This window comes from Sphingobacterium alkalisoli (assembly GCF_005049105.1).
Taxonomy (GTDB): domain Bacteria; phylum Bacteroidota; class Bacteroidia; order Sphingobacteriales; family Sphingobacteriaceae; genus Sphingobacterium; species Sphingobacterium alkalisoli.
Map to the genome: position 1 here is coordinate 1 of NZ_SUKA01000007.1, position 230,686 is coordinate 230,686.

222 protein-coding genes and 1 tRNA gene (1 of these 223 cut by a window edge) are annotated in these 230,686 nt (G+C 39.9%); 110 read left to right on the top strand and 113 right to left on the bottom strand.

Features of this window, described 5'->3' with window-relative positions; genetic code table 11:
* The first annotated feature begins 488 nt into the window (after nucleotides 1-488).
* The 4 genes from FAZ19_RS18905 (at nucleotide 489) to tnpA (ending at nucleotide 3,501) form a co-directional block, all read left to right on the top strand.
* Nucleotides 489-1,133 (top strand): hypothetical protein, encoded by a 645-nt coding sequence (locus FAZ19_RS18905; RefSeq protein WP_136822331.1) that lies wholly within the window; start codon nucleotides 489-491, stop codon nucleotides 1,131-1,133.
* A gap of 453 nt (nucleotides 1,134-1,586) precedes the next feature.
* Nucleotides 1,587-2,153 carry a hypothetical protein gene (locus tag FAZ19_RS18910; protein WP_136822332.1) on the top strand — a complete coding sequence of 189 codons (567 nt, stop codon included), beginning with the start codon at nucleotides 1,587-1,589 and terminating at the stop codon, nucleotides 2,151-2,153.
* 409 nt (nucleotides 2,154-2,562) lie between these two features.
* Entirely contained in the window at nucleotides 2,563-3,186 is a 624-nt protein-coding gene (locus tag FAZ19_RS18920; RefSeq protein ID WP_136822333.1) for a hypothetical protein, read from the top strand.
* 186 nt (nucleotides 3,187-3,372) lie between these two features.
* Nucleotides 3,373-3,501, top strand: coding sequence for an IS66 family insertion sequence element accessory protein TnpA (tnpA, locus tag FAZ19_RS24370; protein ID WP_394343995.1), 129 nt, complete (start codon nucleotides 3,373-3,375; stop codon nucleotides 3,499-3,501).
* Nucleotides 3,502-3,507: 6 nt separating this feature from the next.
* Here the strand turns inward: tnpA and FAZ19_RS18930 are convergent, their stop codons facing one another.
* Nucleotides 3,508-5,691: an ATP-binding protein gene (locus tag FAZ19_RS18930; RefSeq protein ID WP_136822334.1), complete on the bottom strand. Its 2,184-nt coding sequence runs from the start codon at nucleotides 5,689-5,691 to the stop codon at nucleotides 3,508-3,510.
* A gap of 483 nt (nucleotides 5,692-6,174) precedes the next feature.
* Between FAZ19_RS18930 and FAZ19_RS18935 the strand changes: the two genes are divergently transcribed.
* The 3 genes from FAZ19_RS18935 to FAZ19_RS18945 all read left to right on the top strand — a co-directional run bounded on the left by FAZ19_RS18935 (nucleotide 6,175) and on the right by FAZ19_RS18945 (nucleotide 9,635).
* A complete protein-coding gene (locus tag FAZ19_RS18935) occupies nucleotides 6,175-6,909 on the top strand; it encodes an HNH endonuclease (RefSeq protein ID WP_136822335.1) in 735 nt (244 codons plus the stop codon).
* Nucleotides 6,910-7,296: 387 nt separating this feature from the next.
* Nucleotides 7,297-8,382 carry a DUF5623 domain-containing protein gene (locus FAZ19_RS18940; protein WP_136822336.1) on the top strand — a complete coding sequence of 362 codons (1,086 nt, stop codon included), beginning with the start codon at nucleotides 7,297-7,299 and terminating at the stop codon, nucleotides 8,380-8,382.
* Between the two features lie 227 nt (nucleotides 8,383-8,609).
* Nucleotides 8,610-9,635, top strand: coding sequence for an AAA family ATPase (locus FAZ19_RS18945; protein WP_136822337.1), 1,026 nt, complete (start codon nucleotides 8,610-8,612; stop codon nucleotides 9,633-9,635).
* Between the two features lie 13 nt (nucleotides 9,636-9,648).
* Here the strand turns inward: FAZ19_RS18945 and FAZ19_RS18950 are convergent, their stop codons facing one another.
* Together FAZ19_RS18950 and FAZ19_RS18955 are read right to left on the bottom strand one after the other, a co-directional pair.
* Nucleotides 9,649-12,078, bottom strand: coding sequence for a S8 family peptidase (locus tag FAZ19_RS18950; protein WP_169305704.1), 2,430 nt, complete (start codon nucleotides 12,076-12,078; stop codon nucleotides 9,649-9,651).
* Nucleotides 12,079-12,292: 214 nt separating this feature from the next.
* Nucleotides 12,293-13,078, bottom strand: coding sequence for a hypothetical protein (locus tag FAZ19_RS18955; RefSeq protein WP_136822339.1), 786 nt, complete (start codon nucleotides 13,076-13,078; stop codon nucleotides 12,293-12,295).
* 455 nt (nucleotides 13,079-13,533) lie between these two features.
* Here FAZ19_RS18955 and FAZ19_RS18960 point away from each other — a divergent pair, with 455 nt between their 5' ends.
* The 6 genes from FAZ19_RS18960 (at nucleotide 13,534) to FAZ19_RS18990 (ending at nucleotide 21,785) form a co-directional block, all read left to right on the top strand.
* Nucleotides 13,534-13,845 carry a hypothetical protein gene (locus FAZ19_RS18960; RefSeq protein WP_136822340.1) on the top strand — a complete coding sequence of 104 codons (312 nt, stop codon included), beginning with the start codon at nucleotides 13,534-13,536 and terminating at the stop codon, nucleotides 13,843-13,845.
* 72 nt (nucleotides 13,846-13,917) lie between these two features.
* Nucleotides 13,918-14,112: a hypothetical protein gene (locus FAZ19_RS18965; RefSeq protein ID WP_136822341.1), complete on the top strand. Its 195-nt coding sequence runs from the start codon at nucleotides 13,918-13,920 to the stop codon at nucleotides 14,110-14,112.
* Between the two features lie 101 nt (nucleotides 14,113-14,213).
* Entirely contained in the window at nucleotides 14,214-14,942 is a 729-nt protein-coding gene (locus FAZ19_RS18970; protein ID WP_136822342.1) for a hypothetical protein, read from the top strand.
* A 19-nt stretch (nucleotides 14,943-14,961) separates the two neighbouring features.
* The gene (locus FAZ19_RS18975) at nucleotides 14,962-15,678 is read left to right on the top strand and encodes a hypothetical protein (RefSeq protein WP_136822343.1); all 717 of its coding nucleotides are present in this window, start codon (nucleotides 14,962-14,964) and stop codon (nucleotides 15,676-15,678) included.
* An 828-nt stretch (nucleotides 15,679-16,506) separates the two neighbouring features.
* Nucleotides 16,507-21,150 (top strand): DUF3320 domain-containing protein, encoded by a 4,644-nt coding sequence (locus FAZ19_RS18985; protein ID WP_136822344.1) that lies wholly within the window; start codon nucleotides 16,507-16,509, stop codon nucleotides 21,148-21,150.
* Between the two features lie 245 nt (nucleotides 21,151-21,395).
* Complete coding sequence (locus FAZ19_RS18990) at nucleotides 21,396-21,785, top strand: hypothetical protein (RefSeq protein WP_136822345.1); 390 nt, start codon at nucleotides 21,396-21,398, stop codon at nucleotides 21,783-21,785.
* Nucleotides 21,786-21,990: 205 nt separating this feature from the next.
* Here the strand turns inward: FAZ19_RS18990 and FAZ19_RS18995 are convergent, their stop codons facing one another.
* Nucleotides 21,991-23,337: a MutS-related protein gene (locus FAZ19_RS18995; protein ID WP_136822346.1), complete on the bottom strand. Its 1,347-nt coding sequence runs from the start codon at nucleotides 23,335-23,337 to the stop codon at nucleotides 21,991-21,993.
* A 299-nt stretch (nucleotides 23,338-23,636) separates the two neighbouring features.
* On the opposite strand from FAZ19_RS18995, the gene FAZ19_RS19000 reads away from it, so the two are divergent.
* Nucleotides 23,637-24,773: a TlpA family protein disulfide reductase gene (locus FAZ19_RS19000; RefSeq protein WP_169305705.1), complete on the top strand. Its 1,137-nt coding sequence runs from the start codon at nucleotides 23,637-23,639 to the stop codon at nucleotides 24,771-24,773.
* Between the two features lie 41 nt (nucleotides 24,774-24,814).
* On the opposite strand, the gene FAZ19_RS19005 is transcribed toward FAZ19_RS19000, so the two are convergent.
* Nucleotides 24,815-25,342, bottom strand: a complete 528-nt coding sequence (locus FAZ19_RS19005; protein WP_136822348.1) for a DinB family protein — start codon at nucleotides 25,340-25,342, stop codon at nucleotides 24,815-24,817.
* A gap of 100 nt (nucleotides 25,343-25,442) precedes the next feature.
* Complete coding sequence (locus tag FAZ19_RS19010; protein WP_136822349.1) at nucleotides 25,443-26,012, bottom strand: Crp/Fnr family transcriptional regulator; 570 nt, start codon at nucleotides 26,010-26,012, stop codon at nucleotides 25,443-25,445.
* Nucleotides 26,013-26,739: 727 nt separating this feature from the next.
* Between FAZ19_RS19010 and FAZ19_RS19015 the strand changes: the two genes are divergently transcribed.
* The 4 genes from FAZ19_RS19015 (at nucleotide 26,740) to FAZ19_RS19030 (ending at nucleotide 28,645) form a co-directional block, all read left to right on the top strand.
* Complete coding sequence (locus FAZ19_RS19015) at nucleotides 26,740-27,210, top strand: hypothetical protein (protein WP_136822350.1); 471 nt, start codon at nucleotides 26,740-26,742, stop codon at nucleotides 27,208-27,210.
* A 176-nt stretch (nucleotides 27,211-27,386) separates the two neighbouring features.
* Entirely contained in the window at nucleotides 27,387-27,581 is a 195-nt protein-coding gene (locus tag FAZ19_RS19020; protein WP_136822351.1) for a hypothetical protein, read from the top strand.
* Nucleotides 27,582-27,606: 25 nt separating this feature from the next.
* On the top strand, nucleotides 27,607-28,254 hold the full coding sequence (locus tag FAZ19_RS19025) for a hypothetical protein (RefSeq protein WP_136822352.1): 648 nt from the start codon (nucleotides 27,607-27,609) through the stop codon (nucleotides 28,252-28,254).
* A 202-nt stretch (nucleotides 28,255-28,456) separates the two neighbouring features.
* Nucleotides 28,457-28,645, top strand: a complete 189-nt coding sequence (locus tag FAZ19_RS19030) for a hypothetical protein (RefSeq protein ID WP_136822353.1) — start codon at nucleotides 28,457-28,459, stop codon at nucleotides 28,643-28,645.
* A 180-nt stretch (nucleotides 28,646-28,825) separates the two neighbouring features.
* Here the strand turns inward: FAZ19_RS19030 and FAZ19_RS19035 are convergent, their stop codons facing one another.
* Together FAZ19_RS19035 and FAZ19_RS19040 are read right to left on the bottom strand one after the other, a co-directional pair.
* Nucleotides 28,826-29,839 carry a PD-(D/E)XK nuclease family transposase gene (locus tag FAZ19_RS19035; RefSeq protein WP_136822354.1) on the bottom strand — a complete coding sequence of 338 codons (1,014 nt, stop codon included), beginning with the start codon at nucleotides 29,837-29,839 and terminating at the stop codon, nucleotides 28,826-28,828.
* Between the two features lie 242 nt (nucleotides 29,840-30,081).
* On the bottom strand, nucleotides 30,082-31,074 hold the full coding sequence (locus tag FAZ19_RS19040) for a hypothetical protein (protein WP_136822355.1): 993 nt from the start codon (nucleotides 31,072-31,074) through the stop codon (nucleotides 30,082-30,084).
* A 288-nt stretch (nucleotides 31,075-31,362) separates the two neighbouring features.
* On the opposite strand from FAZ19_RS19040, the gene FAZ19_RS19045 reads away from it, so the two are divergent.
* The 3 genes from FAZ19_RS19045 to FAZ19_RS19055 all read left to right on the top strand — a co-directional run bounded on the left by FAZ19_RS19045 (nucleotide 31,363) and on the right by FAZ19_RS19055 (nucleotide 32,967).
* Nucleotides 31,363-31,791 (top strand): hypothetical protein, encoded by a 429-nt coding sequence (locus FAZ19_RS19045; RefSeq protein ID WP_136822356.1) that lies wholly within the window; start codon nucleotides 31,363-31,365, stop codon nucleotides 31,789-31,791.
* 135 nt (nucleotides 31,792-31,926) lie between these two features.
* On the top strand, nucleotides 31,927-32,346 hold the full coding sequence (locus FAZ19_RS19050; protein WP_136822357.1) for a hypothetical protein: 420 nt from the start codon (nucleotides 31,927-31,929) through the stop codon (nucleotides 32,344-32,346).
* 81 nt (nucleotides 32,347-32,427) lie between these two features.
* Nucleotides 32,428-32,967 (top strand): hypothetical protein, encoded by a 540-nt coding sequence (locus FAZ19_RS19055; RefSeq protein WP_136822358.1) that lies wholly within the window; start codon nucleotides 32,428-32,430, stop codon nucleotides 32,965-32,967.
* A gap of 158 nt (nucleotides 32,968-33,125) precedes the next feature.
* On the opposite strand, the gene FAZ19_RS19060 is transcribed toward FAZ19_RS19055, so the two are convergent.
* Complete coding sequence (locus FAZ19_RS19060) at nucleotides 33,126-34,184, bottom strand: DNA polymerase beta superfamily protein (protein WP_136822359.1); 1,059 nt, start codon at nucleotides 34,182-34,184, stop codon at nucleotides 33,126-33,128.
* Nucleotides 34,162-34,932 carry a nucleotidyltransferase domain-containing protein gene (locus FAZ19_RS19065; protein ID WP_136822360.1) on the bottom strand — a complete coding sequence of 257 codons (771 nt, stop codon included), beginning with the start codon at nucleotides 34,930-34,932 and terminating at the stop codon, nucleotides 34,162-34,164. Before FAZ19_RS19065 ends, FAZ19_RS19060 begins: the two co-directional genes overlap by 23 nt.
* A gap of 332 nt (nucleotides 34,933-35,264) precedes the next feature.
* On the opposite strand from FAZ19_RS19065, the gene FAZ19_RS19070 reads away from it, so the two are divergent.
* Complete coding sequence (locus FAZ19_RS19070) at nucleotides 35,265-36,005, top strand: hypothetical protein (protein WP_136822361.1); 741 nt, start codon at nucleotides 35,265-35,267, stop codon at nucleotides 36,003-36,005.
* Between the two features lie 254 nt (nucleotides 36,006-36,259).
* Here the strand turns inward: FAZ19_RS19070 and FAZ19_RS19075 are convergent, their stop codons facing one another.
* Nucleotides 36,260-36,718, bottom strand: coding sequence for an EbsA family protein (locus FAZ19_RS19075; protein ID WP_136822362.1), 459 nt, complete (start codon nucleotides 36,716-36,718; stop codon nucleotides 36,260-36,262).
* 255 nt (nucleotides 36,719-36,973) lie between these two features.
* Complete coding sequence (locus FAZ19_RS19080) at nucleotides 36,974-37,504, bottom strand: DinB family protein (RefSeq protein ID WP_136822363.1); 531 nt, start codon at nucleotides 37,502-37,504, stop codon at nucleotides 36,974-36,976.
* A 322-nt stretch (nucleotides 37,505-37,826) separates the two neighbouring features.
* On the opposite strand from FAZ19_RS19080, the gene FAZ19_RS19085 reads away from it, so the two are divergent.
* From FAZ19_RS19085 to FAZ19_RS19125, 10 genes are all read left to right on the top strand, one after another.
* Nucleotides 37,827-38,222: a hypothetical protein gene (locus FAZ19_RS19085; protein WP_136822364.1), complete on the top strand. Its 396-nt coding sequence runs from the start codon at nucleotides 37,827-37,829 to the stop codon at nucleotides 38,220-38,222.
* Nucleotides 38,219-38,350 carry a hypothetical protein gene (locus FAZ19_RS24375; RefSeq protein ID WP_262709354.1) on the top strand — a complete coding sequence of 44 codons (132 nt, stop codon included), beginning with the start codon at nucleotides 38,219-38,221 and terminating at the stop codon, nucleotides 38,348-38,350. The genes FAZ19_RS19085 and FAZ19_RS24375 overlap by 4 nt, the downstream gene beginning before the upstream one ends.
* Nucleotides 38,351-38,445: 95 nt before the next feature.
* Nucleotides 38,446-38,883, top strand: coding sequence for a hypothetical protein (locus FAZ19_RS19090; protein ID WP_136822365.1), 438 nt, complete (start codon nucleotides 38,446-38,448; stop codon nucleotides 38,881-38,883).
* 76 nt (nucleotides 38,884-38,959) lie between these two features.
* Nucleotides 38,960-39,349: a hypothetical protein gene (locus FAZ19_RS19095; RefSeq protein ID WP_136822366.1), complete on the top strand. Its 390-nt coding sequence runs from the start codon at nucleotides 38,960-38,962 to the stop codon at nucleotides 39,347-39,349.
* 75 nt (nucleotides 39,350-39,424) lie between these two features.
* Complete coding sequence (locus FAZ19_RS19100; protein ID WP_211245539.1) at nucleotides 39,425-39,784, top strand: DUF2185 domain-containing protein; 360 nt, start codon at nucleotides 39,425-39,427, stop codon at nucleotides 39,782-39,784.
* Nucleotides 39,785-39,786: 2 nt separating this feature from the next.
* A complete protein-coding gene (locus tag FAZ19_RS19105) occupies nucleotides 39,787-40,188 on the top strand; it encodes an SMI1/KNR4 family protein (protein WP_136822367.1) in 402 nt (133 codons plus the stop codon).
* 181 nt (nucleotides 40,189-40,369) lie between these two features.
* On the top strand, nucleotides 40,370-40,651 hold the full coding sequence (locus tag FAZ19_RS19110; RefSeq protein ID WP_136822368.1) for a hypothetical protein: 282 nt from the start codon (nucleotides 40,370-40,372) through the stop codon (nucleotides 40,649-40,651).
* Nucleotides 40,638-41,093 carry a hypothetical protein gene (locus FAZ19_RS19115; protein WP_136822369.1) on the top strand — a complete coding sequence of 152 codons (456 nt, stop codon included), beginning with the start codon at nucleotides 40,638-40,640 and terminating at the stop codon, nucleotides 41,091-41,093. Before FAZ19_RS19110 ends, FAZ19_RS19115 begins: the two co-directional genes overlap by 14 nt.
* A gap of 175 nt (nucleotides 41,094-41,268) precedes the next feature.
* Complete coding sequence (locus tag FAZ19_RS19120) at nucleotides 41,269-42,483, top strand: MFS transporter (RefSeq protein ID WP_136822370.1); 1,215 nt, start codon at nucleotides 41,269-41,271, stop codon at nucleotides 42,481-42,483.
* 305 nt (nucleotides 42,484-42,788) lie between these two features.
* Nucleotides 42,789-43,451: a tetratricopeptide repeat protein gene (locus FAZ19_RS19125; RefSeq protein ID WP_136822371.1), complete on the top strand. Its 663-nt coding sequence runs from the start codon at nucleotides 42,789-42,791 to the stop codon at nucleotides 43,449-43,451.
* Nucleotides 43,452-43,547: 96 nt separating this feature from the next.
* Here the strand turns inward: FAZ19_RS19125 and FAZ19_RS19130 are convergent, their stop codons facing one another.
* Both FAZ19_RS19130 and FAZ19_RS19135 read right to left on the bottom strand, forming a co-directional pair.
* Nucleotides 43,548-44,000, bottom strand: a complete 453-nt coding sequence (locus tag FAZ19_RS19130; protein WP_136822372.1) for a GNAT family N-acetyltransferase — start codon at nucleotides 43,998-44,000, stop codon at nucleotides 43,548-43,550.
* 4 nt (nucleotides 44,001-44,004) lie between these two features.
* Complete coding sequence (locus FAZ19_RS19135) at nucleotides 44,005-44,622, bottom strand: FMN-binding negative transcriptional regulator (RefSeq protein WP_136822373.1); 618 nt, start codon at nucleotides 44,620-44,622, stop codon at nucleotides 44,005-44,007.
* Between the two features lie 70 nt (nucleotides 44,623-44,692).
* Here FAZ19_RS19135 and pdxR point away from each other — a divergent pair, with 70 nt between their 5' ends.
* Nucleotides 44,693-46,165 carry a MocR-like pyridoxine biosynthesis transcription factor PdxR gene (gene pdxR, locus FAZ19_RS19140; RefSeq protein ID WP_136822374.1) on the top strand — a complete coding sequence of 491 codons (1,473 nt, stop codon included), beginning with the start codon at nucleotides 44,693-44,695 and terminating at the stop codon, nucleotides 46,163-46,165.
* 306 nt (nucleotides 46,166-46,471) lie between these two features.
* Here the strand turns inward: pdxR and FAZ19_RS19145 are convergent, their stop codons facing one another.
* Entirely contained in the window at nucleotides 46,472-47,074 is a 603-nt protein-coding gene (locus FAZ19_RS19145; protein WP_136822375.1) for a porin family protein, read from the bottom strand.
* 18 nt (nucleotides 47,075-47,092) lie between these two features.
* Here FAZ19_RS19145 and FAZ19_RS23970 point away from each other — a divergent pair, with 18 nt between their 5' ends.
* From FAZ19_RS23970 to FAZ19_RS19190, 10 genes are all read left to right on the top strand, one after another.
* Nucleotides 47,093-47,269: a hypothetical protein gene (locus FAZ19_RS23970; RefSeq protein WP_169305706.1), complete on the top strand. Its 177-nt coding sequence runs from the start codon at nucleotides 47,093-47,095 to the stop codon at nucleotides 47,267-47,269.
* A 557-nt stretch (nucleotides 47,270-47,826) separates the two neighbouring features.
* Nucleotides 47,827-48,543: a DUF2071 domain-containing protein gene (locus tag FAZ19_RS19150; protein WP_136822376.1), complete on the top strand. Its 717-nt coding sequence runs from the start codon at nucleotides 47,827-47,829 to the stop codon at nucleotides 48,541-48,543.
* Nucleotides 48,544-48,554: 11 nt separating this feature from the next.
* On the top strand, nucleotides 48,555-49,265 hold the full coding sequence (locus FAZ19_RS19155) for a DUF4328 domain-containing protein (protein WP_136822377.1): 711 nt from the start codon (nucleotides 48,555-48,557) through the stop codon (nucleotides 49,263-49,265).
* Between the two features lie 91 nt (nucleotides 49,266-49,356).
* Complete coding sequence (locus FAZ19_RS19160; RefSeq protein ID WP_136822378.1) at nucleotides 49,357-49,800, top strand: hypothetical protein; 444 nt, start codon at nucleotides 49,357-49,359, stop codon at nucleotides 49,798-49,800.
* A gap of 108 nt (nucleotides 49,801-49,908) precedes the next feature.
* Entirely contained in the window at nucleotides 49,909-50,442 is a 534-nt protein-coding gene (locus tag FAZ19_RS19165) for a hypothetical protein (RefSeq protein WP_136822379.1), read from the top strand.
* A 240-nt stretch (nucleotides 50,443-50,682) separates the two neighbouring features.
* Nucleotides 50,683-51,465: an NADAR family protein gene (locus FAZ19_RS19170; RefSeq protein WP_136822380.1), complete on the top strand. Its 783-nt coding sequence runs from the start codon at nucleotides 50,683-50,685 to the stop codon at nucleotides 51,463-51,465.
* A gap of 77 nt (nucleotides 51,466-51,542) precedes the next feature.
* Nucleotides 51,543-52,019: an SRPBCC family protein gene (locus FAZ19_RS19175; RefSeq protein WP_136822381.1), complete on the top strand. Its 477-nt coding sequence runs from the start codon at nucleotides 51,543-51,545 to the stop codon at nucleotides 52,017-52,019.
* A 259-nt stretch (nucleotides 52,020-52,278) separates the two neighbouring features.
* Complete coding sequence (locus tag FAZ19_RS19180) at nucleotides 52,279-55,002, top strand: DEAD/DEAH box helicase family protein (RefSeq protein WP_136822382.1); 2,724 nt, start codon at nucleotides 52,279-52,281, stop codon at nucleotides 55,000-55,002.
* Nucleotides 55,003-55,338: 336 nt separating this feature from the next.
* Nucleotides 55,339-55,623 carry a DUF6922 domain-containing protein gene (locus tag FAZ19_RS19185; protein WP_136822383.1) on the top strand — a complete coding sequence of 95 codons (285 nt, stop codon included), beginning with the start codon at nucleotides 55,339-55,341 and terminating at the stop codon, nucleotides 55,621-55,623.
* Nucleotides 55,623-56,393 carry a nucleotidyl transferase AbiEii/AbiGii toxin family protein gene (locus tag FAZ19_RS19190; RefSeq protein WP_136822384.1) on the top strand — a complete coding sequence of 257 codons (771 nt, stop codon included), beginning with the start codon at nucleotides 55,623-55,625 and terminating at the stop codon, nucleotides 56,391-56,393. Before FAZ19_RS19185 ends, FAZ19_RS19190 begins: the two co-directional genes overlap by 1 nt.
* A 217-nt stretch (nucleotides 56,394-56,610) precedes the next feature.
* Here the strand turns inward: FAZ19_RS19190 and FAZ19_RS19195 are convergent, their stop codons facing one another.
* Together FAZ19_RS19195 and FAZ19_RS19200 are read right to left on the bottom strand one after the other, a co-directional pair.
* Nucleotides 56,611-57,192: a PD-(D/E)XK nuclease family transposase gene (locus FAZ19_RS19195; protein WP_136822385.1), complete on the bottom strand. Its 582-nt coding sequence runs from the start codon at nucleotides 57,190-57,192 to the stop codon at nucleotides 56,611-56,613.
* On the bottom strand, nucleotides 57,189-57,626 hold the full coding sequence (locus FAZ19_RS19200; RefSeq protein ID WP_136822386.1) for a PD-(D/E)XK nuclease family transposase: 438 nt from the start codon (nucleotides 57,624-57,626) through the stop codon (nucleotides 57,189-57,191). Before FAZ19_RS19200 ends, FAZ19_RS19195 begins: the two co-directional genes overlap by 4 nt.
* Before the next feature lie 157 nt (nucleotides 57,627-57,783).
* Between FAZ19_RS19200 and FAZ19_RS19205 the strand changes: the two genes are divergently transcribed.
* The 15 genes from FAZ19_RS19205 to FAZ19_RS19275 all read left to right on the top strand — a co-directional run bounded on the left by FAZ19_RS19205 (nucleotide 57,784) and on the right by FAZ19_RS19275 (nucleotide 75,661).
* Nucleotides 57,784-58,356 carry an RNA polymerase sigma factor gene (locus FAZ19_RS19205; protein ID WP_136822387.1) on the top strand — a complete coding sequence of 191 codons (573 nt, stop codon included), beginning with the start codon at nucleotides 57,784-57,786 and terminating at the stop codon, nucleotides 58,354-58,356.
* A gap of 73 nt (nucleotides 58,357-58,429) precedes the next feature.
* Nucleotides 58,430-59,563, top strand: a complete 1,134-nt coding sequence (locus FAZ19_RS19210) for a FecR family protein (RefSeq protein WP_169305707.1) — start codon at nucleotides 58,430-58,432, stop codon at nucleotides 59,561-59,563.
* A gap of 181 nt (nucleotides 59,564-59,744) precedes the next feature.
* Nucleotides 59,745-63,215, top strand: coding sequence for a SusC/RagA family TonB-linked outer membrane protein (locus tag FAZ19_RS19215; protein WP_136822389.1), 3,471 nt, complete (start codon nucleotides 59,745-59,747; stop codon nucleotides 63,213-63,215).
* A 12-nt stretch (nucleotides 63,216-63,227) separates the two neighbouring features.
* Nucleotides 63,228-64,661 (top strand): RagB/SusD family nutrient uptake outer membrane protein, encoded by a 1,434-nt coding sequence (locus FAZ19_RS19220; RefSeq protein ID WP_136822390.1) that lies wholly within the window; start codon nucleotides 63,228-63,230, stop codon nucleotides 64,659-64,661.
* Nucleotides 64,662-64,680: 19 nt separating this feature from the next.
* Nucleotides 64,681-65,442, top strand: coding sequence for a DUF4843 domain-containing protein (locus tag FAZ19_RS19225; RefSeq protein WP_169305708.1), 762 nt, complete (start codon nucleotides 64,681-64,683; stop codon nucleotides 65,440-65,442).
* 26 nt (nucleotides 65,443-65,468) lie between these two features.
* A complete protein-coding gene (locus FAZ19_RS19230) occupies nucleotides 65,469-66,995 on the top strand; it encodes a PKD-like family lipoprotein (protein ID WP_136822392.1) in 1,527 nt (508 codons plus the stop codon).
* Nucleotides 66,996-66,998: 3 nt separating this feature from the next.
* Nucleotides 66,999-68,162, top strand: coding sequence for a TlpA family protein disulfide reductase (locus FAZ19_RS19235; RefSeq protein ID WP_136822393.1), 1,164 nt, complete (start codon nucleotides 66,999-67,001; stop codon nucleotides 68,160-68,162).
* Between the two features lie 35 nt (nucleotides 68,163-68,197).
* Entirely contained in the window at nucleotides 68,198-69,697 is a 1,500-nt protein-coding gene (locus FAZ19_RS19240) for an aspartyl protease family protein (protein ID WP_136822394.1), read from the top strand.
* 18 nt (nucleotides 69,698-69,715) lie between these two features.
* Nucleotides 69,716-70,948 carry a thioredoxin family protein gene (locus FAZ19_RS19245; RefSeq protein WP_136822395.1) on the top strand — a complete coding sequence of 411 codons (1,233 nt, stop codon included), beginning with the start codon at nucleotides 69,716-69,718 and terminating at the stop codon, nucleotides 70,946-70,948.
* Between the two features lie 21 nt (nucleotides 70,949-70,969).
* Nucleotides 70,970-72,310, top strand: a complete 1,341-nt coding sequence (locus FAZ19_RS19250) for a TlpA family protein disulfide reductase (protein WP_136822396.1) — start codon at nucleotides 70,970-70,972, stop codon at nucleotides 72,308-72,310.
* 306 nt (nucleotides 72,311-72,616) lie between these two features.
* The gene (locus FAZ19_RS19255) at nucleotides 72,617-73,105 is read left to right on the top strand and encodes a hypothetical protein (RefSeq protein WP_136822397.1); all 489 of its coding nucleotides are present in this window, start codon (nucleotides 72,617-72,619) and stop codon (nucleotides 73,103-73,105) included.
* Entirely contained in the window at nucleotides 73,102-73,299 is a 198-nt protein-coding gene (locus FAZ19_RS19260; RefSeq protein WP_136822398.1) for a hypothetical protein, read from the top strand. Before FAZ19_RS19255 ends, FAZ19_RS19260 begins: the two co-directional genes overlap by 4 nt.
* Nucleotides 73,287-74,339 carry a DUF695 domain-containing protein gene (locus tag FAZ19_RS19265; RefSeq protein ID WP_136822399.1) on the top strand — a complete coding sequence of 351 codons (1,053 nt, stop codon included), beginning with the start codon at nucleotides 73,287-73,289 and terminating at the stop codon, nucleotides 74,337-74,339. Before FAZ19_RS19260 ends, FAZ19_RS19265 begins: the two co-directional genes overlap by 13 nt.
* Before the next feature lie 24 nt (nucleotides 74,340-74,363).
* The gene (locus FAZ19_RS19270; protein ID WP_136822400.1) at nucleotides 74,364-74,897 is read left to right on the top strand and encodes a hypothetical protein; all 534 of its coding nucleotides are present in this window, start codon (nucleotides 74,364-74,366) and stop codon (nucleotides 74,895-74,897) included.
* Nucleotides 74,898-74,974: 77 nt separating this feature from the next.
* Complete coding sequence (locus tag FAZ19_RS19275) at nucleotides 74,975-75,661, top strand: DUF4272 domain-containing protein (RefSeq protein ID WP_136822401.1); 687 nt, start codon at nucleotides 74,975-74,977, stop codon at nucleotides 75,659-75,661.
* Between the two features lie 44 nt (nucleotides 75,662-75,705).
* Here the strand turns inward: FAZ19_RS19275 and FAZ19_RS19280 are convergent, their stop codons facing one another.
* Nucleotides 75,706-75,915, bottom strand: a complete 210-nt coding sequence (locus tag FAZ19_RS19280; protein ID WP_136822402.1) for a hypothetical protein — start codon at nucleotides 75,913-75,915, stop codon at nucleotides 75,706-75,708.
* Nucleotides 75,916-76,094: 179 nt separating this feature from the next.
* Here FAZ19_RS19280 and FAZ19_RS19285 point away from each other — a divergent pair, with 179 nt between their 5' ends.
* Both FAZ19_RS19285 and FAZ19_RS19290 read left to right on the top strand, forming a co-directional pair.
* Entirely contained in the window at nucleotides 76,095-76,535 is a 441-nt protein-coding gene (locus tag FAZ19_RS19285) for an Hsp20/alpha crystallin family protein (RefSeq protein WP_136822403.1), read from the top strand.
* Nucleotides 76,536-76,598: 63 nt separating this feature from the next.
* Nucleotides 76,599-76,898 carry a hypothetical protein gene (locus tag FAZ19_RS19290; RefSeq protein ID WP_136822404.1) on the top strand — a complete coding sequence of 100 codons (300 nt, stop codon included), beginning with the start codon at nucleotides 76,599-76,601 and terminating at the stop codon, nucleotides 76,896-76,898.
* Between the two features lie 151 nt (nucleotides 76,899-77,049).
* Here FAZ19_RS19290 and FAZ19_RS19295 read toward each other — a convergent pair whose 3' ends face one another.
* The 3 genes from FAZ19_RS19295 to FAZ19_RS19305 form a co-directional block, all read right to left on the bottom strand.
* The gene (locus FAZ19_RS19295; protein ID WP_188876172.1) at nucleotides 77,050-77,391 is read right to left on the bottom strand and encodes a hypothetical protein; all 342 of its coding nucleotides are present in this window, start codon (nucleotides 77,389-77,391) and stop codon (nucleotides 77,050-77,052) included.
* Nucleotides 77,392-77,643: 252 nt separating this feature from the next.
* Complete coding sequence (locus tag FAZ19_RS19300) at nucleotides 77,644-78,225, bottom strand: PD-(D/E)XK nuclease family transposase (protein WP_262709355.1); 582 nt, start codon at nucleotides 78,223-78,225, stop codon at nucleotides 77,644-77,646.
* Nucleotides 78,226-78,316: 91 nt separating this feature from the next.
* Nucleotides 78,317-79,024 carry an AAA family ATPase gene (locus FAZ19_RS19305; protein ID WP_136822407.1) on the bottom strand — a complete coding sequence of 236 codons (708 nt, stop codon included), beginning with the start codon at nucleotides 79,022-79,024 and terminating at the stop codon, nucleotides 78,317-78,319.
* Nucleotides 79,025-79,149: 125 nt separating this feature from the next.
* On the opposite strand from FAZ19_RS19305, the gene FAZ19_RS19310 reads away from it, so the two are divergent.
* On the top strand, nucleotides 79,150-80,610 hold the full coding sequence (locus FAZ19_RS19310) for an FAD-binding oxidoreductase (RefSeq protein WP_136822408.1): 1,461 nt from the start codon (nucleotides 79,150-79,152) through the stop codon (nucleotides 80,608-80,610).
* A 213-nt stretch (nucleotides 80,611-80,823) separates the two neighbouring features.
* On the opposite strand, the gene FAZ19_RS19315 is transcribed toward FAZ19_RS19310, so the two are convergent.
* Both FAZ19_RS19315 and FAZ19_RS19320 read right to left on the bottom strand, forming a co-directional pair.
* Nucleotides 80,824-81,558 (bottom strand): LytR/AlgR family response regulator transcription factor, encoded by a 735-nt coding sequence (locus tag FAZ19_RS19315; RefSeq protein WP_136822409.1) that lies wholly within the window; start codon nucleotides 81,556-81,558, stop codon nucleotides 80,824-80,826.
* Nucleotides 81,555-82,625, bottom strand: coding sequence for a sensor histidine kinase (locus tag FAZ19_RS19320; protein WP_136822410.1), 1,071 nt, complete (start codon nucleotides 82,623-82,625; stop codon nucleotides 81,555-81,557). Before FAZ19_RS19320 ends, FAZ19_RS19315 begins: the two co-directional genes overlap by 4 nt.
* 238 nt (nucleotides 82,626-82,863) lie before the next feature.
* Here FAZ19_RS19320 and FAZ19_RS19325 point away from each other — a divergent pair, with 238 nt between their 5' ends.
* Nucleotides 82,864-83,103: a hypothetical protein gene (locus FAZ19_RS19325; protein ID WP_136822411.1), complete on the top strand. Its 240-nt coding sequence runs from the start codon at nucleotides 82,864-82,866 to the stop codon at nucleotides 83,101-83,103.
* A gap of 256 nt (nucleotides 83,104-83,359) precedes the next feature.
* Here FAZ19_RS19325 and FAZ19_RS19330 read toward each other — a convergent pair whose 3' ends face one another.
* Nucleotides 83,360-84,328 carry a hypothetical protein gene (locus tag FAZ19_RS19330; protein ID WP_136822412.1) on the bottom strand — a complete coding sequence of 323 codons (969 nt, stop codon included), beginning with the start codon at nucleotides 84,326-84,328 and terminating at the stop codon, nucleotides 83,360-83,362.
* Between the two features lie 263 nt (nucleotides 84,329-84,591).
* Entirely contained in the window at nucleotides 84,592-87,072 is a 2,481-nt protein-coding gene (locus FAZ19_RS19335; RefSeq protein WP_136822413.1) for a tetratricopeptide repeat protein, read from the bottom strand.
* Between the two features lie 561 nt (nucleotides 87,073-87,633).
* Here FAZ19_RS19335 and FAZ19_RS19340 point away from each other — a divergent pair.
* On the top strand, nucleotides 87,634-88,569 hold the full coding sequence (locus FAZ19_RS19340; RefSeq protein WP_136822414.1) for an erythromycin esterase family protein: 936 nt from the start codon (nucleotides 87,634-87,636) through the stop codon (nucleotides 88,567-88,569).
* A 60-nt stretch (nucleotides 88,570-88,629) separates the two neighbouring features.
* On the opposite strand, the gene FAZ19_RS23975 is transcribed toward FAZ19_RS19340, so the two are convergent.
* The gene (locus tag FAZ19_RS23975) at nucleotides 88,630-88,788 is read right to left on the bottom strand and encodes a hypothetical protein (protein WP_169305710.1); all 159 of its coding nucleotides are present in this window, start codon (nucleotides 88,786-88,788) and stop codon (nucleotides 88,630-88,632) included.
* A 148-nt stretch (nucleotides 88,789-88,936) separates the two neighbouring features.
* Between FAZ19_RS23975 and FAZ19_RS19350 the strand changes: the two genes are divergently transcribed.
* The 8 genes from FAZ19_RS19350 to FAZ19_RS19385 all read left to right on the top strand — a co-directional run bounded on the left by FAZ19_RS19350 (nucleotide 88,937) and on the right by FAZ19_RS19385 (nucleotide 100,697).
* Nucleotides 88,937-90,100, top strand: a complete 1,164-nt coding sequence (locus FAZ19_RS19350) for a FecR family protein (protein ID WP_169305711.1) — start codon at nucleotides 88,937-88,939, stop codon at nucleotides 90,098-90,100.
* Nucleotides 90,101-90,237: 137 nt separating this feature from the next.
* On the top strand, nucleotides 90,238-93,672 hold the full coding sequence (locus tag FAZ19_RS19355; protein ID WP_136822416.1) for a SusC/RagA family TonB-linked outer membrane protein: 3,435 nt from the start codon (nucleotides 90,238-90,240) through the stop codon (nucleotides 93,670-93,672).
* Nucleotides 93,673-93,683: 11 nt separating this feature from the next.
* Complete coding sequence (locus FAZ19_RS19360) at nucleotides 93,684-95,129, top strand: SusD/RagB family nutrient-binding outer membrane lipoprotein (protein ID WP_136822417.1); 1,446 nt, start codon at nucleotides 93,684-93,686, stop codon at nucleotides 95,127-95,129.
* A 10-nt stretch (nucleotides 95,130-95,139) separates the two neighbouring features.
* On the top strand, nucleotides 95,140-97,236 hold the full coding sequence (locus tag FAZ19_RS19365; RefSeq protein ID WP_136822418.1) for a selenium-binding protein SBP56-related protein: 2,097 nt from the start codon (nucleotides 95,140-95,142) through the stop codon (nucleotides 97,234-97,236).
* Between the two features lie 342 nt (nucleotides 97,237-97,578).
* Nucleotides 97,579-98,172, top strand: a complete 594-nt coding sequence (locus FAZ19_RS19370; RefSeq protein ID WP_136822419.1) for an RNA polymerase sigma factor — start codon at nucleotides 97,579-97,581, stop codon at nucleotides 98,170-98,172.
* Nucleotides 98,173-98,699: 527 nt separating this feature from the next.
* A complete protein-coding gene (locus FAZ19_RS19375) occupies nucleotides 98,700-99,197 on the top strand; it encodes a DUF7000 family protein (RefSeq protein WP_136822420.1) in 498 nt (165 codons plus the stop codon).
* 384 nt (nucleotides 99,198-99,581) lie between these two features.
* The gene (locus FAZ19_RS19380) at nucleotides 99,582-100,004 is read left to right on the top strand and encodes a DUF1810 domain-containing protein (RefSeq protein WP_136822421.1); all 423 of its coding nucleotides are present in this window, start codon (nucleotides 99,582-99,584) and stop codon (nucleotides 100,002-100,004) included.
* Nucleotides 100,005-100,163: 159 nt separating this feature from the next.
* Complete coding sequence (locus FAZ19_RS19385; protein ID WP_136822422.1) at nucleotides 100,164-100,697, top strand: dihydrofolate reductase family protein; 534 nt, start codon at nucleotides 100,164-100,166, stop codon at nucleotides 100,695-100,697.
* A 113-nt stretch (nucleotides 100,698-100,810) separates the two neighbouring features.
* Here FAZ19_RS19385 and FAZ19_RS19390 read toward each other — a convergent pair whose 3' ends face one another.
* Nucleotides 100,811-101,437 carry a TlpA family protein disulfide reductase gene (locus tag FAZ19_RS19390; RefSeq protein WP_136822423.1) on the bottom strand — a complete coding sequence of 209 codons (627 nt, stop codon included), beginning with the start codon at nucleotides 101,435-101,437 and terminating at the stop codon, nucleotides 100,811-100,813.
* Between the two features lie 383 nt (nucleotides 101,438-101,820).
* Here FAZ19_RS19390 and FAZ19_RS19395 point away from each other — a divergent pair, with 383 nt between their 5' ends.
* The 5 genes from FAZ19_RS19395 to FAZ19_RS19415 all read left to right on the top strand — a co-directional run bounded on the left by FAZ19_RS19395 (nucleotide 101,821) and on the right by FAZ19_RS19415 (nucleotide 105,641).
* Nucleotides 101,821-102,018: a DUF6965 family protein gene (locus FAZ19_RS19395; protein WP_136822424.1), complete on the top strand. Its 198-nt coding sequence runs from the start codon at nucleotides 101,821-101,823 to the stop codon at nucleotides 102,016-102,018.
* Nucleotides 102,019-102,098: 80 nt separating this feature from the next.
* Nucleotides 102,099-103,040 (top strand): helix-turn-helix domain-containing protein, encoded by a 942-nt coding sequence (locus FAZ19_RS19400; protein ID WP_136822425.1) that lies wholly within the window; start codon nucleotides 102,099-102,101, stop codon nucleotides 103,038-103,040.
* An 84-nt stretch (nucleotides 103,041-103,124) separates the two neighbouring features.
* Nucleotides 103,125-103,883, top strand: coding sequence for an SDR family NAD(P)-dependent oxidoreductase (locus FAZ19_RS19405; protein ID WP_136822426.1), 759 nt, complete (start codon nucleotides 103,125-103,127; stop codon nucleotides 103,881-103,883).
* Nucleotides 103,884-104,099: 216 nt separating this feature from the next.
* On the top strand, nucleotides 104,100-105,224 hold the full coding sequence (locus tag FAZ19_RS19410) for a lipid II:glycine glycyltransferase FemX (protein WP_136822427.1): 1,125 nt from the start codon (nucleotides 104,100-104,102) through the stop codon (nucleotides 105,222-105,224).
* 42 nt (nucleotides 105,225-105,266) lie between these two features.
* On the top strand, nucleotides 105,267-105,641 hold the full coding sequence (locus FAZ19_RS19415) for a hypothetical protein (RefSeq protein WP_211245540.1): 375 nt from the start codon (nucleotides 105,267-105,269) through the stop codon (nucleotides 105,639-105,641).
* Nucleotides 105,642-105,672: 31 nt separating this feature from the next.
* Here the strand turns inward: FAZ19_RS19415 and FAZ19_RS19420 are convergent, their stop codons facing one another.
* Nucleotides 105,673-107,517: a rhamnogalacturonan lyase family protein gene (locus tag FAZ19_RS19420; RefSeq protein WP_136822428.1), complete on the bottom strand. Its 1,845-nt coding sequence runs from the start codon at nucleotides 107,515-107,517 to the stop codon at nucleotides 105,673-105,675.
* Nucleotides 107,518-107,839: 322 nt separating this feature from the next.
* Entirely contained in the window at nucleotides 107,840-109,174 is a 1,335-nt protein-coding gene (locus FAZ19_RS19425) for a GH1 family beta-glucosidase (RefSeq protein WP_136822429.1), read from the bottom strand.
* 361 nt (nucleotides 109,175-109,535) lie between these two features.
* Here FAZ19_RS19425 and FAZ19_RS19430 point away from each other — a divergent pair, with 361 nt between their 5' ends.
* Together FAZ19_RS19430 and FAZ19_RS19435 are read left to right on the top strand one after the other, a co-directional pair.
* A complete protein-coding gene (locus FAZ19_RS19430; RefSeq protein ID WP_169305712.1) occupies nucleotides 109,536-110,702 on the top strand; it encodes a TIGR03862 family flavoprotein in 1,167 nt (388 codons plus the stop codon).
* 77 nt (nucleotides 110,703-110,779) lie between these two features.
* The gene (locus FAZ19_RS19435; protein ID WP_136822431.1) at nucleotides 110,780-111,088 is read left to right on the top strand and encodes a DUF4342 domain-containing protein; all 309 of its coding nucleotides are present in this window, start codon (nucleotides 110,780-110,782) and stop codon (nucleotides 111,086-111,088) included.
* Nucleotides 111,089-111,154: 66 nt separating this feature from the next.
* Here FAZ19_RS19435 and FAZ19_RS19440 read toward each other — a convergent pair whose 3' ends face one another.
* The 4 genes from FAZ19_RS19440 to FAZ19_RS19455 form a co-directional block, all read right to left on the bottom strand.
* Nucleotides 111,155-111,958 (bottom strand): M48 family metallopeptidase, encoded by an 804-nt coding sequence (locus FAZ19_RS19440; RefSeq protein ID WP_136822432.1) that lies wholly within the window; start codon nucleotides 111,956-111,958, stop codon nucleotides 111,155-111,157.
* Between the two features lie 61 nt (nucleotides 111,959-112,019).
* Nucleotides 112,020-112,670 carry a glycerol-3-phosphate 1-O-acyltransferase PlsY gene (plsY, locus tag FAZ19_RS19445; RefSeq protein ID WP_136822433.1) on the bottom strand — a complete coding sequence of 217 codons (651 nt, stop codon included), beginning with the start codon at nucleotides 112,668-112,670 and terminating at the stop codon, nucleotides 112,020-112,022.
* Nucleotides 112,671-112,687: 17 nt separating this feature from the next.
* Complete coding sequence (nadC, locus tag FAZ19_RS19450) at nucleotides 112,688-113,545, bottom strand: carboxylating nicotinate-nucleotide diphosphorylase (protein ID WP_136822434.1); 858 nt, start codon at nucleotides 113,543-113,545, stop codon at nucleotides 112,688-112,690.
* A gap of 80 nt (nucleotides 113,546-113,625) precedes the next feature.
* Entirely contained in the window at nucleotides 113,626-113,970 is a 345-nt protein-coding gene (locus tag FAZ19_RS19455) for a DUF4783 domain-containing protein (protein ID WP_229707645.1), read from the bottom strand.
* A gap of 146 nt (nucleotides 113,971-114,116) precedes the next feature.
* Here FAZ19_RS19455 and gpmI point away from each other — a divergent pair, with 146 nt between their 5' ends.
* Both gpmI and FAZ19_RS19465 read left to right on the top strand, forming a co-directional pair.
* Nucleotides 114,117-115,715: a 2,3-bisphosphoglycerate-independent phosphoglycerate mutase gene (gene gpmI / locus FAZ19_RS19460; RefSeq protein ID WP_136822436.1), complete on the top strand. Its 1,599-nt coding sequence runs from the start codon at nucleotides 114,117-114,119 to the stop codon at nucleotides 115,713-115,715.
* A complete protein-coding gene (locus tag FAZ19_RS19465; protein WP_136822437.1) occupies nucleotides 115,702-116,256 on the top strand; it encodes a hypothetical protein in 555 nt (184 codons plus the stop codon). Before gpmI ends, FAZ19_RS19465 begins: the two co-directional genes overlap by 14 nt.
* Before the next feature lie 25 nt (nucleotides 116,257-116,281).
* Here FAZ19_RS19465 and FAZ19_RS19470 read toward each other — a convergent pair whose 3' ends face one another.
* Genes FAZ19_RS19470 through FAZ19_RS19480 form a run of 3 tightly spaced genes read right to left on the bottom strand, consistent with a single transcriptional unit; the run spans nucleotide 116,282 to nucleotide 118,565 of the window.
* Nucleotides 116,282-117,058, bottom strand: coding sequence for a TerC family protein (locus tag FAZ19_RS19470; RefSeq protein WP_136822438.1), 777 nt, complete (start codon nucleotides 117,056-117,058; stop codon nucleotides 116,282-116,284).
* Between the two features lie 53 nt (nucleotides 117,059-117,111).
* Nucleotides 117,112-117,642, bottom strand: coding sequence for an adenine phosphoribosyltransferase (locus FAZ19_RS19475; protein WP_136822439.1), 531 nt, complete (start codon nucleotides 117,640-117,642; stop codon nucleotides 117,112-117,114).
* 8 nt (nucleotides 117,643-117,650) lie between these two features.
* A complete protein-coding gene (locus tag FAZ19_RS19480; RefSeq protein WP_136822440.1) occupies nucleotides 117,651-118,565 on the bottom strand; it encodes a ComEA family DNA-binding protein in 915 nt (304 codons plus the stop codon).
* A 91-nt stretch (nucleotides 118,566-118,656) separates the two neighbouring features.
* On the opposite strand from FAZ19_RS19480, the gene FAZ19_RS19485 reads away from it, so the two are divergent.
* A complete protein-coding gene (locus FAZ19_RS19485; protein WP_136822441.1) occupies nucleotides 118,657-119,265 on the top strand; it encodes a polysaccharide deacetylase family protein in 609 nt (202 codons plus the stop codon).
* Here the strand turns inward: FAZ19_RS19485 and FAZ19_RS19490 are convergent.
* The 6 genes from FAZ19_RS19490 to FAZ19_RS19515 all read right to left on the bottom strand — a co-directional run bounded on the left by FAZ19_RS19490 (nucleotide 119,260) and on the right by FAZ19_RS19515 (nucleotide 127,830).
* A complete protein-coding gene (locus tag FAZ19_RS19490; RefSeq protein WP_169305713.1) occupies nucleotides 119,260-120,048 on the bottom strand; it encodes a DUF4249 domain-containing protein in 789 nt (262 codons plus the stop codon). The two genes, FAZ19_RS19485 and FAZ19_RS19490, sit on opposite strands and share 6 nt — an antisense overlap.
* Before the next feature lie 4 nt (nucleotides 120,049-120,052).
* The gene (locus FAZ19_RS19495; RefSeq protein WP_136822443.1) at nucleotides 120,053-122,371 is read right to left on the bottom strand and encodes a TonB-dependent receptor; all 2,319 of its coding nucleotides are present in this window, start codon (nucleotides 122,369-122,371) and stop codon (nucleotides 120,053-120,055) included.
* A 39-nt stretch (nucleotides 122,372-122,410) separates the two neighbouring features.
* Complete coding sequence (locus FAZ19_RS19500) at nucleotides 122,411-123,217, bottom strand: alpha/beta hydrolase (protein WP_136822444.1); 807 nt, start codon at nucleotides 123,215-123,217, stop codon at nucleotides 122,411-122,413.
* 63 nt (nucleotides 123,218-123,280) lie between these two features.
* Nucleotides 123,281-124,156: a hypothetical protein gene (locus FAZ19_RS19505; RefSeq protein ID WP_136822445.1), complete on the bottom strand. Its 876-nt coding sequence runs from the start codon at nucleotides 124,154-124,156 to the stop codon at nucleotides 123,281-123,283.
* A 71-nt stretch (nucleotides 124,157-124,227) separates the two neighbouring features.
* Nucleotides 124,228-124,863 (bottom strand): hypothetical protein, encoded by a 636-nt coding sequence (locus FAZ19_RS19510; RefSeq protein ID WP_136822446.1) that lies wholly within the window; start codon nucleotides 124,861-124,863, stop codon nucleotides 124,228-124,230.
* Between the two features lie 45 nt (nucleotides 124,864-124,908).
* On the bottom strand, nucleotides 124,909-127,830 hold the full coding sequence (locus FAZ19_RS19515; protein WP_229707647.1) for an FAD-binding and (Fe-S)-binding domain-containing protein: 2,922 nt from the start codon (nucleotides 127,828-127,830) through the stop codon (nucleotides 124,909-124,911).
* A gap of 258 nt (nucleotides 127,831-128,088) precedes the next feature.
* Between FAZ19_RS19515 and FAZ19_RS19520 the strand changes: the two genes are divergently transcribed.
* Both FAZ19_RS19520 and FAZ19_RS19525 read left to right on the top strand, forming a co-directional pair.
* The gene (locus FAZ19_RS19520; protein WP_136822447.1) at nucleotides 128,089-128,568 is read left to right on the top strand and encodes an Lrp/AsnC family transcriptional regulator; all 480 of its coding nucleotides are present in this window, start codon (nucleotides 128,089-128,091) and stop codon (nucleotides 128,566-128,568) included.
* A gap of 1 nt (nucleotide 128,569) precedes the next feature.
* Entirely contained in the window at nucleotides 128,570-129,643 is a 1,074-nt protein-coding gene (locus FAZ19_RS19525) for an EamA family transporter (protein ID WP_136822448.1), read from the top strand.
* Between the two features lie 8 nt (nucleotides 129,644-129,651).
* Here FAZ19_RS19525 and FAZ19_RS19530 read toward each other — a convergent pair whose 3' ends face one another.
* The 3 genes from FAZ19_RS19530 to FAZ19_RS19540 form a co-directional block, all read right to left on the bottom strand.
* Nucleotides 129,652-130,152 carry a hypothetical protein gene (locus FAZ19_RS19530; protein ID WP_136822449.1) on the bottom strand — a complete coding sequence of 167 codons (501 nt, stop codon included), beginning with the start codon at nucleotides 130,150-130,152 and terminating at the stop codon, nucleotides 129,652-129,654.
* A gap of 208 nt (nucleotides 130,153-130,360) precedes the next feature.
* Complete coding sequence (locus tag FAZ19_RS19535) at nucleotides 130,361-131,089, bottom strand: DUF3307 domain-containing protein (protein WP_136822450.1); 729 nt, start codon at nucleotides 131,087-131,089, stop codon at nucleotides 130,361-130,363.
* The gene (locus tag FAZ19_RS19540) at nucleotides 131,083-131,688 is read right to left on the bottom strand and encodes a hypothetical protein (protein WP_136822451.1); all 606 of its coding nucleotides are present in this window, start codon (nucleotides 131,686-131,688) and stop codon (nucleotides 131,083-131,085) included. The genes FAZ19_RS19535 and FAZ19_RS19540 overlap by 7 nt, the downstream gene beginning before the upstream one ends.
* 158 nt (nucleotides 131,689-131,846) lie before the next feature.
* Between FAZ19_RS19540 and FAZ19_RS19545 the strand changes: the two genes are divergently transcribed.
* On the top strand, nucleotides 131,847-132,725 hold the full coding sequence (locus FAZ19_RS19545) for a PPK2 family polyphosphate kinase (RefSeq protein WP_136822452.1): 879 nt from the start codon (nucleotides 131,847-131,849) through the stop codon (nucleotides 132,723-132,725).
* A 59-nt stretch (nucleotides 132,726-132,784) separates the two neighbouring features.
* Here the strand turns inward: FAZ19_RS19545 and FAZ19_RS19550 are convergent, their stop codons facing one another.
* A complete protein-coding gene (locus FAZ19_RS19550) occupies nucleotides 132,785-133,813 on the bottom strand; it encodes a quinone-dependent dihydroorotate dehydrogenase (protein ID WP_136822453.1) in 1,029 nt (342 codons plus the stop codon).
* Between the two features lie 51 nt (nucleotides 133,814-133,864).
* On the opposite strand from FAZ19_RS19550, the gene FAZ19_RS19555 reads away from it, so the two are divergent.
* Nucleotides 133,865-135,778, top strand: a complete 1,914-nt coding sequence (locus FAZ19_RS19555; protein WP_136822454.1) for an ABC-F family ATP-binding cassette domain-containing protein — start codon at nucleotides 133,865-133,867, stop codon at nucleotides 135,776-135,778.
* 43 nt (nucleotides 135,779-135,821) lie between these two features.
* On the opposite strand, the gene FAZ19_RS19560 is transcribed toward FAZ19_RS19555, so the two are convergent.
* Nucleotides 135,822-137,168, bottom strand: coding sequence for an NfeD family protein (locus tag FAZ19_RS19560; RefSeq protein ID WP_136822455.1), 1,347 nt, complete (start codon nucleotides 137,166-137,168; stop codon nucleotides 135,822-135,824).
* 15 nt (nucleotides 137,169-137,183) lie between these two features.
* Between FAZ19_RS19560 and FAZ19_RS19565 the strand changes: the two genes are divergently transcribed.
* The 13 genes from FAZ19_RS19565 (at nucleotide 137,184) to FAZ19_RS19625 (ending at nucleotide 150,532) form a co-directional block, all read left to right on the top strand.
* Entirely contained in the window at nucleotides 137,184-137,936 is a 753-nt protein-coding gene (locus FAZ19_RS19565) for a hypothetical protein (RefSeq protein ID WP_136822456.1), read from the top strand.
* A 175-nt stretch (nucleotides 137,937-138,111) separates the two neighbouring features.
* Nucleotides 138,112-139,053 carry a LysM peptidoglycan-binding domain-containing protein gene (locus FAZ19_RS19570; RefSeq protein ID WP_136822457.1) on the top strand — a complete coding sequence of 314 codons (942 nt, stop codon included), beginning with the start codon at nucleotides 138,112-138,114 and terminating at the stop codon, nucleotides 139,051-139,053.
* 14 nt (nucleotides 139,054-139,067) lie between these two features.
* Entirely contained in the window at nucleotides 139,068-139,697 is a 630-nt protein-coding gene (locus FAZ19_RS19575) for a uridine kinase family protein (protein WP_136822458.1), read from the top strand.
* A 467-nt stretch (nucleotides 139,698-140,164) separates the two neighbouring features.
* The gene (locus tag FAZ19_RS19580; RefSeq protein ID WP_136822459.1) at nucleotides 140,165-140,674 is read left to right on the top strand and encodes a DUF4442 domain-containing protein; all 510 of its coding nucleotides are present in this window, start codon (nucleotides 140,165-140,167) and stop codon (nucleotides 140,672-140,674) included.
* A 66-nt stretch (nucleotides 140,675-140,740) separates the two neighbouring features.
* Nucleotides 140,741-141,172 carry a transposase gene (locus FAZ19_RS19585; protein WP_136822460.1) on the top strand — a complete coding sequence of 144 codons (432 nt, stop codon included), beginning with the start codon at nucleotides 140,741-140,743 and terminating at the stop codon, nucleotides 141,170-141,172.
* 6 nt (nucleotides 141,173-141,178) lie between these two features.
* On the top strand, nucleotides 141,179-141,814 hold the full coding sequence (locus tag FAZ19_RS19590) for an SCO family protein (RefSeq protein ID WP_136822461.1): 636 nt from the start codon (nucleotides 141,179-141,181) through the stop codon (nucleotides 141,812-141,814).
* On the top strand, nucleotides 141,807-142,244 hold the full coding sequence (locus FAZ19_RS19595; RefSeq protein WP_229707648.1) for a c-type cytochrome: 438 nt from the start codon (nucleotides 141,807-141,809) through the stop codon (nucleotides 142,242-142,244). Before FAZ19_RS19590 ends, FAZ19_RS19595 begins: the two co-directional genes overlap by 8 nt.
* Nucleotides 142,245-142,576: 332 nt before the next feature.
* Complete coding sequence (locus FAZ19_RS19600; protein WP_136822462.1) at nucleotides 142,577-143,161, top strand: TetR/AcrR family transcriptional regulator; 585 nt, start codon at nucleotides 142,577-142,579, stop codon at nucleotides 143,159-143,161.
* Between the two features lie 66 nt (nucleotides 143,162-143,227).
* Nucleotides 143,228-144,562 (top strand): TolC family protein, encoded by a 1,335-nt coding sequence (locus FAZ19_RS19605; RefSeq protein ID WP_136822463.1) that lies wholly within the window; start codon nucleotides 143,228-143,230, stop codon nucleotides 144,560-144,562.
* 32 nt (nucleotides 144,563-144,594) lie between these two features.
* Nucleotides 144,595-145,716 (top strand): efflux RND transporter periplasmic adaptor subunit, encoded by a 1,122-nt coding sequence (locus FAZ19_RS19610; protein WP_136822464.1) that lies wholly within the window; start codon nucleotides 144,595-144,597, stop codon nucleotides 145,714-145,716.
* 28 nt (nucleotides 145,717-145,744) lie between these two features.
* A complete protein-coding gene (locus FAZ19_RS19615) occupies nucleotides 145,745-148,915 on the top strand; it encodes an efflux RND transporter permease subunit (RefSeq protein ID WP_136822465.1) in 3,171 nt (1,056 codons plus the stop codon).
* A gap of 171 nt (nucleotides 148,916-149,086) precedes the next feature.
* Nucleotides 149,087-149,168 (top strand) — tRNA-Leu (locus FAZ19_RS19620).
* A gap of 146 nt (nucleotides 149,169-149,314) precedes the next feature.
* A complete protein-coding gene (locus FAZ19_RS19625) occupies nucleotides 149,315-150,532 on the top strand; it encodes a site-specific integrase (protein WP_136822466.1) in 1,218 nt (405 codons plus the stop codon).
* On the opposite strand, the gene FAZ19_RS19630 is transcribed toward FAZ19_RS19625, so the two are convergent.
* The 20 genes from FAZ19_RS19630 to FAZ19_RS19725 all read right to left on the bottom strand — a co-directional run bounded on the left by FAZ19_RS19630 (nucleotide 150,529) and on the right by FAZ19_RS19725 (nucleotide 172,265).
* Nucleotides 150,529-154,131 carry a hypothetical protein gene (locus tag FAZ19_RS19630; RefSeq protein WP_136822467.1) on the bottom strand — a complete coding sequence of 1,201 codons (3,603 nt, stop codon included), beginning with the start codon at nucleotides 154,129-154,131 and terminating at the stop codon, nucleotides 150,529-150,531. The two genes, FAZ19_RS19625 and FAZ19_RS19630, sit on opposite strands and share 4 nt — an antisense overlap.
* On the bottom strand, nucleotides 154,128-154,487 hold the full coding sequence (locus FAZ19_RS19635; RefSeq protein ID WP_136822468.1) for a hypothetical protein: 360 nt from the start codon (nucleotides 154,485-154,487) through the stop codon (nucleotides 154,128-154,130). Before FAZ19_RS19635 ends, FAZ19_RS19630 begins: the two co-directional genes overlap by 4 nt.
* A gap of 127 nt (nucleotides 154,488-154,614) precedes the next feature.
* The gene (locus FAZ19_RS19640; RefSeq protein WP_136822469.1) at nucleotides 154,615-154,902 is read right to left on the bottom strand and encodes a hypothetical protein; all 288 of its coding nucleotides are present in this window, start codon (nucleotides 154,900-154,902) and stop codon (nucleotides 154,615-154,617) included.
* A 56-nt stretch (nucleotides 154,903-154,958) separates the two neighbouring features.
* Complete coding sequence (locus FAZ19_RS19645) at nucleotides 154,959-156,992, bottom strand: hypothetical protein (protein WP_136822470.1); 2,034 nt, start codon at nucleotides 156,990-156,992, stop codon at nucleotides 154,959-154,961.
* A complete protein-coding gene (locus tag FAZ19_RS19650) occupies nucleotides 156,993-158,513 on the bottom strand; it encodes a hypothetical protein (RefSeq protein ID WP_136822471.1) in 1,521 nt (506 codons plus the stop codon).
* 2 nt (nucleotides 158,514-158,515) lie between these two features.
* On the bottom strand, nucleotides 158,516-158,992 hold the full coding sequence (locus FAZ19_RS19655; RefSeq protein ID WP_136822472.1) for a hypothetical protein: 477 nt from the start codon (nucleotides 158,990-158,992) through the stop codon (nucleotides 158,516-158,518).
* A 110-nt stretch (nucleotides 158,993-159,102) separates the two neighbouring features.
* Nucleotides 159,103-159,543 carry a hypothetical protein gene (locus FAZ19_RS19660; RefSeq protein ID WP_136822473.1) on the bottom strand — a complete coding sequence of 147 codons (441 nt, stop codon included), beginning with the start codon at nucleotides 159,541-159,543 and terminating at the stop codon, nucleotides 159,103-159,105.
* 83 nt (nucleotides 159,544-159,626) lie between these two features.
* Nucleotides 159,627-160,406 (bottom strand): hypothetical protein, encoded by a 780-nt coding sequence (locus tag FAZ19_RS19665; RefSeq protein WP_136822474.1) that lies wholly within the window; start codon nucleotides 160,404-160,406, stop codon nucleotides 159,627-159,629.
* 16 nt (nucleotides 160,407-160,422) lie between these two features.
* Nucleotides 160,423-160,866: a hypothetical protein gene (locus FAZ19_RS19670; protein ID WP_136822475.1), complete on the bottom strand. Its 444-nt coding sequence runs from the start codon at nucleotides 160,864-160,866 to the stop codon at nucleotides 160,423-160,425.
* 29 nt (nucleotides 160,867-160,895) lie between these two features.
* Complete coding sequence (locus tag FAZ19_RS19675) at nucleotides 160,896-164,498, bottom strand: phage tail tape measure protein (RefSeq protein WP_136822476.1); 3,603 nt, start codon at nucleotides 164,496-164,498, stop codon at nucleotides 160,896-160,898.
* 63 nt (nucleotides 164,499-164,561) lie between these two features.
* Entirely contained in the window at nucleotides 164,562-165,068 is a 507-nt protein-coding gene (locus tag FAZ19_RS19680) for a hypothetical protein (protein WP_169305714.1), read from the bottom strand.
* Nucleotides 165,025-165,456: a hypothetical protein gene (locus FAZ19_RS19685; protein WP_136822478.1), complete on the bottom strand. Its 432-nt coding sequence runs from the start codon at nucleotides 165,454-165,456 to the stop codon at nucleotides 165,025-165,027. The genes FAZ19_RS19680 and FAZ19_RS19685 overlap by 44 nt, the downstream gene beginning before the upstream one ends.
* Nucleotides 165,456-166,001: an N-acetylmuramoyl-L-alanine amidase gene (locus FAZ19_RS19690; RefSeq protein WP_136822479.1), complete on the bottom strand. Its 546-nt coding sequence runs from the start codon at nucleotides 165,999-166,001 to the stop codon at nucleotides 165,456-165,458. The genes FAZ19_RS19685 and FAZ19_RS19690 overlap by 1 nt, the downstream gene beginning before the upstream one ends.
* Nucleotides 166,002-166,031: 30 nt before the next feature.
* A complete protein-coding gene (locus FAZ19_RS19695; RefSeq protein ID WP_136822480.1) occupies nucleotides 166,032-166,982 on the bottom strand; it encodes a DUF6712 family protein in 951 nt (316 codons plus the stop codon).
* Nucleotide 166,983: 1 nt separating this feature from the next.
* Complete coding sequence (locus tag FAZ19_RS19700; protein ID WP_136822481.1) at nucleotides 166,984-167,478, bottom strand: hypothetical protein; 495 nt, start codon at nucleotides 167,476-167,478, stop codon at nucleotides 166,984-166,986.
* Between the two features lie 16 nt (nucleotides 167,479-167,494).
* Entirely contained in the window at nucleotides 167,495-168,832 is a 1,338-nt protein-coding gene (locus tag FAZ19_RS19705) for a hypothetical protein (protein WP_136822482.1), read from the bottom strand.
* Between the two features lie 5 nt (nucleotides 168,833-168,837).
* Nucleotides 168,838-169,140: a hypothetical protein gene (locus tag FAZ19_RS19710; RefSeq protein WP_229707649.1), complete on the bottom strand. Its 303-nt coding sequence runs from the start codon at nucleotides 169,138-169,140 to the stop codon at nucleotides 168,838-168,840.
* Between the two features lie 237 nt (nucleotides 169,141-169,377).
* The gene (locus tag FAZ19_RS19715; protein WP_136822483.1) at nucleotides 169,378-171,018 is read right to left on the bottom strand and encodes a hypothetical protein; all 1,641 of its coding nucleotides are present in this window, start codon (nucleotides 171,016-171,018) and stop codon (nucleotides 169,378-169,380) included.
* Entirely contained in the window at nucleotides 171,005-171,682 is a 678-nt protein-coding gene (locus tag FAZ19_RS19720; protein WP_136822484.1) for a hypothetical protein, read from the bottom strand. The genes FAZ19_RS19715 and FAZ19_RS19720 overlap by 14 nt, the downstream gene beginning before the upstream one ends.
* A complete protein-coding gene (locus tag FAZ19_RS19725; protein WP_136822485.1) occupies nucleotides 171,675-172,265 on the bottom strand; it encodes a hypothetical protein in 591 nt (196 codons plus the stop codon). Before FAZ19_RS19725 ends, FAZ19_RS19720 begins: the two co-directional genes overlap by 8 nt.
* 159 nt (nucleotides 172,266-172,424) lie before the next feature.
* Between FAZ19_RS19725 and FAZ19_RS19730 the strand changes: the two genes are divergently transcribed.
* The gene (locus tag FAZ19_RS19730) at nucleotides 172,425-172,676 is read left to right on the top strand and encodes a hypothetical protein (RefSeq protein ID WP_136822486.1); all 252 of its coding nucleotides are present in this window, start codon (nucleotides 172,425-172,427) and stop codon (nucleotides 172,674-172,676) included.
* 28 nt (nucleotides 172,677-172,704) lie between these two features.
* On the opposite strand, the gene FAZ19_RS19735 is transcribed toward FAZ19_RS19730, so the two are convergent.
* The 9 genes from FAZ19_RS19735 to FAZ19_RS19775 all read right to left on the bottom strand — a co-directional run bounded on the left by FAZ19_RS19735 (nucleotide 172,705) and on the right by FAZ19_RS19775 (nucleotide 178,166).
* On the bottom strand, nucleotides 172,705-172,914 hold the full coding sequence (locus tag FAZ19_RS19735) for a hypothetical protein (protein ID WP_136822487.1): 210 nt from the start codon (nucleotides 172,912-172,914) through the stop codon (nucleotides 172,705-172,707).
* A 3-nt stretch (nucleotides 172,915-172,917) separates the two neighbouring features.
* Entirely contained in the window at nucleotides 172,918-173,481 is a 564-nt protein-coding gene (locus FAZ19_RS19740) for a hypothetical protein (RefSeq protein WP_136822488.1), read from the bottom strand.
* Nucleotides 173,482-173,506: 25 nt separating this feature from the next.
* On the bottom strand, nucleotides 173,507-173,971 hold the full coding sequence (locus FAZ19_RS19745; RefSeq protein ID WP_136822489.1) for a hypothetical protein: 465 nt from the start codon (nucleotides 173,969-173,971) through the stop codon (nucleotides 173,507-173,509).
* Nucleotides 173,972-174,033: 62 nt separating this feature from the next.
* Entirely contained in the window at nucleotides 174,034-175,248 is a 1,215-nt protein-coding gene (locus FAZ19_RS19750) for a hypothetical protein (protein ID WP_136822490.1), read from the bottom strand.
* 59 nt (nucleotides 175,249-175,307) lie between these two features.
* On the bottom strand, nucleotides 175,308-176,435 hold the full coding sequence (locus FAZ19_RS19755; protein ID WP_136822491.1) for a head maturation protease, ClpP-related: 1,128 nt from the start codon (nucleotides 176,433-176,435) through the stop codon (nucleotides 175,308-175,310).
* A gap of 80 nt (nucleotides 176,436-176,515) precedes the next feature.
* Nucleotides 176,516-176,956, bottom strand: coding sequence for a hypothetical protein (locus tag FAZ19_RS19760; protein WP_136822492.1), 441 nt, complete (start codon nucleotides 176,954-176,956; stop codon nucleotides 176,516-176,518).
* A gap of 252 nt (nucleotides 176,957-177,208) precedes the next feature.
* On the bottom strand, nucleotides 177,209-177,451 hold the full coding sequence (locus FAZ19_RS19765; protein ID WP_136822493.1) for a hypothetical protein: 243 nt from the start codon (nucleotides 177,449-177,451) through the stop codon (nucleotides 177,209-177,211).
* Nucleotides 177,429-177,617, bottom strand: a complete 189-nt coding sequence (locus tag FAZ19_RS19770; protein WP_136822494.1) for a hypothetical protein — start codon at nucleotides 177,615-177,617, stop codon at nucleotides 177,429-177,431. The genes FAZ19_RS19765 and FAZ19_RS19770 overlap by 23 nt, the downstream gene beginning before the upstream one ends.
* 9 nt (nucleotides 177,618-177,626) lie before the next feature.
* Nucleotides 177,627-178,166 carry a hypothetical protein gene (locus FAZ19_RS19775; RefSeq protein ID WP_136822495.1) on the bottom strand — a complete coding sequence of 180 codons (540 nt, stop codon included), beginning with the start codon at nucleotides 178,164-178,166 and terminating at the stop codon, nucleotides 177,627-177,629.
* 323 nt (nucleotides 178,167-178,489) lie between these two features.
* Here FAZ19_RS19775 and FAZ19_RS19780 point away from each other — a divergent pair, with 323 nt between their 5' ends.
* Nucleotides 178,490-178,759: a hypothetical protein gene (locus tag FAZ19_RS19780; protein WP_136822496.1), complete on the top strand. Its 270-nt coding sequence runs from the start codon at nucleotides 178,490-178,492 to the stop codon at nucleotides 178,757-178,759.
* Here the strand turns inward: FAZ19_RS19780 and FAZ19_RS19785 are convergent.
* From FAZ19_RS19785 to FAZ19_RS23990, 17 genes are all read right to left on the bottom strand, one after another.
* Nucleotides 178,752-178,952, bottom strand: coding sequence for a hypothetical protein (locus FAZ19_RS19785; RefSeq protein WP_136822497.1), 201 nt, complete (start codon nucleotides 178,950-178,952; stop codon nucleotides 178,752-178,754). The two genes, FAZ19_RS19780 and FAZ19_RS19785, sit on opposite strands and share 8 nt — an antisense overlap.
* A gap of 56 nt (nucleotides 178,953-179,008) precedes the next feature.
* The gene (locus FAZ19_RS19790) at nucleotides 179,009-179,233 is read right to left on the bottom strand and encodes a hypothetical protein (RefSeq protein WP_136822498.1); all 225 of its coding nucleotides are present in this window, start codon (nucleotides 179,231-179,233) and stop codon (nucleotides 179,009-179,011) included.
* Nucleotides 179,234-179,244: 11 nt separating this feature from the next.
* Nucleotides 179,245-180,219, bottom strand: a complete 975-nt coding sequence (locus FAZ19_RS19795) for a phosphoadenosine phosphosulfate reductase domain-containing protein (protein WP_136822499.1) — start codon at nucleotides 180,217-180,219, stop codon at nucleotides 179,245-179,247.
* Entirely contained in the window at nucleotides 180,216-180,353 is a 138-nt protein-coding gene (locus FAZ19_RS23980) for a hypothetical protein (RefSeq protein ID WP_169305715.1), read from the bottom strand. Before FAZ19_RS23980 ends, FAZ19_RS19795 begins: the two co-directional genes overlap by 4 nt.
* Nucleotides 180,332-181,531 carry a DNA cytosine methyltransferase gene (locus FAZ19_RS19800; RefSeq protein WP_136822500.1) on the bottom strand — a complete coding sequence of 400 codons (1,200 nt, stop codon included), beginning with the start codon at nucleotides 181,529-181,531 and terminating at the stop codon, nucleotides 180,332-180,334. Before FAZ19_RS19800 ends, FAZ19_RS23980 begins: the two co-directional genes overlap by 22 nt.
* Before the next feature lie 145 nt (nucleotides 181,532-181,676).
* Entirely contained in the window at nucleotides 181,677-182,291 is a 615-nt protein-coding gene (locus FAZ19_RS19805; RefSeq protein WP_136822501.1) for a 3'-5' exonuclease, read from the bottom strand.
* A complete protein-coding gene (locus tag FAZ19_RS19810) occupies nucleotides 182,288-182,989 on the bottom strand; it encodes a hypothetical protein (RefSeq protein WP_136822502.1) in 702 nt (233 codons plus the stop codon). The genes FAZ19_RS19805 and FAZ19_RS19810 overlap by 4 nt, the downstream gene beginning before the upstream one ends.
* Complete coding sequence (locus tag FAZ19_RS19815) at nucleotides 182,979-183,317, bottom strand: hypothetical protein (RefSeq protein WP_136822503.1); 339 nt, start codon at nucleotides 183,315-183,317, stop codon at nucleotides 182,979-182,981. Before FAZ19_RS19815 ends, FAZ19_RS19810 begins: the two co-directional genes overlap by 11 nt.
* A complete protein-coding gene (locus FAZ19_RS19820; protein WP_136822504.1) occupies nucleotides 183,314-183,577 on the bottom strand; it encodes a hypothetical protein in 264 nt (87 codons plus the stop codon). The genes FAZ19_RS19815 and FAZ19_RS19820 overlap by 4 nt, the downstream gene beginning before the upstream one ends.
* Nucleotides 183,578-183,580: 3 nt before the next feature.
* Nucleotides 183,581-186,445 carry a BT4734/BF3469 family protein gene (locus tag FAZ19_RS19825; RefSeq protein ID WP_136822505.1) on the bottom strand — a complete coding sequence of 955 codons (2,865 nt, stop codon included), beginning with the start codon at nucleotides 186,443-186,445 and terminating at the stop codon, nucleotides 183,581-183,583.
* A 79-nt stretch (nucleotides 186,446-186,524) separates the two neighbouring features.
* Nucleotides 186,525-186,908, bottom strand: a complete 384-nt coding sequence (locus FAZ19_RS19830; RefSeq protein ID WP_136822506.1) for a hypothetical protein — start codon at nucleotides 186,906-186,908, stop codon at nucleotides 186,525-186,527.
* Nucleotides 186,890-187,072 (bottom strand): hypothetical protein, encoded by a 183-nt coding sequence (locus FAZ19_RS23985; RefSeq protein WP_169305716.1) that lies wholly within the window; start codon nucleotides 187,070-187,072, stop codon nucleotides 186,890-186,892. The genes FAZ19_RS19830 and FAZ19_RS23985 overlap by 19 nt, the downstream gene beginning before the upstream one ends.
* A complete protein-coding gene (locus tag FAZ19_RS19835) occupies nucleotides 187,056-187,379 on the bottom strand; it encodes a hypothetical protein (protein WP_136822507.1) in 324 nt (107 codons plus the stop codon). Before FAZ19_RS19835 ends, FAZ19_RS23985 begins: the two co-directional genes overlap by 17 nt.
* Nucleotides 187,380-187,474: 95 nt before the next feature.
* Nucleotides 187,475-187,909, bottom strand: coding sequence for a hypothetical protein (locus FAZ19_RS19840; protein WP_136822508.1), 435 nt, complete (start codon nucleotides 187,907-187,909; stop codon nucleotides 187,475-187,477).
* Nucleotides 187,910-187,928: 19 nt separating this feature from the next.
* Nucleotides 187,929-188,237 (bottom strand): hypothetical protein, encoded by a 309-nt coding sequence (locus FAZ19_RS24280; RefSeq protein WP_229707650.1) that lies wholly within the window; start codon nucleotides 188,235-188,237, stop codon nucleotides 187,929-187,931.
* A gap of 170 nt (nucleotides 188,238-188,407) precedes the next feature.
* Nucleotides 188,408-189,004, bottom strand: a complete 597-nt coding sequence (locus tag FAZ19_RS19850) for a response regulator transcription factor (RefSeq protein ID WP_169305717.1) — start codon at nucleotides 189,002-189,004, stop codon at nucleotides 188,408-188,410.
* Nucleotides 189,005-189,011: 7 nt separating this feature from the next.
* On the bottom strand, nucleotides 189,012-189,233 hold the full coding sequence (locus FAZ19_RS23990; protein WP_169305718.1) for a hypothetical protein: 222 nt from the start codon (nucleotides 189,231-189,233) through the stop codon (nucleotides 189,012-189,014).
* Between the two features lie 160 nt (nucleotides 189,234-189,393).
* Here FAZ19_RS23990 and FAZ19_RS19855 point away from each other — a divergent pair, with 160 nt between their 5' ends.
* From FAZ19_RS19855 to FAZ19_RS19880, 6 genes are all read left to right on the top strand, one after another.
* Nucleotides 189,394-189,783, top strand: a complete 390-nt coding sequence (locus FAZ19_RS19855; protein WP_169305719.1) for a helix-turn-helix domain-containing protein — start codon at nucleotides 189,394-189,396, stop codon at nucleotides 189,781-189,783.
* Between the two features lie 26 nt (nucleotides 189,784-189,809).
* Nucleotides 189,810-190,631 (top strand): exonuclease domain-containing protein, encoded by an 822-nt coding sequence (locus FAZ19_RS19860; protein WP_136822511.1) that lies wholly within the window; start codon nucleotides 189,810-189,812, stop codon nucleotides 190,629-190,631.
* A 22-nt stretch (nucleotides 190,632-190,653) separates the two neighbouring features.
* Nucleotides 190,654-191,805 carry a hypothetical protein gene (locus tag FAZ19_RS19865; RefSeq protein ID WP_136822512.1) on the top strand — a complete coding sequence of 384 codons (1,152 nt, stop codon included), beginning with the start codon at nucleotides 190,654-190,656 and terminating at the stop codon, nucleotides 191,803-191,805.
* Nucleotides 191,806-192,096: 291 nt separating this feature from the next.
* Nucleotides 192,097-192,300: a hypothetical protein gene (locus FAZ19_RS19870; RefSeq protein ID WP_136822513.1), complete on the top strand. Its 204-nt coding sequence runs from the start codon at nucleotides 192,097-192,099 to the stop codon at nucleotides 192,298-192,300.
* Between the two features lie 342 nt (nucleotides 192,301-192,642).
* Nucleotides 192,643-195,867, top strand: coding sequence for a SusC/RagA family TonB-linked outer membrane protein (locus FAZ19_RS19875; protein WP_136822514.1), 3,225 nt, complete (start codon nucleotides 192,643-192,645; stop codon nucleotides 195,865-195,867).
* 2 nt (nucleotides 195,868-195,869) lie between these two features.
* Nucleotides 195,870-197,336: a RagB/SusD family nutrient uptake outer membrane protein gene (locus FAZ19_RS19880; protein WP_136822515.1), complete on the top strand. Its 1,467-nt coding sequence runs from the start codon at nucleotides 195,870-195,872 to the stop codon at nucleotides 197,334-197,336.
* Between the two features lie 153 nt (nucleotides 197,337-197,489).
* Here FAZ19_RS19880 and FAZ19_RS19885 read toward each other — a convergent pair whose 3' ends face one another.
* The 11 genes from FAZ19_RS19885 to FAZ19_RS19935 all read right to left on the bottom strand — a co-directional run bounded on the left by FAZ19_RS19885 (nucleotide 197,490) and on the right by FAZ19_RS19935 (nucleotide 214,259).
* Nucleotides 197,490-199,442: a ligand-binding sensor domain-containing protein gene (locus FAZ19_RS19885; RefSeq protein WP_136822516.1), complete on the bottom strand. Its 1,953-nt coding sequence runs from the start codon at nucleotides 199,440-199,442 to the stop codon at nucleotides 197,490-197,492.
* 2 nt (nucleotides 199,443-199,444) lie between these two features.
* Nucleotides 199,445-200,506 (bottom strand): dihydrodipicolinate synthase family protein, encoded by a 1,062-nt coding sequence (locus FAZ19_RS19890; protein WP_136822517.1) that lies wholly within the window; start codon nucleotides 200,504-200,506, stop codon nucleotides 199,445-199,447.
* The gene (locus FAZ19_RS19895; RefSeq protein WP_136822518.1) at nucleotides 200,506-201,525 is read right to left on the bottom strand and encodes an NAD-dependent epimerase/dehydratase family protein; all 1,020 of its coding nucleotides are present in this window, start codon (nucleotides 201,523-201,525) and stop codon (nucleotides 200,506-200,508) included. The genes FAZ19_RS19890 and FAZ19_RS19895 overlap by 1 nt, the downstream gene beginning before the upstream one ends.
* Nucleotides 201,526-201,541: 16 nt before the next feature.
* Nucleotides 201,542-202,759, bottom strand: coding sequence for an Nramp family divalent metal transporter (locus tag FAZ19_RS19900; protein ID WP_136822519.1), 1,218 nt, complete (start codon nucleotides 202,757-202,759; stop codon nucleotides 201,542-201,544).
* Nucleotides 202,759-204,294 (bottom strand): PQQ-dependent sugar dehydrogenase, encoded by a 1,536-nt coding sequence (locus FAZ19_RS19905; protein ID WP_229707651.1) that lies wholly within the window; start codon nucleotides 204,292-204,294, stop codon nucleotides 202,759-202,761. The genes FAZ19_RS19900 and FAZ19_RS19905 overlap by 1 nt, the downstream gene beginning before the upstream one ends.
* Nucleotides 204,291-205,751 (bottom strand): BNR-4 repeat-containing protein, encoded by a 1,461-nt coding sequence (locus FAZ19_RS19910; protein WP_136822520.1) that lies wholly within the window; start codon nucleotides 205,749-205,751, stop codon nucleotides 204,291-204,293. The genes FAZ19_RS19905 and FAZ19_RS19910 overlap by 4 nt, the downstream gene beginning before the upstream one ends.
* A gap of 132 nt (nucleotides 205,752-205,883) precedes the next feature.
* Nucleotides 205,884-207,347, bottom strand: coding sequence for a RagB/SusD family nutrient uptake outer membrane protein (locus FAZ19_RS19915; RefSeq protein ID WP_136822521.1), 1,464 nt, complete (start codon nucleotides 207,345-207,347; stop codon nucleotides 205,884-205,886).
* Nucleotides 207,348-207,359: 12 nt separating this feature from the next.
* A complete protein-coding gene (locus FAZ19_RS19920; RefSeq protein WP_211245541.1) occupies nucleotides 207,360-210,764 on the bottom strand; it encodes a TonB-dependent receptor in 3,405 nt (1,134 codons plus the stop codon).
* 265 nt (nucleotides 210,765-211,029) lie between these two features.
* The gene (locus tag FAZ19_RS19925) at nucleotides 211,030-212,205 is read right to left on the bottom strand and encodes a FecR family protein (RefSeq protein ID WP_136822523.1); all 1,176 of its coding nucleotides are present in this window, start codon (nucleotides 212,203-212,205) and stop codon (nucleotides 211,030-211,032) included.
* Between the two features lie 87 nt (nucleotides 212,206-212,292).
* Nucleotides 212,293-212,871: an RNA polymerase sigma factor gene (locus FAZ19_RS19930; RefSeq protein ID WP_136822524.1), complete on the bottom strand. Its 579-nt coding sequence runs from the start codon at nucleotides 212,869-212,871 to the stop codon at nucleotides 212,293-212,295.
* A 125-nt stretch (nucleotides 212,872-212,996) separates the two neighbouring features.
* Complete coding sequence (locus FAZ19_RS19935; RefSeq protein WP_136822525.1) at nucleotides 212,997-214,259, bottom strand: glycoside hydrolase family 88 protein; 1,263 nt, start codon at nucleotides 214,257-214,259, stop codon at nucleotides 212,997-212,999.
* A 264-nt stretch (nucleotides 214,260-214,523) separates the two neighbouring features.
* On the opposite strand from FAZ19_RS19935, the gene FAZ19_RS19940 reads away from it, so the two are divergent.
* Nucleotides 214,524-215,477, top strand: a complete 954-nt coding sequence (locus FAZ19_RS19940) for a lipid A deacylase LpxR family protein (RefSeq protein WP_136822526.1) — start codon at nucleotides 214,524-214,526, stop codon at nucleotides 215,475-215,477.
* On the opposite strand, the gene FAZ19_RS19945 is transcribed toward FAZ19_RS19940, so the two are convergent.
* Both FAZ19_RS19945 and FAZ19_RS19950 read right to left on the bottom strand, forming a co-directional pair.
* Nucleotides 215,474-216,040 carry a DNA-3-methyladenine glycosylase I gene (locus tag FAZ19_RS19945; protein ID WP_136822527.1) on the bottom strand — a complete coding sequence of 189 codons (567 nt, stop codon included), beginning with the start codon at nucleotides 216,038-216,040 and terminating at the stop codon, nucleotides 215,474-215,476. The genes FAZ19_RS19940 and FAZ19_RS19945 overlap by 4 nt on opposite strands.
* Before the next feature lie 162 nt (nucleotides 216,041-216,202).
* Nucleotides 216,203-217,075 (bottom strand): glycerophosphodiester phosphodiesterase family protein, encoded by an 873-nt coding sequence (locus FAZ19_RS19950; RefSeq protein ID WP_136822528.1) that lies wholly within the window; start codon nucleotides 217,073-217,075, stop codon nucleotides 216,203-216,205.
* Nucleotides 217,076-217,413: 338 nt separating this feature from the next.
* On the opposite strand from FAZ19_RS19950, the gene FAZ19_RS19955 reads away from it, so the two are divergent.
* Nucleotides 217,414-217,974 (top strand): type 1 glutamine amidotransferase domain-containing protein, encoded by a 561-nt coding sequence (locus tag FAZ19_RS19955; protein ID WP_136822529.1) that lies wholly within the window; start codon nucleotides 217,414-217,416, stop codon nucleotides 217,972-217,974.
* 57 nt (nucleotides 217,975-218,031) lie between these two features.
* Here the strand turns inward: FAZ19_RS19955 and FAZ19_RS19960 are convergent, their stop codons facing one another.
* The 5 genes from FAZ19_RS19960 to FAZ19_RS19980 form a co-directional block, all read right to left on the bottom strand.
* Nucleotides 218,032-219,939, bottom strand: coding sequence for an alkaline phosphatase (locus tag FAZ19_RS19960; protein WP_136822530.1), 1,908 nt, complete (start codon nucleotides 219,937-219,939; stop codon nucleotides 218,032-218,034).
* Nucleotides 219,940-219,998: 59 nt separating this feature from the next.
* Nucleotides 219,999-221,567 (bottom strand): RagB/SusD family nutrient uptake outer membrane protein, encoded by a 1,569-nt coding sequence (locus tag FAZ19_RS19965; protein WP_136822531.1) that lies wholly within the window; start codon nucleotides 221,565-221,567, stop codon nucleotides 219,999-220,001.
* 22 nt (nucleotides 221,568-221,589) lie between these two features.
* Nucleotides 221,590-224,688: a SusC/RagA family TonB-linked outer membrane protein gene (locus FAZ19_RS19970; protein ID WP_136822532.1), complete on the bottom strand. Its 3,099-nt coding sequence runs from the start codon at nucleotides 224,686-224,688 to the stop codon at nucleotides 221,590-221,592.
* Between the two features lie 42 nt (nucleotides 224,689-224,730).
* Nucleotides 224,731-225,804: a FecR family protein gene (locus tag FAZ19_RS19975; RefSeq protein ID WP_136822533.1), complete on the bottom strand. Its 1,074-nt coding sequence runs from the start codon at nucleotides 225,802-225,804 to the stop codon at nucleotides 224,731-224,733.
* 171 nt (nucleotides 225,805-225,975) lie between these two features.
* Complete coding sequence (locus FAZ19_RS19980; protein WP_136822534.1) at nucleotides 225,976-226,596, bottom strand: RNA polymerase sigma factor; 621 nt, start codon at nucleotides 226,594-226,596, stop codon at nucleotides 225,976-225,978.
* A 184-nt stretch (nucleotides 226,597-226,780) separates the two neighbouring features.
* On the opposite strand from FAZ19_RS19980, the gene FAZ19_RS19985 reads away from it, so the two are divergent.
* A complete protein-coding gene (locus FAZ19_RS19985; RefSeq protein ID WP_136822535.1) occupies nucleotides 226,781-227,626 on the top strand; it encodes a metallophosphoesterase in 846 nt (281 codons plus the stop codon).
* A gap of 259 nt (nucleotides 227,627-227,885) precedes the next feature.
* Here the strand turns inward: FAZ19_RS19985 and FAZ19_RS19990 are convergent, their stop codons facing one another.
* Nucleotides 227,886-229,022: a metallophosphoesterase family protein gene (locus FAZ19_RS19990; RefSeq protein ID WP_136822536.1), complete on the bottom strand. Its 1,137-nt coding sequence runs from the start codon at nucleotides 229,020-229,022 to the stop codon at nucleotides 227,886-227,888.
* 116 nt (nucleotides 229,023-229,138) lie between these two features.
* Here FAZ19_RS19990 and FAZ19_RS19995 point away from each other — a divergent pair, with 116 nt between their 5' ends.
* On the top strand, nucleotides 229,139-230,218 hold the full coding sequence (locus FAZ19_RS19995; RefSeq protein WP_136822537.1) for a baeRF3 domain-containing protein: 1,080 nt from the start codon (nucleotides 229,139-229,141) through the stop codon (nucleotides 230,216-230,218).
* Nucleotides 230,219-230,252: 34 nt separating this feature from the next.
* On the opposite strand, the gene idi is transcribed toward FAZ19_RS19995, so the two are convergent.
* Nucleotides 230,253-230,686: the 3' portion of an isopentenyl-diphosphate Delta-isomerase gene (gene idi / locus FAZ19_RS20000; protein ID WP_136822538.1), read on the bottom strand. The gene runs 106 nt beyond the window's last position; 434 of the gene's 540 nt are visible here — the last part of the coding sequence; its start codon lies beyond the right edge, outside the window; its stop codon occupies nucleotides 230,253-230,255.

The window sequence follows — 230,686 nt, forward strand, 5'->3', positions numbered from 1 at the left end:
GAAAGGTGAATCGATGAGAAAGGGAATATTGAAACAGGAATAACGATAACTTTTTTATATAATTGTATGATCTTTTAAGTGGCACGGTTTGACCGAAATCAATGGCACCATTACTCCGAAATACCCAATCGGGATTCATTATAGGAAGTTTTAAAGATTTTCATGTTGCAGCATAGCATAGCATAGCATCCAATAAAAGCTTTAAATATTGCCAATAAGACTTAATAGTACCGGGAGCATATCACTGTAAACGCATGCGCTCAATACAATAACTATTCTTTCGCTATCCATATTGTTTAATTTATTTTTTACCGTAAATTACTTCGCGATCCCTAATTGTTCAATCTAAACATCTAATCTACATGATTTTAATTATATTAGCACGTCATTTAACGAAGTACGAATATAGGTGTTGTTTCACGAAGCTTTTCTGTATTTTGTTTCTTAAAAAAACAATGTTATAGCCAATTTTAGGGCGACCCAACAAAATGAAAGAGCCAATAGAAGTTTTAGTTTTAGAAAGACAAATAATCAAGTTTTTTGACGAAGCTGATTATAGGTTTGACACATTGGACAACATCAAAACTTACGAAAAGTTTTTTATAAGTGGAGACAGAAATATGTTGACTTCACAAATTGGAATTGAAATTTTTGAAGACGACATATTAAAATCAAGTTGTTTAATTGGTTCAGAAGGTGGGGGGACAGGAATAAACGGAAATACAACTTTAATTAGTTATGGTGGAATAGTAATTTGTTGCTCAAATACTGTGTTTAAATTAACAATACCAAACTTAGATTTAGAATGGAAAACAATTGCCGACACAATGACTTGTTTTGGAATTCATTATCTTGACGAAGACTATGTTGTTCACGGAGAACTCGAAATATCAAGACTTGACAAAGATGGAAAAATAATTTGGCAACAAGGTGGACGAGACATTTGGACAACAGCGGAAGCTTTTGATGATTTTGCCGTTTATGACAACTACATTTTGGCAACAGACTGGGAATACAACCGCTACAAGTATGACTTTGACGGAAATCTATTGGAAGAATATAAAGTTGAACAGAATAAAGTTGTTCAGACAGAAGAAAACATAAAAATAAAAAAGTGGTGGAAGTTTTGGTAAAAAAAACTGGCTATAATAATTAAGTTTAGCTTCGCTGAGCTCCCTTCGGTCGGTTTCGTTGCGTCCGCAGGGCGAACAATGAAAACGCTGTTGAACATAACCGGATACCTACGCTTATGGGGTTTTCATTTTTAGGTTAGAAGATATACAAGCAGGTGGAGAGCCTGCTTGTATGTCGCTGTGAAATACGGTTCACCATAATTTCTTTTTTGGTATAAAGATCACTTTTGGAAAAATGACAATTTACTGTTTCGCTATTCATATATCACGTAAGAAGCGATATGTTTTTTTGTTTCGTTTTACGTCAATAAAAAACAAATAAACACCAATATATCAACATATTAAATAATTAAAAAGTATAAAAAAACGAAATTCGCCTATAGTGATGGATTTGTGAAACATTTTGTATATCAGTTTCGCAAAACTGATTGTTAGGCTTTATTTGAGAAAATTATGACTATACCGAAATCCCTATTTCATTATTACGAACTTGACAACGGCCCATTCCGGAATATTACTGAATATGGATTTGAGAAAGCCGAGATTATCCAGAAACAAATCATAGAAGGGTGGAATAGTAAAAGACCAGAGAATTATGTTGGTTTAAGATTTTCATTGGAAAAGCGAATTAGAGAGCAGTTTATCTTAAAAGGAGGAAAACCGAACAGAAATGACCCTTTTTATTTTACACTTGGTGAATGTGATTGGGCAAAATCTTGGTATATAAATCCTGGTGTTATAAAAATCCCTTTAACTGACTTTAACCCTGACCATATAAGTTTTACTTATCCTGATAGTATGGTGTCATTTCAGTTTTATGATGAACCTAAATTAAAAACATATAGAAAAAATTGTAATGGACAAATTTTTCTGTTAAGTGAAATAAGTGACTTAATAAATGAATACGGGATTCCATCAGAAGAAAAGTGTCAAATAGAAGAAAGACTTAAATACGATAAATACATTGAGGCTCAAGTGTGGGATGATGAAGTAATAAAGGAATATAAAAACAAAGCCTAACAGCAGCTACCCAAAAGTGGCGGTTCAGTGATTAAATCAAGCTTTGTGCTCCTATCAAAGTTTGTTCTTGGTTGACGGTGAAGTGCTTCGAAATCGCCACCTTCGGGTAGCTGCAAACCGTTACCTGCAATGCAACGAACACCGTAACAAGAAATGGATTTTACAATAAATATCGACAACTACAAGCAATTTGTTCGTAAGGACAAGTTCTTGGTTATTGATACAGAATTCCTCCGCTGTCGCCGGTATATGCAAGTCGCTAAACAAACATTCAATAACGATATCATATTATATTACAACATTTTACTATATTTACAATACCTTTATACGCAATGCGGATATAGAGATTGTTTAGCGAAGGGAGTTACAGTAAAAAAGTAGTTAGCTCTCATTTTAATACCGACACAATATGACAAACAGTTTTATAGCCATTAAGGGTAACCACTTTGACAGAGCAGGCGAAATCTTCTCGGTATTCAAATACATTGACCTCAAACAAGACAAACAATTTGACGACTGGCAGACTTTCAATGAATATTTGTTTGACAATTATTTCGAGTTTGCAAATAACGAAGTTGTGATAAGAGGAATTTGGACAGACAATGGCTGGACAATAATTCACGACCCAGAAATGGTTGACACGGTTGAAGAAGAAGCGTTACTTCAACTGTCAAGAATTCTGGATACAGACATCGTAACATTCATAATTCAGACAACATCAAACTCGTTTGGATTTACAGTTTATAACGACACTATAAAAAGACATTTCTTTGTATCCGACGGTGAAATTACTGACAATTTATACCAGCCATTAGAACAAGAAAATGGCTTGAATATTAATGAAAACATATTTTCTGACGACATTCTAAAATTGGCAGAGAAATTAGGAATTGATTTAGAAGCAAAAATCAAGCGAACATATTCCATTAAACAACTTGCTTATGGTGACGAAATGAAAAGCGAACTCGAACATTTTAGACAACAACAAAACCAAGCAAATACCGACAAAAAACCTTGGTGGAAATTATGGTAGAAAGAAAAACGAGTGCTAATTACTAAGTTTTCGTTTTGCCCAACGGGCAAGAAATGAAAACTCTGGTAAACGGAATCGGATACCTACACTTATGTATCCGCCCCACCAAGTACATCTTGTTTAGCGCGTATAGATCAATTAGTTTTGCTGCATGAGCAGACAGGAAAAAAGAGAACAGTTGTGTCGATGATAGCAGACTGGCAGCAGAGCGGCATGAGCAACAAGCGGTACTGCGATAAAAACGGGATCAATGAGGCGACGTTTTATTACTGGTTTCCGCGGAGGAGGGAAAAAGATGCAACCAATTTGAAATAGACTACTTCAAATTATTTCTTTAGAGTCTTCAAAATCGCTAAATCTTTGAAGATCTGGGTTAGATTGAAACCCCCACTCCATAACGATTTCTTTAAATTCGTAAACTCTTGCGTGCGGTTTATCTGTTATACCCACAGTATAACTTTGGTCTTTCAAATCTTCAAGAGAATCAGATATATATTCATTTAAGATCTCGTCAAAATATACTTCCCATTGGTGGCTACCGCTCAACGCGAATAACTCCATGATGGAAAATCCATATACTTCTTCCATTTCATCTCGAGTTTCCAATATCTTTTCAAAATCATACAGAAAAACTATGATGGGAGAATAAAGAGAAACTCCTATATTCTCAATAGATTTATCTGGCAGAGTTCGCCGCGAAAGACTCAGCCTCAGAGTTTCTACGGAATCAAATTCACAAAAAAGGTCAAGCCAATTTTTGATTTTCGATAAACAATTATAGACTATAGAGCTCGTTACAGCTAAGTCTGTATACGAAATCATTACCATTGCTATTCGCAAATGATCTGAATCATCCTCTAGTAAGAAACCATTGCAATCATCTACGAATCTTTCAAGTAGCCTTGTCGGTACTTCTAGGTTTTCGACAGTTTTGGGTAATGGGAATAACCTCTTTGTCAGCTGAAGTGTGTAAACGACAGACTCTGCAATACTCAAAACTTCATCGGGATTTAAGCGCACGAAACGTAGAAGAAAATCTACTAAAGACGGATTAATAAATTTCAAAGAGTTGTTATCCTCAAAATATTCGAAAGCTATAAAGCCCCCCACCAACTTATTAAAAGAGAGTTCAAAAGCATTAAGCGGACGCGGAAAATTGTTATAGCAAATCTCATAATTAATCCTTGAGTTAAATGCTTTTTCCAATTTATTTCTAGAAACGGAATCTCCGAAGCTTAACATCGTATTAAGTAAGAGCCGATCTGCCTGATCGATCTGGTTTACATATGCATGTCGCCAAATCTCGTCGGGGGTATCAAAATTATCATATATATATTTTTCAAACTCTTCCGCTGATTTAGATACTACATAGTCGGCACTGGTAATAAACTCAATTGAACGAGGGTAGAAGTTCTTGTGGTTAGTAATAAAAGTTTTAACACTATATTTATTCAATACTTCTTTATACTCTTTATCCAACTCGCTTTCTTCGATATGATTACTTAACATACTTTGCTTAAGCGAGTTGCTATATTCCTTCAGATGTAATGTACACTGCTTTGCCAAAAGATTCAGACGTTTCAGTTTCTCAGACCCTTCAACAGCGTCATTCAATATAAAAGTTCGAGTAGTCAAAATCAAAAGTTTATTACTTCTAGCACGTATTCGCTGTAATGTTTGGATAAAATGCTTTTCCGAGGCCTTTGCTTTTTCAATCTCCACTGCATTATGTCCCAAAAAATCATCATAATAAAACACCTGTTTCGAATCATCGTTTCTAATTGTCTTCGATAAATCCGTTATATCGAGCAGATAATTGAGTTCGTAATCGTCCCCTATTAATTCATATAGAAGAAGTTCAGCGAGAGAGGTTTTGCCACATCCTGGCTCTCCAGTAATGATCACAAACTTTTCCTCCCTAATTTTTTTTCTAGCTATTCTATACAATTCGGTTTCAACATATAATCTAATCTTACGCTTCAAGTTCGATTCTAAAAATTCCTGCGATCGACCATAAAACTCATATTGAATTATTTTTTTTAGAACATCAGTGCTAGAGAACCAAAGCTTATAATGTCTTTGCAAAACTTCAGGATATTCGTCTATCAAGCGATTTAAGTCTTTTAAACCGTAAATATCTGTCAAATCCAATATATATGGCGCAAACAGCTCTTTAATTTTCTTTATGTTATCGACGCTCAGATCAACGGAGGTTGCTAAAAGATAGCGAGTCGGTCTCAATTTACGAACCTTTTCCACTTCCTCCCTCTCAAGGTTGCTTAACAATGATTGAGCACCACTACGAAAATAATGTTTTACTTGTCCAACACAGTGATATTCTCTATTCGAATTGCTGCTAAGAATATCAATCCCTTTGTCTTTACCTTCTCTAAAGGTCCTAAACACCTGCTTGGAATTATATTTTTTTTCAGAGGCATTTAAAAGATCACAAAATAAATCTTCTAAATCGGTACTGTTTAAAGTGGCAAAATCGTAGTAACTCATTTTAACTGATAGTTAGCTGGCTGGTTAAAAAACCTATTGCATAAAGTTCGAAAAAAATAAACCAGTTCTAACATTTTTGATTAAAATAAATTAGTGGGATCGTACTCTAATAGGATACCTTTTGATGCTACAAGAACGTTTGCCATTCAGCACTAGATTTTATTTTTGCGGGACATTTGGTATCTCGGTAGTATTTACCAAGGAATTTTAAGGTATTGCTGAAGATGAGTAACAGTTCAGATTTAAATGTAACAGAAGATTTAGGCGTGAAAGTATAATTTGTCCAAATTTAAGTATACATAAGAAAAAGTCATTATTGTCTCTTATTGAAATAATAGTGGAAAACTTCGAACAAAAACGGATGCAATCGCTATGATATTCGCGATTTTGTCTATATTGTATTATTAATATAAGTCAAGCTTGGTCATATTTTTTATATTGGCTTACCTGACATTAGTATTAAAGCACCAAAAAATGTAAGGAATGGCAATATCCGACAAAACAAGAAAATTTTTATGGGCTAAATCAGGAAACAGATGTGCAATCTGTAAAGCTGAACTAATAACAAGCACTGTATCTTTCGATGAATTTAATCTTGGAGAAGAATGTCATATAATTAGTTCAAAACCAACTGGACCCCGCCATATTCCTAGCCTTGAAGAATATGACAATTATGAAAATTTGTTGTTATTATGTAAAAACCATCATAAAGAAATAGATGAATTGACGGATACTTACACCGAAGAACTTTTAAGGTATATTAAAACTAATCACGAAAACTGGGTAAAAAACACCATAAAAGACGCAATAGACAAGGAACAAAAAGATGAAGAGCCAAAGTTTTTATCTAGAATAACTTCTGGAAAAGACCTATTTAACATTATAAATGAAGTTTACGGATATAGAACCGACTATGATGACATAAAAAGCGAAGAAGAAATGAACTTTATTGGGGGTTTTATTCAAGCTTTAATTGATTATGGTGATATAAGTGGAATGATTGAAGCACATGACAAAGTCAGAATTGGGTATGAGCTACAAAAATTAATTGATGAAATCGAAAATAAGGGGTACTATATATTTGGAGAAAGAGGATTAGAACCTATGTTTTCTCATCAACCAAAAAGTGATAAATGGACTGTTGCAACTATAATTATTAAGAGGAAAGAAAACCCAGAAATTATTAAAATAGATCTCGAAAATTTAGCCAACGAATAACGTGATTTTGGTCATTGTTACAAAAGATGCACCTGACACAAAAGGATGGCGCAAAAAACTACGGAGATGGTAAAGGTTATATTAGGTAGCTTAACTATTAGAAATCACAATTATTTTACTAGGTATCGAAATAATTCCGAATAAATATATAAATTTGTATATGGCTTTAAGCGGAAGCCTGCCATTCGTCTTAGCGCAGTTGTATCAGCACCGCTTTTAAATAATTTATTTAACCCTTTTTCTCGTTTCGGGAAGCGGTAGGCGAATGACGTTTTTTCTGGCGAGATTTAGGAGTTTCAAATGAATAAAAAACCTACACGGCCTACAGCCGAATTTCTTAAAAGAAAAGCTAAAGAAAACCGTAAGACTAGCGGATTAACCCACACAATGGCTCTAGACATGATTGCCTTAGAATATGGTTACAAGAATTGGATGCACTATATTAAAGAAATAAAACAAGTGCAAATTCGGCTTAAACAAAATCTTCCTAAACGACCTGCATCACCGACCCCTGATGAAATCGCTATCCACGATGTTATATATGGCAGAGTACTTGGGCAGCGTCCCAACAGGAATATGTCTACCAGACGGCACAAGAAAATTGGCAAGATACTCGCCGAGCTACTTGAAGAAACAACCTACCACAAAAGAGCGCATAAGATTCTATTTCAAATTAGGGTCGATTTGGATAGCTGGCTTGGTGAAGAGTATGGTCCATCTGTCATGGGTAATGCGGAATTTAACAGCATTTATTATGGAAGCCACACAGAATTCGTGGATGACATACCATCAGCAAGGAGACAAGCGCAGCTTCGTACGTTATTGCGGCAGGCAAAAAAGATTCTTTTGAGTGCATATCATGATTGTAAATCTCTAGAAAAATTGCTAGGCCAATTCGACAATGCATTGGATAAACTCGAAAGCTGGCCAAAAAGCATACGAGTAAAGGGTGCACCAAAACGACAACTTCGTAGCGGTACTTTTGTACAACTTAAACAGACCAAAGAACTTCTTTTAGTATTCAATCATGATATGCGGAGTGATGTTGTGGTTGGCTTTAATGATGCTGGTACCTTTGAAGCTGGTCGTCATGAAGTTTCTGTATTACGCTCGCAACCCAATCTATCAAAGTACAGACCGTTACGCCTTTATCTCCCTTATGGTAAGTGCACGCTTGATGATGGAACAGAGGTTCTTTTCAACAGAGATTACTGTCCTCTATGGAGCCGCTCGCTGTCAGGGACCGTGAAAGAAGTAGACCTGCTGTCTGACCTAGATTTCAATGGAGCGGAACATTTTTTCTTTGAACGTGATGCGCCATACACTAAGAATGGCAATGTGAACCACGAAAAATGCTTAGAGATCCTACGCGAGTGGGGGGTTGCTGATCGTCAGCATAAAATTTTAGATCATTTTCAGGAAGCTGTTCGTCGAGGAAGAGTTGGGGACATTATGCCCAAACCATTCTCCTAAAGTTCTTAACTAATGCTAATTGACAGGACACGTTACTTTTTGTAGCATACTCTGCCTAATAAATGAAAATTAAAGTCAAAATCTCTGCTTCCACAATATAAAAAATTACTGAATGCTATCAATTCATTCTGAAATTTGCTATCTTTATGTAAGTAAACCTAAATGTGTTGAGTTGTACTCAACACATTTCGTACCTTTGCAGTCGCGAATTTATAGCAAAAGATAAAATGGGACAACAAGATTACATAAAAGACATTGCACGCTTCGGGTTGGAAAACGACCAGGAGAAGCTATTGTCTACGTTGACCGAATTTATCGAACACAACAAGAACAGCAAAAAGGTAAACTTTGCCCTGCAATTGCAATCGCTGCTCAAAGACAGCATACGCAAGCAGCAACATAGCCCCCTACAAAAGGTGGGCTCGCCATCGCACTATCAAAGTCTTCAAGACCGCGAAACAGACGAGCTAATCTTAGAGAAGCTCACCTCTGACTATAGCTTGGACAACCTGGTATGCACGGCATCTGCTAAAGATAAACTGGTCAACTTCTTGGAGGAACACCGCCATAGCGATCTGCTATCTAAGTACCAACTACCGATATCCAACAAGCTACTTCTTTACGGCCCATCGGGATGTGGTAAGACATTGGCATCTTACGTAATCGCAGGTGAACTGCAAAAGATGATGATCGTGGTCAATCTGGGTGCTATTGTTTCCTCTAAGTTGGGTGAAACCAGTAAAAACTTGGCCAAAATATTCCGCAAGGCAGCGCTGGAAGACTGTATCATCTTTATAGATGAGTTTGACTCGCTGGGTAAGGTGCGTGACTATAGCCAGGATCACGGAGAGATGAAGCGTGTGGTGAATACCATCTTGCAGCTCTTTGATTACCTACCACAGAGTAGTATGGTAATCTGTGCCACCAACCAAAAGGATATGCTCGACGAAGCACTGCTACGTCGGTTTGATCTGGCAATCTCGTTGGAACTACCGGATCAACAGCAGATACAGGAATTGATTCAATTGGTCTTAAAAGAGGGACAATTTGCCTTTGACCGGAAGGTATCTATGAAACAGCTCGTCGAAGGTGCTCAGGGTCTCTCCTACTACAGCATACAGAAAACATTGATCAATTCGATCAAGCGTAGCCTTTTTGCACAAAAAAATACACGGGCTCTAAAGCCCATGATTAATACACAGATCTGGAAGGATCTACTTACACAAGAAAAGGAAGCCTTGGCAATACAATAAAGCCAAGGATTTTTTATGCTTCGGCTTCGAGGTCTTGGTCGCCTAATAGTATATTTTGCACTTCGTTAATAGCTAACATTTCGTCATATAATCTTCCTGTCATTTTTTTCTCCGTCAAAGTTTCTTCAATCGATATGGCGATAGAAAACATATTGTCTTTTTGATAAAACACATCCTCTCCGGGTCTCAGTTGCGGATGGGTAAGACAGTGGACACCTATTTTGAAGACGTTGTTTTCATCGATCAGTTCGTTGACGTTTACTACAAAACTTAATTTTTGCGTATTCGAAAAAGGATTGGGTTTTTGTTTGAATCGACAGTTTTGGCTCCAAAGCTTCAGACCACTCTTTAACCTAGAATTTACCTTTTCTTCTTTCTTCAGTATATCTGCTCCTTCATGATTTCTGAAAAAGCCGAACGCGACCAATACCGGACAATATCCCAATTGACTGTCCTTTATGGGAAGAAATTGATAACAGATAGTCGCTGTTACCCGTAATACTCCGTTCTTCTTCCCTAAATCATCTGTTGTCAGATAGCTAGGAAATTTTAATGGAAAGATTTTGAGCTCACCATTATTAATTGTATCCTCGACGATAAAATTGATTGTATTGCTATCGGAATAAATGGCTCGGCTGCTATCCACACATCCATGCCCTACCAACATGCTTTTATTTGCAGTCAAATCTTCGACTAATTTATCCGAACAATTATTTAGCATCAATGCTTTGATAGAGGTGGAACGGAGACTTGGATAGTGCTTTTGAATCTGCACAGCAACATTGGCCGCCAAAGGTGTGGCAAAGCTAGTCCCGACCAATCTATAGAAGCTTTCAGTATGATCTGCGGATAGTAAGAGCATACTCCCCTCGCCTATATCGGTAAGCCCTCTATTGCCATAGCAATAATCACCCCCCGCCATAATTAGATCTGGCTTAAACAACGTTTTATTGGACTTGGCCTTACCTTTGAGCAGTTCATACTGATAATGTCCTTTTCGACTATACATGGTTGGATACTCTGGACCATTGGAAATCCCTATGTACCCCTCTTGTCTTAGCGAATCGGCACATGCTCCTACAGTTACATTATTTAGCGAATCTGCCGGACTACAAAGATTGGCTTCTTCATTTCCGAAGTAAGCCAAATCATAGCCATTGGTTTGGAGAACAGCATCCGAATTATTCCCGGTGGATATAAAAATCAAACAATCGTGTTCAAAAGCAAATTTGTCCAATGCATAAGCATAGCTAGAATAATGCTCATTGTACTTTTTACTTTGGCAAAAATTAATAGTCAAGGTAAATATCTTAATCTGAGGATGGTTGTCTTTTGCTCTTATGAGCAAATCCAAAACACGACTAATCGATATGGCAGAACTATCGGAGTCTATAATTTTGATCGGTAATAACCTACAATGAGGAGTAAAACGTCCTCTATACTCTCGCCATACCGCCTCTGCACCTAAAGCTACTAGAGCCGACACCGCTGTGCCATGCCCTCTGCCGCCATCTACGTTATCTTCCAGAACGGATGTACTCGTTAAGTTCAATTCCTCGTCCTGAACAATTAATGGAGCCAAAGGTGTATCAGAATCAATACCCGAGTCTATAACTCCGACTAATGGAAGATTTTCTGCATCGGCAACTTCGAACCCATAGGTACGATTGGGGACGTTAAAGATATCTGGTCTGATTATCGTAGATCGACCCGATGTAACCTGCAGTACGACATCAAAGTTATTGATGATCTCCTCTAGATCTAGCCCGGCTCTATTGTATATCTCTACAATACCGACATCGAAGTTTATTATATACTCTATTTGTTGATTCTGGAGATAGTTCACCAGACTCGCCTTCAAATCATCAAAAACTTGATTTTGAACCTTAAGGTCGGCTATCTTTAAAATAAACACGTCATCTGTATTGCCTGCCTTTATGATATCCCTTGTGGTTAGGAGTTCAAAATCTTGGATGTAATGTATCAGTTTAGGGTATTTGCGATCCTGATGATCCTGGGCATTACGGATGGCTGACTCCACAGCTGATAAGAATGTATCAAAGCGGCAAAAATCATGCTCAGTGACAGCAAAGAGTACAGAAGCGCCGAAATTGGTAACTTCGATAATCTCTAGTCCAAACTGTTCATACCACTTGCCAAAATAATCATTTACTGCAAACTGTCCCCAAAAGTTGATACGGACAAAGTCGACATGTAATGGTACCGCTAACTCTTGGTTTCGTTGTATTATGCGTTGACGTCTATCTATATTAAAATCTCTGTAAGATCTTTGTAGATTTTGACCGATACTGATGTAATTTCTCTCAATGTCTTTTTTGGCTTCGTCGGAATTTTTATCATCTCCAAAGCCATAATTATATTTCATGGTGACGGATTCATTCTTCTGAACTTGGGTATTGAGCAGAACATGTGGCTTTTTCATATTAATAGTAAACATTTTTTAATTGGTTAAACACAATATAACTGAATTTTAACAACTTAACAAGATATAATGCGTTAAAAAATCAGATATATTATTTTGAATCTCCGAATTGCTATTCGTCTAACACGTAAATGAAAAGACATTAACTAGATAAAACAATACGCAAGCATCAAAAACGAGCGTACCGTTCTATGCAGACGAACAGGAATATTAGTTATTTATTAAGATTCTTTACTAGTTCGTCAGCTTTGACCGCAAGTCCAATAACATGATGAACTAAGAAGGCCTCAATCAAAGAAAGTGCATAGTCCCTATCGATGGGCAACATATCTGGCCTTAATAATTCTTCATCGATATAACGTTCCGCATCCCACAACGAACGAGTTAGCTCAGGATTGTCTGGTTCGATTCTTTTCATGATGCGATCGAATGAGCGATTTGCTGCCTCGATAAATTCCTGACGATCTTCCTCAGTTAAAGGTAGTGAGGAAATTTTTGCAGTAGGAATGTTTGAAACAGAATCATATTGTTCCGATTTGATTTCTATTTCTTCATCATTTAACAGTCGATAACTTTCGTAATAAACGTCCTGCTCTCTTTCCAAGAAAAAATCTTTAAAGATTTGCAACTTGAATTCATCATCTAGCTTTACTTTATTTTCGGTTTCTATATGCGAGACATATTCATCCCAATCTCGCACTTCAACCCTATCCATGTTAGTATACAATAGAATTGATAACTCAATTTTGGCCGATGATGCTTTTGATAGGTCGCTCCATTTTTCCAGTCCGCATAACTTAGCAATTACATGCTGGGCATTTCCTAACTTGAAGTTTTCTTCGTTAATATTGAAGTCGTCTATAAGCAGGTCGATCTTGAAAAATTTTGGATCGTACTCGTAAACGTTACGCCGTAGTTTGGGATCGAACGAAGAGAATTGGGTTTTGAAATCTTTGTGAAGATTTTTTGCTTGAAGTTTTAGATACTCAATAGATGTCATAATACATGCCTGTTTAGACCTACTTCATTATCCTGGGTATTTGCGTTCGTAATCTTGTTTGGATAATAAGCAGGCAGGTTTGCATTATTAAACAATTAATTGGCTGAATAGATCTTTGCACGAACGAGCCAGCTCACCAACAAGCATAGACAATTATAGGAATTACTTTCATTACAACAAAATATATTATAATAAATATTCTGACGGCATTGTCCACTATGCGTAGCGAATGTTCGACTTGGATATGCAGAAGCCGCATCGTTTTATTACATTTACTGGTACTTTTTACGCAATGCCGATATAGAGAGTATTTGGCGAACCGAAGTCTGAAAGCTGAGATCTACGAGTTAAAATGAGTAGCGTTAGAAAAGTAGTTGATCAGCAATCCGCTTCGTTACGAGCTGCGCTACTTCGCAAAGCCGCCGGGACTTTATATGCAACCTTAGAGAGGGACAATGAACTTAAAAACAATTATTTTAGACTGTAATCTATATGAAGACTCTGATGAGTTTATGCATATGGTTTTTGCGAAAAAACAAAACGATAAATTTGAATTATATTCGGAAGCAACGGTTCTACGATTGACATTAGACGAAATGGAAATGAACCTGATAGACATTCGGAATTCCAAATGCCTTGGATTTGATTATTTTTTAGAAATGAATATTATTCAGGATTTTTATGCGGACATACGAAACTCGGAAGAATATAAAACGGACGACGAGAAAGTGACAAGAATAATTTACTATGCTGAATTTGACGCATAATTTGACGAAGCAGGAAGCACATAGCATCAGATCTGCAATTGACTTGTTTTGTGCTCCGCAAACAACTTAGTGGTGAAAATCTCACACCGTGTTGGTGCCGAAATGTTTCCGGTATCCCCTGCTCGAGCCGGTATATGCAAATCCCACGCTGGTGACGGAATGTTTCCGGTACCTCCGCTAGCACCGATAGGTGCAAATCACTGGCGCGTGGACTTTGTCCCGTGCCTATTTAATATAGAATGTGTTGCGATTGAGCAATGGGATTAAACGAAAAAAGTTTCCCATAAAATACTGCTTAATTAATCGCTAGATTTGAATATGATTGTTGATATTCGGATCCAGCCGTCGACTTACTAAAACTTGACGATATGAAATATACTGCCAGACTAATCTACATGCTTATAGTAACTATAATTGCCACGTACATCCTACATGCATGTTCTCCGAAAAAAGATTATTTACATTATGAGATCAAACAGGAAAACACTACACAATCTGGTTCAAAGACTTTCTATGATGCAAAAATCGTATTGGCATCAAACCTAAATCCGGGCAAATTAGAAATAGAGGGACTTTTGAAGCATATTTACGATTCAATAGCTAACAGATCCGTATATAGGCCAAACGCAGTAAACATCCTCTTATTCACTACAACCGAGCACATGGAAAGTGGCATGGGGCAATGGATTGGACAGATCAGCAAAGCACGAAATGAAGACAACCCTACGTTTAAAACTCAATATTTCAATAGCGATATAGAGCAACAATCGAATATACCAATACAAGATAGCATACCAACCGAGGAGAGACAAAATATATGGAAAGCACTTATTCTTGCACAGGATAAGGCTCTTGATTTGGCTGAAAAAAAATATCCGATAACGCTCAAAAACACCGAAAGCAAGACTCCTAGCGAAATTGATTTACTTAGAGAAAGGGCTAGAAATAATATGGATTTAAATTACGAATACGAGCAGAAACTGAATGATAAGTACAAGCTAGAGATCCTACAAAAATTCCAGATAGATGAAAACACGTTAAAAGCGATCAGTAGCGAAGGCTCAGATAAGAATTGGCCATTTCCGAAGAAGGCTTAGCAGATCAAAAACAAATTGTATGAAAACATTTCAATTTTTTATCATCCTCTGCGGACTTAGTATGTGTGCTATGCAGAGTAATAACGACGGATTGCTATTGCAACGCCCCTATTCGTTCATTATCCTCGATGGCGAGATCAGCCGTTTGGAACTGCGGGGCGACACCCTATTGTACTTGCACGGACGCATTCATGATCAGCGTCAGGTGGGCCATCTGTCACAATTAACACGGGATTCTTCTAAAAGATCCCGAATACACACCATACGTCGTGATAATGACGTCATCTATTTAGCGTTAGAACGTTTGGACAATATTCCTTTGTCCAACAGCCCTGTCCGGGAAAACCGCTACCATGTGCTGGCAATTAGGCAACCTACAGATCACACCATAGAGATGGTAGATTTGACGATGGGAATGACTAAAATTGAGCTGGACAGTCTTTGGGCTTTGGATCTCAGAGCAAAGGATCTGTTCTTCATCACGTACTTTAGCGATGATCATTGGAAGAATCTGTCCCTGCTAAAACCCATAGATACGGAAGAGGATGCACGTGAGATCGTTGCCGAATTAAAAAGCGAAAAGGTAAAGGAGTGGGCTGATGCATATATGAGCAATCCTGTCAAGGACATGTATGGGACAGTATTTACTGCCGAAATTATGAATAGGGTGTGCATATCCCTGGGGTATAATCCGATTGGTGCTTCGCGAGCGGTTCAGGAATTGACATCGCGATGAACTGTGTTTAAATCCAAATAAAACTTAAAATTTGACCAAATAATATCTTTTTATTGCCCATCTCCATGTGGGCTACTTCTTCCTTCATGATCTCCGTTCCTGGTATGGTTCCCCTGATTTTGTAATGGCAAAGGACTGCTTGATAAGCTTTTAAGCAAAGCTGCTCAAAGTTTGTCTTTGACCTTACAAAGAGAGATGGTTTTATTGCAGGTATAAAAGCGTTGATGTTCCGTCTAAAAAGTTGTAACAATAAATTTGATATAATAACAGATTATAAAATTGGTAAAAAAAATTATACTTAAAAAATGGAGCAGTTTTGAATGAATTAGAAATTGCTGATAGATTATTGTAAAATTTCGCATAATGTCGCGGATACATTCGAATTGAAAGGTTGGCGCGCGGGGCTTTGTCCCGTGCACATTCTTTAGCACTGAAAGCAGTTCCTATGAATACCAGATGATGGCCCAGCAGGTCAATACACAATCATATTCGTAAAATGAAACTAATTACCTGAGATGGATTACTGGAATCAAGAATTGCTATGGAATCATCCATTTATAATCAACGCTGGTAGTTAGTTTTACCGGATGCAAATCTCCGGCTGTAAGGTTGCAATAAGATTTGTTGAAATGTTTGTTAATATTTATAAAATGTTTATTTTTAACGAAATACTTTCATTTATTACCCTACTATGGTTCCAACTACATTTATAAATAACACTGACGACTTACTTGAAGCAACTTAACAAGGGGTTGAGAGTTGAGCTCATGAAATTTACCGCACAATCAAAGAGTACAATACGATCATGTTCCCATTATTAAGTTAATTATGCAACAAGAAATACTTTCCAAACTCGAAGCTTCTAGAAAAGAATTACTGGATCTCGGAATGCGCAATACTTTATTAAACTATAAAATACCACTTGCGAGAGGTTTACATATAGTTCAAGAGAAATCAGTAAGTATTTATGATATTCTGGTACGTAAAAATAAAGCCATGACTTTTATTGGCCGTCCAGGAAAAGAAGATGAGGATACTTTGGTTGACTTGCCAGCTCTGAGTGAGCCGGAATTGCAAGATGCTTATAATGACACCAGACTTCAAACAAATGAAACCGAGGAAAAACTTCAGACAAAAATCTTAAATACATATTATTTCGCGAAAACCAGTATTGAGGAGCAAGGTGTCAATATACTATATCTGGCCCTCGGTATGCTTGAATGGTACGAAAAAGGAAACACTGCAAACCCGAGATATGCACCATTACTTCTAGTACCGGTTTACTTAGAACGTTCTAGTGCTAGTGAAAGGTTTAGATTGCGGTACTCGGGTGCTGACATTGGCTCAAACCTCTCTCTCCAAGCTAAAATGTTGAGCGAGTTTAATATCAGTATTCCTGACTTAGAAGATCAAGAAGAAATTGATGTTGAGTCATACTTCAACGATATAAAACAACGGATAACAAATCAACAGCTATGGAATGTTCAGGAAAACACGGCTGAACTCGGTTTTTTCTCATTTGGTAAATTCATGATTTATCATGATTTAAATAGTGAAGTGTGGCCTGACGACCGTAAGCCGTATGATCATGAAGTTATTAAGGCGTTGTTTACAACTGGTTTTAGTCAGTCACAGCCGCGTATTAGTGAAGATGCGCAATTAGATAACGAACCGAAAGCTGTAGAACTTCAGACCGTAGTTGATGCAGACAGCTCCCAGATGATAGCTATGCTAGGGGTTAAGGAAGGCCGCCATATGGTGGTACAAGGTCCTCCGGGAACTGGAAAGTCGCAAACAATTGCAAATTTAATCGCAGATGCTTTAGGAGCGGGGAAAAAGATTCTTTTTGTTGCAGAAAAGATGGCTGCTCTAGAAGTGGTGAAACGCAGGCTCGATAATATTCATTTAGGAATGGCATGCCTTGAACTTCATAGCCATAAAGCTAATAAAAGAACGCTGCATGAGGAATTAAAGGGGGTGCTAGAATTGGGTAAACCGACTCTTCAGCACCTTGAAAATGAAATACAGATGCTGGAGCCGCTAATAACTGAACTAAATGATTATTGTACGGCAATAAACATGGAAATTCAAAATAGTAGTTGCAGTGCGCATAACGTGATAGGAAATTTACTCCGCATTCAAAAAGAGTATGGAGATTATAAATTTCCAAAAATTTCTACTATCGATTTTTTATCATGGACTCCTGCAAAAATGAAGGAAGCTGAAACCTTTGCCGAGCAAATCCAGGCCCGTCTGAAAGCGATTGGCGAACCAGAAAAATTACTATTTTATGGAACAGCTTTAACCTTACTACTTCCTGCCGCAGAGCAGGAATTGAAGGCAATGCTTGTAAAATTAATTGAGGCAGATGAAACCTTTCAATTAATCGTAGGTAAAGCTAGCCATCTCCTATCTGTTAAAAATCCTGCAAATAATTCAGAACTACAGGTAATTCAGCAGCAGCTTCAACTGGCTGAAAAATGTCCAGATTTAACAGGGTATAATATTGATGATGACGGGTGGCTAAATAATAAGGCTGATATTGTCGAAGCTATTGAGGCCGGGATAAAGCTTAACGATATCTACAATACCTACAATGACATATTGATTCCAGAAGCATGGGATCAAAATGTGCTGTCCATAAGGCAAAATTTAATTGCACATGGATCCAAGTGGTATAAATTCATAATAGGTGACTACAAAAAAAGTATTAGCCTCTTAGCTGGCTTATTGACTAGTCCAATGCCTAAGGAATTAGAAAAAAAATTGCAGTATGTCAACGCAATTATGGAGGCTAAAAGGCTTTCACAAAGCTTAGAAAATTATACTCCATTGCTGACGAGAATATTTGGATCTACTTGGCAGGGAAAAAATAGCAATATGCATCATCATCGCCAAGCTATAGACTATTTAAATACTGTTTACCAGAAGATCAATGAAAACGCAATCCCCAGAAGCTTTATAAATACGCTTAAAAGATTCAACCTGTCACAGGAGTCTGCGGAATTGCTTGTAAACTTACGCGAAGCAGATGCAGTGAGAAACGGAGAGCTTCAAAAATTATTTGATAAGCTAAAATATAATGGACAACTAGCAAACTTAAACTATGATATCCAGTCGGCCACCATTCATACGTGGAAAGAGCGCCTTTCAGAACTGCATAAGGCTGTTCAATGGAATGTTTTAAAAGAAACGATGGAATCACAGAATGCAAATTATCTGATAGACATTGCTGTGAATTGGGAGGACGCTCACCGTTTTCTCAAAACAGCTCTTCAAAAGTCCTGGTATGATACGCTACTGGAGAATGTTTTAATGAATAGTCCTGAATTAAGGCGGTTTGAACGTTCGAGTCACGAAGAGATTATTTCAAAATTCAGGAAATTAGATCTTCTTAAGCAGCATTACAATCGTGCGAATATCGCCTTAAAACATTATCAAAATCTACCAAAAATTGATGGTGGAGGACAAATTAACGTACTTCGAGGAGAGTTCAATAGGAAAGCAAGGCATATGCCGATACGGAAGCTAATGAAAGAAGCTGGCTTAGCAATACAAGCAATTAAACCGGTTATAATGATGAGCCCTATGTCAATTGCAAACTTCTTACCTCCTGACAGCATAGATTTTGACTTAGTTATTTTTGACGAGGCGAGTCAGGTTAGACCGGTGGATGCTTTAGGCGCAATATTAAGAGGAAAACAAATTGTTGTGGTCGGCGATACGAAGCAGATGCCACCTACCAGTTTTTTTGATAAATTAAATATAGATATAGAAGAAGAGGATAATGTTACTGCTGATATGCAGAGTATACTAGGCATGTGCGATGCACAAGGTGCCCCGCAAACCATGCTCCGTTGGCATTATAGAAGTCGTCATGAATCTCTTATCAGTCTTTCTAACCAGGAGTTTTATGAAAACAAACTTGTTGTTTTTCCTAGTCCCGGTTCAAAATATAGGATGGGGCTAAGTTTCCACCATTTGCCAGATACTTATTATGACAAAGGTAAAACAAGGGCAAATATAAAGGAAGCTGAATGTGTTGCTGATGCTGTAGTTGAGCATGCACGAAAGTCTCCAAAACAGACACTTGGCGTGGTCGCATTTAGCACATCACAAATGCAGGCAATAAATGCGGCTATAGAAATAAGAAGACGTACCAATCCGGATATTGAAGATTTCTTCCGCAGACATAGTCACGAACCATTTTTTGTAAAAAATCTTGAAAATGTACAAGGTGATGAACGCGACGTCATCTTCATTAGTATAGGTTATGGCCGTACTGCTGAAGGTACATTAAGTATGAATTTCGGGCCTCTCAATAATGAAGGCGGTGAAAGAAGGCTTAATGTACTTATTACTAGAGCAAAGAGTCGTTGTGATGTTTTTGCCAATATCACTGCGGATGATATTAATCCGGGACCTAATGCCAAGTTTGGTATCAGAGCTCTTAAGAGTTTTCTCTATTTTGCCCAACACGGAAAATTTGAACGTGAACAACAAATAATAGAGGTGGCAAACAGACCTTTTGAGGAATTGGTGGCTCAAAGCCTTGAAAACGTCGGTTATACGGTAAGGCAAAACGTTGGCACTGCCGGCTACTACATTGATCTGGCCGTAGTTGATACGGATCATCCCGGCAGGTATCTTTTAGGTGTTAATTGCGATGGCAAGTCATACGCATCCGCTAAATCAGCAAGGGATCGTGATAGACTAAGAAAGGAAGTGCTAGAAGCAATGGGTTGGAAATTACATAATGTATGGAGTATAGATTGGTTTCGAAATCCAGCGAACGAGCAGCAGCTTCTTATAGATGCTATTGAACAGGCTAAGATACAGGTGGAACATGATGATATAGTTGAGCAAGAAATTGAAGAAGAACTGAAAGGTTTAATTCGTGAAACAAGAATTGAAGAAGAACCTTCAAAGGCTCCGCTTTATCAAATGGCTATCCTTTCTGATGATATTGCAAAGCTGGAAATGCATTTACATTCGCAAGGTAATTTAGGTAAATGGATCGCAGATATAGTGTCTGTTGAAAGTCCGGTGCACTTTGACGAAATGGCCAGACGGATGGCAGGTGCAAATGGAATTTCAAAAATTGGTAGTAGGGTACGTACCAGTCTAAGTCTCGCAACGCGATATGCCGTACAAGCGGGACTAATTGAACAAAAAGGAGAATTTTTATACCACCCTGAAAGGAAGAATGTTATCGTTAGGGATAGAAGCAATTTACCAAGCAGTTCTAAAAAATTTGTGTACATCGCTCCAGAGGAGCTACATCAGGCACTAGAACAAATAGTTAAAGATGCGATTGCAATTCAGCCGGATAATGCAACTGTAATGCTAGCTAAATTTTTTGGCTTTTCTCGGGTTACTGAGGAAATGCGAACTCATTTGCTTTCAAGCATACAAGATGCTGTTAAAAAAGAAATTTTAGTACAGGATGGTGATTTTTTAAAACAAAAATAATGTGATGTTGGTATGTCGAACTAGGTGCTTTGAATTCTATCACGATTTTAACTACTTATCGGTTTGTACTAACAAGAAATGTTAATCAATATTTGGGGCGTAATCAATGATTAGTAGCTAATACCTAATTACAGGTGTAATGACGCAGGCATGTAATATTATTTTAATTAGCTGTATTTAGAACTAAATAACTTCGGAATGAATGACAAAAGGAGTACGCATAAAATCACTTGAAAATACAATAAATGAGAGATGAATTACAACAAGCAGTAGAAAATGAAAGTGAACAAGACTTAATAAAATGTCTTGATTATAGACGATCAAATGAGATTGATTCCAATTTATACTATTTGATTGAAAAAGCTCTCATAGGTATGTGGCATAGTCAACACGAAGATTTAGTAAATATCATCTATTTAGCAAATTTAAAAGATGACCGATTTGTTGAACCAATATTCAATATTGCTATGAATAAAGAAATTTTCAGATGGTATGATGACGAGTTGGAATCTACTTTGAGAAAATGTATACACGCATTGAAAACAATTGATTCAAAGAAATCGAATGAAGCATTGGAAAAATTAAAAAAAACGAATAACGACAATGTTAAGTACGCATTGGAAATGTATAAATAAAACGGCAAACAATCGGAGCTTGGCATTAAGCGGAATTACGTTAAATTTGAAGCTTCGTGTTTTTATTCAACTTCGGTACTGATATGCGATTGAGCAATGGGAATTGAACAAAAACAGCCAGCTGAAAAAAATCCAGATGGCGGTGTTAAGCTATAAAGACGAGGTGTCAAATAATGTGTATAAAGTTGAACTTACCATAAAACATTCAATTCCCCCTAGTACCGATTGATTTCAAAGTTTCAAATATCTTTTCCCGCTGTAGAAGCCACATCCCTAACTTCTCTTCGGCTACGCCTGAAACTAATTGATAAGTAAACTTGATATTACTTTCATCATTCGTTTCGGTCTTCAAATAGCTTAATTCGACGCGATCTTTATCTATGGCTGAACTCAGCTCTGTAATATGAGATGATATAAAAAAAATGGAACTCTTCATGTTTTCGAAATGTTCGATAAGTGTAAGTGTTGCCTGATACGCATCGTTATAGTTAGTTCCCTTAAACGCTTCGTCTAAAATAATGACCATCCGCTGCTTTTCTGACAAGGTATTCGCTATTTTTTTAATACGCAGTACTTCACTAAAAAAATGACTGTGGCCGGCGATTATATCATCCGCAAGGTTAATAGTTGTCAGCAAACCATCAAAAAATTGTGTATTCATTCTCGACGCGGGCACGGGGAAGCCAAGGTGGGCCAGATACACGCAGGTGCCTACTGTTTTTAAAAGGGTAGATTTTCCGGTCATATTTGCTCCTGTCAAGAACCAGATATTTTTTTCCCGCCGTATGGCTATATCATTTTTTATTGGGTTATCGATAAAGAGATTATAGAGCCCTTCTATTTGCAACATCATATCCGGTTCATTCTCATGGTGGAAGGTCGGAAAAATCATTTGCCGTTGTATAAAAGATATCGAAATCCCTCTCAGTGCATCCAATTCGTAAAGAATGGCAAAAATTGATTTTACTTGGTTCTTTTTTAAATTCCTAAATTTATAATCATATTTTATGAGCAAAGTAAGCGGAATGTCTTCGATGGATATTTTTTTTAACTCGTCAACATCGAGGCCTTCCGTTAACCTGAGAACATCTTCTCTGAACTGGTTGAGCACACCAACGGGCCTCCCCTGTCTGACCGCAGATTCAAGAAGTTCTGATAGATACCTGATCAACATGGCGATCTCGCACACAGAGCGTCTAATTGTCTGACGTATTCTTTTATTACTGAGCGAAAACATATTTGCAGACAATTTTTCTAAATAATATGAGAAATAGTTTTCTGAATACGGTTCATTAGGTAGACTTAGGTATCGTTCAAGGTCATCCATCATAAATTTATCAAAAGGAAAGTCTACATCTGCTTCGGCCAGATATATTATGGCTTCCTGACGATTCCGGATTTCTTCAATGCTCTTTAACGGGTTGAGAAAATATCTATACACGGTATACCGTCCTTCCACTGTTACCGTATGGTCAAAAAAATTCCACAGTCCATTATCGCTGCGCTCAATAGCATTTAAATCGGAGAGTGTTTGTTGATCAATTAGAAACATATTCCAACGGAAGTATCGGGTTATAAAACAGTTCTTTTTAATTTTCGATCTAATTTAGGTATTATTTCTTAACCTACAAATGCACTCTTCTTTACCTAATGACCCAGCGTTTCTATTGTATCTCGGTCGACAGTTGCTCGTCGTTTACCGCTAATTTATGCCGCAACTTGTCTAACAGAAGTCCGCATCCAATCAATTTAAATACGTATATTAGATACGGATTGCTAACCGCTATTAATTGAATGGCAACGGTTTAAATAAGACAACTATAATTATCATGAGAGATATCCGCAATGTGTATGTCAGCTAAAATCTTTAGAGCTCTTATCTGTTTATTGTTATTGAGCCAGGCCCTTTGTGCCCAGACCACCGATTTAAGAATATTTATCGATACTGCTGTCGACGAAAAAAATGTGGTAATACATTACTTGGATGGAATAGACGTACATCTAGTAAATGACCGCATCAAAGATCGGGCTTTGATTCTGCGGGAACCTTTATATGGACATTTAGCTAAGATCCAGGTTACCCAGCGACATGGCGATAATTCATTTGTTCTTCATATAAATGATAAACCAGCTGTAATAAATATTATACATAGTGATTCTTCATTAGCGTATAGCCATAATGAAAATGTTATTAATTTCTATGATACCCTGACGAATCCGTTATATAGTAAGTTAAGAGAGGTAACTATAAAGGAATGGTCGTCTATAAAAAATTTGTGGGATCGCCATTCGGACCAGTTAACAAAAGACGATTCAATCAAAAATTTGCATTCCGACCGGATTAAGATGCTTTTTTCAAAAGTACACCCTCTACTCAGCGATAATGCCTCCAATTATTTTTCTTTCATCTATTTTACGGATCACGTTGGTTACGCAACAACCTTTATTAAAGATGACCCGGCTTATTTTTCAGAGCTGTTATCTTATTTGAATGCGACTTTCCCTTCCGAATTCCGGTCTACGGAAGAGGGGCAAGCGCTCGCCCAATCCTTACAAGTGAGAATAAATCCCATTGGTCTAAATAAAGATGCTCCCGATTTTACGGCTACTTCCACAGAGGGGGATCAATTGACGTTAAATAACTTCAAAGGAAAATATGTATTGCTTGATTTTTGGGCTACCTGGTGTGTGCCATGTTTGAAACAGACGCCTGCACTGAAGAACCTGAGGTCTGCATTATCAACGGATATACTGGAGATGATCAGTATTTCATCTGATAAAGATTCTGTGATATTTGAACAAATCGTGCGAGAGAAAGAAATGGTCTGGACCCACGTGCTGGATAAAAAGAAAGATCTGTCTCGCTTGTATGGTATTGAAGCTTTTCCCACAATCGTCTTAATAGATCAGACTGGTAAAATTGTCTACAGAAAAGTGGGAGGTGAATTAAATATAGATGCGCTAACTGCGATCATAAACGACAAATAGTGGCCGGCATGTAACGAAGTATTCCAGTGGAGTTACAACACCTATCTGTTCTTATTCTTTAGTCCAAAATTATAACGTTCATGAACAATTCTCTTCAACACGCCTAATTGACCACAGTGCCACATAGTATGTTTTATATTCCAATCCAATGCTTCAAATTTAGTTATCGCAATGGGATGTGGTACTTCAGTGGGGTGCAGTTCGCTTTCTAGATCTTTTCCGGTTAGCGACATGATGATCTCAACAGATTTGGTTTGGACAAGCGTCAAATAACGCTGCAAATCCACAGGATTTGCTTTCCCCAATGATTTATATGGAGTTGCGTCGGTAAAAAATTTATCATACTCTTTTATGGGTATTTTTTGGAGAATATCCATATGGTGACCTGCTATCACCATGATTGAATGGTAATAATGGCTCATAATAAGGTGTCCTACTTGCCAGCTCACATTGGACTCGATGATTTCTGGGATATTATCCCATTTATCATGCGGAATAGAACTGATCAACTTGTTAGCCCAATCATAGGCATCCTTGGTCTGTTTTACTAAAGTTTCGATTTGATTCATATAATGCATTGAAAATTATAGCTCTAAAATAAAGCCTTAAGTACAATACAAAACTAGCAAACTGTAAAGGGTAATTCGTTGACCTTGATCAATAAAGACGCTACAGCGTATTTTTTTTCCTAATTCGGCTTATGGTTTCGGGTTTAACATTCAAATAGGAGGCAATAAGATATTGGGGTATTCGCTGCACTAGATCTGATCTTTCGGACATTAGTTTCATGTATCGCTCCGAGGCTGTATCTAATAGAAATGATTTCAGCCTATCATGCATTCTTAAAAACAATTTTTCATTCATTTGCCTACTAATGCCTTCTATAAAGGGATGACTTCTACCGAGCTTATTCAACCTATCTTTTGTGATGACATACACCGTAGTATCTTCTATGCATTTAATTTCTTTTGCAGATGGCGTATCCGTTACAAAACTGTAATAATCTGAAATAAAATTATTCTCAAATGCGAATTCGAATATTATTTCGTCACCATGTTTGTGGAATACGCATTTCATCAATCCGCTCTCAATTAGCCCTACTTTATTGCATATCTTCCCTTCTTCCATAAAAACGTCATTTTTCTTTAGTTCTTCCCGTGAGAATGCTGAAAGAAAAATAGAGACCTGTTCTTCGCTTAGTTTAAAAAGAGAAGCAATATGTTTACCTATCCTATCCAATTGTCTAATATTTGATTTTCACCGTAGCAATAAAGATATCATTTTCTTACATAGCTGTTGAAGATTTATGGAATTGGTCTTAGAAATTCATCATAATAAAAAACTAATCAAGAACAGGATGAATCTAGGATTTTATATTTTCACGTTATTAAAACGGCTTAAAACCAGTTAGCTTTTCAGTGATTCGAATATAAAGGCTTTATCTCTAATCAACAAGTAAAAATTAATATTCTTTCACTCTATAAATATTTTTTAAAAAAATAATATATTTTATATATCTGAAAATTAAATATTTACAAACCCAATGATCAAGTCTGATGAATGATTATACTAGCTCCAGCTCAATTGCGAATACACTGCGTTCGCAAGTGGAAAAACAAGATAAAACGCCCCACGTCGTTTATACTTAGAATTATTGCTTTTTATCAATATGCTTCACGCAGCTCATCCAGTATCAGCCCATCCAAAGTAACTCCATAGTAATGGGCAAGCTTGGCTAATAACGCAATGAAGGGGTCAGCAAGGCCGTATTCATACTTGGAATATGTATGCGTGTAATCTCCATCTCTTGTCTCAGCTGGCGCTGCCTAGCGCATTATTAAAATGCTACACCGCGTTATATTACAAGTTTTCATTATATTACAATACTTTTTGACGCAATGCGAATATAGAGATTTTCTTGCGAAGGGAGTTGCGGTAAAAAAGTAGTTATAGGCAGTCATAGAACATGGCAATATTAAAGAAAATAGAAGGAAACGAACTGTATTTGTATATGAATGGAAATCTCATATACAAACGCTGGCTTGACACCGGACAATCAAAAGTATTTGACATCATGGCTTATGATAAATATACCTTGACCAGTGTAAGAGATTTGGAATATGAAAATAATGAAGGACTCTTGTCTGTTAAAGCAAAATTAAAACTCAAAACGACAGAAGATGGTGGACGTCAGACTGGATTTACTAGTGGATATAGACCAAATCATGTATTTGAGTACAGCGACAACGGGCAATTATTGCAGACATATATTGGCGACATAATATTTGAAGGCAAACCGACAATTGAGCCTGGAGAAAAAAGAGAGGTAACAGTTCGCTTTCTAATTAATCAACCAATTGAAAAGTATCTAGACAAAGGGCGAATTTGGTGGATACACGAGGGCCCAAGGCAAATTGGACAAGCAGAAATGATATGAAGACGAAAATCACTGCCTAGAGCAGCGGTTTGGCAATATGGCGACTTAAGTGCTTCCATTGAGCATTTCCCGCAAAGGCGGTAACGATGGATGCCAGATGAAAAAACATATTATTTATCTGCGACAGAAATAGATAGCGGAGTCGGATGGTAAAAGCTTCCGAAAACACCTAAAAAATGGTTAGTGTACACGGCAAATGTGTAAATGAAGCATTAAGAAATAGTATAATGACGGCAAAAGAAATTAAAGAGATAATAATTCAAGAATTGACGGCAGAATCCTACATTAAAAATGTTTTCGGACTTGATTTAACAAAGTGCTTAATTGAACCGGTAAAGCAAAAATATAAAAATGCAAATGATTACAACTAATCCACTATTAAACCAATAAAATAAAATGAATTTTACAAGATTGATTATTCTATTCCTTATAACGACTAACATATTATCGTTCGAATCCAACGGCCAGACTATGGATAGCATCAGCGTTAAAGCCGAATACGGCTTCAAAAACGAGGAGTTAAAAATGCTTATGGACATAGAACAGGTAGATTATTATAAAGTAACATTTCAAAACAAGCAATTGGAGGGAAACCCATATCTGCTTTTTACAACCATGGAATACGTAAAAGGAGTCCTCATTAAAAAAGACACGTTAGTTTCCCAAGATTTTGCAAAGGAATACCTTAAATTCAAGAATATAGATTCTACTACTGTCCTATCTTTAGTAACAAAACCTAAGGGTGACAGTATAACTTTTCATTATAATTTATTAGGGGTACAGTTCTCAAAGAATTATAAACGGATTGTACGAGACGACTATAGCCTTCGGGATGGGCTAGTGACAAATGAATCCTATAAAAGCATCCCTGTTAACACAATGCTTCCTTTATTTGTTTATTCATTGCCGTACGAAGATCCCAATCAGCCTGGTTATTTGTTTTACTGTGCATTAACGGCAGACGGTGTCGCACCTGACAAATGGTGGGACAAATATAAGGTGGAGCATTATATCATTGTTGAAATGAAAATTGTTTCAGATTAAATTAACTACAGCTAATAACCAAGTTTTACTTCGTAGGAACATGCTACTATCGGTCTAGCTCCGCGTTTGTTTAGTCTACTAGCTAAACTATTTTATAATTGGTCTGGATTTCTTATCTTGCAGACTATCGTATGTTTATGCCGATAGTATTATTGAAAGCGAGAAGCGAAATATCGATATGGTGAAGGTAAAATAAATTAATATGAACAGTAACAAAAACAATAGAGAAAGAGAAGGCGGTATTTTGGATATTGCCTTTCTTACAGCTCCACTGGTTGGCATTTTTGCTATTTTATTATCAAAGGATCGATCGCAAGCTATAAAGATCACCGCTTTATTAGCTACTGTTGTTGGATTAATTGCAGCAGTGATAAATCACAATGTTTATTAAGATTTTAAGGTGAAATCCATTAGCTAAAAAATAGATAACCAAGGGTGTGAGTTACACGCTCGTCGTAGGTTCAAGCTATGATAAGTAACTTTCTAAAAGTTCTAGTGTTGGGCATAAAAAAAGCGTCCTGATTCAGAACGCTAGTAAATTCAACTCCTCTACTCCTTCGATAGTAAGGACTTAGAGCTTCTCGATGTCTTCCGCAGAAAGTTCCGTAAAACGGATTATCTGCTCTAGAGGAAGTCCATCATTCTTCATTGTTCGAGCAGATTCAATAGCCTTTTTACGCTCGCCTTCAGAAAGTGCTTCCTTTTTAGCCTGGGCTAAATTTAACACATGCGCCTCTTCTAATTCCTGCTGCTTTTGCTCTAACGCTTGCTTACTCTGCTCTAAGGCCTGTCGTCCCGCCTCTAAAGCTTGCCTTTGCGCCTCCAGTGCCTGCTGCTTCGTCAACAACTCCTGCCTGTCTTCCTCTTGTGCCTGCCGGACGGCTTCAGCATCCCATTTGCGCTTTAAACTGATATCATACATATATCGCTCCTCCTTTGTCAATTTTGCGTAGCTCGCCAGCTGGAAAAATCGCTGGAAAACGCCCGAATTCAGTATACGGGGTAGCTTCTTTAACCTGGACATATTCTTGAGCATAAAGAATACCTTGTCCAGCTCGCTCTCCAACTCTGCTTCGCCTTTTACAAAGTTAATGAGTTCCATGTAAATAAATCCTAATCCTTCGTAAAATATTTCTCCCGAGTCTCTATCGCACAGGCAGATATCATGTAAATGACCCCTACTGCTGCTATCGGGCATATGGAAGCCATCCATCAGTACAATGGTATATACTTCTGGAAGGGAGTATGCCCAGCCTCTACGATCGCCATGGGGCGCTTTGTCCGAAATAACCTTGCTCGCATAATATAGCATCCGCTTCTTGAGATTCGAATGCCGGCTGGTCTGCATCTCGATGATGATCTCCTGCCCCGTACTGGTCTCGACCATCAGATCGAAGATAACCGTACCGATATCTTCTGCTGCCCCGACCCGCTCGGTATCACGGTAGGTGAGATCGACAATGACCTTGCGGCCCCGGAAAATGATGTTGAGAAAATTGATAAGGTTAATCTTATCGCCAAATAACCGTTTGAACCCCTCATCGGTGGTAGGATCAATAAATACGGGATTTTCTAGCTCTTTCATAATTAAATAGTGTTTACGTTAACATAAATAAATGATAAAGCAAACATCTAAAAAACTAAAAATATTAGCCGTATTATAAACGACTATAGTCGTTTATAAGCGTTTGAAAACGGCTATATTATAACTACGGATTTAAAAAGTGTAAAGATTAGGTATGATTAACAACAGGAGGCTATAGATGGAGCATGTAAGAGTAAATAGGTGGACTACCGGTTCCTCCTTATTAGGGAGTTCAGGCTTCTTTATTCTGTCGCTTCAAACACATTCTCGATAATTGTTTCTACCGCATTTTTGGTTCTTGGAACACTATCAACAGTCAAATAATTTCTAAGCCTATTAGCAATGACTTCAGGTCTCGGATTGTCAACTAGTCTTGGGTTCAATTTTCGTAACCAAAGAGATTGATTTAACCTTTTTCCATTTGTAGTGCAATAAATCAAGCTGTCAAGTGCTATCAAACTCAAAGGCCGTCCGATTGTCAGCCAATTATTTGCTCTTTCCCAAGTAAACTGTGAACTTGCAGCAAGTTGCCCCCAACTTGAAGAAATATTTTTTATTCTTTCACTAACTTCTTCTATCCAGTCAAGTGTCTTGTCGCTTTGAAAATAGAGTAGTGCAGAAACATTTTCGGTTAAAAATTTGTCGTCTCCGCTTTCAAGTTCTGTTTTAAGAATTTTAAATGCGTCGTCAAAATCCACACACTTTGCGATTGGCTCTGCAAATAGTTGAAGTTCATTTTCTCGTCTATTAGCCCATTCTTTCTTTATCCACTCTTCTGCTGTCTTCCCGACTACCTTTCCAGCAATTTCATAGGCTTTGTAATTGATAGCACGATTGTAATCTACCTTTTCTTTAAGTCTTTTAAGGACTTCCAATTTGTCGAACTTTTGAAGTTCGGTGATAACAAAAGCATTCGTGAAATACTGAACAAATGAAAAGTCAATAAGTCTATTTAAATCATCTTTGAACTGCTCAATGTCTGGAAATGGAAATTTTTCAGCATCAATTACTTCAATATCCGATTGTGTTGCTTCTCCCGTGTCGTAATTGTAAAAGTCATCGTGTAAATAGTAAGTGTGTCCGTGAATGGCAGTTAAATTGAAAAACTCCAAAGGTCTTAATGCTTTATTCAATAATCTGTTCTGGCAAGACAAACACAGACGAAAAGGATTTTGTCCTTCGTCTGCAAGGTCTTCAACTTCAATTTCTTTTATATTACAACTTTCACATTTCATTGTCTATGCTATTTTTTAGCCTGACCGCTAACTACCTTTTACCGTTACTTTGTATGCCTAATCATTCTGCATATCCGATTGCGTAAATGCCTCTTGTAAAAATAATAAAAATCTGCATTATAAATATTAATGAGAGAGCTGACAAAAATGCCGGAAACCAAACGTAAATATACTATCACAATTATTTCCGAGTTCTAATACTTAAAATTGTATAACAATTTGATTATCTTGCTGCAACATATCAATATGAAACTAGTGGCAACTGTATGTTGAAAATTCGATAGCAAAATGGACAATTCTGTTTTAATAGCATTAGGTATACCTGAACACGGTTGGCTACCGGTGGAAATCCATCATAGGGACTTTCATCTGGAATTTGCTGCTTCAGACGTTTTAAATGATCCGATTGAGGAACTTTATAATACAGTTACCAACCTACAAGATAACGAACTTAGGAGAACAACCTGGTGGCTTGAGCCGGCAGCATATTTTTTTGACTTTGAAAGAGCAGGACAAAGCATCGTTTTGGCAATTATTGAAATACAAGACCTCCATCGTGGGAGTGCTAACAATATACAGCTAATAACAATAAAAGGAACCGATAAAGAAATACTTGAACCATTTCGTATCGTTTTAAGACAGTTCTGTTCACAGACTTACGAGGAGAATCATTGGCCTTACAAGTTGAACGAGAATAAATTAAAGAGTCTAATGTAAGCAGCAAACGGCAAAAATCAAACAATAAAACACTATCAAATGACACCAAACGTGCAACAGACAAGAAGCCAACCGCATAACAAGATATTACCAATAACGTATTGGCAAGAGTAACCAAAAATAACTTGAAGAAACATGGGAATATTTAGCTTTTTTAAATCCTCAAAAAAAGAACATGAGAATGCAGTTCTTAACAGCATCGGGAAATTTAACTTTATTGAATTTAACGGCACGAAAAATTACAAAGGATTTATTGATTCCAAAATGGGCAAAAATATCGAATTACTATTTCCTATTAACGGAACGGAAATTTCCTTTTACCAGACTGAATATTTTAAAAAAATAGAGGATAATTGGCATACTATTTTAAACCAGTTAGACGATCAAAATGCAAAAATTTACTTTGAAAATTTTAATGTCACTAGTATAATGATTCCTGATCAAGGAAGTGAATTTTACCATGTGGATGCTGAGATTGTTCTTGAAAAAAACGCAACCATTATTTCTGTGATTTTGAAGGACATAAATGTAGAAGATATAATAGAAACTAGCTAATATGCGTATCGTTTAACAACCGATTTAATGAAGAGCTACAGAGTAAAAACCATATCCTTTTCTATCTAAATTCGACCAATAATGAGTGACCACAGTATCTCAATCGTTCCGAGGCGATCAAACTATCCGGACAACAAAGCCAAAGCAAAGGAAATTTTGAACTGGCTGCTATCTATGAACATAGTTAATGCTGCACCATCAGACTGCATTTTAGGTTCAAATACCGGATATGCGATCTCTGACGGTGCAAAGCAAGTGACAGCTTTTCCTGACAAGTTGCCTTTTGATCTTATAACCAATGGGCTTGAAATCGTAACAGAACGAAAAGTGTTTGACACTGGACAAAACTTCATTAACGTACTGAGTTGTCCACACTGCAATAAGAACATAGCATTTGACGACTGGGATCTAGATCCTTGGAATAAGGCACTAAGTGACAACTTATCGTGTACTCGATGCGAACTAGAGACTGAAATCCACAATTATAGATTTGAACCGGATTGGGGCTTTAGCGACTTGGGATTTACGTTTTGGAATTGGCCGGAATTTAGGGAAGACTTTATTAACGAATTCAAGAAGAAACTAGATTGTGGAGTTTCAATCGTACGGCAACACATTTGACAATAATAACACGTTCAAACGAGGGTATTTCCGATATTGTATATATCAGGAAATACCCGTGGTTACCTCGACGGCCCAATCAGTACTAAGGTTGGAATAGATTGTCCAGCTATACGCGTTCTTTACTTTTTCTAGTTCGATAGATCTCAAAGAGAAAACTATTTATATAACTGCTCCCTCATACTGACCAAAAGCTGCGCGAGCTTGCGAGAATCTGGTCGTTCGGGTAGAGTACATGATGTGGAAAGAACATCAATTTCCTTCATTAACCGCTCTGATTGCCGACAAAGGTCATCGTATGAATAATATCCACTTTTTATTTTTAACAGATATTCTCTATTCGGCCTTCTTACCGATAATATGCCATCTAGCAATATCTCCTTCGCTAGCTCAAGCAATCGGATCGTATGCATCATGTTCTTCGCATCGTAACCTTGCCCATGTTTCAAAGTTCCTTGGAAACGGTTTTCATTGCGTCGAACAACCCAATCAAAGTACTCTTTATAAGCTTTGCAATACGAAGAATAGGCATCTTGATTTACAAAAAGATAGGCCTGTAGGACTTCGCTCTTGGGAACCGATGTGCAGGATACCTCCTGACTTCCCGATTTAGCAATAATTCCTTTGTACTCCAAATTACCGATGGGATCGTAAAATAAAGCATACAAATCTCTGGTATGGTTTATCTTGGTCAATCCGCAACCCTCCTGTTTCCACTTTCTTAGCCTTAACCATTCTTTCAATGGTATACTGTCGTTGCCCTCCAGTATGAAGCAGAAATCTATTAAGCTCTTTCGCTTTGGATCCATAGGATTGTTGACTTTCTTATTTAATCCCTGTGCTTTGCGGATCTGGACCATCGCATACCGTGCGAATGTCGATACGGTTTCTCGTGTAATAAAATCTTCTACCCGAAACGATTCGAAAATGGGATTTTTGTACAAAATGCACTCCGCCGGACTTGCTAAAAGTTCCAATATATTGGGATTGCTCTTAGACAGCAGTTCCACAAAGCGTCCCAGTTCGTAATATACCTCGTCATTGCTTGAGCTGTTGACCTGCGCAATATATTGGCTGCCAAAGTACTGATCGCGCGGCAAATAAAATACGCCTTTGATATCTGTATCTGACCCGGTCGTTGCAAGGCCATATGCCCGGCTTCCCACTATAGCTTCAAATAGTATTAAACCTTGGTCACGGAGTTCTTTGATAGTCATGGCTATAAAGTGTAAATTTCAAATATTCTTCTAACTTCTGCTTTTCAAATTGGGTTATGGGAAGAAGTTTCGCTTCTCGTACAAGATATGGAAACTGCTCGCCTATATATGATTTTATAGCCGGGGACAACCTGTACTCGAAGCGCTCGTCTACCCTACTTTTTAAAGACAAAAGTGCTTTTATCTCGTCTTTGATATTATCGGGCAATAAGACCGCTAAATCCTCAAATGCCATTGGAGCATACGAATTATGGACAATACTCCATTCAGCCGCCAATAATGATCTCAATATATAAAATAGCGACTTCAACCTGATGGTCTTGCGATCAAGATCCATCATCTTGCTTCGAACCGTGCCCAAGTAATGATGTACCTGCCTACGGGCGCAGAAAAAATTTTCAATCTGCTCTAAAAAACTTATTTTGAAACCTTTCTCCTCGTGATAGACGATCGGTGATTGTATCCATTCGAAGGGTGTAGCATTGCTTTTAAATAATAAGGTCAGCACTTTTTTGATGTCCCATCCTGATACGTCAAGTTCGCCATTGATCGGGAATTTCAGATCCATATCTGGCAAGAAGACCGAAGAGTAATCTTCCATATTCCTGACGAAAATAAATCTTACATCGTAGTCACTGTCTACAGAAGGAAATCCCCATCCCCTGCTTCCGGATTCGCAAGCAAACAATATTGTCACATTTTCTGCTCGAGCAATTTCATTCAGTTTGTCTATTATCTTATCTTCCATACCAATTAAAGTTTTAACATTTTTAATTTTCTAATCTATAGATTGGAACACCACAAAGATCAGTACAGGATGACGCAGCCTTTTTGCGCAATTAAAAAACAATAAGAAAAAGCATGCAACGAACTAAAAAACAGCCCATTAAATTTAAAAAAGAATAAAATCAAAGCATTACAAAGTTTCAAGTACGCAGTTAGATTGCGTAATACTGTAGATTTCCATTGTTTTATGCCTGCGCTTTTAGTAATTTTAGGGGAGGCAAATTATTAATTGATAGTACTGTGCAGCTCCAATAGAGTGGAGATGATAGATGCCAATGACCATATAAGGCGAACATGAGAAGAATATTTTACGTATTATTTGCTTTGACTTTTATGGGTTGTGGTGATAATAAAAACAGAGTGGACAATAGCACGCTGGTAGACACAAATAAGTTAAACAAACAGCCCTCTTCGATGGAAATAGGGCAAAACGATTATAAGATCTTGCCAATTGATGAAAGTGGTGGCGACCCAACTTTAGTTGCATTTATAGATAAACTGAAGAAAATTGTTTCAGAAAAAGACACCTCCGAATTGTTTAAGTCATTGGATACTGCAATCACGGTAAGTTATGGCGGGGGCATTCATGGAGTAATTGAATTTTCTAAAAACTGGAAGCTTGACCGACCTGAGGAATCTGAATTATGGAAAACTCTTGACCAAATATTAACTATGGGCGGAACCTGGGAAAATGATGGTGAATATTTTTGCATCCCCTATGCTCAGTCTGAGAAAGCCTTTAATAAACACACATACGACTTCGACTGGTATTCTACAGCTGTGTGCATTTCATCTGATGTAACAGTTTATGAACAACCTAGAACAAATTCTTTAAAAATTGCTACTTTGAACTATGACATCGTGGAAATCGACCATGAATTCACAAATTCGGAATTTACAAAAATCAATACCATTGATAAAAGAATTGAAGGCTACGTAAAGATGGGTACGCTAATTCATGTAGCTGCACCAAAATTGGTAATCAGAAAAATAGACAAAAAATGGAAAATAGCAGCATTTGCACCATTCGATTAATACCTTTGATTAAATCTGCATTGCGTTCTGACATAAAAATCATTGTGACTATTCCTGAATATATGGAAACTTCTAAATGACAACCACAGCAGACAATAATTAAGTTTTCGTCTTGTCTGCGACCAGAGATCAAAACTTAGTTGAACGGAACTGAGAAGCGATCATTTGTTCTTAAATTACCCATATAGTTTATATATTTAATTCTAGAGAAGCCTTTTAGAACTGCGTCCGAGAATGTTTGTCGTTGTTGTACCTTACTTTTTCAATTTTTTCTTGAGGTGTTCATAATCGCTGTCAATAAGAAGATGTCCGTCAATCGTGAATAATTTACCTTTATTGCTAAAAAGCTTAAACTTTTTAATTCTTTTAAACTTTTTGTCTGTTAAAATCAGCCATATGGGGTTATTCAAATAGGCTGTCATGGGGAATTGTTTATCTATAGTTTTAGTTCTTTGTATGTCGGAAAGGTTTATTCTTCTCCTACTCCATCCGAGCATATTATTTACTTCTAAATATGTATCCGTTAATGTAAATTCACTCCTTACTAGCAATCCGATTGCAATGAATAGAAAGCCCAATACAAAAAGGAGCCAAGTCCAAAAATCCTTGCCGATCCCTTCAAATTTCAGGTAAGTTATAACAGCGCATAGACAAAGTGCGACTCCTATAATCAGAATAGCTTTTATTTTTCTGTAATCTGTCTTCAGTTTCATTTTTATAGCTTAAGTAGAACTACGTTACTACCGCAATTGTATATCACGAACCATTCTGTATATCCGAATTGCGTAGAAGGTTCCTGTAAAAATAGTAAATTGAAAGTTGTGAAGTTGAATGGAACCCATACATATCAGTAACTGAATCGATAGTGAAAGCTACCAAGCGACTAAAAAAACTGGCTACAATAACTAAGTTTTCATCTTTAGCCCTGCGAGCAAGACGAAAACTTAGTTATTAGCGGGTCATTGTTGTTACCATCCCTGCGGTTGATTTTCGTCTGCCCACCAGGAAAATCCCGTTATCCTTTTTGCTTTTAAGCGCTCAATGATTTGCGCTGTGTGATGTTGGATATGCCTTATGTTATTTATATGAAGCTCCAATCGGGTATATGGATACCATTCAAAGCCTGATTTATCGTTAAGAGGAAGTGCCTCAATAGTAGTCTTCAAATTGTTTGTCACCTTGTCGACAAAAGATAATACTTCTCCTTTTGTATGAAATCCCTCAACTTTTATACCTTCATTAACATTTTCCCAGTCCTGCAAACCGCCAAGGCTTTCTGCTCCTTCTATAGCATTCTCGAAGGGAACATAACTTTCGTTGTTTGCTCCCAAATAGTACCTTGTTGCCCACAAAACGTGATAGGTAATTTGCCAGTTTGGATTGTTGTATTCATCATTATTCCATTGTTCGTCAGGAACTTTTCCCACCGCTTGTCGAAGCATACCAAGACTTGCCTTATACTGTGAAGCCAGAATTTCTGTAATTGTTTTGTTGTCCATTTTTTCGCATTTTTATATAATCTAACAAAAATAAAATGGTGCTGTGACAACTGTGTGTCATAAGTAGAAAGAAATTACTATTCATGAAACGACAACTAACTTATCAATCCTGACAAGACGGGTTCAACTATTCTATCGCAGCTCGCGCTGGTATATGTAAATCGCTGGCGCGTGGTCTTTGTTCCGTGCCTATTTTTATTGGCAAATTATCGACATATTAAGCAATCGGATAGAGCATATTTGACAAACCGAACGAATTAAACTCTTATGAACAAAACGGAATTGCTACACATATTTTCATCCTCTTTACTAAACACTACCAATGATAACTAAAAGATACAACATATTTCTTGACGACAAATTAATAGGAACGACCGAACTCGAAAAAGCAGACGCTGCAATGGGTGTTGTTTTTGGCGATATGGAACTGTATGATATTTCATCGGGATATGAGTTTCTCAAATCATATTGTGTGACAAACGGGATCGAAATTATTAGTGACTACCCAGATGATAAACTTATAGCAACATCCGACATTCCAACATTGAAAATCGTTAACTTAACGGGTATAGAGATTAAAGGACAAGCAACAAGTATTGAAGGAATGGATAACGACATTTTTCAAGTGACGATTTCGGGAGTTTCCTATCCCTTTTATGAAGAAGAATTTCCTCATCACCTGAAAGCATACCAAGACCAATTCAAAGAGAAGCAATGACAATAGATAAAATTCCAGAAGTCACAGCAATGACAGAACAAGAAATAATAAAAATAATTAGTAAAATTGAGGGATTGGCCGGAATGACGGTTAATGAACGGCTTTTCGTTTGCGGACTTATGGACTAGTTTGACAAAACACGAATCGCTGACAAAGACAAAGCGAAGAAGATATTAGAACTTTTGGGTATTGACAAACCCTCAATCGAAAAAATTGTAACATAATGGAGCTTTCAAATAATAATGCAAAAATTTTATTACTCGACACGCATCAAGACATAGAAGAATTTGCAGATACCTTGGTCACCAATATTCTTGACAAGAAAGATTTCAGCTTTTTAACGTACCCGCCAAATTGTGGTTTGACAGAATTAGAGATTGAAGAACTCAAAAAACTGGGTAATAACGAACACTTAAAAAATGGTTTAAGAAAAGTTATTGCTGATAATTCAGCAGGCATCATTTTCAACATGTTTAACTTGTTTGACGGTACTGGGTTTCCCAAAAACAGCGACGACGACTGGACGGGGTTAAAACTGATAGACGAAGAACCTAACGAAAACTCGGAGTCAGTTGACGACTGGCTGCACGACAAATTTTACGAAACATATTGGGACTGGAAAAAAATAAGGGGTGACAAAATTGGAAACTGGATACATTAGATGAATGAGAGCTGACGCGAATTACTCGCAGCTTTAGACGAAAGACAGCAAAATAAAGAACTACGACCGGGCAACTATGATGGAACAAATTTATTTTTCAGAAATAATAAAAGAATTTCTTTCAGAGAATTTCCCTGAATTTCTCTCGTCTTTAGATTTTAAAGCCGATGGCTCATTTGATTGTGGTCTGAGAAATCAAGCGGATACATTTTCTATCTGGCTAGCCACTTACAATTCAGAAATAACAATCGGTTTAGAAGATCCTGACGGAAAAACTGACATTCACACCCATTTAGGTTGCGATGACAAGGAATACTTGCCTGAAACTTTAGATCGATTAGCGAAAATGATAAATGAAATCAGAGAAGATAAACTAGTATTATATAAAGATGAATCCGGTTATCATTGGACAGATGATATGGAAAAGAAGAAACAACCAAATACTATTTTTTTCAGTTGGAATTAAACTGTAAATTTATGATGAGAAGCGTAAATCTGATCTTAAAAATAGAGGCTTACACTTTGACATTAACAGCAATTATTGGCAAGCAACATCGAAATAACATTGATAGAAAAAATCTTTAAAATAAAGGCTGACGAATTCATTGACTTAGTTCCACCAATAGGAAGTTGTATTGCGACGGACAAAATAACCGTTGAAGGAAGGAAAGTTGGTTATATGTATCGTGAAGAACCATACGGAGACATAGACAGCGGTTGGCGGTTTTTCGCGGTAACAGAAGACCAAAAATATGTGGACGACTCAAAAAATATGATGATTTATAACGTGAACACAATCGCTAATTGCGATAGCGCAATAATTCCATATCTAAGCTTACCATATGGAACTGAACTTGAAAGAATAGAAAATAGTGACGAATTTCAAATAATAACAGAATAACAATGCCATTTCCCGTAAATACAAAATATATCATCGAAACCGAAAAAGAACTTGGACTTATATTTCCTCACAACTTCAAGACTAAAATGACCGAAGAAAACGGTGGAGAATTAATGACAGATGACGATGACTGGCAGCTTTTTCCATTTTTTGACAAGTCAGATAAAAAAAGAATTAGCAGGACTTCTAATCACATTGTTTTAGAAACTAATCAAGCTAAACAATGGGACAATTTTCCGACTAACGGAATTGCAATTGCTTCAAATGGTTCTGGAGACTTTTTGATACTATTACCGGCAAAAGAAAATAACAAACAACTGGGTAATGAAATCTATATATGGTTTCACGAGACGGGAGAAATAGAAAAAATAGCTGACGCTATTGAAGACCTTATCGACAAATGAAAACACTTTACCGCATTTGTATCCTGATCATCTCTGTTGCCCGCCATCAGGATAGCAGAGAGAATGAACTTTTGTATCTTTAATTCGGAGTCAGTACGCTATAATTACCCATGAAATCATTGAGAGACAAAGTTCATATTTGGCGGTCATTTTAAACGACAGCACGTAACACAAAATAATAATGAATGCACCGAAATTAGAAAAAGGTAAATGTTCAATCCTCATCGCTGAATATGCCACAGGTCACGTTTTTAAAAAGGACTTAACACTATTCCGAAAAGGCGATAGCGCAGGAGATACTTATCAATTGTTTGAGAATTTTTATGATGCAGAAAATTTTGTTCTAAACTTTATAAAGAGTAAACCCGAATTTGAATGTTCAATCTATGACCACTACGGAGAACATTTGAAAACTTACGACATTACAGGAAAACGAAAATTTACTAAAAATGGTCAGGAATAATGCAGAATTAGTAGACAAATGGACCTTACGGTTTGACGAGGTTTCAAACAATGTGTATAAAGTTGAACTTACAGACAGATTTGGACGGCAATCAGGAACAACAGACGACAATTTAGATAGAGCTATTGAAACCTGTATATCGTATGCGTTTGACATAGAAAAACAACTGGGTAATTCGCTCAATAAATTCACTTATGATACATTTAAATATTTTCTTGCAGACCAAAATCTAACGGTAAGCAACTATTCGGACAAATATTTTGGTTCGTGGACTATTGAGAAAAATAAAAAGAGAATAATTTTAGACGGAAGAGATCTACTACTAACGATTCAAAATAAAGCAGAAGCAAGCGATTGGAAAGACGACTTTACCATAAAACTTGAAGACTGTAAATTTGAACAACTCAAAGAACTAAAAGACAAGTTCAAAAATGACAACTAATGAGAGAAAAAACACTACTGCGAATAAGGGTTTGGCAATATGGCGGCTAACGTGCTTCTATGAAACATTTGGGCAAGTTTCAACATTAGGAATTCTATTGAACTTTTGTGCTAACAATCCGCCACATCGCCAAGCCGCGAAACGTTGTAGGTAATTTTTCAAACCAAGAAACCGAATGGAAATAATTCAAAATCAGTATCACACCAAAGAAACTTTATACTTTGCATTAACAAGAATGTTCGAAAGAGCATCCTATTATGGTTTCAAAACATTGATAGTTCTTTATATGGTAGGAGAAACCCTGAAAATGGAAAGAAGCGAAGCCTTAAACATTTATGGTGTGTTTACAGCATCATTAGTGTTTTCTCAAATTTTAGGAGCAGTTTTAGGAGACTTAGTAATTGGTAATAGAAGGTCAGTAATTCTTGGTGCAATATTACAAGCAATAGGAACTTTTTGTATATGTATACCACTTACAACAGGACTTTATTTAGGGTTGTTCCTAATCGCTTTGGGATGTGGTTTTTATACACCAAACTTAATCTCAAACTTTGGTAAATTATATTTTAACAAAACAAAATTGTTAGATTCAGGATTCACAATTTTTCATCTTGCAACAAACTTAGGTTCATTTTTCGGTGTTTTGTTAATTGGATATTTAGGTGACAAATATGGCTTCAATTTTGGTTTTATACTGGCTGGAGTATTAATGTTAATTTCATTAATTCCTATCGTTCTTTCTAAGGAAAGAAACTTTGAAAAAACAGAAAACAATAGAAGCGGATTAAACAAAAGAATTTTAATTATTGTAATGGCATTCACTTTAGTTGGTTTATTTTGGGGCTTTAATGATATGTCGTATATCCGAAATTCTGATTTACAATTACAATTTAAAGAACTATCTAGTTCAGTTTTTCCAGATTATTTTTGGCAAGTAGGTAACTCTATTTTCTTCCTCCCGATTAGTATCATTGCAATTGTTTTATGGAATAAATTTTATTCAAATCATTTCTTCAAAATTATGCTTGGGTTTATTTTTGGAGCAATAGCAATTGGAATATTACTATTAATCCCAGAAATACCAACCGAACAGCATTTAATGATATTTTTTATATCGCTACTATTTTTTGGAATTGCCGAAGTTCACATAGCACCAGTTATATATTCGATTTTGACAAAGTATTCAAATCCAAAATATTTAGCGATTTTAATTGGCTTGACATACTTGCCGACAGCTTTAATTTCATTTTCTTTTGGTTTGTTTAATGATAAAATATATGACAATCCAATATTAGGATTAAAAATAGGAATAATCGGAATGGCTATTATTGGAATCGGACTAATTAGTTTTATATGGTGGAATAAAAAACTACCTACAACATCGGCTTGACTAAATGGCGTGTTAAGGGATTAAATGAAAGTTTGTGCTCTTTATCCACAACAGCTTTTTATATTTCCTCTTTTCATAATTTAGTAAATAATAAAAAGCTGTTGCCCAAGTTAGTGTAAAATTGAAAGTTTCGTCGTTCTAATCCGTCAGTATCGCCAATACGTGACCCGTTAGTAGCAATTTTTAAGAAAATAGATAACGAAATAATTAATGATTGAAATAGTCGACCTAAAACAAAATAATGTTCAAGATATATACACTCAAAACAGATAAATAACCTGCCATTTTAATAATACTGACTCATTATGTTTATAAATAAATTCCTAAGACTGATTTTTACTTACATTCTCTTTACAGGATGTTCATCAACTCAAGACTGTAAGGAAGGTATTAACCTTCTTCCTATGTACGGTAAATTGCCAAAGTGTGCACAACAAGTAAAGAGTGACAACGATTTCCTTGCGCATGCAGACAAAAATTTCGCAGACAGGAAAACCGCTGCGCTATCTTATGTTGATTTAGGATGGGACTATTTTTATAAAAACGACCTGGAAACATCTATGAAAAGATTCAATCAAGCTTGGCTTTTAGATAGTTTAAATGCGGACGTCTATTGGGGCTTCGGTAATTTACTAGGGAAAAAAAATGAACTGGAAGCATCAATCCATTTTTTCGAGCAGTCATTAAAACTTAATCCAGACAATTCAAGAGTTTATGAATCTCTAGCAACGAGTTATGGTCATTTATTTGAAGCGACTAAAGAACAAAACATTCTTGATAAAGCTATTGAAAGCTTAAGAAAAGCCAATACTTTAGACGAAGATAATCCAAGGATTTTGGCACAATTGACAGCTGCGTATTCTTACTTTTTGCAAAAAGATAGTGCGAACAAATACTTAAACCTTACTGATAAAATTGATCCAAAAGCTGTTCCTACAGAAGTTAGGGAATTGCTGAAACAAAAATAGACGGCAACTATGACCATAACCCGGCATAAAAATATGGTTGTGGAATAATGCAAAAAGGTGCAATAATAAATTTAAATAAACAAAATCTCCGTTACATTATGACACCCTCATTTGATAAATAAAAAAACCGGTCACCTCACCCTTGGGCTGAAATCCCAAGCGTTCATAAAGACGCCGTGCAGTATGGTTATCAAAAGCGGTGGATAGCTGCATGAAGGATGCGCCCGCCTCCCTGGCAAAGGTAAGGGACGAATTGATCAATGCCTCTCCCACACCCTGCCTGCGAAATCTTTTTAAAACATATAGGTCATTTAGTATCCAGTCTTTCTGTAGGCGTGCAGAAGAGAATTTGGGGTACAGTTGGACAAAACCTACAGGCTCTTCTCCGATCATAGCCACAAAAATAACGGTCTCCTGCCGTACCAAGCGTTCTGTGATGAATGTTGCACCTGTCTTCACATCGGATTCCTGCCCATAAAACATACGGTATGCGTCAAAGAGCTTATTTACTAGTTCCTGATTTTCTAAACCTATTTCTATAACATCCATTGTCCTATTTCTTTTTTATATAAGGTTCCATATACTTCGTCAACTCTCTTTCCTGTTGCAGGGGGCTCTGCTCAAATGCTGCGCTTATGCGTTTCAATTCTTCCGTAGTCCGGTTCTGGCTTACTTTCTCCTGCGCCTGCAATTCGTCTACACATAGTTTGAAAGCTACTATTCCCTGCTGCATACGGTGTTTAGTCTCCTCGCTAATGCGTGTCCACTGTTCGCTATAGGAATTCTCATAATAGTTGATCATCTTCTCCAATGTTTCCCGCTTCTGTTCTTCCTGCTCCAGTATCTCTATCTCACCATAGGCATGTACCGCTACGTAGTCCCAGGTTGGCACATTATCCAGCTTGTCGTAATGCTTTGGCGACACATAACCATGCGGTCCTGAAAAGATGACCAAACACGCTGCATGCTGAAGTGTCGGCACCTGTTCGTTGCCCAACGCCATGTGGGATACCAAAGCCAGACGCTCGTTTTTCTCTTCCACTACAAAAGGCAGATGGGTTGCATACGGGCGGTTATTGTAGGTGCTTATCAATAAGGCAAAGCTGTTATTCCTCATAAATGTCAGCATCTTTTCCCGATCCTGCATCTTAAATCTTGTTGGTACGTACATTCTTATTTATGTTATTATTGGATAAAAGTAAGGTATAAATAGCCTACCTTTATAATCCAATTTTATTAAAATGGATAGTCCAATTATTTTCGGTTTATTCGAAGGCTGGCACCCTGACACCGCATCAGGCCGCCCCATCTTTCTACAGCTTTCCGAGAAGATCATGCAGCTGATCAAGGATGGCCAGCTTAGCCACAGACAAAAATTGCCCAGCACACGGTTGCTTGCCGCACAATTAAATATCAACCGGCTCACCGTGGGGAAAGCCTATGATGAGCTGTCACTGCAGGGCTGGCTGGATGCCAAGGTCGGCAGCGGCACTTTTGTATCGGCAGATACCACTACCGGGCAAGGAATAGACTGGTCTGGCGGGCAGGAGTCATCTGCTGTCACGGGTACAGATGTTCCTATACATAAGTATATTAGCGTACCCCATGTGACCGAACACCATGGATTGCATCTCGATGACGGATTTCCTGACCCACGTATTACTCCTTTAAAGGAATTCCAACGCTGCTGCCACAATCAGCTCAACCGCTCGGGACTCTATGAAAAATTTGGCCGCTATACACCTCCTCAAGGTTCAGCTTATTACAGGGAAACCCTTTCGAAATATCTGCATGAGACGCGTGCGCTGCCTACCAGCGAAGAGCAGATCCTATCAGTGAGTGGTACGGTGATGGCCCTGCACCTGATTGCCCAGACATTGCTACGTCCGAATGACGTAGTCGCACTGGGTATCCCCACTTGGGGACGTGCTGAGCAAAATTTTAGACACGCCGGCGCCAATGTGCGCGGGATTTCTGTCGATGAGCAGGGTATTATCGTTGAAGAATTTGAACAGCTGCTGCAAAACTGCCCCATCAAGATGCTTTATCTCACACCACACCACCATTATCCCACTACAGTTACTCTTTCCCTCGACCGCAGGCTTAGGTTGCTGGAACTAGCCCATCGTTATGGTTTCTGGATCGTGGAAGACGATTATGATTTCGACTTTCATTTTGCCCTGCGTCCTATCCTACCCCTTGCCAGTGCAGACAGGCATGGACATGTCATTTATTGCGGTTCATTCAGCAAGTCGCTCTCCCCAGCTTTCCGAAATGGCTATGTCGTAGCGTCGGATAAAGTTATCTACGAACTGGCGAAATTGCGTTCTATTGTTGACCGGCAAGGCAATCCGGTTATCGACCACGCATTTGCTGATCTTATCGAAGACGGGACTATGCAGCGCTTTCACCGCAAGGCATTAACCATCTACCGCAAGAGAAGAGATTTTCTTTGCGAGATGCTGGACAGTGAATTTTCAGGTCTTGTGCAGTATAATAAACCTCAAGGTGGCCTTGCCGTCTGGACACAGTTTGATGCCGCATTTCCAGTTGACGAAATAGCGGCTAAGGCCTTCGTCAAAGGGCTCTATATCTCCGATGGTCGTGCTCACCGTTATCCCGGCTACGCACAGAATGCAATACGCCTGGGCTTTGCGTCTTGCACCGAAGAGGAGATAGCCGCTAGCCTACGCATGCTGAAATCCGTTATGTAATACTGTCGTTTAATTGCTGTTTCATTTTATCAAAAGTTTGTTTCCCACAGGGTATAAACCACCATGAGGCTATCCTGTATGTTCCGCTTTTACTCTGTTCTCAATGCCCGCCCGGTCCGCCGGATCAGTAACAATGCTTTTAAAATCGGACATTTCCGTTAATATCTAGCTGGTGGCAACCACATCATCCTCATTATGTATGAATGAATGAATCCGACAATAAAGCATGTTATTAATGTACAACGGGGTAAAACATATGCCAAAAAAAATCCCCGGCAAAAACCGGGAATTCTTAGTAAAAAACAACTAGCGAGTTCCAAACTCGTACCCAATACTAATCGAACTAACCCGATTCTGGAAAGTTGCATCCAAATTTGACATATTTATAAATCCGGCAGTACTATTTAAACTTAAGACCAATCCGTTGAAAAATCGGTAACCTGCTAAAAATCCTAGTCCTGCGTCGAAACGGTTGAGTTGATTAGGTTGACTGCCCCATTCCATATGAATCGAGCTGCGACCGGAAGTTACCTTCGCTGAGAGGCCGTATGCCAGGTAAGGTCCGCCTCCAAAAAACACTTCTCCACTTCCAGCACTAACACGTCCTAAAAAATTAATAGGCACCTCCAGATAAAGAAACTTGTCCGACAAAGTTTCACCGCCGTCCTCAAACCTTCCACCTTTACCCTGCAGCAGGACGCCCGGCTGAATCGAAAAGCCAGAAGAAACACGTGCATCATAATACGCACCGACATGAAAGCTTGGCAAAATTTTCGTTGTTGAAGACTGATTGTCCATTCTAGCATACTCGCTGGCTAAATTTAGTCCCCCCTTAATTCCGAAAGAACTTTGTGCATATAGTCCTGCACTACATAGTAGTGCCGCTACAGCTAAACAGGTTTTTTTCATAGCATTAATAATTGTATAATGGAACCAAATGTAGGCAAATACGCTGAAAAATTATATACATCGCCTTCATTTTTAGAAGGATTGAAATTGGTAATGGAACTAAAAATAGGAGACTTTTTTATGACGGCATTAAAAAAGTCTATGGGTCTGGGCGCACCTCCTCGCCGATATATGCAAATAGCTGGCGCGTGGTAACCATGCCGAAAAATTAATTGGCAGAATACAGTTGATAGATAATATAAAAGCGGATTTGAAAGATTGGTTTGCAATTTCCGGAAGAACTAGTAGTTTCCAATTATGTCTTCGTTTGATCGGCTACTCCTTTTTATTCCAACTGAATCAGTTATCGGAACGAAGTGGCGGATCCCTTGGAAAGGACAAATAAGAAAAACAGAAGAATGTAGAAAAAATAAACCCAGGCCCTACATAACAGAAAATTTTAAATCGATTCCCACCTCGTTACCGTGCCTGAATCTTTCGTAAAACAGCCCAATACTCAAGCCTCTCATAAAGTTCCTGTTAAAGCTGAGATATTTCGAAATACCGAGCTGATAATCTATATTCTTGGAAAACACAGAAGCTCGTCCATAAAAATCTAAATGATCCCAGTATGTGGAGAAAATCTATGATGAAAATAACATGAAAATTAAAATAGCAGCGTAGCTTATTATTAGAATTAATCATTATCTTAGTATGCCATAAATAGCCGTATTTTATTAAATTAATGCAGAAAAATTGTTAACTAAACCTTCATGAGAATCCCTACTATTCAAGGAATCATCGAGAGAAGATTACTCATAAACTTCGTTGCGGAGCCGGAATATGTTCAACGTATCCTACCGCCACCCTTCCGTCCAAAAATATATCGCGGTAAGGCTGTAGTCGGAATTTGCCTGATTAGGCTTAAAAATATCAGACCAAAGGGTTTGCCAAATTTCATGGGTGTAAATTCTGAAAATGGGGCTCATCGGATTGCTGTGGAATGGGATGAAAACGGTGAGATAAAAGAGGGTGTATTTATCCCCAGGAGAGATACTTCATCAAAACTAAATGCACTGGTCGGAGGTAGATCATTCCCGGGGAAGCATTTCTTTGCAAAATTCAATGTAAACGAACAGGACGGCCATTATCATGTAGACTTTACCAGTTCGGATAATACGTATATACATATTGACGCTAAGCATAACGAACGCCTAAACGAAAATTCCATTTTTGAAACGCTGAAAGACGCATCCGAATTCTTCAAGGCTGGATCTATCAGCTATTCTCCCAATGGAAGAGCTTTTGATGGACTAGAACTGGACACCTATAAATGGAAAGTTTCTCCGCTGGAAGTTGAAACGGTAAAGTCCAGCTTCTTCGATGACAGGGATGTTTTTCCGACAGGAACTGTACAATTTGATAATGCCTTACTGATGGAAAACATTGAACATCAATGGAAGTCGATGAAACAAATTAAGCTCCCATAAATACCGCATATATGAATGACCTAACAACTAAAGATGTGAACGAAATGCACAATTCATTACGACCTAATGCCCGGAGAGCAAAAAATGCAATTACATTGATATGGGTCATCCTAATACTCGACATCTTTTCTTTTATTTCAGCATACCTCCAATACGGATTGCTGTATGCGCCCGAAATATCTGAAGAAGCTGCTGAAGCGAATGACCTCAGACAACAAATCATAGGTGGAGTATATCTGATATGCTTCGTGGTTTCGGCAGTTACTTTCATTAAATGGTTTAGACGGGCTTACTACAATCTGAGTCAAATGGACTCTTATGTATCTTATTCCAGCAATGATGTAGCGATAAGTTGGTTCTTGCCGATTATCAACCTTTTTAAGCCTTACCAGATCACGAAAGAATTGTATCAAAAAACGAAACAACTTTTAACCGAAAACAGCATAGAAAGCAGTGTAAAACTATCGACATCAACCGTTATCGCTTGGTGGACGCTCTGGGTCATCAACAGCATCCTTGGTCAAATAGCTTTACGTCTAGCAAGAAATACAAACACGGTGGACGACCTGTTGTTAAGCACATGGCTTGACATGGCATCCAGTTTAATCGGCATACCTCTCGCACTACTGGCGATAAAGGTAATAAGGGATTATGCGACGGTAGAACCGTTGCTGTACGAGATACAAAGTGAGGATCTGAAAATAGAATCGGCGATGACCTAAAAGTGGGATATTCCCGATGAAATCATTTTTTATGTAACTTACAAGTTATAATTCTGATTTATTAACCGAGTCAAAGAGAAAAACTAATAATATGGATCAGGCAAAACTCGATGTCATACTGGATGGCCAGCCTTTTGAAGAGGCTGCTGAGGATGGGCGTTTCGCTATATTTTTCGATGACGACGATGGTCGTAGCGAGGAGAAATATTATATCCGAGCCAACGAAGAAGGTCTACGACTGGTTGCTTATCAACTTTTATGTGCCGCTCGGGATCTAAAAGTCCAGACAGTAAACAAAGAATACCAAACGGTAAAGTTAATGACAGATGAGGACAAATGGATAGATAAAAGTTCTGAGGTCGTAATACGTTATGTAGAGCCTCTAGAAATAAATTCAAAACAGGCTCGCGCAGCAACTAAAGAAACGTGGAAACACCGCGCCGCGGAAATCGGATGTGGCCTCCTTGGTATCTTTTTGCTGATATCATTAGTCGTGGGGATCTTTGAGGTGCTTACCTATCTTACATGGAAATAAAAAAAGTAAGTATTGGCTTGACACATTCCAAATGTGAGGTCCTACTTCTGGCAACAACAGCGGGTACGGCTCAAATGACGAAACAACTGATAACGAAAAGATAAGAAAATGGGATTTGGATTTAACTTATTTTTCCTTTTTATTCTCCTGCCCTTATCGGGTATTCTATTAGTAATCTGGCTAATATCAAAAAGATCCATCTTTGGTAAGGCCCTTGGCTTGATCTGGATCGGAGTAGCCGCCATGGGATTGCTATCAGTAACAATTCAATGGTTATTTGCGCAGAAGGTTTTGTCTAAAAATGATTACTACGGTACATACGTGATTGATCGCGATTATTTCAAAGGGCGACAGGCTGATTGGCAGTATAATAGTTTTCGGTTTGAAATACGAAACAATGATTCGATTTATTTTTATGTAACAGATAAAGATAAAATAATCAACACCTTAAAAGGAACTATTCAGACAGTAAAGCCATACGAATCGCATCGATTAATTATAAATATGGAACAGCGTGGTCATCATATTTTAGCGACTGATCCGACAACATACAGAAATGCATGGAATTTTTTCTTAGTTTTTAACTCGAAAAAATTCAAGAATATGTATTTCAAAAAAGGAAATTGGAAAAAATTGGAATGAGACCTGTTGTCAGAATGCTTAAGGGATAGTCTCCGATTTAACTTTGTAATACTAAACGTTGCCTGCTATTTTTTCCAAAGAAAATATCCGTTCTATTTCCTTTTTTTGTAATTTAGAACTAATAAATAGCTTATGCTACCGTGGTGCTAAATCTCCGAAGGACTAGATGAAATTAATTTAATATTCATACTTATTTATCTACCACTATCGACAAGCCTCAAATTATATCTATTATTATAAATGACGACACACTATGACATAAACTGGCTGAAAGAAAGGTTTGAAAATAGCGAAACTTTGAAATACATTTTCTTTTGGGGGCATACAAAAAGGCATAACGAAGAAATTGGTAAATTTTGTTTCAGCCAATGGTCTGAAAGCCCCTTTACTGTTGACAATATCTCTTACAAAACTGCTGAACATTGGATGATGGCGCATAAGGCTATGCTATTCAGTGACAAAAAAATATTTGAGAAAATAATAAATTGTGACAAACCAGGAGAAGCAAAAGAGCTCGGACGACAGGTGAATGGTTATAATGACCTAACTTGGAACAAGAAAAAATTTGATATTGTAAAATTAGGTAATATCCATAAATTCAATCAATATCCAAAATTTGCAGAGTATCTCCTGAAAACGGAAAACAGAATTTTGGTTGAAGCAAGTCCCGTCGACACAATCTGGGGAATTGGTCTTTCACAAGACAGCAGCGAGATAAAAAATGTTCACGCTTGGCGGGGACAAAATTTACTTGGCTTTGCTTTAATGGTAGCAAGAGATTTTTTAAATGATTTTGGACATTTCAGTCCACTTAAAAATGCAATTCAAACACCTTGGGCAAAATTCCCAAATGTTGACGGCGACGGAATGTTTTGGCGAATGGGAAAAGTAGAAGATTATTTAACCGAATTCAGTAAATACTATCAAAGTCTGAACGATAGAGAGAAGACAATTTATAAGCTGACAAATCCTCAACCGTATGGTTGGAATCAATTTTACGACCGAGCGCCCGATATAATTTAACGGATACATTAGCTATCCGAAATTACTGTCGACGACAACATATAACAGCTTGGATTAGAAAACGAAAAAAGAAACAAATGCCAAAAATCGAACTCGTCACGGAAATTAACTCGGCAATCGGAACCTGCTTTGATCTCGCAAGAAGTATCGATCTACATAAACTTTCAACGGCAAAGACACACGAGCAGGCCATTGCCGGTAAAACTTCTGGACTGATTGAATTAAATGAGTTTGTGACCTGGCAAGCTACGCATTTCGGTATCAGACAAAAGTTAACTTCAAAAATCACGGCTTTTGATAGACCGAACTATTTTGTTGACGAACAGGTAAAAGGAGCTTTCAAATCCATGTATCACGAACATAGTTTCGTACAGATGGGTGATAAGGTAATCATGAAAGATTCTTTTGAATTTCAATCGCCTTTTGGCATATTCGGAAAGTTGTTTAACGAACTTATATTGACGAAGTATTTAAAGCAATTCCTTATTGAAAGAAATAACATGATAAAAACATTTGCGGAAACAGACAAATGGAAATCAATTTTAATAGGGTAATGACAGAACAGCCGAAAATACTTATGGTCTTTGCTCAAAATAATTGAGAAAAGTGGAGAGGAAATTGTATGTAATATAAAGGGGTCCGGGTGTTGGAAAAACCTATTTAATACCTATTTAATAATTTCGCTGGCACGGTATGCATTTAAGATAGTTTTCATTTGAAATTTGTAGTTTAGCTTGCCGTTCGGCCTTGCAATAATCCGGCCCGATGCAAAGCTTTAAAACTAGGACCTAAATTTAAAAAGACACCGATACATTGACAGAATATCCTAAAGAAATAAAATTTAAATATAGTTGGCGGAAGTACCAGCAGCGAGTGCTTGACGACTTACAAGAACACTTAACTAACGGACATTTGCACGTAATTGCACCGCCAGGTTCGGGCAAGACAGTTTTAGGACTTGAAGTTGCTATTCGACTGAATAAACCGACGTTAATACTTGCACCGACGATTGCAATCCGCAATCAATGGATTCAACGTTTTTGTGAACTTTTTCTGCAAACCCATTTAACACCTGATTGGATTTCGAGAGACATTCGTAATCCGAAATTTATGACCGTTGTGACATATCAAGGACTTCACGCTGCTTGCAATAACCTACGAATTGAAGAGGATGACACGGACACCGAGGAAGAAACAGAAGAAAATGGAAGCGGCAGGTCAACAAATCCAAACCTCGATAATATCATAAGCGGACTAAAATCGCAGAATATTAAAACAATCGTTGTGGACGAAGCACATCACTTAAAAAATGAATGGTGGCAAACGCTGACAAAAGTTAAAGATAAATTAGAACCGATTATTGTTGGTTTAACAGCTACTCCTCCATATGACGTAACAGCCACAGAATGGCAACGATATATCGATTTGAATGGTCCGGTTGACACAGAAATCTCGGTTCCTGAATTAGTAATTGAAGGTGACTTATGCCCACACCAAGACTATGTATATGTTACGTTACCTACGGAAAAAGAAAAACAAAGCATTGTTGATTTCAGACAGAATATTGAAAAACTCTTTCATGAAATAAAAAGTGATGAAACAATAATAGAGGCGATAGAGAAACATCCTATCTGGCAAAACCCAATGGAGCAATTGGACTGGATTTATAACAACCTTTCTTATTATTCGGCCTGTCTAATATTTTTAAATGCTAACGAAAAAGAAATCCCAGAAATACACCGTGAAGTTATAGGAGATATAAAGTTTAAAATTCCCAGACTCGATTATGAATGGATGGAAACACTTTTAGATTTCTATATCTACAAAGACAAAGTACATTTCAAAGCATTTGAAGAACATCAAAAATCACTTGAACACCGATTAAGAAGATACGGAGCAATTGAAAGACGACAAATCAATTTTTCGCATAATCAACGAGTAACTGGTTTTTTGACGTCAAGCATCAGTAAACTAAATGGTATCCAAGAAATAGTTGATTTTGAATACAAAAAACTAGGTAAAAACCTACGGTTAGTGATTCTTTCCGACTTTATCCGAAAAGAGTTTTTCATTAATTCAGCAGAAAACAAACTCGAACTAAATAAAATTGGGATCATCCCAATTTTTGAGAAATTACGGCGAGAAAATAAAGAAAATAAGAAAATTGCAGTTCTTACAGGTTCAATGATTATTATTCCTGTTAGTGCTTATGCTGCATTTGAAGCAAAGGCCGCGAAATATGGAATTACACAAATCAACTCAAATCCTGTTCCTTTTGATAATAGCTACGTTTTAATAAACCAAAATGAGCGCCTTAAACACGAAATTGTTCATATTGTTACCCAAATATTTCAGCGTGGAGAAATTGAGATTCTAATAGGAACAAAATCTTTGCTTGGAGAAGGTTGGGATGCACCTGCAATCAATGCTTTAATCTTGGCAAGTTTTGTTGGTTCATTTGTCCTTTCCAATCAGATGCGTGGTAGAGCAATAAGAACACAAAATGGAAACGGCGATAAAACAGGAAATATTTGGCATTTGGTATGTATTGATCCAACCTCACCAAAAGGCGGAGATGATTTTGAGCTGTTGAAAAGACGTTTTAGAAGTTTTGTGGGCGTTTCATTCAAAGAAGAGCCCGGAATCGAAAACGGGATTGGCAGATTGAACTTACCCGAAAATATTCACCATAAGGAAGAAGCGGAGAAGAAAAACATAGAAATGTTTACCCGCGCAGGAGACAGAGAAAGTTTAAAACAGCGTTGGAAAGAAGCATTGGCAACAGGTGTAAATCTTGTAGAAGAAATCAAAATTCCGTTTCCGGAAGAAAGAGAATACAAAACTGTAAAGTCTATGTATTTCAACAAGACAATCAGAAACCTCTTGGCAACTTTGGGTTCGGGTTTGCTAGCCTTCGGTTTGGAGAGTTTACAAGGACTTAGCAGAGCAGCAAGAAACATCAAAACAGCGCAAGATCTTTATCTTTTCCTCGCTATTATTGGAACAACGGGAATGTTGATTTTTGGAAGACTGACTTTCAAGACGCTAAGACTGTATTTCAAATACCGAGACATCTCAAAAGATATTCAACAAATTGGTGATGCACTGTTAAACGCGTTGATTAAAGCAGGTGTTATCCGAACTGACAATTCAAAGTTAAAAGTGGAAACTTCGGTTGACAATTGGGGTGCTATATATTGCCATTTGGAAGGCGGGACGACTTTCGATAAGTCAACTTTCATCAATGCATTGCAGGAAATCATTGCCCCTATTGGCAATCCACGTTATGTAATTATAAGAAAGAACAAATTTATGCTTTTCATTAAGCAAAAGGACTATCATGCTGTTCCTGAAATCCTAGGACGAAACAAGTTGCTGGCCGAGTATTTCCAAAATCAATGGGTACGACTTGTAGGCGCGTGCGATCTGATTTTTACAAGGACAATTGGCGGAAGAAAACTACTTTTGAAATCGAGGGTAAAATCATTGACAACGCAATTTGACGACAAAGTAGAGCACGTAAACAAATGGAGATGACGAGAAAAAGAACGGTCATAAAAAACACGTGCTTTTAAACTTCTTTATGGCAAGGTGCTCAGGGTCTCTCCTACTACAGCATACAGAAAACATTGATCAATTCGATCAAGCGTAGCCTTTTTGCACAAAAAAACACACGGGCTCTAAAGCCCATGATTAATACGCAGATCTGGAAGAATCTACTTACACAAGAAAAGGAAGCCTTGGCAATATAATAAAGCTAAGGCTTTTTTATGCTTCTGCTTCGAGGTCTTGGTCGAGATCTGCAATAGTATTATTAGCAAATTTATCTTAATTTATTTTCTTTTGTTTTTAATATACTGTAAATTTGTATTAATGAGCACAATAAAGGATATATCGAAACTCCTTCCAAAACATTTATTTTGGGATGTCGATCCAAAGAATTTAGATATTCAGGATGACAAGGATTTTATTATCCCAAGGGCTCTAATTGCTACAACAGCAGAAACATTTGTTCAGGATATCCAACCCTTGGAAAAGCTTTACAGCAAAGTCCAAATCGTTAAGGAATTGCAAAAAACAAAAGAGCGTATTAGTAATGAGGTGTGTAAACTTGTTGCTCGTCGTTATCATGTGAAGCAGTTTTTACGTTATCAATAATGTCAGCTATTTCTCCCTGTCTGTTGAAGACTATTCGTGAGTTACAATCTTTTGAAAGCTTTAACAATTCTGCTTTAGGCGGAGGCACCAATTTAGCTATCAGACATGGCCACCGTGTATCAACGGATATTGATATCTTTTTTCCACACATTATAGGTAAAGCAGGTTTTGAACGTATCAAAAAGGAAGTCCTAAATTTTTATGGTGCGCGTGTATTTGGCACTCAATATCCCTGCGACATAGACGATCAGTATATTTTTCTTCGTTTTTTTATTATATCTGACGGAGAAACCATCAAGGTGGAGGTTCTTCATAACATGAAAATGATCGCTGATATTGAAGAAATAGATGGTATTAAATTGGTATCCGAACTTGATATTGCGCTATTCAAAATGATGTCGGCCTCGAATCGCGCTACCCAGAAAGATATATATGATCTGGATCTCCTATCTGAAAATTTCTCTTTGCCATATCTATTTGAACAACTCGATAAAAAACGTTCTTTGTTCTCAGAAAAGGAGCATCAAAATATTTTTGACCTCGATGGAGAAATTAATCCATTAGACGAACCTTTAACTCTATTGAAATTTGATGAAGGACGTGGGCAAGACAGTAAATCAAGACCTCACCATTCGCAAAATAGAGTCGATATTGTGAAAGACCGGAAAAGCTGGCTTCTTGCCCGATCAAGTTGGCGAAAAAAGGTTCGTGTACTTTTTGACCAATTGAAAATAACATTTCCTGATCCTTCTTCATCAGATGTTAGCTGAATAAAAAACGCATATCTAAATCCTCGGATGGTGTAGGGACTTTGCCCCGTGCGGAATTAATATATAAGGCTAGCTCTATATATCCCTATTTTAGTTAAAAAAAGCGTTCCGATTGAGAACGCTTGTATATTTTGAAGGACATAGCTATCTCGGCAACGGATTTCCCGAGGCAACTTAAAAACTATTTCAACTTCCCGACCTCTTCGATAGTAAGTGCCTAGAGTTTCTCGATTTCTTCCGCAGAAAGTTCCGTAAAACGGATTATCTGCTCTAGTGGAAGTCCATCTTTCTTCATTGTTCGAGCAGATTCAATAGCCCTTTTTCGCTCGCCTTCGGCAAGGCCTTCAGCAAGTGCTTCCTTTTTAGCCTGGGCTAAATTTAACACATGCGCCTCTTCTAATGCCCGCTGCTTCTCTTCTAATGCTTGCCTTTGTACCTCCAGTGCCTGCCTATCTTCCTCTTGTGCCTGCCGGACGGCTTCCGCGTCCCATTTGCGCTTTAAACTGATATCGTACATATATCGCTCCTCCTTTGTCAATTTTGCGTAGCTCGCCAGCTGGAAAAATCGCTGGAAAACGCCCGAATTCAGTTTCCGGGGTAGCTTCTTTAACGTGGACATATTCTTGAGCATAAAGAATACCTTGTCCAGCTCGCTCTCCAACTCTGCTTCGCCTTTTACAAAGTTAATGAGTTCCATGTAAATAAACCCTAATCCTTCGTAAAACTCTTGAGTTGAATTTGCATATTTGGCAATTTCAACGAAAGACTCTTGCTGGCCATATAAATCAAACGCCTTCAACAAAATATTTCTCCCGAGTCTCTATCGCACAGGCAGATATCATGTAAATGTCCCCTACTGCTGCTATCGGGCATATGGAAGCCATCCATCAATACAATAGTGTACACTTCGGGAAGGGAGTATGCCCAGCCTCTACGGTCGCCATGGGGAGCTTTGTCCGAAATAACCTTGCTCGCATAGTATAGCATCCGCTTCTTGAGATTCGAATGCCGGCTGGTCTGCATTTCGATAATGATCTCCTGCCCTGTACTGGTCTCGACCATCAGATCGAAGATAACTGTACCGATATCTTCTGCTGCCCCGACCCGCTCGGTATCACGGTAGGTGAGATCGACAATGACCTTGCGGCCCCGGAAGATGATGTTGAGAAAATTGATAAGATTAATCTTATCGCCAAATAACCGTTTGAACCCCTCATCGGTAGTAGGATCAATGAATACGGGATTTTCTTTTGATTATCGTGCTGCAACATACTATACAGCCAATATCAACGAATATGAAGCGAATATTTGTTTCGGCTTTCCTACCTAATAAATATCAAACACGGATGTAGAACATTAAATAATTGTTAATTTCATACCTTTGAAAAAAATGGAAAAGATTACAAAATCAGATTATGACCATTTATTGGCAAGCATAGCAGCGGACGACCAAAAATCCTTTTCTATGTTGTACGATCTATTTTGTCCCGATCTCACTCGACATGTACTGTCCAAAGTCAACGAAATCTCCGTTGCGGAAGATATTGTGCATGATCTGTTCCTTTCGTTATGGAAAAACAGGAAAAACCTATTGGAGATTGAATCGCTCCCGGCCTATCTATTTTCTTCATGTCGTTATCTTGTTTTAGCGTATTATCGGAAGCGAGCCACGCAAGAAAAGTATGTTGATTTTTTAGACTATGAATTTGCAGACTCAAGCTTAGCGATTGAGGACAGGCTTTATTACCGTTACATATTGGATATGATAGAGAGCGAAATTGAAAATTTACCCGAAAAATGCAGGGAGATATTTAAACTAAGCCGAAGTTCTTTCTTGACCAATCGACAAATTGCCGAAAAACTTGCTATTTCTGAGTCGACTGTTGAAAACCATATCAATAAGGCTATCAAGAGGTTACGGACAATAACGAAAAAACATTTTCTTTTTTTTCTTTTTTTTTAAAAAAAGAGGTAGGTGCTAGCCTAAGTTTCCATCACTTGTATAAATAACGAGCCCGATGTGCTTACCTAATGATATGAAAGGAAAAAAGGATCTTTTATCGAAATATATCGCCCAAGAAGAGAATTCTGCGGAACGAAAGGAACTGTATGACTGGTACGACGAACAAAACCACGCGTTGCCCCATGAAGCAGATATCCAGGAATTGGAGTCACGCGCAAAAGCACGGGTTTTCGCTTCCATTCGAGCAGCTGTTCATCAAAAAAATACCACACGTATGTGGCGGACAGTGGTAGCAGCAGCGTCCATTGCCGTTGTGACCTTGTTGGGTTATCTATATTGGGCTCAACACCCTGTTCCTCTTCCTGCGGATGACCAGCGGCTAGCACAAGTTCTCCCCGGAAAACCACAGGCCATCATTACACTTCCCGACGGGCAGGTGATTTCGGCGGACAACCTTCATGTAAATGAGTCGATTGAGATCGGCAATTTCACGATCACTAAAGATCAAGATGGTCAGATTACGTACCACAGCGAGGATACGCAAGATCTAAAAGACCAACGGCATACGATGCAAACGCCACGGGCAGCTACTTACGATCTGATACTATCTGATGGGACCAAAGTACGGCTTAATGAGCAGTCTAAATTGAGCTATCCGGTAACATTTGGCGACGGTGACCGCGTGGTACAGTTGGAAGGAGAAGCTTATTTCCAGGTTACCAAATCGAGTACAAAAAGTCGTTTCGTCGTAAAGACCAACACTCAGGAGACGGAGGTGTTAGGCACGAAATTCAATATCAAAGCCTACAGCACCGCCAAATCCGTATATACGACCTTAGAAGAAGGCAGTGTACGTGTTTCGCCAGAAGATAAGCAACTCCGTGACGTATTGCTGCATCCACGGCAACAGGCTGTCTTAACGGGAAAAAGAATACGGACAGAAACGGTTGATTTAGAAATCGTATTGGGATGGACAAAAGATCTATTTTGCTTCGATGGGACGAATACCGAGGAAGTACTGGGGGAGATCGCCCGCTGGTATAATATCGATATCACCTATAAAAGCAACAAGAAGAGCACACAGTACAGCGGAAAAATTCCAAAAAATTTACCCCTTGATCAGCTTGTAAAACTATTGAGGTATGCCGATCTGACGGTCAACCCAACTTTAAACGGCGATAATCGCGTAAACTTAATCATTAACTAAATATTTACTAATCTAACTTACATTGAAAATAAAAAACAAACCAACTTAAAAATTTATTGGCAGAGCAAAAAAAATCCGGAATATGTTGACGCATACCCCGGACAAAACTGCTCGGCTTAAAAATGGATCTGTTGACACACAGTATTATCCTAATTTTTCTTAACCAAACACTACAAATGTAATGAAAATTAATCTGAATCAACCCGCTCATCAGGGTGTAGATTTTCATGCGAGGTATGCCGATTTTCCAAGAGAAAAGCCATATTCCAGCGGCAAGCATAACGAAAATATACACACTATGGGCACCTTAACAAAAACGTGGATGAAACTAAACCTCATCGTTTTATTATTGCTCATCGGTATTTCCCAAGTTGATGCCCGCAGCTATGCTCAACAAATTACACTAAAACGCAAAAATAGCAGCTTAGAGATCATTCTTAAGGAAATTGAAAAACAATCGGGCTACGTGTTCTTCTACAAAGAAGCAGAGGTCTCCCCTGTTCGCAATATTTCAGTCGACGTGAAAAATATGCCACTCCGTCAAGCCATAAACAGCATTACAGATAGAGCGGGATTTACGTACGACATCTTTGAGAAGACGATTGTGTTGAAAAAAATGGTTACCCCACTGATACCAAGAACAGTAACCACACCAAGTATCCGTGAAGAAGTCCTCTTACAACAATATATTAGAGGTAAAGTGGTCGATGAAACTGGAAAACCTATTGCTGGTGCCAGTATTCGGTTGAAATCGGACGCGAAAAAGTCAGTCGTCAGCCAAGCGAACGGAGAGTTTTCGCTTCCGTTATCCGCAAATGAGGAGGTTATTGTTGTGTCTTTTGTGGGGTTTACTACAAAAGAAGTAATTGCAGACCTGGAAAAGCAACCGTTAGTTATTAAACTAACGGCGAAAGATTTAGCTGTCGATGAGGTTGTGGTGACGGGTACGGGAATCAATCGAAATAAAGATAGCTTCACCGGTACGACTACGACATTTTCAGGAGACGAGCTAAAATCGATAAGCAATAATAATATTATCCAAAGTTTGAGAACCTTAGATCCATCCTTTCTTCAGCTCGAGAACAATCTTGCGGGTTCTAATCCGAATGTGATGCCTGTTATCGAAGTAAGGGGAAAAAGCAGTATTCCAAGTTCGACATTGCGCGATGAGTTTGGTTCTGATCCAAACCAGCCCTTATTTGTACTAGATGGCTTTCCCACAACTTTACAAACGATTGTTGACTTGGATATGAATAGGGTTGCCTCCGTGACGATCCTGAAAGATGCCGCCTCCACAGCGCTATACGGTTCGCAAGCTTCTAATGGGGTCGTTGTTATTGAAACCATAAAGCCGAAACCCGGAGAACTCCGATTTACATATACACAGGATTTTAGATTTGAAGCTCCAGACCTCACGGCTTATAATATGATGAATGCATCCGAAAAGTTAGAATTTGAGCGCTTGGCCGGACGATATTTAGGAGATCCATCAACCCCAAATAATGTCGTATTCTTGGATTCGTTATATCACAGACATTTAAGTAATGTACAAAGAGGCATCGACAGTTATTGGTTAAGTGAGCCGATACAATATGGCTACTCCACAAATAATTCAATTAACGCGTCCGGGGGCGATGAAGCATTCACCTACAATCTCGGTCTCAATTATCGTATTGGTGAAGGCGCTATGATAGGCTCGGGAAGAGATAGTTACAGCGGAAGTATTAGTCTAACATATCGTAAAGACAAGCTCAATATCAATAATATAACCTACATCAGAGGTAATATGACAAATGAGTCTCCCTACGGATCTTTTTCCACTTTCGTAAACGCAAACCCATACTTCGAAAAAACGTACGACAACCCCTTTTTAGAAGTGAGTAGACAAACGAATGGTTCGGCATTGTATGTCACAAATCCGCTATACGATGCGATGCAGCCGCAATATAACAAGTCGAGAAACATCGAAGTACAGAATAATTTAAATGCCAACTACGATATCACGACGGCATTAAGATTGAATGTCGGTTTGCAGATAACTAAAGGAAATACCGAATCCAAGCAATACAAATCGCCGGGAATGAGCGATTTCCTTAATACGACCTTATTACGGAAGGGAAGATATTCCGATTCCAGAAATAATAATTTCTCCTACCAAGGGAACTTAATGTTGACCTATTATAAGACGTTCGCTGCGAAACACCATATAACGGCGAACTGGAGAAATACAATTTCGGAAAGCAAAAGCGACGCATATGCGACTATAGCGGAAGGATTCCCCGAAGGAAGTTTGGGCAATCCTAGATTTGCATTTGGCTATTTATTAGATGGAGCACCGGCAGCATCGAGCGGCATTTATCGATCCCTAAACAGTACACTTACGGCGAACTACTCGTATGATAACCGCTATCTTATGGATGTGGTATATCGTTTGGATGGTTCTACTGCCTATGGAAGTAACCAACAATACTCGCCTTATTATGCTTTTGGATTGGGATGGAATTTACACAGGGAGCAATTTGCAAAAAACATCAAATGGATTAATTCATTGCGTTTGACAGGAAATATCGGGGTAACGGGTAATCAAAATTTCGCGAATATTAGCTCCGTCTCTATATATAACTATAACAGTAACACATCTTATAATCAGTTTGGTCAAGGTCTCGATCTACAAATGTTGGGTAATCCTAATTTGGAGCCACAAAAAACAAGACAAATTAGCACGTCATTAGATTTCAGTTTCTTTAACAATCGTTTCACCGGTTATATCAATGCTTACGATAAAAGAACTGATCCACTAATTGTTCCTGTTGATCTCCCTTCGTCTACAGGGGTTTACTCTTATCCGTATAATGTAGGAAGTTTGACATACAGAGGTCTGGAAACGAAATTAACGTTCTTTCCGATTTATAACTTAGAAAAGGGATTCACCTGGAATATCGGACTTACGGGATCTACATATAAAAGTCACTATGATGGCTTTGGGAATATCCTGAACACGTTAAATAAGCAACAGGAAAATAATAAAACATTGGTTCGTTACATGGATGGAGCCAGCGCAGAAGCTATTTGGGCGATTAAATCAATGGGTATTGATCCCGCTACTGGCCGCGAGGTGTTCTTAACGACAGATGGACAGTACACATTCGACTATAATACGGCAAATATTGTCAATGTGGGCAATACAGTGGCTATCGCAGAGGGCGTGTTTTCTACAAATGTACGATATAACGGTTTCACATTTGGATTGGGATTACGCTATCGTTTAGGTGGCGACGTCTTCAACACAGCGTTGTTTGACAAGGTGGAAAATATAAGTTTTTCAGGTATTGCCAACAACCAAGATAAGCGGGCATTGTATGATCGCTGGAAGAATCCTGGAGATATAGCGCAGTTTAAAGGTATATCACAAACGAGCACCACACCTATCTCATCTCGTTTTGTCCAAAAAACACATACATTAAGTAGCGAAACACTTAATCTGGGTTATCTGTTCGAAAAAAGTCCTTGGCTTCAAAGTATGCGCCTACAATCTTTGTCAATCAACATAATGGCAAATGATTTCCTTTACTTCTCCACCGTAAGACGGGAACGGGGTATTGATTATCCATATGCCAGAACGTTTGCATGTTCCCTTAGGGCCTCATTTTAATTATTTGAAACTATGAAAACAAATTATATCACAATTGTTCTCGTCACAATCGCCTCGCTATTTACATATTCTTCGTGTACGAAGTTTCTGGATGTACAACCTGAGGACAAAGTGTTAGAAACGGAACTGTTCTCTTCACAAAGGGGCATTCAATCTGTGCTGAATGGCCTGTATATTAATTTGGCGGGCAATAACCTATATGGCGATAACTTAACGTTATCAACCGTGGAGATATTAGCACAACGCTATAATATTCCATCAACGCACAGCTTGACTAAAATTGCAACGTATGCGTATAGGGATAACCCCACAATTGGTCGTATGGAAACCATATGGTCAAATGCGTATTCCTCCATTTTAAATATTAATACGTTTATTGAAAATTTAGACAAATATAAAGGTGCTTTAGATCCGGAAACCGAAAATATATTTCGCGGGGAAGCCATTGCTATGCGTGCTTTTTTGCATTTTGACCTCCTGAGATTATATGGCCCCCGTTATTCTACCGTGGATTCTACGAAACAGAGCTTACCTTATTATGTCAGTTCTCAAAATACGATCAATCCGCTTCTGGCTGCTAACGATTTTCTGGATAATGTTCTTTCTGATTTGAGTACTGCAGAAAACCTATTGCAAAATGATGAAGTGGTAACTACAGGGGTGAATCCTCGAACCCCAACCGGTAGTACTGATTTTCTAAAGACAGATAGAAATTATCGATTGAATTATTATGCGGTAAAAGGACTAAAGGCTCGGGTATTTTTATACCGGGGAAACAAAGTTGACGCATTAAAATATGCAAAGGAAATAATCACTGTAGCAAGTAAATTCCCTTGGACTACCACTACTAATGCTCTGAGTGAAAAGCAAAATCCAGACCGGGTATTTTCAACCGAAATGTTGTTTGGGGTTATGAGTACACAATTATATAACCGTTATACTTCCTTATTTGATCCGGCCCTGACCGATGCAAGTATTTTGGCACCGATCACTGCAAGATTGAATACCGTTTATGAAAATAATGAAAACGATTACCGGTTTAATCTAAATTGGCAGGTGCCAACAACCGGTTTAAAAAGTTATAAGACTTTCTACAAATACGCTGATATTGTTGACAAGGACAGAGTGTTTCGTTTTACAATACCGCTTTTAAAAGTGAGTGAGCTTTATTACATCGCCGCGGAAAGCGAACCTGTGGCCGCCGACGGAATAGCGCATTTGAATATCGTTCGCGCCAATAGAGGGTTGTTACCGTTAGCTTCAACTGTAAATATTAACACAGAACTTCAGAAAGAACACCAGAAGGAGTTTTTCGGAGAAGGACAGCTGTTCTTTTATTATAAACGGAGAAATGTGACGTCTATCCCTAACGGCTCTGCTTCAAGTGGTAACGTAAGAGTGAATTACGATGTACCACTGCCAGAGTCTGAATCTATTTATCGTTAACCTTCTAAGTACAATACTAATGAAAAAGATAATATTACATTTCGTTTGGTTAATTCCAGTTTTGGTCCTTTTTTCCTGCGAAAAGGAGCTGCATAAGTATGAAGGTAAGCCTACCATATATTTTAATGAAGCCGGTAGGTTACCGGACTATAGCAGTGAGGTTATTAAGGACTCTACACTTCTATCCTTCAGCTTGGTAGCAGTGGAAGATTCTATCGTGAATATGGTCGTTAAAGTTATCGGCGAAAAATCTCCAGAAGATAGAGCCTATACCCTATCCGTTAGTCCTAATTCGGATGCAATAGAAGGTGTTCATTATGAAGTCTTAGATGACGAGTTCGTAATTCGGAAAAATGAGCTAACGGACACCGTTAATATCAAATTTTTCAGAACGGCGGATATGCAAGAGAAAACTTTTTTATTGGGTTTTGATTTGCTCGAAAATGAAAATTTCGCGATAGCGATGTTTGACAAAATATTGAATCAAAACACGGGAAAATTGCACTCATACGTCACCTACAGATGGTTCCTCAACGACATCATCAAGAAGCCAGGAAGATGGCTTGATGGTTATTTAGGCACCTTTTCACGTAAAAAATTGTTTTTAATGGTCGATGTGCTTAACGTTGATCCAGCTTATATGGATACCTCTATTTCGATTGCAGAAATATTAGCCTATGGCAAGTATATGCAACGTTATTTAAACGAACAACGTGCTGCGGGTAATACCATTTTGGAAGAAGATGGAACCGTCATGGTTATGGGTGCCAGTTCTCAGTAAATTATACACTTCAAAAAACGAAAAAAATGAAAACAAACATATTTCGTCCTATTCTTTTTGTTTTAATGGCGGTGTTAACATTTTCCGCCTGTATGAAAGATCTAGGAAACTACGACTACGTAGAAATTAATGCATTGGAAGAAATTACTGGACTTCCTACCGAACTAAATGCCATCTATGGGCAAGATTTTAAAGTGACACCAGAGCTAAAATTCAGCTTGGACCAAGATTTTGACGAATCGGCATATAATTTCGAATGGAGTTATATCGGTTCAAATGGTTTGGGTGGCACAAAATTATTTACGTGGGCAACAACTAGAGACCTTGAGGTAAAAATGACGTTGGTGGCAGGGAATTACACAGCGTATTATTCGGTTACCGACAAGGCATCCGGAGTGAAATATAGCAAGAAATTCACACTTAAAGTGGCCAATGAAATAAACGAAGGCTGGATCATGATGAATGAGGTAAACGGTACAGCTCGTGTAGACATGCTATCGGTGAATAGTCAAGGAAATTTCGAGCTCATTCGCGATTTGTTACAGACAACAGGGGCTGGATTACAACTAGAAGGAAAACCAGTAATGACCTATACGTACGCTACTGGACTACTTTTAGGGCCTGATGCGATCAGTTATGGCCTCTATCTCGGAACGGACAAAGGGACAACAAAGGTTGACCCCAATACCTTTAAATGGACACCAACCATGAACTTGACATACGAGATGTTTGGAGAAATTCCGGATGGATTTTACGCGGATGTTATTCAAAGCAGATCCGGAGGTTCAGCATATATGATCGGCAACAATAATATTTATTTTTATTACCGAACACATAATATTTACTACTCTGCTCCAATAAGCTATGTTACCGCAGAAGAAAGGGGATTTGAAGCAGCACCTTTTATAGGAGGCGATCCCTTTATTGTAATTAATGCCCACGCTATATTTTATGACAAGACCAATAGACGTTTTGTTAAACACAGTGGAAGCAACGCAACCTGCACAACATTACCTGATCCACCTTCAGATCAGAAATTATTCAGCTTCAATACGGGTATGGATCTAGATTACATGCGATGGGTACCTTTTAACGGAGGTGAAATTTTTTCAATTCTTAAAGATCCAAATTCTAACAAAAAGTATCTGGCTCGATTTAATTCAGCAAACAATGTCCAATCTTATTACAGCGAAATGATCGGAACGGATATCGCTGATGCGGAATTCTATGCTATCAGCCCTGAATTTGGTTATATTTTCTATACCATTGCGGGAAAGGTATATGAATATGATATGATATACAAAACTTCTAAGTTGATGTTAGACTTTGGCAGTAGTAAAATTTCCTACCTGAATTTTTATGACTTTAAAAACTCGTCGAAATATCCTGGCAGGAATAAACTGATGGTAGGAACCTATAATCCGACTGTATCAGATGGTACTGAAGGTGTTTTAGGGATATACACCGTTCCGGGGGGTAATGGCGACCTGGTATTGGATCAATCGTATAGTGGCTTTGGAAGGATTAAGAGTTTAACTTATCGAGAGAGGTAGATCATGAGAAAAACCTGGACTTCACTCTTAATATTTTTTTTCCTGTTCCCTGTGCTTTCATTAGCACAGGTGGACAGTCTTTCCATAAACGGCGAGCTGAAAAATAGATCCGGAGAAATGATAGAAAGGATCACGCTTTCTTTTACCGATCATTCGGGCAAGCGCCATTCCTACAGCGCTGTCCCACAGTCGGGAACATTTGAGATTCGCGTACCAAGACAAGAGCTTGTCGTCGATGCCACATTACGTACTGTCTATCCAGATCCAATGAACGGCGTTATACTACGTCCGTTGAATCTATTTATTCACAAAGAGAATATAACGATAAAAGGACAAAGTAACGAACTGGATCTAGCGGTTGTATCCGGCGGTCAAGAGAACAACGATTACAATACCTTGCGACAGTCTACTGCTCCTGTTGTGCGCAAAGCTTCCAAGCTATATGCCCCACTACTTAAAAAGGAAATTGTTAGTGATTCGGAAGAAGCAAAGACCATTTTTAAGCAGATATCTGTATTACACCGGCAAGAAAATGATGCGCAGAAGCAATTTATTCAGGCGCATCCGCATTCGTATGTAAGCCTCTTTCTGCTGTACCGGATGAAAAACCACTACACTTCAGATGCATATGCACAAGCCTTCAACGCGCTGGACATCAACCATAGAGAAAGCCGTATGGGAAAAGGGATACAAAGAACGATAGAAAAAGAATCGGTGACCGCCAAAGGAGCCACTGCCCTCGCCTTCGAGCGTACAACTGTCGAAGGAAATACATTTAAGTTGGGGGATTTGAAAGGACGAGTATTTTTACTTGACTTTTGGGGAAGCTGGTGTGGGCCATGTAGGGCGAGCATGCCTCATCTAAAGGAGTTACATAGCCTATATAAAGAAAAGGGATTTGAAATTGTTGGTATAGCACAAGAGCGAGGTAAAACAATAGAAGATTCAAAAGCAAGCTGGGAAAAGGCTATTAATGAGCTAGGCATACATTGGATCAATGTACTTAACAATGAAAACATAGAACAGTTTGATATTGTATCGGCCTATCGTATCAATGGATTTCCGACAAAGATTTTGGTGGATGAACAGGGACAGATTATCCTGAGGTTGACAGCGTCTGCAACAGACGATATCGATGTTGCACTGAAAAAGATTTACGGCTTTTAAAAGCAAACGGTTCTAAGTATAAAAAAGTAAAAATAATGCGATTAAAGGACAAAAAACATATTGCGCTTAGCTTAGTGGGACTTCTATTTGCCAGTGCTCTTCACGCTCAATTGAAAGACAAATCAATGTTTGCTACCGCACTTAATAAAGCACTGCAAAGTAAAGATACCACAGGGCTTTCGGCATTTCTGGCGAACAACTTCGCCATCGCGGGTCATACGGGTCAAGGAGCACAATTTCGTTTGCACCAAATCTTAAAAAGTTATGCGGGCCAGGAGGTGCGTTTTATCTCCGAAGAGAAAGCTACTAAGGGCAACGTCTTGACCTACCAAGTGACGAAAACGGATGGTTCCAAAACAAATACGCAGGTGTTAACCGATACAGCTGGTAAAATTCGCCACGTCGAACTGTTTGATCAGCTCTATGGCATGACACGCCTACCTAAATCACGCCTACGCGCGAAAATCCCGTTTACTAACCGTAACGGATCAATTATCCTGCAAGTACATATCAACGATTTCCAAAGACCATTACAACTCCTTTTTGATACAGGTGCCGATGGGATGGCTGTTCGAAAATCCTTAGCCGACTCCATTGGCCTCCAGGTAACGCGCACCAATAACGCTTCGGTCGTAGGCGGAAATATGGAGATATCCGTTTCAGACAATAACACCATCCATTTAGATACCTTGATATTAGGCGGACAGGGCATCGCTATTTTCCCGGAAATGAGCCGCGATGCGGACGGTATTATCGGCAACAGCCTGCTACGTCGTTTTATAACCCATATCGACTACGACAAGAATGAACTGTCTCTTTACGATTTTGGCACACATACTTATACAGGCAAAGGAAATACGGTGCCTGTCACGATGCCTTCGGGAGTGGTAATCTTACCCGGACAGTTGGAAATTGTGCAGGCAAAACGTTACGATGGTCAATTTGTGTTTGACACCGGTGCTTCTTATGACTTAATCTGTTTTCGTTCTTTTGTACGAGAAAACAAATTGCTCGTTAGTGGTTTTAGACCAGATGCACAAGGAGCTACGGTAAGCATGGGCATCAATTCGCCTACATTTGTCGGTCGGAGCTATGGTTTCGCATTAACCCCATTAGCACCGATGAAAAACCTGCCAGTAACACTTATGGGTGGCAACGCCACGAATGAAAACTGGAATCCCGGATTTGACGGGTCGATTGGTATACGCTTATTGAGCCGATATAATATCACCATCAACATGGCAGAAAATGAAATCTTCTTTTCACCCAATAAACTACATGAGTTTCCCGTAGATTTCATCCTCAAGGACTATCTCTTCGGTTGGGATAATCAAGGGACATTGCGTGTATTGGGCAGTTTTGGCAAAAGCACGGAGGACGGTGCCGTTGAGACTGGCATGGCAGTTGTATCGATCGAAAATTTTGCGAGTTCAGACTTCGTAAAAAAACCTGCGCGCATCGATGAACTTCGTGAACGAGCAAAAAAAAATCCGGTAATACTAAAAACCGTCGATCAAATTGAAATAACCTTATAATCTAAATTATAGTATAACATGCTAAAAATTAAAAAAGCACTGCTGTTGTTGTTACTTTCCGCTTTAGTCTGGGAAACGGCTTTAGCGCAGAAAGAATTTAAGCCTTTTGAAGGACGTTTTGAAGATGTCAAAACCCAGGCTCAAAAAGAAAACAAGCTTATCCTCATCGACCTCTATTTCGAAGGTTGTATGCCGTGCAAAAAGATGGATCAGGAGGTATTTCCCAACGAGAAGGTACTGGCCGTTTTAAATCCAAATTATATCACCTACAAGACAGATGTCTTTAAAGAGGAAGATGGAAAAAAATTATCAAGAAAATACGCGGTGTCGGGTTTCCCAACTTATATCCTAATGGACGCCAACGGCAATACGATCCTGTTGGAATCAGGTTTTCTAGGAGTTGATCGCTTTATTCCGTTGCTGAAACGTGGAATGGAGCTAAAACAGCAGGGCATCTATTTAACTTATGACACCAATCTGGATAAAGAATATCCCGCATTCTACAGTGATCGCTATTTTAAAACCGGCCATCGGATTTCTGCCGAAGCGCTTAACAATTTTATGGATCAGCAAACGGACGCATTCGATGAGTTAACCTACACCATCGGTTCACTGGGCATGTCGGCAAAATACAATGCATGGATATTTCAACATATACCAGACCTACGTGGTAAATATGGCGACAACGGCTTACGCAATGCCGTAACCGCCACAGCCCAGGCCAAAGCAAGGAAATTTGGTACTGCACACCAATTGGATAGTTTGCAGCATATGCTGGAATACGTGAAGCCCGTATTTACAGAACGCCTTTGGACTGTATATCTGCCGAAATGGATAACCGAATTTTATAAGGCTGATCAAGATGCGACACGCTACCTGGAACTGATTGCCAACTATGACTTGTATCAAAATTGGGAACAACGCAGCAATGCGCTGGGGCAGGTAATCATCGATCAGCGAAATAACCAGCCACTGCTCCAACAATTAAAGGAGGAGTACGCCCAGCAGCAAAAAAAAGAAGTATTACACTTTACGGACACATATAAAATAGCCGTACTGGATATCTTCCTCGGAAATTTTGAGGAAGCAGCGATAGCACTTGCAACTTTGGAAAAGATGGATTTGTCGACGCAGTATCCAAAATTAGAGAAGGCAGATTTGCAGTCTATGAAAGATGCATTAATAGAAAAAAATAGCGCGGCTTTGGTAGCGAAGGACCTGCAACGACCACTACCCTTTTCAATGGATTAACAGTATTAAAAAAATAAATAGATGAAAAAAGTAATTGTATTATTTCTAGTGGTGTTACTCGGCAACACCACATTTGCACAGAAGCCCAGTAATATCAATGGGACTGCAGACCCCAAAACCGTAAAAAAAGTAAGTTTGGGCAAAGTGCTCAACGGCCACGTCGTAGAAATTGGAACGTCCATACCCGACAGTCTAGGTCGTTTTGCCTTTCGATTTACTCCGGGGTATGAGGGACTGTATACCCTAACAATGGGTAATACAAATAACATATTAAACGTCCTCCGCTTTTACTTTAAAGGGAATGACGACCTTAACCTCGCGGTAACTCCTACCTTTTATGAATTAATTGGTAAAAACAGCAAGGAAAACCAAACCTTGTACCAATGGGATCAATACACACAAGATATGCGGGCAAAGGGTCTTACGCCTGGCGGGATGTCGACCTATGTTGACTTCTTTCCCGAAGTAGAAGAAATGAAAGTCAAGCTCGGTGGTCTTAAAGCCAAAGCGAAGACCGGAAACAATCGGTTTGATACATTTTTTGCAAAGCTGGTCGATTATGATTTTGCATTCTACGCGATCTCCCATTTATATATGCCACGTTCGGCACATCCGAGTGCTGAAGAGATGAGCGATTATTATACAAACTTCCAATCGGATAATTTTTTGACAGCAGATTTGCTACGCTTTCCTTATGGCGATCGTTTTCTATCCAGTCTAGTATATAGAAAAGTGGATTTTAAAAATAAGCCGACCTTGGCCGACCAAGTCAATGCGATTCCGGCAGATGTGCTTAAAGGCCAGTTTATATTGCAGCACATGGAGCGTGCGCGCTCGTACAGCGATTATATTGCGTTGAACGACGAATATGCCAAGTACTTAACTTTGCCCGAACAAACTGAAAGAGCAAATGCGGTGGCAACAAAACTAGTTGATACCAAAGAGGGGACAAAAGCCTTCAACTTTAGTTATCCGGATCTCAGTGGCAAAAACATTTCATTGGCCGATCTTAAAGGTAAGGTTGTCGTCGTCGATGTATGGGCGACATGGTGTGGCCCCTGTAAAGCCGAAGAACCGCATTGGGAGAAATTGAATGAAGAATTCGAAGGCAAAGATGTTGTTTTTGTGGGCGTATCGGTTGATCAGGACAAAAAGGCCTGGGAAAAGTATGTTCCAGAAAAGAACCTGAAAGGCATACAACTTCATGCTGGACCAGGCAATGATCTTTCCAAAGCTTATAAAATAACAGGGATTCCACGCTATTTAGTTATTGACAAAGCCGGAAACATCGTAACCCCGGATAGTCCAAGACCAAGCGATCCAAAGTTGAAAGAGTTATTGAATACTTGGTTAGCGAAGTAACAAAGCAAGCATAAACAATTCAAATTGGATATCAAAGAAGAATTATCGACGAACAAAACACGACTAAAAACGAGAAACAGCAGTTAGCAACCTATTGCCAAAAGCGGGACTGAAGGGGTTCACAGATCATCAAGTTTACAACGCATACCTTCGGCTCACAACTTTTGTCTATTTTTACATGAACGTATTACGTAATTCGAATGTAGCCAACGGTTAGCAAAAGGATCGAAAACAGCTCTATGAAATAAATGGGAGATACGGTAAAAAAGTAGTGATAACCAATTTTAGGAAGATGGCAAAAACTAAATGAACGGAATAAAAAAACAGAGAGGATCCAGACGCTATTATAAAAAATTAGCGACAGAAAATGACCTGGATAAAGCGACTTGGTTTGACTTTGATAATCCTGAAACTTGGTTTGAGAATTGGCACTTACATTTTGACTGGAATGGTTATGGTAATAACTGTTTTAAAAGACGAAAACCACATCTCGACAAGTTGTTTAGACACTTTGATATACTTGTTGACAAGACAAAAAGGCTGAAAACAGACTTTCAGCTATATTCAATTTTACTCGACTTTGCCAGTTGTAATGATGTATTATTCCTACATACAACAAATCCGAATAACAGTCAATTTCCATTTACAATTTCAGACTTACAATCAACCACAACATTAACAAATAGACGGCTGGATGATTATATCAATAAGTTAGACGGCTATGAAAAGCTTTACGGACAAGCCGACGAAGCCTTCTGCCTAATATACAAGAAAAATGTAGGACAACCTTTTTGACAGAAGAAGGACTATTTAAAGATTTTATAGGCAACATAGTTGAGTTGGGCTATGAACAGACAAGAGATTTTTACAATTTGGAGTTTGGTTATCAACACTTTTACTACAGACTTGCCGACAGTTTAACAAGAGCTGAATTTAAACAAATGCTAACTGAGAATAAATTTGAACTGATTGACAAATGGGAGGAATAAAAGACTTTTGGATTTGGTTCGTAGCAAACGAACCTACTTTCTACAAAGCTGTAAAAACAGGCAAAAATATAGAAGATGACTTTTTTAATAAACTCTCATCAAAACTTGAAGAATTAAAAGACGGTTTTTTTTATCTGACAGGAATGTGTGACGACAATACAGCCGAATTAATATTTACACCTGATGGAGTGTTGAAGAACATCGTTTTTGTAGAAGAACTTGTAAGTTCAGCACCGATAATTCCGAATTGGAAATTCACGGCTTTAAAACCTGCCCTTGATATTGAGAATGTTGGGATTAGAATGGCAGATTACCGGTTTGACAGTGAAAACCTTTCATTTTATTCCATTGAGCACAAAAACTATCCAGATGAAGTTGATATAGTTGTAGCTCATAATGACTATAAAGAAGATGATAAATCAACAATTATCAATGGCACATACTTATTCGTTGACAATTATCTCGGAGAACTCAACTCAGTTACAAGCATTGACAACTTAACCGTGATTTCAAAAGACCAAGCTGAGAAAGAATTGCTTCCAATTGCTAAACTTAAAAGCTATCTTATTTGGAGGGAAAAAGAGTTTATAGAAAAATATAGTGGTGTTCGATACAAATCGGAAAATGATACTTATTCAAGTTTAGAAGCTACGCTAAATAGCGGACTTCCGTTATTAGCAATCATCAACACAACTTTGCTTGGTTGGGAAAACAAAGCATCCCATCCTTGGATCTTGAAAGTAGAAATAAAATACGATGGCAAAAATCGTAATGGCATGCCGGACAATGAAACTTATGAATTATTAAATAGATTCGAAGATGAAATAATGCTCGAGCTTAAAGACTTTGAAGGATATTTGAACATCGGCAGACAAACAGCGGACAGCGAGAGGGCAATTTATTTCGCCTGTAACGAGTTTAGAAAACCATCTAAACTACTTCATATCTTGAAAAATAAATATATAGGTAAATTAGACTTGACCTATGAAATATATAAGGACAAATATTGGCAATCTTTTGAAAGGTTCATGCCGATCTGACGAAAATCATAAACTAAAAGACAAATGGGATTTGGATTTAATTTATTTTTCCTTTTTATTCTCCTGCCCTTATCGGGTATTCTATTAGTAATCTGGCTAATATCAAAAAAATCCATCTTTGGTAAGGCCCTTGGCCTGATCTGGATCGGAGTAACCGCCATGGGATTGTTATCAGTAACAATTCAATGGTTATTTGCGCAGAAGGTTTTGTCTAAAAATGATTACTACGGTACATACGTAATTGATCGCGATTATTTCAAAGGGCGACAGGCTGATTGGCAGTATAATAGTTTTCGGTTTGAAATACGAAACAATGATTCGATTTATTTTTATGTAACAGATAAAGATAAAATAATCAACACCTTAAAAGGAACTATTCAGACAGTAAAGCCATACGAATCGCATCGATTAATTATAAATATGGAACAGCCTGGTCATCATATTTTAGCGACTGATCCGACAACATACAGAAATGCATGGAATTTTTTCTTAGTTTTTAACTCGAAAAAATTTAAGAATATGTATTTCAAAAAGGGAAAGTGGAAAAAATTGGAATGAGACCCGGATTCGTTAATTTATAAATACAATAGCAAAATAAATGCACATTCGCTATATTTAGACAATGAACAAAACATATGGGACTATTAAACCTTTTCGCAAGAGAAAATAACAACTCAAAATCACCTCTTCAGCGAAAGCAAGCGTCTGAAAAGATTTTAAAGCAACTTGGCATCCCCTATATAGACCATTTGCCTTACATTGAATCGGAAGAGGAAGCAAAAATCCGTACGGCACAAGATATTACAAAGAGAGTACTAATACTAGCCTACTTACTTTACATATTAGAAGTACCGCAACAAAAAGATAACATAACCAACTACTTCAAGGAATACGATATATGGGACCACGTCTCGCCTGATGAAAGGAGGTTATTAGAACTGGACAATTGGGATGAGCAGGATAAAACTAACGTATCATGGCGTGCCGAATCTTTATGGGTATTATTGTGGAGTATTAGATTGGTCGACAAATTGACACTAAAAGATGATTTTGTCAATGCTCAAGCGATCATTGAAAAATTGCCGGAATTTCTGAGTGATCCGTCCGAATTTATCCGTCAAGTCCGGATCCGTGCTACCGTAGATATCTTGGATTTTTCAGACTTGATCTATCGCGCACATTGGGCTGTTCGCAACGCTTACCTAGAAGGTAAACCTGCCCCCGCTGATCTGTCAAGTAGTACGGTAATGGAACGGCACTATGCTATCAATTGGATAACGTTCCAAGCTGATGAGTGGGATGAGGTGACAACAGATACATAAAATATCATTTACAAATTGTACCCTGATATTCGACCAGCTGCAGTCTATCCTCCATAACTGGTAAATGTCTGCTTCGGAATAATCCCTCCACTCGCACCGGTATATGCAAATCGCTGGCGCGTGGTCTTGGTTCCGTGCCCTTTCTTTTTGCCACGAGGTAATCCGAAGAGGATGTCTCTATTGCCCCCGTCTGGCATCAGTAGAATTGTGCCTATAAAGATAAAGACGAATATCCAACGCCTGACTATCCGCAATACCGATATTGAACTTTTGACAGCCTCCCACTGTAAAATTTTCAGCGAAAATGAAATTTTGTCCCTTCACGGGCCGTGTATTTGCTCTGGCATTCCTGTTGCTGTGCAATTAACGAGCATATGTTCATTGGTTTAATTAATATTAAAAGTTTATTCATCAAATTTTAGGAGGAAACACTATGACATTAGTTAAATTTAATCCCGAAAAAAAGAACAACGCATTAATGCCAGGCTTTAATGATGTTTTGGATTCCATCTTTAATGACACCTTTTTTTCAGACCGCATGGTAACACGGGTGCCCGCTGCAAATATCAGTGAAACAGCAGACCATTACCTTGTGGAAATGGCCGCTCCAGGTCTAAAAAAAGAAGATTTTCAACTCAATCTGGAAAGGAATTTGCTAAGCATTTCTGTAGAACAACCTAATGAAGACAGAGAGCAACGTGCGAATTTTACCAAGCGCGAGTACAGCTACAGTTCTTTTGTACGCTCATTTACCTTGCCAGACGGCGCCGATGAAAACGGCATACAGGCGACTTATAATGATGGTATATTAGCTATCCTTATCCCAAAAAGGGAAGAAGCGAAGACAATACGCCGTCAAATTGAGATCAAATAATCTGTAAAAATATTAGTCGCTAAGAGCTACCTATGGGTAGCTCTACTTTTTTAATTCTGATGTATGGAAACTCATTTTGAAATCTCATTAAATATGAAGACGCTCAAAGGTTTAGAAACCTACGCCAGTTTCTATTTAGGAACCGACCAACTTTTCGCCACACGCCTTTTTAATATGATGCAGGGAGAACGTGAAATCATGAAAAACGCCATTATAACCGTCGATCTGACCAAAAAAGAGGATGGAATCCCGTTTACATTGGCCGCTCTATACTGCAACTGCGAGCATCTCGCTTATAATATAAAAATAATCACTAAGGAGATTTTTAAAAAACTCAACTTGGAAGAGAATAAACTTTTGTAAAAAAGCTAAAGTTTGCCGTTTTTAAATCATCGATTCGCTTAAGTGCTTTTTATACTATGTTTATATCTTCTTGGTCGGACGCAAGGTCGCTGCATTTTTCAGGACGGGAAGCCAGATATCTCCTTCATCTTTATTTTTTTATTTAAATCTATCAGTCTTTTATATGATATTTCCCATAACTTCCTGCGAACCCAACCATCAGTTTGAATGCCATCAGTACAGTTAATGTGTTTAGCGGTATCGGTAATTCGGCATAAAAACTCAGAAGCAATGCAACGACAGCAAAAAAAAATACACTTATCTGTAATTGGAAAACGGAGTTTCTGAAAGCAACTGCAATAGTTGCTCCTGACATTGCAATACCCATTACTATGGCTACGGGCAGGTAGACCCCATTGTAAATGATTGCCAAAGCCAAAGTTTGCAGCGCGTGAAACCAAATAAAAAAATGTGGAGATAAACCAGCTTCTTTATAATAATATGAACTAGTCAAGACTTAATCTGACAATTTGTTCTTGAAAACCTCAAGTATGAATAGAACTTATCACTAAAATGTGAGGTTACATGCTCGTCGTAGATTCAAGCTATGATAAGCAACGTCCTAACAGTTCTAATGCTGGGCATAAAAAAAGCGTTCCGATTCAGAACGCTTGTATATTTTGAAGGACATAGCTATCTCGGCAACGGATTTCCCGAGGCAACTTAAAAACTATTTCAAGTTCCCGACCTCTTCGATAGTAAGTGCCTAGAGTTTCTCGACTTTGCTTCGCAGAGTCCTTCGGAGTTCTTCCGCAGAAAGTTCCGTAAAACGGATTATCTGCTCTATTGGCAGTCCATCGTTCTTCATTTTTCGAGCAGATTCAATAGCCCTTTTTCGCTCGCCTTCGGCAAGGCCTTCAGCAAGTGCTTCCTTTTTAGCCTGGGTTAAATTTAACACATGCGCCTCTTCTAATGCCCGCTGCTTCTCTTCTAATGCTTGCCTTTGTGCCTCCAGTGCCTGCTGCTTCGCCAATAACGCCTGCCTATCTTCCTCTTGTGCCTGCCGGACGGCTTCCGCGTCCCATTTGCGCTTTAAACTGATATCATACATATATCGCTCCTCCTTTGTCAATTTTGCGTAGCTCGCCAGCTGGAAAAATCGCTGGAAAACGCCCGAATTCAGTATCCGGGGCAACTTTTTTAACGTGGACATATTCTTGAGCATAAAGAATACCTTGTCCAGCTCGCTCTCCAACTCTGCTTCGCCTTTTACAAAGTTAATGAGTTCCATGTAAATAAACCCCAATCCTTCGTAAAACTCTTGAGTTGAATTTGCATATTTGGCAATTTCAACGAAAGACTCTTACTGGCCATATAAATCAAACGCCTTCAGCAAAATATTTCTCCCGAGTCTCTATTGCACAGGCAGATATCATGTGTTACAGCCCCAGTTCCTGGAGCATTCGGCTATAGTTATTCATAAAGTATTTGGTTAATCTATACTGCTCGGTATCTTCATAGCCCACCTGCTGTAATCCATCTTCCGTAACCTGATAGATGTCGGCATCGGGATAAGCCAGCAGGATCGGCGAGTGCGTAGCGATGATAAATTGTGACCTGGCGTTAACCAGTTCCCGGATCCGCGTGAGCATATTCATCTGGCTAACGACCGACAGTGCAGACTCCGGCTCATCAAAGATATAAAGCCCATTCCCATACAGCCGGTTGTGCAGAAGTGCAAGGAAACTCTCCCCGTGTGAACGCTCATGAAGAGACCCACCATAACTATCCTGAACCAGATAATTGTCTACCGCTGTAGCTACATTATAGAAGCTCTCTGCTCTTAAAAAGTAGCCGTCTTTATTCCGATACCCTGTACGTATGAGCTGAATATCTTCAAACAGTACGGAATGTGAATCCTGTGTGCTAAAATTGAAATTACTGCTCCCTCCTTCCGCATTGAACCCCGCATTGATCGCGATGGATTCGACCAACGTTGATTTGCCGGAACCGTTTTCACCGATGATAAATGTAACGGGGTTCCGGAGGCTCAATTCATCAAGCTTGGCGATAGACGGAATATTATAGGGGTAACTATTCCGCTCGGCTGTGGGTCTGTTATTCCGTATCTGGCTGATATAAATCATGGATCGATAAATTAAACGTAAAGATAAGGATGAAATAAGATCATATAATAGTAAGTTTCACTATATTTATTTCGGTAACAGTTGTAATCGGTCATATTTGAAAAACTTGAGAAATTAGGTGATAGATGAAAAAATATTTTTGGATTATCGGAATTTTAATAATAATTGTATTTCTATCTATTCCAATTTTTCACATTTTAAAAACCAAATGGAATGAAAGGGAAATAAGTATCGAAATACCAAAAGGTTATACAAATGATGCAAGTCAACTGAACTTAACCAAAATTGATACCATTATCCAAGTTCCGACCGACAAAAAAGAGATTGAAATTCAACTCAAAAAAGCGTTCAAATATGCAAAAGAAAATAATCTAAAAATTTCTATTGCTGGTGCAAGACACAGTATGGGTGGACACACTATTTATCCAAACGGAATGGTGTTGAATATGCTTCCTTACAAGCAGATGGAACTTGACACCATAAACAATATTTTAACCATTGGTTCTGGTGCTTTGTGGGAAGATGCTTTAAAGTATTTAAACAAATATGGAAAATCAATTTCCATAATGCAAGCATTCAGTTCATTTTCAATAGGCGGTTCAATAAGTGTAAACGGACACGGTTGGCAAAAAGATTTACCACCAATTTCATCAAGTGTAATTTCTTTCACTTTAATGAAAGGAAATGGCGAAATTATCACTTGTAGCAGACAAGAAAATCAAGAACTTTTCAAATTAGTAATTGGAGGCTATGGATTATTTGGCGTTGTTTTAGACATAAAATTAAAAGTTGTAGAAAACGAAGCCTTGCAATACAAATACATTCGTTTAAGTCCTGACAATTACGTAAAATATTACAAAAAATACATTTCAGAAAATCCAAATGTAAATCTCGTATTTGGTAGATTACGGATTTCAAACAAACATTTTTTAGAAGAAGCAACATTAAATTTCTTTGAAAAAGTTGACGCAGCTATACCTATTTTACAAAATGGGAAAAGCACCGAAACACAAAGGTTGGTGTTTCGAGGAAGTGTGAACAGCGAATATGGAAAACGTCTTCGTTGGGATTTGGAAACAGGAATGAATAAAGTTTTTAAAAACGAAATTTATTCAAGAAATGAACTTTTAAGCGACCACGTTTCACTAATTGAAAATAAAGACACTTCTTCAACCGACTTACTTCAAGAATATTTTATTCCTGAAAGGAATTTTAATCAATTCATTTCGGATATGAAACCAATTTTGAGAAACTCAAAAATAGACTTGCTAAACATAACCATTCGTGGCGTTCATCAAGACAATGACAGTTATTTGAACTACGCAAGAGAAAATGTATTTGGTTTTGTAATCTTGTTCAACCAAAAGAAAACATACAAACAAGAAGCAGAAATGAAAAAATTGACAAGCCAACTTGTAGAAGTCGCACTAAAAAACGAAGGAACATTTTATTTGCCTTATCGTTTACACATTGACAAAGACAAAATGAGAAAATCTTATCCAAACGCCGACACGTTTTTTCAATTAAAACTGAAATACGATCCGACCGAATTGTTCAATAATAAGTTTTATGAACACTACAAATAAAAACAGCCACTAACATCGGGCGACTTCTACCTCTCTCCCAAAAATAGTAAACATATTTCTCAATTGCCACTTTATAGAGACTTTCACTTTCGTCTTTAATTCGTGTTTTATTTGTTAGCAAACCTCGAAACTTCTTATATATAAAAAAATTGAAAGGTATGTCGTAGTGGATACGTGGTTGTCATTCTAATTGTACTCTGTTCCGGCCAAATCTTATATATTACTTTTCATGAAAATTTGTGTTTCCCACAACCTTAAGAAGTCATCTCGATAGACATCGCCTAATGGTATCGCTTGATCATCAACGAAGATCGTATGAGTATCAAATCTATCGATATACGAGATATTAACGATGTATGATTTGCTGACCCTGATAAATTGAGAAGAAGGCAACTTTTTATGAATTGTTTTAAGATTCATGGCCGTCAGTATTTTTTGCTCCTTTACATAGATAACAACATAATCCTTCAAACCTTCGATAAATTTGATATGTTTAAGTACCACTTTTTTGAATTGTCGCTCTGCTCTAACGAGAAGGAAATCCTGAAGGTCGTCGCTATCTCCACAACTGGAGTTTATGTCACGAACTCCGCTCCCTCCTCGATACTGTTTTACTTTAGCGATAGCTTTTTCCAATCGACCCTGATCGATTGGCTTGAGGAGATAATCCAATGCATCAACGTTGTAACTTTCCAGCGCGTATTGCGGATAAGCGGTTGTAAATATGATACTTGTGTGGAAGGGAATACGGGTTGCAAAACTTAACCCATTTACTTTAGGCATTTGAATATCCAAAAAAATGATATCGGTTTGTCTTGTTTCCAAAAATTCACCAGCATAAAACGCATTAGAATATAGGCCTATAATTTCGAGGTCGGAACAGGTTTCGATAAGATACTGGAGTTCTTCCCTAGCAAGAGGTTCGTCATCTACGATGATACAAGTCATAATGGAACACTTAAGTTTATACTATATTCGTTTGTCGTTTGGGATATATTTAATGTGTATCGGTTCTTATAAAGCAATTCTAATCTGCGACGGATGTTAAACAGACCTAGGCCACTCTCCTCCTTTGTTACGCTAACATCGAGCGCACGAGAATTTCGACAAATAAACGTTGCTGCTTGCTTAGATACAATAAAATGCACAGCGATGAAAGACGGGTTGCTGTAGGGATCCGAACTGTGTTTAATCGCATTTTCGACAAATGTAGTAAAGAGGTTTGGAGGTAAAAACAGACCTTCGATGTTTATCTCTTCCTGTCCTGTGTCTATATCGATACTAACCTTAAAATTGTCTCTTCTAATCTTTTCTAAGTTTAGGAAATTGGAAATAAACTCTACCTCAGAAGCAAGAGAGACATTTTCGTCGTTCTTTCCATACACTTGATATCTCAAAAAATCAGAAAGTCTCATGATTACCTGCCCCGCCAATATGGGGTTTTTACGCGTCAAAGTCTTTACGTTGTTCAGCATATTAAACAAAAAATGGGGGTTGATTTGATCTTTCAATGCAGTGAGTTCAAGTTTGAGAGAAAGTTGATTGAGTTCCGCTATTCGTACTGAGTCAGTGGCCCATCGCTGAAATAGCTTTATAGATGTACTTGTTGAAATGAGTAGAATAGTTATATAAACACCTTCAACTAGATTCGGCCAACTAATAGGTCTACTTGGCACGCCAAAGGCCGACAAATAAAAATTCAAGGATGCTCTAATAAAAATTAAGGCTAGAAAATCCAGTAAACATAAAATAAACAGATACAGGATATACTTCCCTTTCATAAGATAGATAGGGACCAATAGATACATGTTAACATAAAACATCAATATTAAAAATGAATAGATAACAACCAAAATGGGTATATGATGCTGCCCATCATACGCAGTGAAGCTCCTATTATAGAGAAAAAAAAGGAAAAGGAATAGAAACAAAAAATGTCGAAAGAGCCTATATTTCTTCTCCGTCAAGAAAAGCATCAACGGTTTGTTTTGAAAATTGGTAAGATTATTGTCCATATATCTATCCTTAAATATCACATTTACCTGCAAAGATAAAGTATGCCATTTCCTTTTTTTTGGATTTTATACGAAACATCCAAATTTATCTACAAGATATCCGTTAATATAATTTTGTAGCTATTTGGTATAAAAGAAAAAAGCTTCATACTGTAACTGTCTATCTTCGTGTACAACATGCAGTTTTCTGCATCGGGCTCCGAGGTTATCATTAGAAATTAAACAAATAGAAGTTTTTATGAACGGTATAGAAGAAGGAATGGATATCATCATCGAAGTATTTAAAACTAACGTAGATAATCACGAAGATGCTCACCAAATCATAGACGCGCTAAGCAAACTGTTGAATTCGATCCGGGTGACGATCGATTTGGAGGATTGCGACTGTGTGCTACGGGTAGAAGGTAAAGCTTTCGCAGCAGAGGAAGTTATAACTGTTTTACACCTTCACGGATTCGATTGCGAACTATTGATTTAATCTCAGCGCACGCTCTTTAGTGCAGGGCGATTCCAAGGTTACGAAAGAGGTAATCTCCCATTCACGGTGGTCGCCCGCGAACCTTTATCTATCATTTAAGTCAGTTATGTAACATCGATTTTTTAACTTGCAATTTATATCGAACATTAATTGTAAAAATTCACTTTACAAGTTACCAAATTTTCCGGTAAATGGTGCCAGACATTCCCAAGCTAAGCAACAACAGAAGTTTCTTCGGACATTGTTTAAAGTATTCTTAGAATAGATTATATGAAAGGCCAAAATTAAAATACATGGAACCATTGCGCTTCGTAATCAGTGTATAATCTGAGGATTTAACATTTCTTTCTATTAGCCGCGCATTTATCGGATTCGAAATACCTCCACGAAAAAGGAGATACAAATTTCCAAAAAAGCGGTGTTCATATGTTAAGCCACTTCGAATAGAAGCTTCGTTGAATTCATATATGCCGTCAAGTTTGTCCGTACCGAGAGTCACATAGTTTCTGTCTGCAAATATTTCGCTACCCATAAATAGTAAACCATTTACAGATATTCTTCTTTCTAAAAATATTTTTTGAGGAAAAAGTAGCTCGAATGTCCACGGAGAGCCATTGACATGTCTTTCATAGGCTACCATAGGCAACGCTGGGACGCGTGAAGATCTGTCAATAATGCCTATTAGGCCGATGGAGAAGTTTTCCGTTGGTGAACGCTTTAAAATCATCGTTGACGTTATCATTCCCCGTATGCGACGCATGTCAAGGTGATCGCCATCTCCTGTCAATGATCCGGTAAATACAGTCGGATTATTGAAAAGACTAGAGATATACATCGTGTTTAATGATCCGGACCAATATTTCAAATCAATATCATTATTTATAGATGTCCCATTTAAAGGCGTAATGCTCATATCCCCTGTTGTCTGACTATAGTATCCTGATATTGTTGCGATAAATTTTCTATTTATCGCCATAACAGGTAGGTTTACGGCTATTTTCGCACGTTGCAATTCATTCACTTCCCCTTTTACATCAGTTGAAAAATCTTTCGTATTAAAATTACTACTATTAAAAGACTCAATCTGAAGACCGACAGTTCGCGTGTTGGGAAATCGCTCAATAATTTGTCTGACCTTCTTCATTCTAACGGTGTCCCTCGTTTGGGTATAACCAAGATAGTTGATTGAAAGAAGAAGAATAAGCAGACGGAAACGTGCAATCATTTTACTTTTTTATTTGATGAAGCACAAAATAATATAAGAATAACGTCGCTTTTTTTGATTTTAGACGAAGCAGGGTAACTATTATACCAATCGTGTTAAATGGGAACAATCGTGGGAGGGGTACTAACCAAACCATTGCCCTATCTATTTTTTATAGCAGGTACATCATCTATTAGGATTTAGGGAGAAAGTGCATTTAAAGCTTATATTCCACTGCCATACTGACTGATGTTGACCCTCTTGATCTGCATCGTTATATAAATTTACTTAATTTTCAATTTCTTTAAACGTTCTTTTGCTGAAGGAATGACATCATCATCATCTTCATAATTATTAATCACACTTTCCAATGTACTCTTTGCCTGGAGACTATTGCCTTTGACAGCATAGGTATCTGCAAGCAGGAGGAAGCTCTTGGCCACCCAGTAATCATGCGCCCCCATATTATTGATCACATCAAAGGCTGTTTCCTGTGCTTTGTCGTATTCCTTGTTTTTATACTGCAGTTGCCCGGTGCGGTACCGTGCCTCTGCGCCGACTGCCGTTTGACTCTTGAGCGCCGCCAGATTGAGTTCCTTCGTGGCTGAAGACACATTGCCTTCCTGCAGCATGGCTCGCGCACTGTACAAGTGGGCTTTGGCGATGTCTTCTTCTGATGACCGGTTGTAATTCTTTATCAACGTCGCATACTTGGCCACCTGCTCCAAGTCACCGATTTGGAAATAGCAAATCATCAGGTTAGTTACCGCGTAGTTATAGTTTTCTTTAAATTCTGAATTAAGCTCTAGTTTTTTGAGATGCACGATGGCCTCGTTGTATTTCTCCAACTCTAGATATAACGCAGCTACCGTTAGCAAGGTGCTCTCAGTATACTTGCTTGTCCAGTCGTTCAGGATAATGTTCAAGTCGTGTAGCGCTTCTTTTGGGTGTCCGGTCCGGTATAAACTCACCCCGCGGATATAACGGGCATGTTTTTCCTTTATGGGTTTCGGAAATTTATCAAAGTATGCATTGATCGCTTCCACAGCCCCTTCATATGACCCCTTGTTAAATAAAGAGTAGGCTACCTGGAAAGTGAAGTTATCCTGATCTGCCGCACTCAGATCACTGACATCGGTATTGGTCGCGTAATGAATATAACCGGAAGCATCTCCTTGATCCAGGTAAATATTTTCAATGGAACGCAATGCTTGTCGTGCTTCATCTGTTGTAGCATGTTGCTCCACCACCTTCCGGAAGGAAGCCTTCGCTTCTTCGGTCTCACCTTTATTGTACTGGACAAGCCCGATGGTCATCAACGCCCGAGGTACATAGCTGCTTCGGGGGTATTTTTTAACCATCTTCTGTAGCCCTTCGATGGCGGTATCGTAATCTTCCATTGTGAAATACGTGTACGGGACCTCAAAGGCCACGTCATCTGCATAGTTCGAACCGGGGAATTGCTCCACAACAGATCGCAGCGTGCTGATCTTGGTTTCATTGTCGCCCTGCAATCCATACATAATACCTCGCTGAAACAACGCGTAGTCTTGATTAGAAGCTTTACTGTTAATCAACTGATCAAAGTATCGGTTGGCCCGGCCATAATTGCGCAAGGACAAATACGAGTCACCTAAACGTGCGATCACGTCATGCCGTACACTTTCCTCTATCGAACTTCCATCGGTAGCCAAAAAGCGTTCAAAATAATCAGCAGCCACGCTAAAGCTGTTGTTGCGAAAAGCTGCATAAGCCAGGCCATAGTGCGCATAACTGTATACATCGGTATTTCTTGCAGCGGGCATCAGGAGGAATCGGGAAAAGCTTTCTACCGCCTCCTTGTATTTGCGTACTTCATACATCGCCTCCGCTTTCCAATACGTGGCCAACGCTGCCATTTCTGGATCGATCGGGAATTTTTCAGATCTCATAAACATGGATATGCTATTTTCGAAAGCACGCTCATTATAAAACTCCAACGCACGGTAATACGTTGCTTTTTGATAGGTTACATCGGCCTCGCGGCTCCTTTTCTTTAACGATTCCAGCATACTTACTCCCGCGTGAAAATTACTCGTACCCAACAAGACATCTATGGATAATGTTTCCGCACTCTCCGGTTTCTTGCCATCACGATTAATATCCACATGTTTCTTGGCAATATAGTCTTGAAGTATTTCTAGGCCAACTTGGGCGGAGTCCAATTCATATAAGACTTTGGCGTAGTTATACAACGCAATTATTTTCAATTCCGGATCGAGATCCATTTTCGTCGCTTTGAGAAAAGCATTTCGGGCACGCTGTTTATCGTTGGTCTCTATAGCGATATTGCCCAAAGTAATTATAGCGCCCTGATAATAGGCATCCGATTTTTCCAAACTCTCCAAAATAGAGGTCGCTCTTGGATACTCCCCTGCACGGTAAGCTAGATAACTAATTCGGTAATTGTCGATATTGTCGCGTGAAGCATTGGGATTCCGTTTAAGAAGTTCATCATTGTAGGCTTGTTTGAAACCATTTATTGAAAAATATGTAGCAGCGGCAACCTGCTGTAGCTCATTCTCGATCGCTTCTCTGTTAATACGCATATCCGGACTCCGACGGGCCTTTACGGCATCGGCCAGTATCGGCCGGTAATCACGTACGACATCAATGGAATCCACAACTTGAGTTTCCTGTGCATACCCCATAATTAGCAAAGCTGAAAAGACCCCGGTAAGCAGGTATTTCAGGTAGTTATAGCCGGTGCTTTCTTTCAATATCATTGCTCGTCTCTATTTCTAAATTTATCCAAAACGTTCCTTCGCCGAAGAGATAATATTGTAATCTTCTCCTAAATAGCTATAGTCAAAACTAAAGAATTCCGTTCAATTATGTGAATAGTGAGCAAAAATGGATCCTAAAAACCTGAGTTCGATTATTAAGCTGCGATTTGGGCAGTTTTTATTGTTTGACACCTTATTGCGACGAGCGAACAACACGGTCTTCAGTTTCATTTTTATAGCTTAAGTACAACTACGTTACGCAATTGTGAATCGCGAATCATTCTGTATATCCGAATTGCGTAAAAGGGTCTTTAACACCGGGTAAAATTTCAATTTCTTGATTCTTTTAGCTGCTTTAATTTTTCACTAATCAACTTTATACGATGCCGGGAATGTCGTTTGTCAGGCGGAATGCAGGTTCATGTCGTTGTATCTAGTTACAACATCTAACTGTTTGATTTTTATCGTAGCAATAAAGATATCATTTTCTTACATAGCTGTTGAAGATTTATGGAAATGATCTTATAAATTCATCTTAATAAAAAGCTAATCAAGAACAGGATGAACTTAGGATATTATATTTTCGCATTATTAATATTAATAATTATCGATGTCAAAGCCCAGAACAGTAAATCCTATGACAATTCTTTCAACGAAATTGAGCTTACGGATCGAGCTGATGTTGATCAGTTTTCTTTCATTTCAAATTACCTTAAGGACATAAGCCATGTAGGATTAGGGGAAGCCTCTCATGGAACACAAGAATTCTATATAGCAAAAAGTATATTAATTAAATATCTTGTTAATAACTTAAATTTTAAAATTATTGCTTTTGAGATGGACGAACATGTAGCAAAAGACCTTAATAATTTTGTGATTGGTGGAGTTGCCGACATCAGTACTACGTTGAAAAACTATGGTTTATACAACTCTATTGAACTAAAAGAATTACTCGAATGGGTTAAAACCTATAACTCAAAACAAATTCAAGATAAATCCAAAGTAAATATTATTGGCTTTGATAGCAAAGAATTTTGGCCTCGCCCGTTTGAGAGGGACAGTCTAATGGCAGACAATTTATTGCAAAAATCGCCAAAGCAAAAGTGTATCATATGGGCCCATAATTCACACTTAATCAAAAGTAATACGTGGGATGTAACGAATTCGAAGGTGAAAGCCATGGGAAATTACCTTTCAAATAATCTTAATGAAAAATATTATTTCATAGCCCTCGACACAAAAAAAGGGTCATTCAATGTGATAGAAGGGGGTGATCTAAAAGAGTATAGTTTCGAAATTAATAAAAAGTCACTGCACGAGGAACTCTCTAATTTCTTTGTAGGGTTCGAGAATTATAATCTAACCAATATTTATGATTTAACCCACATAAATTCTAATTGGCAGGGTCCTCCACAAACGACACCTTCTAAATTGGGGGTAGATTTTGATGCTCTAATATTTGTAAATAAAACTTCAGCCGCTAAACCAATTGAATAAAAGGCAAAATACATTTTTTTGACTGCGACATTGGACGCCGTTATTTGGGTTGCTGAACTTTCATTTGGTGAAGGCCTTGCTCGCATAATATAGCATCCGTTTCTTGAGATTCGAATGAAGGCTGGTCTGCATCTCGATCTCCTGCCCCATACTGGTCTCGACCATCAGATCGCTATCCATACTCGGCATAGGAAAGCTTTTGGGAAGCCCTAAAAGCATGTCCTATTTTTATAACGCATCGGGTGTATTTATGTTAACAAATTATTAAGCAGATTAACAAATCATTATATCTGATAATTGGAATAGCAAAATCTTTCATTTTGGTTACTATACTCATAGAGGACGACAAATCGTGTCTTCGATGCGTATGGAAAAGAAACTATCGGATATACTAAACAAGTATCACAGTAATAAATGTACCCCTGAAGAAATCCAAAGTTTGGAGACCTGGTTTGAAGAAATTGCAAGAGGCCAACCGGGGGAGGAACCCGACCAGCAGACGATAGAAAACATGCTGGCTAAAATCAAGCGTTCGCCTCGATTCAATGCATCACCGCAGGCAAAATCAGCATTGTTAAAAACCTTGGCACGTCGGTACCGAGTTGCTGCCGCTTCATTGGTTTTCCTATTGGTCTCCGTTACTGTGGTATATCAGTACAGCAGAAGGCCCGCCGAACACACTGACAGGATAACCAGCAACGACATTCTGCCAGGAGGCGACAAGGCAATTCTAACACTGGCCGATGGGACCAGCATTGCACTGAACGACCAACAGGAGGGATTGATATCCAGACAGGATGGCATCACGATATCAAAAAATGGGCAGGGTATGCTTGTGTATGTGACCGAAGCTCCTGAGCGCGCTGCTCGATATGCGACCAACACCTTAACTACGCCTAGGGGCGGGAGTCATCAAATTATCCTTCCCGACGGATCCAAAGCCTGGCTAAATGCTGCTTCCTCCCTCTCCTACCCATTGGTTTTCAGTAAACACGAGCGCCGGGTGAGGATGACCGGTGAGGTCTATTTTGAAATTGCCAAATCTTCCATCAAACAGTCCGATGGAGAAAAAGAACCGGTGCCATTCTTCGTGGAAACAGACAAACAGACCATACAGGTATTGGGTACGCAATTTAACGTAAATAGCTACACCAGCTACCCTACCGAGCGAACGACATTGGTAGAAGGCAAAGTAAAGGTAATATACCGCGCGACGGGCGAATACAAATTCTTAAGCCCCAATATGCAAGCGCAGGTTGCAGACAAAATCCAGGTCGTTAAGACCGATATAACCCGAAACGTCGCTTGGAAAAACGGCGACTTCATTTTCCGGAATGAACCGTTGGCCGACATCCTTCAGGAAGTGATGCGCTGGTATGATGTGGATATCGTCTGCCCAGAACACTTGGGGAAAATACGATTCAACGGCATGGTATCCCGCAAAAAGCCCCTTTCGGCCATCATCCAAATGATCGCATCTACGGACAAAGTGGAACTGGAAGTAAAAGAAAGGAGGATAACCGTGAGGTAATAAAAAAGAAAGATAACCCAAATGAGTAGACTTCATCAAAAAAAGCAGAGGGTGTTAGAGCACCCCCTGCCATTGTGTCAAAAGTTTACTAAAACACTGTTCAATCAATATTTCAATCTTTTAACGTTAACAAAAATATGAATTTTTATCAAATCATGCGTGTTATGAAAATAACGATGCTATTGACCTTGTTTTGTCTGATACATGTGAGTGCCGCGACATATGGGCAACGCCTGTCTATCAAGAAAAACAACGTATCCATACAGGAGATTCTCGAGGATGTGCGCCGCCAAGCAAACTATGATTTCTTCTACGATGCTGATTTATTTGCCGATGCCAAGGTAATCAGCCTGGATATCGACAATGCAGATATTAATCAAGTATTGGCTCGATGCTTCAATGGATTACCGTACACCTACACAATTTCAAACAAAATCGTAACCATCAAAAAAGACAACAGCAAACGGCATCATAAGACTGCGACGGCGGTAACGCCGCCAAAACAAACGGCGCGTATATCCGGAAAGATCGCCGATGAAAAAGGAGTTCCATTGGAAGGGGCTACCATCACGGTATTGGAAACCAAAAAAAACGTGCAGTCTGACCGTCGTGGCGAATACGAAATACCGGTGGCTCCAGGTACATACACCATCCGTGTCAGTTACATTTCGTTCGAAAGCCAACAAATCGATCGCGTGACGGTTACAGGCAGCGATCAACGCAAGGTAGTCGATGTTACCCTCAAAAAAACAATGGACGCCTTGGAAGAGGTAGTCGTCACATCGTTGGGACTGACAAGCACAAAGCGACGGATAGGCACATCGATCCAAGAGATTAAAGGGGAAGATATGAACACAGCAAAAAGTGGAAATGCATTAACAGCACTGCAGGGTAAGGTAGCCGGTATGAATATGACCATGACATCGGGAGGCATGGCCAGCTCATCACGCATTGTATTACGTGGCGAATCCTCTTTGAATATTAATAAAAACACAGCATTGGTAGTCGTTGATGGTGTACCAATAAACAACAACATCGGCACCGGCAGTAGCAGTGATCTCTCGGTGGACTATGGAAGCGGAGGTGCCGAAATCAATCCCGACGATATCGAATCGATCAGCGTACTGAAAGGTGCTAATGCTGCTGCATTATATGGATCCAGAGCGGCAAATGGCGCAATCATCATCACGACAAAAAGCGCCTCCTCTTCGAAAGCCATGGGTGTAAGCGTTAATTCAAATACGGCATTCGATCAAGTGCTCAAACTTCCAGACTTCCAAAATAGCTATGGCGGCGGAACGGGTAGCGGGCTGGATTATTATTCCTATGGAGATGGGCCGGACGGACCCAATACCAGCAATTCAGGACATAACTGGGGCGCCCCGTTCAACGGGCAGCAATTCATCCAGTTTGGCTCGCCTTTGGATGAGAACGGCAATAGGATTCCGATCGCTTGGCAAGCCCGGCCGAATAACGTGCGGGATTTCTACGAACTGGGCCGGACACTTATCAATAGCGTATCGGTATCCAAATCGGGAGAGTTGGGTCACTTCCGGGCATCTTACAACAACTATGCTCAAACGGGGATCATGCCCAATACCGAGCTAAAACGTAACCAGTTTAATTTAAACTCCAATGTCAACATCTCTTCAAAGGTGTCGGTAAGGACAAACATGAACTACATCAATAGCCATAGCGACAATTTGCCTATCGTCGGATATGGCGGATCGTCGCCCACTTACAATTTTATTTGGTTTGAGCGAAATGCGGATATCAATTGGTTTAAGAACTATTGGATACCCGGACAAGAAGACGTGAAGCAAGACTACTACTTCACCTGGGGAGACAATCCGTACTTCACGATGTATGAACAGTTAAACGGGATGAAACGCAATCGCCTATTTGGCAACGCAGCCGTGGATTACCAAATCTTACCGCAGCTCAAAGCGATGGTCCGCACCGGCATCGACTACTCCGGCGAAATGCGTAGCTCCCAGCGCCCATTCAGTTCGGCAGTCAATACCAAAGGGTTGTACCGTCGGCAAGACCTGATGTACTTTGAGCGCAATTCGGATTTCTTACTCACGTACCAAGGCAAGGAAATAGGAGGATTCAATTGGTCTGCCAATGCCGGGGGAAACAATCTGCAGATCAACACTGGGCAAAATACGGCGACAGCCAATGGCCTGATCATACCAGGTGTATACAACTTGGGCAATGCCAGCAACAGGCCTGCATTAAGCGAGGCAAATACAGTCAAAAATGTCAACAGCTTGTATGCCTTTGCCGACCTGGACTATAAAAATCAGATATTCGTGCAATTGACCGGACGAAACGACTGGTCGAGCACACTGCCTGCAGGAAACAACTCCTATTTCTATCCGTCGATATCGGCAAGCGGTATACTTTCGGATATGCTGGGCATCCAATCCCGATGGATAAATTTTTGGAAACTAAGGAGTTCATTTGCCCAGGTAGGCAGTGATACCGATCCCTACCAAACGGCTGCCTACTACGAGTACAGCACGCTACCCGGTGCGGTAGGCCTCCCGGCTACCATGCCCAATACTAATCTCAAACCCGAAATTACCTCTTCTTTTGAGGTAGGCACCGAATTCAGGATGTTTGCCAACAGGCTGCATATGGATTTTACCTGGTATACCTCACAAAGTAAAAACCAAATCTTACGCAGCCCGCTATCCGTCAGCACTGGGTATACCGACAAGATCATGAATGCCGGTAAAATAAACAACCGCGGGTGGGAAGCGTTGATGACCGTGACCCCCGTCAAAAGCAAGCTCACCTGGGACATTACCCTGACTGCCTCCTCCAACCGAAGCAAAGTAATTGAACTTGCCGATGGCGTGGAAAGCTATATCATGGCGTCTGCCCAAGGCGCTACCGTAGAAGCTCGCGTAGGTGGCAGGATGGGTGACATCTATGGGATTGGGCTTCAGCGCAATGAAGCAGGCCAGATCATATACCGGGGAGGTGTGCCCGTATTCACCAGCAACACGATGAAGATCGGAAATTATAACCCCGACCTTATTGCCGGCATAAAGAATAATCTAGCCTACAAAACCTGGTCTTTGGGCTTTCTGTTTGACGGCCGATTGGGTGGTACGATCTATTCTTTTACCCACGTAACGGGAACTGAAGCAGGTAGTTTGTCTAATACGCTACCCGGCCGTGAAGAAGGCATCGTCGGAGATGGTGTGGTCCTCAATAACGACGGTACGTATTCGCCCAACACGGAACGGGTATCAGCTTATACATACTACCGGGGTTATTATCGACGACCCAATGTGGAATCCAACTCATTCGACGCTTCCTTCATTAAATTGCGTGAATTGACGCTTGGCTACACACTGCCTACCGAAGTAGTCAAAAAGACACCGTTCAAATCGGTGCAACTGAACCTGGTGGGCAGAAACCTGCTTTTGTTTTCAAAAGCGCCAAACATCGATCCCGAAACCTCATTCGTATCCGGTGGCACCATCGTACCCGGCGTAGAAAACGCACAGATCCCATCGACGCGGAGTTTCGGACTGGACATCAAAATAGCACTTTAAAAAAAACAGACATGAACATTAAAATAGCCTTTATATACGGGATCATCCTCTTAGCCACCGGAGGTTGCCAAAAAATTGACAATACAAACCCCAATGTCCCGTCACAGGTCAACCCGGGTGTCGTATTACCGCAAGTGGTGTACAGCATCTCGAATACCCTTACCCACAGCGCTTTTGAAATCAACAACGAGTTGATCCAATACACCTGTATGAACAATACATTCACAGAGGTACAGCGATTCAAGTTACAACCGACTAATTCTAATCAACTATGGAACCTATACAACAGGCTGCGGGATCTCAATGACATCAACAGGATGGTCGAGAATGGCACGGGACACAGCAACTACCGAGCAATCTCAGGCTTGATCAGAGTCTTCATCCTATCGATGATCACCGATACCTTTGGCGATGTGCCTTACACCGAAGCCGGTAAAGCGGTCGCCGATAATACCTTCACCCCGAAGTATGATTCGCAGGAAGACATTTACCTCGGACTGATCGAAGAGATACAGCAATATACGCAGCTCATCGATGTCAATGCGACACTGGATTTCGGGGGTGACTTGATCTATGGCGGCGATATGCTGAAATGGAAAAAATTTGGCAATAGTCTACTTCTCCGTATGCTTATGCGAACCGTTGAGAAACAAACGTCAAAATCCAGGGAGCTGATCGCCCTTATCTTAGCTGATCCGGCGCAGTATCCCGTCATGGAGGGGAATGGCGACAACTTCATATACCGCTACTCGGGCAGCTTTCCCGATGTATTCCCACTCGCACCGAGCTTTGTCCGTGATTTTGACTTTAAGTATAAGTCGGTAAGTGCGTTTGTCGTGGATTCATTGACTAAATTTGGCGATGCCAGGCTTTTCCAATTTGCGCGGCCAACCAACGCATCGGCCAATACGGCCAACCCGGTATACGTAGGCCTACCCAATGCGCTCCCCGTTACCGAATCTGCGAACTACAATGGCGGATATAATTTCCAATCCTACCTGGGTACGCGCTTCCAGTCTGACGATGAGCCTGCCATCTGGATGACTTGCGCCGAAGTATTTTTTCTGAAGGCTGAGGCCGCTGCCAGGGGCTTTTATACTGGAGATGCCAAACAGTCCTATGACGAGGGCATCAAAAGCTCTTTCGACTATTGGGGCGCCCCATTTGAGACGGACTACCTGGCGCATCCGAGCGTCGCTTATGACGGTGGATTGGAAAAGATCTACCTGCAGAAGTACTTTAGCTTGTTCTTTACCGGTATCGAGGCTTGGTGTGAATACAGAAGGACGGGCCATCCCCGTCTGGTACCCGGCCCCACCAATGTCAACGATGGAAAAATACCTTCCAGATTGCCCTACCCGATATCAGAACAATCACTCAACCAACAGCAGTACCAGGAAGCCTCCCAACGTATGGGTGGAGACAACATGAACGGTAAAATGTGGTGGCAAAAATAAAAATAGCATCATGAATACGAGAAAAATAGGATTGAGCATCATCGCCACTTGCTGGTTGATGGTCACTTACGGACAGACTGCAATGGACAGTCTGTCCATTGCCAACAGCGTCTTGCCCCACTTCAAAAATTGGTCCATACAAGAGGTTGTTCCAGGAGGAAGGATCGATGCAATACGGCAATTGGATGAGCATACGATCGCATTGGCTACCCGAGGTACGCAAAAAGGCAAGCTCTACATCAGTGATGACCAGGGGCAACATTGGCGTTTCCTATCCAAGCCGACCGAAAATGACATCACCTGCATTGCCGAAACGGGCGACAAACACGAGTTTTATATCTTGACGAGTCAGGCAGAGGTATACAGGACCTTGGATGGTGGGCAATCGTGGAAGCTATTGAAACAGCTGACAACCAACAAAAATACGGAAAACTATGCAGCCGCCTACGCCATCATGTACACAGCCCACGGTACACTGCTGGTTACAGACACTGATTCGGAAGGCGGCCATATCTACCGTTCCGCAGACAAGGGCAGCACCTGGACAGATCTTGGGGCTGTGTCTAAGAACGCATTGTACAGGTTGGAAAAAGTAGGAAATGGTATCGTCGTCAACGGATGGGATGGCACCGTGTACAAAAGCATCGATGATGGCATGACCTGGAACAGGTTGGAAAAACTGACCGACGCAGCATTGTTTGCTACCGAATACTTGGGGATGGCTCATTTGCTGCAGGCCGACCAAGACGGCTACATCTACAGTAGCAGCAACCTCGGATACACGTGGAAGAAATGTTCTCAATTAGATGGCGCGGCAGATGATTTCGTCAATATTGGATACGGTGCAGCATATTACGGTACCTATACCAGCGAGAAAAACGTGTACCTAACCTTAAACTATGGCCGTAGCTGGTGGAACCTCGGCGCCCTGCCCACGGTCGAAGGAGATTGGCTAGATCACGGTATACGGGTAGAGACAACAGACTCGGTCATTACCTTGTCTGCCACCAACAAAGGGTTTGTACTACGTGCGTCCTTTGCTAAAGACTTTCTTCACCATACCCTCCAACAGGTACAGGGTGCACAGAAAGAAATAAGCGCCAAGCATAAAATCCCCTTACATCAAGCTACTGTGGGCATGGTTAGTCATGTGAAAGAAATCAATGAGCCCGAGGACATCTTGATCCATAACAAATTTGCGTACATCCCCTGTCGGGATGGAAACAATGTAGCCATTATCGACTACCGAAATCCGGATAACCCCGTATTGGCACACAGCTTACGGGATCGGGATATTCTTGATGCGTTTAGTGTCGCCATAAAGGACCACTACCTGTATGTGCTATCGATGACCAACTGCCGGATAAGCACCTATGACATCTCCGACCCTTATCATCCCGTAAAACTATCGGCAATCACGGTAGGCGGTGAAGGTAGCTTTTTGGAGCACTATCAGTCGAATTATACGCGTCTCCGGAAGATATGGATCGATGGGGACTATGCCTACGTAACTCATAGCTCGGAAAGCAAGGTTTATATATTGGATCTCCGTCATCCGGCGAAACCGGCCATCGTAAGTTCATTCCACACGGGAGACGGGGCTTTTGCCGCACTGACCAAAGGAGATGTACTCTATTTGGCGGGTTACGGCCCCGGATCATCGCTCATCACGGTAGACATCCGGGACAAACGCCATCCTGTCATAACGGATCGGGTGTATGACCCTGTATTGCTAAAAGGCACTTGTGCGCTCGCCATAGACGGAAACCATCTTTTTGTGGTAGCATATAATGCCAATACCTTCTGGTCATTAGACATTTCCGACCCATTGCGTCCCCAGGTACGTTCACATATCGGCGACACGGATATGCAGGGACCGGGCAGGATAGCCATTTGGAAGAAAATGGCGTTTGTTTTGAACTCTTCCAATCACTCTGTAGCGATAATAGATATTTCAAAACCAGACAACCCCAGCCTGGCCCGCTATTTCCAAGACCCCCTGCTACGCAGGGTATATGGGATAGCGATAGATGGGGATATGCTTTTATTAGCCAGTAGGGAAGCCAATAATTTTATTGTCCTTGATCTTAAAAATACTGGATTGTAATCGTTGATTTTCGCTGCTCTACAACTATAGTAGCAACATCGGCTAATATACTAGGTGCAAAACCCGAAGCCAACAGTCTTCGGGTTTTGTATTAAACAACTCGTCACACCACAGTTGAAGCCGTTATCAGGCATTTTCCGCGCAACCATCAAACGTTTCCTTGCAAAGCTCAGCAAAACTGGGGTGCGTTGAGTTGCATGTTACTGGTTTTCATCATCCACAGCTTCTTCAGTCTCATGGCCCCCTTCACACAGGATTAACACAAACATAACAATTTCGATAGACCAAAGTTCCTAACTTTGGCTGTTAGGAACTCCAACCTAAGCAATTGATTAGTATAACATGCAATTCGGCAGCGAAGTGGTACAAACGACAGACAAGGAACTCTGGGATTCTTTAAAGCGAGGGGAAACGCATGCGTTTGACCACATGTACCAACGTTATGTCCGTCGATTGTACAAAGAAATCAGCAAACGCATTAATGATCAATCGGCGGTGGCCGACCTCATCCATGACATCTTCTTATCGCTCTGGGAAAAACGGGAGAACCTCCAGCCCCAGGGAGAAATCTATCCCTACCTACATGGAATGGCCATCAACAGGGTATTGAATTATTACCGAAAGAACAAACACCAACCGCATTTCGTAACCATCTGGGATAACCTGTCTGAAGAAATTGCAGACCTGGATGAGTTGTCACTGGCATTCAGGCAAGCGCACAATGAGGAATTGGAATCGCTACTGGATCTGGCAATCTCCGATCTGCCTCCCCGTATGAAACAGGTCTATGCGTTGCGCTATGAAAGCAACAAAACCGTATCCGAGATAGCCAATACGCTTTCCACCTCACCCCATACCGTGTACAATCAACTCAAGATCATCCGCAAACGCTTTGTAAAGGCCCTGAAAAACACGTCCTACTTTCTATTTTTATAACGCACCGGGCATTCGCGTTGATAAATGGAAATCCTCGTCCTCTGGTTGCCATCGGCCGACCGGTTTCAATGATTTTCATCGCTTCTTCCAATTTAAATTTGGTTCCCTCGAGGAAGTTCTAAAAATAAGCTTCTTAGAAAGCGAAATTTTTAAATGGCAAAAATTGATTTTATTCACCTTTAATTTATCGTCGCAACTTGTCAAATAGAAGCTCATATCCAATCAATTTAAATACGTATATTAGAATACGGATTGCGAACCGCTATTGACAAAAAAAATAGATGTTAACAATGACAACAAGCTGTTTATACGATTTGGATTGAAACGGACGATCAAATCAATTTTCATGGTTTGACCGGATGGCTTTATGGACATAAGGCAGATACTAAGAGTATTTAGCAAACAGAAGGCTGAGCGCCGAGCTCTACGAAGTAAAACGAGTTACGTTAAAAAAAATTGTTAGGTGCAAGTTGACAAGACGCCCCGACAGTGCGAAAAGAAGTGATAAAACAAATAGGATTATTAAAATGAAAGACCTAAATCATTACGTTGACATTTACAAAGAACAACTTGACAAAGGCGACATCCAAGAAGCTTATGTTGGACTTGTTAAGTATGTAACAAGACTTGGGACAACATTATCCAAAAGCCTTTCTGAACACTATTCATTCGGAAGTCTTCTTCAAGGGTATATGGACTATACATACTTCTATTACACAAACGACTTTTTGAAAAAGCGAAAACTGAAAATGGGACTTGTATTGAACCATTCAAAAATGCAGTTTGAAATTTGGCTTTTAGGCCAGACAATTCCAATTCAGGAAAGGTATTGGGAGTATTTTAAATCGACAAAGTGGAATAAACACAGAACAACAAGACCTCAATATTCAATACTTGAAACTGCTTTAATTGAGAATCCAGATTTTAGTGACTTGGAAAAATTAACAAGACAAATTGAGGACAAATTAGTACTTGTTACAGATGAGATACTAAAAGACATCAAACAAGTAAGTTTAACCAATTAGACATAACAAACCCGATATTCTTTCTTTGCTATTATATTCGATATTAAAAAGAAGTTTTCCAACTCTTCATCACACTTGAATGTCGTTTGGAAGCCGATAACTTTTATTTCATTTTGTCCTTCGGGAAATAACCCTGGCCCACCGGTATGTTTTATTTTCTGTCCAGTACAACATTGGGTCAATTTTGAACAACAATATTACTAATTAATTTAGTAATTTTTTCTTAACTTTGGTAAAAGTTAACACAGGAGGCTATAGCTGCAGCGCACAATTGCTCATATGGACTTGGATACGTTTTTCGTATCCAGCGAGCGGCTCAGCAACGATAAATCGAAGAAATGTGTAAAACTTATTAGCACAAACAGATGTTAGCTAAATATAAATATGGACTATAATTTACAACGTTTTCTGGATGCGCAAAACCAGATGTATATGAGGGCCTTGTCCGAAATAAAAAGGGGCAGAAAGGAATCGCACTGGATGTGGTTTATATTTCCGCAGCTCAAAGGTCTTGGGCAGAGTGATACGGCGAAATACTATGCCATATCGGGCTTGCGTGAAGCGGCTGCCTTCCTGAAACACCCCGTGCTTGGAAAGCATCTGATCGAAATCTCTGAAGCAATGCTCACTATCCGTAGTAAATCGGTCCATGAGATATTCGGACATCCTGATGACCTTAAACTTTGTTCGTCGATGACGTTGTTTGCCAATGTAGAAAACAGCAGTATAGTTTTTCCTTCGGTAATCGACCGCTATTTTGGCGGTTTACAGGATGAGGCGACACTAAGGTTCTTGAATAAACTGTGAACGGGTCGAGAAATAATAGCGGAGTTGTCCTGTCCTGGATATCTTCAGATTGAGTATGGGAAAGAAGAAAACATAAGTGGTGGATCTTGGCGCTATCATACACACAGAAAAATATAGACAATATGTTATTTTTATAGAAACATCTAAAATGTAAAACAAATGCGAAAAATCTCACTTTTTATTGCAACAAGTTTAGACGGTTATATTGCAAAACCTAATGACGACCTCGGTTTCTTGAAAATTGTAGAAAAAGAAGGTGAAGACTATGGATATGCAGAATTTACAGACACGGTTGACACCTTGATTATTGGCAGAAGAACCTATGATTATGTGCTTAAAGAAATTGGTTCATCTCATTACGATAACGGACAAAGAGATGTTTATGTAATAACCAGAACCGAAAGACCGAGTGTAGGTAGAACGACTTTTTATACGGGAAACTTGACTGATTTGGTTGACCGACTTAAATCTGAAAACGGGAAAAACATCTATTGTGACGGTGGTGCAGAAGTAATTAATGAACTATTGAATCACGACTTAATAGACGAGTTTATCATTTCGATCGTTCCGGTTTTATTAGGCAATGGAACAAAGTTATTTAAAGACGGACGACCTGAACAGACGCTTGAATTTGTAAAAGCAAAGACGTTTGAAACAGGTTTAACACAGCTATATTACGTGCGACAGAGATAAACGACCATGGGTATACAACTAAACACGTTGAAGTCACAGCTGTCCTAACGCATGGATCATCAACAGGTAGATACTAGCTGGCCTATCGGATCATCAAAAAAAGTGTACGGGCGCTATTCCCTTATCAGTTCTTCAATCTGTTTTAAGAATTTGGCTGATGCGTAATTGGCAAATCCCGTATTGTGGTACCTGATTTTTCCATTTTTATCCAGCACAATTGTTGTCGGCAACGCTCCGGCATAAACCTCTCTCGGAATATTACCATTAGTCGTAAATAACGGAACCGCATATTTTTCCTTGTTGAGATATGCTCTGCCCGTGGCAAGATCATCGTCTTGGTTGATTGTTAAAAAGAAAACATCAGGGTTGTCTTTGAACTTCGAATAAAACGTCTCTATGGACGGGAATTCCGCCCGACAAGGGGGGCACCACGAAGCCCAAAAGTTAATAAACACCACTTTACCCCTTAATGACGATGTATTTTGAACGTTTCCATTTTCATCGGAAAAATCAAAATCAAGATTAGCTGGGTTTGTGTTATCAGCAATTTTGTTGTCTATACTTGCATTAAACAGCCCCGTTGCCATTAACTGCCTAAGCACAAATGATTTTGCTTCGGGGCTTACGAACATTACTCCGATAAAAATCAACATCAGTACCGTAAAACCGTTCTTCTTGATGTGCTGCCAAAACTTATTTGCTGGTGGTGTTTCTTTTGAAACTTCTTTATTGTTCAACATAACTCGCTTTATCTATTAATTGCTTGTGATTAACTCATTAAGGGTCTTGATCATTTCAAGACTTATAATCCCTGCCCCCCTTTTATACCGGTTAGCGGAACTATAAAATTCAAGTGTAATTCTCGAATTGAATTTTATATTTTAGTTGAATGCTAAGGCTTTGAAAGCCTGCCCGAACGCCAAGCATAAAACGTTTCAATTATAACGATCCTTATCGATATATACAATGATGATAATCCACAGTAGTGAATTGTAATTGAAGTTAGGGCTTATGGCAAGGCTAGTTGGCTGAACAAGTACGGAGATGGCTGAGTATATAGCAATGACAAGACAATATGAAATTGAATAATTTTTATTTCCAAAATTGTTGATACTTTTGCGGAATGACAGTAGAAGAATTACGTAGTGCCTTGTTGGGCAAAGAGTACCCTGAAACGGTCCGGATAAGTAAAGATCAGACTGTAACCGATGTGGATAAGTTCCTTCATATCCAGTTCATCATGTGCGAACAGTGGACGAAGGATATCGCTAAGTCTCCGGCTTACGGTCGATTGTTAAAGTTTTATGAGGCCACGCGCTAAAAAAACTCCTTCAAACCATAACTATATTGAGGGACGTAAACTACAAGCTTTAAAATACTATATTTGATTTTTGCAACAAGATGAATTCTATCACTATCAAAGAATTTTATCAGGATATTTTGGGAGAAAGCTGTCCTGACATCAATCAATTCCTTCAAGATAATATCCAAAAAGACGTTGGTCATTTCAATGTGTTTGACATTTCGGAAATTTCCAAAACCTGCACGTCGAAAACCGGAATGCCTTACAACAGGAGAACTTATTACAAAATAAGCCTGATAAACGGAAAAAACAAAGTAGAATACGCAGACAAAACCATTGAGATTGAGGATTGTGCAGTTTTGTTTGCTTCTCCAAAAATCCCTTACAATTACACGCATCTTTGCACGGAGCAATCCGGACATTTTTGTGTCTTTACCAAGGATTTTTTACCGACTTCTAAGATTGGATTAGAGATAGACAACCTTCCGGTTTTCTCGCCCCAAAGTGACTTTATCTATCAAATATCTACAGAACAGTTTCAAAACTTCGAAGCTATTTTCGTTAAAATGCACCAAGAAATCCAGTCAGATTATTTTTACAAATATGATTTACTGAGAAATTACTTAATGGAATTGATTCATGTCGGGCAGAAATTAAAACCGATTTTTCCCGTCGAGAACAATAAAACGGCTGCCTCCCGAACCACAACGCTGTTCATTGAACTTTTGGAAAGACAGTTCCCAATAGAAAATATCAGTCAGCTTCTTCAATTAAAAACACCGGCAGATTTTGCCGGAACGCTGGGTGTTCACGTCAATCATCTCAATAGGGTTCTGAAAGACACAACAGGAAAAACAACCGGCGAAATCATCGGAAGCCGAATCGTCCAAGAAGCCAAAATACTTCTCACCCAAACGCAATGGAATATTTCCGAAATCGCCTTTACGCTGGGTTTTGAAGAAGTTGCTCATTTTTCTAATTTCTTTAAAAAATACAGTAAGCAGTCGCCACAACATTTTAGAGAATTGATGATTGTTTGATTTTTACAAACTTTCATTTGATTTATGCAACTACGGTAATGCGTTTATTTTCCAAATTTATACCATTAATTAAAACAATAAAAAATGGCAAGCAAAATAGCATTAGTAACGGGCGCAAGCCGTGGATTGGGTAAAAATTCGGTGATAGCATTGGCAGCAAAAGGATTTGACATCATTTTAACCTATCAAACCAAAAAGGAATCTGCGGACGAAGTAGTAAAAGAAATTGAAAGCGTCGGACAAAGAGCATTTGCGTTGTCTTTGGATGTTTCTACAACTTCAGTTTTTGACCAATTTGTAACTGAAGTAAAAAATATCCTGGACACTCAATTTTCTTCTGCTAAACTAGATGCATTGGTTAATAATGCAGGAATCGGAATCAACGAAAGTTTTGAAACGACAACCGAAGAAATCCTGGATGCAATGACAAATATTCATTTCAAAGGCCCTTATTTCTTAACGCAAAAATTATTACCATTGTTGAATGATGGAAGTAGCATAGTAAATACGTCTTCCGGTTTGGCGAGATTTTCTTTTGCGGGATACTCCGCATATGGTGCGATGAAAGCGGCAGTCGATTCATTGTCGCGCTACCAGGCTTTGGAATTAGGAAGCAGAAAAATAAGAGTGAATTCCGTAGCTCCCGGCGCCATTGAAACGGATTTTGGTGGCGGAGCTATTCGGGATAGTGCAGAATATAATCAGTTAATTTCTTCGCAAACCGCATTAGGAAGAGTTGGTCTGCCAGACGACATTGGAAGTGTGGTTGCATTTCTTTGTTCCGATGATTCCAAATGGATTAATGCGCAAAGAATAGAAGTTTCGGGTGGATTTAGAATTTAATTCACTCTATAATTAAGGTATTAATTATCCTACTCAACTAATTTGTTGGGTGGGATTTTTTTATGATGAATAATGTGCCAATCGGTGACGCCCAGATCGTCGCAATTTGTAAAGATTTATTCGCGACACAACTTTTTGTTCTTACATGTTTTTGACAAATCACTATAAAAATATGGCTATGTTTGCCGCTTTTGCGCAATACAACTTAATAAGGGAATGATCACAAACATTGAGGAGAAAAATATCAAACAGGTTTACAAAACATCTATAATTCAGCAAACAGCCTACTGGTCTGAGGTGAAAAAACTTCAGGGATTGAAGTCAAGAGCTTTTAATTTCAAAACTAGACCATGCGATCTTTTCGTAGAATCTGTTGATAAATCCCATTTTATCGGGGATTTACTTGTGATCATCCAATCCATTGACAAAACGCATTGCATAGCCTACGTTCCTTACGGTCCCGAGGTCGAACCGTCCGAGGAGTTTCAAGGTTTCTTTCTGGAACAACTTTCTGAAGGCTTGAAAGATTTTTTACCAAATAACTGTATTATGATCCGTTACGATCTCTCGTGGGAATCGTTATGGGCAAAGGATGAAACCTATTACGATATCGATGGCACTTGGCTCGGAGCTCCAGAGCAAAGTATTCAAGAAATGCGGCTAAATTTTAATACGGCAAACTGGCGTCTCAAAAAAGCAAATACCAATATTTTGCCTTCTAATACTATTTTTATGGATTTGAAAAAGGAACCAGACACCCTGTTGTCAAGGATGAAACCTAAGACACGCTACAATATCAAGTTATCATCTAGGAAGGACGTGAAAGTTCATCTTTTAGGTCTAGAAAGCTTAGATATCTGGTATAATCTATATCGCGAAACTGCTGTTAGAAATAATTTCGTATTACATGATATCAGCTATTTTAAGATCATATTGTCGGCTAAGGCAAACGATACACTTTCTCCTGCGGATGTTTATCTACTAGTCGCCAAGGCGGATGATAAACCTTTGGCGGCTATGTTTTTGGTTATTTCAGCACAAAGAGCAACTTACTTATATGGTGCGTCTTCGTCTGAAAACAGAAACTATATGGCGACTTATTCGTTGCAGTGGCAGGCGATGTTACTAGCTAGAGAGAAAGGATGCACGGAATATGATTTTTTCGGTGTATCACCACAAGCTGACCCTGCTCATCCGATGTATGGTTTGCACCGTTTTAAAACGGGCTTTGGTGGCACCATGTATCATCGTATGGGTTGCTGGGACTACCCTCTTGACGAAAACAAATACAGATACTATGCATCTACAGAGTTTCGAAATCAAGGTTATCATATGACGTAATATTACAAATATAATAAATGGAAAAACCTTTAAGCCGCATATATGATGAAAATAAATGTTCCTAAAGATTGTGATAATGCTCCGAAGAGAAAAATAATTCGTGATTTTATTATTGCTTGGTTCAAAAAAGAATGGAGTGATATTGAAAATATAATTGAAGATGAATTTCAATTCCGAATAGTAGGTAAACAGACAGTCGAAAATAAAAAAGATTTGCAGAAATATCTACAAAATGGTGTAGAGGTTACTACACTCACAATAGATGAGGTACTAAGCCATGGAAAATTCGGCGCATGCAACGGAAGCGTCGAATTAAATAAACAAACGATAGATTTCGCATATTTTTTTAGTTTTAAATCCGCCGGAAAAAATACCGTGACGAAAATTTCGGAATATAAAATTCCGTGTAAAAATTAACGGATATTATCAGACCGTTCATTTCGGTCCTTTAATTTCCTAAATAATACGACGGGACTGGAGCTTGAGGATAGCCCTGAGAGCGCTGAAGCACATAACTCCTATAAATAGGATCTTGCATTAGTGTTACTTTGCGATCTTTCGCCGGAATAGTGGTGTGATAGACTCTCAGTTCACCGGGAAGCGCTGTAACGACCTCCTCTCGCCAATCACCAAATAGATCTGCAATCATAAGGATATCTCCATATATGCCATCGCCAATTTTATCTCCATTCCAATACCCTATTGATTGGTTTCTTCCACCGGACGTAGATTCTGCACCCCATCGATTATCATCGCCAAAAAACAACTGACGAATATTTCCAGAATCCCACCATATCCAGTTTCGACAAGGAGGAACTTCCTCATTGGAACCCAGTTTTTTACCCTGTGCGCTCAACAGGTATTTATCTGTTGAGCCTCCTTTCCTATCTTCTGTGGCAAAACATTCTAATCCAGGGCTCGTAGGATCGATATCTGCCACCATTCCATCACCAACATGAAATGTCTTATGCCCGACACCCCAAATTCTCTCTCCATTATTAGCATCAACAGTTGAAACTCCATAACCGTTATCTATCCAGGGCTCGATAGCCAAAAATACTTCCAATCCCTTTCTTTCCGGATCGATATCGGTAAGATAAGCTTTATCAGAATGCCCAAGACCAGTCGACCATCGTAAAGTTCCATTATTATTGAGCATGCAAGACCCCAACAAAATTTCATCCTTTCCATCTCCATCCACATCGCCTGAAACCATATTATGCGCGCCTTGACTTCTAACAACCGGATTTTCCTCATCTCCGTCCCACCGCCACAATTTTTCTAATTTACCATTGTTCAATTGCCACGCATCCACAACCATTAATCTGTAAGTACCCCGAGCCGCAAGTATACACGGTGTCTTGCCATCGAGGTAGGCCATACCGATTTGATTTCGATTTTGCCGGTTCACATCACCGTACCGATCATTTCGCTCAGGCCAATCGACAAGAGCGATCTCCTCGCCGGTCATCCCGTTCCAGATGGATAAATGTTCACTCCCCCCATACACACGCCCCTGATCATTCTTTAAAAAGTCATCCCCCGCTGTTTTTAAGGCCACCTCTGCTTTTCCATCCCCATCAAAATCGTAAACGATAAAGGGTGAATACCATACACCCGGTTCTATACCGGGCCCTAAATCCCTCGTCCACAAATAGGTACCATCATGTAAATACGCCTCTATCTTATACGTCGTACCGTCGTTTGGGTTAGCAACCCCGGGATCCACATTGCTATTCGGATGGCGGATGATATAATCATACTGCCCGTCGCCGTTTAAGTCGGCAACTGCAACACGACCAGCCGTAACACTTGGATCTTTCAATTTTATTCTGTGATAATTAGATTCATTTACAACGTTTTGAGGTAATGATTTTTTCTTGCTTAAGCTTCTTTCTTCTCCTTGAATAGTTTCAATCCAGTACAGCACATTACCTTTTCCGATTTTAGTATCGACAAAATCAGTCGTTTCGGTTATAGGCCTTTTATTCAGCTTTTTCGAGACATCATTAACGGAACGGTATATGTTAAATGCTGTGATTTCATTATCTGACTTTAGTAATCTCCAACTTATATGAATTGCATTGCTTTCTTTAACATGGGCTAAAGTCAGTCCCCGATCCAGTGGTTCTTCAACTCTTTTTTGCGCAAAGCCATTTACCTCGGGCTTTATCGCATGACGAGGTGTTAGAATCTCGTACATATAGGAACGTTCTCTTGAGTCTTGAGATAAAACGGTGGTATTCAATACAGAAATCAGTGCGATAATAAAAAGGATCTTTATATAGTTCATAATGCGTTTATAATTTGCAACTTGTTTATCTTATTCTAGATTTATTCTGGTATTCACGAAGTTATGGCTTTAAGACCCTGAACGCAACCTGTACCATCCTGTTCAAAGAACTAGATAGTCACCTAATTTGAAGGTTAAAATCGACAATCCTAAAGAATAAGCACTCTGTCAACCGTCCGATAACATAAGACCAAGTAGATGATAAACTTACCTCTTCTGTATGGACGGCAAAGTAAGAGCTGGAATGCACTTCAACTTCAGAAAGAAATATAAAATCGCTGTTATATACGGAGAATACGATTACAATTCAGGACATAATATCCTATTTAAGAAAATTAGCGTACCAATATCCTGAAGATTTTACAGTACGCTGCTGGCTTTGAAAGTCAACGTAAACCAATCCAAATCTGGGGTGGTAACCTTCAGCCCATTCAAAATTATCAAGAAATGTCCACACAAAATATCCTTTGACGTTTACCCCCTCCCGCTTTGCTCGAAGCACCTGTGCGATGGTTTGTTGCAAATAGGCTATCCTTTTGGGATCGCTTACCTGATGGTTCTCTATCTGATCGGTAAAGGCAGCTCCATTTTCGGTAATAATCAGCGGTGGAATATTTGGATAAGCATTGAATTTCTTCAAAATATGGTATATTGACTCCGGATAGATCTCCCAATTCATTGCTGTCATTTCTACTTTACGCTTTTGGGCACTTACAATTTTTGCTTGTAGAAAAGGAACAAATATTGCATGTCGTACGATCTCGCGGGTGTAATTTTGCACACCAATAAAATCCATGTTGAAGATTAAATCGTTGTCGTCATTTTGCTTCATGTATTTCTCAATTCTATTAAGAATCTTTATTTCAGCAGTTGGATATCCCATTCCCAACAATGGTTCTATAAAGAGCCGATTGAGCAACGCATCTGCTTTTTTGGCGGCGACGATATCTTTCTCTCGCGTGGTGAACGGTTCGATGTGAGAGCATGAAAAAGTCGTGCCTACCACACTGTCTCTTTGCATCGTTTTAATAACCTTGGCACCATGAGCTTGCGCAAGTGCTGCATGATGTGCGGCTGCTAAAAAATTATCTAATCCCCTTCGTCCTGGAGCATGCACCCCTAAAAAATAGCCGGCAGCGCTAAATACAGTGGGTTCATTTAAAACCATCCAGTTTTTAACACGATCACCAAAATGTGTGACACAAACGGAAACGAAATAACCAAACCATTCCTTGATATCACGATTTACCCAACCACCTTTTCTTTCGAGCGCATGAGGGAGATCCCAATGGTACAACGTAATCCATGGTGTGATTCCCAATTGAAGCGACAGATCGATAAGCCTATCGTAGAAATCGATCCCGGCAGTATTAATATTACCAACACCATCCGGAAGTATGCGGCTCCAAGAAATGGAAAATCTATAATTCCGAATATTTAGGCTCTGCATTAAATACAAATCTGCTGTATACCGATTGTAAAAATCACATGCCGTATCCCCGTTTTGATTTTGATGTATTTTATTTCTGTTCTTTACGAAAATATCCCATATCGAAAGGCCTTTGCCGTCCGTATTGTGGGCTCCTTCGATTTGATAAGCAGCAGTAGAAACGCCCCAAATAAAATCTTCGTCGAAGGCTTCTTTAGTTAAAAGCATTAATTATAGAGATTTTTTGCACAAAGGTAACATTCTCTTCTATCTGGGCTAGATTTTATGAGATCTAAGAGGAGAATAAAACGAGCTAAATTGAGTTAAAAACAACTGTAGAACAATCCTTTGAAAAAAATACCCAATCGCTTTCATAATTCAACTGTTTTAAACTACAAGATTATTTATATCCTCACACAAATAAACGTAGTATTTGTGAACAGGATATTAATCTGCTATTAATTTTCTGTAAACTACAGGAAGATCAAAAATCCGACGGCTCCAGTTCAGGAAAAACAGATGATTTTTTATGCTGTGCAGGCAATTGTATTGTGCAAACGATTCTCGAAGAATTGACTATTTTTGTAAGATGTCGAAACCACCTATCGTTATAATTGGAGCAGGTGCTGCTGGATTAATAGCTGCACAACAACTTGCTTTGAATGGGTTTGAAGTGCATATATACGAACAGAATAAAGCAGCCGCACGTAAATTTTTAGTGGCTGGTCATGGTGGACTTAATCTTACACATAGTGAAGATATAGATACTTTTATAAAAAGGTATGACCACATTGAAATACAAAAGATTGTCAGATATTTCGACAATAAAGCCACTATTGCGTGGTTTGATGATCTAGGAATTGCTACATTCATCGGAAGTTCAGGAAAAATATTCCCTGCTAAAGGAATAAAACCCATACAGGTACTACAAGCTATACTTGCCAAACTAACAGACATCGGCGTTAAAATTATATACGGATATCGTATGATAGACTTCGATGGGGAGTCGGTCTCACTCGACTGCCAAGGTAAATCGATACGAATCCCTTATCAAAAACTAATATTAGGTCTTGGTGGCGGGTCTTGGGCAAAAACTGGTTCGGATGGAAAATGGGTAGATCTATTTCAGGCGAAAGGTATTCAAATTAGTACACTTCAGCCAGCGAATTCAGGTTTTAATACAAATATTGATTTTTCTCCATTGGCCGGAAAGGTATTGAAAAACATTCAGTTAAAATTTGAAGGACTTCACAAAACAGGTGAAATTGTATTCACGACCTACGGTATTGAAGGTGCTCCTGTTTATTATCTGAATCACTTGGTTCGTCAAATATCTTTTCCTATCACCCTATTTCTGGATATAAAACCTACATATACATTAGTAGCTATTGAAAAGGAATTGAGCTATAATGGAAATATAAGTTCCATTCTTAGAAACAAGCTGAAACTCTCGCAGACAGCGATACAGTTGTTGAAATTTTTGGATAAGGAGACTTATACAAATCCATCCAAATTAGCATATGCTATTAAAAATTTACCTATTGAGGTCTCTTCATTTAGACCCATTGATGAGGTTATATCTACTTCGGGAGGAGTTTCTTTTAAAGAATTGTCTGATTCGCTGGCTCTAAAAAAATATCCAGATATTTTTTGTATTGGTGAAATGCTGGACTGGGAAGCTCCTACGGGAGGTTATTTGCTGCAGGCTTGTTTTAGTTCGGGTGTATGGGTTGCTGATAATATAACGTTAAAATAACGCGTGTATTTGGTACTTTTTGATAAAAATTAACGAACTTTATAAAAAGAGTATTAACAGTATAAAGGAGAATAAGTATGTCATTTAAAGAATCTTTTAACGTCAACGGAGAGAATCTCCTCAAAAAAATCAAAGAAATCATCGCGGAGGGAAATGTTCGAAAAATTATCATTTCAGATAAAGCCGGCAAAGAGATATTAAGTTTCCCCGTAACCATTGGAGTCGTTGGCGTGGTACTTTTACCTATTTTTGCGGCTGTAGGTGCATTAGCTGCTTTGTTAACAGAATGCACCATCACGGTAGAGCGGTCGGATTCGTCTAAGGAGCATGATCAAAATGATACGCCTCCCCCCACTGAAAACCCAAATACACCAACAGATATTTAATTATGTCGAGAAGTGATTAAATAAAAAAAAGGATAGATACGCTATCCTTTTTTTTATTTAATAGGGTTATTTTTTGTAGTACTTCATTGCTTCCGGAATATAGCTTTGGAGCTGAGAGATACGTCTGGCATCGCTAGGGTGCGTACTTAAGAACTCAGCTGGCGCTTGGCCGGATTTAGCAGAAGACATTCTTTCCCAAAACTTCACAGCTTCATTAGGATTGTAACCTGCCATTGCCATAATGATAAGTCCTGCTCTATCGGCTGCCAATTCATCATTTCTGGAAAACTTGAGCATTCCGAGAGGAGCCCCAATACCATACAATTGATTTATTGCAGATACTGCGCGATTATTTGTCGTAGACGATGCGGCGCCGAGTACCTGTGCGCCAAGTTGTAATGCAATTTGATTAGACGCCTGTGCTACTGAATGTTTTTCAATAGCGTGCGCAATTTCATGCCCCATTACTGTAGCCAAACCTGCCTCATTACCTGCAATAGGAATTATTCCACTATATACGGCCACTTTACCACCAGGCATACACCATGCATTCACATCATCACTCTGTACCAGGTTAAATTCCCAATTGAAATCATATTGATCGGCAACTCCTCTTTCTTGTAAAAATCGATTCGTCGCGGACGCAATACTATTTCCAACGCGTTTTACCATAGTTGCATTGGATGTACCGGTAATAACCTTGGTTTCTGAAGATGTTAGAAACTCTTTGTAAGCCAACGCGGCTTGTTCGTTCAGCTGAGTTTCATTCACCAAGCTTAAGTATTTTCTCCCCGTAACGGCCGAAGTAGCACAGCTCGCCAATATCCCCCCAATCAGGAATATGGCAGTATAGTTAAATATTCTTTTCATAATACACATTACTATAATAATCCATTTTGATTAACATATGCAATTCTAATGCCCAAATAGATTAATCAGGATTCTTTTTTTTAAATAGATATATTTTAGACTCATGGCCTTTCAGCAACCGCTCAATATTCTTTTGATGCGTAATAAGAATCAACGCACAGATAGCTATTCCATACAACAGTACGGAGGGTACCGTTGTCTTAAAGATAAAGGCAACACTGATGGGAAACGTAAATCCGGCAAGAATGGAACTTAAAGAAACATAATGAGACACTAATAGACAGATAACAAAAACAGAGACACAGCAGAGGGCTGCCGGTGCGTGAATGGCAAGCACCATCCCAAACAAAGTCGCCACACCTTTCCCACCTCTAAAGCCTGCAAATATGGGAAACAAATGCCCTATAACGGCGATTACCCCCAAGGCTAGTTGGAAGTTTACGAAATAACGTGAATTATGGTCTCCTATGATCGACCCGTCCAGAAGATAGGGCAAATTAGTCGCTGTCCAGCCTTTAAAAATATCTACAAACATGACAATGGCACCTGCCTTCGGTCCCAATACCCTAAAGGTATTGGTTGCGCCTGCGTTTCCACTTCCATATTCCCGCACATCGACGCTATAAAATGCTTGACCAAACCACACTGCAGTAGGTATTGATCCAAACAGATAAGCTAATATGACAATACCTACTAAATAAATAGAAATCATTAATCGTCCTTATTATGTTATATTAGTTTGGCCTTCAAACTTAAGTCAAGGCTTTTTACCGAGTGTGTTAATGCACCCACAGATATGTAGTCCACTCCCGCCAATGCATAATCTTTGATTGTCTCTAATGTAATACCGCCAGAGGCTTCAGTTATTAACCGCCCATCTACCAATTTCACAGCCTTTTGTACATCTACAGGTGTAAAATTATCAAACATCACGCGATCGACTCCTTCACAAGCTAAAACCTCAGCCAGCTCTTCAAAATTCCGAACCTCCACTTCTATTGGTATATCAATTGCAAAGTCTTTTTTATAACTAGTTGCATGCGCAATAGCATTCGAAACACCGCCCGCATAATCTACATGATTATCTTTAATAAGAATCATATCATACAAACCAAAACGGTGATTTTCCCCTCCACCGATCTTTACAGCTTGCTTTTCTAAAAAACGTAAAAGTGGTGTCGTTTTGCGTGTATCCAATACCTTAGTAGTTGTTTCCTTCAATAAATCAACATACGTAGCGGTTCGTGTAGCGATGCCAGACATTCGTTGCATAACATTCAAAACCAATCTTTCGGCCTTTAAAATACTATGTATATTTCCACGTACAACTAATATAATATCACCGTATACAACAGGAGATCCATCGTTAATAAAAATTTCTACTTGCAAAGAAGAATCTATGTAATTAAATATTTCCAAGGCCACATCCACCCCCGCAATTAACCCCTCTTCCTTGACCAAAAGTTGTGCTTCTCCACCTTTATTCTTACCAATAGTAGATAATGAAGTGTGATCTCCGTCCCCAACATCCTCAATTAGAGCAAGTTTTACAAACTCAAGCAATTTTACTTTAAAATCTTGATCCATTCCAAACTATAAAATATTAGGCTAAGATGAAGAAAATATATTTTATTCTAAAAATTATTGCTTGGAAATTGTCAAAAAAATCACTCTATTCGCAGTTCTGAGATCGTGAAATCTCCTTTGATATCGATCAACTTGACAAATACACGGTAAGATTTTTTAATGGTCTTCAGACTATAAATTAAGTATTTATTGCTCGAATTTCCGGCTACCTTTTGAAGATGTTTTAGTTCCGTTATCTTATTCGCTCTAAAAAAATCATTGAGTACCAGTTCTGCCTGAAATTTAGAATAGACGCTTTCTTCTTTATTTATAGACAGACTTAATGTGGAAGCAAAATGTTTGGATAACGTTTTGCTATTGCCATTCTTTAAACCATTATATATATCGGCATGGATATTACCCTCGACAAATGATTGCAGAGGCATAATCACCATTATTATAAACACTTTTAGCAGGTTCATCAATTATGTATCTAATCATTTAATAGCCGTGTGACAACTACCTTATTATTAAGTTAAAAACCATGCCAATTAATACTATGAAAAAAAATGATTGTCTGTACAAATGAATCATGAGCTTGCGTCTTTTTCCAAAGGGTGTTCGTGAATGCAAAGCATTTTATCTAAATTTGTATGTGGACAAATTAAATCAAAAAAAAGTTGCATTACTTATCCTGGATGGGCTAGGTTATGGAAAAAACGATAATTCAAATGCTGTAATTGCTGCAGATACGCCTTATTTAGATTATTTAATATCGACGTACCCAAATTCAAAACTTGAAGCTTCAGGTGAAGCTGTCGGGCTTCCGGAAGGTCAAATGGGAAATTCCGAAGTGGGACATATGAATCTGGGAGCTGGTCGTATTGTTTACCAAGAATTAGGCCGCATCAACAAGGCGGCACATGAAGGTCTATTCACCACACATCAGGTTATTCAGGATGCATTTCAATATGCGAAAGACAACGATAGAAAAGTTCATTTTGTCGGGCTTTTATCGGATGGTGGTGTTCATGCACATATCGAACATTTAAAAGCACTATGTGACGCAGCTCAACAAGCAGGCTTAACAAATAATGAAGTATTCATCCATTCTTTTCTGGATGGCCGAGATACGGATCCAAATGGCGGTATTGATTATGTAAGGAGCCTTCAGGATCACTTGACCCACTCTACCGGAACGATGGCTTCGGTAATTGGTCGGTATTATGCCATGGATCGCGACAACCGATGGGAACGGGTAAAACAGGCTTATGATTTATTGACAAAAGGAATTGGAAGACCTTCAACCGATTTGCTTGCCTCAATTCAAGATTCGTATAATGCAAACATTACCGATGAGTTTATCCAACCCATCGTTATGGTAGATTCTAATGGTACCCCGCGAGCTACCATTGAAAATGGAGACGTTGTTATCTGTTATAATTTTAGAACGGATAGAGGTCGTGAAATTACTATAGCATTAACGCAGGAAGCATTTCCAACGTATGACATGGTACCATTGAACTTATATTATGTAACCATGACATCTTATGACGACACGTTTAAAAACGTGAACGTGGTATTTCAAAAAGATAATCTAACAAATACTTTAGGAGAGGCACTTACCTCTCAGGGTAAAACGCAGGTCCGCATTGCTGAAACCGAAAAATACCCTCACGTGACTTTCTTTTTCTCAGGAGGACGTGAAGATGAATTCGAGGGCGAACGTCGTTTATTAATTCCTTCTCCAAAGGTAGCAACATACGATTTGCAACCAGAAATGAGCGCATATGGTATTGCAGAGGCAATCTGCAATGATATGGAGACCAATAAACCCGATTTTATTTGTCTTAATTTTGCAAACCCAGATATGGTAGGACATACCGGTGTGTTTGATGCGGTAATTAAAGCAGTAGAGACTGTTGATAAATGTACTCAAAAGGTAGTCGACACCGGATTAGCAAACGGATATTCTTTTATCATACTAGCCGATCATGGTAATTCAGAATTTATGATCAATAACGATGGATCGGTTAATACGGCGCATACAACGAACTTGGTACCCTGTATCTTAATTGATAAAGACTACCACGCTATTGCAGATGGTAAATTGGGAGATATAGCTCCCACGGTTTTACGGTTATTAAACCTACAGATCCCTCTTGAAATGAATGGCAATGTATTGGTATAAACGAAACTCGCAGCATATTTTAAAAGCTATAGCAATTCTAATTTGTAACGTAACTTTATTTTCATGCATATCCACGGATCCTGCTCAAAAGAAGCGAGCTGAGTTATTTGATCTCCCTTCGTTTTTTCAGTCCGAAATTAAAAGTTTAAAGGAAACAAATCCAACCATTACCAAAACAGTTAGAAAGGACAGTATTTCGGAAGTTCAAGAAATCAAAATTAAAAACTGGGACACCGAGCTTGCTAGTTTCGTCGCAATAGATATCAATAAACCTGCTTATTCTGGATATGTAGACATTGACAGCGTAGACAATTTAGTAACCTATACGATTACTAACCCCGACCTTGACCTTTCATGCATTCAAATACAGTACAAAAATGGAAAAGCAAATGATATCGTTATAGAAAGAAAAGTAAAAAACTCACTTTATAGTACGACGGAGCTTTTAGAATACCGAAAAAACGATAGTTATACCGTGGAAAAAAATCAGGCGGTAAAAGTCGTAGGAGAAAATTATTACAAGATAAAAGGGGAATTTTAATTAAAATCCCCCTTTTTATGACCTATTATTTGGATTTGTTTTGTTCTTCAAGCTGCTTTAAAGCTTTCTTCTCTGATCGTATATTTAGGTATTCGACCAATACGGAAAATGCCATCGCAAAGTAAATGTATCCTTTAGGAATATGCTGATCAAATGCTTCTGCTGTTAATGACACCCCTATTAGTAGTAAGAAAGCCAACGCCAACATTTTCACTGAAGGATAATCATTAACAAATCTACTGATTGATTCTGCAGACAGCAACATAATTACTACAGCGACAATAACAGCAGCTATCATAACCCCTATTTGATCAACCATACCCACCGCGGTGATAACAGAGTCTAACGAAAATACAAGATCGAGAATCAAAATCTGAAGGATTACACTGGTGAATGTGACCGGCTTGCTTTTGCTATTCGCTACTTGTATATGGCCTTCTACCTTGTGATGAATTTCCGTCGTGGACTTATAGATTAAAAATAGACCTCCGATAAATAAAATCAAATCTCTACCCGATAACACTAAATAGGGAACAATCTTCTCGTTAGTGATATTAAAAAGTTCTGCGAAATTTACCAATGGAGTAGTTAGGCCCATTACCCACTTAATAGAGAACAACAGCCCAACCCGCATCACTAGGGCCAACATTAAACCTAGCTGACGTGCTTTCTTTTGTTGCTCTAAGGGTAATTTAGCACTTTGAATCGATATAAATACGATATTGTCAATGCCTAATACGACTTCAAGAACCGTAAGTGTCAAAAAAGAAATCCATACATTTGGATCCGATAACCATTCCATATATTTGTTTTATGTTTTTATTTGCTGTAAAAATAATATTTAAATCTGATCTATCAAGAATAATGAACCAGGGATACGATGTTGTCGCTAAAACGTGTCAGACGACCGTGACTTTGTAAGAAGTCCAAACTGATAACAAACGAATACCCTACAATGTTTCCACCTAATTTCTCAATAAGTTTGGATGCGGCAACAACAGTACCACCAGTAGCTAACAGGTCATCGTGAATCAAAATATTTTTTCCTGCTTCAAATGCATCTTCATGAATTTCTATCGTAGCCTGACCATACTCTAGTTTGTACGACTCTGAGATTGTTTTAAAAGGTAGTTTACCTTGTTTACGTATGGGCACAAACGGAACATCCAACTGGTTAGCCAGCATCATACCAAATAAAAAACCTCTGCTTTCGATACCCGCTATCGCATCTAGTTTAACACCTTCTAAGTGTCTTTCAAATTCACGTACGATTTCTTTGCATAACATTTGATCTTTTAAAATTGGTGTAATATCTTTGAAAACTATACCGGGTTGGGGGAAATCCGGAATATCACGGATCACTTTTTTAAGCTGTTCTTCTAGCATACGATGTTTTAGAATTGTAAATACGGCGCAATTTTACGGAAAAAATCCTCATTTAACACAGGTATCTCCCTTAAATTATCCATCTCTTTATAATATCCATGTTGTTCTCGGTAGTTAACGATCAACTCTGCTTGCTTGCGGGAAATATAAGGATGCTTGCTCAATTCCTGTTTGGTTAGTTGATTGATATTTAGTTTTCGAATTATTGCAGCGTCTAAGAATAATTTGTCCTTTATCTGCTCATAATATTCGGGGGTGACACCATACACTTCGGTAACTTGTTCGGTTTTATTAAAGCCACCTAGGGCATTTCTATATTTTATGATGCGAGCGGATAAAACAGGGCCTATTCCTTTCAATCTTTTAAATTCGCTGGTATCCGCCCTGTTTATTTCAATCATTAAAGGAATTACAGGATTTGATCTGCTGGACTTTTTACTATCTGAAGCAACATGCCCAAATCTATGGCTCTCCTTTTCCGAAATCTTGATATAAGGTTCGATTCGCTTATAATCTTGCGCTGATATCGAGTATATTTTTTTTACATCCTCTTTTGTGTAAAACTTTCCTCCTTTGGACTCATAATTTTTGATAACGGTAATTTGTTTCTTAGAAAAACCTAACCTTTCCCAATCCTCTACTGAAAGTGCATTAGGGTCGAAGTCAAAATACCTGATGTGCTTCTCAGAAGTAGGTACAGATGATAGCACATCGCGAGATTCCTCAACGGGTGCATATTTCGCTTCCTGCTTTTCTTTTTTTTCGTCGGCGAAGTATACAATTGAAGATTCAGGCGTATCGCTCTCTCGCGTAAAACTGTACATTACAGGAAAGAGTAATACAAAAATAATTAGTACGACGAGAACAAAAAAACCACGCTGTTCGGCTTGGGTTAAATTAAAATATTGAAAAAATCCTTTCATATATAGTTTTTATATCACGAGCTAGAATATCTCCGAGAGCTAAATTTCAGATCTTTACTTAAATTTGCAAATATATTTCTAATATTACAACATGTATTTTGTCAATGCCCCTATTTTCCTAAGATGGTACTATCCCAACGTAATATGGAATAAATCCAGACACGATAAAAAATTATACTTGACATTTGATGACGGCCCTGTACCTGAAATTACCCCTTGGATATTAGATGTTCTAGACGATTTTAACATTAAGGCTTCCTTTTTCTGTGTAGGCGAAAATATCGAAAAGCACCCTGAAATCTTCGATAGAATAATCAAAAATGGGCATCAGGTCGGCAACCATACGTATAATCATCTGAGAGGTTGGGATCATAACGATGATATATATATTGAGAATATTATGAAATGTCAACGTTTGACCAAATCTCACTTATTTCGACCGCCTTATGCGAGAGCTAAAAAATCTCAGCTATCCTTACTTAGTGATCAATTTGAACTGATTTATTGGGATGTGCTCAGTGGCGATTTTGATTTAAACCTTTCTCCCCAAAACTGTTTGCAGAACGTATTGAAACACACAAAAAATGGTTCTATAATTGTCTTTCACGACAATATTAAAGCAATTCCACGTGTGCAATATGCGCTCCCTAAAGCAATTGAACATTTCTTAAAACGAGGATTTTCTTTTGAGACTTTATAACATTTCAATACGCACTCCGTATTCCTTAGCCGCCGTAACACTAAAATAACCAAAGGCACCATTGGAAATATTCGATTTCGGATTTGAGGGGGCCGCATTGCCGGGATTGGCAAACTGAACCTCATTCCAATAATCGTAGACATCTTTGCTTATACATTGTCTTCTTACGATCACCGAATCTCCGATTGCTAGCGAATTGTCGCTATTGGTTATTTCGTGTGAAACAAATAATCCATCGTTAAATTTATCATTAAATACCGAAGAAAATTTAAAAGTACTACCGTTTACGGAGGTCGAGTATCGATAATAATTGGGGATATCTATCGGATCGTTGAACTTCAATAGCACGAAATAATAGGGTTCATTAAAAATACGTTCCTCAATCACACCCAATGAATCAACTGCTACGAAATCCTCTAATCTAGACGTAGCTTCAAACAATTCATTGTCGATACGAACTGATAGATCATATACAACATTCTCCTGTAGCTTGAGATTTTTGAACGAATAATATCCTTCTCCCTGGTAAGTAAAATTAAATACCTGACCTCTCGAATCTGAAACGGAAACTAGCGCATGTTCAATTGACTTGCTTGGAATATCTGCACTAAACGGGACTGTTTGTGTAACACGAATAAATTGATCAGAAGACAGGGTAGTCAAATCAGCTTCAATTACATATTTTGGATCACCTTCATTCAGATTTACTTCGATGATTTCTTCACACGAGACACTTACGAAGGCAACAAACACGCTTATCAATAGATAAATAGATCTTGTCATTTTCTTAAAATTTAAAATTCCACGTAACCGAAGGAATAATGCCAAAAAGGGCCACTTTGTAAGCCTCGGTAACATTCGCGTTATCCTCATTTTCTCTAAAATCAATAATGTAGGCGTTTCTGCGATTGTAAGCATTATAGAGTCCAAAAGACCAGCTTGAATGGAAACGTTTATTTTCTTTTTTTGGTTCGTACGTAGCAGATAGGTCTAATCGATGGTAATCTGGCATGCGGTATCCATTTCGTTCGGTATAATAAAACAAGGTACGTCCATCGACTTGATATTTACCACTGGGAAAAGTAATTGCATTTCCCGTATAATATAAAAATGTAGCGCCTAACGACCATTTCTTAGACAATTCATACATTCCCACCACAGAAATATCATGTGTACGATCTTGTCTTGCATTAAACCAATCTCCGTCATTGATCTGCTCGAATTGCCGCTCACTTTTTGCCAAGGTATAACTTATCCAACCATTTAATTTACCCTTCGATTTGCGTAAATACCACTCCAAACCATAAGATCGACCGATTCCATACAATAACTCGCCTTCTAGATATTTGTTAGCTTGGAGATCTGCTCCGTTTCGAAAATCAATCTGGTTATCCATAAATTTATAATATCCTTCCACAGAGAATTCATATGCGTTGTTCCCAAAATTACGAAAGTAGCCAATAGCGGCTTGGTCTGCAAATTGTGGCTTTATATTCAGGCTACTTACAACATATTGATCAGTTGGCAACGAGGAGGTTGTATTCGTTAACTGATGTAGGTTCTGAGCAATTCTATTATAAGATATTTTAACACTATGTTCCGAATTCAGAATAACAGATAACGACAAACGAGGCTCAAGATTAAAATAATGCTTTATAACACCTCCATCAAATGATTGTTCGCCGATGGGATCACCATCTTCATCATATTCATAAAATGTACCTGGCCCCTGCACCATAAAATCGGTCGCACGCAAACCATATATCATGGAAAGCCAACTTGAAGGTTTCCATTCGTGCGAAATATAAGCCGCAGCTTCTATTCCACTTCTGCTTTCGATATCAATCGAATTGACCGACGACTCTTCTCCAGCATTTAAGCTGGCGGGTGAAATTTTCTGACGCAGCAGGTTTATTCCAAAGCGTAGTGTATTATTATTGTTGGCATAATACGATAGATCTTCTTTTAGATTAAAATTCTCAATCTTTGAGGCAATTGTAAAATCTCGATCATTGTTAGACACGTTTACATTGTACGTAAAATCACTATAAATCAAAGACGTATTACTAAATAGCTTTTCATTGAAAATATGATTCCAGCGTACAGTGGCCGTAGCATTTCCCCAATCAAAGCTAAATAACTTGCCGTACCCCAGATCATCCTTACCAAAATATCCGGAAGCGTATAGCGTATTCTTATCGTTAAATCGATAATTAACTTTTGCATTGAGATCGTAAAAGTAGAGCTTACTTTGATTGACTGTTTCATCATTAGATAGCTTCAAAAATAGATCGGCATACGTACGTCTTCCGCTGATCATAAATGACCCCTTGTCTTTGACGATCGGCCCCTCTAACTTTAAACGTGAAGCGATAAGTCCTAATCCTCCTTCAGCCGCAAATTTTTTATTATTACCGTCTACCATATTGATATCCATTACGGAAGATACACGTCCGCCATATTGTGCCGGAACCCCTCCTTTATATAATTCTACGTCTTTGATCGCATCCGAATTGAAGGTAGAGAAGAAGCCTAATAAGTGTGCCGCATTGTATACAGTAGCTTCGTCCAATAGTATTAAATTTTGATCAGACCCACCGCCTCTGACATAGAAATTGGAAGAACCTTCCCCCCCTTTTCCGATTCCGGGCAGCAATTGAATTGTTTTTAGAATATCTCTTTCGCCAAATACAACTGGAATGTTCTTGACTTCTTCCATCGTAAAATTAAAAGCCCCCATTTGTGCATTGGTAACATTATCATTTTGTTTCTTCATCGAAACTACAACTTCTTCCAATTGATTTTCTAAGGAAACAAGCTCAAAATTATAGCGTTTATTCTCGGTTACATTAACAGACTGTTCTAGAACCTGATATCCAACAAAAGAAACAAACAATTCTACACTAGGCTCTGCCACCTGTAGCGCATAATAACCATAGTTATTGGTGCTTGTTACGCTTTGTGTTCCTTTTATCTGAACGACAGCACCTATCAATACTTCACCTGATGCAGCATCTTTTACATAACCACTGATGGTAATTTTTTCTTGGGCTATTGCTGAAATCGAAAGGAATAAAGCAGTAAATACTAAAAGAAAATATCGCATGAATATCAAAATTGAGCTAACGTATTAATAAGTAACAGACTAATTGCGAAAAAAATCATCGAAAAATGCCATCTGTAATTGAATGGACTTTGCCCAATAATCAAAATTGTGCTTGCCTGGCATAGATACAAAAGTGTGCGGGATATTCATATAAGTAAGTTGTTCATGAAACTTAACGTTAACATCGTAAAAAAAATCACCTGTCCCACAGTCGATTACAAGTTTCAAATTTCCAGGTTTAATAAGATGGATCAACTCCATGACAGTATGTTTATCCCAGGCTTCTTTATTGTCCGAATAAGCACCAAGTCGATCTTCCATATCCCAATTGTGGGGAAATGGTCTGATATCAAGACCTCCTGCTGTACTTCCTGCTGCGCCAAAAATATCTTGATGGCGAATTGCTAAATACAAGGCGCCGTGGCCTCCCATACTCAATCCAGTAATTGCACGTGCATCCCGACCAGAACACACCGCGTAATTCTTCTCCATAAACTCAATAAGCTCTTTGCTTATAAACGTTTCGTATTGATAATTCTTATCACCCTTTATATCCCAGTACCAACTGTTGAAACCTCCATCTGGACATACGATATTATATCCATAAAAGTCTGCTAGATTTTTGATGTAAGGAGCACTGTTCACCCAGTTGGAATAGTTTCCTGAGTATCCGTGCAACAGATAGAGTGTTGGGGCCGGCTCTTTATTTCCCTCCGGCCGAATGATTACAGTTTTAATATTTTTACGCATGGCGACTGAATACACTTGTACTGTATCCACCTGAGCCGAAAATACATTGGTACAAAGACCAAAAGCAAACAAAAGTATTAAATAAACATTTTTCATCCGTATATCATTACTTTATGAACTCGTCTGCCCGTAGAGAGGCGGGAAAGCTCTGTTTTGTTTTCATTTTTTTTTGTACTTGTAAAGGTAAGAATCCAATCCAAAAGGACGCTCACTTATCGTATAAAAATCACAATTATTCACATCAAATGAAATCGCTTCGCCTTGGGGTTCTGCTTGATAAGGAATAACCTGTGGCGAAGTCCGCAGTGTTTCTAAAATGCTAACACCCGAATTTCTACTCCACTGATAGACATGTGTTAATGTTTTTATTAATATATACCGACCATCACGAGAGATATCGGCGGCAGTAACAAATGTATAGGGCAGCGTTAACCTCGTCTCGAGCGTCAAAATATGGTCTGTTAATGCGGGAATTTTAAAATCAAACACATTCACCCGCAAATCACGCTTGGAAATGATATAGACCCGATTATCTAAGGGATCGACAAATATGGCTTCCGCATCTCTTCTCTTGTCTGAATACCTAATTTCTATTTCTTTAATAGAAGATTTTGCGATGGTAGAAACGGTTTGGCTTCCTGAAAAATCTGGTTCTTCGAATAAATAAAAAGACAAAATCTCTCGATCCCGTCTATTATTTCCAATATCAGCCAGCAATAGATATGGTTTATTCTCTATCGTCAACCAGGCAATATCTTCCATGTCTACGGCTTCAATGTTTTCAAGCTTAAATTGACACATTAAGTTGCTTAATGTATCTATTAAATAAATAACAGCATCGTCGCCACTATCATTATGTACCCAAAAACAATGCGGATATTTGACAGAAGGAATTATGCCTGAAATCTCTCCTAGTTTCGGGTGGGTTATTTTACCCAGCGCCTTTCTTTCATAGTTAATCTCTTGAGCTAGAACACTGTAGCATACAGAAAAGCAAAAGAAAAGCAAAGAAAATTTTATATTAAATTTCATCATTCCCGAATATGACAAAATAAAGGCTAGTACAAAAAGTACTAACCTTTTTATAGAATTTATCAGAGTTTGACCTACTGCCCTTCAAATGCTGAAATGATGTGTGCTCTAAATGTAGAATCTTTTTCCGACATCTCAAACGACTTGCGGTATGTATCGACCACGGCAAATAACTCAGCTTCTGTGCCAATTGAATTATCTATAAATAACTTAAAACTATATGTACTTTGTTTTGCTAGATCTACTGAGACCTTATTCGAAGAAAATACTAACGGATCGATAGTTTCGCTAGTCATTTTCCCTGTAGTAGGCAACTTGAAAATGGCACCTAACGATTTCAGCAAATTATCAGAGTAAATTCCCATTGAGGACAATTTAATGGACCCCTTGACAAACCCCTTACTTTCATCGATCTTACCATCTGAAGTGATACCTGCTTCAATATTCTTTAAAATTTCAACCTTTAATCCTACTGTATCGTCGTTAAAAACTGACTTAGCATTATAGATTACAGAAGAATCTGTTTGTTGCTCATCCACTAATCTTAAGAAAAACTGTTGTTTAGCCGCATCAACGTCATTTGTAAATGCTTCCAATGTCCGTTCAGACTTTTCACCCTCGCCTTTAGATGAACTGGTTGAGCTATTATTACAACCCGTTAGCAATAGTGCTACTGCACTTATTCCGACAATCGAATATATCGCTTTCATAATTATTTCATTTTATCGTAAAACAGTTAAATGTAAGGATTGTTTTTATTTTAACAAAGCATTGTATAATATTTCAACCGGATGATAGGATGGCTTCCTTAACCCATCTTTGATCTGATGCCGACAAGATGTTCCTGTAGCAGCGATTAATACGTCGTCTGCAGATTCTCGCAAAGCGGGTAATAACACCAATTCAGCTACTTTCATCGATACTTCATAATGTTCCTTTTCATAGCCGAATGAACCTGCCATTCCACAACAGCCTGAGGGGATAATTTCTACTTTATAATTGATGGGCAAGGAAAGAAGTTTTTCTGTATAGCCTACCAAATGGAAAGCTTTCTGATAACAGTGTCCGTGAAGTTTTATCGTACGAGACGTAGCGGTAAACTGTTCTCTATGAATAAATCCTTTTTCCACTTCTGACACCAAAAACTCATCAATCATCAGTGCATTTCTAGCAAGGGATTCTGCAGCCTGTTGTAGGTTTCGATCTACCAGTGTTAAATATTCATCGCGGAACGTGAGTATTGCCGAAGGCTCGATACCCAACAGGGGTATATCATCCGTAACAAGGTCTTTCAACAATTCCACGTTCTTTTGAGCTAGTTTCTTAGCTTCTTTAACAAAACCTTTCGAAAGATAGGTTCTTCCGCTTTCTTTATGTGGAGGTATAAGCACCTGATATCCTAATGCCGTCAACAGTTTGTACGCGATTTTACCTATTTCCGTATCGTTGTAATTTGTGAATTCATCACAGAACAAATATACCTGACGCTTCTTTAGAACAGGTTCTTGCTTTTTTACCCAATCTTTTAGGGTCGTGAAATGAACTTTAGGTAATGACCGCTGGGGTGCAAATCCAATAATTTGCTTAACAATACCTGAAAAGAAGTCATTTTGTGAAAAAAAGTTATATAAAGGTGCTACATATGAACCTAACTGCTGGCTTTTTGTAAAGTTGGCAATCAACTTGGATCGAATGGGTGCGCCATTTGCATCGTAGTAATGTTGCAGAAACTCAGCCTTCATTTTCGCCACATCCACGCTAGATGGGCATTCCGTTTTACATCCTTTACAACTCAAACATAAATCCATTACCTCTTTTATCTCCTTGTGATCAAATCGATTGGTCTTTGTTGAATTGGTCAAAAACTGACGTAGCATATTCGCTCGAGCACGGGTGGTATCTTTTTCATCGCGTGTCGCCATAAAGGATGGGCACATCGTTCCCCCCGAAATTTCAGATTTACGACAATCTCCAGAACCAGAACATTTTTCTGCCAAACGCAGAATACTTTCATCTTTGGTAAAGTCAAAATATGTTTTTATAGCACTTTGATCTGTTACCGTATCATACCGCAATGAAGTGTCCATAGGAGGAGTATCCACGATTTTATTTGCGTTGAAAACTCCTTTTGGGTCAAAAATATCTTTTACATCTTTTAGTAAATCATAAACCTTATCGCCAAGAACCTTACTGATAAATTCACCTCTAAGACGGCCATCTCCGTGTTCGCCACTTAATGACCCGTTATATTTTAGCACTAGATCCGTAGTCTGTTCTAAAATGGCACGAAATTTCTTCTTTCCGTCAGATGTCTTTAAATTGATGAAGGGTTCAATATGCAACTCTCCTGCTCCTGCATGGGCATAATAAGAAGCATGTACACCTTCTCCTTCCAAAAGACGTTTTACATCAGCCACGTAATTAGGCAGATCTTCAGGCGACACTGCACAATCTTCTATTAGGTTGACCGGTTGATGGTCACCAGGAAGATTACGAATTAAACCTAATCCTGCCTTTCTTACATCCCAAACCAAATTTGTATCTCGTACACCAGTAACCCATGGATAGGCATAACCTAGTCCTCGCTGTACCAGATCATCTCTAAGCATATTTGCCTTCTGATCTATTTCGCTAAGGGTGTCTCCTCTAAACTCGACAATCAGCAAAGCCTGCGGATCTCCGTTAATAAAAAAACGATTATATTGGTATGTTGGATGCCCCACCGTAAAATCCAATATATACTTATCGACCAGTTCAGAAGCCTCTGGTCGGTGCTGTAGCGCTATTACATTCCCGTGCATACATTCGACCATATCCGAAAAATGCACACAGAGAAGCCCTATTTCACTTGGTGGTAAGGGTCTTAAATCTAATTTTGCTTCCGTGACAATACCTATCGTCCCTTCGGATCCGGCTAATAGATGACACAGATTAAAAGGTTTAGATGTATCGACCAAAAAATCCAAAGCATATCCGGTATTGCGACGTGTTAAGGTCTTTTTAGGGTAACCTGAATTTATTACCTCTATATTTTCTTTATCCGTTAATATATCGTTCAATTTACGATAGAGATCTCCTTCTCTTGTTTTTAACTTTAATTTATTAAAGTAATTTAGCTCGTTCAGTTCTTCAAAAACAACTTCACTACCATCGTTAAGAAGTACTTTTGCCGAAACCAAGTTTTGACGAGTATCCCCCCATACGATCGAGTGTAAACCTGAGGAATTATTTCCTATCATACCCCCTATCATTGCGCGACTTGCAGTCGACGTTTCGGGACCAAACATCAATCCGTAAGTTTTCAAAAAGGCATTTAAATCATCCCGTATAACACCTGGCTCGACTCTTACCCATTTTTCTTTCACATTGATCTCCAGTATTTTATTAAAGAATTTAGAAACGTCCACCACGATACCCGAGCCAACCACTTGGCCCGCCAAGGAGGTTCCGGCTGTACGCGGTATTAACGTGAGCTGATTTATGTCGGCAAATTGGATCAGCGTCTGTAAATCTACTTTATGATGTGGAATAGAAACTGCCAGCGGTAATTCCTGATATACAGAAGCATCTGTCGCATACGCTAAGCGTGTCATTTGATGTTTCGGATTGGCGGGATCAAAAAATAAATCTCCTGATAAGGTTTTAGCTAAATTCTCTAAAGATAATTGTATTGACACGTCTAATGGTTTTAATAAACAAATCTAGTTAAAGTAAGTTATTTTTCATGTATCTTAGTAAGAATAAATACGCTATTTAAGTCGAATTTTATTGTAAAAATGCAAGAAAACGCACATACTTCCTTGATATCTTTTTCCTATCACGTACTCTTTTATTAAAACGACAACTCTCCGCGCATAGTTAACCAAAAGAATAATATCCATTATTGGATATTAAATATTGAATATTATTCTAAAATTTACTAATTTTGCAGAATTATGGCGAAATTAGAATACAATCTGGATCACATTGATTATCAAATTTTACGTATTATGCAGAATAATGCGCGGACAAATAATGCAGATATAGCAAGAGAATTAGGCATGGCTCCATCTGCTATCCTTGAGCGTGTAAAAAAATTAGAGCAAAAAGAAATTATCCTGCAATATAATGCCAAGATAAACCCACTCGCATTAGAGCAAAATCTGCTGTCTTTTATTTTTATTAAAACATCCGATATTATTGGAGAGCAGGGCGTGGCCTATCTTCTCGCCGAAATACCTGAAGTACAGGAAGTACATGATATTGCCGGAGATGATGGTTATTTAATAAAAGTTAGAACCAATGACTCTTCTGGTTTAGTGGATATTATGCGCAATACACTAGGTAAGATTGAAGGTATATTATCTACTCGTACGACCATTGTATTAGAAACAATCAAAGAGGAACAAAAATTAGTCATTCCAACTAAAGAATAAAATGGAGGAGAAAAGTCCATCTACTGGTAATATTGTTTTTGCCTATTTAGTCGTCTACATTGTTTGGGGTTCTACGTTCTTTTTTATAGAAAAGGCACTACATTCTTTCTCCCCCTTCGTATTAGGCTCTATACGCTTTATTATCGCCGGCACATTGTTAATGGGGTATTGCGGATTAAAAGGATATAGGATCTTCAATCGGGCGGATATAAAACAGGCGGCTTTCGTAGGCTTTTTATTGCTATTTGTAGATATGGCTGCTATCATATGGGCCGAACAATATATTTCGTCTGGCATCGTCGCTATACTGTCGGCCGCTACCGCGATTTGGTTTATTATTTTTGACAAACCAAAGTGGAAAGAAAATTTTTCTAGCCTACCGATCGTCTTTGGCTTGTTAATTGGCTTTGGGGGGGTTATAATGCTATTCGCAGAACAGATATTCACCCAGAGCGATCAGGCAGAAAAATCTCAAAATTTAATTGCCATGGCTGTTCTTATTTGTGGCACTATTGCATGGACAATTGGATCGTTGGTCTCAAAATACAATCAAAGAAGCAAATCCTCTGTTAAAAAGAAACAACCTTCCCTCAATGTAATGGTAAAAACGGCCTGGCAAATGGTAACAGCGGGCTGTGCTTTTACGATAGTTGCTCTTCTCAATGGCGAATACGCTTTGTTTGATGCACGTAACGTTTCAATGGAAAGTTGGGGATATATAGCTTATCTTGCGTTAATGGGATCGATATTAGCGTTTAGCTCATATATATGGCTATTGCAAGTGAGACCGGCTACCGAAGTGAGTACATATGCTTATGTAAATCCAATTGTAGCCTTAATATTAGTTCACTTCTTCACAAACCACGATGTGACCTCTTTACAGGTTGCAGGACTGGTAGTTGTATTATTTTCAGTGTTGCTAATGAATTGGAATCTTTATAAGGATAATAGGACATTAAGAGCGCTCAAACACCGCAAGAAACTTAAACGTCTTAAACATATGGCACCCAAAAGTAGTATACCACGAATTGTAGAAGTGGCGGATTTCAATGAGAAGGAGAGAAAGAAAAATTAGATTAAAATCTACCTTCCTAAAAGGGCCAACTCGTCCTCATTGTACATCTTCGCCCCTTTCAGGTAGTTATATATAATATCTTTTGTATCCTCATCCGGCATTTTATATAGATTGTTCATAACAAAAGTCTTATCTTCTTCCACTTTGGAACTGTACCCCAAATAACTCGGAACATAGTATTGAATGCATAATCGAATGAAGCGGAGCTCAACATTATTTGGGTTATTAGTGATCTGCTTCTCTAACAACTTTTTACCGCCATTAAAATAGCTCATCTTTTTGAGTGGGTTAGAAGTGTGCTTGGCCATAAACATATGAAACGCAGCTTCATATCCTTTTTCGATCGGGGTGTCGGCCTCTTTCTCTAATGTTTTGTAATACTTTTCGCACAAATCTTCATTTTTCACGCCCTTATTAAAGTCTCTTCTAACATGATTTAAATTCAGACTCTGAGCCTGCACATATGTAGATATTAATATCGTGGCGGCACAAATAGTAATTCTTTTCATATTTAACCATCGAGATTTCATACAATTTACATTTAGTTGGTTTAACTACATTTACAAAAAATAAGCCAATATCGTTAAACACTGGCGTTCGACTGTTATTTTTCCATTAAGGAATTGTATTGATTTACAAAATCATGGTAGTTACATTTTAAATACAATTACACCACATAAAAATAGCATTTAAAACAAAACAATTCATTGATAAAATTTAAACAAACTGTAAACTAAATCTTAAGCCATAACCGATAGCTATCGCGATCACAAAGCTCGCCAGTGTACCCACTAATATATACTCTGTAAATTTAGTATCCTTTGCATTGGTCAAGTCGCCAAAACGAAAGACAGATTTTGCTGCCAGCAAAAAACCAATTCCCGAAAGAAAATTAACCTGAATAAATAACACAATAATTAATCTTTCCATGATACCTATCAACATTCCTGCATCCATTAAAGTGTCTTTTCGCTTAGTATAGAAATCGCTTTCCTGATTCCATTTACTAAAAAATACACGCAGAAAAATTGGGCTTACTGCTGTCACTAGAAGAAAAGCGATAAGATAAAGAAGTGATTTGCTTGTGAAAAATAGTTCCGTCCATTGATCGGGAACGCCGTACATATGTATAATGACCACCACTAATAATGCGATATGCAAAATTTGATCAACAATAAATAAAAGCACGGGCTTATAGGGCCACATTCGCTCCCACCAGATTTTTAAACTATCTATCGCTAAATGCCCGAAAGTAATAAGCAATATATTTGGCCACCATCTTGCGAAATCACTACTAAAGAACACCATGAGTAGAACCATATGTGTAACCACATGTAAAAACAAATACACTATCCTGTCTTTACGTTTAGCCACCCACGACTTCGGTTGCAAAACAAAGTCTCCTAATATGTGGCAAAGTAGTAGTTTTAAAAATACGGCTAACATTGCTTTAATAATTCATGAGTACAATATTCTATTACTTTCTTGATTTTCATAAAGCTGGCTTTATTTAATTCTGTGCTAACTTGACTTTGATATTTTCGATGCAATATAGCAGCTAATTCCTGTTGATTTGCCAAGGGATTTTCTAAAGTTGCTGCTACGCTTTCAGCCATATTTTCAGTCCATTTATTAGCCAATTCCGCTGATAGTTGTAACATCAGATTGATTGGAATATCCCACTTTGGCCAAGGAGATTGCATACGCATCAGCTCTTTTTTCAACTCATCAAATGCCTCTCCTGAATTTATAAACGCTTCCCCAGTAGAATTTTTAATATGTTTATCTAAATTTTCAATACCCCCAAATCCTAATCCAAGCCTCACATCAAGCTCGCTTATACTCTTAATTTTAGCTTTAATATAAAACAATATTTCGAAACTTTTCGCTAATTCAACTTCTGCCTGAAAACTGTCACCCCTAAATATATCAAAATTGTTAGAATATTCTTTAAGTGAATTTTCCAGGATAGGCAACCAGATTTTAACATCATGACTTCTCGAATTGACGAGATCACCTGTTATTATAGCATAAATTCTTTTCATCTTCTATCTAAAATTATTATCAAATATAATGATAATCATCAATATCATCAAAATTAATAATAACCAATATTATCACTGATTTTAGCAATATCTAGCAATAGAAACAAATTTTTAAAATTAACACAAAAACAATATCTTGTAACACAAGTTATAACATTATGAGCGGATTAAAAAGGCAACTAAAAGCGGATAGCAAATTCAAAATGGAGAACTATCCGACAGATATCAGTGACTCTATTACACCTGAAGATGCAAAAAAAGAACTAAAACGCCTACGGAAAGAACTTGCACAGCTACAAGATGTAATGTATGCGCATGACAGATATAGTGTATTAATCTGTCTGCAAGGCATGGATACGGCGGGGAAAGATTCTCTCATCCGGGAAGTATTTGAAAAATTCAATGCACGAGGAGTAATTGTGAGCAGTTTCAAAACACCGAGCAGTAAGGAGTTGCAACACGACTACTTGTGGCGACATGTTATCGCATTACCCGAAAAAGGGAAATTTGGTGTATTCAACCGTACGCATTATGAAAATGTACTAGTGACCCGCGTACATCCCGAATATCTTTTACGTGAAAATTTGCCTGAAATAAAAACAACAGAAGATTTACCTAAAGATTTTTGGAGAAAAAGATATGAGCAAATCAATAATTTTGAAGAACATATATCTGCAAACGGGACAATAATTTTCAAGTTTTATTTACACCTCAGTAAAGGAGAGCAGAGAAAAAGATTGCTAAGGAGATTAGAAAAAGAAGATCATAATTGGAAATTTTCACCTGGCGACCTAGAAGAACGTAAACTCTGGGACAAGTATATGGAAAGCTATCAGGAAGCCATTCAGCACACTTCAAAATCGAATGCTCCATGGTATATCATCCCTGCAGACAACAAAGAGATCAGTCGCTATTTAGTAGTGAAAACAGTTTTGGAGGAGCTCAAAAAATATAAAGACATCCAATATCCCGAATTACCCGAAGATATTGAAAAACATATACACATTTATAAAAAACAATTAGAATCTGAAAAATAGACGTCAATTCTTCAACTGCCCAACTCCTAAAGGCTCCAAATTGGAGCCTGTGATGGTAATTATTCTTTTATTAATTTCTTGCAAATATCTCCGATCAATCCCGGACCTTCGTAAATAAATCCAGTATATAATTGAACCAAAGAAGCTCCGGCATTCAATTTTTCGACAGCATCCTCCGCAGAATGGATTCCGCCGACCCCAACTATAGGAAAAGCCTTGTTGGATTTTATAGAAAGGTAACGAATCACCTCTGTAGCACGTTTTGTGAGCGGTTTACCACTCACTCCTCCCATTTCCGCTATCAAAATCGGATCACTTTTCAATCCGTCACGTGATATCGTTGTATTTGTAGCAATTACTCCGGCGATCTTCGTTTCCAATACGATCTCTACAATATCGTCAAGCTGGTTTTCTGTTAGATCGGGAGCGATTTTCAATAGAATCGGCTTTGCCTTATCTTTTTTATGATTTAAACCTTGTAACGTATTTAAAATATGTTTCAGCGGTTCTTTCTCTTGTAAATCGCGTAACCCTGGCGTATTCGGTGAACTTACATTCACTACAAAATAATCTACATAGTCGTACAAGGCGTGAAAACAATAGATATAATCGTTTATTGCTTCTTCGTTAGGTGTAATCTTATTCTTGCCAATATTACCTCCAATGATCACGCCCTCCCGATTCTTCAAATATTTTAACCGACCGGCAGCTACATCGGCACCTTGATTATTAAATCCCATTCGGTTGATCAACGCTTCATCTGTCGTCAGTCGAAACATCCGGGGCCTATCATTTCCAGGTTGAGGTTTAGGTGTTACCGTACCTATTTCAATAAATCCAAAACCAAACTTGGCCATATCTTCAATATACTCCGCATTTTTGTCAAAGCCCGCAGCTAGACCAACTGGATTTTTAAACTTCAATCCAAAAACCTCCCTCTCAAGCCTGGGGTCCTCCACCGCATATATCGCTTTCAATAAAGCTTTAGAACCCCAAATTTTTGAAAATGCTTTTAATCCGCCAGTAACGGCATGATGCGCCTTTTCAGGATTCATCGTGAAGAATAAAGGTTTAACTAATTTATACATATGTGCAAAGGTAGCCAAAGAAGAAGAAATTTCATTACTTTTGCATCCGAAATGATATCAATAAATAACTTAACATTTGAAATTGGGTCTCGAGCATTATATGATGAGGCAAACTGGCATATTAAACCAGGTGACAAAGTAGGGCTAATAGGTGCAAACGGTACTGGTAAATCAACCTTATTAAGATTGATAGTCGGTCAATATACACCTACGTCAGGTACTATATCTATGGCCAAAGACTTAAAAATTGGGTATCTAAACCAAGACTTATTGTCTTACCATTCTGACAAAAGCATTCTACACGTAGCGATGGAGGCATTTGAACGCCAAAATCAATTACATACAGAAATAGAGAATCTTCTTAAAAAATTAGAAACAGACTACTCAGATGATATCCTGAACAAACTAAGTGATAAACAAATGGAGTTTGAGGCCCTTGATGGATACAGCATCGAGTTCCGTGCGCACGAAATTTTAGCAGGTTTAGGTTTTTCAGAGGAAGAGCAGAAAAGACCTCTAGCTACTTTTTCTGGAGGCTGGCGTATGCGCGTCATGTTGGCCAGGATACTACTCCAAACCCCCGATATCCTTTTGTTGGATGAGCCTACCAATCACATGGATTTACCTTCTATCAAATGGCTAGAAAACTACTTACAAGCCTTTGAAGGTGCAATTGTCATAGTTTCTCACGATAGATATTTCTTAGATCGTATCATTAAGAAAACCGTAGAGTCTCGTAAAGGAAAATTAACTCTTTACGCCGGAAACTACAGCTTCTATTTGGAAGAGAAAATGCTACGGAGCGAAATTCAGTCCAATCAATTTAAAAATCAGCAGGCTAAGATAAAACAAGAAGAGCGCTTGATCGAGCGATTCCGTGCAAAAGCTTCCAAAGCAAAAATGGCACAGTCGCGTATCAAAGCGTTAGATAAAATGGAGCGTGTAGAAGATGTAGATGACGACAATCCAACGGTCAATTTCAGTTTCAAATTTTCCAAGCCTTCAGGACGACATGTGGTTACACTAGAAAATATCTCTAAGTCATACCCCAATTTAGAAATTCTAAGAAATACTGGAGGAATAATTGAAAAAGGCGATAAAATCGCTTTGATCGGTGCCAATGGTAAAGGTAAATCCACACTACTGCGCATAGTTGCAGGCGCTGATTCGGAATTTGAAGGAAAATCAGAGCATGGCCATAATGTATCTCAAACCTTCTTTGCGCAGCATCAATTAGAAGCGCTTCACCTAGAAAACACCATTATTAGTGAATTACAAGCCTTCGCTCCCAAACACACGGAGACGGAATTACGTTCGATCTTAGGTTGTTTTCTGTTCTCAGGTGATGATGCTTTCAAAAAGATAAAGGTACTTTCAGGAGGAGAAAAATCGCGTGTGGCCTTAGCGAAAGCTTTGACAGCAGATGCTAACTTTTTAGCACTTGATGAACCGACCAACCACTTGGATATGCAGTCTGTAAACATCTTAATCCAAGCATTACAGCAATACGAAGGCACATTAATAGTGGTCTCCCACGATCGCTATTTCTTGGATAATGTAGCCAATAAAATTTGGTACATTGAAGACAAAGAAATCAAAGAATATCCAGGCACATATCAAGAATATGAAGAATGGAATGCTAAACGTGAGGTTAAACCCTCAAATAAAACAGAGAAAAAAGTAGTTAAAGAAGAGCCAAAAAAAGAAAAAACGCTTCCATCTGAGGATAACACAAAACTGTTACAAAAAAAGAATAAAGAGCTCGTGACATTAGAAGCACAAATTGCATCCAAGGGGCAAGAAGTAAAAGATCTGGAAATAATGTTAGCCACAGAGGAAATCTACTCCAACGCTGTAAAATTGCAGGAGAACACACGAAAATATAATTCCGCCAAAGCGGAATACGACCAACTTCAGAAAAAGTGGGAAAATCTTGCTGAAGAAATAATGGATTTGGAATCCTAGAAAAACGAATAAGCGGCCTGAAAAATATCAGGCCGCTTATTCGTTAAACTATGGGTTTATCTTCTAGCTTCCGCACAAACAAACTATAGTTTTCATGTTTCTCAACGTAAATCTGATCTCCTGCCTCAATAAAACCGTCTAATGCAACAGCATCATACCAAATGCCATCGATTTCAATTTTACCCGAAGGCCGTAATACTGTCTTGGCAATACCATTCTTATTAATCAAATTTACTTTAGGTACCGACGAAGTGTAGCCCGATTCAGCAGTTTGTTCATCTGCCAACACCAAACGTTTAAACAGAGACGACCGCATTATATTTTTACCAAAAATAACCAGTAGTGCGACCGAAAATATCATAGCACTTACAACAATCAAAAACGAATTCACTAATAATCCAGGTTTAGAAATTTTAAAATCCAAGAAATCATTGGCCAACATAGAAAAAGCCAATCCACACAACAAAAATATAATACCGAGTACTCCGGCTATTCCAAAACCGGGTATGACAAATACCTCTAACACCAGCAGTAACACTCCTATCACAAATAACGCAATCTCCCAATGATCTGCTAACCCTTGTAAATATAAAGGTGCAAAAAACAGCGAAGCACTAATGATAGCCAATACCAGTGCAAAACCGATTCCGGGGGTTTGCAATTCGAAATAAATCCCTCCCATTATTCCCATAATAAGTAGTCCACTAATCATCGGGTTAATTAAAAAACCAATAATCCGATCTACAAATGTCAATTCGTAGGTGGTCACCTGAGGCAAGGAAATCGATAGGTCCGTGAAAATTTCGTCAATACCCTTTATCTGCGCTTTGGCGAGATTAGCTTTCACTGCTTCAGAGGCTGTAAAGGTCAAAACCTGTCCATCCTCTTTCCATTGCAATAAAGATACATTTGGATCGACAAAAGCTTCAGCCATTTTGGCGTCACGCCCCTTAGCTTCGGCTGTAGCCCGCATTAACCCCCTCATATAGGATTGATATTTTTCTGGCATGATCTCCCCTTGCTGATTAACTACGCTAGCGGCACCCAAAGAAGCCCCCGTATGCATATAAATATAATCACAAGCGAGCGATATCAGGGTACCCGCAGAAGCAGCATTATTATTTACGAACACAATCGTTTTCATATCTGCGTTTAGCAATAAGGTACGGATAGAATCAGCAAAATTTACCGCGCCACCGAACGTATTCATTTCAACTAAAAAATAATCCGCCTTTTCCTGCTTTGCCTGATCATATGATTTTTTAATAATACGCCAGGAATTTGGGCCCACATCTTCTTTTAGATCCGTCTTGTATATCTTCTGCGCAAAGGAAGCATTTACACTAAAAAAAAGAATCAACAGAAAGGTTTTCGTAAATTTGTCTAGCATAGTTTATTTACAATAATGACTAAATATACGATTAATAAAGCATTTGAAAAATCTTTTCCTTATCCAATATGGAAAATCGAAGTAGATTGCGCTAAAAAATGTATAGCCATAGAATATAGAAATCCTGATAATACGTTACCGACATTTTCTGTATTTGATTTCTTTGGCCAAGACCTTCTTGATTCGTTTGAAGAAAAAGAGAAAGAATGGACCTTAGAAGCTGTTCAGGGGGACCATCTTATCCTAAAACAATTTGGAAGTAATACACCTATTAAAGAAGGGATCAAAATCGTTCATATTCCATCAAAAGAAATTATATATACAGGTATGGAATATATATTGCAAGACGTATTTGACGGCTACATTAAAGCTGCCCATCGCTCTATTCCATCCGGCTTAGATTTCTACATCAATATACCCACTGGTGAAATACAGAACCACATGATTACACCGGCAGTTTATCCGTTAAACCATATACATTATCCACTTCCACATACAGGAAAATTACCAAAATTCATGCAACACCTTTTGGTTGAAGATACAATCTGGTTACAGCCCTTTAAGGATAATTTTATCTGGGCGTATCACACCAAAACAGATGATTCATATAATCTTCATCTATGCCTCTCATCCCGAACGGAAATTTTAGATACAACAATTATTTTAAATAATCTAGCAAAATTAATCCCTCAGCCCTACTTCGAAGTCGAAGAATATATTTTCTTTTTATCAAATACTAAACAAGAAATTGTAGCGTATTTAGTATAATTGCATGATATGGGGAATTACATGAACTATAACTTGAAAAAGCGAAGTGAGCGAAAAGTAAAAAAAAGGTCATGCCCGCCCTCCGAGAGACCGGCAATATTCATAAATTTTAAAACTTAGCAAAGCGATCATTGATGCCGCTAAAGAACAGTACTTCAATAAACAATTTATTTGAATGAAAAAAAACAAAACCGTTAAAACGTTTCATAAAATAACCTTTTTACTCTTATTTAGTGCGGTTAGTTCCTCACAAACCCAAGCAAAAGAGCTTCCATATATTCACGCTTTATCTCCCGATTCCGTTGGTACAGAAATCATTAGTGGACAGCGATACGTCATTCATAAACTTAACCCAAAGGACACCTACTATCAATTAGGTCGACAATATAACGTCGTAGTAAAAGATATTATGAACGCGAACAACAAAAAGAATCTTCGTGTAGGAGATACGGTGAAAATACCGCGTGGTAAAGCTACTCCCCTCCCCCCTTCACCAGTTGTTACGGTCTCCCCATCCAACAAAAAAGCAAATGATAAAGATCCAAAGCAGATACTGGTCACCCCGCAAGACATCTTAACGGAATATAAAGTGGGAAAAAGTGAAACACTATATGCTATTGCACGAAGATTTGGCACGAATGTCGATGATATTAAAAGAATAAATGGCCTTACTTCGGATACACTACGTGAAGGACAAACGTTAAAAATACCTGATGGCGACCTACCTGACCCCGTGATCGAAACACCAGTGGAAGTTCCTATTATTATAGAACAACATCTAGAACAACATCAACCCATTGACGACACGGATTTCAAACCAAACAAATACGGTATCCGAGAGAAAAAAGAAAAAGGAATTGGGGTGTGGATGGAAAATTTGGAATCAGATGGCCAGAGTAATCTTGCCCTACACAAGACTGCGCCGGTAGGTACCGTATTAAAAATTACGAATCCCATGACACGAAGTGTTACCTTTGCAAAGGTGGTGGGTAAATTTGCAGATAATGCAGACACCCAAGATGCCATTGTTGTATTATCCAAGTCGGCAGCCTCTTTTATTGGCGCATTAGACAGAAAATTTCAAATAGAAATTACATACGGCATCCCACTAGAGTAACATTTAGACAATTCATGAACAAACCTTACGTAATCGGTATTGCTGGTAGCAGTGGATCTGGAAAAACTTTTTTCTTAAAGAGCTTTTTGAATCATTTTGAAGCGAATGAGATCACCTTGATTTCACAAGATGACTATTATATCCCAGCTAATACTAAAACCAGAGAAGAAAACCGCTTATACAATTTTGATCTCCCCACATCCATTGACCGAGAGGCTTTTTTCTGTGATATAAAAGATCTTTTTGATGGTAAGACTATTCTTAAGGAGGAATACACTTTTAATAATCCGAATATCAAACCTAAGGTATTGGAAATAAAACCAGCACCCATTTTGATTGTTGAAGGGTTATTTATTTTTCATTATACCGAAATTAATGCACTATTGGACTATCGGATTTTCATAGATGCCGAAGAATCCGTGGCTTTAAAGCGACGTTTAAATAGAGATTTGTTGGAAAGAGGGTACGATCATGACGATGTAATGTATAAATGGACAAACCATGTTGTTCCTTCTTATGATCAATATCTACTTCCCTACAAAGATATTTGTGATAATGTCTTAATAAATAATACAGATGATCCAATATTAATTCATCAAGCTACAAATATAATTTCCGACGATTTGAGAAAAAAAATACAATAATTGTAATTTAAATTAATTCTAAACAACTAACTTTGCAGAATGAATATACTGCACGAGCTTGAATATCCTATTTATCAGGTCGATATTACCGAATCCTCAAAAGGTCTGAATCCCTTCGGAGACTTTTCATGCTGTATTTTAAAAAAGTGCTGTAAAAAATATAAGAAAGGAAAACGTTGTAGAAAATGCCCTAACAGTGAGCGTTAGGGCATTTTCTACCTAGACCGCACAGCCTATCAGTAGACCGCCCATTCGCATATCCAACACACAACCGTCTCTATAGCTATCAGGTATACCTCTATCCCGAAAGGTTTTGATCCACATGATAAATAAGATAACTAAATCCTACATATTTGCCAAATATCCTAGCATTAATACAAATAACAAGAGCGTTACACTTGTTTAAAGTCGAATTTTAATTAACACAAGCTGCTCTTAAAAACTTTTGAAAGTCGTACTTTTGTATTATGAAATTTTCGCCTTCATCACTTAAATGGCTTTTGAGAACCTATCCTCCTTTTTTGTTCCAAAGAATATGGATCAAGAAAGTGGAAAAAGGCTTTCGAGGTATAGATGTCAAGATTTATAAAAGTTTTTTAAATATCAACTCCAATCGCACCGTTTTTGGCGGAACTATTTTTTCTGCTCTTGATCCATTATATCCCATTCTTTTGGACCAGATTTTTCAGGCAAATGGTCTAAAAAAGACCGTCGCGTGGCTCAAATCTGCAAAAATAGAATATAAGAGACCGGGAAAAATGAATCTGGGATTTTCTGTTCGTCTCGCAGATACTGATATAAAAGAAGCCTTTACGACCGTTCGAAATTGTGGTAAGGTAGTCAAAACTTTTAAAACTAATGTCTACGATATAGAAGGTACATTAATCGCTGTGTCATACAATGAAATATACATTAGAGATTTGACTTTTCAGATTCCAAAACGTGAAGTGTATCAACCTCAGTTGGAAAATAGTTAATTTTAAGATTTACGCAATTCAAGAAACACAAATAATTAGCATTCACTCACAAATAAAAACACACGTATGAAAAAGTCATTTTATGTTGCTCTGGGAGCAAGTTTAGTTTTGCTATCGTGCCAGCAAAAATCTACAAAAAATGCAGTAGCTGATCAAAAATTGACAGAGGAAGCTATTGCTATACATGACGAAATTATGCCTCAGATTGCTGTATTCGACAGAAATACCGTGAAGATTGATTCCCTATTGGCTAATCTGTCCGATATCAAAAAAACAAATTCAGAAATCGATACTACTACATTGAAGAATGAATTAGCCACATTAAAGCGCAATCTTGAAGATGCAACAGATAATATGATGACCTGGATGAAAGATTACAATCCTGACAGTACAGATATAGATTACCAAAAAGCGGAAGTAGAAAAGGTCCGTGAAATGAAAAAACAATTTGAAGATGTATCAGCCGAAAGCACTAAAAAACTATCTGTAACCAAATAGAAAGCCATGCATAACTTATTCGTTCTCGGAATGATAACCTGCATCGCTTTCGCAGCATGCCAGTCAAATTCCACGACCCTTCCTATTATTGGACAGCGGGAGGCTGTGCAAAAAGAAGTTGATGGCAAGATCGTGACAGATACCATCTACCACAGGATCCCCGCATTCTCTTTTCTTAATCAGGATAGTATTCTGATCAGCGACAAAAATTTTGATCAAAAAGTATATGTTGCTAATTTCTTTTTTACACATTGCCCGAGCATCTGTCCGACCATGCAGCGCAATTTGCTAAAAGCGTACGAAAAATATAAAAACGATGAGCGAATTTTATTTTTGTCGCACAGTATCGATTTTAAGTATGACCAACCTCATGTTTTGAAAGAGTATGCAACAAATCTGGGAGTGGATAATGCGCAATGGCAATTCGTAACAGGTAGCAAAGCTACCATCTACGGCTTAGCCGATGAATACTTTGTGTATACAAAGGAAGATTCTACCGTAGCGGGTGGATATGACCACTCCGGATACCTGGTACTTGTAGATCATGATAGGCATGTGCGCGGTGCATACGATGGCACCAATGAAGAACAGGTTTCACAATTGCTAAAGGACATCGATATCCTTTTGAAGGAGTATGAATAATCGGCATAATATCATTTTGATATCCATTGGCTTATTGATAATGTTTCTTCTGTATCTATCATCATGCCAATCGAATGTCAGTATCCAGACTGCTCAATATGCTGTCAATGGGCAAAAACTTTACATGAGCCATTGTCAAAATTGCCACGGCTCCAAAGGTGAGGGTCTTGCACAGCTTTATCCTCCTCTCACCGACAACGAATACTTCAAAAAAAACCGGACAAAACTAAGTTGTATTATACGTTATGGAATGAAGGAAAGTGTTGTGATCCACGGAAAAACATACAAAAATCAAATGCCTGCAAATCCGCAATTAACCGAGTTGGATATTGCCTATATTCTCACTTACATTACAACTAATTTTGGCACAAGTGATAGTATTTATAGTCACAACGAGGTAAAAGAGGCTATAAAAGCGTGCGGTATTTAAAATAAAACTTTCATGGTTTCATTGGGATCACACACAAATATGAAAGTTCTTGATGGCTTTTGAAAATATACACTTACAAAAAAAAAGGTTTTCAAACGGGGAGAATGAAAACCTTTACTAACCAATTATAAACCTAAATTATGATACCACAAAGATAAGTGTAAAAAATACACCCGTCAAGCCTTTTCTTAAAACTTAATAATTTCTTAATACAAAATATTCCTTTGTCGTTTTAGCCGACACTTTTCTGTATTTCCATTTCCAGACATCATTTATTATATAACAATAATTTGACACTAAAAATGATCTAAGATGGTTACTTTTGTAACCGAATGAACGTTCAATTGACAGAAAAAATAGAAATTATATTTAAGAGCACCTTGGAATTAATCTGTGAAAAGGGTTTTCACGGAACACCAATGAGCCAAATTGCAAAGCAATCTGATGTCGCTATAGGCACGATATATCATTATTTTCCATCAAAAGATAATTTGATTATCGAATTGTTTTGCTACTGCAAACAGAAAATAAACAATTACATATTTTCGGATTGGGATTCTACGCTAAGCTACAAATCCCGCTTTTTTATCGTAATGCGAAAATTTTGCGCCTTCTACCTTGAAAATACGGATATGTTTAGTTTTATGGAACAATTTCATAATTCGCCATACTTAGAAATTTCAAGAAATTCTTGGGAAAAAAATCTGAATGAGGAAAATAATATTATGGCCTTTTTATATGAAGGTATGCGCATCGCAGAATTGCGAAACATTAATATTTATATCCTGACTTCTTCTTGTATTGGCATTGCAACCTCATTTGCAAAAAAGGTCATCTATGGCCCTCTAGAATTTACGGATGAAAATTTAAATGAAATGATAGAAATAATCTGGAATGGTGTAAAACAACAGAATTAGTATGAAAGGTTCATATTTTCAAAACCGGACATGTTATATAACAACTAAAAAACACATTATACATATATGAATTTTAACTTTAAGCCTTTAATTGCTTTTGTATTTTTAGCAGTAGCTACTATTGGAGTACACGGTCAGACTTCACGGCAAGATGGATTAAACAGCAATGCTAGCTTAGACGAGCTTATCGATTACGCGCTACGCAACAAAATCGAATTAAAGCAAGCGGGAATAGATCAGGCAATCGGAGAGAGAGAAATTGCTTCAGCCCTATCTGGTTGGTTTCCTCAGATCAGTGCTATGGGAAGTTTAAGCCACAACCTTATAGTACCCATTGCCAATATAGGCGGACAGAATATTCGCATGGGACAGACGAACAATAGCGCTTTAACTTTCCAGGCCGATCAAGCAATTTTGAGTCCTGAATTGTTCCAAGCATCAAAGGCTGCGCGTTACGTACGTCAACAAAACGACCTCAATGTAGAGGACACCAAAATTAACACCGTTGTAGACGTCAGTAAGGCTTATTATGATATTTTAACCAGTGAGGAACAGATTAATATTATTGACGAGAACATACTCCGTTTACAAAGACAGTATAACGAGGCTAAGGCACGTTATGAAACAGGCTTAGTCGATAAAACCGATTTTAAACGAGCACAGATTTCACTCAACAACGCAAATGCAGAGTTAAAATCTGCAAAAGAAATGCGTAAGTACAAATACGACTACATGAAATTATTGCTCAGTATGCCACAGGGCGAACAGATCACCCTCTCTTTTACAAATCAAAACATGGAATCCAATATCTTATTAGATACCGCAGAACTGCTCCAGGTAGCTAAACGTGTGGAATTCCAACAATTGCAGACCCTTCAGGAAATCCAACGGCTAAATACGCAATATCAGAAATGGAATTACCTACCTCGTTTGAGTGCATACGGCAACTACGGACTGAATTATCGAAATGATCGCTTTGCCAATTTATATTCTGACAATTTTCCTGCTTCGACGATAGGGTTAAATTTGACGATACCTATCTTTCAAGGAACGAAACGAGTACAGGAAATCAAGAAATCGCAATTACAAGAAGAGCGTCTGAAATTGGATATGGAAAATTTAGAGAACCAGATCAGCACGGAGTACTCTGCAGCTATGGCCTCTTACCGGGCCAATATGAACGAGTGGCGCAATGCAAGAGAAAATATGGATCTATCAGAAGAAGTATATAATACCATCAAATTACAGTATGATGCGGGCGTTAAGACCTATCTTGAGCTTATGACAGCAGAGACAGATCTGAAGACTACACAATTAAATTACCTCAACGTACTCTATGCAGTGTTATCTAGCAAACTAGATATCCAAAAAGCATTAGGCACCGTCAATACAATAAATTAAACATTCCACCTCAACAAGAAATATACCATACAATGAATAAGAATCTATTATTTACGTCTTTACTTATTAGTTCAGGATTACTTTGGCAATCTTGTGGATCCAATGAGCAAAAAGGTGCCCCGACACAGCAAGGGGAGATAGCTATCCCTGTGAGTACCGCAGTTGTCCAAAAAGAAATTATCTCCGGTACACGTAATTATCCAGCCAACGTGGTACCCTTGCAGGAAACCGAAATCCGTGCGGAAGTAACAGGTTATATCACCAATATATATATAAGTGATGGATCATACGTTAATAAAGGACAACGATTATATGAAATCGACCGGGTACGCTATCAAGCCGCTGTAGACCAAGCAAAGGCGAATCTGGAAATAGCAAAGGCTAATCTAGAAAGAACAGAGAAGGATCTACAACGTTATCAGACACTATCCGATCAAGATGCAATCGCAAAACAAACGCTTGACTATGCCTTCACGGATGTCAATAACCAAAAAGCGCAGGTACAAGCAGCCGAAGCTGCCCTCACTACTGCACGCACTAATTTGCAACGGTCGGTAATTATAGCACCCTTCTCAGGTAGCGTCGGTATTTCGCAAGTGCGCAATGGTGCCTTGGTCAGCGCAGGAACAACCTTGTTAAATACTATCAGTTCAACGAATCCTATCGCTGTCGAATTTCCAATCAGTGAGAAAGATATTACCGAATTCACCAAACTGCAAGCAGGTAGTGCTAATACGGAAATATACGTGACGTTACCTGATGGCACGAAATACGAAGCTCCCGGAAAAATATCAACCATCGATCGAGCAGTAGATAGTCAAACCGGAACGTTAAAAGTAAGAGCGTCCTTCCCTAACGGTGATAACCTACTACGTGCAGGGATGAATGCAACGCTCAATGTACAAAGCAAATCAGCAACAGAAGAGCTTATCATCCCTTATAAAGCCATCTTTGAACAATTGGGTACATTTAACGTATACACTGTAAATGACAGCAGTAAAGTGGAGCTTAAACAAGTCGCGTTAGGTAGTAAAATTGGTGACAAAGTAGTTATCACGCAAGGGTTAGAAGTAGGCCAAAAGATCGTAGTAGATGGTACTACAGCGCTAAGACCCGGTGCTACAATAACAGACAATGCAGAAAGTAAAAAATAGTATTTGCTAGGATCCAAATTAAAAAATAATGATTTCAGAAGTATTTATAAAAAGACCGGTCACAGCGATCGTGATATCCATCCTGATCTCTGTGCTCGGATTGATATCCATTACGACACTGCCGATTAGTCAATATCCATCTATCGCTCCCCCTACGGTAACCGTAACGGCAAATTATACGGGTGCCGATGCCCAGACAGTTGAGCAGACCGTTACGACGCCAATAGAGAGTCAGATCAATGGTACACCTGGCATGATCTACATGTCATCCAACAGTACTTCCAATGGTCAATCACAGATTACGGTGACCTTTGAAGTAGGAACAGATATCGACATTGCTACATTAGACGTACAAAACCGTGTAGGCATTGCCGAACCCTCCTTGCCCGAGGCTGTTCGTCGGTTGGGGGTTACCACGCGTAAGGCAAATACCGATATCCTGATGTTGGTATCTTTGGTATCGCCTAACGGCACCCGTGATGACAAGTTCTTGTCCAATTATGCCAATTTATATGTCAAAGACGCGTTGATGCGTGTAACAGGTGTAGGTGATGTAACCGCATTTGGCCAACCGTTCTCTATGCGTGTATGGCTTGATGCCAACAAATTGGCAAATCTAAACATGTCCCCAGCGGACATCTCTACGGCAATTGGTGAACAGAATATACGTGTACCGGGAGGTAGTGTGGGCGGACGTCCGCAGGAATCCAGTACCGTATTCGAATACCCGGTAATTACGGATAGTGATCTATCCGATGTAGACGATTTCGAAAATATTGTGGTGAAAACCAATATAGACGGATCCATTGTATTGCTAAAAGATGTAGCCCGTATTGAATTAGGTCAATTTAGTTATGGAACCAGTACCAAAGTAAACGGGATGACCTCTACCGGTATGATGATCAATCAAACACCAGGGGGTAATGCGGTACAGACTGCAGAAGGTATCTACGCGGCCCTTGACAAACTTCAGGAATCTTTTCCCGAAGATGTCGAGTATGTGGTTGGATACGAAACCGTATCTGTTGTCAATGCTTCTATCGAATCGGTCATACATACATTAGTAGAAGCCCTTCTCCTTGTTACGGTAGTTGTCTTTTTCTTCCTACAAAGCTGGAGGGCGACACTCATTCCCGTATTAGCAATTCCAGTATCCATTATCGGTACATTTATATTCTTTACCCTATTTGGCTTCTCTATCAACAACCTGACTATGCTTGCATTTGTATTAGCCATTGGTATAGTTGTGGATGATGCGATTGTTGTCGTAGAGGCTGTTCAGCATTATATAGATCACTATAAAATGAGTGCCAAGGAGGCTACCGTACGAGCGATGAAAGACATTACAGCACCAGTAATTGCTATCGCATTAATCCTTGCCGCCGTATTTGTACCGGTAGGTTTTATACCTGGTATGGTAGGTCAGTTATACCAACAATTCGCAATTACCATTGCTGTCTCTGTAATGCTATCCGCCTTTATAGCCCTTTCATTGACACCAGCATTGTGCTCGTTGTTATTAAAACCCACCAGCGTCAAAAAAGAATCTAGAGGACTGAATAAGTTTTTCTATAAGTTTAATGTTTGGTTTGATAAGGTTACATATAAATATTCCAAAGGCGTTCGGAGAGCTATCAAAGCTGCTCCTCTCGCCCTTATCCTTCTATTATGTATCTTCATCGGTACAGGTTGGATGTTCCAAACCAAACCTACAGGGTTTATTCCTTCCGAGGATGGAGGAATGTTTTTCGCAGGTGTAACACTACCTGAAGGGTCGTCCTCAAGCCGAACCGACTCCGTATTAACGGAGCTTGAAACAGAACTTCGGAAAGATTTCCCTGAAATAAACTACATCACCGCGATATCGGGTATCAATATTTTGAATCGCGCGTTCAAACCCAATGGTGCGACGCTATTCGTTTCGCTAAAGCATTGGAATGAACGTAAGCGCACAGCTGGTGAGATCACGGGAGCGATTATGGGTAAATTTAGTCAATACCCCAAAGCCCGTATTCTGGCGGTAACCCCTCCCGCTATTCCAGGTCTAGGTACTTCCGGTGGCTTCTCTATGCTACTGCAGGATTTACAAACTGTGGATATCAAAGAATTTGAAGCCACGGTTGGCAAATTTCTGATGGCCGCCAATCAGCGCCCCGAACTCGGAATGGCCTATACCCTATTTAACTCGAACTCTCCGAACTATAAGTTAGAAGTCAAGAGAGAACAAGCCAAACGTATGGGTGTGCCTATCTCCAGTATCTATGCCACGATATCGTCTTATTTGGGAAGTAGCTATGTCAATGATTTCACGAAGTACGGACGTAACTTCCGCGTAGTAACCCAGGCAGACGTTGAATACCGTATGAATATAGAAGACATCAATAAGCTTTATGTAAATAACGTACAGGGTAATCCAGTTCCTATGGGATCTTTGGTAAGTTATGAACTTGTCACTATGCCTTCGATTATCAATCACTACAATATTTTCCGTAGTATTGAGGTAAGCGGAAGTGCCGCTCCTGGGTATAGTTCGGGAGATGCATTGAAAGCCTTAGAAGAAGTTGCTGCAGAAAATCTGCCCAACGGATATGACTATCAGTTTTCGGGATTATCCTTACAGGAAAAGCAGTCCGGATCACAAACAATACAGATCTTTGCATTATGTATCCTATTTGTATTCTTGCTCCTAGCCTCCTTATACGAAAGTTGGTCCGTACCATTCTCTATCCTGTTATCCGTCCCCTTGGGTGTATTTGGAGCTATTTTGGCATTAACCTTATTACCGCAGCTTGATAACAATATCTTTGCGCAAATTGGTTTGGTGACCATCATCGGTCTAGCGGCCAAGAACGCGATTCTAATTGTAGAGTTTGCAAAAGAAAGGGTCGATATCGGTATGAATCTAATTGATGCTACCCTTGATGCCGTCAAATTACGTCTAAGACCTATTATCATGACATCGTTGGCATTCATCCTAGGTATTATTCCGCTGATGCTTTCCACAGGCGCGGGAGCAGTATCCCGTCAAACTATCGGTTGGACCGTATTCGGTGGTATGACTGCCGCTACGTTCTTAGCCATTTTCTTCGTACCCGTTCTTTTTGTAGTCATCACCAGACTGGCTTACGGAAAGAAAAAATTAGCTGAATTAGAAGCTAATTTTGACGAAGAAAAGAAAAAGAGCTTGAGTGCACATTAATAAATTGATAAATTTATCTTCTCAAGAGCCAGCTAGTTTAGTTGGCTCTTTCTATTTAGAGGAATAAAAACGAATCACTTTAATAATCAAGAAGTTTAATGAATGTCACTAAAATATTTTTGGAAAATACGCTAGAAAACCTATATTTGCATCGTCATCAAGATACAGCAAGCCCAGCTGGCGGAATTGGTAGACGCGTTGGTCTCAAACACCAATATCTTCGGATGTGCCGGTTCGACTCCGGCGCTGGGTACTTTAAAGCTATAGCGAAAAAAACGCTATAGCTTTTTACAGTAAAAAGGGCATTTAAACGCTCTTAACCTCCCCTGAGCATGGTGAGGTCCCGTGCCATTTGATAGGTTTTTGTCGACTTTTTGTCGACCATAAAAAAACATACCTATGAAATATAACAGCACGGCTAAAACAGAAGCCATGTTCAAATTTTCAACAAAATTGTTTTTCAACAAAAACAAGATCACCCGATTGGGTGAAGTAGCGCTTTACCTCGAAATATATATTTCGACGAAAGGCAATTACGCACGCGAACGCTTACCCCTCGATCTGCGCTGGCCGGTAGACCGTATCGATCTGCAAAACTCTACTTTGCTACCCCGTATGCGCGACGATCAAGACGTAAATGATTATAACATGATCATTCTAAGCGAGCGTGCAAAGCACAATGAAATTGCGAAGATGTATCGGCTATCCAACCGGATCCCGACCGTAAAAGATTTAAAACGCGAATTGATCTTTGCCGATTCCAAAAAATCCGTAGTAGCCTATTTCGAATTTCGCCGTAAGGAATTATACCGTATGCGCGCCATATCCTATCAGACATACAAGAACTACGGAACGACAAACGGCAGGATTGAAGAATTCCAACTCGACGTACGATTCGACCAGGTGAATAAAAAATGGATGGATAAATTCAAAGCCTATCTAAAAGCAAAGGGCAATGCACATAATACCGTCTGGACCCGGCTAAAAGATGTAAAGGCGTTGTTAAAAGTTGCCAATGATGAGACAACGATATATGTAGATCCCGCAGCCATTGAATACGAAAACCGGTATACCGAAACCCCAACGACTTTCCTCAATCGGGATGAGATCCGGGAACTGTTAACGCTGGTACGCTCCAATACACTCAAAGACGAAGATCAAAACGTCTTAAAAGCATTTCTATTTTCGTGTTTTACCTCGCTACGGATCTCCGACATCTACGAAGCCAACCAGGGCTGGATGCTGTCCGAAAATTTCCTCATGTTCACAATGGTAAAAAACAGGCAGAAAAAGCCAAAAAAGATAAAGATCCCCATTGCTTCGATCGCAAAAGAATTTATCAGCACAACGTTGAACCAGTTTTTCAAGCTGCCAACCCAGCAGGAATACAACCGTACATTAAAGGATATCGCAATAGCTGCAGGGATTAAAAAGAACTTGACTTCCCACGTCGGCCGGCATACATTTGGGTATATCTTTATGACCTCCGTGGGCGATATCTATGCGTTAAAAGAAATAATGGGCCATTCCAAGATAGAAACGACCCAACGATATGCGCACCTCGATGAGGATTATAAGTTAGAGCAAGTAATGAAGATTGGGGTAGGGTTTGTTTAAACTGTTGTTCCTGTTGCGTCTACCCAAGTAGTACCATTTGATGTAATATTATAACTTAATGAAGTATCAAAATATGTATAGCCTATTGGAACATCGGTTATTAGTGGTCGCTGCGCTGTAGTTCCATATTTCCTACTTCCCGCTAAAGCTCCATATTGATTTATCCACCTGAAATTTACCCTATCATAATACAGTTCTTCTTTAGCTATAGAGGTGCTATAAAGTATTCTCAAATTACTATAGGCATTAGAATTATTAAACGTAGGTAGCTTTGAATGATCATCAATTATATCAATGTAATTCTCAATACTTCCAACTAAGGTACTTTCTACATAAGATATAGTAAAACCCTTATTTCCACCTGAAACTAAATTATCAGACATAACCTGTAACCTATCTCTTAGCTTATCGGATATATAATTATTTCTAACCCTTCTTTGATAATTATTAATCATCCAAAGCCTAGGAGTTAACGTTGGGCTTGGGTAATCCGTAGTTGAAAACAAAAATGTAGCGATTCTAGCATCTAGTGTAGAATCTAGACAATCTATTATTACATTATTGATTGCAATATCACCTTGCAAGGAATTTCCCGAAATCATTGGGTAATTAAAATCTTTTATAAAAATATACCCCCCCTTAATATCCCATTTATTGTATGAATAAAAACCTGTATATAGAGAAGAAAAGGCATTACTAAGAGAACAGTTATTTGCTTCTATTTTAGTTCGGTAAACTCTTGTAATAGGCGAAACATTAACACATTCGAAAAGTTTTATCAAAGGCATCGGTACCATATTCTTATTATCAGAATTATTAAAATCTGAATCGTTGAATTGATTGAATCTTAGTAAGTTTTCAGCAGAATCTCTATAAAAATTAACATTCCTAACTTCAAGTATTTGGTTATTAATCTCTTTAAATAAAGGTTTTTCAACAGATGAAGATTCAGATACATTACTTCCGTTCTCTCCTTGCTTTATTTTCATAAAAACATAAGACCTACCAAAACGAATAATACTAAATTCATTTTTTTTAGGGTCAGCACCAACATTTTCAAAATTAACGGTGTCTACATATAGATTTGGTAATTTAATATTTTGCGTAAGTTCACTATTTTGAGGAACTCGTAGCGCTGAAGCGAAACAAGATTCTCTAAGACTTACAGAAAGGGCATTCGAAAATTTAACATTTTTCATGTATATATTATACCCTCCTGCCGGTATAATTTCATTTGGTTTGTTAGGATGTAAATTGTAGGCATTAGTCGCGTCATCTGCAACATCTATACTAATAACTCCGTTATTCTCGTCATTTAATGTATATAATGTAATATTTTCTAAATATATATCACCTTTAAACTCTCCGCCATAGTCTCCTCTAGCCCCCATAACGTATGGAGATTTATATACATCTATGTCTTTAACGACCCATCGACCACCACCTGAGTATCTGATTCCTTGATGACCTATTTTACATTTCTCAATAGTCCAGTCATATCCTCTATAGTGGCAATCTATTCTACTAGTTACACAGTTAGAATATTTTATATTATACGACCTATGACCGCAAATACTACCCCACTGATCTAGATTCAATAAATCAGGACAAGTGTATTTGTCAATTAACAAATTTTGACAATCTGTTAGATTTAAAACATAAGACGAACCCCCCGAGGTTAATGTATGATTTGCCGGTATAGCTGAAAAATTATTAACAGATACATTATAACACTCTAAAAGCCTAATATAACCGAACATCTTGTTCTTAATACCCCATAAGTCTACTTTTGGATTTGATATAACTAAATTAGTCAAACCTTCAAAATAAAATCCTATTTGACGATAACCACTAGACCCTAAAGCTGTATTAGAAGTAGTATATACTACATTACCTCCTTTAAATTCTCTTTTTTGTTTGTAATCAAAACCTCTTATACTATAGTTGGCAATGTTATCATTTCCAACTAAATCCAAATCATCGTTATAAAAAGTTCCTTCGATATTACCATTTATATCAACAAAAAAATTTTCTTCTTTATACCACGTTTGCGGAGTGACTAATCTATTAGTTTCTACTAAGTCAGAAGTCCTACGAGAAGTAAGAGTGCGTAAACAACAATACCTATTAGCAAGTTTTTCAAATGCTAATCCTGTTAAAACTTTTGTATCTTCATTAATCGCTGTTTCTACAGCATTTAGTACAATAATACGATCGGATTCATCTAAATCTTGTGTATTGAAAACAGTTGCAGGTCTTGGTAAACATCTAATTTTAAAATCAATATTACCATTTGGATCCATTGTAATGTTAGCATTTGTTAAATCAACGTCAGTATATATTAATAAATCATCTCCATCCCCTTTAAACAGAAAATCACCTTCTACTACTAACGAATAATCATTTCTATTATTAAAATTAACTAAATTTTTAAACGCTGGATAACTATCAAAAATACTGTCTTCTTTACCTCCGAAATGTTGCAAAGACAATTTAGATTTAGTCTCCAACTTAATCCCACCAACTTCAATAATACTTCCTCCGTCATCAGTCTCTGTTGTGTTGGATAGGTAGTATTCAATAGGTGCTGGTGTATCTCCTTTTTCGTAGTAACCTAATAATTGAACCCCTTTTACTAACCCCGACGTTATAAGACCAATGTAATACTCATTCATTGTCCTCATTTCCTCAATCGTATCACATACCACCCATTCTTTCGTAACATCTATGTAGATTCCTTCTACAGTCCATTCACTACCATTCCTAGCTATTATAGATAGTTCTGCTGTGGTTGTCAACTCACCTTCTGATATTTGGTATGTCCCCGGAACAGCAAAGAACCATATTTTTTGCGAAACATTTGTTAGGTCGACAGAACTATCAATTACCCCCCCAAATCTCGTGTCTGTTACTACATTTAATTTTTCATCAACATAGTCCTTTACTGCTCTATTTGTAGGAAACTTTATAGAACTACTATCGATTGCATTACTTTTGTTCGAAGACACCTCTCGTGTTTGGAGTGCGCTTAATACAGCAGAACTACTAGGGTATTTGGTATAACTATTTGTAATATAATTTTCTTTATTTGATTTGTCTTCTTTATTAGTTTGAAGCGTGCTTATGTTTTGTTCTAGTGGCGTAATATTCGGAACACTTTCATTAACTTCTTGTATTTCTATATGAATATCTTGAGCAGTTCCGGTATACCCCCCTTTCTCCAAAAGTCCGCTTACGTCCGGTATTTCCCCCAATACCTCAGTCACAAAACGTTGCGATGCAGGTAGGTCCGCTGACGCACCAGGACCATCGGCAACATCACCCAGCGTTTTATCCTCACTGAATAAGGACCACACGCCATCTTTGCGCGTAAAGTAAGTTGCATACCCCTCCTTTGCTATCAATCCGCCTAAATTGGCATACGTGCCAGCTTCTTTTGCCTTATACACCCCGTCCTCACTGGGTGCAGGATCAGCTGGTGCAATATTACCTTTCACCCCATCGATAGCGGCTAAGACTTCTTTCTTTACCGCTTCCACACGTTGCGCAGCTTCCGCCACACTCTTCCCATCATACACCGTAATATTCACGTTGCTCATACCGTCACACTATTTAAAATAAACACCTTACCACCTACTAAACGACTTTTTTTGCTATCCTTCACAAACAGGATATCGTAATAATACTGATTCAGATTCGCCGTCAACAACTCATCACCAAAGGAAATCGTAACCAGGTTATCATCCACTGTAATACCCGAACCGATGGATTTTTCGAAATAAACCTGCGCATTCACATGATCATATGCCTTCATTTGCATCTTAATAGTATACCCACTAAGATCCAGCGGCTCACCGGAATCATCATTAAACGCCAGCGTAATTTCCTGATCATCCCCCTGAACCACCTCTATATCTAATACCGCGCGATTCCGCGGCAACGTCAAATTTTCCATAACACCACAAATTTCACCATTACAAAACACCCAATAAAGGACAATAAAACTGGCACTGAACTAAAAAAGCCAGCTGCACACTGTACAACTGGCCCGCCCTAAACCAACAAACAAACCATGAAACAACCTACCAAAACACAATATCTTTCCGATCCGAATAGCGACAAATCAAATCGCCATTCTCTTTATTATAAACAACCAATTCAAGATCCGCCACAGCACCCACAATATTTTGCGGATAATGAAGCGCCCATACGCGCAATATATTCTGACACCAATGCATCATATATTTCCGATCATCAACCTTCAGCGCTTGCGGAAATACATACACCACAGGCGTTTCCACGAATGGCGACATCACTCCCAATGCGATTAAATCATTTACCGCTTTCATCTTAGCGGCGATAATCTTCATATCCTGCTTTTTGATCATACACAAAAGTAAACAAACCATATCCCTGTTAAAGGACACTAAAAAACGGGCACATACCTTTTATCCGGGCTCTCCAGCAATATAATCGTGGCACGCATATTACCGCCCGATACATTAGTAAATATAGCCAGCTCGCCCGTCACATGCGTTTTCACATTGCTACCCGTCGTCACAGACATCGGATCATCAATGACACCACCCGTACCAAATTCACGCCTATAGAAGTATAGAATTTCCAGCGCACTGACAGCTTTTGGCGTCATCATATATGGATCAGAATAGAACGAAAATTCAACCTTTGCAAATTCCTGCCATTCGCTTCCGCTGCCGGGCACGATCCGGTTATCCACCCATCGCCACGCCACATAAGCCATTTCTGTAGGTTCCACCACCTCATAACTTTTCAATTCAAAAAGACCAGGATCCAACAACCCAAATACCTTATGAAAAGCATATCCCTTTACGCGTGTATAGATCTGAACATTGTTCTTACCCGGTTCAAATGTTATCCGATCGGGCAAAAATGCCGTTTTCACTTTGCTTGCCTCCGATACTGAGCATAGGTTCATCGGGGTTACCTCCATAAATCGATCTGCTGGTACCCGTGCGTTAAATTCCACCGTTTCCGTTAGCGTCAATAATTTGTAGAATTGCCCGCAAAGCAGATCTAGCCAGTTGTTATCCCCATTAATGCTCGTCGATATCCATGCAGCTTGCACCACACCCAGTGCATTACGGTTGTCGCTGGTACCATATGGTATCCGCCACGTCGGTTCCGACAAGGAATTCGGTAGAAGCCCACGAAAAGAAAATACGCGAAAACCAAATTCGTTGACCGAGATTTCACCCTTTTTGTTAAACCCCGTCGTTTCTCCATATTGCTCATCGTAGATATTCGCCGTCTGCGCCGTTTGGATCTGACGCAATGGCGAAGGTAAAGTACCTGTAAATATTCCCGAATTCATAAACGGCGCACCCACGGCCAGTTCCACCGCTTTCAGATCCGATCCCAGTCCTACACGTTTCGACTTCGTATACGAAAGATACTTGTACGCCTCATCACCATCATCCACGGCCGTCACGATACGGAATGCCTTATCCTTTACCGGCTTAATCTTCATGCTTCGATCCAGGATCCATTCCGTAAAATCCAGCGAACTTTCTTTTTCCAGTATCCGATCCGAAATATCGAAATGCGCCTTTTTTGTCAGCGAATCAAAATAAATGAACAATTTAAAATCATTGCGCAGGATCTTAAAAAAATTCGATACCGTAATCTTAGGAAAATGTCTAGCCGGCACCAGTGCAAATCCATCTGCTTTTATCTCCGCACCAGTATAATACCCCGTGTTATAGATCACCCACGTACGTATTTCAGGATGCGACAAAAAAGATCCGATCGCATCAAATCCCATTTTACTACATATTTCCTCGATCAGCCATACCAGGTAAAACGTAGGACAATAGAAACCAATATTTGACAACTGGTAAGCGCCTGTTACCGTCGGATCCTCCCAGTTAAACGAATTGATCCATGCATTACCCGATAGGTCACGTTCGCCAAACAATCCGAAATTGGTCATTGAAGGAAAAGCATACGAATAAGCGCTGGGATTGGTAGCCGTAGCCAACATATGCGCACGTATCTCTGCTTCCGTGGTACCCATAGAAATCGTTGAATACTTTTTAGAAGTACCATCGTAATACGAAAACATATCCGGCAACGTATTATCCTTAATCGTATCCGAAATAATGGAGTTATCGATCAATAGCGTAGCTGGCAACCGCTGATCTTCCACCTCGACCTCCATAATAGCGCTTTTCCACGTATGGTCAAACAGTAAGATCGATACCTCCACCGATATCCGCGCCAGGCGGTTAGCCAATACGTTCGCGAAATTGAGCGCCGTCAAATTCTTTTCCGACCATTTCAGATCCACCGGATAAGAATACGATCCCCGGAAAAGTTCCGATTCGTTGAAAACCGTCGAATACCATTCCATCGTTAAGTTGCTGCCCGATTCCACATCCAGCAGCACATCCTTATATTTAATTGCAAATCCGTACAACATCTAAAAGTTTCTTTGCTCATTCGCATACTTCACCCCGAAGGTTAGCGATTCTAGGTTATTCGCATCATCCCGTTCGTCAATACTGGAGCTATCCAACACCACCGGTACCAACTTCTCATCCTGGATAATGTATTTGTACGTCGATAAAATAAAATCTCGATACACCCAAATCATCTTAGCCGGCGCAAATCCAGTGTTGATCTTCAAAACATCGCGGATATCGATATCCAATTCGCGTGTCTTGTGCTGCGTAGGCCGATCGATATGCGCAAATGTATCCTGCGTTTTCTCCACCTCATAGCTACGCTGCTTTCGCCCATACGTGTATAAGGTAGAAATACAGCCCACACTATCCAAATAGCATAATGTCAGCCCATACCGAAGATATCGATTATCGATCATCCTGCTATACGTATCCGATACCGGTACACCACCCGATTCCACCCACAACATAATACTGCTAATCTCCACATCATCACGCGCCAGGTGTACGATTTGCGGAATCCCGATCGGTACCACTATCTTATCATACAGCTTCCATTCCGGTAGCGAACCCAGTTCCACCACTTCCTGCATACGATCTTCGTAGAAAATCTGCATTTTAAAATGCACCGATTCCGCGATATCATCTACGAGATTGATAATACTTGCATGCCCTATCTGCGATACATGCATCTGAAAATCACTAGCCCTCACATCATGCGCCCATCGCGGTAGTCCGTTTACCACAAAACGTTCCAGTGCATCCACCATATCATGGGATCCACCCAATATCGCCACAAAATTATCAGTCTGGTCAAAGCGCGTAATGTTTTGCGGTTCGCCGTACATCTCCGCATAGCGAATATAAAACCGTCGTACCGACATGCGATCCACATAGATCACATCATTGTCCAAGTCCGGTAACAATGGACCATCCGCCAACATAATAGCCGTTAAGTAATCCTGTACATCCCAATTAGCGATACCTTCACTATCCACCTCCGACACCGTTTGGCTATGCCGCACAAATTCCGTACGCGCCACATTCTCCACCCATAGTTCCAAATAGATCGCGAAGTTTTTCCGCAATACCCGGTCCTGCGCCGTCTGTACAACACTGTATGTTGCTGTCATCAAGCTAACGTTAGTGTAGGTTATCGCATACGATGTACTAGATACCCGCGAAGTAAAACGCAATGTATCAGCTGTAGGCTTCGTGATAATGAAATCATTAAACAAATAATAATGCCGTTCCAAAGCAGCTGCAACCAGTACCAGCCAATCACTTACCGTTCCCGATTGATAAGCCGGCAACTGCAACCCGCTATTATCCGGCGCGTTCTTAAATATATACGTGTATTCAGATCCACCCCACGCCAGTTTGAACGAACGTCCGTCCACATGACCCGTAGAAAATTGGAGCTGACCGATAAACGGCCTGCCGATAGCCGAAAAACGGTTATCCGTCGAAAACGTAAATAACACCGGATTCTTAGAAAAAACAATTTCGGGTGGCGGATTAATTAAAGAGATAGCCATATTTAGAAGGTAAAAGGAATTACAAAAGAGATTTGGAACTGATAACCGTAATACTTTACATTCAACGGCCCTATAGGCGAATAATTAACCTCCAGCCGATAATGCACGATCTTACCCGGCACGATGCCCGTCATCCGATTTTTACGGATGGTAGTCACGATATCCAGTCCGATCTGTCTACAGCGGTTACGCACATCACGCACCCGTTCACGACCATTGCGCTCATCCACGATCATAATCGTGAAATTCATCGTATCCGTATTGTTAGCCGAATCATTACCCGACAATTCCCCATCCGGTTCATCCACCAACATCGCCGGAAACTTTGCAAAGTTGCGAAGCGCCTGGTCAAACTCATCCAAATCGTAGGGATCATCCAACACATAAAAACTACCGCGCTTATCTTCCGGGTTATGTAGAATAAGCGGATGTTCCTGCGCCTTGCGCTCCAAGTAATCAATTATTTCGGTAACCTCCATAATCCAAATATCATCATGTGCACGCGCGCGCGAAAGGACATAAAAAAAGCCTCCATGTTGTGGAGGCCATATGTTTTACTAAAAATAAAGAGTTTACCCACTCTTTAGCTTTACATTGTAGCAAGTTTTCGCTTTACCATAAACTTAGAACTGCACAATTCTCGTCCGGTTATTGAAAAGAATTTATTTTGAAGGTCGTGAAGATATTGAGATCGAACCAAAAGTGACCCTGGGAATCTTTTATCAATTAAAATAGTGTTCGTATGCCTTAATTCAGTTTCTCCCCACCATTTTGGCTTGATTTCCACGACTGTTTTCGCTTTTTTGTGAAAAAAAAGGTTTTCGCTCATTTCCACAAAATCGCAGTCTAATAAGATCTCCTTCGTAAGAGTAATTGCTATAATATCAAAAAAATCCTTTTTTACGATAAAGAATGTTCCTTCAACTACTATACTAACCTCATCACTGGAGACACTTTCTATTTCTGCCCAATCCCCATTTTTGTTTTTTACAAAATTACTGACTCTAAGGTCGGTAAATATCCTGTTCACGGTTACTTCAATTTAATAATAATAATTCAAATATAGTTAATTGCCCGAATTGATCAGTCAAGTAAAACGTGAAAAAAATTAAATTATTTTTTTTTAGCCGCTTCGTAGCTTTCAATCCTTTCACTCATATGCTTCAAAAACAAATACAAATTCGTTCCTTCCGTCTCCACGAACGTACCAAACTTACCACCACTATACGCCAGTATATGATCTTCTAAATCCTGAATGTCTTTTTTGCTAAGCGTAGTTATACCACCATCGCCCGATTTTTTATATACTACTTTGAATTGACGCTGGATATACGCCCGGCATCCCTCGTAAAAAATCTTAATAGCCAATAGTAGCGTTGGGTGCATCGCCCAGGAATATAATCGCGCCCGTCTCGCAACAGATCGATCCGATAATTTACACCGGCGATCATCACCCGTACCGCCGGTAGGCCGCCATAACGTAGCCGCGAGCAAATGAAGAAACTTATTTTGCCCCGTACGCTGGTACATATCATAATAAAGTTCCGTACGACGAAATTCCCCAATCGTGATATTCGAAAGCCGGTTCGCCGGACCATGAAACTTAAACCAACCGATCCGCACCACACCCAGCACATTCGAAGTAAGCGAATTGGTTTCCAGGAACGAAAGCGTGTGGCGGATCTGTACACGTAGCACGGGTGAAAGCTTGCTAAATAACCGAAGCGGAATCCGGTATAACGTATGCGCAGCCAAATCCATAGCCTCCGCCACGGTAAGCTCTAACCGCAGTATCCCACACCAGGTAAGTAAATCACGCCTAGATAACTCATTCCATCCATCCGCACCTCTGAATAAATGCTTTTTCTTCCCGTCTGTAATTTCGATTCTCATATCTAATTCGTAATTCTTAACTCCCACTAGCACTCCATTGTTCCCCTATCCATGCCGGGATCTTTTGTCCCAGGTCACGCATTAATATCTCCTGAAGGCGGAGCGATTCCGCCGTCTTAGTCTTACTGTACCACTTCTTAGGCGCACGGCTCACATACGACACATTCGCGCCATACGCACGCGCACCCACCGTATTCGCGCGGTTCGTTTTACGTTCATACGCTTTCACGCCATTACCCACACCCATATCGATAAAACGGCCATACATCGCAAATTTAATCATCACCGCGCCAACATCACCGCCGTTCATTTCCAGCATCCGCGTAAAGCTTCGGAACAAAGCACCCGTAACACCTATCTTCTTTTTATTCAATTGCTCCTGAAAACGTTCAACCGCGTACCGCGCCCAGTCGCTAACCGTCTGCCGTGGCACCAAATTCATTAAATCCTGATCCGTCATAAGTCTAAAATCTAATATCTCACATCTAATTACGCATTCGCCCGATTACGGATCCGCGCCACATCCTCCGCATGATCCTCCATTAACCGATTAGAAATCACAACTGGCTTTGGATTATCCATTTTATCAATCAGCTCCTTAAGCAGTAATTCTACACCACTATTGTCCACAGGATCACCACCATTCACATTCACGATCGGCGCTGGCAAACTCATCGTTGTGCTACGTTGCGATCGTTCAGCCTCAATCGCTGCTGGGTTCAACTGGATCCGCGCGCCATTACGACGCTGCGAGTTATAAAGCAGTGCATCTACGATCTCCCTATTATTCGCATACGTATTGCGGGAAAGAATCGGTTCACCACCTTCAATATTTCCCAACACCTTACGTCCGCTAACCAAATTAATACCACCCTGTGCATGCGACGGACCATCAGGAATAAAACCACCCTTCGCAAATTGCGGTGGTTTCTGTGAAGCAATTACAGCGATTTGCGCAGCACCGGCAATACCAGCGATACCAGCTAGGATAAAGTTTGGCAACGCCTTCGTGACCGCCAGTGCCGTATTGATCACGGCCGAAAGAAGATCCGCTTTTTTCTGTGCCTTCCACGCCTTTAATTTTTCAGCCTTTTGAAGCTTATCGTATTTGTCGTTTATGGCTTGCTTTTGCTTTTCCGTCAAATTTTTAGCCGATAGTTCCCTATCCCGGTCCGCATTTATCTGCGAAAGACGTTCCTGCGATTCAGCTGCTATATTATTAGATATAATGGAAAATGTTGCGTCCGCTATTGTCTGCGCTACATCCAGCGCCATTTGCTTGCGTTCCTCGTTCGCTTGCCGCTTTATTTCTGTTATTTCAGCCTCCCGATTTGCTTCATAAGCATTTATGACCTCTTTGAACGCTTCCGTTTCCTGAATTTCCGCACTATTCTTTTCTTTAAGTAGCTCAATCTCCCGGTTATATTTCAGATTAATATCGTTGATGCGCTGTGTACGTTTATTGATAGAAAACTTTTCGTGATCCTCTTCCAGCTTCTGCTTAACCTTAGCCAACCGTTCCGCCTCCCGGATCTCCGCGTCGCCCAGTTCACGCGCACGCTCCAACGCGATCGTAGCTTGCATCGCTTCACTATCGCCCGCATCTTTCAATAGCTTATCGTAATAATTGTTAATCCGGATCCGGTCTTGATCCAATTCAGATTGCAATTTCTTACCCATTTGATCGCGTAGCGTCGTGATCGAATTCATCAAATCCTCTTCCTGCTTCAATCGTAGAGCATCCAATGCGGCATCTTTATCCGTGTTTAGTTTCTTTATCTGTTCATCCGCCTTTGCTTTGTCTGCTTCCAATGCACCTTCCTTCGATTTAAACTCTTTAAACTTGTCAATCTTCTTTTGATAATCAAGATCCAGCTGTGCAATCTGCTTATCGTACTTATCCATCTGATCGATCAGCTGCTGTGCCGCAAACAATTCTTCCTCCTTTAAAAGCTTTTCAAAATGTTCCTTAGCTTGCTTTTCAATACGTTCTTGCTTTTCCTTTTCCCGTTTTTCTTTCGCGATATCGGATTTTGACTTCTTACCACCACCTCCAGTAGCTGTACCATCTTCCGCATTATTCAGCGCTTTCAGTTTTTTCGTCAACGAATCAATAGCTGCTTCCGATTCTTTAAACTGCTGTGCGCTTAGATTTCCGGATCCCTGGCTTTCCTTAATTTCCTTTATTCGCTTTTCAATTGCTTCCACATTTTCCAGTACAGCCTTAGAATGTTCTCGCATCGAAGTAGTATCAAAGGCCACGTTCGAACTATCGCCCATTTGTTTGAGGGAATAGTCAATAGCATAGATATCGTCTGTTACTTTTTTTAACAGATCTCTTTTTGCAATCAACTCCTCATTCGATAAATCACGCGTGATCATAGAACCGCCGCCTCCTCCCATACCTACACCGCCTTGAAACTCCGTTACCTTTTTTGATTCCAATTCACGTTTCAATTGCTCCGCGTGATCTTCTTTCCGCTTCTTTGCAATCTTACCTTCTTCAATTGCCGTTTTGTTAACTATAGAAAGGTATCGCTCATGTGCAGCGATATTACCGCGTAGCGTATCTGTATTTATCGATAAAGCATTCCCGTATGCATCGACCTCCGTTACAGCAATTGGCCATGCTTCTGACAGCTTTACGATGATCTTCTGCAATTCGACGTGCTCATCTTTATTTAGTTCCCCTTTTTTAGTAAGTTCATCGTATCGGGTAATAAGTGGGTCAAGGTTTTCAGTCAGCGTTTTAAGTTCACTTTCAGCTTTCATCCACTCGTCACGAGCCTTTTCAAATTCGGTTCGATTGTCAACTAAAGCTCCTGTGACTTCGGTCATCCATATCCTAAACCCACTATGCTCCCAAAGTTGATTTATCCGATTCCAGATCTTTTCGAGATTCGCAGCAAGATTGGTGTTCACCGTATTAAATTCATCTAAAACGGATGTTCCCTCGTCAAACGCTGCGCTTGATGTTTCCAAGCGCGTACGAACCAAATCAATATTATCGGCCATTGCACCCAAAGCGGCAACGCCCCTACCACCGGACACTTCTAAAATACCCATGTTTGTAGCCAGTGCCTGCACACCACCACCGGCAGTCTTAGAATTTTCCAGTACGCGCAATAGCGCCTCATTCGCATCGTTCAACAAAAGATCTGCAAATTCCTTAACACTCATTTTTGCGATTTTTGCGAATTTTGGAATATCGGAACCCAATCCAACGATAAATTGCCCGATCGCCGTAGACGAGGATTCCATGGACTGACCCAATTCATCCATCACAGCACCGTAAGCCAGCACAGTAGGCAAAGAAATATTAGCCGCTGGAGCTACACCCGCCAGGCGCTGCGCAAAGTCAATCAGATTCTTTTCAGCTGCCGTACCTTCCGCACCCAATGTGTTGATCGCGGATCCCACCTTAAGCAAAGCATCCTCTAATTCAAACTGATCCCCCAGCTTGAAGATGTTGACCAGCTTACCCAGCGAGTTTACAGCCTCTTCTACACCGCCTAGATCCTCACCCAGCGCAACCCCGATTTTATCCGCCGCACGTACAAATCCTTCCACATCCTTTTCCGATGAGTAACCCAGTTTACCCGCGACCTGCGCCAAACCAAGCAACTGGAGGTTAGCCGTCCGGGTATCCATCTTTTTGAATTTCTCATTCAGACGATCCACGGCATCTTCCGTCAGTCCAGTCGTTTTTTGAACGCCGGCAAAACTATCGGATAGCTCCGCATTTTTCGTAATAGCCGTTTTTATTCCATTCGTGATCCCGTAAAACACACCCGCAACCGATAATCCGGCTACAGCCTGCTTAGCTAGGTCTTTCATTTGATTGCCAAAAGAATTCACATTATCCTTTGCGCCGGCAATCTCTTTGCGCGCATCCTCCCAGGCTTTTTTCACCTTTTGGATATCGGCAACCTTTTGGCGGTACAATGCAGGATTGTCCGCCTCTTTCATATTATTGATCTCCGTATTAAGTTTATAATACGTATCCCGTAGCTCCTTTACTGATGTTTTGGCTTGGTTATTATCAATAACCAATTTTAACACACTCTCCGTATCCGTCCTCACCTTCGCCATAAAACAAAAATGTCCTTTCTACACGGCGGTAGAAAGGACATGAAAAGACAGGGAAAGCGCTATTTATTTTCTCCGAATCCCGAAATACCAAAGGATCCCCAACACAAAGATTAATGCACCTACCACGCCGAAGATAATGCCACGTCCGCTAGCTTCGCTCACAGTCGATTTATCGGCTACATATGCCTTACTTTCTTCTTTTACACGCAGATCACTTTCCTTTGCATACTCAAAATTCGATTGCCGAAATGCCTCCGCTATCCGTTCCGTATCGATATCGTTTTTCTGCTTACCATTATACTTCACATTGCCTTTAGCCCGCAGATTGCCATCCTTATCAATCGATATCTCATCCGCAGTTAGAACGTGCGTAGCTTCCGATTTATCCGTCGTGACCGATGTTTCCTTAGAATTATCCGATTCTTGCTTAGCACCCGTTTCCTTCGTATTATCCGATTTTTCGATCTCGTACGACTGTTTTGCGACGAACTTTTCCTTTGTGGACTTTTTAAACAATCCGCACCCGTTAATTAAGGCGCAGATCGTTATCAATATTAGTAGATTTTTCATTTTGCTCTATTGCTTGACGTAATAACCGGCACTCTTCGCGGAGTGCTTCCAATTCAATTTTCTGATCATGAAAAAGCAGCTGAAAGTTGGCGTATTCCTCCCGTACAGCGATCAACTCCTTTTTAGTCGTGTTTTCCCCTTCGATGGCCATCTTAAGCTTTTCCTTTAGCGCTTGAATAACACCATCCGACGCAATCAATTGCTTTTCCAATCGCTCCGCAATATCTTCCGACATCTCCAGCACTTTTTTCGCGTTATCGACAATGCCGCCATCCGTTTCCACCGATTCCTTTTTCTTACCGCGGACGTACACCCAAACCGTACTGATCAACCCAACTAACGCACCCCACAAGTTTGGAAGCACGTATTCCTGTAAAAACTGTTCCATTACCCGACCCTCGCTATACAGATCCGTGCAATCTCATCCGCCGCCCAGTGCTTCCAGTCCTCATGGTTTGCCATGTCGGTCGGGTTAGAAATAAATCCAACCTCCAACAATGCGCTGGATGCCTTCGTGTGCAAAATACCCAACCGTTTACGATTCGAAAGAACTTCCGATCGTACACCACGGTTCGGAATCCGCAGAATCGTAGATACAAACTCCACGATATCTTTTCCAAATGATTTGGACTTGTCACGCGCACCATCTGCCACAAACACCGTCGCCCCCGAAGCTTTCGGCGATGCCGCCGCATCAAAGTGAACATCCAGCAAGTAATCATCCGCCGTCGCTACTGCGTTAACCTTAGCGATCACCTGCGTCAGGGTATCCCTATCATCATCAATCCACAAAATAGTACCGGGCGATAACTGGCGGATCCGCGTCGCGATCAGATCCCGCATTTCAATCGTCAGTTTGTTTTCCTGATACCCATTACCACTAGCGCCCGGATCCTTCAAATGATGCCCCGCTATTAAAAAAATTACCCCCATATCACCCTCACATTTTAAATTAATATTCCCCTACATCAGGTACACATTCGAATCCGCATCATTAAATCCCTCCATAGGATAGATCACCTTTTCGCCATACAACGGAAAATGCGTTGCATTAGCATTCAGCCATTTTTTAGCCGTCACCATATTACTTTCGCCAGTGGTGGTCAATTTCACCATCAGACTATTTAAATTTCGTTGTGTCGGGAAAGATTGCCCCTCAATATTATCCGAATTACTTCCCAACGCCGTCACCGAAGATTGGTATACCCCCGAATCCGATACCTGAACCATCCGATACGGGATCGATTCCGACAAAGCCAGCGGACCTATGATCCGGAGCCAGTAACGTACAAGCTTCTTTTCGATTTCGGAAAGTCCACCCGATAATAGTTTTGCTTTGATATCCACCACCAATAGCTCCCCGAAATTAGACCCCAGCATATCATCCTCCACAAAAGCGATTTGCGGTTTGATCACCTGGAATAAATCCGACGAAATCGATAGCCCTGCAAAAGATGAGAATTCAGTGGACGAATGAAAGAGCGTATTCAAATACAATCGGCGTTCACTCGATCCGCCCCAAATCGGAAAGTCCACTTTTTTACTTTCCATAATGGAGATCAGCTGTTCGAAAGCCGTCCAGCCGCGTTCCTTCGCATCACGACGAAACATCAGTAACTTCTTATCCGATGCCGGCAATTTCTTATCCGTTTTAGAAACGTGGATACCCGAATCGGAGATCTGTACCGCCCCACTACTGGAATACTTATCCAGCGTTAAATTCACGATCGCCCGGCGCATCGCATCCAGTGCAGTAGGATTCGCCAATATTTCCGGCGCTGAAGCTTCACCCACGATCACCAACAGCGCGTGTTCCATTTCTTTTAGAAAGCTTAGCAAACTTTCGATGCTAAAATCAACCGTTACCGCGCTGCACGCATCCTTTATATGATCATCATTGGTTACAAACAACATATTATTTTATTTTTCTACGTTTCCACTCCGCACGTTGCGCTTTTAATAACTTCCTTCGTTCCCCCCACATAAGCCTATCGTTAACATGTGTAATAATTATTTGTAATGATTTCTTAATTTCTTTACGGACATCCGTTAAATCGAAATCTCCACCCCATGGACGGTAGTCGAGATTAAATAATTGAGGAGCGGTGAAGGTCGGAAAAGAGACCCCCGCACGCATGGCAAATGGATCCACGTTTTCAATAGGCGCACCCTTTGGTATAAAAGTTCCAACACCATATATGCGATGAAAATATGTTCTTACCACAGCATCGTAATCCAATCCCTCGTCAATAATGATTGTCGAGATATCGCGTCCCTGCAATGTACCCCTATAACTATAATCACCTCTTAACCAAGGTAAGAACTTATTTTCGACGGGATTAATAGGTTTGATCACCCAATCCGCGGGTATCAAGCAAGCTTGTGGTTCTTCTGCTGTTGGTTTATTCATATCTTAATACTTAATACTAATTCACTACTTCATTCGCAGTTTGATGGTTTTTGTCCAGCGTTTCCAGTTCGATTTCAGTCGTTTTAAAGCAAAGCCCAGGATACTTAGCAAGCCATCCGTTATATTCAGCGATAAAATAAAGAGGTTCTAAGATCACATCACGGTATGGTTGCAATAATGCCACATAGATATTAAAAGCCATACGCTTATCCGATCCACCTCCGCCGCCCAGCTTCTTCCCCGGTCCGTCACCCACGAGCGTAGGATCTACACCCAGTGCACGCATTAAATGCTCCGAAGCTTCGCGACTATCTTCTAAGTGATTACCGTCAAGTTTCAATTGCTCTACCGGCTTAATCTCCCATCCGGGCAATGGCTTACCATTATGATCGTAGACGATTTCTGCCAATATGGTTTTGCCCGCATTATCAGCACCCGTCAGCTGGTCATTGATTTCCTTAACCTTCGCTTTCTTAATCGCCGTTTTATCTTCCGGGCTCTTTTTCCCCCAATCTTTATATGCATTCGGCCAATAGTCCGCAGGGATATAGAGAATATGCGTTACCGATAACATCCGTTTCATTACCGAAACTTTTGTTTTCGGGATATTTTTAGCGATATCGTACCACCCCGACGCTAAGAAACCGTTCCATTTTGCCAGCTGGTAATAATTATGACCCGGACTAGGATAGGATATCGGGTATACAAAAGATTTTGCCTTAGAGTTCCGAACCTCATCAATACTCGTATTTGAGTATGGATCTATTACATCGTAAGTAATAGTTTCCTTATCTTTTGCTTTTGCTTCCGGCCAGTTTGCGTTTACAAAACATTTAAGTATACGCCCCTTAGCATCCATTTTTGACCATCGGCAATGCGATGCATCCTGCGTGCCCAGGTAAGCGATTGTTTTTTCGTCTATCGATTTAATCAATTCGGGAAATACATTCCAAAACCAAAAGAAATCCACCGCCGCTTCGCGCATATAGCGCTTAAATCGTCTATCTTGTAAAAAGGCATCGATATCCGCATCGCCCACAGCCTTCAAAGCCCATTCGCCTTTTTCCGAATCAAAGAAACGCTGCATAGCCGAAACTTCGCGACCCTGTAACGCTCGTGACTGCCAATCCATTAATGGAACCAGTTCTGTACTCAGTTTCGCAGCTTCGATTATTTTTTGCGGAAAATCGTTTTCTTCCCCCCAGTTTGCAATCTCGCTTTGATCCTGTTCTTTTTTAACCGGACTAGCTGGAGGCGCAGATAATGGGGCTACATTCGTAGGCCCCATATCTACCAGCACTCGCCCCTCACAAATCAACGCATGTTGATCGCCCACATATTCAACCTCACTCATCCCATCTATTGCGTTAATAACATCCCATTAAACTTTATCACCAAATGCGGGTGGATTGTCGTAATCCGATCACTGTTTTTATGACGTATATTCCGCGTCATGTTTGCAAAGTGATTCGGATTACGCGCTTTATCCCTTTTCGAAGGACCACCCACAAAAACGGCTTCATCATATGTGATTTTCTTCCCTCCAGTATCCTTCTTAAGATCTGCTGTCACGAATGTGAGCGAAAACGGGATCAGTTCCCTGTCCTGTCCGCGCATCATCATCGTATTCAGCATATCCTTCACACTTATGAAACTATCCATAATCAAAGATGCCTATACGTGCATGGCTAAGAAAGGACACCCCACAAAAGGAAAGTAAATCCTACGCAAAACATTCCAGTGAAAAAACACACAATTCATTTATTACCAAAATCTTACCTCGAAAATCGACAAAACACTTCGCAGGTGACAGACAGATGACCCCGCCACGCACTATCCTTAAGGGAAAGTAAAGAGCAAAAAAAAGACGATATATGAAACGCCTCCGCGTGCGCTCGACTAGGACACGATCAGTTCGCCCACGGCTGTACTGTAACCATAGGTAGTATTGAACTTACCGATGTACAATGTATCCATCGCATCGCCCAGGTGTGGTGCATCTTCGGGCTTTACGGCGGAGTTCTGCTCCGGTCGCTTATCCTTCTCGAATCCGTTCTTACCTACACGCACGCCGGTCTGTTGCATCGATGTCAATAACGAATCGCAGTTGACCTTATTGAAGCGCACCGACATAAATCGGGTATCACGTTCCGCTAAGATTGATTCCCACATACGGTACCGTATAGCATGCGTGGGCTGTTGCCCAATGTATATACGTGACACGGTCCACTGGTTATCTTCGAAACGCTTCGTTACCATGTCCGCCAATGTTTCAAGCCGTGTCGCGTCCGTAACGTTAGCCGTATGATCATAGTAAAACATCACGTGGTGCGTGTCGTGATGCTTATAATAGGTACAGAATTCGTCAATCAAGTCATCCAGTACCTTCCTATCTTCACGCTTAACATACATCGACTTTAATACACGGTAGAAGTTCCGTGTTTCCTGTCCACATACCAATGATTTGATCTTAGAATTATAGTCTAATGAGATATCGATGGGCGCACCCTTGATCAGATCCGCATCCATCCTGCAATCCTTCACCAAGCCATTGGGTAGCCATATGCCCTGGCTTTCGATGTATCCATAATCGAATTGATCGTATGTATGGTAGTCGCTATCTAGCAAATGATAGAATCCGTTTTCGGTGGTAATGGTACGTTCATTCAATACAGCTGCACGGAATACAGGCCATATCAATTCACGCCGCCACTGGCGGATCTGCTCTTCTCCCAGTATCTGTATATTGTCCAGACTGGATGCCTCGGAATAGTACACCAGTCCTTTTCGGAGATGGCCCAGTACTGCACCGTATTCACGGATTTTACGATATAGATACTTTCTGCTTTCGGTCGTAGTTGCTTCCGAAAAACGTTGCTCCAATATATTAAGCTCATATTGCAAGCGCACGACCTTCGTAACGATATCGCTATCCATTTGTTCCCGCTTATCCAGGATCCAACGCCCTTTTGGATCCGTAGGCATGTCGGTAAACATCGTGATCATGTGATGTTCGGGTATTTGCCCGAAGTATTCCAAGTTACCGCGATTGATCGGCGCAATATCATCCATATAGCGCTGGTGGTTTAGAAAACGTGCCTCATCCGCGATAATGGCATCAACGTTCTTACCGTTCGCTAGTCCGGGACGATCCTGCGATATCAGGTGAAATACATGTCCATTGTACCAGGTAATAGAATGTTCATAATGCAGCACCGGATAAATAGCGGGTTTGATCTTAAACGCTGCAGGTGGTTTTTTACGAACAAAGAAATGCAGATCCTCAACATAACCAAGCCGCTCCCAGCTTTTTATCAAAGGCGGTAACGTACGATCCAGTAATTGCATATACGTTGTACCCACTACGCCCGTAGCACCACGAGGCATTACGTTCGCCGCGTGCGACGAACGGTAAGCAATGGGGCCTTGCGTTTTACCCGTTGCCCGTCCCCATACGCCATACTCTTCTTTGGCCGATACGTATATAGACCGCTGTTGTGGTTTGTTCCACCATAACTTAACATCCTTATACAGTACCATCGCTATCTTCCCCTTCTATTTCTTCCGCATCTTCAGCGATTTTTTCAATGACACCTTTTTTCAGTTCTTTCAATAGGTTGGCCACAACCATATCCGAATTTTCGACCATTGGAAATCCTAATTCTGACGGATCCGCAACAATAACTGGACGGATCGGGTGGAAATCTTCGGGATTAAAACCTTCAACATCCGGTTTATCCAATCCGCGTATCTTTGCTACCTCCTTGTAAAAGGCTGCGGCCGCACGGTGATCTCCATCAGCCTGCGCTTTGGCCATCGCATCTTCCCCCCAATGGATCATCATACCGCGGGCAAATTCCTTATCCGGGCGGCTTTCGGTTGTTAACCAAAACTTTTCCGCCATTTGGATATCCATATAAGCTTGTGAAAGAGACACCCCAAATTGTGCTATTTGCCATTCTGCTAGTTCTTTTTTTCGATAAGGACGGTTATAGCTATGCTGATAGGTTTCACCCGTTAAAACCGATATCCGTGGTTCGCTGACAATATATCCTTTGCGAAGTCTGTTATCCACTTCGGTAATGCGTTCCAGTACAAAGGCATCATCTTCCGATAGATCGTCTAATTTGTTTGACAGGAATGCTTTCAGAATACGATCCAGTACAGTCGATCCTTTCACATCTTTAGGCCGTAGATTAGACATGGTTAGCCTCCTCTCTCAACTTTTTAAGCAATGCTAGCTTATCATCCAATAACTTTTGGCTTTTGTCTCGGTTGCGCAGATCCGTGCGTTCTAATCGTTTTCGGACTTTCCAGATCTGTACGTATAGGCGTTGGATTTCCGGCGTAGTAAATTCCGTTTTTTTCGTTGCCGGCGGTAAAGTACCGTGCAATTCCAAGTGATCGATATCATCCAGTATGTTTTGCTTTTTCCGTTGTAGGCGCAGGATCTGAAAAGCATGCTCTTTGCGGGACGCATCCGATCGAGCCTGGCGCAATGCAAACATATTGGCATCGATTTGCCTATATACTTGCTGGCGGTCATGCCTTAGCTTTTTTAGTAAGAAATCGTTTTGCTTGCCCGGTGCCGGAAATTCCGGTATTTCCGAAAATTCCGACTTTTCCGGTAGTAGATCGTAAAGCTCATCAAATAGCTTTTTACGGTTATATTCGTTTTCCCCCTGGCGGAAGATGCTCTTTAGGAAATCATTACTTCCGATTTCATTATATAGGCGCACGCCATCATCATATGCCGGATCCTCCAGCCACTTTCTCACCCTCTCCATAACCCCAAAAATCCGAAAGGGAAAGTATCAGGGAAAGGACATAAAAAACGTAAATCGGATTGAATCTATTGCCTAAATTTCCAGTGAATTTTTGTTGTAAAAATGGGGAAAGTGGAGTGTTTTTAAAGATTATCTTTGTATTATAAATATATACAAATTATGATAGCAATAAGAAATTTTACAATTACTGGAATTGACGAAACAGTCAAACATTACGTAGCGGAAATAAAAAAGGAATCAGAAAAGCTACATGTAACTCTTAAAAATTCTGCAGGTGGGATGAAAGAAATTTTTGAGGTATTCAATGACAATAACGAAATCGTCGTTAAAACCTACACAGTTTCAATAATATTAAAACCTGAAACGGAATTATATAAAAAGTTACAGCAGTTGGGGGTAGAATATCTTTAAATATCACCGTCGAAAGTAAAAACGCCAGCTACACAGCTGGCGTTTTTGCTTTACTCACTTTACGCTTTACTTTTTTGAGGTACATGGTACCTCTTGCAAATATCTGATCTGCTTGCGCCAGTGTAATCTTTCGAAAATCAACATCACCGATTTTGGAATGCAATATCGGCGATGTCGTGTTAATGACTTCGTAGTGTCCAGCAATAGCCGGACTGACTATCCAACCCAGCTTTGCCATATACTATCCTCCACCAGCTGCAGGCGCTGGCAATTCACCTTCGTAAACAAAATACGGAGCTAATCCATACGCGCCAGCGGTAAACTTAATACCGACCTCACCAGTAGGACCGGTTCCCAATCCACCTTCAATGTTACGGATATACGCAGCAATCTCTTTTGCGCCTATTTGGAAGAAACCAGTGGATTGACCAATCCGACGAACCAAGAAAATACCACGGTAATTTTTGATAGCACGTGCGGTACCTAGATTCTGCGCATTGATATTTGGCAAAAAGAATTCAGCACCCGTATTAAAAATACCTGAAAGTATTTCACCTTCCATCGCAACTGTAGATCCCGACTTTTCGAATAGTGGCTGGATCTCAATAGGCGACTTATCTGCCTTCAGAACGTGGTTACCTGTAATGGTGACGATACCAGCTGCAGTTGTGGCTGCTGGATCCGGTTCTTTTATATCTTCAAACCATGAGTATGGGATGAAGTAGGCCAATTCAGCGATACCGGACGTGTTGTCATCGCCATCGGTAAATCCAGCCTTTAAATCTGTAATAGTATCGTAATTCATTTCAATACATTATTAACGTAAACAATTAATCGATCAAGGTCAACGCCCCGGATTCGATTCTAACTAATTTCTCCAAAAGATCTTTCTTATCTTTCAGTTCGGATCGCGAAAATCCATTCACACCAAAATTAACTCGGTATTTTTTACCGTCAACTTTTACCGTGAAATCCTCAACTGTTGGCTGCGAATTAACTTTGTCAATTGCATCCTTAGCGACCTTCTCCGCATCTTCCGCGCGCTTCGTCAATGTCGCGATATCAGCATCCTTTTGCTTTATCGATTCATTGAGCGCATCGTGTGCGGCTTTTAGCTTTTCGTTAACAGCTGCACCATCACCAAGATCCTTTTCCGCTTTGGTCAACTTACCTAAAGTCGTTTGTTGCTCCGCCATTAACTTTTTATACCCCGTTCCGTCCGCGTCGTATTGCTCTTTTAATTTGTCGTATGCCTCCTGTGCCTCCGCCAAATCCTTAAATTTTATTTTTCCCATTGTAGTCTATTTTTCAATGAATAAATGCAGGTAGCCAGCACATGCCAGCTACCAAATCAAACCTAGTTACGATCGTTGATCGATAACACATCAAAGTCCTGAATACCAAAACCAAGAACACCCGTCATGGAGTAATCCAAATGAAACATTTGCGGAATGGTTCTAATTACACGATAATCAGATTCTAGGTCTGTAGCTGCTAACAAATTATGATCAGGAGATACTGTTACCATATCCGACTTAGTTATCCAGCTACATGGCAATAACTTACATTTTTTATTCGTCAATGGAAGATATGTCAAGGTCCCGTCTTTTTCCGTGTACTTAGAAATGTCCTGAAATGAAGCCAGAAGTAATTCCAGCACATTATACGATATCCGCATTGTACCGCCCTTTATCTTCACCCATTCAGGAGCTTCATACCATACTGAGAGCAATTGCTCATACGCATCGGCTTTAGTAATTACTCCAGTAGATGCTACATTAGGAATTAGACCATTCGTACGTGCTTTACGTAATTTAGTTCCTAACCCTTCCGTTATCGCTTTCACCTGGCCGCTAATAAACTTATCAGGTGCGGAAATCGGTGTCTCCCCCGCAATAGTCAACGTCTTGACCTCATAATATTTAAGAACATCTCCTACAGTATATTTAACAAATGCACCTACGGCATAAGCTGTAGCGGGATTAAATGCTTCAAAACCATCTACACCTACACCATGCCAGGGCACGACGTCATTTATATTTCCAGCTAATGTTTCCGCTACTGCATCGAACACATGCGATGGAAAATTCATATTATTTGCATTCTCACCAGCACCACGCAGATCTTCTAGATAGGTACCCCGATAATTATCGGGCATAACTTGAAAATCTCGTTGCCACTTATCAACTGTCAACTTTTGATCACTATAGACGATATCACCAGATGGAGGACTAAAAATACCTGTAAACGGTCTAGGTTCGCCGTTCACTGCTAACTTTGTCAGATTCGTAGCACTTTTCACATTATAATAAGTGTTCAGATCCTTAAAAAAATCCAACGAATTTTCAAATTTCCGATATATCTTTTTCTGAAACTTACCAGCATACGCCGATAGAGCTGATACATCAGGAGAAATATTACTAAACAATAATACACCCTGCACTTTTGGGATAAATGCACTCACGATCGACAATGCACCAATCCCACACGCTACAGCCGGACTACCCGTGGCCGTACTAATCACCCCCATTAAAAAAATTAAGGCACACAAGCCAAAAAATAAATTTTTCATTCCTTTATACTAATTATTATCCCACTAATTCAATTTCACTGCACCCCAATAATTACCGGCTATTCGTCCGCTAAAATGCGTCTCGCCCAGTCATCCACCGATGTACGGAATTCATCTTTCTTTTCCTTCCCACCTTCCGGGATGTTATCATCGCCTTTAGCCTCCGGTGTTCCAGATTCAGACGCTGGTTTGCCCTTAAGCGCCGCCACTTCCGCTTCCAATGCCGTAATGCGTGCATCCTTCGTTGCAATAGAAGCTTCCAGCGTTGATTTAGCCGTTTCCAGCGCCGTTTTATCAGCCGCTAACGTTACGTTTTCATTGCGCACGGTTTCCAGTTCCGAATCCAAGACAACAGTAACACCTTCCACCTTTGCTTCCTTAATCTGCGCATTGATATCCTCCAGCTGCGCAGCCGTAATGGATGCCACTGCTACTTTAGCCAGCGCGCCCAACTTTGAAAATTTATCCCCAAACATATTGTCATTATTAATTTGCTTTCCGAAAGCCGATTTTAATCGACTTGTTAATTTTGCCAGCATTCCCTCGCTAGGCTCTTCCATTTGCGCATCGTACCAAGCGGCGATCTGTCCGTGCGACATATCCTGCACATTATCCGGCATATCCTCCGCCTCGTAATCCTCCACGAAATCCACCAAGCCCTCCGCGACCGCTTCCGCTGGCGTAAAATAATGATCTTTATGATCCATGTAATCCGCTTTCACGGCATCCATTTCCTTACCCGTACGTACCGCGATCAGTCCACCCAGCACATCATCATATTTATCCAGCACATCCGCCTCATCGCGGAGCGCCTGCGCATTACCGTACATCCAAGTCGACACCGAATGAAGCATAAGTAATGATCCCTTAGCCATATGCACACGGCCTTTCTTAGCAGAAATCGCTATCATGGCACCCATTGAATAAGCAATGCCATCTACGTACGTATGAACCTCTGTTTTTGATGCTTTAATGGCGTTGCAGATCGGCAACCCCTCGTGAACATTTCCGCCTGGCGAATTGATGTGGATATTGATACGATCACAGGTTTTTTCCAAATTCGAAAAAACACGAACAAAATCATTTGCAGTGTTTTCATCCCAGTAACTACCGATCACCCCGTAAATCTTAATCTCCCCCACATTCGGCGAACTCGAATTCAACACCGCAAAAAAATTCTGTCTCATATCCCTCTCACTAAATCCGTCTACTTTGAAAGCTCAAATATCCCAATAGCGCCACACGCCCCAAAGGACACAAAGCGCACCTACGATAAAGCCGCGTTTAACTGCGCTACCGTAAACGAAAATTGATTGTGATTGAGATCCGTAGGTTTCGATCCCGTATCAGCCGATCGGGATAAGGTGACAGGTTCCAGCGGCGAACCGATCACCTGCGCATAGCGATTCATATCCGTGACACGCATTACCGACACCGGGCCGATATACTTATCCAGGATATTTTCTATTTTTTTATTTTGGTGATGGATCTTAAAACTACCGGCGTAGCTGTACGACGTTCCATTATCACCATGCTGCACATCCGACTTCATTAATCCCGAATCGGGATACAATTCAATTTCGCGCCAGGCTTTCCCCGGATGAAAGACAACCGGATTAAAACTTTTAAAGTCTGTGACGTGCGCAATTTGGAGCGTAGCAATACCACCAACATTATCACCTTCGTACATTTCGAATAACTTTCCCATGAAACAAAATGACGAACGAAAAAAGAGTGGGGAAAGGACAAATTTTTAAAAGTTGTAGTGAGTGACAGCCAAAACACACAAAAACCATTGGACATATTGGACACGGCTGTCTCTCGAAAATATTAAAACACTAAATATGAGATGTTTATATTTTTAGGATATTGAATTTTGTGTCCAAGTTGTGTCCAAGACTACCGAAAGACACTGGTTTTTGTGTCCAGTCATGTCCAAATTTTATTTCAATTAGTCCTTTTAGTGTTCAAAAACATACATACGAGTATGAGAATCGTAAATTTGTTCAAAATTCATAGAGCGTTTTTCTTTAAGGAATATTTCAATAGATTCGTAATTTACTGCTACCGGTTCAAATTCTTTCACATATGAATCAATGATCGATCTTAACGCCGACTCAATATTATCAAAATCGCCAATAAAATCATGCATTCCACCTTCGGGATAATATATAGATCCTTTAAAAGCGAAAAACCGTTTCATTTAAATCATTTTTAACACGCTGCCTAAGTGATTTTTTACCACTACGATTAGCATTTTTAGTGATTAACTTGTCATATTTAGATACACCCTTGCTAGCACCAGGAACGTGATCCGTTTTTACTGCCTTAAGCTTAGGAGAACCGATTTTTATGGTATATGGTTTCATCTTATTTTTCTAAAACAACGCAATCTGCTTATTGCTCACAATAGCCTCGTGCAACATCATCGGGATCGTAAGCACCGTATCCTTAATTTCCCCTTTCCTTTTGTCCAGGCGCTGGCGCTCGCGGTAATACCAGCGTTTTAAATTATCAAACGTCAGATCATCCTCCGAAAACTCATAATAATCGATAAAACGGCGAATGTTATAATCCACAAAATTATCCGGTCTATTCGGGTGATGGCACCAGCGGTACATCTCCTGCTTAATGATCGTATCCATCGTACGCGAAAATCCCTTGATATTTTCATTCGAAATGAATCCACCGTATTTGCGCAACATGCCATCCGACACATATACATCAATCCATCCACCAAGATCATGTTTACGACATGGGCGAACCTTTCCCGGATCCAGTTTATCAAACGGCTCCATCACCCGCTTAAGCAGCAAGGTGATCACGTTATCATCAGATAGAATCAATTGCGGACCAAATAAATGTTGTACATAAGTCTGTACATGAGGCTCTACGGTTAGACGGATAAGATTAGACATAACGATTTGGTATTGTTTACCAAATATAATCAATATAAATCATTACATATCAAACAATTAATACAAAAAAGACACGTAAAAAATATATTGGACATGACTGGACACGGTTGGACACGATTTAACGACAATAAAGCAATAAATATATGGTATAATAATAGATAATATATTAATAATCATACATATATAACTATCTATTCATTGCTATGTCCAGTATGTCCAACGTGTCCAAGCAAAATAAGGAAATTTGAGAAAACAAGTATAAAAATAAAAAAAACCACTCGATGAGTGGCTTCATAAACTTTAACATTAACTAAATTTGCAAAATGAAATCAGCAACCATTACAGTAAGAGGAAAGACAACAACATTCGAATACATTGTGCTCAATCTTCTGGGTACTATTTACGCAAAGGTTACATGGGCAAACGGGAAAACAACCCACTTTTACAAAGGGCTATACCATGACAAAACAAAATGGGAAAATAGGGGAATTCCCGATGACCTTATAGATGTTATATCGGAGATATTTAACAAAGAAACCCCTATCCCTGAACATGCCGTTGACAGCTGGACAACACCAGGTAAATCTAGTTGACATACTCTCTAACAAAGTATCCCAGCCAAAATACATCTACAAAAGAAAGCGTCTGGCCTCTTTTAGGCTCTATAGTTATATACTCTTTTTCTCGTCTTATATCGCACTTCATAGCTATGCCTATGCCTGTAGTATTTGTTTTTAAAGCCTCCTGTATGGCATCAATAATATACTCTTGTGATGTTATTTTCATTATTCAAATATAAATTAGTGATTCATTTCTCATTTACGGTTTACCGTACCATTCAGCTAAAAACTGCGCTTCCGATACACGATCTTATACCCACCAACTTCCACCGTGTCCAGCGGCATTACACCGCTGGCATATACCAATTCACCATCCTGATCGTAAATAAATAGCATTGCATAATCGGGTTGGTCATATCGAGGTAGATCCGGCTTTTCGCAGGATGAAAAAATAAGTATACCTAAGAGCATGGTCATTACCATTAATTCTATTTTTGTATTTTTCATAGTTTTAAAATTTAATTAGGTCCACAACTTTCGCCAAATGCGCCAGCTGGTAACAACCATTCCTCATGATCGTTAAAAATTATTTGTTCAGTGTATTCTTTTGATGTAGCTATAGTAGCTAGATCTTTGGTAATATTTGGATATGGATTTCCGCACTGGATTAGCGTTTTTAAATCTGTATTTCGCTTCATGGTTACGCCAAAAAGATCTTCATATGCGATCAATTCCGATGCAATATTTGGGCTTACGACATTTGCGCTAGCAAACTGGTCAGCATTACCAAAAATGCAAAACTTACATGAGCAGCGGCTCCAACCCATATAATAGCATGGATGAACCCTAACCCGGTATTGTTTAATAATGTCCCACACCTGTTTTTCGGTCCAGTCGCGCAATGGCCTCCAGCGGTCTATAACACGTGGCACTTTCCCATTTCGAAGATCTGACCGGTCCGGTTCAAAAATATTATACTTTGCTCTCGCAGACGATTCCTCCCCACGTTCGCCCGACAATACGCAAACCCGCAATCCATTAAAACGTTCCTGGTTACGAATAGCAGTAGCACATATATCGATTTTCAAATAAGCCGAACACCAACGTACTTTGAGATCTGCGCTAACTTGGGGAAATCTTAATCGTGTGGCGAGCTTTCCCAGTACACCACCAACTTTTTTAAGTATACCACCTGGACATTCAAACCAAGTTGGTGCAGTCTTAGCATTATCACGCAGCATTTCGCGCTTAAATCCGCCTTCTTTCCATGAGAAATAGATCTCAATACCGAACGCTTGGGCAAACTTTCGACAATAATCGTGCGTACACTCCCAGTCCATAAATGTAGCTTCATCCGATCCGCCATCAATATCGTGATGCCATAGTTCAATCCTAGACGGATGTATCCCAATAGAAAGCAAATAAAGCACCAAGGAAATAGAATCCTTTCCCCCGGAAAACGCGATGATATATTTATCATAGCTATTTTTCATTGGTTTAATACTTTATCCTTCAATTCCATTGTCATACGTAGCAACTCCCTTGCTACTTCTTCATTCATTTTACCGTCAGTATATTCGGATTTTATGAACGATTCTATCGTTTCTATTTCTGCGTATATCTCCATTGTTCTATACCTTTAAAAATTTCGAATACCACCTCAGGCACTACCGCATTGCCGTAGGCCTTTATACTTTCAGTTCTCCATTGAGGAAAGGTAATTCCGTCCAATCCGAAGGGAACCCCATCATTTCCGCTACAAACCGGGGGTTGAGTTGGGAAGTTTTCCCATCCCGTTGTTGACAATGTTCCCCTATCATCACCGGAATATTGATTAATATATCTGATCTCATTTTTCCGCTCGCCCGGAATAGTGCATTTGGACTTACACTTGGTTTGTGGTCTCGTTGGGTTGGTGTAGGCAACATTTGGCGTACAACTACATCCCTGAGATTTGATAACATCATTCTCCCGGGCCGCGTTTCCGTCATTTCTTTTAAAACTGCTTTGTCCGTTTTTGGAGACATATGATCCATCGTCGTAGGTGTCGGTAAAAGGTTGCTCCGTGCTAGCTCCGATAAATTGCTGGTGAATATCTGCCCGGATGGTCTCTTTTTTGTCATCGCTGTTACCTTTTGTCCCCCTCTCTTTCCTTCCGATGCCGTGGGCGTTGGCAACAACCTTAGATCCATAAAAACACTTTTCCGATCTTCGCATGTCTTCAGTCCCTGTGTCTGCACGGTTGGCAATAAACCAGATTCTATCTCTTCTGTGCGGCGCGCCGACGGCACAAGCTGGAATAACAATCGGTTGGACTGAATATCCGATTCGTTCAAGGTCTGCACAAACTGTTTCGACAACATATTGTTGGTACTCCGATACAATTTCTTCGTCAACTTCTCCGAAAAAATCGGCTTGGCTTTCCACATGAGTTTTGTAAGCCTCGGGTTGTACCATACTGACGAGACCAGCAACATTTTCACCAACAACCCAAGTTGGTCGGATTTCGTCAATAGCTCGGAGCATTTCCGGCCAGAGGTAACGGTCATCTTCCGTGCCTTTTCGTTTTCCGGCAACGCTGAAAGGTTGGCATGGGAATCCCCCGGATAATATGTCGACGATTCCTCTGTAAATAGTGAAGTCTGTTGTTTTGATATCTTCATAGCATTTTGCATTAGGCCAATAGTGTTTTAGTATTTTTTGTCCAAAAGGGTTTATTTCGCAGTGGAATAAGTTATTCCATCCCATCCACTCAGCAGCTAAATCGAAACCGCCTATACCCGAAAATAGTGATGCGTGGTTCATTTCTTTAATTTCTTAGTTATCTGATAGCTCACAGCAGTAGCATTCACATTGAAACGTTCACCCAGCTGCTTAAGACTAAATTGCCCAGTCTTAAAAAGTTTGTACATTTCGTCGATCTGACTAACTGTGAGCTTGTGCGATGTCATTATATAGCCCTCCCTAACACCCAATATACCGCACACACCTCTTCGATCTGCACTAGGCAATCATCAACTGGGTGATGCGTTTGTACCAGCTGCAGACTTTCCACCACATCCGGGCAAATATTTACGTAGGTCCGCGCATCACGCTCATTGTAGTATTTCCAAAGATCTTCGCATCCTGCGTTAGCATGGTTTAATATCACACAGTCAAATGCTGGCGAATAAGCCCACACCCGTACATTCGCAATGACACAGTTTCTTTTAAAAAATCCTTCCAGTTCCCAAAGCGCATACGCTAATTTTTCCTTACCGCCCAAAGCCTCTTTGCGTACAGCCGGATCCTGATCCGCCCACCACATTATCGTATCAACGGACATAGTACGCCCATCATCAAACTGATCGCGATAATCCAGTTTTTTATAAAAAACATCATCGCAGATATTTCCCGTTTCGATGTTGAATGCCACAGCAGCTATACTTAATATGGCGGCACTGGGTTTGGTATCCAATGTTTCGAGATCGATCATCACATCGGTATATTTCTTTTTGAACATTACATTAGATTTAAGGTTGTCAATTCGTTGCTTTTCAGCATTTAGTAATTCGGCGTAGGTCATGATAAAAAGTCTTTAGGTTTATCCACTACTTTGTATTTGTACACCCATACCCACGGGTTCTTTTCCCAAGATTCAATACCATTGATAGATTGCCACAACGTCATAAAGGAAAACAACTCATTACATCCATAATCCAGCGTTAAATAATTGAAGTATAAGCGGCATGTTTTACCCTCGACATAATCGACGCCTTCCTCTCTTGCATCGCGATGAAATATATCACGTAACCGTTCCACTCTGACATCAGTTACTTCTAGGAAGATCCGCGCAGCCTCTTTAGGCATATGGATAGAAGGTTTCCAAACAAATGGTTCAGGGTGATGTAAAATCCGTACTGGATTTTCGGAACAAGTGCCATCCCTGTACTCGTAATGAAGAATTATATCATCGGTGATAGATTCAGGTCTCTCTATCTCTGCGATAAAAAAACTTTCCCTACCCCACATCACATCACCCACCTGGTATTTACTTTTTACCTTGTATCCCTCACCCTTATCGTTCACGAATATTGCATTCGTTTCCAGTGGTCCCGGCGCAGCTTCTTTGCTCGAATCCCAAAGCCTTCTTTTAAAGGATATCGTTTTAAAAGAATCCGAATCACTTTGCAATCCTTTAACGATCCGACGAGTTTGCGTTTTTCTTCCTTCCAGGTTAGCCATTACCATAGGCGTACTGAATAATATTGGTTTATTTGCCATCTTTCAAATCGATTATTTGGTCTAACCTTTTTTCAACAGCCCAGGGCAAAGAGGTGCTGTCAAATGAATAATAATCAGCCTGCATTATGAATATAGCCGGAAGGTTCACTTTATCTACATAGTCCAATGCTATCTCCAATTCGGGAACAGAACGTATCTCATCAATAATTAGGATTTCCGCATCCCTTTTACGTGGTACATCGAATAAATAGCGCACACTATGCGATAATAAAAAATGACAATTCAGCCCGCTATTATCAACAAGCTCTTTGGCTTTAGTAGTCTTACCACTACCTTGTGATCCTATGATCAATGTTTTTTTCTTCATCTCCATTTTATTTTTAGATTAATACCCTTTTTAACTATAGATCCCGATTCCCATTCCATGATCAAAATGGTAGGACGTTCCATCGGCGCACCGAATAAGTAAAGTCCGCTATTCGCCCTTTTTTTTCGATCAGCCCGTTGTACCTCCAGCGCCTTTGTTTTAATATCTTCCTCGGAGGCACCAGTTGGTAATTCAAAGTATAAGTACCCGAAACTCTGATTTGCAAAAAATTGCGTTATCTGATAAGTCTTATTTTCCATTTTCTATTTCTTTAAAAATTCATTAAAATCAATTTCATTCTGCACAGGTTCCGGCATACCGTCATTCGAAGGCTCATTTTCATTCTCATATTCCAATCCCATTTCCGAAAACTTAGCACGGATATCCTTCTCTTCCACACCGCGAATCAGATCAATACCCAGCGGAGCATATTTAAACTGCATCGCATGCGAATACTTTTGCCCGATTTTCATTTTCTTGCGTGCTATGAAAGCTCTAGCATCAGATTTCAGGTAATTTTCTAAGGTCGATTTATCCAAAATATTGATCTCACGACGTTCATTCATAGCCTTCACATAGTGGTGGTATACATCCTGGACAAATAGATATACATATCCATTACGGAGCACATAATGTTCATCCTCTTTAAGGATGTATGCCCCCACCAGTTGCTCCACCACCTGCCAAAACTTCGAAGTATCATCCGAACCAGCGAGAATAAAATATTGCTGTTTTATGGTGTTAATACACTGATCTTTAAATTCTGCCAAGGAAAATGGAAGGCCTATTGTTTCCGTCATTAACTTACCCGTGGCCAGCATCATGGCGTACGAAGACAAAAGCCTCTCATCCACGTCATTATTGTTCACTTCTACAGATAGCGAGCGCAAAGCAGATTCATATTCATCCTGAAAACGTGCCTCAAATAAATTTCTATATTGCATCATCATCACCGTTAAGTGAGATAGGCCATCATTTTCCATACGGCGCAGCTTTCTAAACTCTACACGGGCATTTTCCGTACGCACAGTTTCTTCAAACGTCATCATTATCGTACGCGTAAATAATGCAGGTTCGCCCGTTGGCAATTCCTGACCCGAAAACCAAACCAATGAAAGTACCGGTACATTTTCAGTAGCAAAGCCATTATCCATCTTACCACGCGTAGGGCCGTTACGATCGTAAAGGTTTTTGATCGATTCAATAATTTTGAACGGAAGTCCATTTTTAAATTCATCCAGCCACACCATACCATTACATATCTGCGCCATTTTACGCATTAGTCCAACTGGCGTTGTACTACCACCTAGCATTATCGGTTTTTGCTTTTCACCCCACATCATCAAAATAGATTGTATCATAGTACCCTTACCCGACCCACGCTTACCATACGAATAAGGCAACGGCATACGGTCTCCCATCGACTGATACAATATATCCGAGAACAAAGCACACGCCCATATCACGATCCCCATGCGTCCATTCTCCCCGAAAACCTTAAGAATCTGATTAGACCAATCCGCATAAGATGTGGAGCCATTTATATAAATGAACTTCTTTTCGTTCACATACATGTTATCCTTATCCACGAACACCTTCGAAAGTGCTGGGATAAAATAATTTATTGGTTTACCATTACGCGTAGATTCTACGATACCATGCTCATCAATTGGTAAAAAAATATTATCAGTGGTGTCAAATACACCGTTTGCAAAAGCATAGAACTTGCTTCGTTTGTTCCACCCCAATGTTTCCACCATTGTCGTATGGCGTTCATTACGTTGCAACATATCCTGCAAGCGAACCAAATCATGATCCTGACCCTTCCAAAGGAAATTACCTTTTCTTGCTATCACCTTCTTAAAAGAACCTGCACCAACGAAATCATCCGTATTAATGCGGAGCGTTTCCTCCAACCCATGAATATTTTTAATAACCATCAGTCGATAAGCAACATCATCCCCCGTGTTGATATGGTAAAGGATACGTAAACTGAAATTCGATATCTCACGCGGAATACCCTTCATGTCTAATGCCCAGTACGTATTCGTGCTTTTTTTAAGGTATATACCGTATTTTACAAAATCATCTGTATTGCTTTGGTCGCCGATGATTTGTAGCGCCTCCGCTTTCTTTTGAACCTCCTGTAACGTCCGTGGCAGCGCAATACTCAACCCCGCATCCTTAGCCAGCGCAAAGAATTTAGCAGGCGATTTAAACCGACCTTTACCCAGCGCATCGTTAAACTTCGCATCATCATCCTCATCGTGGTCATTAAACTGCACCGTACGCTTATAGAAATCGCGCGCCGCCTCGCCCAAAGTAGCCAATGCAAAGCCAACATTCATCCGGTTATCGTAGTCATCATCCGTAATGTCCACCTGATCACGCTCAATTTGCTGCACCACATGTTCCACCCGCGCTAGGTCGCTGGCCACTTTCCTTTGCCTAGCATACTCATCCACCACCTTACTGGTAGCAGCTTTCGCATCCGCTGGTTTATCCTTCACGAGATCCTTTGCTCCAATATCACCCGTACCCGGATCGTCCGTCGGCGGATTCACCTCGATCACCGTCGCCTTATCATTATAAAAAGCCGTCGGATCCCACGACACAAAACACACACGCGGTACATCTTTTCCCGATTCATCGATCTTGATATCAAAATTATCATCAAAGAACTGCGCCAGCTGTCGAAAAGCCTGCAACTGATAAGCCGCTACCGTCGGGAAAGCCTTTTCCCCCGATATCCGCACGACTACCTTAAGGCCATTTCCCGAAGGCGATACGAACACAGCAGCCACAAAATCCAGCGACGAAAAATCCGTTTTCAACCGGGCCACATCATCCGCCGACAAATCGTCAAAATCCAACACAATCAACCCCGAATGCTTTTTCAACCCATCCGCTATACGTTTCGTAAACACCCCCGAAAACGTAAAGAAATCAAGCACATTTTTAAGCGTCTTACGGATATCCTTATTATCCGTCGTGCGGAGCTTTTCGATATGATCCTTATACTTATCCGATCGGATCAGATCCACCGCCTGCCCCAGCGTCAATGCCGTCGCCTCCGGCTTCACATTCCTTATCGGACCCTTGTAAAAACTAAATTTATAAGTACTCATCTAATTGGTTTTACGGTTTTCTTTACTGAAATAATGTGCAGCACCGGCCATCACCAGTGCCAGCACAAATTTGATTACACTAGAAAGGAAGATCCCCATCATCACCCGTCGCAGATTCTTTAAACGCCGTACCGGCACTCTCTAATAATTTGATGGTCTTTAGCGAAGCGCCTATCAAAAATGCCCTGCCACTGCCATCCTTTTTATCGTACGCTTTACCTTTGAGATAAACTTCCACTTCCGCCTTCTTATCAATACAGTTATTATTAAGGCTATGCTTTTCGATATTATCGTTAAAAATATCTACGCCCCATTCCTCATCTGCACCTTTCTTTTCCCCACTCCATTGATCCACGTATCCAGGAATGAATAATACAATAGTTTGTTTCCGACCAGTACCGTCGTTATAGGTTTCCACCGGTAGTACATCTTTCACGATGCCTTTTAAAGTTGTTGTTGCCATTGTCTTAATTTGTTTTTAGATAATTGTCGAAGCGCCTTTTTGCCCGCTCGATTAGCATTTTTAGTTACCAGCTTATCAAATGCTGATATAGATTTTGATGTACCCGGTATGCCGTCTTTAGCTAACACTTTCAGCTTTACCGGATACTTAGAGTATTTTCCCATCGCTTTTAAGATAATTTTGAAATTCTTTGAATAATTCTGAAAGAGCCTTTTTGCGTGTGTTGACGATCTTTTTACCAGTCTCGTTGAAGTGGTTTATTTCCAGCTTATTGATAAAATACTCTTCGTTAATGCTGATTAAGAAATCTTTCATAGGTATACCTGGGTTAGGCCATCTATGCCCGTAGAACCCCCAATCCGAATCCACGAATAAAATACCGTCGTTCGTAAAGGAAAAAGTAGCGTATGATAATTTCGGGTGTAAAACGGTAATCACCGTTGCAACATCCTCTTTAATTTTTATCTTCATTTGTTTGTTGGTTTTTAAAGTTTTATAAACCACGCCTGGCTATTGGCGTAGCGAACCGGGATAAAGAACGATTTTAGCCTACCCTGAGCATGGTTTCAATTTTTAGGATTGTGCGCGTTATAGATGTCGATATACTCCTGGCACCAAAGAAACATCGGAGCGATAACCGCTTTGGTAAAAGCGTGGCATCTGCTTTCCTTAGAAGGAAGCAACAGCACCCATTCCTTATGCAATTCCAGTACCTTAGCACATAGCACATGCAAGCGGCTATCCTGCGCATTGATCAGCATTAACAGAAGCCGATCAACAGTATGAGCCAATTGCGGCGTAAGCCCTTTCACAGCTATAAAAGCACGGTTACGTTGCATCACCCAGGAGCGAAGCGTTTTATACATAAAATCCCGCGTTTCACTTTCCCATTTGCGCTGCAAATGCGCCTCGCTATATCCCACCACGATTTCCTTAGCAGGTTTTCTAACTTCTTTCGGGTACTGGATCAAAGCCTTGTTCGATCCCGGTATTACATTCATTTGTAGCATAGTTTATTTATTAATTAGTTTTCATAAATGTGAGCCAATGAGTTTTTGATGCCTTTCCCGATTTGTGACCAAAAAGAGGTTCAGTATCGAATATTTCTAGAATTTTAGAAGTGGGTATTTGATGTTCATTCCACTTGAAAATCAATATCCCGTACTGTTGCAACACTCTCATACATTCATCGAATCCAGCTTTAAGATCCGATTCCCAGGTAGGCATTAGAAATCCATATTTTTGAGCGGTATAACTCGTTCGTCCCAGGTCGTTAAAATGCGGTGGATCAAACACCACTAGCTTAAAAGATTCGTCATCAAATGGCATATTTTAAAAATCTGCTATCAGATCCGGATCAACTTCTATTTTTCTACTATCACACGCAACAAAGTTTTCTTTGCGGATGTCCATATAAATAGTGTCGGGATGATTTTTATTAAACCACATCATACGCGGACCACAACAAGCATCTAGTATTATCTTTCCATTGCTAGCCATTACAATTTGCTTGATTGAGGTTCAACAATATTTTTCCGTACCGCCCACGCAGACATACCCAGTTTATCCGGCACACCCAGCTTAGCCTGTATATTTTGGTTATGGCTCGATACCGTATCCTCCTGTATGCACAGCGATCTTGCTATCTCCTTATTCATATATCCCGAAGCCACGAGCTTCAGCACCTTAAGTTCCTGCTTAGTCAGCACACCATTAGGCGCTTTTATGGTAGAGCAAAGCTTTCCTTCCTGCGCGCAGTTACCACGGCGACCACAGTCGAAATATTCCGTATAGTCGATGTTACCATCAGCGTCGATATCCGGTTCATTGTCGAATCCACCAAATCGGCAGATAATATACTGGCGCATCATTTCCTCCGATTGCACAAGATCCCACGACACCAATGCTTTGATCGCTTCCGGGTGATCAAGCATATCCTGCTGTACCCGATCCAGTATCCATTGCGGAAACTCCCCCCACGAATATCGGATGCCATTATGCAGACACTTGATATCATTGTCATGCACATAAAACTCCACACCACGATCTTCCAGCCCTGGTGGGATATGCTGCTGAATTTGTTTTAGGTTCATCATAACCGGTTTATTTAGATAAGATAGATTTGAACCTATTTTCGCGTTTAGCCTTTTCCTTATTGGCCTCTTCGATGATTTCAAAAGCAACATCTACTACTTTGATGTTATTTCGCTTACCCGAAAAAACGGAAGAAACCATTGCCTTGCTCAATTGAGTTCTTTCGGCGATTAGTCCGATTCCACCTTTCGGTAGCTTACTTCTAAGAGCTTTTAAACTTTTACTGTCCATTTGGTACATATTTGGGATTTCAATTATCAATCAAAAGAAGAACTTTTGTTCTACAATAATAGAACATATATTCTATATGTGAAAATATTGTCCGTATAAAGTGAATAAAATGTCGGTAACAAACTGGCTATCAAGGAAAAAAAATTCTGATTTTTACGACATGAAATTCGTGATAGGTGAAAAAATTAAGGAAAAAGTGGAAGAAAAAGGCGTAACACAAAAGGCTTTCGCTTCTGCTATTGGTATGACAACAAGGAATTTGGAACGTTTTTTTGAGAGGTCAGATATATCTATAAATCAGTTAGTAAAAGCATCCGAATTTCTAAACTACGACTTCGTTTCACTGTATTTAGAGAATACAGCTAATGGAAAGAATATTCCGTTTTTAGCGAAAGAAAATTCACAACAATACAAACCCGAAATTAGAAGCTCCGACATCTCGATACAAATTAATATAGCCGGAGACGTACAATTGATTTCAAAACACTTTCCCGATCTACTAAGCAAGCTGAAAAAAGAAGCTGAAGAGCGGGGATTGCATTTAGCTTAAGATACAACCAAAAAATTAACCAAAGTATGGTAACGATATTCGTGGTCATAATTACAATTGCAGTTGTCATTTATTTGATAAATGATCGCAACCAGGGGAATCAAGATTTGACAAGGGTCAGCCAATCTGAAGCCCTTGACAAACAAATTGAGGCGGACAATATTGCACTAGAAGCTTTAAAAAAATCGATAGAAAGAAAGTATATCGATAGTTCAGATACTCCCATCCAATTCAAACAGCAAGGCTATCCTTACAAATTTGAAATTGAAGAATACACTGCTTTACATTTTGAAACTGCAAATCAAGATCTGGATAGTATTATAAAGTTGAGTATAGCCCACTTTCGAGGCAACCAAATTTTAGACATAAGAGAATACTATTTTTCTCCAATAAATGCAAATAACACTAACGGTGACAGATTTCAATTTACGCACTTACACGGAATCAAACCTAGCGATGTTTTAGACAAACCAACGATAATGGAACTTTGGGAAGAAATAGAACCCCAGTTACAAAAAAAGCACTTGATAGTCCACAACGTCGACTTTTTTGCTCCTTTATTAAAAAGAGTAGTTTCATTGGCAAATAAGCCCTTAAAAGGATGTACAATTACATGTACTAGCTATTATTCTAAACTATTCATAACGTGGATGTATACACTTAAATTGGATCTTATCTGCAATGAACATAGAATACCATATTGGGGGAAGCCTTCCAAATTCAAAGCTGTCAGTACAGGACTTCTGTTTATGTATTTGTCAACAATAGCAACTAATCAATCTTACAATCTTTTTATGACAGGAAAAAAAATTAGTCTAAAACCAATAAAAAAAACAATACAAGATTAATTAACCAAATAAACTTAAATCAATGGCAGAAGATTTACCTTTCGATAACGATAAAGAGCAATCGAATATTAATGTAATAAGAGAAATTCCGGATAAAAGAAAGTACTGGTTCGTTCGTACATATGGAGGCAAACTTTTCGATTGGTTTTTCGAAATGGGCCGCGTCGGTATAGCTGGCAATACAATACCTTTAAAGCTCATTGCTGACGGAATAAAAGATGATGTAACTTTTAATGCGCTAAGGACTTCCGTAGAGAATAATATTGAGGATACCAGGGCTGGTGCAGCTACAATGCTATCAAGACAGTTAGTAAATTTTTATCACAAAATGAATGTCGGAGACATAGTCATGATTCCATCCGACAACAGCGACTATATAGCATTTGGTGTAGTAGCGTCCGATCTAATTGAGAACAAAAAAATAAAAGATACATTTCTTCACAATGATCGTACTGAATCCTATCCGCAACGCTATAGGGATGTTGAATGGATAAAGATTATGAGTAAAAGAGATGTTGTTGGTGACATGAGAAATCTCTTTGCTACACAAATGGGATTGACTAATGCTGATAAATATGCCGATTTTATAGAAGGAAATATCTCAACGTTTTTTCAAAAGGATGAGTATTATTATTCATCTATGTTCGTCGATCTAAATGATGACGAAGAGCTTAACGCTTTTGAACTATATAGGTATTTGGAAGCTGTAACGAAGCTTTATAAGCACTATTGCGCTGTACATGGTATTGAAGAGAATGAAGAGCTTTATCTAAAAATAAAAATTCAGTCTCAGGGTAATAATATTTGGAAATGGCTAAAAGCCGCTGGTGGAACTGGCGTAGCCGCAATATTGGGTATGTCGCTAGTCGGATCAGATCCCACAGTTAAAATAAACAAACAAGAAGGATTCGAAGCATCATTAAAGGGCAACCTATTCAAAAATATAACTGAAATGTACGACAATATAGTACAAACCAACATTGCTAAGGAGGAAAAAGAATTAGAAATAGAAAATAACAAGATAGATTTAATAAACAAAAAAAGGGAGTTAGGACTGTTAACGGCTGATGAGGTTGAGAAATATCAAATACAGTTAGTGGATTCAGCGCAGCAGTTACAATTGAAAAGTATCGAATCTAAAGAAGTAGATATAAGCGAGGTGATTAGTAATTAAAAAAAGATAGAATATAATACATCCGCAGCTTTTCCAAGAAATATTAAAGATAGTACGATGGATATCAAAAGTAATATTATCGATAGAGGTCTATCGCCAACGTACCTATCGAGGTTAAATACTTTATACCCGACAAGATAAAGAGGACTATAGAAAACAAACAGCTCTACAGCAAAAACGCAGATAAGAAATAATATTAATGTAATCACACTTTTTCCATTAGGTCTTACCAAATGTAAGAACTTATTATATAACTAAGACAGATAATATTAAAAAAAGTTTATTCAACATATGAGCGATCCAGTAAAAGAACTCGAACAAAAAGCCGAACAGGAAGCCTACCAACACACGGTGTTTATGGCGCTTGCTGATATCTATAATCAGCTCAATCCGAATGTGGAAATAGGCGAATATTTAAAGCAGCTACAGGATAATAAAGCAGCTGAAAAGAATAGAATAATGAATGAGATTATACGGATGAAGCGTCCGTTATAACCCCTGCGAAAAGCGATAAAAAGTAACCAAAGCTTGTCTAATCTTTGTCTACTTATCAATTAACAGTTTGATAATTAGGAAACAAAGCCTATCGGCGCTGGGTACTTAACAGGAAAAGCGAGCGATGATTCACTCGCTTTTCTTCGTTTAAAGCCTTTTTGAGGATATAGAGCAACCTTTGACACGGGTGTTTTTTTATTGTTGCCGATAGTTTTTGTAGACATTTTGTAGACATACATTCTGATCATCCTCTCATCAATCGATTCCAAACTTATATTTTTTTCATTCCTTCAAAAACATATTTGTAACAAATACGTTATAATTAAAATCCCATAATATAACATGAAGTTACACCACTATTGCTTATTAGCGGGTGGATTGTGGGGGTGTATACATTTACAGTCAAGTGCACATGGGCAACAGCTCGATTCACTGCGAGACACCTCTAAACAACCACTCCCCATTCGGGACACGCTGCTTCCAAAAGGAAGCACCCCTTCTACTCAAAGTCCTATTCAGGATAAAAGCAATCCTCGCTCGCATCAGCCATCCATTAATACCGACTCTTTGATTCAAGGGCAAGTGCTCAACGAAAATAGTTTGCCACTTAGAGCTGTTACTATCATCGCTATAAAGGGCAAAAGTGTGGTGGGAACAGATGATCAGGGCAAATTCTCGATCGCGGTAGCGGCACAAGATTCAATCGAAGCCAACATGATGGGCTACGAACGTGCTGTCATAGCTGTCGGTCAAAAAAAAGAAGTCGTCATTCGCATGGTTCCTTCTGTAGCTCAGAAAATTGACGAAGTCGTCGTGATCGGATATGGAACTGCACTTAAGAAAAATTTAACCGGAGCGGTCAGTTCATTAAAAGGTTCAGCATTCCAACAACAGGCCATCACCAATGGAGAAGAGGGTATTGCCGGAAAGATAGCCGGGGTACGTGTTAGTCAAACCTCTGGTGTACCTGGTTCGGCCATGAATATCAAGATACGAGGCCTTAATTCCATCACGGCATCCAGCACACCGTTGTACGTAATAGATGGTCTGCCTCAATCACATATGCGAAATGTCAATCCTCGTGACATCGCCTCCATAGAAGTGCTAAAAGATGCATCTGCCGCTGCCATCTATGGATCCCGTGGTGGAAATGGGGTAATCGTGGTCACCACTAGATCAGGTTCTGCAGGCCACCTACAGTTAGATTTTAACAGCTATGCCGGTTATCAAACGGTGGATAAAAAGCTGCCCATGATGAATACCGAAGAGTATACGAATTATATTCGCTTTGTTAGGAACGAGCGGTTCCGACTTACAGGGGGAGATCTGTCCGCTCCCATCAGTAGTCGGCCCGAAGCCTTTCAGTATCCCGATTCATACGCTAATCCCAGTTCACTTCCCAACAACAACTGGCAAGATCTAGTTTACAGAAATGCATCCATGCAAAATTATGATCTTAATGTATCTGGAGGGGGCGAGATCGGAACATTCAATATATCGGGAGGCTATCTTAAACAAGATGGTGTAATGCGATACACCGGCTTTGAAAGATATAACCTTCGAGCAAATACACATTTCCAGTTTAGCGAAAAATTCAACATAGGCGCCAACCTAGCTGCTGCTTTCAGCCGTCAACAGGATCCGGTTACCGAGGGAAAAGAGAGCAACGCACATTATGCTATTGTCATGCCTCCCGTGGTAGAGCAAGATCAGAACACCGAACGTACAGGTTACTCGCAAGCACATACTTTTGTTAATCCACTGATCCGTCTGCAGGAAATGACAGCCAATGGCAAAGGAAATAACATACACATCAATACATTCGCCGAGTACCGACCCATAACGAGCCTCAGACTACGAACCCAACTTGGATACAATTACCACAATTCAACATACAATGAGTTTATTCCATTCAACGTGAATAAAGGTGTGCAGGCACAAGGGATGGCCACCAACCGCAACTCATTCAACATGAGTATACAGAACACAGTCTCCTACACACCGGATCTCGGCAGCAACCACTACCTCGATGTCTTGGCAGGACAGAGTTTTGAGAGAAATAACGAGGAATATATGGCAGCGGGAGGGAACGGATTTCCTAACGATCTACTCCCTTGGCTAAATAATGCTTCTATTCCGACGTTAGCAACGTCCAATGCCACGACAAATAGTATAGCGTCTTATTTCGGCAGGGTACAATATCATCTAATGGATCGCTACCTTATATCAGCTTCCGCCCGCTACGACGGATCTTCGCGGTTCGGTCAAAACCATAAATGGGGGTTATTTCCTTCCCTATCTGCGGGCTGGAAAATAAATGAGGAAAATTTCCTAAAAGATGTAGAACAAATTTCATTACTCAAAGTACGCGCTTCGTGGGGACTAGCCGGTAATGATAGAATTGGCGATTACGAACATATCGCTTTACTTGCCGCACAAAATTACAATCTTAACGGAGAAGTTTTTAATGGCCTCGTCCCATCCACTATCCCCAATGATGATTTAAGTTGGGAAAAGACAACATCAACCAACATAGGTCTCGATCTCTTCATGTTTACAGACCGCTTACAATTCACGGCAGATGCATACCTCAATAATACCACGGATTTGCTACTGAGCGTGCCCACGACTAGACTATCTGGATTTTCATCCATTCGAAAAAACATTGGAAAAGTAGAAAATAAGGGATTGGAATTCCAGCTAGCTTCTACTAACATCCAAAAATCTTCGTTTACTTGGACCTCCAATCTCAATTTTTCATTAAACAGAAATAAAGTAGTGGATTTGGGTACCCAAACCAGTTCTATTATCGTCAACACATGGGGTGCAGATGCGTTCATCACCCAGGTAGGTCATCCCATAGGTAGCTATTATATGTACAAAACAGATGGATTATTAATGCCCGGAGATTTTAATGACCAGGGAAATGCAACAGTTCCCATTGCCTCAGGACAAATCGAAGGGAATGTGAAAATTGTCGATGCAAATGGCGACGGCATCATCAACACCCAAGATCAAGTAGTCCTCGGAAACAATCAACCCAGCTTCCTGTATGGGATAAGCAACAATATCACCTTTAGAGGCTTTGAATTCAGCTTTGATTTACAGGGGTCTAAAGGGGGTAAGATTTTTTATCAGGGTCGCAGAGGATTCGATAACGGTGTGGGCGATGGTAGTAATCAATATCAACGATGGCTATACTCTTATAAAACCACGGAGATGGAGGCCTCCATCCCATCAGGTGCCAATATGGAATGGGACGGGACAACACCCAATCAGTTTGGTGTTAATCCGGTTTATAACGACACCTGGTTATATGATGCATCTTTCTTACGGATCCGTAATATTACTCTGGGATACAACTTCGAAGAAAATATACTACAGCAATTACGGATCAGTAAAGCCAGAATCTACCTTATGGCAGATAACCCATATACCTTTACCAAGTATCCCGGAGCTAATCCCGAAGCTAACAACGGTGGTAACGAAAGTACATCTGCCGGTGTAGATTACGGTTCCTATCCCATATCACGAAGATTTACATTTGGTATCCAACTCATTTTTTAACAATGAAGAACACATCAAGAACATATAAGACATTGCTTATCGTCATGTTGACTACCATCGGATTAATGAGCTGCAACAAGGATATTGACCTCGCTCCGGAGTCCAATTATAACGCAAAGGACTTTTACAAATCCGAAAATGACTTTACACTTGCTATCGCTGGTACATATGGCGGATTACGCGGCATACATAGTTACCAATATCCTATTGTAGTTGAAAGCCTCAGTGACAATATCAGTACCTCTACGAACAACCCCTATACACGTCTTACGCTTAACGATGGTGATGCAAATGTGCTATCTCTATGGTCGGCATACTGGACCATTATCAACCGTACCAATAATATCTTAGATCAGATTGATGGCGGCGAGTTCTCTACACCCGCCCTACAAGATCGTATAAAGGGAGAGGCGTTATTCATTCGTGGATTCTGTTATTTCCAACTGGGGTGGCTATTTGGTGGCGTTCCACTAGTAGATCATGTCACTCCCGAGCATGAATTGCTTCAGCTTACGCGCACCTCCCAAGCGGAAACCTTCGCTTTCGCTGCACAGAATCTAGAGGCAGCAACAACACTTCTTCCAGAAGAAAACACAGGTGGAAACCTGGGAAGGGCAACAAAATTTTCAGCCCTCGGTTTACTCGGGCGCTTACATTTATTTACCAAGGACTACAATAAAGCCAAAGAAGCACTTTCCCTCGTTATTCAATCGGAAAATTACGATATGTACCCCGACTATAAAGACTGTTTTTTAAACACGGAAGATAATGGTATTGAACATGTTTTCCAGATTCAATACACTGAAGGGTTGATCAATCAAGGTAATCCGTTGGTGTATACATTGGTTCCGGAAAACATCCGATCAGCCCAATTCCCCAGTGGCGGACGGTCATTGTGGCTTGCCGTTTCCAATGATCTATATGAAGCTTATGAAGAAGGCGATCTACGTCGTGATATCACGATCCAAAAAGGGTACGTTACCAGTAGCAATGTTACAGATGAAAACACATTACTCTATGTCAAATATGCACACGGGACGGTCCCAGGATTGCCAGAAGACAATGACGTTAATCTCTCCGTTGTACGATATACAGACGTCTTATTGATGTATGCTGAAAGCTTAAATGAACTGGAATATGAAGCAGATGGTGAGGCGCTATCCATCTTAAACGCCGTACGCGAGCGGGCAGATCTAGATTTTTACGATCCCTCCGATCTCACGACACAAGATCAATTCCGCGAAGCATTATTCAAAGAACGCCGTGTCGAGTTTGCCTGCGAATTCTTTCGCTGGTTTGATCTAATACGCCAAGGTCGCGATACAACTTCTTCCATCATGACCAATTTTCTCAATCGCACCGATGAAGGCAGCGGTACCTATTTGTTTGATGATAAATTTATGTTATTGCCAATTCCTGCTGCCGAAAGACAAGTAAACAATAGCTTGGAGCCCAATCCAGGCTATTAATTCCTAAAAGATCACGGAGCTGTTTTATTGTTGATACAGCTCCGTGATCTTTGGCTAACATGCTTGGTGAGAAAACCTCCTTCTTCCAACCATACATGCAAATTACTCTTCTACGGATTCCTTTAGTAAATGCTTAAATCGATTCTTTACTTATTACAAAGGAAGGTACCTCCAAAGTTCTGTTTTATTTCTAAAATATAGGTATCCCTTATTATCCATAGTCAACAAACTAGCCCCATTATGTAAAAATGAAATCATTTTGCTTTTGCTATCTACCTTAAAGAACTTGTTCGACACTGTACCATAGACATCCCCAGAAGGATGTAACACTAAAAAAGCACTTCTCCATATATGGGATCCCATTGGCTTATGTTCATACAGATCAATAGATTCTACTACCTTATTACGATTCGTATCATAAATAAACAACTTACCACCAGCCACGCCCCATAGGCGACGATCTGGTCCTTCAATCAACCCCGTAATTGCAGGTGCTCCCTCTACCGGGATACAAACCTGTTCAATCGAATTTAGGTCGGGATTCCAAACGCAAAGCACGGCCTCTTCAGTCGAAGGTTTTACGCCCAAACCTCCCGAAATAGTGGTACCAATCCATACCTTGCGGTCCTTATAAACCATACTACTAATGGCTTGATCTTTCAGCGGTACACCATGCGAAAGCAAAAGATCCTTCTCTCGATCAAATTCTACCAGCGCACCTCCCAACAAGCCGTACTCTGGGATCATTCCAAAGTACAGCTTATTTCTATCTTCAGCAGCAACCAAAGCAAAAGAACGTCCCTGTCCCTCTATTTCTCCGAGCCTTTGTGGATTTCCCTGCATAGGCATCCACGCTTTACGGGTATCATATCGGTAAAACCTCCCCTTCGGATAAATACCAAAAAACAATTCACTGCCGAAGGCCACCATACCTTCCGTCTGATCCAAACCCTTCCATTCCATGCTTATCCCAGATTCTGGATCATACGTCGCATGGCCTCCTGCCAGATACCCTCCCATCCAAATTTTATTATCCGGCCCGAAAAGCAAGGCATTAATGGGGATTGGCTGTCCAGGGATTTCCAAAGCTGTTACTATTGCGTTCTGGGTATTAAAATTGTACGCAAAAAGCTCACCGTGGGCATTAAGCACATACAAACTATCCTTCCAGCACGACAATGCATTAGCAGATCCGACCTCTTTCCGAAGAATTTTCGATGTACGGATGGATTTCGAGGGATCAAACATTTTTAAGTTTCCCCCAGAGGTATAATACACATTATTGGCATTAGATGCTAATGCTTTCATATCCATGCTATCGATTTCCTGCTCAAATCTTTCCGTTTTAAGGTTATATACCAAAGTTTCCCTTCCTGACGTAAGAAGTGCAAATAGGCGATCTGCGCCGTCTGCTGCAGGCACAATCTCCAAACCATAAACAAATTCCTTCGTACCATATTCCGCTGGCAGCAGTTCTTTTTTTTCTGCCGTCCGCGGATTCAACTGTAAAAGATGAGCGTGCGATCCGACTCCGACATACAATTTATCAGTATTTTTATGATATGCCAAACTGCGCACATAGTTTTCCGATGCAACAATCGGCCCGTTTCCCACATCCGAAAAACCCTCACGTGGATGGTATCGAAATACCCTACAACCGGGATACGTTGCACCAAACACCTCGCCGTCCTTTCCTACCGCCAGATTCCACACATACGTCTCTCCCGGCAATGCTTGCCCTAAATTTTCAACGATTTGCGTACCAGGGCGGTGTCGAAATAAAATACCGCTTGCACCAGGAATATACAAGTATCCGTCATCGGTAAAAGCAAGATCCCACGCGCCGTCCGTATTCGGCAACGGTTGATTCACCAAGAGCTTCTTTGTGATCAAATCGTATCCCAAAAGGTAAGCAGGTTCGCCACGTACGACGGTATAGACGTAATCCCTTCCAGCCACATCATGCAAAAACAGGCTTCCTTGAATCATGTTTGCGGTAAGCTGAGTCCCTAAATTTTCAAACCGACCAGCTTCTTTTTCCTGCGACCTAGTTTCATCACAAACAAAGCAGGTAAATAAGATAAAAAATATTACGCTGTAGTACATAGTTATTCATTTTCAACTAAAAAATCTTTCACAAATAGATCGTCATGCAGATGCGGATACGCATTATATACCCGATCAATTTCTTCCAACTGTCCCGGAGACAGATCTTCATCGGGATTAAGGCACCATCTTCCGACTAATAACCCTTGCCTACGCAACACCTCATGTATCCCGGGAATACAACCGTGAAAACCATGTCTAGGATCGAACAATGCTGCATTGACATCGGTTATTTGTATTCCCCGGGCAAGAAGTTCGTCTGCTATCCCTGCCGTCTTTTGCGAGCGATAATGCTGAATTTCCGCCATTAATTCCACTGCTTTATGTGTCCACACTGCCCAATGCCCAAGCAAGCCACCTCTAAAACCGATCTCTACCGGGGTATTATCCACATCAAAACGATAAGGTGTCAATAGATCGGCGACAATATTGTCGTCATTTCCGGTATACATTGCGATATCCATTCGACGACTAGAGTGCGCGACGGCACGCATTACATCTAACGTTTGATAGCGATTGAAGGAGGCACATTTTATCGCCTCTACATTTTCAATTTCTGCAAATTCTCTCCAAAAATCGTAGCTAAACACCCGACCACCTACAGAAGGCTGTAGGTAGAAGCCAAATACCGGAATCACCTGTGCTACCATGCGTGTCCGTTTAAGGATGTCCTCTTCTGTCATTCCTTGAAGACCTCCCATACTCAGCAATCCCATATCATATCCGTATTTACGTGCTAAGCTTGCTTCTGTCAATGCCTGCTCTGTAGGTCCGCAGATTCCGGCTATTTTGATAAAAGGTGCTTTCTTTTCAAAGCGCTCCACTTCCTCTGCCGCCCATTGCAATACTGTTTCTAAAAGATTGATTTTTGGATCTCTAATTTCAAACTGAGTGGAATGCACCCCTACTGCGATACCACCGGCTCCCGTGGCCAAGTAATACCGCGTCAATCGACGTTGGCGTTGTTCATCTATATTTCTTTCGGCATCCAAGGCTAAAGGATGTGCTGGAATCACCGTCCCCCGGAGCAAGTGTTCCTTAATTGTTACGTCTAGCTTATCCATTAAAATTTCCCTCCTCTCTCTTGAAAATGAGTTTCTTTATTCCATTCTTCGCCACCAAGGCGTAACCAACTTGCTGTGATATTTATGATTTCACGAATAGAGAGCTTCGGATAGCCAAATAATCGATGGCAGTCCGATGCGTTGTTTAGCAATGCCGTTCTAGCAGGCTCGTTTACAAAAATCGGTTCAATATCAAACAAACGTCCAAATTCGTTGGCTAGCCAGACAATTCCTATCGTTTCTGGACCTGTCACATTTAAAATTCTAGCGGGATTACTCGTATGTAGCAATGAACGTAGTGCAATCTCATTGGCGTCACCTTGCCAAATGACATTTACCATAGCTGTACTCAGATCTATGGGCTTGCCACGCAATACCGATTTAGCTATTTCCATCACTACACCATAGCGAAAATCCACCGCATAATTCAATCGATAGATCAGCATATTGGTATGGTTTTTTTTTGAAAAGTAAGTTAAGATACGCTCCCTGCCCAAACACGATTGCGCATATTCGCCTATCGGCTCGGGAGTTGTATCTTCCGAAGCTCCTCCAGACACTGGACTCACAAAAGGCAATACATTCCCAGATGATAAAGCCACAATATTCGATTTCTTGTAGCGGTCAGCCACCCTTCCGGGGAGGTAGGCGTTCATGGCCCAAGTGAAACTCTCATTACCCGAAGTACCAAATTTATGTCCCGCCAAATAGATTACATGGTCAGCATCCGGAAGACGCTGCAGCGACTCATCTTCCAATAAATCACATGATATGGTCTCTATCCCCGCTTCTTCTAATTCCGTTTTAGTTCGTGAGTCTGAAAAACGTGACACGCCAATTATACGTTTATTTACTCCAGCCGCTTGCGCCGCCCGTACGGCCAGTTTACCCATACTGGGTCCCATCTTTCCCCCGATGCCGAGTAATAAAATATCACCCTCAATCTTCTTTATATCCTCAATAAGATCAACCGAAGGCTCGGTAAATCGTTGTTCTAATTCCTGCAATGTGTAATCCATAGCTGTTTTAAAATTTTTATTTAATAAACATATTGTAAAAATTATAGACTGCTAAACCAGTCAAACAAAGTAAGCCGACAAAACCGCTTATCTTTTGAAATTGGGAATTCCTATTATCCTTCATAATTGAACTATCGTTTGCAACGCTAAACATCATATATCCAATAAAAGGCACCAAAAAAATCGTGATACTTTGCGCCAGAACAATGAGCTGAAGTGGTAATCCTCCAAATAGAATCGCTACACTAGCCCCTATCAACATCACTAAAGCGATACATATACGGCTTCCCAACGTATCCATTCCCTGTTTAAATCCTAGCGCGTCGGCAAGTAACGACCCACCAACCGTTGCATTCCCAACCAAAGACGAAAAAGATGCCGCAAACAGTCCAGTCAGGAACACGCCGGAGGCATATCCACCAAACAGAGGCTGAAGGACATTCGCCATATCCATAGCACTTATCAATTGAATTTGCTTCGGATGCAGAATAGAGGCCGAACAAATCATAACGATCATACTCATAACACCCAACATGATAATACCTATTAAGCTTTTATCTTGATAAGCTCCTGTTGCTCGTGTCTTTTTTCTTTCCTGTACGAGATAAGACTGATAAAAGGCCCCGACAATAGAAAAACACGATGCCATGAAGGCAATGATCAATCCTTCTGAGCCCTCGGGTAGTGAGGGGATAGCACCTGCAGCGAGGAGCTCCAAATTAGGCTTCGCAAGAATAAGTGTGATGGTGAAAGATAAAAACATCAGGAGAACCAAAAATAGCATCAACCTCTCCAACACACGATAAAAAGAGCTAAAGAAAAGTAGTGATATCCCCATTATCGTAAATGCTATAATCCAAAGTTGGGGCGAAGTTTTTGTAGGCTCAGCGAGTGAAATACCTACACCGATTGCATTTCCGGCCTGAAAAGAAGCGGCAACCGAAAATATACCTATCCCTACGCATAATACCGCCCAACGTCCAAATTTGTTGCGAATCAGCTGTATCAGCGATTGCACATTGTGCATTCCGATACGACTTCCCATACCTGTAAATATGGCCATAAAAAAAATTGCTATCGGAACAATCCACACTAAGCTGTATCCATATGTAGCCCCCAACTTTGAGGTGATCGTCATCTTACTTGGTCCAAATACAACTGCAGCGATAATTATTCCTGGTATCAAGCTTTTCATCCACGTAGAGAGCGTAAACTTATTTCCCTTATTTTTCATTATTTATTTCGTTTAGCTTTCACTTCAGATAAAGAAATAGAATCGGTGTTATTCCCAAATTCCTTGCGGATATAATTAACAATTTGTTGAATTTCCTCGTCCTTCAAAAAAGAAAAAGCAGGCATTTGCTGATCGTATACTTGCCCCTTCACCGTTATCTTGCCCGAGAGGCCGTTCATCAAAATATCCAGTAAACGGCTTTTACTATCCGACACCTGCGAAGCCCCCACTAATGGTGGAAATATTCCGACAACGCCGCTTCCATCCTCTTTATGGCAAGAAGCACAATACAAAGTAAATAATTGCTTCCCATCCTTCCCCCTATTTATGTGACCACTTTCTTTATTCACCGTGACAGGACGTATGGGTATCCCATGCACCTCTGTCGTACTACTTATTTTAAGAATACGATCATCTCCTTCCCGTGGAAAACCTTTGGATGGATTCCAATCGCGGTTACTGGTCGCCAAAAACAGATCTCCGTGTGGGGAAACAGCAATCGCGCGTAATCTGCCGTATCGACTTTCGAAAAGGATCTGCTCATCTACAATTTGCTGCCCACCAGCACTTAATTTCATTACCCGTAATGACTGTGTTTTGAGCGTAGCAAGTAACAAACTGTTTTTCCATTCTGGAATCTTGGTCCCTGTGTAAAATGACAATCCTGCAGGAGCAATGACAGGTGTCCATGAATGCAAAGGTTCCGACGTATGGTGCTGTGTTGCATAAGAACGCTCCTGTTCTGTATCATGAAATCCCTCTATAACGGGCCAGCCATAATTTTCACCTTTCCTGATGAGATTTATCTCATCTTCGATGGCATCACCATGCTCCGATGTATATAGCATACCACTATCCGAAAAGGTCATTCCTTGTATATTCCTGAAACCATATGACCATACGTAACTGTCGACAAAAGGATTATCATCAGGAATCGAGCCGTCCAGATTAAGCCGAAGAACTTTTCCATTAAGCCGTGTCGTGTCCTGTGCCCACTCCCCGTGGTGCGCATCCCCTGTAGCCCACAGCATCTTGTGATCGCGAGAGATCAGCAAACGTGATCCATTATGCCCCGTATTACCTGGAATCCTTAACAAAACTTCCGGCTTAATCAGGGTGTCCAGTCCGATCTCATAACGTACCAAAAGAGAAAAAATAGAATCTTGCTCTTTTTTTGTATAATGCACATATGCATAGGGATTGTTTTCTAGATCTGGATGAAGTACCATACTTAGTAAGCCTAAGGTACGATAGCGGTACACGTCCGCAATCTGCAACAGGACTTTCGACTTCCCCGTATTCGGATCGATCTTTTTTATGGTCCCTCCCTGTTCTGTAACCCAAAGGAAACCATCCGATCCAAATAGCATGTTCCATGGAACGTCCATTTCTGAAGATAATACCTCCACTTTTAAATTGGTACTGTCCAGTTTTATATAGTCTATGATCGGAAGATCCACACGATCATGACTACTGCAAGAAGTAAAAATGAACAGAAGAATCCAGCAGAAGAATCCAATACAATGCTTCATCATTTCTTTACGGGTATGGGCTTTTCAAATGGCCTTTTCATAATTGGAGGCAACATAAATACATCCCCTTTACGGTTCGCGAAATACAGGCGAGAAGAAGATTTCTGGCGTCCATGCCCATCTGCCCAAAAGGCAAAGAAATCGGGGTGTACATGCATAGGTCTCCGCGCATACGAGTGATTATATAAACTGTTAAATGTAAGTTGCCTACTTTTCCAGGTCATCCCCTGATCTTTGCTTGTCCATAATACCATCTCACCTCCTGTATTGTAAGCTTGTGGACCTTGAGTCGTAGGACCAATAATACGCCATACTCCATCTTCATCGATATACAAAGAACCCATGTCGTAATTGTTATCCGAAGACGTAACGGGGTAGATTACCCATTCTGACCCATTGTATCTTGCCGTATTCCATTGGCGCAGACCATTTTCCGGACCCGATTGATAACCATCAGAATTTACATACAAAATAACAGGATTTCCCTTTTTGTCATAAGTTAAGTCATTGATGTAAACGTTTTTTTTAAAGGATGCATACTCCTTCACCAGTGCAGGATTATCGATTTCCCGAAGTGGAAGATCCACCACTTGACCAGAAACGGTTTGCCAAGTCTTTCCAAAATCCCGCGTTTCCAAATAGTAAAGGTTACTTCTATAATTTAACCCATTCTCACCCACTTTGAACGGATGAAAATTAAAAGACGTACCGATGATACTATCATCGAAACTTCCACTCGTTTGGTAATGTCCTTCTTCGATTATGGCCAGATCGTTCCATGTTCCATAACTTTCGCCATCGGCGCTGTACATAAAACTTATTGTTCGCCGAGGTTTCTTTGGTTGCCCAGGTATTACCTTTCGGTCATAATGTGTAAAGAGATTGAGAAAACCCTCCCCTTTTTTATACCAGGTTTGCAGATAAGAGAAATTATCTAATGGTACCGATTTACCGTCTTGGATTTTGGTTGCATAAATCTGCTCAAAATCAGAAATATCGTATGGCCTCACGCTTTTATGGATGTACGACGGTGCATTGGTGCCATGCGACGTAGAAAAAATCCAAATATATCCCTCGCTATCAATATTCATAACCGGGTTATCGTGGGCATTATCAGTTTTCTTATCGAGCAAAATGGTAGGCTGGGGAACCATCTTCGTTTTATGATCAAAATAAGAAACAGCATGAAGCAAGGTCTTTTGTTCTTTATCTGTCGCACCATAGCAGAAAAAAGTTTTGTTGACCTCTTTTACATAAATAGAAAATGGATAATGATTAGCTGGATAGGTCCCCAAGCCACCACTATATTTGAAATGATATTCATCGCCCGACGGCTGATCGCTGTACCAAATACCGCGATAGCCGTCGTCTTTCTCATTGAGGGTAAGTACAGTTTGGGCCCTAAGTTCGCTATTTCCAAGTCCCAGCGACAACAAAAGTAAAACCAATATTTTTTTCATCCGTATATATTATTCATTTATATCGAGTACAGCGCCAGAATAAAGGAGCAAAAGTGATTTACCCATCATTGTCTACTAACAATAGGTATTGTTAAATAACGAGGTAATGCAACCTCCAAGAAAGAATATCCGTTAATCGTAATCTTGATTTTGTGTCATCACTCCAGGATTAATTTCAATCTGACTGTTGGGTATCGGAAACAGAACATGGTGAGCTTGCATACCTATTGATTCCAACACCGCCATCGCCCTATCAGTACGCACTAGATCGAACCAGCGATGTCCTTCGAAAGCGAGTTCTACACGTCTTTCATGTTCTATTGCCAATCGAAAAGCGCCCTGATCTGCTATCCGAAGTGCTGGTGTAACGTGATTACTTGTCTTGCTTAATAAATTTGCGCGATTACGTATCTGATTCAAATAAGCAAACGCAGGACCGTCTGCTACATATCCCTGCTCATTTAAAGCCTCTGCATACATCAGTAACACATCAGCAAAACGTAATACAATCCAATTATTATCACTATCCAAATTAGCCGCTGGTACCCCTAAATATTTAGCAACGTAATTGTGCATCACGGTATTTCCATTAACCACGTAGCTCGTCCGCATAGATAAATCTTTTCGTACATCGTCTACTTCATAGGCCGCATTCATATTATCTGTAGGAATATTCTGCCCCAATGGATTCCCTAAAGACGTCACGGCAGTTCCTGACCCAATAGGTGCAAATTGATTCGTAAATGGACTGCCCTCGCCCGAGGATCCCTTTTTAAATTGTACCTCAAAGATCGATTCTTTACTGTTCTCGTTCGCGATACCGAAAACACTGGCATAGCTCGGTAGCAATTGATACTTATTCAAGGTTGTCTGATCAATAACCTCCTTCAATTTTTGGACCGCGAGAGCCCATTTTTTCTGTGTTAGGTATACCTTCCCAAGTAACGACATGGCTGCACCTTTCGTAGCTCTCCCGATGTCTGCATTTCCGTATTCATATAACAACGCTCCCTCTGCATCACTTAAGTCTGAGACAATTTGAGCATATACTTCTTCTGCGGGAGTTCTCCCGTACGCATAGCCTTCTTGCGGATTGTTGATTACTTCAAGTACTAAAGGTACGTCACCGAAAATGCGAACCATGTTGAAGTACATCAATGCACGTAAGAATTTAGCTTCCCCTCGATATTGATTCTTTAAATCTTCATCCATATTAACCGCATCGATCTTATCAATAACGATATTCGCAGCCTGTATGCCTTGGTAATGGGCACTCCACGTCGTACTACTTATGGAATTGAAGGCATTGTTCTTAAATTCGTCCACTTCCTGTAGGTTGGCTCCTGCATTAGGATTAGGTATCCATGTATTATCAGATCGTAAGTCGCCAATGATATGCATGGAAGAATAGTACATTCCCGGATATTGTAAAGCACCATATACAGCATTAAGCGCATTTTTCATGTCTTCCGCTGTTTGGTAAAAGTTATTTCCGTTCGTCTGCGATATAGGTGCAAGATCCAAGAACTTCTTACAACCGCTCAACGACAATATGGAGAGCAACCCCATAATTACTATATTTTTGATAGTTTTCATGTTATTCATCATTTAGAAGCCAATATTCAAACCAAACATAAACGTGCGGGCCAACGGATAACCTCCTGCGTCCACTCCTGGAACTAATGTACTCCCCCCTTGTATACTTACTTCAGGATTATAACCTTCGTAGTTGGTCCAGGTATAGGCGTTTTGCACCGTAAAATTCAATCTCGCGTGTGCAACGCCTGCTATTTGTACAATAGATGTAGGAACTGTATAACCTAGTGTAATATTTCGAAGTCGTAGGTACGAGCCATCCTCCACAAATGCTGATGTCACGTTATTGACTAGATTACTACCTGGAAAAGCACCGAAGTTGCGATTAACCATGGGTGATTTTCCGTCACCCGGGTTCTCTGGCGACTGCCATCCTTGTGAAGCACTTTTCAATACATTGTAAGACCCTGCATAGTTGCCATAATAGCGCCGAGCCATATTCAGTACCTCAAAACCCTTAACACCTTGTAGTGTAAAAGAGAAGTCTATATTCTTGAACTGGAATGTGTTTGTTATACCATATGTAAAATCAGGGAAAGGACTTCCCAAAATCGTTCTGTCTGCACTTGTAATACGGCCATCACCATCCACATCTTCAAACTTGAGTTGTCCCGGTTTCGATTCATTAACGATGATAGGACTGTTGGCAATATCTGCAGCATCTTGATACACACCAATTACCTTATACCCGTAAAAACTACCCGGCTCAGCATCAATCTGCGTAATATGTGTCGGCGCATTGGCAGAAGTTGATTGTCTAGAGATGATCGGCGATCCATCAGAACCTAGCTCCAATACGGCAATCTGATTGGTCGATAAGTTAAAATCTGTTGTCCATTTGAAAGCGCTTACTAGATTGCGGCTGGTCACCGTAAACTCCCATCCTTTATTTTGAATCTTTCCGATATTCTGCAAAGCAGTACTATATCCTGTTAAAGTAGGGACAGGTACATTAAGCAATAGATCAGACGTCTTTTTGTTATAATAGTCTACCGTAAGTGCAAACCGATTCTTTAAAACACTAACCTCCAATCCTAAGTCCAGCTGATTATTTTTCTCCCAACCTAGCATGCTGTTCGGGATGTTAGATATTCGCGTACCGTTGACGAGCGCACCTCCGTTTCCTCCAAAAATATAGTTTTCAATACCGGTAAGACCAATATGGCCATAGTTACTTATAAAATTATTTCCGGTTGCTCCATAACTAGCCCGCAACCGCAAGTCACTTAACCAAGAAACCTCCTTAAGAAAAGCCTCCTCTGATAAGCGCCAACCGAGCGATACCGAAGGAAAAAAACCCCATTTATTATCGGCTCCAAACCGAGAAGAACCATCCCTACGGAAAGTAGCTGTAAGTAAGTAACGATCTGCAAAGCTATAATTAATACGTGCTAAGTAAGAAAGAAGCGCCCATTCCTCCTGTGTAGTCGTTGCGTTCGTAATTAATCCCGCAGCATTTATAGTTTTTATATTATCATTCGCAAAGTTAGTCCCTGCCATACTGCTGAAGTCGACATACTCTTTCTGCGCTGTATATCCCACCAATGCATCGATAGCATGCTGATCAAATTTCTTCTTGTAATTCAAGGTAAACTCTGCTAGCCAGTTCTTGCTTTCGGAAGAAACAGCCGTAGCGGTAGGTACTTTAGTTGCGTTTACACTATTCGGATTGACAATCGATGGGCTAAAAATATGCTCTCTAAAGTTTCGAATATCCGTACCAGCCAGCGTTTTGAATGTCAAACCATCCAACAAGCTTACCTCCGCAAATGCAGTTCCAAGCAAACGAAGTGTGCCCTGTTTAAAATAAGACTCTTCAGCCAATTTAACCGGGTTGTCAACTTCACTCGTTCCAATACCCAGTCCCGTTATTTTTGTATAGTTGCCCTGCGCATCGTATGGGGTTAAGAATGGCGCAGCAGTGATTGCTGATTGCACAATACCACCACCTTGCCAGTTTCCTTCAGCATTTACGAGGTTGTTAAAAGTATATGAAGGAGTTAGGTTAGCGCCTACTTTCACCCTTTTATGTACATTAGATTCAACATTTATGCGGAATGAGTAGCGTTTGAGATCGGAATTCAAAATAATACCATCCTGATCTAAGTAGCCCGCAGACAAGAAATACTTTGTCTTTTCGTTACCGCCTGAAAAATTCAGCTGATAGTTATGCATCATAGCTGATCTAAAAATCTCACGTTGCCAATCCGTCCCTTCCCCCAGTGCATCTGGGTTGCTCGTCATCTCCGGTAGTTGGTACATCACGTTGTTGGTGCGAACACTATTCGGATCAGAAGCAGATCTTCCTGCGCCCGAATTGATCCACGCATTATTACGGGCTTCATTGATATATAATGCATACTCCCGGGCATTCAACAATTCGAGATATTTTTCTACTTCCTGTACGCCACTGTTTATAGATAAGTCCATGCGCGACACACCATTCTTGCCTGATTTGGTGGTAATGATCACTACACCATTAGATCCGCGAGAACCGTAGATGGCTGTTGCAGAAGCATCTTTTAATACTTGGATATTTTCAATATCTGCAGGATTAATTGTATTTAGTGGATTATTGTTTTGATTGTAATCGTTAGTTACCGGAAAACCATCAATCACATAAAGTGGATCATTACCAGCGCTTAATGAGCCTGCCCCCCGAATACGCACGGAAGAACCTCCCCCTGGCGCGCCCGTGGCTTGGCTTACTTGTACCCCGGCCATTTGGCCAGCCATCGCATTGTCTAGTGAAACAACTACCTGATTTTTTATCTTTTCACTGCTCATTGAACTAATGGAGCCTGTGATATCTTTACGTTGTTGCGAACCGTATCCCACGATCACGACTTCATTTAAGTCTTGATTCAATTGCTGCAATAGAACCCGCACGTTACTTCGATCTACAACAGTTATCTCCTTGCTCTGATACCCTGTGTAACTAACCAGCAGTACCGGTTTTTCTAGGTCAGTAACTAAGACAAACATACCATTGGCATCGCTCACCCCCCCGACACTCGACCCCTTTATCTTAACAGAAGCTCCCTGAAGAGGGTTTCCTTGTTCATCCACAACTTTCCCCTTAATTTCAGCAGGCTGCAATGCCTGAACGACTTCTTTGCCATGACTTACTTTATTCACGATAATTGTCCGGTTATCGATGGTATAAGAAAATCCCTGACCCTTCAAGCTTTCTTTAAGAGCTTCTTCTAATGTAGCGTTACGCAACTGTAAAGTCACAGGAGCAGCATCTTTAAGTTCGTTATATTTGTAGAAAAAAAAGTGATTACTTTGTTTCCCTATTGCCATCAATGCCTTGTCTAATGGCATATTTTTAGTTTTCAAGGTTATCGTTTGCGAAAAACTGTGCGCACTCACTTGAAAACAACTTGCTATAATCAGCAATATAATGAGTTTCATAACAAGGATCTGTTTGAAATAAGTACATTCGGAGTACATCCGAATTTTACCATAAACATTAAAATTCATAAGTTTGTCATGTTTGGGTTAATGGATTAATAAATGTGCAATCAAAAATTAATGGGATTAATCCAAGCAGTTCCATATTACTGGAGCATAAAGCCAGCCGTGTTACCAGCACGGTTGGTTATTTTTACTTGTTTCCCATTACGAAGTGTTTTTTCAGTTATGTTTTCATGGCTTTCATTTTTTAGTTTCACGCTGGTTAGTTGTAAATTATAACTTTTCGACCCACTATGGTCACATTAATACGGTTAAGTTTAAGTATCCGTAATACCTCTTCGATATTTTCTCCTCTTTTTATTTCACCGACAAATTGGTCCCGGCTCAGCTCACCTTGGTATTCCACCTCTACATCGTACCATCTTGCCACTTGCCTCATAATTGTCTGGAGATCGTCTCGATTGAATTTAAAATAACCGTCCTTCCAAGCTACAGCATCTTCATTTTGGGCACTCTCTATTACAATATGGTTGTTTACCGGAGAAATCAGCGCCTGCTGACCAGGTTGTAACAGTTTCGAAATATGAGGAATAGGATTTCTGTCCTTATCAAGCTTGGTAATTTTGATACTACCTTCCAATAACGTCGTTTTATTCGAAGTCTCTTCTCTGTAAGTATTAACGTTGAAATGCGTACCTAGTACTTCAATCATTTGATTTTCTGAAAATACTTTAAAGGGTCTACCATGCTCTCTTTTTACTTCAAAATAAACTTCGCCACTAATATCTACCCGCCGTTCATTTGCAACGAATGCAGTAGGAAAACGAATCGAGGAAGCCGCATTTAACCAAACTTTCGTTCCGTCAGATAAAACAAGGCGATACTGCCCCCCTCGGGGAGTTTGAATCGTATTTTCCAAAACCTCACCCTGTGTTTTCATATGATAAACCAACTCTCCGTCTGCCGTCTTTTCTATCGTCACTCCCGACTGTTGTGAAATAACACCATCCGCTTCGTTATTAAGAATAAGTTGTGTGCCATCAGCCAATGTCAGTACCGCGTCGTCTTTACCGGGGCGAATGATCGCTGTATCCTGCTCCGCTACCTGAACCTGTCCCTTTCCTTCAGGCGTATAGCGCCAGTATGCAAAAAGAGCTACACAAAGCAATGTTGCGGCTACCAGCCCTACCAAAGGTGATCGAAACCATAATGATTTAGGTTTCGTATCAAGAGCTTCCTCCTCTGCCCCGAGCATCTCATCCACTTTCCTTTTGATTTCCATACCCAGGACTATTTTTTCTTGCTCCTTCATCTCCGCTAAAACATCATCCTGTAGCTCAAACAGTTGATAGTAGGCTATTAAAAAGTCTACTTCTTCTTTCGAAGCCTTTCCTTTCTGGTACTTACGAAGCAATATCAAAAAATCTTTTTTATCCATATTTTGGGTTAATTGTTAGGTGCTATACAGCCCCATATATTAATAAGACCCTGAAAGACAAAAAAGTCCCACAGAGCAACTATTTTTTTACCAGTATTTTAGTAAATAGATAAGGATAAGCATACCTAGCGATTGACGAAGTTGCGCCACACTCTTTCCTAATTGATTTTGCACCGTTTTGCGGGTAATACTTAAACGGTCGGCAATCTCTAAAGTAGAGAGGTCATCATGATAACGCATGCGAAATATTTCCTGCTGTGACGGGCTCAAGGTAGCAACAAGAGCCTCATAATAAAGTAAAAACTCCTTTCTGATAATCTCTGCATCCGACTGGTCACGTGCAGCAAAAAGTTGATCAAACAGTTCAGGCAGCGGTGTGAATCGTTGAGCTCTGTCCATGCACTTGAAGACCCTGTTCCGAACTGCGATATAAAGATAAGCCCCAAGGTTGTCTATGATTAGTTCCTCCCGGCGCAACCACAATTGCAGAAAAATATCCTGTACAATATCCCGGGCAAGTTCTAAATCTTTCAGACGTTTATATGCTGCAGAAAAAGCATGCTCCCAGTATCTAGTATAAATCGCATCGAAAGCAAGACTATCGCCAGCTGCCATCCGATTGAGCAGATCACTTTCCATTACTTTTTCATTTACAGACTCAGACATGCGCTTTAGATTTGTATATACTTTATATGATCGATTTTAAAACTAAAGATAATCAGATACGACAAAAAACCACAGTCGGTATGCACCAATAGTAGTTTATATTTTTAAAAGAACCAATCCCCCATTTACGTCTTCTCCTTATTTAGTTGTTTGCGATAGCGCAGTAGCGCTTCCAAATAATAATAATCTGCATAAATCAATGGCACATCGATCTCATTATTGCTGGGTAAATTCCCCGTGCTGTGCTTCAACAAAAAATAAGGATTATCCCCCTGTGTATTGAGATAGGTGTCGGATGCTAATGTCTCCAAAATAGCTGTAGCGCCCTGCTTATATTTCATCACTCTATGTTCATCAGTTGTCAGCGTAGACAATTCTAATAGTGCAGATGCCGTGATCGCGGCTGCCGACGCATCTCGGGGTATCTCCGTAAATCGCTCTGGATCAAAATCCCAATCAGGTGTATACCCTTCCTGCCCCGCATCGAAATCCCAATAGGGTATTTTATCTGACGGTAGTCTAGCATGATCTAAGAAGAAATCAGCCATTCCTTCAGCTGTTTTTAGAAAACGTAGATCTCCAGTTTCGCGGTACGTCATCGTAAAACCGTATATTCCCCAAGCCTGTCCACGTGCCCAAGTCGATTGATCGGAAAAACCTTGTAAGGTTTGTCGGTTTAACACCGTTCCTGTGTTGGGATCATAATTAACTACGTGATACGAACTGTAATCTGCTCGTACATGATTTTTCATTGTTTGTAGTGCATGATTAATAGCAATATGCCGAAAGCTGGAATCCTTTGTTACCTTCGCTGCATAAAACAAAAGTTCTAGATTCATCATATTATCCATGATAACAGGATATTCCCATACATTTACATCACCTTTGGACTTTCGCTTATTCCATGACTGAATAGACTTTACCGTACCCGAATAGCGTTCACAAAGTGAACGGGCAGATTGTATTAGAATATCGCGGTATTGGGCATTATCTTCGAATCGCAATGCATTGCCGTAACTGCAATACATCATGAAACCGATATCGTGATGTGCAGTATTGTATTGGTTAGATTCTAATGATTCTGTCCATTTACGTGCCTCCTCTTTCCATTTGCTATCCTTCGTATATTCATACATATACCACAGGATTCCCGGCCAAAAACCACCTGTCCATTCGTCTATCTGCAAGAATTTTAACGAGCCATCAGGATTGAGTGAATGTGGATAATCCGCTAAATTGTTTCCCGTTATCTGCAACAAGCTGTCGTAAAGCGGTGCTGCAGCCTCAAAACTCTCGGCAATTATAGGATCGGATTTCTTTTGATCTTGACATCCCGGTAGTACCACTACCATAAAAACACATGTCAACCAGTAAAAATACACTTTCATAAAGTTGGTTTATCGTATCATGCAGCCCTTTATCAGACCGCCCTATATAACATGACCCGGAAGTCCCAAAAAGTCCCATGGAAAAATTATTTTTTATCTCCTGGGAATTTTATTTCTAATGTTATCGTAAAAAAATAATTAATCATACAATTGAAAGCGCAATTATTTGTACATTACACTTGTTTATTTAAGCTATAAGCAAAAGAAGACCGATTTTAGACAAGATTTTATATAACATAGAACGCAGCAAGTATTAACGAAGTGATGTATAATAAGGTCCTTTTAGCTATCCTCTCCCTTTTCACAACCTACTTTGGTGCTATTTCACAAGAATACAATAATGAATCTGGTGTGGTAAGTGATAATGACGCCTACCTGTGGTACGGACAAGACCGTTATTATACCAATGGTTTATTCATTTATTACAGGCGGGCCATTGATCAGCGTAAATTAAACGGAAATCTCGAAAAATTAACCTACGAACTATCTATAGGACAGAAGATGTACACACCGTTATCTGGATATGGTCCTGACCCGAGAACGCACGATCGGCCGTTTGCGGGGTATCTGTATGGAAAAGCGCAGGTAAATCTTTTCTATCAAAAGGAACAGGTATGGAAGGTAGGACTGGCCTTGGGAACCTCTGGCCCAAATTCCCTGGCAAGTGGAACACAAAATCTAATACACACCACCGTAGGGTTATACGAAACAAGTGGATGGGACTATCAGATTCAGAACGAAGCAGCCGCAAATTTAGATATACAATATACGGCATTATTAGGTCGCAACAGCGCCAAGTCAGTCGATTTTTCATTAGAAAGTTATACCCAATTAGGAACTGTGTTCAATGGAGCAGGCCTTGGTCTCCTCTTTAGAACAGGACATATCAACCAGTTATTTAACTCCTCCTATCACAATGCCGCCATCAGTCAAAACAGCAAAACGAAGAAATTGCACGAGCGGGAACTGTATTTCTACGCAAGACCTCAATTTAATTATATAGCATACGACGCCACCATACAGGGTAGTCTATTCACAAATAACAGTCCGGTAACATTTTCCGTTAGACCATTTGTATTTGAACAAAAAATAGGCGTTAATTATTCTACTGCTCGTTTTACACTCGATTATAGTTTAACCTTTCGTGGCCGAGAAATTAAAAGCAATGCTAGGCCACACCAATACGGCAGCATAGCCATTTTTTACCGCTTCAATTAAATATTGTTAGGCTCCTTCACCGTTAACCACATCGGTTTTACTTTTAAGATTGCTTGATGTACAGGGCAACTCTCAGAATGCGCTCCACGGAGATAACCGATACTCATCAAAAATTCATTAACGATTTCCCCGCCAGTAAATTTGAATGTCTTCTTAAAGAGCTTTACCCACTCCTCTTTGATTTTAGGGTGATGATGTTCCAGCCATTTTTCAAAACTTCCGTATTCCTGTTGTAATTGAAGGATCGTTTTAGCATTTTCTATCGCTGCATTTACTTTCAACCGGTTCCGAATTATTCCAGGATCATTCAATAAGCGTTCTCGATCCTGTTCGGTGTACGCCGCTATTGTTGCGATGTTAAAATTATCATAAGCTTTTCGAAAACTAGCTTCTTTTTTAAGAATAGTTTCCCAGCTTAAACCCGCTTGGTTGATTTCCATAATCAAACGGCCGAACAGCTCATTGTCGTCATGGATAGGATATCCATAATGATTATCATGGTAAGCTTTGTGGAGACTTTTCCGGGGTTCAGCCATGGAGGGTATGTATTCGCAATAACTCATTTTTTAAGGTATTTTATTTGTCTACTTAATAATTGGAATTCAAATTCCTTATTCAGTACGAATAAGAGGATCTCTACTTTATCTAATCAATAACGTGTAAAATAGTTCTTTCTGTCACATTTCAATTCATGGAATTGGAATTTAGCAGTGAGATGACGCAAGTTACTTTATTGCCTGACTGACTTCGATCGGAAAATCCGACTCCAATATATTGGCACCATCATCAAATACCATTCTGTATTTATTACGACGATCCTCCTTCGCTTGCAGCTTATCATAGGTAGGTGCCGCAGAAATCATACACATCACACCCTTTTCCTTAAAAAAGTTATACATCTGCTGGTTGGCAGGTTTTATCTCCGGGCCGATATAGACGATCATGCGATCAAATGGCAGACCTGAAGAGATAAAATCATCCAGGGCTTCTTGCGTTTTAATATGCATAGAAAGGTATTGATCTGGATTTTTATCCAAATAAAATCGAGCCTGCTCTACGTTATGTACCGTTACCCACACCCAACGGTACGCATTGTGTTTACGGACGATCTCCGCCGTCATTTCCATGGGAAGGTCTTTTTTATCTAGGTTCAATACAGTTTTTCCCTTGGCCCATTCGATCATTTCATCTAACGTATTGATACTATACGGGGTTATATTACCTTGACTATCTCTAAGTTTTAGTTCTTTCAGTTCTTGCCAGGTATAGTCCGACAGCTTACCACTTCCCGTCGTTGTCCGTTCCAAGGTAGCATCGTGTAACATCACAGCTACTCCGTCTTTCGTCAAGCGTGGATCTATCTCAAATATCGCTGTCGTATGCTTAAGTACCTCTTGCATTCCGACAATAGAATTCTCCGGCAGACCGTTTTCTATTGTTCCTCTATGACCACTTATTATCTTCTTATTCTTTTCATATTTAAAATACTGCCTCATCTCCTGTACCGTACTAAAGTTCAATACATGTAGTTTTTGTGCTGAAACCTGGAAGATGGAGAAAGCAACAAATAGGGTTAAAAATAAAAATTGTTTGTTCATATATACCTATAAAGATCTAACAAAATTAAGCATTGCATTTTAACAAATTAAAACCTTTATATTTAGCTAAAGTTAACAAAGACCAGTCAACAGCCTATATATTATAAGATACCTAAACATTCCATATATAGCTCCGTAAAAATACTTACCATCATACCGTAGAACACTTCACGATACGGCTTAAAACCCGTAAAATTAAATTTGAGGCCAACAGATTTCGTGGCCGTCTGTTTACAGCAGTAAATGGCTCCCAAAAGGATATAGCCAAAAGGATATAGCGATGGAGTCATTCTATATATTACAACAAATTGTAACACGTTATAAATAGAGAAATTAACATGGAAAAGCTACACGAAAAAAGAATCGCAATTTTAACTGAAGATGGTTTTGAAGAAGTCGAATTGACGAGTCCTAAGGAAGCATTGGAAAAAGCAGGTGCTCAGGTGGATATTATTTCACCTAAGGATGATGTTGTCCGTGCAAAGAAGGGTGATGACTGGACAGGAACTTACGACGTAGACTATGTACTGTCGGATGCGGATCCTAGTTTATATGATGGTCTTTTGATCCCGGGAGGCGTTATTAATCCGGATAAGCTTCGCACTAATGACCAAGCACTTGAATTTGTCCGTTCATTTTTTCAAGCTGGCAAACCCGTCGCGGCGATCTGCCACGGACCACAGGTACTGATCGATGCTGAAGTGATTGAAGGGCGTAAGATTACCTCGGTAGCCGCGATTAAAAATGATTTAATCAATGCCGGTGCCGTTTGGGAAGACAGCGCCGTCGTTACAGACCAAGGGCTTGTAACGAGCCGAACACCCGAAGATCTTCCCGCTTTCAATGCAAAGATCGTCGAAGAGTTTGCTGAAGGAAAACATCGAGGACAGCACGTATAGTGCTTCCCACGACATATACCTAAGAAATGCTGGTACCGCGTATGCGATACCAGCATTTTAATTTTTATATGCCTTCCATATTTTATTGAACAATTCGTTGTTCTCGTAATAACCCATAAACTGGGTTGCTCCCGGGCCATATGCCATCACTGGTATCATCATACTACTGTGGTCGTTCGATGCGAAATGCCCGTGTACAGCACCATGTTTGGAATCTGCATCCAAGAGCGTTAAACCACCCGTCTCGTGATCCGCCAATACGATAACCAAGGTATGACCATCAGCATCGGCAAAGCGCAATGCCTCCCCAACTGCCCGATCGAAATCCAGGGTTTCAGTGGTTACGTACTCTAGGTCGCGGGCATGCCCTCCATAATCAATTTGAGCTCCTTCCGCCATGATGAAAAATCCAGAACCTCGTCCGTCTAATTTATCTATCGTAACCATCAGGAGCTCACTCAAGATCGATCCCCGCCCGTCTTTAACCGGACGCATAGCCGAATCCGGGAGATACACCACTAGTTTTTCCTGCTTCGACTCTACATAAGCCGTTACATTATCCAACAGCGAAAAACCGTTGCCCTTGATCGTTTGCGCAAACTTCTCCCGCTTCAAGTTATCTCGGTATGGTCCTGGTGTCGAACCGATCAGAAGATCAATACCTTTATTATCGCGAAGCGCTAGACTGATTTCCTCCGATGCGTTTCGATCGCGGTGGGATGCATAGAAGGAGGCTGGAGTCGCATCGGATGCATCACCCGTAGAAAGGATACCAGTGTGGATACCTTGCTGTGCCAAGATATCCGGTAAGCGTAGCAACGGATTTCCCGATGTATCCACGCTAAGAAATCCATTATATGTTTTTTGTCCAGTTGCGATAGCCGATCCACCCGCTCCCGAGTCCGTGTTACCCGGACTATAAGATGACGTCTTCGAAAAACCAACATGTCGCATCTGTGTCATATGGACCTCACCTTTATTTGCCGTAAGTGCCGCCTGTATATGCCCTAGTCCCATGCCATCGCCTATCAATAAGATCACATTTCGAACAGGGCTATCTTTTCCATCAGAAGCATAAGACGGATGATAAACAGGATAAGTCTGTTTACTTTTAAATCTGGATTTGGGCAGATCATCCAAATACTCCCTTAACCTCGTAGGATGATCCGTGTTTAACCAAGTTACTCCCATCTTCTCCAATACGATCCAGGTATTTATGCTTTCGGGTGCGCCCCATAGTCTAAACGGAACACCCCACTCCTTTGCACGTAAAGCCTGTGCTTCGATTCGTTGCATCTCCTCCTTACCTGGGACACCCTTCCCATTCCAAGCTGTATAACTACGCAGATTATCACTTATCATTCCTAACCGCTTACGTTGTCCTTCGGTATACGCTAAATTGGGCCGACCGTCAAAAAAGATCCATAATGGATAATGGTCAAAACTGTCCGCAGGGGGCATACTCCCACTAATCACGATACGTACTTTATTTCCCGAAGCACCCTCATCCAACATGAAGCGGTACTTTTCAAGTATTTCTACTAAAGGAGGCATAATTTTCTCATACCCCTCCTTAAGATCAATTAATAATTGTAGGCTCTTGGTACTATCAGCAAACGGTCGATTACCATTCTTTTTATAAAGAGATGCCAATGGTTCTAGATAGAGCTTTTCCAATGACCTGCCAGGTCTTATCTCATCCTCGTCATGCGCAGCATATAACGTATCCTTGCGTAGGAATAAATCCACTTCGATAGATTCCATACCTGCATAATAAGCTGTAAAAAAAGGAATATTTTGCTCATAATCGTTATGGCTGTGTCCTTTAACTACATATTGCTGTTCCTTCTCCGCTCCGAACATCAGCTGTTCGAATTTGCTGTGCATATCGGGAGTTTGTGCATTGGCCGGTACCAATCCCAAGCATAGTATTCCCGTCCATATTGTGAAAACTATTTTTTCCATACCATTCAAATCTATCACTTATCTAAAAGACAATATACAAAAATAGAACTACCTGAAACCTACCAACCTTCATTCTGTGCAATCCCCGCATTGCTAAGGTCTTGCGGTGGAATTGGCCAAACATGGTGTATCGATGGATCAAAGTTACGTGCCGGCCATACCTCAACAATAGTGAAAGCAGAGGTAGGATCGTTCTTTACGGCATACTGTCTACCCGTTGCCGCTTTCTCATAGGCAGCCTTCGCATCGCCCCAGCGGACAAGATCCGAATGTCTGTCTGTATATTCCGCGGCAAATTCAGAACGGCGTTCACGCTTCAGATCTGCTAATGTTGCACCTTGAATAGCAGGCAATCCGGCTCTATTGCGCACCTGGTTTATTTCGGCATCGCCATTCTGTCCCTGTTCGATCAAGGCTTCAGCCTTCATAAGTAAAATATCCGCGTACCGAACCAAAGGGATGTTCAGGTCTGAAGTAGGATAATCACCATTTGGATTTAAGTGTTGATCTTTAGGAGTACGAAAGGGTTGCATATATTTATTAAATTGAAAGCCCGTTTGCGAATTTGAAGAAAAATACCTGCGTTCTTCACCAAAAAGTGTAAACGGATCATTGAATTCTAAGATAGTCGCCTTTTTACGGTGATCTCCTGTTTCAAATGAATTGTATAATTCTAAGGATGGGTGAAAATACCCCCAACCGTTATAAAGACCATAGCCCGTGTTTTCAAACAGTACACCCGGCAGAATAGATCCTCTTGTCCGATTAGAAACCACAGAAAATATATATTCCGAAGAATAGTTATTCTCAACATAAAATACACTCGCAAAATCGGCTGAAGGATTATCTGTATCGATCAATTTGCGTCCCGAGCCCGAGTTGGTTACCATATCGCAGTATTTTACTACTTCTAGCCATTTACTGGCATCATATCGCGCCCACTGTAGGTTCATTTTTGCCAGATATGCATATGCTGCATCTTTATTTGCCCGACCTAAGTCGTCCGCACCGTAAGTTGTCAAGAGTGGCAATAATTCAGCCGCTTTTAACAAATCCTTTTCCATTTGCACAAAGTTTTCATTTACATGACCCGGTCTGCTAAAGCGCGTTTCCAACATGTTCTCTTCGGTCACAATGGGTACACCAGCACGTTGATCACCATAATATTGTGCCAAATAAAAGTAAGCATAGCCACGCATAAAATACGCTTCGCCGAGTACACGTTGTTTAGTTTCCTCGCCGATTTCCATAGGGGGTACTTTTGTCAATATCGTATTCGCACGCTGTACAATCTCATAGAACTTCTTGTACATGCTATTCACACGGCTTTCCTGTCCAGTAGCCGTAAAATTCCGTACTGCAGCCGACCCCGCGTCTGTACGACCCGTAACCATATCATCCGATGCGTTGACATACCAAAAGAGACCGCGTCCAAACATATTATCATCACTAAAATGTTGGTAAAGACCATTTGCTGCAAAAATAGCATCCGTTTCTGTTTTCCAATAATTTGCATCGGTAATCGAACCTTGTGGAGTTAGGTCCGTAAAATTTTTACTGCACGACAGTACACCTATATTTAAGCTTAACAGTGCAACTACCATATATTTATTAAATCGTAAATTCATCTCTGTATATTATTACTAACAATTAAAAATTAACATTCAGCCCCACTGTATACGTCTTGGCTAGAGGGTAGTTTGCAACATCTAAACCGATGGTACCTACTTCGGGATCGATCCCCGAGTAAGAGGTAAACGTAAACGGATTTTCCGCTGATAAATAAATCCGTGATTGCAGTTTACCCAGTAGCTGAGGGATATTATAACCCAAGGTAATGTTCTTAATACGGAAATAATCACCATTTTCTAAGTACCAGTCCGAAGCTGTACCGAAATTACCATTGGGATCCTGGCGCGACAATACCGGGATATCCGAATTTGTATTTTGCGGTGTCCAAGCATCCAATACACGACTGTCTAAGTTATAACCTTGTAATCCGGCATTGTATGCCGTGTATTTATAACCATTAAAGATTTTAGATCCTGAGATACCATAGGTCAATACATTCATATCAAAGCGCTTATATTCTAGATTTAGCGTAAAACCATAGGTAAATTTCGGCACCGCGCTTCCCATGTATACCCTATCCGCATCGTTGATACGTCCGTCACCATTCGAATCCACAAAACGTAAATCACCAGCACGTGCATTCGGTTGTATCAATTGTCCATCCTTGCTGTGTGCCTGTACCTCCGCATCCGATTCAAAAATACCTGCATTAGGCACTAGATAATACGAATAAAGCTCTTGTCCTGCAGTCGATCTATACGGTAGTAACACCCCTCTAACATGATCTGAGTGGGCCACAAAATCATTAAAGTAACCGTCCAAATGCAATAGTTTGTTACCATTTATGCCTATATTCGCCTGCACACCCATTTTCCAATCGCCAAAATGGTTATGATATTTAGCCATCAATTCGAAACCCTTGTTCATCACGTCGCCCACATTCGAGGTTGGCCCTTGTGCCATTCCGGCATGCGGATCCGCATCATTTTGCATAACCATACCAATTGTTTTCTTTTCATAATAATCAACTGCAAAATTGATGGTATTCAACAAGGTAAAATCAAGTCCGATGTCAAAAGACTGCGACCTTTCCCAAATAATATCCGGATTAAACTGTTTAGCCACCGCAAAATGACGAACCAATAAATTATCCGTTCCTATTGGCGTTAACGTTCCCGTATTTAAAGGAATATTATAGGCATATTTATCGACAGATTGGATATTCCCGATCTGACCCCATGATGCACGTAGTTTTAGATAATTCACTATAGACCTGTTAAAAAAAGGTTCCGATGAAATTTTCCAGGCTCCCGATACCGAAGGAAAAACATCCGATCGGTTCTGTTCAGACAAGCGGGAAGAGCGATCCTGACGTATACTGGCGCTTAAGAAATAACGATCTGCGTAATTATAGTTTACACGAGCAATAGCTGAAGTAAGCGCATCTTCCCAAACCGAACTTGTTGGCAGGTTAGGAATATCCCCTCCATTACCGATATATTGGTACCAATCATCTTCCCGTTCAAATCCCATTGCTTGGATATAAAACGTTTCATACCTTGTTTTTTGTGCAGAATATACCGCTACTGCATCTAGATTATGTGCCCCAAAATTTTTGGTATAATTCAACTGTTGATCCCATATCCATCTATCTTCCCTAGATTCTTCGTGCGCTAAATAGTTGTTTCCATTGGTCCTCCCGATTTCTGGTATTTTAGGATCAAATCGTTTATACGAATAGCGATTTAAATTCAAAGCGAAGTTGGATTTGAATGTCAGTCCGTCAAAAATATTTACTTTTGCGAAAGCATTACCGTTTAGGTTTAAAGAAGGATTTTTTACGGTAGGACGCAATAAAAGAGCAACCGGATTATAGGTGTCGCCATATGCGGAAGAGAACCTTGCTAGATCAAATGGTACCGTACCGTGGAAAGCTCCATTTTCGTCATATACCGGAGCTGCGGGATTCATATAAATAGCATTAATAATCGATCCGCTGTAACTACTGGATGTATTTGTTCCCCTGGTAGTCGTATGATTCACGTAAAAATTCTGTCCTACGGTCAATCGGTCAAAGAAATCGAACTCAGACTTCAGCCGGTAAGCAAACCGCTTATAGCCCGTATTTAACAACAATCCCTCTTTATCGTGGTAACCGAAAGAAGAACTATACAGCGAGTTCTCCGATCCACCTGAAAGTTGCACGTTTGCATTCAAGATATCACCTGTCTGAAAGATTTCCTCCATCCAGTTGGTGCGTGTTACCTGTCCCCATGGGTTTAAATCTGCAGTATGACCATCCGCGACGGTCACGCCGTCGTTTTTTGCAGCCGTATTATAAGCAGCAGCATACTGCTCTGCATTTAACGCGGAAGGTAGGTTAGTGGCATTTTGCCATCCTTTGTAGAAATCTACATTTAAGCGTGGTGCACCAATTTTACCACTTTTGGTCGTAATGACGATCACTCCGGAAGAAGCCTGCGCACCATAAATGGCCGCTGCTGCTGCATCTTTCAAGATATCTACCGTTTCTATATCATTGGGGTTGATAGGTCCACCATAATACGGCATCCCGTCGACTACGTATAACGGATTTTCGTTATTTAAAGAACCCATACCACGAATCATCACCTTCGGTGTGGAAGTCGGATCACCGCCCGCCGACATTACCGTCACGCCAGCAACATTTCCTTGCATCATTTCTGAAATATTCGTGATCGGCCGCGCCACATTATCTGCCATATTCGGCAAAGAGCTTACTGCTGTCGTGAGGTCTCCCCGACGCTGTTGACCATAGCCGATAACGACAACTTCATCCAATTCCGAAGATTGCTCGGCGAGGCGAATCAACATGGAATTGCTTTCCCCCTCTTTTATTTGTTTAGCCGCAGTTTCGAACGAGTCGTATCCAATCATCGATACCCTTATGCGGTATAGCCCTGTAATACTTAATCCATCTAGGGTAAACATCCCCCTCGCATCTGTAGACACTTGGGTAACAGCCTTTCCATTGCCGTCTATTACTTGCACGGTAGCCCCCGCGATAGTCGCTCCGGTATTGTCCATGATCGTTCCGCGCAACTGACCATTCGATTGTGCCCAAGCCGTGGCAGCAACCAACAGTGCTGTTCCGATCAAGACCAATCGCACATTTTTAAACATATTCCTCTTTTTCATTTATATTGATTTGTTTGTTTTATTTTTATCCTACTGGTATATCTAATTCGTCGTACCGCTCTGCTCGATCCAAATTATATTTCCGTCTTTTCGGTAGGTTAGCCCATTCATTTGGCAGACAATCTGCAACATGACCTGTATCGATTCCTCCGATGAAAAATCACCTGTAAACGATAGTCCTTCCAATTTTATCTTTCCGATCTTGATTGCTTCGTTCTTATGTTTCGCTATGGTTCCAAAAACCTCTTCTAGTGGAGTATCTTCAAAATGTAATGCCGTTGGCAACTGCTTCTGTGGAGGTAGTGCCCTGTTAGCATGCGCAGAAGGTCGAACAGCTTTTTGTACCATCGCTTTCCGTTCAACGGAACGATCTTTCACGTCGATATGAAGCTCCTCACCTGGTTCCATATATTGATCTTCCATGGCTACCGCACTAGCTGGTGTTGCCTTCACCACAATCTTTCCAGAAAGTAGCAGTACTTTAACCATCTCCTCCGACTGTGTATCGACGGTAAATTCAGTACCCAGGGCCGTAGTGGTATAACCACTTGCCAACACGACAAACGGCCGCAAGGTATCCCTTACTACCTGAAAACGTGCTTTACCTGAGAGCACAAGCGCGCGATTGCGTACACCATACCCGGAGTTATAAGACAGCTCGCTTTTCGGAGAAAGTATCAATATAGATCCATCCGGTAACATGGCTTTTTTTTCAACCGGTTCGTTATTGATGATATGCATCGTATCCATTGCAGCATAGATTCCGTTATCGATCGGATCAGTTGGGGCCGTATTACGGAAGAGAAACCAATAAGCCCCTAATCCTAGGCATATGAACACTGCGGCGGCAGCGGCCCATTCTCGGAAGGCAATCCGCGATTTTGGCAACGACCTCACCACCCCCATTTTTTGATGTACCTGCGTCAGGAGCTCCGCATACCTTTCTTCCGTTAACAATTCATCATTTCCGATTGTACCTTGCTCAAATTCCTCCTGCAATTCAGTTTTCAACTTTTCCTCCTGTTCCATCAAATCCGCAAGCAGACGCCTTTGCTCATCTTCATTTAAGGAACCCTTCCAAAACTGTTCTATATATTTTCTAACTCGTGCCTTCATCAATAGTAAATACACGGGTAGGGCATAAAGGGGATGCCTATTTGCATTAAGAAAATATTAACAAAATGTAATGTAATTATGTAGAGAACGCTCCCAGAAAAAGGGTATTAATGTGCGGAGTGAGCACATTAATTGTACTAGAGGTAAACAATGATGAATAAACTATACACGTCAGAAATAGAGTGTGACAAATAGTAGGATATTGCTCACATAACCCGGGTAGCGATCAAGTACATATTCTTTAATGGCTTTATTCGCCTGTTTTAGGTAATCACTCACCGATTGGGTGCTAATACCCAATAGATCGGCTACGTCCTCTTTGGATCGTCCCTCGTAGCGGCAAAGCCTAAACACTTCCCGCTTACGCGCAGGTAGTATATCCACTGCCTCTTCCAGCAATTGCATCTGCAGTTGAAAAACCTCTTCCTTTTCTCGGCTATTTTCCTCCGTAGCCACGAGGTCTGCCGGATACTCAGCCATATATTCAATCGATTCTTTCAGCCTGCTGCGAAGCACATTGAGCGATTTATTGTGGCTTACCACAAATAGCCATCCGCCAACAGGTTGGTCTGGCTTAATCTTAAATCTGTTTTGCCACAGCGCGAGAAATACGTCTTGCAACACCTCCGTAGCTTGTTCAGGACATTTAACCAGTTTCAGAATATTTGCATGGACAGGTTTATGATATTTCGCATACAATCTATTGAAGGCTGATACATCATCCAACGCCATCTGTTCAACATCCAGTTGTTCCTTGTCTCTTTTTATAACGTCAATCCGCAATGTATCCATTTTGTTCTCGGAGAATGAGACAAAATTATCCAAAAAGGAGTAACAGTACTATTTTCATTGTGTTATGAAATTGTTAAGGATATATATATCTATCGTAATTTTATTACTGCTGCAAATTTTTTGCAAAAATTAACACTTATAATTATCAGCAAGATCGTAGATTCGATGCAACTATTAATTCAACATGGATCGTCGACAATTTATCAAGAAAACGACATTAGCAGTATTAGGTTCAAGTGTCCTCGTAGGCGGCTACACTTGGCAGGTAGAACCTCTTTGGGTAGAATGGACAAAGGTCAATATGTCGATCAGAAATCTCCCCAAACGTTTGGAGGGGAAAACATTAATCCAACTTAGCGACATCCATATCGGTCCACGTGTCGATAAAAGCTATGTTATCCGTACCTTACAGGAAGCTTCTGCTATAGAACCTGATTTCGTGGTATACACTGGGGATTTCATCAGTTTGGTCGATGGTAAAGCACCCTACGAAGATCTCCAAGATATATTGACCCATCTGGCTATCGGAAAAGAAGGTACCGCGGCGATTCTCGGAAATCACGATTATGGCGCCGCATGGAAAGAGCCTGACATGGCCGATGAAATAGCAAGGATGCTTTCATATAGTGGGGTGACTGTTCTTCGGAATAGTACTACTGATTTCGCTGGTCTTCAGCTGATTGGTATTGATGATTACTGGGGAACCAACTTTTTTCCTGAAAAAGCCATGAATTTGTATGATCCCGGAAAACCTACCATCGTTCTTTGCCATAATCCGGATGTCTGTGATTTGGATGTTTGGAATGGCTATGCCGGTTGGATCCTGTCGGGACATACCCACGGCGGACAATGCAGACCACCTTTTCTCCCTGCTCCTATCCTGCCTGTAAAAAACAAAGCCTACAGTCAAGGTTTAATTCCTTTAGCCGATGGCCGTAGTCTGTATATCAATCGAGGTTTAGGACATTCCATCAAAGTTCGGTTTAATGTAAGACCTGAAGTGACTTTATTTACCTTAAAAAGTATTTAATCTAGTACGACGGGGCAGTCCTTCATTTATACACTATTAAGATCGCCACACCTTCGTGCCTCAGGTTCGCGATGACGATGATGCTACTATTGCAATGAAGACGAGTCACTAATTGTACGTCAGAATGAAGAGGCACGAGGCGGAAGTCTTTTTTTACAAACCATTAAGATCGCCACACCTTGGTACCTCAGATTCGCGATGACGTCGAAATACAATCGCGATGACGACAAGTGCCGAATAAGTTAAAATGACAACGAAATCACGGACGTGATAACGGAAACTCAAAACGTTCGAACAACTCAGGTTCGACTTTCTCTTTTCCTATCGCATCCTTCGGAATCATATAATATTCGCCGAAGAGCGTTAGACCCTCTGACGTTTTCTCTACCGCCATTTTCAGGAAGCCAAAATGATCATCACAGAAAGCTTCGAGCTTAGCGTGTCCATTTTCCACAGGAAATGCTTCAAACGAAGGATCATCTCGGTCGGCAATCGTATGGAGATCTACATAACCGCCAGCACCTGCCACGATAAAAGGCACAATCGTTCCATCGCCATATACGCGTGAAAAACGCTGATAATTGTGCACATGTCCACTAAATACCGCATCCGGTTTCATATCCGCTTCGGCAAAAGCTCCTTCTAAGAACTCGATCATCGGCTTGCTCGAACCGTGGTTGGTATCAGCAGAGAAGGGCGCGTGGTGTATACAAACGATAACTGCCTGCTCCTCCGCATGTTGTTTTGCATAGCGGAGCTCTTCTATAAACCACTCCCTTTGCTCTTCTCCGATCCAACCATGTTTCGGTATATTACTGTATAAGCCAATGAAGCGAACCAACGGAGTCTCCAACGTCCAGTACACATTAGGTTGCATCATACTTTGCCTTCTACTTCCCTCTCCAAAATCGATTGTTCTTCTTTCCGTCCCGCAAAACACCTCCATAAACGGCGCTAGGCTTTGGTAAGAAATGGGACTATCCGGATTAATATCACCATCGTGGTTACCAGGAATCGCGAATATTGGCGCCTCGTAGTTTTCGTAAGGTTGTAAAAACTGCTTGGGGTACGCACTTGCTTCACCGTGATTATACACGATATCTCCGAGATGATATAAAAATGCAGGCGACTTATTCGCAGTCAGAATTTTATTACTTTGATTGTTGAGTGTATTCGCGACAACCGACTGAAAATCTGAATGACGTAAGCTACCCGTATCACCCAACATATGAAAACTCATCTTGTCATGCAATAATTCGGTCTCGTCACCGAGTACTGTATTTATATCTAAGCGGTATGGGTAAGGCCAGCGCGGCTGAGGTAAAGGTCTGAATACCGGTATGCCTGTAGGCAAATTTTTAATCTGTATTGCTGTATCGTATTTATGATCCATCATACTACAAATTTAGCAAACTTATACCTGGAAGCAGGCTTATTTCTTGACTTTATTAGCGATATTTTTCGTATATTAGAAGAAATAGAAATGTTTATTAGTTTTTAAAACAAGATCCTATGAATTTTAAAAAACAGTTAGAAAAATTAGCGCATGAAACAAGCACACCTTGTGTCACGATTTCACTTAATACACACCGTACCCATCCGGATAATGTAAAAGACGAACTAACGTTAAAAAACCTACTAAAAGAGGCAAAGGATAGGGTATCTTCGGAATTTGATAAGAGATCTGTTGCATCTTTATTGGAGAAAATAGACCAACTAGCATCGAAGATAGACGTTAATTACAATTTGGACAGTCTTCATATTTTCTTGTCCAATGATACAGAAGAAATTATAAAATCAGCGTGGACAACCACCAATCAAGGGGTGCATATCTCTAGTAACTTTGCCATTCGTTCATTAATCAAATTGTACAGCAGAAGCGAAAATTACTTATTGATGTTACTTTCTCAAAGTGGTGTACAACTTTATGAAGCTGTAAATGATGCCATCATAAAAGAAATCAGCAACGAAGATTTTCCCTTTTCAGAAAATGAACATTATATTACAAATTCCGATAAAGCAAGTGATGGGAAACAGGTGGATAACATGGTCCGCGAATTTTTAAATAAAGTCGATAAAGCGTTAATGGAAGTTCACAACGAAACGGGCCTGCCTTGTGTTGTTGTTTGTACGGAAGATAATTACAGCCGTCTTCAACAAGTAGCCGACAGACCATCTATTTATTTGGGTTATTCAGCTATTGATTACAATAATGCGGCTACACATCAAATAGTGAAGCAATCTTGGGAAATCATCAATGATTTGCAGACACAAAGAAGAGCCGATGCGATTGCGGAGATGAAGGAAGCAGTTGCTCAGGCAAAAGTACTTACGGATTTACAAGAAATATATCAGGCATCTATTGATGGACGCGGAGACCTTCTAATCGTGCATCAGAAGTTTTCGCAAGCCGTGATCATGAAAGACGAAAGAACCTTTGATCTGATCGAAGAAGCTTCACAGCCAAATGCTATCGACGATATTACCAGCAACATTGCATGGGAAGTACTTTCTCAAAAAGGCAGAGTCGTATTTACAGCGCAAGAAGACATCAAAGATTTGGGGGAAATTGTATTAAAAGTTAGATATTAATCGGTAAACAAATTTTAAAGTGCTTACGCCAGCATCATCCTATTCGTGATGCTGGCGTTTTAAAATTATTGCAAACGACTTGTTCCAGTGCCATTTTGAACCAATACGTAAAATCTTGAGGTCGCTCACTCACCTCCCTTTCCAGTTCCATTAAAGACACCCAACGATAATTCTGTATCTCCGTCGGATTGGGATCTGGCTCATCGTCGGTATATCCAACAAACACGTGATCATACTCGTGTTCTATCAGTTTATTTTCAACAGGTATCTTATAAATGAACGAAAATGATTTTTCTAGCGGGCATACTAATCCCATCTCATACCTTAACCGTTCTACCGCACTTTCAGTTATGTCTTCATCCCATTGCGGATGCGAACAGCAGGCGTTGGTCCACAATCCACCACCATGGTATTTCGAATCTGCACGCTGGTGAATCAGCATATCTCCTTCCCGATTAAAGATAAAAA

Coding starts and splice junctions, on each gene's coding strand:
- FAZ19_RS19525 (WP_136822448.1), top strand. CDS start 128,570: ATGGAGGAGAAAAGTCCATCTACTGGTAATATTGTTTTTGCCTATTTA.
- FAZ19_RS19355 (WP_136822416.1), top strand. CDS start 90,238: ATGAATTTTTATCAAATCATGCGTGTTATGAAAATAACGATGCTATTG.
- FAZ19_RS19740 (WP_136822488.1), bottom strand. CDS start 173,481: ATGAATTACGATACTATTACAGATTTAAAGGCTGGATTTACCGATGGC.
- FAZ19_RS19470 (WP_136822438.1), bottom strand. CDS start 117,058: ATGGAATGGTTATCGGATCCAAATGTATGGATTTCTTTTTTGACACTT.
- FAZ19_RS19425 (WP_136822429.1), bottom strand. CDS start 109,174: ATGCTTTTAACTAAAGAAGCCTTCGACGAAGATTTTATTTGGGGCGTT.
- FAZ19_RS19305 (WP_136822407.1), bottom strand. CDS start 79,024: ATGATTTATATCAGCCAGATACGGAATAACAGACCCACAGCCGAGCGG.
- FAZ19_RS19560 (WP_136822455.1), bottom strand. CDS start 137,168: ATGCTAGACAAATTTACGAAAACCTTTCTGTTGATTCTTTTTTTTAGT.
- FAZ19_RS19475 (WP_136822439.1), bottom strand. CDS start 117,642: ATGCTAGAAGAACAGCTTAAAAAAGTGATCCGTGATATTCCGGATTTC.
- FAZ19_RS18950 (WP_169305704.1), bottom strand. CDS start 12,078: ATGAAAAAGCCACATGTTCTGCTCAATACCCAAGTTCAGAAGAATGAA.
- FAZ19_RS19330 (WP_136822412.1), bottom strand. CDS start 84,328: ATGATTGCACGTTTCCGTCTGCTTATTCTTCTTCTTTCAATCAACTAT.
- FAZ19_RS19320 (WP_136822410.1), bottom strand. CDS start 82,625: ATGGACAATAATCTTACCAATTTTCAAAACAAACCGTTGATGCTTTTC.
- FAZ19_RS19545 (WP_136822452.1), top strand. CDS start 131,847: ATGAGCGGATTAAAAAGGCAACTAAAAGCGGATAGCAAATTCAAAATG.
- FAZ19_RS19765 (WP_136822493.1), bottom strand. CDS start 177,451: ATGAAACGGTTTTTCGCTTTTAAAGGATCTATATATTATCCCGAAGGT.
- FAZ19_RS19715 (WP_136822483.1), bottom strand. CDS start 171,018: ATGGTACTGTATAAGGATGTTAAGTTATGGTGGAACAAACCACAACAG.
- FAZ19_RS19205 (WP_136822387.1), top strand. CDS start 57,784: ATGGAAAAGATTACAAAATCAGATTATGACCATTTATTGGCAAGCATA.
- FAZ19_RS19250 (WP_136822396.1), top strand. CDS start 70,970: ATGAAAAAAGTAATTGTATTATTTCTAGTGGTGTTACTCGGCAACACC.
- FAZ19_RS19950 (WP_136822528.1), bottom strand. CDS start 217,075: ATGAACAAACAATTTTTATTTTTAACCCTATTTGTTGCTTTCTCCATC.
- FAZ19_RS19840 (WP_136822508.1), bottom strand. CDS start 187,909: ATGAATGTAATACCGGGATCGAACAAGGCTTTGATCCAGTACCCGAAA.
- FAZ19_RS19035 (WP_136822354.1), bottom strand. CDS start 29,839: ATGAAAGAGCTAGAAAATCCCGTATTTATTGATCCTACCACCGATGAG.
- FAZ19_RS18920 (WP_136822333.1), top strand. CDS start 2,563: ATGACAAACAGTTTTATAGCCATTAAGGGTAACCACTTTGACAGAGCA.
- FAZ19_RS19110 (WP_136822368.1), top strand. CDS start 40,370: ATGAATGCACCGAAATTAGAAAAAGGTAAATGTTCAATCCTCATCGCT.
- FAZ19_RS19775 (WP_136822495.1), bottom strand. CDS start 178,166: ATGTCTAATCTTATCCGTCTAACCGTAGAGCCTCATGTACAGACTTAT.
- FAZ19_RS18970 (WP_136822342.1), top strand. CDS start 14,214: ATGAAATATACTGCCAGACTAATCTACATGCTTATAGTAACTATAATT.
- FAZ19_RS19755 (WP_136822491.1), bottom strand. CDS start 176,435: ATGAGACAGAATTTTTTTGCGGTGTTGAATTCGAGTTCGCCGAATGTG.
- plsY (WP_136822433.1), bottom strand. CDS start 112,670: ATGATTTCTATTTATTTAGTAGGTATTGTCATATTAGCTTATCTGTTT.
- FAZ19_RS19600 (WP_136822462.1), top strand. CDS start 142,577: ATGAACGTTCAATTGACAGAAAAAATAGAAATTATATTTAAGAGCACC.
- FAZ19_RS19860 (WP_136822511.1), top strand. CDS start 189,810: ATGGTAACGATATTCGTGGTCATAATTACAATTGCAGTTGTCATTTAT.
- FAZ19_RS19640 (WP_136822469.1), bottom strand. CDS start 154,902: ATGAAGATTATCGCCGCTAAGATGAAAGCGGTAAATGATTTAATCGCA.
- FAZ19_RS18975 (WP_136822343.1), top strand. CDS start 14,962: ATGAAAACATTTCAATTTTTTATCATCCTCTGCGGACTTAGTATGTGT.
- FAZ19_RS18940 (WP_136822336.1), top strand. CDS start 7,297: ATGGCTCTAGACATGATTGCCTTAGAATATGGTTACAAGAATTGGATG.
- FAZ19_RS19820 (WP_136822504.1), bottom strand. CDS start 183,577: ATGGAAAATAAGACTTATCAGATAACGCAATTTTTTGCAAATCAGAGT.
- FAZ19_RS19570 (WP_136822457.1), top strand. CDS start 138,112: ATGAAAAAAAACAAAACCGTTAAAACGTTTCATAAAATAACCTTTTTA.
- FAZ19_RS19350 (WP_169305711.1), top strand. CDS start 88,937: ATGGAAAAGAAACTATCGGATATACTAAACAAGTATCACAGTAATAAA.
- FAZ19_RS19390 (WP_136822423.1), bottom strand. CDS start 101,437: ATGTTGAACAATAAAGAAGTTTCAAAAGAAACACCACCAGCAAATAAG.
- FAZ19_RS19410 (WP_136822427.1), top strand. CDS start 104,100: ATGATCACAAACATTGAGGAGAAAAATATCAAACAGGTTTACAAAACA.
- FAZ19_RS19520 (WP_136822447.1), top strand. CDS start 128,089: ATGGCGAAATTAGAATACAATCTGGATCACATTGATTATCAAATTTTA.
- FAZ19_RS18995 (WP_136822346.1), bottom strand. CDS start 23,337: ATGTTTCTAATTGATCAACAAACACTCTCCGATTTAAATGCTATTGAG.
- FAZ19_RS19970 (WP_136822532.1), bottom strand. CDS start 224,688: ATGAAAAAGAGGAATATGTTTAAAAATGTGCGATTGGTCTTGATCGGA.
- FAZ19_RS19115 (WP_136822369.1), top strand. CDS start 40,638: ATGGTCAGGAATAATGCAGAATTAGTAGACAAATGGACCTTACGGTTT.
- FAZ19_RS19780 (WP_136822496.1), top strand. CDS start 178,490: ATGAAATCAGCAACCATTACAGTAAGAGGAAAGACAACAACATTCGAA.
- FAZ19_RS19495 (WP_136822443.1), bottom strand. CDS start 122,371: ATGCGATATTTTCTTTTAGTATTTACTGCTTTATTCCTTTCGATTTCA.
- FAZ19_RS19060 (WP_136822359.1), bottom strand. CDS start 34,184: ATGACTATCAAAGAACTCCGTGACCAAGGTTTAATACTATTTGAAGCT.
- FAZ19_RS19025 (WP_136822352.1), top strand. CDS start 27,607: ATGAATTTTACAAGATTGATTATTCTATTCCTTATAACGACTAACATA.
- FAZ19_RS19555 (WP_136822454.1), top strand. CDS start 133,865: ATGATATCAATAAATAACTTAACATTTGAAATTGGGTCTCGAGCATTA.
- FAZ19_RS19075 (WP_136822362.1), bottom strand. CDS start 36,718: ATGAAACTGAAGACAGATTACAGAAAAATAAAAGCTATTCTGATTATA.
- FAZ19_RS19225 (WP_169305708.1), top strand. CDS start 64,681: ATGAAAAAGATAATATTACATTTCGTTTGGTTAATTCCAGTTTTGGTC.
- FAZ19_RS19880 (WP_136822515.1), top strand. CDS start 195,870: ATGAAGAACACATCAAGAACATATAAGACATTGCTTATCGTCATGTTG.
- FAZ19_RS19745 (WP_136822489.1), bottom strand. CDS start 173,971: ATGGGAAAAATAAAATTTAAGGATTTGGCGGAGGCACAGGAGGCATAC.
- FAZ19_RS19650 (WP_136822471.1), bottom strand. CDS start 158,513: ATGGCTATCTCTTTAATTAATCCGCCACCCGAAATTGTTTTTTCTAAG.
- FAZ19_RS19395 (WP_136822424.1), top strand. CDS start 101,821: ATGACAGTAGAAGAATTACGTAGTGCCTTGTTGGGCAAAGAGTACCCT.
- FAZ19_RS23970 (WP_169305706.1), top strand. CDS start 47,093: ATGGAACCAAATGTAGGCAAATACGCTGAAAAATTATATACATCGCCT.
- FAZ19_RS19480 (WP_136822440.1), bottom strand. CDS start 118,565: ATGAAAGGATTTTTTCAATATTTTAATTTAACCCAAGCCGAACAGCGT.
- FAZ19_RS19710 (WP_229707649.1), bottom strand. CDS start 169,140: ATGGATAGTTTCATAAGTGTGAAGGATATGCTGAATACGATGATGATG.
- FAZ19_RS19615 (WP_136822465.1), top strand. CDS start 145,745: ATGATTTCAGAAGTATTTATAAAAAGACCGGTCACAGCGATCGTGATA.
- FAZ19_RS23990 (WP_169305718.1), bottom strand. CDS start 189,233: ATGGACAGTAAAAGTTTAAAAGCTCTTAGAAGTAAGCTACCGAAAGGT.
- FAZ19_RS19370 (WP_136822419.1), top strand. CDS start 97,579: ATGCAATTCGGCAGCGAAGTGGTACAAACGACAGACAAGGAACTCTGG.
- FAZ19_RS24375 (WP_262709354.1), top strand. CDS start 38,219: ATGACAATAGATAAAATTCCAGAAGTCACAGCAATGACAGAACAAGAA.
- FAZ19_RS19360 (WP_136822417.1), top strand. CDS start 93,684: ATGAACATTAAAATAGCCTTTATATACGGGATCATCCTCTTAGCCACC.
- FAZ19_RS19365 (WP_136822418.1), top strand. CDS start 95,140: ATGAATACGAGAAAAATAGGATTGAGCATCATCGCCACTTGCTGGTTG.
- FAZ19_RS19550 (WP_136822453.1), bottom strand. CDS start 133,813: ATGTATAAATTAGTTAAACCTTTATTCTTCACGATGAATCCTGAAAAG.
- FAZ19_RS19155 (WP_136822377.1), top strand. CDS start 48,555: ATGAATGACCTAACAACTAAAGATGTGAACGAAATGCACAATTCATTA.
- FAZ19_RS19540 (WP_136822451.1), bottom strand. CDS start 131,688: ATGAAAAGAATTTATGCTATAATAACAGGTGATCTCGTCAATTCGAGA.
- FAZ19_RS19585 (WP_136822460.1), top strand. CDS start 140,741: ATGAAAAAGTCATTTTATGTTGCTCTGGGAGCAAGTTTAGTTTTGCTA.
- FAZ19_RS19785 (WP_136822497.1), bottom strand. CDS start 178,952: ATGAAAATAACATCACAAGAGTATATTATTGATGCCATACAGGAGGCT.
- FAZ19_RS19965 (WP_136822531.1), bottom strand. CDS start 221,567: ATGAATTTACGATTTAATAAATATATGGTAGTTGCACTGTTAAGCTTA.
- FAZ19_RS19015 (WP_136822350.1), top strand. CDS start 26,740: ATGGCAATATTAAAGAAAATAGAAGGAAACGAACTGTATTTGTATATG.
- FAZ19_RS19050 (WP_136822357.1), top strand. CDS start 31,927: ATGGGAATATTTAGCTTTTTTAAATCCTCAAAAAAAGAACATGAGAAT.
- FAZ19_RS18945 (WP_136822337.1), top strand. CDS start 8,610: ATGGGACAACAAGATTACATAAAAGACATTGCACGCTTCGGGTTGGAA.
- FAZ19_RS19635 (WP_136822468.1), bottom strand. CDS start 154,487: ATGGAAAATTTGACGTTGCCGCGGAATCGCGCGGTATTAGATATAGAG.
- FAZ19_RS19145 (WP_136822375.1), bottom strand. CDS start 47,074: ATGAAAAAAACCTGTTTAGCTGTAGCGGCACTACTATGTAGTGCAGGA.
- FAZ19_RS18990 (WP_136822345.1), top strand. CDS start 21,396: ATGAGAGATGAATTACAACAAGCAGTAGAAAATGAAAGTGAACAAGAC.
- FAZ19_RS19530 (WP_136822449.1), bottom strand. CDS start 130,152: ATGAAAAGAATTACTATTTGTGCCGCCACGATATTAATATCTACATAT.
- FAZ19_RS19655 (WP_136822472.1), bottom strand. CDS start 158,992: ATGGAGGTTACCGAAATAATTGATTACTTGGAGCGCAAGGCGCAGGAA.
- FAZ19_RS19885 (WP_136822516.1), bottom strand. CDS start 199,442: ATGTACTACAGCGTAATATTTTTTATCTTATTTACCTGCTTTGTTTGT.
- FAZ19_RS19085 (WP_136822364.1), top strand. CDS start 37,827: ATGATAACTAAAAGATACAACATATTTCTTGACGACAAATTAATAGGA.
- FAZ19_RS19825 (WP_136822505.1), bottom strand. CDS start 186,445: ATGAGTACTTATAAATTTAGTTTTTACAAGGGTCCGATAAGGAATGTG.
- FAZ19_RS19835 (WP_136822507.1), bottom strand. CDS start 187,379: ATGAAGATAAAAATTAAAGAGGATGTTGCAACGGTGATTACCGTTTTA.
- FAZ19_RS19005 (WP_136822348.1), bottom strand. CDS start 25,342: ATGAATCAAATCGAAACTTTAGTAAAACAGACCAAGGATGCCTATGAT.
- FAZ19_RS19865 (WP_136822512.1), top strand. CDS start 190,654: ATGGCAGAAGATTTACCTTTCGATAACGATAAAGAGCAATCGAATATT.
- FAZ19_RS19750 (WP_136822490.1), bottom strand. CDS start 175,248: ATGAAAAATTTATTTTTTGGCTTGTGTGCCTTAATTTTTTTAATGGGG.
- FAZ19_RS19690 (WP_136822479.1), bottom strand. CDS start 166,001: ATGGGGGTAATTTTTTTAATAGCGGGGCATCATTTGAAGGATCCGGGC.
- FAZ19_RS19995 (WP_136822537.1), top strand. CDS start 229,139: ATGAATTTTAAAAAACAGTTAGAAAAATTAGCGCATGAAACAAGCACA.
- FAZ19_RS19790 (WP_136822498.1), bottom strand. CDS start 179,233: ATGAAAAATACAAAAATAGAATTAATGGTAATGACCATGCTCTTAGGT.
- FAZ19_RS19930 (WP_136822524.1), bottom strand. CDS start 212,871: ATGTCTGAGTCTGTAAATGAAAAAGTAATGGAAAGTGATCTGCTCAAT.
- FAZ19_RS19590 (WP_136822461.1), top strand. CDS start 141,179: ATGCATAACTTATTCGTTCTCGGAATGATAACCTGCATCGCTTTCGCA.
- FAZ19_RS19670 (WP_136822475.1), bottom strand. CDS start 160,866: ATGACGGATCAGGATTTAATGAATTTGGTGCCACGGCAGACGGTTAGC.
- FAZ19_RS19805 (WP_136822501.1), bottom strand. CDS start 182,291: ATGACCTACGCCGAATTACTAAATGCTGAAAAGCAACGAATTGACAAC.
- FAZ19_RS19595 (WP_229707648.1), top strand. CDS start 141,807: ATGAATAATCGGCATAATATCATTTTGATATCCATTGGCTTATTGATA.
- FAZ19_RS19415 (WP_211245540.1), top strand. CDS start 105,267: ATGATGAAAATAAATGTTCCTAAAGATTGTGATAATGCTCCGAAGAGA.
- FAZ19_RS23980 (WP_169305715.1), bottom strand. CDS start 180,353: ATGGAGATATACGCAGAAATAGAAACGATAGAATCGTTCATAAAATCC.
- FAZ19_RS19705 (WP_136822482.1), bottom strand. CDS start 168,832: ATGAGTGAGGTTGAATATGTGGGCGATCAACATGCGTTGATTTGTGAG.
- FAZ19_RS19915 (WP_136822521.1), bottom strand. CDS start 207,347: ATGAAAACTATCAAAAATATAGTAATTATGGGGTTGCTCTCCATATTG.
- FAZ19_RS19870 (WP_136822513.1), top strand. CDS start 192,097: ATGAGCGATCCAGTAAAAGAACTCGAACAAAAAGCCGAACAGGAAGCC.
- FAZ19_RS19695 (WP_136822480.1), bottom strand. CDS start 166,982: ATGTTGTTTGTAACCAATGATGATCATATAAAGGATGCGTGCAGCGCG.
- FAZ19_RS19770 (WP_136822494.1), bottom strand. CDS start 177,617: ATGAAACCATATACCATAAAAATCGGTTCTCCTAAGCTTAAGGCAGTA.
- FAZ19_RS19215 (WP_136822389.1), top strand. CDS start 59,745: ATGAAAATTAATCTGAATCAACCCGCTCATCAGGGTGTAGATTTTCAT.
- nadC (WP_136822434.1), bottom strand. CDS start 113,545: ATGGATCAAGATTTTAAAGTAAAATTGCTTGAGTTTGTAAAACTTGCT.
- FAZ19_RS19735 (WP_136822487.1), bottom strand. CDS start 172,914: ATGGCAAAGCTGGGTTGGATAGTCAGTCCGGCTATTGCTGGACACTAC.
- FAZ19_RS19040 (WP_136822355.1), bottom strand. CDS start 31,074: ATGAAATGTGAAAGTTGTAATATAAAAGAAATTGAAGTTGAAGACCTT.
- FAZ19_RS19130 (WP_136822372.1), bottom strand. CDS start 44,000: ATGGATGTTATAGAAATAGGTTTAGAAAATCAGGAACTAGTAAATAAG.
- gpmI (WP_136822436.1), top strand. CDS start 114,117: ATGAGCTTGCGTCTTTTTCCAAAGGGTGTTCGTGAATGCAAAGCATTT.
- FAZ19_RS19000 (WP_169305705.1), top strand. CDS start 23,637: ATGTCAGCTAAAATCTTTAGAGCTCTTATCTGTTTATTGTTATTGAGC.
- FAZ19_RS19235 (WP_136822393.1), top strand. CDS start 66,999: ATGAGAAAAACCTGGACTTCACTCTTAATATTTTTTTTCCTGTTCCCT.
- FAZ19_RS19895 (WP_136822518.1), bottom strand. CDS start 201,525: ATGGATTACACATTGCAGGAATTAGAACAACGATTTACCGAGCCTTCG.
- FAZ19_RS19485 (WP_136822441.1), top strand. CDS start 118,657: ATGTATTTTGTCAATGCCCCTATTTTCCTAAGATGGTACTATCCCAAC.
- FAZ19_RS19610 (WP_136822464.1), top strand. CDS start 144,595: ATGAATAAGAATCTATTATTTACGTCTTTACTTATTAGTTCAGGATTA.
- tnpA (WP_394343995.1), top strand. CDS start 3,373: ATGATAGCAGACTGGCAGCAGAGCGGCATGAGCAACAAGCGGTACTGC.
- FAZ19_RS19150 (WP_136822376.1), top strand. CDS start 47,827: ATGAGAATCCCTACTATTCAAGGAATCATCGAGAGAAGATTACTCATA.
- FAZ19_RS19335 (WP_136822413.1), bottom strand. CDS start 87,072: ATGATATTGAAAGAAAGCACCGGCTATAACTACCTGAAATACCTGCTT.
- FAZ19_RS19645 (WP_136822470.1), bottom strand. CDS start 156,992: ATGTTGTACGGATTTGCAATTAAATATAAGGATGTGCTGCTGGATGTG.
- FAZ19_RS19030 (WP_136822353.1), top strand. CDS start 28,457: ATGAACAGTAACAAAAACAATAGAGAAAGAGAAGGCGGTATTTTGGAT.
- FAZ19_RS19535 (WP_136822450.1), bottom strand. CDS start 131,089: ATGTTAGCCGTATTTTTAAAACTACTACTTTGCCACATATTAGGAGAC.
- FAZ19_RS19420 (WP_136822428.1), bottom strand. CDS start 107,517: ATGAACTATATAAAGATCCTTTTTATTATCGCACTGATTTCTGTATTG.
- FAZ19_RS19910 (WP_136822520.1), bottom strand. CDS start 205,751: ATGAAAAAAATATTGGTTTTACTTTTGTTGTCGCTGGGACTTGGAAAT.
- FAZ19_RS19875 (WP_136822514.1), top strand. CDS start 192,643: ATGAAGTTACACCACTATTGCTTATTAGCGGGTGGATTGTGGGGGTGT.
- FAZ19_RS19630 (WP_136822467.1), bottom strand. CDS start 154,131: ATGAGCAACGTGAATATTACGGTGTATGATGGGAAGAGTGTGGCGGAA.
- FAZ19_RS19065 (WP_136822360.1), bottom strand. CDS start 34,932: ATGGAAGATAAGATAATAGACAAACTGAATGAAATTGCTCGAGCAGAA.
- FAZ19_RS19125 (WP_136822371.1), top strand. CDS start 42,789: ATGTTTATAAATAAATTCCTAAGACTGATTTTTACTTACATTCTCTTT.
- FAZ19_RS19270 (WP_136822400.1), top strand. CDS start 74,364: ATGGGATTTGGATTTAATTTATTTTTCCTTTTTATTCTCCTGCCCTTA.
- FAZ19_RS19800 (WP_136822500.1), bottom strand. CDS start 181,531: ATGAACCACGCATCACTATTTTCGGGTATAGGCGGTTTCGATTTAGCT.
- FAZ19_RS19935 (WP_136822525.1), bottom strand. CDS start 214,259: ATGAAAGTGTATTTTTACTGGTTGACATGTGTTTTTATGGTAGTGGTA.
- FAZ19_RS19980 (WP_136822534.1), bottom strand. CDS start 226,596: ATGGATACATTGCGGATTGACGTTATAAAAAGAGACAAGGAACAACTG.
- FAZ19_RS19985 (WP_136822535.1), top strand. CDS start 226,781: ATGGATCGTCGACAATTTATCAAGAAAACGACATTAGCAGTATTAGGT.
- FAZ19_RS19245 (WP_136822395.1), top strand. CDS start 69,716: ATGCTAAAAATTAAAAAAGCACTGCTGTTGTTGTTACTTTCCGCTTTA.
- FAZ19_RS19185 (WP_136822383.1), top strand. CDS start 55,339: ATGAGCACAATAAAGGATATATCGAAACTCCTTCCAAAACATTTATTT.
- FAZ19_RS19315 (WP_136822409.1), bottom strand. CDS start 81,558: ATGACTTGTATCATCGTAGATGACGAACCTCTTGCTAGGGAAGAACTC.
- FAZ19_RS24280 (WP_229707650.1), bottom strand. CDS start 188,237: ATGCCATTTGATGACGAATCTTTTAAGCTAGTGGTGTTTGATCCACCG.
- FAZ19_RS19290 (WP_136822404.1), top strand. CDS start 76,599: ATGGAAACTCATTTTGAAATCTCATTAAATATGAAGACGCTCAAAGGT.
- FAZ19_RS19990 (WP_136822536.1), bottom strand. CDS start 229,022: ATGATGGATCATAAATACGATACAGCAATACAGATTAAAAATTTGCCT.
- FAZ19_RS18935 (WP_136822335.1), top strand. CDS start 6,175: ATGGCAATATCCGACAAAACAAGAAAATTTTTATGGGCTAAATCAGGA.
- FAZ19_RS19500 (WP_136822444.1), bottom strand. CDS start 123,217: ATGAAAAATGTTTATTTAATACTTTTGTTTGCTTTTGGTCTTTGTACC.
- FAZ19_RS19440 (WP_136822432.1), bottom strand. CDS start 111,958: ATGAAAAGAATATTTAACTATACTGCCATATTCCTGATTGGGGGGATA.
- FAZ19_RS19045 (WP_136822356.1), top strand. CDS start 31,363: ATGGACAATTCTGTTTTAATAGCATTAGGTATACCTGAACACGGTTGG.
- FAZ19_RS19575 (WP_136822458.1), top strand. CDS start 139,068: ATGAACAAACCTTACGTAATCGGTATTGCTGGTAGCAGTGGATCTGGA.
- FAZ19_RS19510 (WP_136822446.1), bottom strand. CDS start 124,863: ATGAAAGCGATATATTCGATTGTCGGAATAAGTGCAGTAGCACTATTG.
- FAZ19_RS19385 (WP_136822422.1), top strand. CDS start 100,164: ATGCGAAAAATCTCACTTTTTATTGCAACAAGTTTAGACGGTTATATT.
- FAZ19_RS19815 (WP_136822503.1), bottom strand. CDS start 183,317: ATGAAGAAAAAAACATTGATCATAGGATCACAAGGTAGTGGTAAGACT.
- FAZ19_RS19605 (WP_136822463.1), top strand. CDS start 143,228: ATGAATTTTAACTTTAAGCCTTTAATTGCTTTTGTATTTTTAGCAGTA.
- FAZ19_RS19255 (WP_136822397.1), top strand. CDS start 72,617: ATGAACGGAATAAAAAAACAGAGAGGATCCAGACGCTATTATAAAAAA.
- FAZ19_RS19505 (WP_136822445.1), bottom strand. CDS start 124,156: ATGATGAAATTTAATATAAAATTTTCTTTGCTTTTCTTTTGCTTTTCT.
- FAZ19_RS19090 (WP_136822365.1), top strand. CDS start 38,446: ATGGAGCTTTCAAATAATAATGCAAAAATTTTATTACTCGACACGCAT.
- FAZ19_RS19105 (WP_136822367.1), top strand. CDS start 39,787: ATGCCATTTCCCGTAAATACAAAATATATCATCGAAACCGAAAAAGAA.
- FAZ19_RS18910 (WP_136822332.1), top strand. CDS start 1,587: ATGACTATACCGAAATCCCTATTTCATTATTACGAACTTGACAACGGC.
- FAZ19_RS19810 (WP_136822502.1), bottom strand. CDS start 182,989: ATGGCAAATAAACCAATATTATTCAGTACGCCTATGGTAATGGCTAAC.
- FAZ19_RS19675 (WP_136822476.1), bottom strand. CDS start 164,498: ATGGCGAAGGTGAGGACGGATACGGAGAGTGTGTTAAAATTGGTTATT.
- FAZ19_RS19795 (WP_136822499.1), bottom strand. CDS start 180,219: ATGAAAAATAGCTATGATAAATATATCATCGCGTTTTCCGGGGGAAAG.
- FAZ19_RS19430 (WP_169305712.1), top strand. CDS start 109,536: ATGTCGAAACCACCTATCGTTATAATTGGAGCAGGTGCTGCTGGATTA.
- FAZ19_RS18985 (WP_136822344.1), top strand. CDS start 16,507: ATGCAACAAGAAATACTTTCCAAACTCGAAGCTTCTAGAAAAGAATTA.
- FAZ19_RS19900 (WP_136822519.1), bottom strand. CDS start 202,759: ATGAAAAATAAGGGAAATAAGTTTACGCTCTCTACGTGGATGAAAAGC.
- FAZ19_RS19760 (WP_136822492.1), bottom strand. CDS start 176,956: ATGGGAAAGTTATTCGAAATGTACGAAGGTGATAATGTTGGTGGTATT.
- FAZ19_RS23985 (WP_169305716.1), bottom strand. CDS start 187,072: ATGGGAAAATACTCTAAGTATCCGGTAAAGCTGAAAGTGTTAGCTAAA.
- FAZ19_RS19230 (WP_136822392.1), top strand. CDS start 65,469: ATGAAAACAAACATATTTCGTCCTATTCTTTTTGTTTTAATGGCGGTG.
- FAZ19_RS19850 (WP_169305717.1), bottom strand. CDS start 189,004: ATGATGAACCTAAAACAAATTCAGCAGCATATCCCACCAGGGCTGGAA.
- FAZ19_RS19580 (WP_136822459.1), top strand. CDS start 140,165: ATGAAATTTTCGCCTTCATCACTTAAATGGCTTTTGAGAACCTATCCT.
- FAZ19_RS19685 (WP_136822478.1), bottom strand. CDS start 165,456: ATGGAACAGTTTTTACAGGAATACGTGCTTCCAAACTTGTGGGGTGCG.
- FAZ19_RS19285 (WP_136822403.1), top strand. CDS start 76,095: ATGACATTAGTTAAATTTAATCCCGAAAAAAAGAACAACGCATTAATG.
- FAZ19_RS19940 (WP_136822526.1), top strand. CDS start 214,524: ATGTATAATAAGGTCCTTTTAGCTATCCTCTCCCTTTTCACAACCTAC.
- FAZ19_RS19020 (WP_136822351.1), top strand. CDS start 27,387: ATGGTTAGTGTACACGGCAAATGTGTAAATGAAGCATTAAGAAATAGT.
- FAZ19_RS19720 (WP_136822484.1), bottom strand. CDS start 171,682: ATGTCTAATCTACGGCCTAAAGATGTGAAAGGATCGACTGTACTGGAT.
- FAZ19_RS19375 (WP_136822420.1), top strand. CDS start 98,700: ATGAAAGACCTAAATCATTACGTTGACATTTACAAAGAACAACTTGAC.
- FAZ19_RS19925 (WP_136822523.1), bottom strand. CDS start 212,205: ATGGATAAAAAAGATTTTTTGATATTGCTTCGTAAGTACCAGAAAGGA.
- FAZ19_RS19340 (WP_136822414.1), top strand. CDS start 87,634: ATGAACTTAGGATATTATATTTTCGCATTATTAATATTAATAATTATC.
- FAZ19_RS19955 (WP_136822529.1), top strand. CDS start 217,414: ATGGAAAAGCTACACGAAAAAAGAATCGCAATTTTAACTGAAGATGGT.
- FAZ19_RS19905 (WP_229707651.1), bottom strand. CDS start 204,294: ATGATGAAGCATTGTATTGGATTCTTCTGCTGGATTCTTCTGTTCATT.
- FAZ19_RS19165 (WP_136822379.1), top strand. CDS start 49,909: ATGGGATTTGGATTTAACTTATTTTTCCTTTTTATTCTCCTGCCCTTA.
- FAZ19_RS19265 (WP_136822399.1), top strand. CDS start 73,287: ATGGGAGGAATAAAAGACTTTTGGATTTGGTTCGTAGCAAACGAACCT.
- FAZ19_RS19135 (WP_136822373.1), bottom strand. CDS start 44,622: ATGTACGTACCAACAAGATTTAAGATGCAGGATCGGGAAAAGATGCTG.
- FAZ19_RS19665 (WP_136822474.1), bottom strand. CDS start 160,406: ATGAGAATCGAAATTACAGACGGGAAGAAAAAGCATTTATTCAGAGGT.
- FAZ19_RS18955 (WP_136822339.1), bottom strand. CDS start 13,078: ATGACATCTATTGAGTATCTAAAACTTCAAGCAAAAAATCTTCACAAA.
- FAZ19_RS19055 (WP_136822358.1), top strand. CDS start 32,428: ATGAGTGACCACAGTATCTCAATCGTTCCGAGGCGATCAAACTATCCG.
- FAZ19_RS19680 (WP_169305714.1), bottom strand. CDS start 165,068: ATGAAAAATCTACTAATATTGATAACGATCTGCGCCTTAATTAACGGG.
- FAZ19_RS19310 (WP_136822408.1), top strand. CDS start 79,150: ATGAAAAAATATTTTTGGATTATCGGAATTTTAATAATAATTGTATTT.
- FAZ19_RS19405 (WP_136822426.1), top strand. CDS start 103,125: ATGGCAAGCAAAATAGCATTAGTAACGGGCGCAAGCCGTGGATTGGGT.
- FAZ19_RS19890 (WP_136822517.1), bottom strand. CDS start 200,506: ATGGATAAGCTAGACGTAACAATTAAGGAACACTTGCTCCGGGGGACG.
- FAZ19_RS19855 (WP_169305719.1), top strand. CDS start 189,394: ATGAAATTCGTGATAGGTGAAAAAATTAAGGAAAAAGTGGAAGAAAAA.
- FAZ19_RS19565 (WP_136822456.1), top strand. CDS start 137,184: ATGACTAAATATACGATTAATAAAGCATTTGAAAAATCTTTTCCTTAT.
- FAZ19_RS19830 (WP_136822506.1), bottom strand. CDS start 186,908: ATGGCAACAACAACTTTAAAAGGCATCGTGAAAGATGTACTACCGGTG.
- FAZ19_RS19380 (WP_136822421.1), top strand. CDS start 99,582: ATGGACTATAATTTACAACGTTTTCTGGATGCGCAAAACCAGATGTAT.
- FAZ19_RS18960 (WP_136822340.1), top strand. CDS start 13,534: ATGAACTTAAAAACAATTATTTTAGACTGTAATCTATATGAAGACTCT.
- FAZ19_RS19070 (WP_136822361.1), top strand. CDS start 35,265: ATGAGAAGAATATTTTACGTATTATTTGCTTTGACTTTTATGGGTTGT.
- FAZ19_RS19960 (WP_136822530.1), bottom strand. CDS start 219,939: ATGGAAAAAATAGTTTTCACAATATGGACGGGAATACTATGCTTGGGA.
- FAZ19_RS18905 (WP_136822331.1), top strand. CDS start 489: ATGAAAGAGCCAATAGAAGTTTTAGTTTTAGAAAGACAAATAATCAAG.
- FAZ19_RS19730 (WP_136822486.1), top strand. CDS start 172,425: ATGATAGCAATAAGAAATTTTACAATTACTGGAATTGACGAAACAGTC.
- FAZ19_RS19220 (WP_136822390.1), top strand. CDS start 63,228: ATGAAAACAAATTATATCACAATTGTTCTCGTCACAATCGCCTCGCTA.
- FAZ19_RS19625 (WP_136822466.1), top strand. CDS start 149,315: ATGAAATATAACAGCACGGCTAAAACAGAAGCCATGTTCAAATTTTCA.
- FAZ19_RS19190 (WP_136822384.1), top strand. CDS start 55,623: ATGTCAGCTATTTCTCCCTGTCTGTTGAAGACTATTCGTGAGTTACAA.
- FAZ19_RS19920 (WP_211245541.1), bottom strand. CDS start 210,764: ATGAAACTCATTATATTGCTGATTATAGCAAGTTGTTTTCAAGTGAGT.
- FAZ19_RS19160 (WP_136822378.1), top strand. CDS start 49,357: ATGGATCAGGCAAAACTCGATGTCATACTGGATGGCCAGCCTTTTGAA.
- FAZ19_RS19175 (WP_136822381.1), top strand. CDS start 51,543: ATGCCAAAAATCGAACTCGTCACGGAAATTAACTCGGCAATCGGAACC.
- pdxR (WP_136822374.1), top strand. CDS start 44,693: ATGGATAGTCCAATTATTTTCGGTTTATTCGAAGGCTGGCACCCTGAC.
- FAZ19_RS19170 (WP_136822380.1), top strand. CDS start 50,683: ATGACGACACACTATGACATAAACTGGCTGAAAGAAAGGTTTGAAAAT.
- FAZ19_RS19435 (WP_136822431.1), top strand. CDS start 110,780: ATGTCATTTAAAGAATCTTTTAACGTCAACGGAGAGAATCTCCTCAAA.
- FAZ19_RS19325 (WP_136822411.1), top strand. CDS start 82,864: ATGAACGGTATAGAAGAAGGAATGGATATCATCATCGAAGTATTTAAA.
- FAZ19_RS19975 (WP_136822533.1), bottom strand. CDS start 225,804: ATGAAGGCACGAGTTAGAAAATATATAGAACAGTTTTGGAAGGGTTCC.
- FAZ19_RS19455 (WP_229707645.1), bottom strand. CDS start 113,970: ATGCCTCTGCAATCATTTGTCGAGGGTAATATCCATGCCGATATATAT.
- FAZ19_RS19945 (WP_136822527.1), bottom strand. CDS start 216,040: ATGAGTTATTGCGAATACATACCCTCCATGGCTGAACCCCGGAAAAGT.
- FAZ19_RS19700 (WP_136822481.1), bottom strand. CDS start 167,478: ATGAATAAACCAACAGCAGAAGAACCACAAGCTTGCTTGATACCCGCG.
- FAZ19_RS19095 (WP_136822366.1), top strand. CDS start 38,960: ATGATGGAACAAATTTATTTTTCAGAAATAATAAAAGAATTTCTTTCA.
- FAZ19_RS19240 (WP_136822394.1), top strand. CDS start 68,198: ATGCGATTAAAGGACAAAAAACATATTGCGCTTAGCTTAGTGGGACTT.
- FAZ19_RS19400 (WP_136822425.1), top strand. CDS start 102,099: ATGAATTCTATCACTATCAAAGAATTTTATCAGGATATTTTGGGAGAA.
- FAZ19_RS19275 (WP_136822401.1), top strand. CDS start 74,975: ATGGGACTATTAAACCTTTTCGCAAGAGAAAATAACAACTCAAAATCA.
- FAZ19_RS19120 (WP_136822370.1), top strand. CDS start 41,269: ATGGAAATAATTCAAAATCAGTATCACACCAAAGAAACTTTATACTTT.
- FAZ19_RS19490 (WP_169305713.1), bottom strand. CDS start 120,048: ATGACAAGATCTATTTATCTATTGATAAGCGTGTTTGTTGCCTTCGTA.
- FAZ19_RS18930 (WP_136822334.1), bottom strand. CDS start 5,691: ATGAGTTACTACGATTTTGCCACTTTAAACAGTACCGATTTAGAAGAT.
- FAZ19_RS23975 (WP_169305710.1), bottom strand. CDS start 88,788: ATGCTTTTAGGGCTTCCCAAAAGCTTTCCTATGCCGAGTATGGATAGC.
- FAZ19_RS19725 (WP_136822485.1), bottom strand. CDS start 172,265: ATGGAGAGGGTGAGAAAGTGGCTGGAGGATCCGGCATATGATGATGGC.
- FAZ19_RS19080 (WP_136822363.1), bottom strand. CDS start 37,504: ATGGACAACAAAACAATTACAGAAATTCTGGCTTCACAGTATAAGGCA.
- FAZ19_RS19210 (WP_169305707.1), top strand. CDS start 58,430: ATGAAAGGAAAAAAGGATCTTTTATCGAAATATATCGCCCAAGAAGAG.
- FAZ19_RS19465 (WP_136822437.1), top strand. CDS start 115,702: ATGTATTGGTATAAACGAAACTCGCAGCATATTTTAAAAGCTATAGCA.